This is a genomic window from Amphritea balenae, from assembly GCF_003858655.1.
GTDB classification, from domain to species: domain Bacteria; phylum Pseudomonadota; class Gammaproteobacteria; order Pseudomonadales; family Balneatricaceae; genus Amphritea; species Amphritea balenae.
On the sequence record NZ_RQXV01000003.1, the window covers coordinates 115344 to 346029 of the forward strand.

Genomic DNA, 230686 nt, shown 5'->3' on the forward strand with positions numbered 1-230686 from the left:
ACGCATCGCTGCTACTACATCTTTCGGGAATGACTTCACCTGAATATTAGGGAACTCTTTCTTCATGCTGTCCCAGTTTTCGCCCGAATCATTGTACGACTGTATGTACATGTCATACGCGGCGGTCCGCATTGCCGTTTTGAGGATTTGTTGCAGATCTGCAGGCAGGCTTTCAAATTTTTTCTTATTGATCATAAACTGAAGCTCAGTGGCAGGCTCATGCCAGCCGGTGTAGTAGTATGGGGCGATTTTGTGGAAACCCATACGCAGATCCAGTGACGGACCCACCCACTCCAATGCATCAATTGTGCGGCGCTCCAGTGCGGTGTACAGCTCACCCGCCGGTATATTGGTTGGTTTAGCACCGAGCTTCGCCATAACTTCACCGGCAAAACCAGGAATACGCATCTTCAGACCTTGCAGATCATCCAGAGATTTAATCTCTTTCTGGAACCAACCACCCATCTGGTTTCCGGTATTTCCACCCGGAAAAGACATCAGATTAAACTGGCCATACACCTCATCCATCAGCTCCTGACCACCTCCATAGTAAAACCAGCCATACTGCTCAGGAGCAGTCATACCAAAGGGCATCGTCGTAAAGTAAAGCGTATTAGGTACTTTGCCTTTCCAGTAGTAAGACGCCGAATGGCCCATATCGTACTGGCCCGCGCGGACCATATCGAAAATACCCAGTGGCGCTTTATGCTTATTCTTTGAATCGATAGTGATCTTCAGTCGGCCTGCAGACATCTCCTCCGCGAGCGCTGCCATATTCTTAGTGGCATCGCCAAACACGGGGAAGTTAGTCGGCCAGGTTTCAGCCAGCTTCAGGCGATAAACTTTTTCAGCCGCCATCAGGGGGCTAGCCAGCAACGCGGTACAAGCCGCGACAGCTGCAAGCTTCTTTGCAAAATTAAGTTTTAACATTGTTATTATCATCCTCTGTTTGCAACTTCCCATCTGGGAAGATCATCGGTAAGGGCAAAGACCCGGTCAGCTACAAGACCCGATCAGCGACCAGAGGGCACCAATTGAAACGGTACCAACATGACAAACAGTGTGACAAAGCGCAGCAATCGCTCCCATTCGGGATACTGCGCAAGCAGCCTACAAAAACTACCTAGAAGGCATTCAGTAGTTTTACGGACTACTCAGTAGAACTACCCATAGAAATGAAAAATGTCAGACTCTGCAGAATAGTCCCCATCAACGTCAGATTCACAGCACAATAGAGCAATAGAAAATATTGGCAGCTTTACTTTGCTCACAGTTCAGACTCGAAGCGCGTCTCTGCCACTTTGATTAGTCGGCATAATTTTCATCCAAATACTCAAAGCCTCAACTAGAATATATTCTGACTGATTCATGAAGCTGAAAATGGCATAAAGGAAAGCTAAGGCACCTGCAGAGGGGAAGAACATGACGATTAAAACTATGTCAGAAATTTTCTACCATCCCATCATCGCGATGCAGCACATCAGAGATGAAAAGCTAAAAGGCACGGGGGAAGTGCTTATTAGTCTGGCCATACTGGCCTTTATCCCAGCGGCATCCCTGTTTGTCGGTACCACTCAGATCGGCTGGAGCCTGACGTTAGGAGGCGAAACAACCCGGCTGACAACCGTCAGTGCACTCAACTCTGCGATCGCCTTTTACCTGGCTACCTGTATATCACTGACGGTAATGGCTACCGCCATCTATCTGATGGAGCGGACTTACGGGGGCAATGCATCACTGGAGCGCTGTATGAACCTGACGCTATTTACCGCATCACCTTTACTATTCATCGGCTTTACCGGACTTTACCCCATGCTCTGGTTCTGCGTCATAGCCGGGATGGCCGGACTGAGTTACAGCACTTATTTATTATTTAAAGCGGTACCGATAATCATGAGAATACCTGAAGAGCGGGGATTTCTGTTCTGTGTCTCAATACTGACCGTCGGGCTAATCATACTGGTCAGCCTCAGGGCTATTACCGCACTCTTGTGGAATACAGCATTACCACTGATTTACCTGTGATAACGACTCAAGATAATAGTTAAGAGATATTAATTCAGATATAACAGCATAAAAAAAGCCCGCTCGACAGGCAATAAATTAATAAAGAGCCTGCCTGACTACTATAGAATTCACTTTAGCTTAAACTAAATACAGAAACTTAAACCTAAATATGAAATCTAGTCAGCAGCGGTTTCGCCAACTCATATAGTTAACACCTGAGCCTAGAGCCCACTAATAATCTTGTCAACAGATATTCTAAGCTTATTTTTAATCACTGAGCCAAATCGGCTACCAGATCATAATAACTCGGTAAGTTTTAACCCTACTCAAAAATACGTTTACAAAAACCTCAGCAAACATCATATTACTAATGGAATAATTCAGGCATAACTTTGCAGTGTAAATAACCCGACAGTTATCCCTACCAGTTGGAAAATAGATAAAGCTCCGATTGATCATCTGCACATCTAAACAATGTCAGATATTAGATACTGATTTCATTAGAAAACGGCTGACCTTCACCAATGACAGCACCGTTATTACTCAATTTATTCAAAGCGAACTGTTGCTTCAGAGCATACTCTAGCGACTGACTAATGCCCCCTGCAGGATCACTGTTATTCAGATTGATCAATTCACTATCCGCACTGATAGAGAAAATCCCCTCTATCAGAGCGAAAGCAACTTTGCCAGTGGTTATTACAGAAAATAATATTTCTCTCAAACCAAAGCAATAATAGAGTCTGGTGCATTGACAGAAAACTTATTATGCTACATTGGAATTTTTCAGTAATTACACAGCCGGAAAAGACCCGCACGGCGTTAACAAAATTGCTTTATTCATAAAACAATCAATTCTATTTTTTTATAATATAACAAACACCTCTAAACTGACTTATTCTCTCTTCACAACAATTTTTAGAAAGGTAGTCATGTACAGCTTTAGAGCACCCATCCCAAGTATGATAATCATCTATAATAATCAACCCACCCTTTTTAACCTGAGAAAACAAATTATTCATTATGTCTAGGGTAGATTCATACCAATCAGCATCCATTCTTAATATACTTATACCTCCATCAATTGTAATACCTTTGAGGGTTTCATTAAACCAACCCTTTTTCACTACAACATCATCTACACCAGCAAGTTTCATTGCTTTTATTGCATCCCCTTTTGGAGCACTACAATTATCATAATAACTAGGAGAGTCTTTATTTTTTTGCCATTCCAAGGCTCCTTTACCATCAATTTCCTGCGCCTGAGGTAAACCCTCAAAACTATCGAATAAATAGTAAATATGATTATTTCCTAGTAACTCTGCAATTCCGGCAATCATCCCCCCCTTCCATGTTCCACACTCTACTATAGCACCATCCAGACTAGAGAAGCCTTCTACTAATTCCAAGTTGGCAAGATAGCATTGCTTATTAAGCATTGTGTAGTGTTTAAATTTTTCAAAAACTTCCACAAGCCTATCTTCAGCTGATGATATACTTTCACTTCCCTTTGAAAGAAGCCTATTATATTCACCTAGCTTCTTTATTATATACGGACCTTTTGGCCGAGACTCCCTAGCCATTTCCATTAAAATATTCGCCAAATAAAGATTTTCTTTCTCTATTTCAAGTGCCGCATCCCTAAGTTTATCCGCACGTTGAAGCATACTATCATTTATCTTTTTCATGAAAAGATCTGGATGAATAATATTTTCAATGAAAACCTGACTTTCCTCCTGCAAAAAAGGATAGAGTTGAAGCTTTTCCTCTCGCACAAACAAAAAAGTATTCTGCTTATACCAAGTTTCAACTTCTGGGTCATTCCAAAAATCAGGTCGAAAATAATCAAAACATAAAAAACCTTCACGTTTAAACTTATTTATCCAGTATGATTGGGGCTGTTCATTCACATGATTAGTCCCACCCTGTAAAGGTACTGCAGCACCAAAAATGATGAGATCGGATGAACAAGCAATACTTTTTACAAACCGATTTGCATAACTTTCATCAAAATGCTCAGCAACCTCCACGGAAATAGCAAGCTCACAGCAAGCGTTTAAGGATAATAATTTTGATAGGTAATTTTCTTCTTCAGATTGAAAATCGACAGCATGAAAATGTATGTTTTTTGAAAGCAACTGATCTTTTGTTACCCACTCGCCATCTAATCCAACAAGATTATTGACTCCTAAACTTTCAGCTACGCATAGCCAACTACCAATACCGCAACCAAAATCAACTACTGATTTTGGCTTAAAATCAGAGAATAGTTTTGATAATAACTTTCCTGCTGAACGCATCGACCCTTGGTATTGAACATCGTAAAACTCATTATCATAATGCCCCACAAAATACCTCATCACTCATTAAAAGATTAAAGTCACAAAAAACTTCAAAAACAACCACAAAGCAAACCAACAAAAAATCAGCATCAGATTCAAAAAAAATACAGCACAAATATCTAACATTATAAGTCAATAAATATTCCAAGTGGTATTTATTCCAAATTCATTACCAATCTTAAAATTAGAATCAAAGTAAAACTCTCTAAGAATTGAAAGGACTTCAACATCCATTTCACAATCATATGTTCCAACATGATAACGTTTAATATCTATATTTGACCACTCAAAAGGACGCATGCCAATAAATTTTTCAATTCGTCCTAGCTCCGTCTCTACATCAGCATCCATATCCTCATTAAAAACTATCAAAATCTGAGACTTATCAAACAAAGCATAATACGATTTAATAATATCGTAATACAAACCCCACTCAATAATTGGAGCCTCAATTTTATTACCTAATTTATATTGACACAGTTCCCATTTAATATCATCAAGAAAAGATTCACCAAAATTTTCTTTCCGTCTAATCACCGTAGAAGAATTTATATCATCATTATCTTTTTTAATCCATTCAAAATACCAATTTGAATTTTCAACAAATTTATTCCTATACATATTCCAAGCAGAAAACGCTCTATAGCAGGGATCGCGTAAAGATATAATTATATTTATGTCCGGGTTATATTGATGTATTCGTTTGGCTGATCGCTCAGCTTTACAAGCTCCGGCGGTATAACCCGGGGTTATATCAAAACTATATGATCGTTTTTGCCAAGGCCAACACCTTAAAAAATGCGAATGATAAAAACCAACACCCTTATTATATGAATTATCGCAATGGAAAAAGTCAATTTCTTTAACTGTTGTTGAACACACCTGAGGATGTAATGAAAGATACCTGTATAGAGAAGTTGTACCACTTTTCTGAACTCCTACAACAATAGCCGAAGGCTTCACGCGAAAACCAAAGTATTGTACTAATTTTTTAGCCTTAGAAATCATTTATAGCACCATTCAAAAATAACAAACCACATTTTACTCACGAAATCTAATCGTTGATTTACTAGAACAAAAAACATATTACTAACTTAAATCAAAATATTACATCTATTCAAAGTAGGTTTTAAATATTCTTACTATAAATTGATCAACACTCCTTACATTATATTCAGACGAGGCTAAACTTATCTAAAAACTCATCGAAACTTTCTATCTCAAAAATCACTAGATAGTAATGACAAGCTAGTTTATTGAGTTTATAACTCCTAGAATCACACCATCATACTGAAACGACTACGCATAAAAGTAGATATTTCGCCTTATTACATTGTCAAATCGCCATAATATTGCCAGTTATTTATCATTAACTAAGCCAGCACAGTCCAGCGGTAATACCAGGACAATTCTACAACGTAATTGTTGCAGTTATCTAATAATTAAGGCCGGAGAATTAACGTTACAAGAGGCTTCATACCAATATTAAAACCGACGTAAACAAAGAGATTTAGTGGAACTGATTATTGCTTAGAATCGATGAAAAATACCATCCACCTGCAATAATTCACCAGATTTTTTATCAGTAAACCCAGGCTCAATTCCAACAAGCCTATAGCCTTTTTCATTCATAAGCTGGCACATATCATTAAACAATAACTCTCCCTCATACAGCGGTATAAGAGACATTTCCAATTGAATTGTGTTAATATTTTCAAGTGATTTTTCTGCCCCTTTTAAAACCATACTTTCGTATCCCTGAGTATCTATTTTCATATAGATTTTATTCGTTTTGTCGCACAGGCCATCAAAGACAGAATCGAGACTTTTCATCTCAATTATCTCTACTCCGGTATACTCTGATTTTGGAGCCGACTCTATATGTGAAGACAACATATTAAGCAACGAACTACTACAAGAATTTCCAGCTATATTAATACTTCTTTGTTCTTCTGTCTCACCTAATGCAAAATTATACGCCTGCCATCCTGAATCATTCTCGGTTCTTTTTTTTAACAGCTCAAAAGCTGAACTCAACGGTTCAAATGACAAAATTCTATTTGTATAACCTAGACGTCTTCTCATTTGTACTGCAAATTGGCCCGAATTTGCTCCAATATCCAGAACAGTATCGATACCATAGGAATACAACAACCGCTTTCTACGCGAAAGAACGCGAGAAATAGATTTATCTTTGGGAAGGTTGGTTCTGAATCCTCCAATAAACTTACTTATTTCGTACTTTAATCCCATACTTCATATTCACTTGTATTTACAATATTTTTAAATTATTTTAATAAACTGAAACAGTCAGCTTTCATAAACATGCTTAAAACTAGCTGCAATACCTTGTAAGATCATCTTCGTTCTTTATTTCAAATCCATTACAGTGAGGCCATGCATTAATACATTGAAAATAATCAGAAACCATATTTTGACCCTGCTCTGCATCGTAAATGTACTTATTGACCTGTTTTTTAAGCAGATGACGACAACCGGAAAACTTAGCCAAAATATAGCCAGAACAAGTATTTTCTACGATATTGTAATCTTTCGCGTTTAACCGGCAGAGTTGAACCGCCTTATTCTCCCACAACCGAATATACTCTCTTATGGGAACTGGTTTTTTATCTACGGTTTCAATTCGGTACTCAGCTGAATAAGCTGATGAGGTAAACAGAATTAATAAAATTAACATCCAATTTTTCATAACAGCATTCATGCTCTTGTTAATACGGATTATTCTGTCAGCTCGCCACAGAGCGACTCCGACATCAGTTGACCAACCTTTTCCTGCGGTTCAGTCGCAATCAGGTAATGTAATTTAGTCACCGCGGCTTCAAGGGTCAGATCACTACCCGCTATCACGCCTATCTGATTCAGCACTGAGCCGGTAGCATAAGCCCCCTGGCTGACACGCCCTAGCAAACATTGAGTGACATTAACAACGGTGACACCCCGCTGAATTCCTTTCTCAAGCACCCGCATCAGCTCAGTATTGGCATCCGGTGGGTTACCAACACCATAGGTCAGCAACACCAGCCCCTTTACATCCCCATGATTAAGCATGTCTTCTGCAACTCTGGCCGACAAACCGGGATAGACCGGCAGCACCACGACCGCATCAGGGTTTATCACTGGAATATTAAAACCGGGAGTGTTTGTATCCAATAGCAGATGACTATGCAGATCGATATGAATACCCACCTGAGCCAGCCAGCTGTAATTAGGCGAATCAAAGGCATCGAAGCCGCTACTCTTCAGCTTACTGGATCGGTTACCCCTTAACAGTCGACCATTAAAGTAGATACAGACTTCCGGTATACGATAGTTACCCGCCAGTATCAGCGCCGTAATCAGGTTATCCAGGGCATCATTGCGCAACTCTGACAAAGGGATCTGTGACCCGGTGACTATCACTGGCTTATCGGTGCCTCGCAACATAAAGGAGAGCATCGAAGCGGTGTAAGCCATAGTGTCAGTACCATGTAAAAGAATAAAACCGTCATAGTTCTGCCAGCTATCGCTGATTAACTGAGCCAGTTCACTCCAGTGATGGGGCTGGAGGTTTGAGCTGTCGATCAACTGATCCAGCTCCAGCACTTCAAAGTCCGGTAACTGTTGTGTAGCCCCACTTCGTAGTTGCTGACGTAACAACTGCTCAAAACCGCTAACAGGTACATAGCCCTTATCAGAGGCTTGCATCCCGATAGTTCCACCCGCGTATATAATCAGAATTTTTCGTTTCATCTGCTCAATGTACCCTTACTCTGACACATAAAAAAGCCCGGACTTAGCCGGGCCTGTCTGATTATAACTTTTTAGTTACAACCCTTTAGTTACCTGATGCATCAAGCTTGTAATTTCCAGCTGACTTTCTGACCGGCAAAGAAAGGTACGATCGGACGGCCATCCGGCAGAGTAATTTCTTCCGGCAGAGTCCACTCATCACGTACCAGTGTGATAGTGCCTTCATTACGAGGCAGACCGTAGAAGTCAGCACCGAAGTTGCTGGCAAATCCTTCCAGCTTATCCAGGGCATCCAACTCTTCAAACACATGGGCATAAAGCTCTATAGCACTCCAGGCACTATAACAACCGGCACAACCACAGGCGTTCTCTTTGGCTTCTTTCGCATGCGGTGCAGAGTCCGTTCCCAGGAAAAACTTAGATGAACCCGACTGCACCATCTTACGCAGCACTTCCTGATGGGTGTTTCGCTTCAATACCGGCAGGCAGAAATTATGTGGACGCACCCCTCCTACCAGAAGATCATTACGATTTAATAGCAGATGCTGAGGTGTAATAGTGGCTGCGACATTATCGGAAGCGGCCTCAACAAAATGCGCCGCATCGCTGGTAGTGATATGCTCAAATACGATCTTCAACTGAGGAAAACGATTAACTATCTGAGTCATCTTCTGATCGATAAACTCTTTTTCCCGGTCAAAGATATCGATATGGTTATCGGTCACTTCACCATGTACCAGTAACAGCATCCCCTGCTCAGCCATCACTTCGAATACCGGATACATTGCTTCCAGATCGGTTACTGCCGCAGCGGAGTTAGTGGTCGCACCGGCTGGATAAAGCTTAGCTGCGACAACACCCATCGCTTTTGCTTCAATAATATCCTGACCTGTGGTGGCATTAGTCAGATAGATGGTCATCAGCGGTTCAAAACTATTACCGGCAGGACGCGCCGCCAGGATTCGCTCTTTATAGTCCATCGCCATCGCCCCATTAACTACCGGCGGCGCCAGATTAGGCATCACAATCGCACGCTGAAAACAGCGCGCAGTGGCTGCGACAGTCTCAGGCAGCATATCGCCATCACGGAAGTGCAGATGCCAGTCATCGGGAGTACGGATAGTCAGGGTGGTCATAGAAAAGTCGTCCTTAGGAAATTTGAGCGTATCCCGCTATTATACCGTAGTGGGGAATGGAGTAGCTATAGTGGCAGTTGTGCTTCCTGCACTGAACATTTCACTATGTAATCTAATAAGAGTCTTGCTTACCAGCTATAGAATTACTGATATTTCGACAATAACTCAGCTATCATCACCCGATAATTTATTGATCTAGCCTGCCATCGCCGGAGTAATTACATCATCATGTCTGAACTGAATATCCGTACCGTCAGGGAACAGGACCTGGAACGCTGCTTTGAAATTGAAATAACAGCCTATTCCGGAGATGAAGCGGCCTCCAAAGAGAAGATTCTGAAACGGATACGCACATACCCGGAAGGATTTATCGTATTAGAGAATGACCAGGAGATCATCGGCTTTATCAACGCAGGGGCTAGCCACAAAGTGGAGATGTCTGATGAAGCTTTTAAAGAGATGGTGGGCCACGACCCCGATGGTAAATATGTCGTGATCATGTCCGTGGTGATCCATCCTGATTACCAGAGGCAGAAGCTTGCAGGCAAACTGATGCAAGAATTTATCGGACGTATGAGACGGCTGGATAAGTCTGAAATCTACCTGATCTGCCAACAACACCTGATCGGTATGTATGCCGGTTTTGGCTATCGTGAGATCGGAGAATCAGATTCAGACCATGGCGGTTTAAGCTGGTATGAGATGTCGCTGACATTATAAAACAAACAGCATCTTCAGCAGTAAAAGATGCTGGCTATAATAATGCTGTTTTCCAATGATCAGGCAGTGTCACCATTAGTTTTCAAATACCCGGCATGAAAACGCAGATGCTGTTCAATGAAGCTCGCAATGAAGTAATAGCTATGATCATAGCCTTCATGGAGCTGCAGTTGCAGCGGATAACCACTGGTCTTTGCGGCAGCACTTAAAGTATCAGGCTTTAGCTCAGCTTCAAAAAACTGATCGTCCTTACCCTGATCCACCAGCGCAGGCACAAACTCAGTTGCGGTTTTCATCAACTCACTGGCATCGTACTGCAGCCACTGATCTCTGCCTCCCAAATAGGACGTTAACGCTTTCACACCCCATGGGCTGGTCATCGGATTACAGATAGGACTGAAAGCAGACACAGAGGAATAACGATCAGGGTTATGCATAGCAATAGTTAACGCACCATGCCCGCCCATCGAATGACCGGCAATAGCCCGCTGCCCGGTAACCGGGAACAGCTCCTCAATCAGCGCTGGCAATTCAGACACGACATAATCATACATCCGATAATGCTGCTGCCAGGGCGCCTGGGTTGCATTGACATAAAAACCAGCACCTTTACCCAAATCGTAGCTATCCGGATCATCAGCGACGTCATCACCCCGGGGGCTGGTATCCGGTGCCACAATAGCGATACCCAGTTCCGCCGCGATACGCTGTGCTCCGGCTTTCTGCATAAAGTTTTCATCGCTACAGGTCAGGCCCGATAGCCAGTACAAAACAGGGACCTTCTCGCCAGCCAGAGTCTGCGGTGGCAGGTAGATTGCAAACCGCATGTCGCAGTTAAGACTGCTGGATCGATGGCTGTATTGTTTATGCCAGCCACCGAAGCTTTTATTCCGACTGATATTCTCAATAGTCATTACTGAATTCCTATTGGCCGCTGTTAGCCTTCATTATCAATGATGCTAACAGCGACCTGTATCTGCACTATTACTTATCGTAGTGGATAACACTGCGAATACTTTTACCTTCATGCATCAGATCGAACGCCTGGTTAATATCTTCCAGACCCATGGTATGGGTGATGAAATCATTCAGGGCAAACTCTCCGCTCAGGTAACGTTCTACGATTTCAGGCAATTCAGAACGTCCTTTAACACCACCGAAAGCTGAACCGCGCCATACCCGACCGGTCACCAGTTGAAACGGACGGGTAGAAATCTCCTGCCCCGCACCTGCAACACCGATTACCACCGACTCACCCCAGCCCTTATGACAGCACTCCAGAGCAGAACGCATCACATCAACATTGCCGATACATTCAAATGAGTAATCCACACCACCCTCTGTCAGTTCAACAATCACTTCCTGAATCGGCTTATCGTAATTCTTCGGGTTAATACAATCGGTCGCACCCAGTTTCTTTGCCAGATCAAACTTAGATTCATTGATATCGATAGCGATTATGCGGCTTGCTTTCGCCATCGTTGCACCGATAATGGCCGACAAACCGATACCGCCGATACCAAAGATAGCCACCGTAGCGCCCTCTTCAACCTTGGCGGTATTCATCACTGCCCCCATACCGGTAGTAACGCCGCAGCCCAACAGGCACACCTCTTCCAATGGTGCATCTTTATTCACTTTCGCCAGTGAAATTTCCGGTAATACGGTATATTCAGAGAACGTGGAGCAACCCATATAATGGAAAATCGGTTCACCGTCTTTATAGAAACGGGTCGTACCATCCGGCATCAGTCCCTTACCCTGAGTTTCACGGATCTTCTGGCACAAATTAGTCTTTCCAGATTTACAAAACTTACATTCGCCACATTCAGGGGTGTACAGCGGAATAACGTGATCACCAATAGCAACACTGGTGACGCCCTCACCGAGGGCCTCAACGATACCACCACCCTCATGGCCAAGAACTGCGGGGAAAATACCTTCAGGGTCATCTCCTGACAACGTAAAGGCATCGGTATGACAAACACCGGTTGCAACGATACGTACTAGTACCTCCCCAGCCTTTGGTGGCATCACATCGATTTCTTCAATAGAAAGAGGCTGGTTTGGTCCCCAGGCTATCGCCGCTTTTGACTTGATCATCTTATCGCTCACTTCAATACCTCTATTCTGATTGCTTAGCTCTAATTGCTCAGACTTAAATACTAAGCTTTATTGACTAAGTTCTGATTTGTTAATTAAGGAGCCAGTCATTCTGCTCTCTGGTGTCGATGGAGCTATTGTAGTTATTTCTCAATAAGAGATAATCCATATAATTAGCAAATAACTATTACGAGCTGGTAACAATGTTTAACTGGGAAGGTGTGACAGAATTCGTCGCGGTTGCCGAGGCAGGAAGTTTTACTGCCGCATCCAAGCGACTTGGAATATCTACTGCGCAGGTTAGCCGCCAGATAAGCGCACTTGAAAACCGGCTTGCGACAAAGCTGTTCTATCGCACAACCCGAAAAGTGTCGGTGACCGATGCAGGGCAAATTTACTATCAGCATTGTCGACAGGTGCTGGATGGACTTGAAGAAGCAGAACGCGCTTTAGGTCATTTACAAACCACACCCAGAGGCAAGCTAAAAATTACTGCGCCAACCACGTTTGGCGAAAACAAAGTAGTCCCCCTGTTGAATGACTTCATAGCACAGTATCCAGAGCTAGAAGTAGAGTGCCGCTTAACCAATCAAAAAGTTGACCTGGTCGATGCAGGCTTTGACCTGGCAATACGCCTGGGCAAGCTGGAGGATTCCAGCATGATTGCCAAACGCCTGGGGTCTCGTCGACAGTTTGTCTGCGCATCTCACGCTTACCTCTCAGTCCGTGGAGAACCCCATCTTCTCTCAGAGCTGGATCATCACAACTGCCTTAAGGGCACATTGGCATACTGGCGTTTTCAGGAAAAAGATCAGGAAAGAAACATCAGGATTAACGGTAATTTTAGCTGCAATAGCGGTAAAGCCTTGCTGGATGCAGCCCTTAAAGGGCTGGGTATTGTGCAGCTACCGGATTACTACGTTCGGCAACATATAAAACGGGGTCAGCTAATTCCGTTGTTACAAAACTTTCAGCCCTCAGATGAAGGTATCTGGGCTCTGTATCCTCACAACCGACATTTATCACCCAAAGTACGTTTGCTGGTAGATCATCTGAGCAAACATCTGGGCTAAAGGGTATCTAGGCTAGAGCGGGAGGAAAACAGATGATTTACGAATAATCTGACCATCTCGCTTAAAATCATGACTATATAACCAAGACTCAGTAACCCAAGCTAAGTAGCTAAGTAAGCAACCAACTAAGATCCTACTTTCTACTTTCTACTTTCTACTTTCTACTTTCTGATCAGCATTCGCTCAATAATTCAGAATGTACCTATACTAAATCCAGAAACCCATTAGACGACTTCGATCTGAAACAGATAACTTTATACGGATTTTTTCACATGCACATTTTGTCATTATCACCCTCTTCCGATAACGGGTTAACTCCCTCGCTTGCATAGCCTTGATTATCTGGCTGCGGACCTCAAGGATATTTTTCCTGAAATAGGACTCTAAACAATACCCCAAACCGCGATAAGCCGCTGATCCTCCTTTGGAGTTGATGTGAAAATGCAGATCAATCTATCCCTTACAACTGCTATGCAGGGCAAACCGCAATGCAGTTAAGACGCAAACATTCGAAAAAAAGCAGGCCTAATCATATCGCTCCCTGGGAGCGAGCGCTTGAGAGGGTGCTGACACCTATTGATGAGTTTATCAACAGACAAACAACCAGCGGTCTGTTGCTTATTGTTTGTGCAGTCGTCGCCCTTGGTCTGGCCAACAGTCCATGGGCCGAGATATATCAGCGCCTGATTCACATGCCAATTTCTATCAGCCTGGGCGGATGGGTATTAGAAAAGTCGCTGCAACACTGGATTAACGATGGCCTTATGACGTTGTTCTTTTTCGTTGTGGGTCTGGAGCTCAAACGTGAAATGCTGGTCGGGGAGCTGGCACAGTTACATCACGCATCTTTACCAATAATTGCCGCCTTAGGTGGAATGGTCGTACCCGCGCTGGCATTTACCCTGATCACTCCGGACTCCGATGCATCCCGTGGCTGGGGTATCCCCATGGCAACGGATATCGCCTTTGCTATAGGAGTACTAGTGTTATTTGGTAAACGTATCCCCAAATCCCTTATCACTTTTCTTATCGCCTTAGCGATAGTTGATGACTTGGGGGCAGTAATGGTTATCGCTCTTTTCTATACCAGCGAGCTCAATGAGCAGGCCCTGGTCTGGGCTGCGGCTCTGTTTGGAGCGCTGGTTATGCTCAACCGGAGCGGGGTCAGTAGAGCATTACCCTATTTTCTGATCGCTGTGTTGCTGTGGCTGGCAATGCTCACCTCTGGAATACACCCGACTATTGCCGGGATATTAACCGCCTCTACGATTCCAGCCGTACCCAAATATGACCCTAAAGGTTTTTCCTACTCGGTTCGAAAATTACTGACGCGCTTCGATGCATCACATCGTCAGGACGAGAATATTGTTACCAACAGTACCTTGCGAGGCCTTGCTCAGTCACTGGAAAGCGGGGTCGCTAAAGTTCAGGCTCCCTTGCAACGACTGGAGCACCACTGGCATCTACCAGTGGTAATACTGGTGATCCCACTTTTCGCACTGGCTAATGCAGGCGTACCACTGGACTTCGTATCATTAGGGCTAGCCTTCGAGCACCCTGTGACCTGGGGTGTGATCACCGGTCTGGTATTGGGCAAGTTCATAGGTATTGCCGGAGCCAGCTGGCTGGCAGTGAAAATGGGTATAGGCATTCTGCCTGAAGGAACCCGGTTTGCTCATATCATCGGCGTAAGCTTACTCGGCGGGATCGGTTTCACAATGGCTATTTTTATTGGTGACCTGGCTTATTTACACCAGCCGGAGTTGCAGGTGCTAGCCAAGACAGGCGTCTTAGCTGCTTCATTACTAGCCGGGATCGCAGGCTGTACCTGGCTATGGTGCTGTACTCGCCAGGACATGAAAAAAGAGAACCTTAACCATGAATAACTTGCTTTCTAAATCACCTGTTACTCAAGCGGCTACCGGTCATTGGCGTCTTCACTATGTATCAGCAGAGATGCTCCAGCTTAGGGAAGATGCGAATAAGTCCAATACATTCTCTGCGGACCATAGAACGGCCAAATGCGCGAAAGGCAGTGCAGTGAAATGTCGGGACCTTTTCTAGCTGCCTGACAAAACAGCCTTTATTTAACTTAAAGGCTAATCAACCAAACACTATTCAGTTTAACAATATGACTAAACTACTTCTTATAGCTTCACCCGAATCATTTTGGATTAATTCAGAGTAAGTACTTTGTGCACCACCCTGGACGAAATCGATTCCGGAGGATATTGATATGCAGAGATTCAAAAATATTCTATTCGTCATGGAACCTGATTATGTCAATGTGGCCGCATTAGCACGTGCATTAGCAAGCGCCTCAGCTCTCGCGGTCCATAATCAAGCTTGCCTTACGGTTGTTCAAGTGATTGATGAAATACCCAACAGTGCAAAACTGGTTGAACGTGTACTTTTCCCTGAAGACCTTCAAGCCAGGATAGTTGCAAATCATTTAAATAGACTGAGAGAACAAGTGACCCCCTGGAAGAAAACGATCAAGATTCAAACCAAGGTACTGGTCGGAACGCCTTTTTTAGAAACTATTCGTAATATCCTTCGTAACGAGCATGACCTGGTCATCAAAGCCGCCGAGCAATCGGATCTGCTAAATCGCATATTAGGCAGCAATGACATGCACTTATTACGTAAGTGCCCCTGTCCTGTGTGGTTACTAAAACCGAAGTCGCCTAAAGATTGCCACTGCATTCTTGCCGCCGTGGACGTTGACTATTCCTTTCCGCCGACAGCATCAAACACGAAACATCAGCTCAACCTTCAAACGCTTGAAATGGCTAGCTCATTAGCGCTGTCAGAGTCCGCTCAGCTACATATCATTAATGCATGGGAGGCTTCCGGTGAGAGTATGCTGCGCAGTGCTTTAGTAAACACCCCGGAACAACAAGTTGATCGCTATGTCGAAGAAGTACAACAAAAGCATCGTCAGAATCTACAGGCGCTTATGGATGAAGCACTTTGCAAGCTGGCACCCCGTGATCTGGAATATATCGACCCCAAAACACACCTGATAAAAGGGCTACCCGGCAAAGAGATTCCCATTCTGGTCGACAAAATTGCTGCCGACCTTGTGGTTATGGGTACAGTGGCACGTACCGGTATTCCAGGATTTATCATAGGTAATACGGCAGAAACTATCCTCAACCAGATTAACTGCTCTGTGCTGGCGGTTAAGCCCCCAGGATTTGTAACACCTGTAGCCTGATTCGTTTACTTTTTACCGGTTAATTATGGCCGCGGCGGGAAGTTAAGATCGATAGAGTAGCGTCCTCCATAAACCATCATAAAGATCACCATTGGATCGCAATGAATAGGCTATCTCTCCACAAAAAAAAGAGACCTTAAGGTCTCTTTTTTATGCATTCTCGAACAACGGATTTTATTCCTGCTCAGTTGCTTCCTGTTGTTGCACCTGACCTTCAGCAGCTTTTTCCTGCTCTTGTGCTTGTTCCTGCTTCTTTAATTCTTCAGCGTCCTGACCGCCGCAACCACCACAACATGAGCTCATAATTAACCTCTGAATATCTAAATCACTATTTAATCAATGCAGAGATATTAACCGACTAAAACCGTTGGTTAATTGATATTTGTCATTTCGCCTGTACTTTCCCTTATCAAATCCAGTAAAACAGTATTTTAACTTAAATATCCTGTTGTTCAGGAAGCTCAACCCGGAAGCAACTGCCCTGCCCTATTGTACTCTCAAGGCTAATAGTCCCCTGATGCGCTTTAACAACAGCTTTGACCATACTCAGACCTAAGCCCATTCCGGCTTCACTGCGGCTACTATCAGCCCGGTAGAGTCGATCAAATACCAGTGACAGATCCTGCTCTTCAATACCGATGCCAGTATCCTGAACCCTAATCTGAACCCCCTTATCGACGGACCGAACGTTAAGGCTGACGGTGCCTCCCGCGGGCGTATATTTAACGGCATTATCCAGCAGATTAGCCAGTACCTGTCGCAGGCGCATTGGGTCCGCTGTAATAAAGTGGTCATGTTCATCAGCAAACACAATCTCGATAGATTTATCTTCTGCCACATAACGATACAGATCGATACAATCCCTGATTAATTGTGACAGATTGAGCCGTTCCATATGCAGCTTCATAATGCCGCTTTCAGCTTCAGACAGATCCATTAACGCTCTTAGCAGCGCTTCAATCTGCTCGCCCTCTTCAGCACAGTCCATTAACGCCTCTTTCAGGCTTTGCTCATCCGGCTTAGTGAGTGCGGCCTCCAGGCTAAGACGCATTCGGGAAAGAGGAGTTCGAAGATCATGTGCCACTGAATCCAGCGACTGTCGCATGCCCAGAATAAGCCGTTCGATCTGCTCCAGCATCTCATTGAATATACAAGCAAGCTCACCTAACTCGGACTCAGGATTACGCACTTCTACCCGGGCTTTTAACTGATTAGCCTGGATGCTGCGTATCGTGTCGATAAGGTCATGTACAGGACGTAAAGCCCGCCAGTTCATATAGAAGGTTAGTAACAACCCAAACAGTAATAATGGTACCATCACCTGCAAGACTAACAAGCGATAGCTGGCTAATTGCGCTTCACCTGGCGCGACTGATTTAGCCACCCGCAAAACGACCTGATCACTCAGCTCAACCTGCCGGAATAACACCCGAATGGAGCTCTCTTTCGATGCCCCTTTCAGCTGCCCCTCATGCCAGTCAGATCCATTGTCAGGCGCTTTAAATTGCAGTTCGCCATGCCAACTTTCAGGCTGAACCAGCATCAGTTGCTTACCCTGTTCATCCGTCAGAGTGACACTCATCTCACTACGCTGAAAATACGGCGCATCCCGCTGCACAACTAACTCAAGTTTATGCAGGCCGACCTGTTGATGCAGACGCTGATAACTCTCAATAAATGAGGTAATCAATTGCTGATCTTTCTCTGTTTGCGACTTATTCAAAAGGTAGTCAACGGTCGTAAATAGCACCAGAGCGCTTAACAAAAATAGCAGTGAAAAATGCAGACTCAGCCTTATCGCTGTATTTCTGTGCAGGGATTTAATCAGTTTTGAGAACATAGCCAACCCCACGCAGAGTATGAATCAGTTTAGGGGTGTAATCTTTGTCAATCTTGCTGCGTAAACGACATACCAGAACATCAACTACATTCGTCTGAGGGTCAAAGCTGTATTCCCAAACATGCTCCAGTACCAGGGTTTTGGATAACACCCGCCCCTGATTTCGCAGCATATATTCGAGCAGTTGAAACTCCCGGGGCTGCAATCTGATCTGTTGACCACTACGGGTGACAGTCTTCCGATAGGGTTCCAATACCAGGTCAGCGTAACGTAACTCCGATTGCAGACCCTGGTCAGCCGTATTCTGCTGCAACGAGCGGCGCAACAGAGCCTGTACCCGCGCCTGCAATTCAGTAAATGAAAAAGGCTTAGTCAGATAATCATCACTACCGGTTTCCAACCCACGTACCCGATCTTCAACCGACTTCTTGGCACTCAGAATAATCACCGGCGTCGATAAACCCCGTGCCCGCATCTCTTCGATGACAGATAAACCATCCCGGCCAGGCAGCATCACGTCCACAATTAAAAGGTCGTAATCACCCTCTAACGCCATGGCCAGACCATCACGCCCATCAGATTGAATATCCACCACATCCCCAGATTCACGAAAGCCTTTAGCAACATAAGCAGCAATCTTCTGGTCATCTTCTATCAATAAATACTTCATGTGCTAAACGGTAGCACTGTCATTCAGCTTTAGCATCAAACAAAGGTGAACCTTACAAAACTGTAATGAAACAGAAAGCCCCGGGTAAGAGATCAACGCCTATGCTGCAATCAGCACTGAAATGAAATGAGGTAAATCACAATGATTAAGCAACTTGTAACACTGGGTGCCGTACTTTCCATCGCCGGCGCCGTTCAGGCAACTGAACTTCCCCAGCAAGCTTACCTGAATCTGGATACTGCTCAGCAGCTTGCTAACGCAGCACTCACTCAGTGTGCCAGCGATGGCTATAACGTGAGTGTTTCGGTAGTTGACGCATCCGGCGTAACCCGGGTTCAGATCCGCGCTGACAAAGCCGGGCCGCATACACTTGAAAGTAGCCGTAAGAAAGCCTACACCTCTGCCAGTATGGGTCGTGCAACTGCCGATTTTGCTGCGCTGATTAAGAAAATGCCTGAGGTTGCGGGCTTGCGGGATATGGATCCGAACATCCTGATTCTGGGTGGCGGATTACCACTAAGCGTTGCCGACCAGAAAATCGGCGGTATCGGTGTCGGTGGTGCACCAGGAGGCCATCTTGATCAGGCTTGTGCTCAAGCGGCAATTGATAAAGTGCTGGGGGAGAAGTAACCCGTTTTACGCCTTTACGAAAAGCAAAAAAGAGACCCTGGGTCTCTTTTTCCTGATTAGCAACGACTAAAAAGCCTTGGGCTTTTTATTGCGCAGCAACAACCGTCAGCTCGACTAATACATTAGGACGTGCCATGTGCGCTTCAACACAAGCACGGGCTGGCTTTGGCTTATCCGCAATCCAGGCATCCCATACTTCATTCATCGCAGCAAAATCTTTCATATCCCGCACGTAGATAGTGACAGATAGCAACTTATCTGTAGAGGAACCCGCTTCAGCCAACAGATCTTCAACCTGCTGTAGGCAACGACGGGTTTGCTCTGCGGTATCCCATTCATCTGCACTGGCAGTCTGACCGCACAGGTAGATAGTGTTGTTGTGTTTAACTATTTTACTCATGCGGTCATTGGAACCGATTCTTTCAACTGTCATTTTCAAATCTCTTTTTAAGTTTCAGAATTCAATAAAAAACAGAAATAGCGAGGATTAGCGCTGCAGGACAAGAAAAAATCAGCGAAAAAGCGGAGCCTACAGCTGTAGGTGAGCATTTTAAGCTGATTTTTAATGCCGCCATGGAGTGCTAAGACCGCTATTTCTACAAAGTTTTGCGTTCATACCTGTTAACCCGCAACGGCTCTAAATCAAACCGGGTTTCTCCCTGAGTAATCAGATCAGCCATCACTTCGCCGATAACCGGCCCCAACTGGAAACCGTGGGCGGAAAAAGCAAAAGCGTGATACGCTTTTTCAGCTCGCATACTTTTACCCAGAACAGGCAGGTTATCCGGCATGTAAGCCTCAAGACCGGACCACATACGGTTAATACAGGCGGTTTTCATTATCGGGAAAAACTCGATCGCATTACGGGCACCATTCGCCATCAAGCTATAATCCAAGCGGGTTGTATTATTGGCCCGGTCAGCAAACCCCTTAGCGCCGCCACCAATCAGTACCGTACCGTTTTCAAACTGTTTGAAGGACAAAGGTCGGCTTACGGCACCCACCACAGGACCGGCAAAGTGTGGCATTCGGGCGGTAATCATCAGCATAGGAGCGCTATAAGACATCGGCACATTATCGCCGATCATCACCGAGATAAGGTCACCCCAGGCACCGGCACAATTCACCAGATGTTCGGCTTGGTACTGTTGAGTTTTAGTATCCACCAGCCAGCTATCACCCACTTTACGGATCTGCTCGACCAGCTCTCCCTCACAGAAACAAGCACCTAAACGCTCCGCTGCGATACGGAAAGCCTGAGTTGAATGAAAAGGAATGGCATAACCATCCTGTTCAGATACAACGCCGCCTACACAGTGATCCGCCACATGGGGTAGACGTTCTAGCAGTTCTCGCTTATCCAGCATCACTTCATGGAAATAACCCAGGCTATGCATCTGCTGTTCACGGCTACGCAGACTGTCCAGATCATTTTCATCTGCAGCTATATTGATCAGGCTACGACGACGAAAACCGGTATCCGCATCCAGCTCATCATCGAGCTGCTGCCAACGTTGCATAGCTGCTTTGCTCAGTTCAACTTCAGCAATATTTCGGCCCAACAAACGGACACCACCAGCATTCACACCTGAAGCATGACGAGAAACCGTGTCTTTCTCCAACACCGTCACGGACACGCCACGCTGTGCTAAGTGATAGGCTGTAGAGGCACCCTGAATACCTCCCCCGATCACCAGTACATCTGAACTTAACTTTTGGGAGGTTGTATTAACACTCATCAGTTCACCTCCTCGGTTTTCTTTGCCTTTGGCGTCACATCAGTAAACTGACTCAGCTCCGCCAATGTTACTAAGCGCATAGGCGATCGCAGACGATAGTAGCCAACATCAGCAACCGGTTGATTACGCCAGTTGGCCAATAGTTCACTTACCGTATGGCCACACATCCGCCCCTGACAAGGGCCCATGCCGCAACGGGTCTGGCTCTTCAGTTGGTTAGGCTCGCGGCCGCCAAGCTCAAAGCCTTTTTTCAGGTCTGCAACCGTACGTTCTTCGCAACGACAGACCACCGTACCCGGGCTTTCAGGAATACGTTGCTGATCAAGTGGACGATAAAGGCGATCGATAAAACGTCGAAAGCGCTGCTGGCTGGCAACAAAAGTCAGATCATCCGCCGCTTCAGATTCACCTTCTAAAGCGCTGATAACACCCAGATTAACCAGTTGATTAAGCGCTACGATACGTCCCATCGCTGCGGCAGAATCCGCACCGATAATGCCGCCGGAATCTCCAGCCACTGCAATGTGTGACTTTGAGCTTTGCCCCCAACGATTAAGCTTTGGCTTCCAGCACAACTGTTGTTTACACCAGTCATGCTCTAAACCAAGCGCCTGGGTCATATTCAGATTGGGAATAACACCCTGATGAAGAAAAATATGGCTGGCAGGTAGCGAATACTCTTTACCTCCGCGGGTATAACTGAGACCTTCAGCCTGCTCCTCACCGAGGATCTTTAAATCTTCGGCAAAGCTGACTATCTTCGTGCCTGATTTACGGATCTCATTCAGTAAGCCGACACCTTTAATCAACATGCCCGGTGCTCTCATTGCCCCGCTCAGCTCGGTCATAGAGTGCAGATAATTCTGTTTCGGTGTAGTGTCGATTAATGCTTTAACCTTCCCCCCCAGTCGCAAGTACTGCGCCACAATAAGGTAAAGTAACGGGCCGGTGCCGGCGAATATAGCCTCATCACGCACTAACCCATCGGACTTAAGCATCACCTGTGCACTACCAGCTGACATAACACCAGGAAGGTGCCAGCCCGGGATAGGAAATGGACGTTCCATCGCGCCGGTCGCCACTATTATCTGTCGGGCTGTGAGTCGCTTAGTGGTGCCATTATCAGAAAACAGGATCTCTCCATTGTCACCCACATGCCATACGGTAACCCCTCTGATATGGTGGGCATTACAACGCCTGAACCGGGTCGTTAATTCGGCACCCTTGATATAATCAGGCCCTAGCACTTCGGCATCAGGCAATGGGCTTGCATCGACATTACGGTAGATCTGTCCACCGCTGCGGGGCTTATCATCCAGCACTACGACACTGACGCTGGCCCGACTTGCGGTAATGGCCGCTGACATACCTGCAGGACCGGCACCGATAATAGCGATATCATAGCTGATTGAAGAACTCTCTTCTGCGCTACTATCACTTGAACCGGGAGTAAAGAATTCAGTCATTGTATTCACTCCCCTGTTTTAATATTTTCAGTTACATCCGCAGCCAGACTACTGCCGGTTGCGGTTAATTCAGACAAGTTGCCTGTCACATCCTGAGGTTGTGGTTCAACCTTTAATTCAGTCTGTAATTCAGCAATCGTCGCTTCAGTAATGACCTGACGATTAATCTGCATGCCATCAACTACTTCGGTCAGACAGGCCTGTCGATTTGGCATGCCATTAATTTCAACCATGCATTCAAAGCAGACTCCCATTGCACAGTAAGCGGAACGTACCTGCTGATTCACCGGTGATACCCGGGTAGCCGTTTCACCCGCCAGCGCCATGGCTGCCCAAACGGTTGTTCCCGGTACCACTGATACAAGAGTATCGTTGATGGTTACCTGAACAGCTGTCATCGGGTCTTGTTGTTTTGTAACAGATCGGAACATATGCTCACCGCCTCTGTTTATATTCTCAAGGTAAAAAAACCCGGCACAGGGGAGTACCCTATGTCGCTAGAAACAACTCTCGCAGAGCTTGTTCGCTTAGTTCTGGCCGACATACACTTCAGATGAAGAGCCTGGACCGGGCTGAAAAATCACGGTTGGGTTGCCAGACCAGGAGGCACTGAACCCAGGAGCAAAGATCTTCTCACCAGAGAAGTGGAGGAACCACAGCCGTGAACCTGTAGTCCCCCCGGACAATCAACTTAGTTAGCGATCTGGTCCAGGATACCCTGACCCCATTCAGCACCAACATCTTCCAGAATCTGAGGCCATACTTCAGCACGGGCTTTCTTCGCCGCTGCTGCCAGCTGGTCATCACTCAGCTTAACGATAGTTGCACCATAGGCTTCCAGTTTCTTCTCGTTAGCTACTTGATCAGATTCAGCTTTAGCCCAGCGACGTACTTCAAAGTCAGCCGCTGCTTTACGCAGTGCTACCTGATCTTCGGAGTCCAGATCAGCCATAGACTCGTTATTGATGATCATGTACCACACTTCAAAGTGAGTATTAACCGGGATGTAGGTCTTAGTTACGTCACGGAAAGACGCGTAGTAACCTTCTGCACCTGAACCGATTACACCATCAACAACGCCGGTCTGTACGGCAGTGAATGCCTCAGAGAACGGGATAGGTGAGCTGATATAACCTAGGGCATCAGCGGTCAGCTGGAAGCTCTTGATACCAGGTACACGTACTTTGATACCCTTATCAACACTCGGATTGCCTGGAGATACTGCATCACGGTTCAGCGCTACACCGCCGAAATAAACCGGGTAGGCTGCCAGCATTTCAATATCCTGCTTGGCATACAGCTCTTTCATCGCCTGGTTGATTGCACCGCCCGGACCATAGATAGACTGTGCTTGCTCCCAGTTTGCCGCGATATACGGGAATGCGGAGATCTGCATTTTACGGGATGCTGCAGTCGCTGCTGGCTGAACCGCCATATCGATTGCGCCAACAGAGATACGCTCCTGAACTGTGGTGTAGTCACCCAGTGCGCTGGCTGCAAAGATCTTCAGAGACAGATCACCGCCAGTCGCTTTTTCGATATCAGCAGATAGTTCCTTCAGCTCCATATCGATAGTTGCGCCCTGTGGACGGATATGGCTGATCTTCAGTTCAGCCGCTTCTGCTACGGAAGTCAGAGCGAGTGTGCTGGCCAGCAGCGCAGATGTCAGAAGTGATTTCTTCATTACAGATTCCTCTCTTTTTAGATTTTTTATCTATAGGTTTTTCTTAATGCGTATAAGTAATCGAACCCGACTTCAGTCTCAGTAACCGAAGTAGTTCGGAAGGTACATCGACAGGTCATCCCAGAACGATGTCAGAAATACTACTGGCAGGTAGCCAGTAATTATCAGCAGCATGGCAGGCTTTATCACCTTAGTGACCTGAACCTTACCGATGCGAGCGCCGAGATACAGGATGGAAGCGTATGGCGGAGTAACTCCACCCATAGCGGTATTTACACCCATGATCGCAGCGAACTGAATTGGACTGATGCCGATCGCTTCCATCAACGGCAGAAGCAGAGGGGCGATCAGAATAATTGCGGTGACATCGTTAACAACCATCCCTACCAGGAACAGCAGCACGTTAATCAGAATTAGCAGTACCACTTTGTCTTCAGTGATCGAGAAGATCGCTTCGACCAACGCCTGAGGCACAGACTCAACCACAAACATCTGCGACAGAATCATACTGAACAGAATCATCAGCATAATGGCGCCAACCGCAGTAGACGCTTCTTTTCCTGCGAACAGGAAGGTCTTCAGGTCCAGACCCTTGTAGATCAGGAAGCCGACAGGCAACGCATAGATTACAGCAACAGCTGCCGCTTCAGTCGGGGTCATGATACCGCCGTAGATACCACCCAGAATGATGACTGGCATCAGTAGTGCAGGGGTCGCTTTGAAGCCACGGTTAGTTGCTTCAGCAACAAACTCTTTACCCTTTGGCCGCTCATCCAGCACCAACGGGAACTTACGTGCTAACCAAACGTTAACCACAGAGAAGTTAAACATGATCAGCAAGCCCGGACCTAAGGTCGCCAGGAAACAAGCCAGAATAGAAGTATCAGTCACCCAACCATAAACAATCATGGTGACACTTGGCGGTATCAGCAAACCTAACAGCGATGCGTTAGCGATCAGTGCGGTAGCGTATTCACGGGGATAGCCTTGCTTTTCCATCTCAGGAATCAGCAGTGGACCGATCGCCGCCACACCGGTCAGACCGGAGCCGGAGATCGCGCCGATTAGCGCGCAGCTAATCGTTGCAACAACACCCAGACCACCACGCAGATGACCAACAAAAATATTAACGAAATTAAGTAAGCTGGCGGCTATACCGCTGACACTCATAATGGTGCCCGCCAATACAAACAGAGGTATGGCCAACAAGACAGGGTTACCTAGCTGTTGGAAACCCCACAGCATGTTACCTTTCATTATTACGTCGCCGAGGAAATACATCACCATCAGGCCGCCGCCAAAACAGTAGGGTAATGGCAGGCCCAGGGTCAGCAAAACGACCAGAACCGCCACTGCAATCAGTGCAATTTCAACCATCTTATTGCTCCTTATTATCAGTAGTCAGGTCGCGGATGTGATTCCACAGGTGCCACGCGGTATAGATCATCATCAGAACCATACCGGTGAACAGGGCAACATCTACGTAGAAAGTGGGGATATACAGGGTTGGACTCTCTTTCCAGACCCGCATGGAATACTTGGTAAAGTCCCAGGCCCAGTACATCAGCCAGCAGCCGATGATCAGACTCAGTACTTCACCAATAATGGCCAGTGAAACAACCTGACGCTTGGTCTTCAGGAAGATCTCCAGCACGTTGGCACGGATATGGGTATTTTCACGAGAGGCGTTTACTGCCCCGAGGATATACAGCCACATCGTCGGATAGAGCAACGTTTCCTCTAATCCCATCACTGGGATTTCGAGAACGTAGCGGGTCACTACCTGGATAAACTGGCCACCCGCTACCAGACATATCAGTCCAGTCAGCAGATAGCTGGCAAACTTGTTCATTCGGGTTTCCTCAGATACTTCTTATTATTCCAGTGACTCTCATCCGGACTGTTCAGTCTCTTGCGAGACCTATCCTTTACACACTGGTAGCGTTCATATTTGCGTTACGAGGGTATAAAATCAATTTCAAAATATTGATACCTCCATAATCTTAAGTTATGGTTATCAATAAAACCTAAGCGTAACAGTGAGTTATAAATCCGACATTCAAGAGGGTTTAAGGTAGAAAAATGAATATCACCGTTCGACAGCTACAATGTTTTCGCGAAGTGATGCGAACCGGCTCAATTTCTGAAGCCGCCCGAACCTTGCAACGTACCCAACCGGCGGTCAGTAATATGATCGCTACATTAGAAGAAGAGCTGGGGGTAGAACTGTTTGAACGGCAGCGGGGCCGATTGATCCGAAAACCTGAAGCCCACTACTTTCTGGAAGAATCTGAGCAGATTCTGGAACGTCTTAACAAAACCGCCCGTACCATGAAAGAGATCGCGGGGCTGGAACTGGGCCGATTAAAGATCGCCTGTATGCCTGCGGCATCTAATTACCTGATGCCACGCCTGATTGCAGAATTTGTCAGGGATAAGCCCCGGGTAAACGTATCGATGATGATGCGAGATTCTTCGGTGATTGAGGAGTGGGTCGCTTCGCAACAATACGATATCGGTCTGGCAGAAACACCACCACCTAACCGGGCGTTGTCAGCACTAACCTTTGATCTGAAATGTGTTTGTGCCCTACCGGTCAATGATCCCTTAGCCAATAAAGCCGTTATTACACCGCAAGATCTGGATAACCTGCCCCTGGCTACTCTGCAGGAAGACCATCCTAACTATCAGTCAGCGCTGAAAGCATTCAAACGTCAGGGGGCCACTTTGAATCAACGCTTTGAACTACTGACCTTTCAACCGGCACTCAAACTGGTAGAAGAAAATCTCTGTTACTGTATCTGCGACCCGATGACCGCCAGTGGTTATCTGCAGCGCTTTGATGATCGGGCACGACTGGTATTCAGGCCTTTTGTGCCGGAAGTTATTCTGTCGGTATCCGTCCTGACGCCGGCACACCGCCCGGCATCAGTTCTGGCCAATAGTTTTACTCAACTGGTAACCCAACAGTTAGAAGAGCTAAATGCCCAGTTTTACTCTGAATAGTTCTACTCTGACTCGCTCTATAGCAATCATTCACTTCAGATAATCATAAATTAACTTCAGATCCAGACTGTTCACTCATCCGATTAAACCAGTTGTAATGCGGTTTAGTAGCCGCATTATCAACATTAACCGGCATACGTTGTTGCGCAATATCATCAAGATTGAAGCTTCTAAGCTCGTAGCTGTAACGTGTCAGACCGGTGTTATTTGGCACACTGGCGTGCAGATGGGCACTTGAAAAACAGAGAAGATCACCAGGCTCAATAACGACTACCTGCTGTTTAATATCTTCTATGGGTTCCAATACTTGTGGTGCATAGGGATAGCCGATTGTCTGCCCCTTCTCTGCGTTCTTTCGCGCACGACAAAAAGCATCAAATGACCAGCTCGCAGTACTATTTACTACCGCTGAGTCCCAGTAAGCGGGATAGAAAACAATACTATTCTGTTCAGTAACCGGATACACAGGACTCCACCAGTTTATCTGCTGTTGGATATTACTCCCCCAGGTATCCCGGTGAGGTCTTATCCCCCCCCTGAACAAAGGATTATCCGGTTGCTTTATCGCTAACGGCGGGACTGAGCGAAGAAACAGTTTATCGGCATAGTTAGCCTGCGCATCGACACCAACCTGATATAGCGCCCGATAAAACAGCTCAGAAAACAGAGAATTCTCGGCAAACGTCTGCTGTATCTGCTGCATTAACTGTAAATATTTGCTGTCATGCTCCCTACCCTGCTCTATGGTTAACAGATAAGAACGCGGGTGCCCTTGTATCTCCTGTATCAGATAATCTACCTGGCGATTTAACTCAGCTAACGCCGGTAGCTGTTTAAACACAATCAGATCTCCGTTAAACAGGATCTGACTACGCTGAACATCGGTAATCGGGGAGCCAAACTCATGAACCTGCATCAGTCAGCCACGCCGGGACTTATTCATTCGCTGTAGAAAAGGCGTTCTCGGCTGAGCAACACTCCCCTGATATGAACAATCTGACAGTTGTAATTGCTGCGCAGCCTGCTCAAGATCCTCTGTCTGCGAGAATGCAACTGAGCTGAAACCGCAGCGTAACAGATAGGCGACCTGATCCGGCAACACTGAACCGAACGCGCGTAATTCACCCTGAAAATTAAACTCTTCCCGGATAAGCGATGCGGTCGAAAAGCCCGATCCATCGACAAAGCTACCGAACTCAATTGCAATCAGGCTGGCCAGTATAAAAACCTCATGCAAAGCCTCCAGATCAGCACTACCACTAATCCAGACACCGGGTACTTCAGAGTATTCGCTAAACTCAGGTGCAGATGTCAGCCAGTAATCAACCGGAAGAATATAGCGATTACCTGGCATAGGTTGAAACGCTGCATTATCAGCGACATATTCGGCCTTAAGAGAACCCTCAGTTTGAACAACATCAGGCCAGCCGACTAAGATCCGGTTATCTTCCTGTATCCGGTTATCTTTAATTATTTGCTGCATAAACAGACTCCTTAAACGGGGGTTTTCCGATACGTTGATATACAGCACTAAAAGATTCAGAAGGACTGGACCTGTTTGCAATATATACCCCGATAATCTGCTCAATAGCAGGAACCACCCGATCCATAGGCAGAGACGGACCTAACACTTTGCCGATGGCATTAACCTTCCCACTCATGCCTCCCAGGGTAATCTGGTAATACTCCTGGCCATTTTTATCAACGCCGAGAATACCGATATTGGCGATATGGTGATGGGCACAGGCATTGATACAACCGGAAATACGCAGACTCAGGTCGCCCAGCTCATACAGCTGATTAAGATCGTTAAACTGCTGTTGAATCGCCGCATTAACCGGTAAAGACCGGGCATTAGCAAGATTACAAAAGTCAGCACCGGGGCAACATACGGTGTCGCTCAGCGTACCTACTGTCGGCGTATCAAGCTTTAGATAACGAAGTTCCAGCCAGAGGCTGTAAAGATCAGTACTTTTAACATCGGTAAGGATAATGTTCTGTTGCTGCGTGGTCCGAATCTCTGCGAAAGAATACTGTTCCGCCAGATCTGCCAGTTGCTCTAACTGCCGGGCAGAAATATCTCCCGGCGCAGCTCCCTGATATTTCAGCGACAGAGTCACTATCCGATAGCCTTCAATTTTATGGGGGCGTACATTACGCTCAAGCCAACGCCCATATTCAGGGTAAAGATCGGCGTGAACAATACTCGCTTGTCCGGTTGCCGGCTCATACTCAGGTGCAGTAAAGAACGACTGGGCATAGCTGATTTCTTCCTGGGTCAGCAGCCCATCAGCACCGTCATTGCGATCAAATTCCTGTTCAACCTGTCGGGCAAATTCTTGCGCCCCTAAACTTGCCACCAGAATCTTGATTCTGGCTTTATATTTATTATCCCGACGACCATAACGGTTATAGACACGCACAATCGCTTTCAAATAACCCAGGAGTTGTGCCTGAGGCAGGAACTCTCTGATCAGACTGCCGAGCATCGGTGTTCGTCCCAGTCCGCCACCTGCCCAGACTTTAAAGCCGATATCACCGGAATCAGCCTTGACTAACTGCAGACCGATATCATGTAGCCGAATAGATGCACGATCTTCTTCAGCACCAATAACGGCGATTTTGAATTTGCGCGGCAAATAAGCAAACTCAGGGTGCAAAGTGGACCATTGGCGGATGATTTCACAATATGGGCGGGGATCTGTAACTTCCCCCTTCACCACACCGGCCAACGGATCCGAGGTGGTATTTCGGATACAGTTACCGCTGGTCTGTATGGCATGCATTTCAACACTGGCCAGACGATCCAGTATTTGTGGCACATCGGCCAGCTCGACCCAGTTGAACTGAATATTGTGCCGGGTCGTAATATGACAATAATCACGATCAAAGTCGCGGCAAATCCGGGCCAGCATTCGCAGCTGAACGGAGGAAAGCATTCCGTAAGGTACAGCGACCCGAAGCATAGGGGCATGCTTTTGAATATACAGGCCATTCTGTAATCTCAGGGGCAAAAAAGCGGCTTCGCTGATCAGGCCGCCTTGATAGCGCTCTATCTGATTTCTGAACTGCGAGACCCGGCTACGGACAACCTGATAGTCGACTTCATCATATTGATACATCTACAAACAATCTCTCTAATACTAATTGAACACAGTCTAGAGGGGGATTATTCATGGTCACAGATACAAAATATTAATTATTTATAAGTACAGATTATTAGAAATAGTTAACTCTTAAGCTAAAGCCCCACTACTTTATTACGCTAAATACTCAGCGCAAACTCGACATCAGGTTTCTCAGGTATGCTGCTACTTCTGCTCCTCCTTTAAGTTGCTGCGCCTTCATTCCCAGGCGGCGAGCAGTCGTCACATTCTCTTCCATATCGTCCAGAAACAGCACCTGTTCGGGCTCTATCTGAAGTTGCTCCAGTACATAGTCAAAGGCCGCCGGATCGGGCTTAGCCAGTCGAATCAGATGAGAGGCGAATATCTGGTCTGTATCAAAATAACGCTCCAGACTGAACTCGTTAAACAGTCGTGGATAGTGAAGTTCATTGGTATTACTCAGAACAGCCAGTTGAAAACATTGCCTTAATTCAATCAATAGCGCAGGTAGTTCGGGATAGATCCGGATTGGCCATTTACGAAATTCAGCAACGATCTGCTCCGGCTTAGCATCCAGCTCAAGGTCACGTTTTAAGCATCTCGCCAGCTCAAGCGCAGAAAGCTCGCCACGCTCAAATGCCAGAGCTACATCAGAATGAAACCACTGTTTCAGATCGAAAGATTTACCGGCTTTCAACCAGTGTGCAGGCAAGGGGCCAGCACCTAGTTCGATAACAACATTACCGAGGTCAAACAGAATAACCTCTGTTTCTCTTATAGCTTTGTTCATCGCTCAATATAAAACCAGAATATGAAATACTGCATCCTACAGGATTATCATGAAAACAATATTTAAGAACATTGTTTTTGAACATTTTCAGTAAACTGCAATTTTTTACAATGCAGCTAAAGCCCGATGCGTCATAATTGCTCCCATTAGATATCTGCCTGGTTTCTGTTTTATCGGCAGTAAGCATCATCAGAGGTAGTAAAGTGCAGAACTCAGTGACTCAACAACCAAAATATAATATCGGTTTTAGCAGCGACAATATTGCCGGGGCTTCGGCTGAAGTCATTAACGCCATCGTAGAATGTAATACCGGCACTGCATCCCCTTATGGAACAGACAACTACACTGCACAGGTAGAAGAAAAGCTTCGTCAAATTTTTGAAACGGATCTGAGCGTTTTTATTGTGCCAACAGGCTCCGCCGCGAATGCATTATGCCTGGCTACACTAACGCCTCCCTGGGGGGCAGTACTCTGCCATCCGGACAGCCATATCAATAATGATGAATGTGGCGCGCCTGAATTTTTTACCAACGGTGCCAAGTTAATCGAAGTGGCAGGGCAGAGCTCTAAGATTGACCCGTTACTGTTACAGCAAGAAGCACTGAATAAAGTTGGCGATGTGCACTCAGTTCAACCTTCTGTAGTAAGCATTACTCAGGCCACAGAAACCGGAAGTATCTACAACCTTGATGAAATAAAAAAGATCGGTGATATCTGTCGCAACAGTGGCCTTAGACTCCATATGGACGGTGCTCGCTTTGCTAATGCGCTGGTTTCACTCGATTGCTCAGCTGCCGAAATGACCTGGAAAGCTGGCGTTGACGCCCTCTCCTTTGGCGCAACTAAGAATGGCGTACTGGCCGCCGAAGTTATCGTGCTGTTTGATAAGAGCCTGGCTCAGGAGATGGCATACCGACGTAAACGCGCTGGTCACCTGTTATCCAAAATGAGACTGTTGTCGTCCCAGATAAATGCCTACCTCAGTGATGACCTATGGCTGAACAATGCTCGCCATGCAAACCAGATGGCACTGCGATTAGAAGAGGGCCTTACAGCGATAGAAGGGGTTGAGTTACAAAGTAAAACCGAAGCGAATATTATCTTCTGCAAACTGCCGCTGGTGGTGATTACAGGTTTACTAGAACAAGGCTTTCATTTTTATCATGATCGCTGGGGACAGAATGTAATCCGTCTGGTAACTAACTTTACCAGTCAGCCAGAAGAGATCGATCTATTCTTGCAGGCCGCTCGCACCCTGATGGCCAGTAAGCACAAAAGCTAAATGACAGGGGTCTATGGCAAGTCCTGTTATAGCCTCTGTTATACTTAGACGACTATGTATACACCTGATTTGATAGCCGGTAGCCACTGATGCAAGATCTGATTGCTTACCACCGGCTAACTGATACCCCTGATCTGGTTCTGAGTGAAGGACTTTATTCTGAATACCGGTTTGAGCCCCACTATCATATCGACTACCACATTGGCCTTGTAGTCGAGGGGGTACAGCGGCAAAAATTTCAGGGTAACACCGTACGGCTGGCGCCCGGGCGTATATCAGTCATGCCCCCCGGCGCAGTGCATGATGGTATTAGTGACGATCAAAATGCTTACCGGATGAATACCTTCCGCATCTCTCCAGAGTTAATCAGTCATTACTTTACCGATATCTACGAACAGGAAACTGATCTGCTGCATAGCGGTACTCTGTTTTCTGGCGCTATGATCGAAAACCGCCTTATCTCAAACCAGCTAAGCCAGATCTTCAAACTGCTGCAATCAGACGGGACACTTTCCTCTGTCGCCAGTGAACAAAACTGGCTGAATGCCTTGGCGCCGCTACTTGCACAGTTGTACCAACAGACACCTAAGCCGGTAAAAGGAGGTCTGAGCGATAAAGACATCTACCGTATCAGAGAGTATTGCCATGCTTATCTGGGGGAAAAGATTAGTCTTGAACAGCTGGCAGGCCTTTGCGGGTTAAGTCGCTACCAGTTTCTGCGTCGCTTTGAAAAAACCTGTGGAATCACACCCCACGCCTGGCTCACCCGCCTGAGGCTGGAATATGCCTGCCGCAAGATCCGTTGTTCCGATAGCACTATTGCCCAGATCGCAACAGATACAGGGTTTTACGATCAAAGCCATTTTAACCGGGCCTTTCGCCAGGCCTATGGTGCGGCCCCTTCACGCTACTGAGTTTCCAGTAACCAGCCTGAGCTTTTATAAGCTGCTTATTCCGATCGTACTTTCAGCACGCTAAGTCTGCGGCTTTGTAACAAAATAAAGCCACCACTCAGAACAATAATAACTCCACCAGACAGCGTCATCATATCCGGGCGTTCAGCAAAGATGACGATACCTATTACCAGGGCAAACAGTAACCGGGTATAACGAAATGGCGCAACAACCGAGACATCACCACTGCGCATCGCAATCGTCAGGCAGTTATAGGCTGCTACACCAAAGATAACTGCAGCAACAATCTGCACACTCGCCTGAGTGTTAATTGAAAGCGGATCATTAGAATAAAGCTGCAGGATCAGGCCACTGACTATCAGAATAAAAAATCCATAAATACCCAGCTGTACATTTGAGAGAACCGGGGAAGCTGCACGGGTAGCCAGATCACGACCGGCAAAGCCCAGGGTACCAATAACCGCAAATAACGATGCCGGATTAAAACTATCCAGTCCGGGACGTATGATCATCAGTACACCGATGAAACCGGTCAGAATGGCTAACCAGCGTACCGCCCCCACCTTCTCTCTGAAAATCAGAGCGGCTCCCAATACAACAACCAGAGGCGTTGCCTGTAAAATAGCTGATGCGCTGGACAGCGGCGTCAGGGTGATGGCCAAAGCAAAAAACAGACGGCCAACAATCTCACAAACGGAGCGGATTAACAAAGGCCTGGATAGTATGGCTGGGTGGAAAACAGGCTCACCTTTCTGCAGTGTCAGCAGAATAAAAATCAGCATCCCACCAGCACCGAACAGCATCAGTATCAGACCAATAGCCATGCTCTGTGCCGCAGCTTTAATAAACATATCTTCGATAGCAAAAGCCGCCATCGCCAGCACCATAAAGATGCTTCCCCGGGTATTATCCAAACGCTCTATCTCCTGTAATTGACTGATTATAGGCTCAGCCCTTCAGGAGTACAGATACAAAGACTGGATTAGTCATAGGCACAGATGCCTTGTATTAGGTTTTTCTATTCAGCCTTTAACCTAAGCTGCAGGCTTAAGATTCTCAATATATTTAATTCGGCTCAGTCCACTCAATAACCAACCCGGCCAGTGTTTTTAAGGCGGCAATACGCGGCTCATTCCAGGGTTGAGCAAAGCTCAGCCGCAGACAGTTCTGATATCTGTCCTGCGAGCTAAACAACTGTCCCGGAGTAATGCTTATGCCAAATTGACGTGCCTGATTATAGAGCGCTAACGTATCTATATGCTCGGGTAGCTCAAGCCATAACACCAACCCGCCCCGGGGCTGACTATAAGTAACGGTGTCAGGAAACAGCTGTCTGATTAACTGCTGAAGTTGAGCACATTGCTGAACCAACTGTTGCCGATAGTGCCGTATATGACGCTCATAACTGCCCTCCTCCATATACATTTGCAAACCTAACTGACTCATATGGCTACCGGCCAGCATAGTCACCAGCTTCAGCTTCTTTACTTCAGCCAGATAGCGTCCCGGAACAATCCAGCCAATACGCAGATCCCGAGACAACGACTTTGAAATCGAGCTACACAACATAACCCCATCGAAGCCCTGATCCTGAGCGTAGGAGTGCAGTGTACGTGGCCGTTGCAATGCAAATGTAAGATCACCGTAGATATCATCTTCAATAACGGGCAAGTCATACTGTGCCACTATATTCACCAACCGCTGACGGTTCTGATCCGTCATACATGCTCCGGTTGGCGTGGCATAGGCAGGCATCACAACTAATGCACTGATCGACCAGTTTTGCAGCGCCATCAACAACGCATCAGGACTCAGCCCCGTATCCACCAGAGATGGAATTTCTACCGCTTTTAGCCCTAAAGATTCCAGTAACTGCAATACGCCATAAAAACCTGGCGACTCTACAGCAACGGTATCACCCGGCCTGGTTACCGCCATCAGCGCCAACAATAAACTGTGCTGACAGCCACCGGTAACAACCAATTGATCTTCTGTTACCCGACTTCCACCATCAGCACAGCGACGTTGTAACTGTTTTCTCAGACCTAGCAAGCCCGATGGCTCATTGTAATAATGCTGATCAGCGCCCTTTTGTCGGCGCGCCGCCCGGCCCAGGCATCGACGTAAGGGTTCATTACAGGAAGGTTCTGTTTGCCCGGGACAGATATCAAAAGCACTACTCTGGTCCATAATATCAAGCAGCAAAGCATCCTGATTAATAAATGCTGGCGGCTGTGCCTGCTCTGCCCGATGCTTAACCACTGCGCTTTGCGGCTGGTAGCAAACAAAGTACCCGGATTTGGGTCGGGCATTAACCAACCCTGCCGCTTCCAGTCGTGCGTAAGCGGTCAACACCGTAGATTTTGACAAGCTCTGCTCTTTACAAAGACTTCTTACGGAAGGCAAGCGACTACCTAAAGGCAACTGCCCGGACTCTATTTGCTTCGTTAACTGCTGCTCAAGCGCCTGATACAAAAAGTTCATGGATAACACCGTAGGTACAGATCCGATAAAAAGCAGAGGCACAGATCACTTAGCCCCTCCTCTGTATCTAATAAATATGTTTTTTTTACATCTGTTCCTATTTTGATCTTTCGCTAGGATATGCACAACCCTTAAAAGTTGTAAGCCTGTTTATTACAAAGCCAGTGCTTACAAGCGTATTTTTACGAGCCTGGTTTTTACAAGCCTATTGAAACGAGCCTGATATGCAGCAGATACCCGCCAAACAGATCCCTGTTCAAATTCATAACCCTGGTCAGAAAAACGGCAAAATATATGTTCGACTAACCAGCGGTCTGTTTCAGAATCTTCGTCGCCTGATCAGCGGCTCAATGATGCTAATGTTTTTTGGCACCGCCTGGATCAATCTGGATGGGCATCAAATCGTACTGTTCGATTTCTTCAGCCGTCGAATTCACCTGTTTGGTTTACAGCTCAGCCCGCAAGACCTGTTTCTGTTAGCCGGTTTTATGATTGTTGGGGCTGTACTGCTCTTTGCCATGGCTATGGCTTATAGCCGTATATGGTGTGGTTTTGCCTGTCCACAAAGTATCTGGAGCTGGATATTCATCCGTATTGAAGACATGACGGAGGGCAGTCGAAATAAACGTATCAAACGTGATATGCAAGGGTTAAATATCGGTAATCTTCTACGCCGGATTATTAAGCACAGCCTATGGCTGGTAGTGGCTACGGCAACAGCGATCACTTTCATTGGTTATTTTGTGCCAATTCGAGAGATTGCTACAGACATCCTTAATGCAGAGATGAGCCTGGAAATGTTTAGCTGGATCCTTATCTTCGCCTTGCTTACCTACGTTAACGCGGGACTTACGCGAGAGAAAGTATGTTTGCATATGTGCCCTTATGCACGGTTCCAGTCGGTTATGTTTGATGAAGATACCCGGGTAGTCAGCTACAACAGTGATCGGGGAGAGCCTAGAGCAAAGCCCGGCGCTAAACCTGGTACTCAATCAAGTACGACAGCCAGTACTTCAACCATAACAAAGTCCTTCACTACAACTGAAACGATAGCTGAGACAAAAAGCGGCGACTGTGTCGATTGCCATCTTTGTGTGCATGTCTGCCCCACGGGGATCGATATTCGCCACGGTTTACAGGCCGACTGTATCGCTTGCGGTGCCTGTATCGATGTCTGTGACCAGGTAATGACTAAACTTAAACGCCCCACCGGACTGATTCGCTTTATTTCAGCAAATCAGGAAGCAGATAATAAAAGCGCTTTAATACGTCCAAGATTAATAGGCTACCTTGCTGCCATTCTGCTTATCAGCGGATACCTGGGTTGGGAGTTTAGCCAAAGAGAAGCACTTATTGTAGATATCAGCAAAGACCGGCAGTTTTTGTATCAACACAATAGTCAGGGGCAGCTGTGCAATGACTATCAAATGATTATCGAAAACCTGGCTATTATCAGCGACACGTTGAACATCTCCGTTGAAGACAAACGCTTCATCTTATTCGGATCGGATAAGATAAAAACAAAACAGGGGCAGCGTGAAGAATATCGCTATCGTATATGTACTGAGCATGCCACAGGCCTACCTCCCAGAACAGACCTGCAGTTTCTGATTAGCAATGCAGAAAAAACATGGCGTGCTCAGAGTACCTTTATAGCGCCGCGCTAACTCTTTACAGCTAGTGATTACAGCCAGCGGCTATAAGGGCCTGTTTTGCCCGACGGGAAAGCTTCTTAATTGCCGCTTCCCGTTTACAGGCTGATGAACGATCGTTACAAGATTCCTGATAGACCAAACTAACCGGTCGTCGTGTACGGGTGTATTTCGCTCCGAGCCGGTCACTTTCATTATGCTCTTTAATACGTCGAACAGGATCGACTGTAATACCTGTATAGAGAGTTTTATCAGCACACTCAAGAATGTAAACATTCCATTCGGAAGCCGTTCCCATCCAGTTAAACCGCGTCTCTCAGATCCAACTCGACACCATCGATCGAACTGAGGAAATTGGCTAAAAGCTGGTTTACTTTAGATGGCTGTTCCATAGGAAGCATATGCCCTGCCTCCTCAATAACTGCGAACTGACTCCCAGGCAACAGATCATGCATTGTATTGCTCTCTACAGCGGGACGAACAAGATCAGAATCGCCGGACAAGATCAACGTAGGACAACGGATCTGATCTGCAAGCGTAACAATAGTGGTTCTATTACAGATTTCCAAGCCCAACGCAACGACACCCTTCACCTGTTCCGGAGTCAAGAACATCAGATCAAAACGAAATGTTTCCACCAAAGCAGGATGACGTTCCTGCGTTTGAGAACAAAAATAAATTTTAACCACGGCATCTATAACAGAACTATGAAGTTCCTCAATATTACCTGCTGAAGACATCAAATTTTTATAAAACTGAGCCGTCTCAGGTCTTTCTTGCTCCAGAGTTCCAGCCATCATCGTCAAGCTGGCAACTTCATCCGGATATTTAATAGCCAGTCGACTCCCCCAGATAGCGCCCAGGGCAAGACCTACAATACTATACCGCTCAATTTCTAAATGCTGCATCAGTGCACGGTTATCTTCTACCAGTTGATCCAGGCCACTCTCATATTCAGTGATAACTTCTGATTGTCCGTGAGACCACGCATCAGGAGCAATACAGCGAAAATACTTGGACAGAAAATCAAACTGATTCTGCCACACACGGCTATCCCACAAATAACAGTGCCCAAACAGGAGTGGAAAACCCTCACCCTGATCCAGATAGTGCATCTCTCTGCCATTGATCATACAGCTTGGCATAATCGCTCCTTTCACAACAAAAGTAAGGAATAACCTGACGCTTATTCGAGACAGCAATAAGCTGAGATTAATATAAAGAATATTTTTAGATAAAAAAAGAGCTACCAGTGGCCAATAAAAAGAATGGGAGCTTTAAGCTCCCATTTTGGTTAATACTTATAAATCAAAGAGATCAGCGCTCTCTCAAGGCCTGCTGCCTGAGTTTGGTAATTGGCTTCACAATGTAATCCAACAGCGTGCGCTGACCTGTTGTCACATGCACTTCAGCGACCATACCCGGGATGATAGGCAAAGGATTATCCAGTTCGCCCATAAACGAACGGTCTCCCTTAACGACAACCTGATAGTAGACCTCACCCTGATCATCGGTCAGGGTATCAGCACCGATCTGCAGCACCCGCCCTTCAAGCGCCCCAAAAATCGAAGAGTCATATGCAGTAAAACGAATAGTCGCTGGCTGCTCAGGGGATATAAAACCGATATCCGCCGGGTTTACCCGCATCTCAATTTGCAAGTTATCCTCATCGGGCACTATCTCAATCAGATCATCACCGGGACGACTAACGCCACCAATAGTATTGATCAACACCCGATTTACCACACCGGATACCGGTGCTTTAACCTGACGCCGGGCGACCCGGTCACGCTCACCTTTCAGAGACTCCGCCATGCCCGAAATACGGACTTTGATATCGTTGTAACCTGAGCGAGCTTCGGATCTGAACGTCGCTTCCTGTTGCTCCACTCTGGATTCAGCCTCAGAAATTTCAGAGTCAGTTCGGTTATAGGCAACTTTAAGCGCCTCAATTTCGCCCACCAAAGAAGCTTCTTCCCGGCGCAACCTGATAAACTCAACTTTTGAGGTTGCCCCCCGCTCAACTAAAGGCCGGTTAAGTCGAATCTCCTCTTTGATCAGTGCCAGGTTTCGGCGACCGGAATTAATCTGTTGTTGAATTTCATCCCTTGCCAGCTGACGCTGATCAACTTGCCGCCTGAGTACATCCAACGTTTTTCTTAACTCATTTTTACGTTCATGAAAAAGCGCATTTTCCTGGGCTATCAGGTCCGTGCGGTGCTGTAGATTTGGAGGATAAACAGGTTCTGTTCCTTCTGCTTCAGCATTAAACCGAGCCGCTGCAGCCAGCGCCCCTTCATAGTTAGTCTTGAGCTCTTCCAAATCTGCTGTAAAACCGGTGTTATCAATCTCCAGTAACAGCTGATCTTTCTGTACATATTCCCCTTGCTTAACATGTATCTGAGAAATAATACCGCCTTCAAGATTCTGTACGACCTGAAGCTGAGCTGAAGGTACCACTCTGCCGGAACCAAATACCGTAATATCCAGCGCGGCAACACTGGCCCAGAATAGAAAGAATAAGATAAAAGAGGTGATCATAAGCAACAGGCCGATCACCGCTTTACGGGGCCCCTGATCAACATCAAGCCGCAGGGGCAGATGACTATGCTGTAAAATATTCATGAGTTTGCCCCGGTATTATCCTGGTAACTCAATGCATTCAATACCTGATCTTTTGGCCCGTCTGCAACTATACGGCCGCCATCCAACACAATCAGACGATCAACCAGTGCCAGTAGTTTTGGCCGATGAGTAACCAATACAAGCGTCTTATTTTTAACGGCGCCAGCCATGCCCTGCAATACCCGTTGTTCTGAACTGTTGTCCAGCAGACTAGTAGGTTCGTCCAGCAACATTATCGAAGGGGAGTTATAAAATGCTCTGGCCAGACAAACTAACTGTCGTTGTCCTCCTGACAAACTATTACCCCGTTCACCTATAGGCAGGTCAAGTCCCTGTGCAGTCTGACCTATCACTTCATCCAACCCTATTACCCGCATCGCCCTGATCACAGTCTCATCATCACCGGTCAGGTCTCGCAAAGCGATATTGGTTCTCAGACTGGCACTGAACAGATGATTTTCCTGCTGCATAAAGCCAATATTACGACGTAGCTGTACTTTATCCAGCGATTCAAGATTCAGGTCATCGACCAGAACCCGACCTGTCTCAAGCTGCTGCAGCCCCATCAGGACATTAAGAAGGGTACTTTTACCACTACCTACTTTGCCAAGAATGCCTATCCGCTCACCGGCTCTAATTTCCAGATTGAGTTCTTTCAATACCTCAGGAGCATCTGGCTGATAACGTACTGAAACATCCTGCAGGCTTAGTTTACCTTTATACCGAGATTTACTGATGGTCTCATTCACAGGCTTAGACTCTGATTCACCCTGCATCACGCCATTCACTACGGCATAACTCAGGCAGGCCTGGTGATAGCTGATTAACAGATTAGCGATCTGGCCTGAAGAGCCCATCGCCCTGCTCCCCAGCATCATTGATGCAATAAGAACCCCGGACGTGACTTCGCCTTCAGCGACTAAAATAGCCCCGTGTACAATAATCGCGATACTGACAAGTAGTTGAATTAATGTCGCACTATGCTGAGACAGCCCACTCCAGCGGCGGTATTTATCCTGATTAAGGCTGTTAATACCCACCAACTGACGCCAGCGCTGGGTACTCCAGTCTTCAGCACCAAGCGCTTTTAACGAATCAAGCCCATTAAGTGATTCATAGAGCAGAACGTTCTTTTCTGTACTGTCTTTCTGACTTTCCTGAACCAGTTTTCGTAAAGGTATTTGCAACGCGATACCAATACCAACAATGATCACCAGACCGATCATCGGCCAGATCCACATCGGGCCAGCAACAACACCGATGATAGCGATAAACAAAAACGCAAATGGCAGATCCCCCAGTAACGTCATGGTTGTGCCAGACATAAAGCTACGCAGGGTTTCATAATCTTTAATTGTCGCCGCCAACTGACCCGCTGGCTGATTACGGGCTGAATTTTTCAACTTAATTAACTTAGCATAAACCGCTACGCCTAAACGATTATCAAACCGACGACCCGCCGCCTCTATCAGGTAAGTCCTAATATTCTTAGTCACGAAATCAAACAAAAGTATTGCAGATGCACCGAAAGCCAGCGCAGTAAGACTGGTCAGGGCATTATTTGGAATAACCCGATCATAAACAGCCATCGTAAAAAAAGGCACTACTAAGGCAAAAATATTAATCAACATAGTAGCCAGTAACGCATAGCCATAAATCCAGCTCTGGCTACCCAGAAGCTGGCGGAACCAGGGCGTACTATCTGCCAGAGGTAAAGCCGTTTGCTGCCAGTTTACGGGTTGATAAACAACCCAGGCTTGCCCTGAATAACGTTGTTTCAGTTGCGATAAAGAAAGCACTTCCTGCCCTTCAGGGCCATAGGCAATAACACGTTTATTCCCCAGCCAGATAGCCCATTGGTTATCATTTAACTGAAGCAACACCGGGCTTAGATCATCGGGTATATCATCGATTGAGAGAGTAAAAAAATCAGACTCAAGGTTTGACCGGGATAATAGCTCAGGCAGAAACTGATCTGTCAGCTGCTCACCGGTCGGAGCTATCCCTCTTATCAGATCTTCGCTGTTAAGGTTAATACCCAGGGATTTAGCGGCAGCCACTATGACATCCACCAGCCCTGAGGACACATTTAAGGTATTCGCTTCACCGTTACTCAATTTGGTTACTCTTTTCCAGCCCGAATAAAACTATCATAGCAAAGAAAAAGCACTGATTATCCAAATAGTTAGCCATTTCGGGTAATGCTTCTATTCAGTTTCTATACAGTCACCACCCGTATAACTAATAGCCAAAGAATAGCCATTGCTAGTAAACTATAGGCAGACAAATTAAACAGTGTTATTTAAAAAAAATCTTTAACTACAAACACTAAGACTAATATAGCGAACAAATCAAACTATTTATTGTTCACGCATTTATTTAGCTGATTAACGCGGAAGCCAGCACCGATTTATTTACCATCAGCTCAATCTAGCTAAGAGAGGAAACCGTACATGAGTGGTTCAATTGTTCTTACCCAAAACAATGGCGAACTGATTACTGCGGATCTTAACGCTAGCCAGCAAGTTGACCTTACCGTCATCAACAGCGTATCCCTGCCATTCAACCGTACCGACATCCAGTCGCTGGAATTTGATGGTGATGCACTGACGCTTACACTGAGCTCCGGCGAAAACATAGAGTTCACAGCTTTTACCGACGCTGAAGGAACACTGGTACCTGTTTACCAGGAAAACGGCTCGCTCTTATTTGATAGCATCGCTGAACTGCTTTCTGAACTAAACGCCACTGCGGCAGGCCCCGAACAAACAACCACTAAAATTTCTAACGGTAGTGGCTTCACTCCAGCTGATGAGCAATCTGAACCGACAACCGAAAATAGTAATAGCTACCGTAATCTGCGAGAGGCCCTCGATGGGCCTTCATTCATCAATCAGGCGTTCACAGAAGCAACCGAAGTTCTTGCTGCAAACCAGGCCCCTATCGCGGAAAATGAAAGTTTCAGTTATAACGAAGCAGAACAAGAGAACGGACTGCTAACCGGTAACCTTTTGGTAAATGACAGTGATATTGATAGTCCATCGATTGCGATAAGCAGCGTTGAAGGACTGCCTTTAAACGATAGTTCTGTCACGGTTACTCTGGCCACCGGCGTTCAGGTTACAGTATTCCAGAATGGTCTGTTTGTTGTACTCAATCACAAAGCAGTATATGGCGACCTGAGCGAAGCAGAAACCGTATTCGACCAACTCAATTATGAAGTAAGTGACGGCATCTCCAGTAGCAGTGCGGTGATGGATTTTAGTGTTACCGGCACCAATGATGCCCCAGCTATTGGCCCTATCGAACATCCTGATGTCAACGAAGATGACGCCGCTTTCACAATTAACCTTTTGGATGGCGCCACAGATGCCGAAGGCGATGCACTATCGATTGAGCATGTAACAATTACTGCAGTTGATAACCGCCCGGTTATCTTTACTGAACAGGATGGTGTGATCAATATTGATCCCTCGCAGTTTAATAACCTGCCTGAAAAGGCTGAACTGCAATTGACCATTAACTATCAGGTCAGTGATCAGCAAGACAGTACTGCAAATACAGCAACGGTTATTATTACCGGTACCAATGATGCCCCAGCTATCGGCCCTATCGAACATCCTGATGTCAACGAAGATGATGCCGCTTTCACAATTAACCTTTTAGATGGCGCCACCGATGTCGAAGGCGATGCACTATCGATTGAGCAAGTATCAGTTACTGCTGCTGATAACCGCCCGGTTATCTTTACTGAACAGGATGGTGTGCTCAGTATTGATCCCTCACAGTTTAATAACCTGCCTGAAAAGGCTGAACTGCAATTGACCATTAACTATCAGGTCAGTGATCAGCAAGACAGTACTGTAAATACAGCAACGGTTATTATTACCGGCACCAATGATGCCCCGGCTATCGGCCCTATCGAACATCCTGATGTCAACGAAGATGATGCCGCTTTCACAATCAACCTTTTAGATGGCGCCACAGATGCCGAAGGCGATGCACTATCGATTGAGCATGTAACAATTACTGCAGTTGATAACCGCCCGGTTATCTTTACTGAACAGGATGGTGTGATCAATATTGATCCCTCGCAGTTTAATAACCTGCCTGAAAAGGCTGAACTGCAATTGACCATTAACTATCAGGTCAGTGATCAGCAAGACAGTACTGCAAATACAGCAACGGTTACTGTTATCGGTAGCTACGATGCTCTTATGGTTGGTGACCGCCAGTTCTCAAATACAGAGAAGAACAGCAGCGCAAATCTGATCCTCAACTCAAAAAAATTATGGCAACAAGGTATTCTCGACTCTGATAACCCTGATACCAATTATAAGACCGTCAACATAAATGATGACCAAGTCCATAGCCCCGAGATCACCGCAATCAGACTACCTGAAGGTGTCACATATCAGACGTTGGGATTTGCCAGCGAGCAGGAGATGCTAAACGAGATAGTGAGCGGACTCCAGGTAGTCAACAGGAGCAAAGGCAGTGACTATCTTAAAATCAATTATCAGAATAACTTTGATTTCCTGGCTAAAGGTGAGCAAGCAGAGATTGATATACAGTATCAACTGGAAACGCTGAGTAGTGAATCCAGTGGCCCTTTAACAGCTACCCTAGTCATTGGCGGTTTAAATGCCGGACATAAGTTTATTCGTCAACAAGGTGATCAGCTGAGTAAAAACTTAACCGAATCTGATCAGGCTCTGCACTTTGAGGGCACGATGAGCATCGCTGATGCAGACCTGAACGATACTCACAGTCTATCAGTAGTAAAAGTCATCGCCCATACAACGCAGATCTCAAATCCAGATCTGCTAAATATGCTATCGCTTTCTACTGACAAACTAGCCGAGATAAAGATCGACGCCGGACAGGCGAAAGATCAGTTCATTTGGAACTTTGATGCAGCGCCCCAGAGCTTTGATTTTCTTTCCGCTGGGCAAAAACTGGTAATAGCTTACAGCCTGAAACTCAGTCAAACAGATGGCCTTGGGAAAGATCGGTTTCAAACTATCAGAGTACAAATTAGAGGCACTAACGATAAGCCAGAAATTTCGTTGGATGAGTCATCTGAAACAGAGTTTAGTTTTAATGAAGATGATACTGGCACCCTTGCTGGGGGTAACTTCAGCGTACAGGATATAGATGTCAACGATACGGTTACTGTTAAAGTTAGCTCTGTTAAAGCCAACGGCCCGACGGGCGGTATGAAAACTTCTGCACTATTAAAAATGCTATCAATTATTGATGGCAATAATATTGTAAAAGGTGAAACTGAAGCCGATTACGAATGGCAGTTTTCAGCTAAAGATAGTCAGTTTGATTTCCTGCCCGCAGGTAAGGAGCTGGTTTTAACTTATACCATTCAAGCCAGGGACAGCGCTAAGCAGTCAGATACCCAACAGATAAAAATCACTATCTCAGGCACCAATGATGCGCCGGTTATCGCTGAAAACTTCGTTTTATCAGCAACGATTAATGATACTGCAACCAGTAAAGTGATCAGCCCGATTACGAATAAACTATGGAGAAAAGGAAAGATAGGCGACGTAGATTCTAACCATAGCGTTAAACAACTTGATGTTGCTAAGGACTCTGTCCAAATTGCAGGCCTGGAAATCGTCGATGACTCCGGCAATCCGGTTTACAGCGAAGCTGATGATAACCATGTTCTGAACACACTTGGCTTAGACCGGGCGAGTCTGACTACTCAACTGCAAAATGATCTGATCATCGTAAATAAAGGAAATTCAATAAAGCTAGATCTTTCAGATGCAGGACTCGCCACGCTGCCCAGAGGCGTTAACCTGAAAATTAGTCTTCAATATAAGATTACAGACGGTATAGAAAACAGCAACGCTGCTGAAGCTGAAGTGACTGTTAAAGGTACCAGTCAGCTATTACGTATCGATGCTGATCAGATTATTGAGACTGATGGGATAACATCACTGTCTTTAGATAATGCGATTGTTGATATCGATGCACTTATAAACAATAAGTTTATAAAACAATCCATTAACCATATTGATCTGACTGGTGATGGTGAGAACACCCTTAGTGGGCTTGAAGCGGCAGATGTTCTGTCCCTGACCAATGACCAGCCACTACTGATCGAGGGCGACACAGAAGATCATGTATTACTGAAAAATCCTGACGCATGGAGCAATACTGGCGTTCAGAATATTGACGGTATTAGCTACAACGTTTTCACGCTCGAAGGAGCGATCGTTAAAATTGATACTGATATCGATACAAACGCCGATATTGTTTAAAGAGCTTCCAGCTCGTACTCTTCTACTATAAATAATAAAGCCCCGCTACGCGGGGCTTTGTTCTATTTACCTCTAAGAAACATCATCAACATTCAACTCTGTTTCGATCCAGAGCGTCGCCCCGTCATTGGTAAAGACGTTAAACTCCATACCATCATAAGATTGAGTTCCTCCCTGTACCCACTCTGCAGGTGATATATCCAACTTAACCGTATCACCCGGACTGGCATTAGGCTTAAGCGGATCGATCGGATCACCTGTGATCAAAAGAATATTAGCTAGGGGCCCGGTATCCGAAGTCATATCCAGCACATCTTCAGCGAAGATCTGCTGTACCACCTGGGACTGATGATTATTATTCTTTCCACATAGGTGTAACCGCTCAAAATTATCAAACTGACGTGGTTTATCATCAAAATTAAGAGTCGTATCATTAACGACCAGAATATCGTAGCCATCACCACCATCGATGGGATCAAATTTACCGGTACCACTAAACAGATAGACATTACTGGCAGATATATCTGGGCAGGAACCATCATCAGATCTACCGTTGATCGTAATAGTCAACTGAGCATCTGATATAGAACCATCGCTATCTACCATCATATAAGTGAACGTTTCACTGAGCGTATCCCCATCCGCCAGTGCCAGAACGTCATAGTTGCCACTATCCAGTTCATAGTTGTAACTGCCATCATCATTAGCAGTTAACGTACCATACTGGGAGTCAGTCCCCCCCCACTGGGCCGTCGCCGGAGTATCAGCACTCTGGGTATCATTCTCCAAAACATTGCCACTGATACTTCCACTCCCCTCGGTTACATCAGCTATGTCATCACTGGCATGCGGAATCGTATCATCGATTAGAATTTCCAGATTATCATTGGCTGATTTGTTAGCGGTATCTGTTACTGTTATCGCAATAGTTTCCAATATTTCTCCGCTACTATGATCCTGACTTGTCCCTGTAGGATCATAACTGTAGCTAATTGTCGTTCCGTCAAAACCGGTAACCCACATCTCCCCATTGAGGGTGCCTGCTATAAGAATATTTGTCGTTGCCGATGCCAACAGATCTGCTGCACTAATGGTTGTCGCACCAATCATTACCTGCTGTAATCCATTGGAAACCGAGATATCAAAACCTTCGTTCGTAAGAACCTGGTCTTCCACAACACTGATATCACCGGATGCGATACCATTATCATCGTCGATATGAATCTCAGGATCACCACCGGTATGCCCCTGAATCGTAATGATTAAAGAAGCCCCTTGGCCACCCGGAACACCATCGCCATCGGCCATTTGGTAATCAACAGTCAGGGTAATTTCATCTCCGGTATTCAAGGTATCAAATATCGAATGTGAATTATTAATTGAAAAAGAGTAACTACCGTCTGAGTTTACTATCAGTTGATCAACATACCCCAGTGCATTAACTGCAGTGACAGCATCATCATCCCAGCCAACAAAAACAAGCGGTTGATCTGCACTTTCGATATCGTTACTAAGTACATTTCCTTCAATAGTCCCAATATTGGTTTCACTGATAGCATCCAGATCATCCACGGCTTCCGGAGCAGTATCCGTAATATTAATATCTAGCGAATCACCAGCGATCTGACCTGCCCGATCCGTTAGTGTTAACGAAATACTTTCGATCACATCACCACTACTATGGTCCTGGCTCATACCGGCAGGGTCATAACTGTATTCCAGGGTACCAGAGGCCGAGATAAAACCCGTGACCTGCATATTGCCAAGATTCAGGCCGTTAATTCCAATACTATCTATTGCACCGTTTTCAATGTCCTCCAGCTCACTCAGATTGATCAGAGTATCACCGATTTTAATTGTTGCGATTCCCTCTTCAGCTTCTATGACGAAGCTACCTGCAACACTACCGTTTTCAACTACGCTGATATCTCCTGATGCTTCTCCGTTGCTATCAACAATATCAATAGATGGCGTTCCATCTGTGAACCCCTTAACGGTAACCACGATTTCCTGGCTAGTTCCATCCAGACTACTGACAGTAAAGGTTTCATCAAATGATTCACCTGTGAGCATATTTTGGACTTCAGGTAGCTGGTTTTCGATACTGTAGTTCCAATTACCATTAGCATCGATAGTTAATGCTCCCAAATTTCCCGCATTAGAAATTACGCTATCAGGATCAAAAAAACTTTCGCCATTATCCGGATCAGAAACGGTGAGCTGACCGGTTTCAGCAAGGTATTCGACATCTCCAATCAACTGAACTTCGAAATCCTCAGTGACCTCCCCCGCATCATCACCGTCGATAATCGCTATATCATTTTCACCATTAACAGTAATAGTTACTGTGGCTGTGCCAGACAAGTCACCATCAGACGCTGTGTAATTAAAGGTTTCAGACAGATCATCATTACCACCTAGCCCCAAATCATCATAGACTTGCGGATTAAGAACCTGATAATCACCATTTTCAAAAACTTCTACCTGTGCACCTGATGGCAAGGTTATAACGATACTTCCCCCCTCAAGTGGCTGACCATTAACAGCGATTACTGTTAAAAGATCACCTTCTGGATCGGTATCATTATTAAGGACATTGCCACCGGGAAGTTGTTGCTCATCAAATTGTCCCTCATCAAAGGAGAGAAAGTCAGGTTGAATATCTGGCTCAGGGATCACAAAGGGGTTGTCAGGATCACCATTCAGATCAGTTTCAACGAGAAGCGGATTATCCAATCCGTTACGAAGATCCCGGTAGCCCGGTGCATTTGAGGAAAGAAAAGGTCTGATATCATCAAGAAAACTAAATACCGAACTGCTGCCTTCAGCAGCAATATTACCAGCAGCAGGAGCAGCCAGTTGTTCAAACAGGTCCGTTGCATCTTTAAACAGCAACTGACCATTTACCGTATAGATCTCTTTAATATTTCCAAACTCATCAATAAAATCACTAATAACCAGCTCTCCCTGCTCAAGGCTCAGGGTTAGCTGATTACCATCAAAATCGATCTCACTGATATCATTCCGGGTTAAAGGTAGTGTTAGCGATTGTAAGCTTTCCATAGATACATCGTCAGTACTCAAAGTATCTACATTTTGCTCCTGTTCCTCCCCCTCACGGGTCACCAGAGTGAGTTGTACATTCATAACCAAACTCCTCTGCGGTCAGACAAATGCCAACCACAGACTTATGCTCTATTAGAGCGTTTGCAGTCACTGACTGCCAAACCGTGCATCCAGTTGACCAGTTGCCTGAAGCAACTCAAAGTCCTGGGTAACAAGATCATATCTGGCGTTTACCAGATCAGATTGTGCACGAAATGTTTCAACCTGTCGGTCCAACAGATCAAGAAGGTCTCGACGATTCACGGAGAACTGGTCTACATAATCCGCCAATACTTTATCCAAAGAGTCAGAATAGCTCTGCAAGAGAGGTAATCTGGATGCTGTTTTCTCCCGGCTATACCAGGATGTACGGATAGCTTCCCGGGCATCCCTTGCAGCCAGTTTGTATAATTCTGTTGCCGATGCTTCCTGAGCCGCAGTGATATCACGTCGGGCACTGTCAGCCCCGCCATTAGAGATGTCATAGCTCATCACCAGTCCGGCGAAGGTTTCATAAGACTGCGGATTATAAGGCGAAAGATCGGAGCTCGCCGAGGTGTCCTGCACGGTACTGCGAACCTCAAAATCAACCCGAGGTCTGAACGCTGATTTTGTTTGTTGGTAATTAGCCCGGGCCTGCTTAACCGTAGCGGCAGACTGGAGTACCGTAGGATGATTCATGGTTGATTCCAGTGCGTCCTCAAGGCTGGCGTATTCAATATCCGGACGCTCCACACCTTGTAACGCTTCAGCTTCGATACCCACAATTTCAAGATAACGTTGACCGGCTATCAGATATTGTTCCTCCTGAGACATAAGAGAAGCATCTGCAAAGGCATAACGGGCTCGGGCATGATGGGCATCTGTTTCTGTAATAACGCCTTGCCTTGCCCTGCTTTCAATATCATCCAGATACTGTTTATGGGCAACCAGATTAGCCTCGGCCAGGCTAAGCAGCTCTTCACTTCGTAATACATTCAGATGGGCACCTACCGCAGCCAGGGTGACATCCTGCTTTCGCTCCCCAACCAGGTGACCCGCGGCATCATAAGCACTAGAGGCAGAATCAATTCGTCCCCGGGTCAGACCACCATCATAAATAACCTGTCGCAACAAAAAATCTGCTTTATTCAGGTGCACATCATTCCCATCGTCCTGAATACTTCTGATAGTGGTATTGTTAGCCCATTGACGGCCGGTAGATAGCTCGATAGACGCCTGCGGCCGGTAGCCACTTTTGGCCTCGTCAATTTGAAACTCTGTAACCGTTTGCTCTTTTGTCGCAGCGCTTAACGCCGGATGATATGACAGACTCTGGGAAACAGTTTCATCAATAGTTATGGCACTAACTGCATTTGATACCAGTAACATTGAAAAACATACTATTGTTGAACGGTACATATCTTATCTCCGATCTGTTCAGGTAATCTCTAAACCTAAGATTTTAGAGGATTTATCAATACCATAAACAAAAATCTTGTAAGACATCCCTGCATTGCTATTTACTTCAGCCCTTTGAAAATCCGTTTTTCCAGAATAAAGTGTAGCAGTTTAACGACGTTCGTCGATTCAAGTGTAAGTAAAAGTAGTATTTTTCATATCTCGTATAAATGATTATAGCTACTAAACACGCCCTTTAAGGCTGTTAAGGTAAAGGTGAGCTATATAAAAACCCGCTATTTCCAAGTATCTACTTATAAAAACATTAGATGAATAAGCCATAATTCTTACTTCTGAACTAATTCAATCAATCGCCACTTTAGACCGCAAAACCTCGCACTCCTCTATTGCCTTCGCCCTCAGGATAGTTAGACTAACTTGAATAACTTTCACATTTCTGAGGTTTCGAATGAGTTTCACCAAGTTCAGTAATAGCCAACAGCTAATCGATTACATCAGTAAAAATTCAAGCTTTTTTTCTACCGATGCAGATTTAGTAACTGAAGAGATCAGTGACGGTAACCTGAACTACGTCTACCGGGTAAAAGACAATCAGGGCCAGAGCCTGATTGTGAAGCAAACACCGCCCTATATCCGGGTTATCGGCGAGGGCTGGCCGCTGACTCAGGACCGACTGCGCATTGAGCACAATAGCCTTAAGCTCACCACAGAACGATGCCCTGAAATTGTGCCTGAGATCTACCACTACGATTCTGATAGCTCAGTTATTCTAATGCAGGATATCGGTGATCATCACAACCTACGTGAATTGCTTATTAACCGGACCAAGTTACCGTTACTGGCAGACCAGCTTGGCTCATTCCTTGCGACCATGAAATTTTACACTAGCGGTATGGGGATAGAATCTACCGACCATAAAGCTCTGGTCAAAAACAGCCAGAACCCCGAACTATGTAAGATTCACGAAGAGGTTTTTTTCTGGGATCCGTTCTGCGATCACGAGCGTAATGATATTAACCCTCTGCTACGTGAAACAGCAGAAAAGCTATGGGCTGATAATGAATTAAAGCGGGAAGTCGCTATCCTGAAACGTCGCTATATGTCTGATACTGAAGCGCTGCTACATGGCGACTTACATACAGGATCGGTATTTGCGACATCTGATAGCTGCAAAGTTATCGATATGGAGTTTGCCTTCTGCGGCCCTGCCGGTTTTGATACCGGAGTCTTACTCGCCAACTTCCTGTTGAATTACTGTGGCCAGGCTAACCTGCCTGGTTCAGAAGAGCAGCGAGCAGACTATCAGGCATGGTTACTCAACACGGTCGCTGCGTTGTGGCAGAGCTTCAGCCAGAAACTTAGCCAGCTAATGCAAAGCCACAACCTTGATCCCTCCCTGAGTAATGCAAGTTACCAACAATGGTATCTGCAACAACTCTGGCAAGATACTCTGGGTTATGCCGGCGTAGAAATGACACGCCGTACTATAGGCATCGCCCATGTCGCTGATTTGATGAATATTGAGGATCCGGCACACAGAGCTGAGTCAGAAAAACTATCCCTTAAAATTGCTCAGATGCTGATTGTAAATCGCAGGGAAATTAACGATTCATTACAATTAGCCGAGCAGATCAGGGCTCTATAGCCCTCTATTCTGTATCTATCACCGGAGTCGATAATGAACAGACCTGTCATACTCTGCAGCTTAATGGCACTTTTTCTGATGGGCTGTTCTAGCGCAGAAAAACAAAACCTTCCGCAATACGCGGGCAGCGGTGGTATGAGTGAATGGAATATCGATCCGGTCGCTTACCTTTATCATTATGATAACGGTTTTACCGGTAGCGATGCCCTGGGTTATAACGAGCAGTTACAAACGGTCTGGTCTCGTTTAGGCGCTGCCCAAACCTGTAAAGTTACCTATGACAAACAGGCAATGATAGATCGATTAGTTCTTCAGTTCGGTGAAAGCAGAGTGACACATGAGCTGAATGGCATAGGCTTTCATGCAGTACAGAGCCGCAAAGTGCCTAGGTTTTGTAATGAGGACCGGATAGAGCAGCTACAAAGAACTATCCGTAAGTATCAACGCGATCAGCTCTAAATCCGATTCAGCTAAAAAGATGAACAATAAAGAAAATTATAAGATGAAAGGATTCTATCTAGTTCCGGTTGTATTAACCTTCGCTGTTAGCGCCTGTAGCGCAACACCGCCGCCTTGTCCGGACCAAGGTCGCGAGGCCAGTGTAAAAAGTGCCGGTTGTATTGTTATCAACGATAATAAACTACTGGTCATAAAAGAGATGACGGGAAAAATCAGCATTCCCGGCGGCAGTGGTAATACCGGCGAATCACCCCGTTGTTCAGCCCACAGAGAAACCTGGGAGGAAACCGGATTGGATACCACTCCGAAAAACCTGGTACGTAAATTTGATAACGGCTTTCATCTGTATCGCTGTCAACTTCATGAAACATCAGGTGAGATCGATATTCAGTTTACCCACGAAGTGAGGAGTGCCTTCTGGCTGGATCAGGACGCATTTACTGAACACCAGTGGCGCTTTCCAGCACAGAGAGACTGGCTTAAACGTTATCTGACAGGGCAAAACTGATAGCGCAGTTACCAGATTTAAAAGCCTAAGCAACACCCGCTTGTAGCAGAATTTTTTCACACTCATCACTCATCAACGGCAATGCTTTTACCAACTTATCGATAGGAAATGCAATATCCGGCCAGTCAGAGTGGGTGCAGTAGCTCCTTATACGTTCACTTAATTCAGTCTCGCTCCAGCTTCTCCACTGCGGGTTCTGAATCAATAGTACACTCAGAAAATCAGCAAACTGCACAACCGTTAATAACTGCAGGAATGATCTTGGTACCTCATCCATTTCCCAAAGATTATAATGGTGATGAAAACGCAACGTTTTACAGATAATGTCGGGCAGCTGCCAATGCTCTGCTGCAATACGACCCACTTCAGCATGATTAAAACCAAATAATGACTGCTCAACTTCAGGTAGTTCTTGTGGGCTATCCCAACCGGCAGCATCAACACTTTCTACAGCATGAACAGCAACCTGTAATAATACAAAACGTCCAAGATCATGCAATAACCCACAGCTGTAAGCTAATTCGTCTGACAGATCAAATTCAGGTATATGAACGGCAAGAAAGCGACTGAACCGGGCAGTTTCAACAGAGTGACGCCAGATAGTTTTATATTCTGGTTTTGTCGGACTAAAAGCGCTAACGGTTGTTAGTTCATTGATTAGATTAAGTGTCTTTATTACACCTAATTTCATCAATGCCTGATGTACATTGTTAATCTGCTTATCAGAGGCAGGACTTATAGTATTGGCAAAACCAAGTATACGTGCTGAAAGGGGTGGGTCCTGACTAGCCAGCTCTGCCATTTTTTCATAAAAGTCATCCGCATCCTGGCTCAGTTGAGTCAGTTCAAGCACCACGGCAGGTAAGAGCGGTAAACGATCAATCCGTTTAGTTACATACTCAATATTCAGTACTTGCCGTTGTGTTTTTTGCAAAATCTTATCCTCAAACTATCGGGATATTATTGCTCGGACTTCAGCGACTATTAGCATGAGAACTTAAGTACGACTTAGTATCTGAAATCACATTAGCTGACAGAATCAGACCAGGGTAGTGCAATACGTCATCGCTAAGCCAGGCCAGATCCTCATGCAACAGTATCACTTCACCAACGATAAGCAATACCAGACTCCTTGGCCAGGCGGCAATAATACTGCCTGTTAAAAAATCAAGGTTTGCTGACTTTCAAATGACCGCAACTTTTTCGTAACAGGATCAAGAAATTCAATCGTCTTCGCCAACAACTGTAACGGTTCAGAATAATCCTCACCTTTATCAGTCTGTAATACCGGATAGAACGGATCATTCAGAATAGGAGTGCCAATTGACGCCATATGGACCCGTAACTGGTGCTGTTTACCAGTAACAGGGTTCAGCTGATAACGCGCTAAATCACCTTTAACCTCAACCATGTCGATAATGGTTTCTGTATTTGCTTCCCCGTCCTCTTCCTGCATTCTGAAGAACGGTTCGCCTTTACTTATCCGGCTCCGATGGTTAAAGGGAAATTCCAGCGTTGAACGTACCGCTATCGCTTCATAGGTTTTGCTGACCTGCTTGTTTTGAAACAGACTCTGATACGCGCCACGATCAGCTTTGTTGCAACTAAAAATAACCACACCGGCAGTTTCCCGATCGAGCCGGTGTATAGGGGAAATGTCTTCCAGCTGAAAACGATGCTTCAGACGACTAAGCAGGCTTTCACGTACAAAGCGTCCACTGGGTACTACCGGCAAAAAATGGGGTTTATCCACGACAATAATGTGTTCATCTCTGAATAAAATAGTCTCTTGAAAAGGGATAACCGGTTCATCTGGAATTTCCCGATAGTAAAACAGGAAAGTCTCAGGCTGGTACAGGCTATTAACAGCGTAAGGCTTGCCGGTCTGATCCACGATATCACCACGGCCCAAACGTTCCTGAAAAACCGTTTCAGGAATGTAAGGAAAGCGCTCAAGCAAGAAATCTAGAATTGTTTCCCAATGGCCATGGTTCTCATTGGCATTTTTAAAGCTTCCGCATTTAGGCAACCATGTACGACTGGCGGAGACACCATAACGCATCGGTAGTGGCGAGAGCAGCTTGGTTTTTTGCTCAAGAGAAGCAGACTTGGTATGACTGATGGTGGTTCGTCCTGATGCGCAAAATATTATAGATAGAATGGCAGATTATAACGGCAGATGAGCTAAAGTTTGATATTTTTTTAACACTTGCTGGAGCTTTTAAAATCAAAGATATCGATCTGTAAGTAACTCTGTGCAACTTACTTAAAAAAAGTAGGTGCTTTGGTCTCTGTTCCTCCCCTGATTATACTACTTACCAATAATTCAGGTATTCAACTGTATTAATTCCCTATCGAATAAAAAGGTGCATTCAGCACCTTTTTGTAAAACGGCATCGAGTTACCAATACTTATAAATCCGTTACAGGCCCCGGTGACATATCATCTCCGGTATCAACAGCTACCGCTGGAGCCGCTTTCGGATCTTCATCGGTATCCGTCAGACCCGCTCCAATGCCTAGATTCCATTCTCCTTTCTGATTGTTATAACCAGTATTGAGCTCGCCATATACATTTTCACCAAGGTAGGCGATACCGACACTAGGCCGCACCCCTCCCGTCCCAGGCATATAGTCCAGGCCAATTAACCCGACCCCCTTACCTTCCTCATTATCACTAAAAACTCTTAACCCAACAGCAACACCTTCACCGAAGACGTAACTAACTCCCGCGCCAAAACCAACTTCAGCATGGGCTATAGGAACGGATAAGAAAGCTGCCAGATAAGCAACAAGAGAGACTTGTTTGAGAGACATACTTCACTCCTTTGACGTATGTTTGAGAAAAACCAGCGCAAACTACTGTACTTTTCAATTCCTTGATCAGCTTGCACTGCATTTAGGTATAGCCATGCCAGAATGCATTGTCAATAAACATACAATGACCTTTACTACCTCTTTTATAACGCCTGCTTTAATGGCTTTCCCTATTTATTAACGGGTAATAGCAATCATATTTTTGCTATTTATTCAGGCTTGCAGCAGATCTATATTGTTTCTAATGCTGAGTTCGTTCACCTTTTAATGAGCTTAAAAAAAAAGGAGGCCAAAGGCCTCCTTCATTCTCTAATCACTTACCAGAACCGTCTTTTATATTAAGGCTTATTAGCGTCCGGTAAAACCAAACCGTGGTTTTGCAGTACATCATCACCAAACCAGGCCAGATCTTCATGTAACAAGACCACTTCACCAACAATAATCAGGGCAGGAGCTGGTAGCTTAGCCTGCTCTTGCAATTCAGGCAGCGTTGTCAAAGTACCTGTTAATACCTGCTGATCAACCCGGGTTCCCTTAGACACGATCGCCGCAGGTGTCGTCGCTGGTTTGCCATGGGCTATCAATTGTTCGCACAAGTGCGGCAGTGTATGTAAGCCCATGTAGAACACTATGGTCTGATTCGGATGAATCAGCTCAGCATAATTCAGATCGGATGAGCGATTTTTAAGTTGTCCGGTGACTAATTTCACCGATTGAGCATAATCCCTATGGGTCAATGGAATACCGGCATAAGTTGAACAGGCGCTGGCAGCTGTAATACCCGGCACTACCTGAAACGGAATATTATGCTGGCTCAGGGTTTCCAACTCTTCCCCGCCACGACCAAAGACAAAAGGGTCACCGCCTTTGAGACGTAATACACGTCGGCCCTGTTTAGCATATTTAACCAGTAGCTCATTAATACCTTCCTGGGGTACCGCATGATTATCTCTGCGTTTACCCACAAATACCCGATCAGCATCCCGACGACACAGATCCACCACTTCAGGCGAAACCAGCTGATCATAGAAAACAATGTCTGCCTGTTGCATCAGACGCAGCGCTTTAAAGGTCAGTAGTTCAGGATCGCCCGGGCCACCACCGACCAGATACACTTCACCAACCTGATGCTCAGGGTCTGCATTTTCTAATGCCGTTTCCAGCAAGGTTTCTGCTTCGGCGTCACGCCCGGCAAAAACATTTTCAGCAACCTGCCCCTGAAGGATTTTCTCCCAGAAGATCCGGCGTTGTTCAACACTACCAAATTTACTTTTAACCTGAGACCGGAATCGTCCTACCAGCTTACCTAACCGGCTATACCCCTGAGGAATCCAGGTTTCTAGCTTAGCGCGCAAAAGCCGCGCTAATACCGGTGACTCGCCACCGGATGAGATACCGATAACAATAGGTGAACGATCAACAATCGCCGGAAAAATGAAGGTGCAGAGCGCTGGACTGTCGACCACATTCACCGGCAAATGACGCGCTATTGAATCATAATGAACCCGCTCATTTAGCTCAGAGTCATCTGTCGCGGCAACCACCAGATAAGCGTCATCCAGCAATGCACTGTGGTATTCACCGATGATCACCTGTCCGCCATGCTGCTCGACCAGCTCGGCCAATTCAGGTTCCACCACATGAGCCACTACCGTAACCCTGGCACCGGCCCGCACCAGCAGTGTTGCTTTTCGCAAAGCCACCTGACCTCCGCCGACCAGCAGAGCAACTTTGTTTTCAAGCTTAAAAAATAACGGTAGGTAATCCAAAACGATCTCTCCTGAAAGCAACAACAAACCCATACATCCGGCATAAGGATAATATAAAAACACAGACTAAACTGAGAAACCGAATCAGGTACGGGGAATGTATCAAAAAGGGGGGAACTGAGGTACTTAAATATGCAAAGCTTTGTTGTGTTAAATCAACGTTCCTGTCTGAGCGTAAACAAACACTAAAAGCGTCGTAGGGAAAAAGACTTCGGACAACCAATTCTTGCGTGCAGAACCAGCTCCCCGAAGCCTGTTTAATCACTTAGGCAGAAAATCCATAACGTTTATCGGTTTAGCCTCAACAACCGGCGTCCCCGGATGCAAACCACACTCGCGGGTTTCTGGGTTTTCCCACCACCAGCGTCCTGCGCGCACATCTTCTCCGGCACTGATAGCACGGGTACAAGGCGCACAGCCAATGCTTGGATAATTCTGATCATGCAGTGCGTTATACGGCACTTTATTGGCATTAATATATTCCCAGATATCAGCCTCGGTCCAATCGGCCAATGGATTGAACTTATCAATACCATTGCCCTCATCAAACTCTTTAAAGCCGATCTCATCGCGGGTGACCGACTGTTCACGACGCAGACCGGTAATCCAGGCTTCACGATTCGACAGCGCACGCTTTAGTGGTTTAATTTTGCGTACAAAACAGCAACCTTTACGTCGTTCCTGACTTTCAAAGAAAGCATTAACGCCATGCTCTTTAACGTACTGCTCAACATCGCCCGCTTCAGGATAGTAAACATCAACCTGAATATTGCTATAAAGCGCCTGCACATCCGTCAGCAGTTTCAGCGTTTCTTCGGGTAAACGTCCGGTATCCAACACAAACATACCGATAGACGGGCTATGTTTACTGATCAGATCAGTAATAACCACATCTTCAGCACCCAGGCTATTGGCAAATACCACTTTGTCTTTTGCGTACTCAGATTCCGCTTGCTGCAATACCGCGATGGTATTGGCAACTTTAGCTTCAAGTTCAGCCCGCTCTTTTTCGCTCAGGGTTGTATGTGCGCTCATACTATCGGTCCTGTTCTGTCTGGTTTGTTAGCCTGTCTTACTGACGGAAAATGGGACGTTCGTCATCGGCACATCCCTGATAATGCACTGAGACTTCACCAAATGCATTAACCATTGTTTCGTCAAAACGATCTGCTGGAATAGCAAAAGCATCAAAACCGCAACGCTCCATATATTCCAGGCGATCCCGGGTAACATCACCCTCAGCACGTATCTGGCCGGAATAACCAGAACGGCGCAGAATCCGGGCAAAACTAAAGCCACGGCCATCAGTAAAAGCGGGGAACTCTATCGTCACCAGTGACAGTTTGTCCAGATTCTGCAACACCAGATTAAGGTCCTGATCGCCGTTAATACGGATACCAAGACCGCCTTCAGCACTTAACAATTGCTCCTGCTCTGCGGCAAACAATTCGTAAGGTACGACAATATCTTCATTCAGATGAGTTGAAAGATTATCCTCATCAACCAGCAACCAGCTATCTTCGGTTACTACACGATTAATTAACAGGGGCATAAACTCTCTCCTTAAATGGTGCTACACCGATACGGCGTACAGTTTCGATAAAGCGTTCATCATCTGTGCGGTTATCGATATAGACCTGTAGAACTTTTTCTATCGTATTTGCAACATCAGCCTGTGGTACCGCCCGGCCGATAATTTTACCCAGAGAAGCATCTTCACGGGATGAACCGCCCAGCGTAATCTGGTAAAAATCTTCACCGTTTTTATCAACACCCAGAATACCGATATGTGCAACGTGGTGGTGTGCACAGGCATTGATACAGCCCGAGATGTTCAGTTTGATATCACCGATATCATGCAGATAATCCAGATCATCAAACTTCTGGTTTATCTGCTCAGAGACGGTCAGTGTATGTGCATTGGCCAGTGAACAAAAATCGAAGCCCGGGCAAACAATCATATCGGTTAGGGTGCCGATATTAGGACGGGCCAGATTCTGATCCCGCAGCGATTGCCAAAGCTGATACAGATCCCCTGCAGCAACATGCGCCAGTACCAGGTTCTGATCATGGGTACTACGAATCTCGCCGAAATTATATTTATCAGCCAGATCAGCGACGGCATCCAGCTGAACATCAGTAATATCGCCAGGTGCTTTCAGGTGCGGTTTCAACGAAACAACAACAGCACGATAACCGGCAACTTTATGATCACGGGTATTGCGCTCGTACCAAGCGCTGAACTCCTGATTATCAGCCAGCTGGTTTTCCAGCACAGCCAGACCATCAACGGCATCCGCAGCATAGGGCTGTGGTTCAAAGAAACCTTTGATCCGTGCGATGTGCTCATCGGTCAAACGGGTCTCAGTGGCACGAATAATGTCCCACTCGGTTTCAACCAACCGGGTAAACTCTTCAGTCCCCAGAGCATTGACCAGAATTTTGATCCGCGCTTTATATTTGTTATCCCGACGACCATTCAGGTTATAAACCCGCAGAATCGCTTCCAGATAAGTCAGCAGATCATGCTTAGGCAGGAAGCTACGAATAACCTTACCGATAACCGGAGTACGACCTAAACCACCACCAACCAGTACTTCAAAGCCGGTCTCGCCAGCATCGTTCTGTACCAGGTGCAGGCCAATATCATGTACCTGAGTCGCAGCACGATCTTCAGTACTGCCGGCAACAGCGATCTTAAATTTACGTGGCAGATAAGCAAATTCTGGGTGTAGCGTCGTCCACTGACGAATAATCTCACACCATGGGCGTGGATCTTCAACCTCATCAGGAATAATGCCGGCAAAATGATCCGTCGTAGTATTACGCAGACAGTTACCACTGGTTTGGATTGAGTGCATCTGCACTTCAGCCAGCTCTGCCAGAATATCTGGTACCTGTTCCAGTTTCGGCCAGTTCAGCTGAATATTGGTACGGGTAGTAAAATGTGCGTAGTTCTTATCAAACTTACGGGTGATGTCAGCCAGCTTACGTATCTGGACAGAGTTCATCAGGCCGTAAGGTACAGCGATACGCAACATTGGTGCATGACGCTGAATATAGAGGCCATTCATCAGTCGCAAAGCACGGAATTCCTCATCGGGAATCTCTCCTGCCAGAAAGCGACGCGTCTGATCACGGTACTGTTCTACCCGTGCGTTGATCAGATTCTGATCCTGTTCATTATATTGATACATCTTCTTAACCCTAAAATGCCGTTCGCACGGCGTTCACCCTAAAAAGTTTGAAACAAAATATTTTCTTTAGTTCTATCCGGCCAGCACAAAGCGCATACCGATCGCCAATAGCAAAGAACCCATAATTGGCTGTATAACCTTTGGCGATATCCTGGTGCCTATATGGCTACCCATAAACACCCCTGGTAGCGATCCCATGATCAGGAACAACAGCAACCAGAGATCAACGTTACCCATGCTGTAATGTCCCGCACCGGCAATCGCTGTCAGTACGACTGCATGAACCAGATCAGTACCCACAATGTTCTGCATCGACATTCGTGGATACAATAAAATCAATACTGCAGTACCCAGTGCGCCAGCTCCAACAGAGGACAGTGTTACCAATCCACCTAATATCAAACCAACCAACACGGTGACAGCTGGACGATAGCGACGACCATGTTTTTCAAATTTTGTACCTTTCAACAAAACAACTGAGTTGCGAATACGGGTACGGAAAAACACAGCGATAGACGTCAGTACCAGTGACACACCCAGGGTAATATTCATCAGGTGCTCAACTTTCTCCAGACCACCCAGGCCTTCTAAAAAGTTAAGCGTCAACAGTGAGCCCGGTACACTACCGCTCAATAGCAGAATAACAACTCGCCATTCCACCAGTTTTTTACGGGCATATGAAAAGCTACCACCAAACTTAGTAATAGCCGCATACAGCAGGTCAGTACTCACAGCCGTCACCGGAGGAATACCGAAGCCGACAATCAGAATCGGGGTCATCAGAGCACCGCCACCTATTCCGGTCAGACCTACAATAAAACCGACCACCAGGCCGGCGAAGCTGTATGCTATTTCCATCAACGTTCTCAGCTGCCTTTAACTAAGCGCTGTAACTAAACCAAGCACAGCACCACACAATTCGAGCTGGCTATACTAACCACTACCTCTTATAACTCAAAATAATAATTAGAAATTTATTGATTCTTTTTAGTTATATAGAATAAGCAAAATGATAACTTGCTTATATAAAGAAGATACAAACTTAGTAAGCTGACACCGGATTGTTAGTCTGCATTACGAGTCTCATTATTGGGAAGGAGCGTTTAAAGAAGGGTTTCCCAGCAAAAGAGTTTTATCACAAACGACTTTTTCATTGATCGTTTTAATTAAAAGAACTGAAGTTGAACAGCTTAAGTCAAACCCCTCATATTCCATTTGGTTTTAAAAACATTCCAACATATTCTTTTTACTTTTAAGAAAACCCCTGCATACTGTCGTCCATTATCAGGAGAGCTGCACCTTGTTGACCAACACTTACTGATCAACAAAGGCTACCGCACTTTCACCTAAACAATTTTTCAAGCGCATAGAGAAAGAGTTAATAACATGAGTCAATTGCCGGAACACAGACTGACCCATCTGCGTCAGTTGGAAGCTGAAAGCATCCATATCATTCGTGAAGTAGCATCGGAGTTCGAAAATCCGGTTATGCTTTACTCAGTCGGTAAAGACTCTGCGGTTATGCTGCACCTGGCACGTAAAGCTTTCTATCCGGGCAAGCCACCATTCCCGCTGATGCACGTTGATACCACCTGGAAGTTTAAAGAGATGATCAGCTTTCGCGACAAGATGGCCGCTGAAGCAGGCATGGACCTGATCGTCCACGTCAACCAGGAAGGCGTTGATATGAACATCAGCCCATTTACTCATGGCTCTAAAAAGCATACCGACATCATGAAAACCCAGGGCCTGAAGCAGGCACTGGATAAGTATAAGTTTGATGCTGCATTCGGTGGTGCACGCCGTGATGAAGAGAAATCACGGGCGAAAGAACGTGTCTTCTCATTCCGCGATCAGAATCATCGCTGGGATCCAAAGTGTCAGCGCCCTGAACTGTGGAACACATTCAACACCCGCATCGATAAGGGTGAAAGTATTCGGGTATTCCCACTATCTAACTGGACTGAGCTGGATATCTGGCAGTACATCTATCTGGAAAGCATCCCGATTGTACCGCTGTACTTCGCTGCAGAGCGCCCGGTAGTTGAACGTGATGGTATCGAGATCATGGTTGACGATGAGCGCATGCCTCTTAAACCTGGTGAAACACCAGAGATGAAGATGGTACGTTTCCGTACTTTGGGCTGTTACCCACTGACCGGCGCAGTTCAATCTGAAGCCCAGACACTCCCTGAGATTATTCAGGAGATGCTGTTAACCACTACTTCAGAACGTCAAGGCCGGGTCATCGATCACGATGGTGCGGGCTCGATGGAGCAGAAGAAGATGGAAGGCTACTTCTAAAGCTACTGCGCTTGGGGATGCTGCGTTGGCGGTGACTTCGAAAATGCTCACCTACAGACGTAGGCTGCGCTTTCTCAATCACCGCCGCCTTGCCTACCCATCGCTCGTAACGCTTTAACTTTTTAACCAGCTATTGCTTCCATACAGAATTCAGCAACAGCGGTGTACAGAATTTAAGAATACGGAACAGAATATGAGTCATCAGTCCGATTTGATTGCCAGCGATATCGAAGAGTACCTGGCACAGCACGAAAACAAAGAGCTACTACGTTTCCTGACCTGCGGTAGCGTAGATGATGGTAAATCCACCCTGATTGGTCGCCTGTTACACGATTCCAAAATGATCTACGAAGATCAGCTGGCAGCACTACACGCAGACAACAGCAAAGTAGGTAACGCCGGTGAAGAACTGGATCTGGCACTACTGGTTGACGGCCTGCAGGCTGAACGTGAACAAGGTATCACTATCGATGTGGCATACCGCTACTTCTCTACTGATAAGCGTAAGTTCATCATCGCGGACACCCCGGGACATGAACAGTACACCCGCAACATGGCCACCGGTGCTTCTACCTGTGATCTGGCGATCATCCTGATCGATGCCCGTCACGGTGTTCAGGTACAGACTAAACGTCATAGCTTTATCGTATCTCTGCTGGGTATCAAACACACTATCGTTGCTGTGAATAAGATGGACCTGGTTGATTTCAGCGAAGAGCGCTATGAAGAGATCAAGAAAGACTACCTGGAATTTGCTTCAGATCTGGATCTGAACGATGTGCAGTTTGTGCCACTATCTGCCCTGAAAGGCGATAACGTTGTCAATCTGAGTGACAACATGGCCTGGTACAAAGACGCGCCAATGATGGAGTTGCTGGAAAACATCGAGATCGCTAACGACCAGAACTTCGAACAACTACGTTTCCCGGTTCAGTATGTTAACCGCCCTAACCTGGATTTCCGTGGTTACTGTGGCACCATCGGCTCAGGCATTGTACGTCCGGGTGATGAAATTACAGTACTGCCGTCAGGCAAGAGCAGCCGGGTTAAATCGATTGTTACCTTCGACGGTGAACTACAAGAAGCCTTTCCACCAATGTCAGTGACACTGACACTGGAAGATGAAATCGATATCAGCCGTGGCGATATGATTGTCCACAGCAATGATGATGTTCGTGTTAGCAATCGCTTCGATGCGATGGTTGTATGGATGGCTGAGCAAGAACTTCTGCCAGGCCGCCAGTACGATGTTAAGCTAGCGACTCAGACTATTGCTGGCGGTATCAGCAGTATTCGTCACGCAATTGACGTTAACACGCAACAACAGCATCCGGCTGCAACGCTGAAGTTAAATGAAATTGCCCGCTGTGAAATCACGCTAGAGCGCCCGGTAGTCACCGATGATTACCGCGCTCACCACAGCACCGGCTCTTTCATCATCGTAGACCGTCTGACCAACACGACTGTCGCTGCAGGTATGATCGCGGGTGATGACAGCGCTGACAATCAGATCAGTGATAACTTTGTGACCACTAAAGCCAGTATTCGCAAAGAAGATCGTGAACGTCGCTACGGTCAGAAAGCAGTGACACTGGCGATTCGCGGTGGCGCTGAACAAGAGCGGGATACGCTGCTATTCACTCTGGAACGTCAGCTGTTCAACCAGGGTCGTGCAGTCGCTGTACTTAACCGGAATAACCTGCCGGGTGATCTGAATGCAGTTGCCACATTGCTGAATAACAGTGGCCTGCTGGTTCTGGCTGAAGCCACTGACTCTGCTCTACCTGAGGGTAGCCTGATCGTTGACCTGAATGGTGCCAATGCAGACCTTTGCCTGAACAGCTCTGCCCAGCCAGTTTCAGCCCAGGTTAATGCTATTCTGGAACTACTGCGGCAACGCGGCGCCGTGTAACATCTGTATCATCAGGTAAACAAATAAAGCCGGAACTGTCTTCAGATCCGGCTTTGTACTCTTGAATGACCATAAAGTGTTACGCAGTTGCAAAAATATTGAGGCATATCAATCAGAAACCTATACCGGAACGCCTCTGAAACCGGTAAAATTCAGGACTTTCTAATTTTAACCTGTTAACCCTGCAGGCAGGCCCCCGGTAGTGACAGTGCCGGTGATGATGTAACGGACATTATGACTGAATATCTGCTTATACTTATCAGCACTGTGCTGGTGAACAACTTCGTTCTGGTTCAGTTTCTTGGCCTCTGCCCATTCATGGGTGTGTCCAATAAACTCGAAACAGCGATGGGCATGTCACTGGCAACTACCTTTGTACTGACGCTATCATCCGTGTGCAGCTACCTGGTATTCACTTACCTGCTGGCACCACTGGAGCTGACCTATCTCAAGACCATTGCGTTCATACTGGTTATTGCCGTCGTGGTTCAGTTCACCGAGATGGTGGTGCGTAAAACCAGCCCCCTGCTCTACAAACTCCTGGGTATCTTTCTACCGCTGATTACCACCAACTGTGCGGTATTGGGTGTTGCCCTGCTAAACATTAAAAAGATGAATGGCTTCATCGACTCCATCGTCTATGGCTTTGGTGCCGCGGTGGGTTTTTCGCTGGCGCTGATCCTGTTCTCAGCCATGCGCGAACGAATCGCCGTTGCCGATGTGCCTGTGCCTTTTAAAGGCTCAGCTATCGGCATGGTTACAGCTGGCCTGATGTCTCTGGCTTTTCTCGGTTTTACCGGCTTAGTTCAGTTTTAAGGAGATATCGTGGACGCTGTATTAATTGCCATTCTGGTATTGTTAGGTCTGGGCCTGGTATTTGGCATTCTGCTGGGCTATTCCTCTATTCGCTTTAAAGTCGAAGGCAACCCGCTGGTTGATCAGGTTGATTCGCTGCTACCACAAACTCAGTGTGGTCAGTGTGGCCACCCGGGCTGTCGCCCTTATGCTGAAGCTATAGTCAACACCGATGAAGCGATCAATAAATGCCCTCCCGGCGGTACAACCACTATCGAGGCTTTAGCTGATCTTCTGGACGTTGAGGCGCTGCCTTTAGACACAGAGCACGGTGAAGAGCAAGTTAAAACAATCGCCTTCATCCGGGAAGACGAATGCATCGGCTGTACTAAGTGCATCCAGGCCTGTCCTGTTGACGCTATTTTGGGTGCCGCCAAACAGATGCACACTGTTATTGAATCTGAATGTACCGGTTGTGACCTCTGCGTCGAACCTTGTCCGGTAGACTGTATCGATATGAATCCGATTGAAACCACCCTCAACACCTGGCAGTGGCCAGCCCCTAAAGCAGGAGTCGAGCTGATCGCTACCGATCGCAAACCCGCTCCAGCACTGGAGGGTGAAGCATGAAAAATACAGTAAAAGTCCACAGCTTTCACGGTGGCATTCATCCACCGGAAAACAAGAAGCAGTCGACCGGTGCGGCCATTAGCGCAGCACCAGTACCTTCTCGAATTGTGCTACCACTACAACAGCACATAGGCTTGCCAGCGGATCCCTTGGTAAAAGTCGGTGATCGGGTATTAAAAGGCCAGCAGGTTGCTGAAGCGATCGGTCGTATCAGTGCCAATATCCACGCCTCTACTTCGGGAACCGTCACCGCGATAGAGAGCCATCCAGTCCCTCATATGTCCGGCATGACCGCCGATTGCATCATCATCGAGGCTGATGGCAAAGATGAGTGGATCGAACATAGTGGTTTAGACGACTACACCAGCCTGCCTAAACCTGAACTGATCGAGTTCATCCGTCAGCAAGGTGTAGCAGGCATGGGCGGTGCGGGCTTCCCTACTGATGTAAAACTACATCTGGGCGATGATCATATTGTTAACACCCTGATTATCAATGCCGCCGAGTGTGAACCTTACATTACTGCCGATGATATGCTGATGCGTGAGCGTGCCGATCAGATTATGGGCGGTATCGAGATTATTGCTCACCTGCTTAAACCATTGCATATCATGGTCGGTATTGAAGACAACAAACCTCAGGCAATCCGTGCGCTGCACGAAGCCCTGGACGACAGCCCACTGAACCTGGATATCGTCATAACCCCGACAAAATACCCGTCCGGTGGTGAAAAACAGTTAATCAAGCTACTCACCGGCGTTGAAGTTCCCAGTGGCAGGATCCCTGCCGATGTAGGTATTGTGTGCCAGAACGTAGGCACCACCACGGCAATATTTAAAGCAGTCACTTATGGCGAGCCACTTATTTCTCGTATTGTCACTGTTACTGGTCAGGCTGCCGGACATCGACAGAACTACGAAGTCAGAATCGGTACCCGTTTCGCCGACCTGTTAGATCATGCCCAGGCTAGTCGTGAACACATACACCGCCTTGTCGTTGGTGGGCCCATGATGGGGATCACCGTCACCGATGAACAGATTCCGGTTATAAAAACCACCAACTGCCTGATTGCAGGTTCCGTTGAGGAGATGCCACCACAGCCTCCGGCACAAGCTTGTATTCGATGCGGCATGTGTGAGCAGGTCTGTCCGGTTGAACTACTACCGCAGCAGTTACACTGGTTTGCCAAAGGCCGTGAATTTGATAAAGCGCGCCATCACAACCTGTTCGACTGTATCGAATGCGGTGCTTGCTCTTATGTCTGCCCAAGTAATATTCCACTAGTACAATATTACCGTTTTGCTAAAGCTGAGATCCGTAAAGAGGATGATGAGCAACGCAAAGCTGACCATGCGCGTATCCGTTTCGAAGCACGCCAGGAGCGTCTCGAGCGAGAGAAGATTGAAAAAGAGGAACGTCGCAAACAGCGTGCAATTGATGCAGCCAAAGCTCAGGCAGCCAAAAAAGATGCCGCTCTGACTAAGAAGCCGGCCGCAGCTGCTGCAGCATCTACCGCTGCGCCTGATCTTAAACAGCTAAAACAGAATGCAGCCATCGCCCGCACTAAGCTAGGCAAGGCTGAAAAAGCCCTGACCAATGCCCAAAGCAAAGGCCAGGATGGTATCGAAGCACTGCAGGCGACAGTACAACAGTTACAGGTCAAATTCGATACCGCACAAAAAGCTTATGAAAAGGCACAAAGCGCGCCAGCACCTGTTTCGACATCGACTGCACCGGTAACAGACCTTAAGCAGTTGAAGCAGAACGCTGCGATAGCCCGTACCAAACTCAAGAAAGCGGAAAAGCAGCTAGAAAAATCAGAAGCTAACGGTGATGACGCCGACACTATCGCTACGCTGCAAAAGCAGATTAGTGAGCTACAAGCTAAAAATATAGCCGCCGAAAAAGCCTTTAAAGACGCTGAAGCTGGCGACGCTAAACAACCATCTGCACCTATTCAGATTGACACATCTGAACTGGAAGCCGATATAGCAGCGATGCAGGCCAAAGTAGATAAAGGCGAAGCTGCCTGGAAGAAAGCTGCAGAAGCAGGCAGCCCTGCTGCCGACAAGATGGCCGCCGGGGTTGAAAAACTGAAAGATAAGCTGAAGGCCCTGCAGGATGAATTGGCTCAAATCCGGGTTCAATCCAGTAACACTGCAGCGCCAGCACCGGTTGACACATCTGACCTGGAAGCCGATATAGCAGCAATGCAGGCCAAAGTGGATAAGGGCGAAGCCGCCTGGAAGAAAGCTGTAGAATCAGGTAGCCCTGCTGCCGACAAGATGGCCGCCGGAGTTGAAAAGCTGAAAGATAAGCTGAAGGGCCTGCAGGATGAGCTGGCTCAGATTCAGTCCAATAATGCTTCAGCGCCAGCACAGGTCGACACATCTGAACTGGAAGCTGATATCGCCGCGATGCAGGCCAAAGTAGATAAAGGCGAAGCTGCCTGGAAGAAAGCTGCAGAAGCAGGCAGCCCTGCTGCCGACAAGATGGCCGCCGGAGTTGAAAAGCTGAAAGATAAGCTGAAGGGCCTGCAGGATGAGCTGGCTCAGATTCAGTCCAATAATGCTTCAGCGTCAGCACAGGTCGACACATCTGAACTGGAAGCTGATATCGCCGCGATGCAGGCCAAAGTAGATAAAGGCGAGGCTGCCTGGAAGAAAGCCGCAGAATCAGGTAGCCCGGCCGCTGATAAGATGGCCGCCGGTGTTAATAAGCTGAAAGATAAGCTTAAGGCTCTGCAGGATGAACTAGTTCAGACTAAGGGCAACGATACTGCAACCGCTGAAACAGCAATAGTTGAGACAGAAATAGCTGAGATAGCCAAACCTGATATTAAAGAGCTGAAGCAACAAGTATCAATTATGCGCACCAAGCTAAAGAAAGCTGAAAAGCAGCTTAGCGAAGCGGATGATTCAGAGGATACCAGCGAGTTAGCAGCAGAAATTGAGCAGTTGAAGCAGCGTCATGATGAGGCTAAAGCAACCTTAGATAAGGCGGAAGCTGAAAAGATAGCCGCCGCAGCGCAGGAAGGTATCGACCTTAAACAGCTTAAGATCGATGCCGCACTGGCCCGCGCAGCGGTCACCAAGGTTGAGCGCGCTCTGAGCAAAGCAGAACAGGACAGCAAAGATAGCCTGGAAGCTGAATTGATATCTGCCAAAGCTCAGGCTGAGCAACTAAATTCAACTCTGGAACGCTTTTCAGAATAACGACCGAGATCTGAGTAGATATAAATGGCACTGATTCGAATCACATCACCCCACGCACACCGTCCCGGTAACACCGGCAATGTGATGCTCACTGTGTTGATGGCCACACTGCCGGGTCTGGCAGCAATGACATTCTTTTTCGGCTGGGGCACTCTGATCCAGGTGATCTGGGCAGTTATGCTCGCTGTAGGCTTGGAAGCGCTGATTATTAAATTGCGTAACCGTCCGGTCAGCTTCTACCTCACCGACTATAGCGCGGTAGTAACAGCCGTACTTCTGGGGTTAGCACTACCTCCATTTGCTCCCTGGTGGGTGATAACCGTTGGCGTCATGGTCGCCATCGTTGTCGCTAAACATATGTACGGCGGCATGGGTAGCAACCCTTTTAATCCGGCTATGGTCGCCTATGCACTACTGCTGGTATCTTTCCCGGTACAGATGACCAACTGGACAGCACCCTTTGTTATGACCGGTGAAGGCTGGGCAGTACTGGGGCTGGGCGATACATTCAGTGCTATCTTTGGTTCCGCCGGAACCTTGATCGACGGCCATACCATGGCAACACCGCTGGACATAATGAAGCATCGCGGCGGCTTTACCACCGAAGAGATGTGGGCCGAAAGCGCCCTGCTTGCCAATGGCATTGGCGCCTGGCATGCGGTTAGCGCTGCTTATGTTATGGGCGGTGTGTTCCTGATGTACCGGAAGATTTTCACCTGGCACGCACCGGTGGCAATGCTGGGAACCCTGGCACTGGCCTCCACTTTCTTCTTTCTGCTCATGCCCGACCAGTATCCGGATCCGTTTTTCCACCTGACAACCGGCGCAACCATGCTGGCTGCGTTTTTCATTATTACGGACCCGGTCACCTCGGCCACCAGTAATAAAGGCAAACTCTGGTTTGGCGCAGGTATTGGCTTACTCATATTTATTATCCGCAGCTGGGGCAATTACCCCGATGCCGTCGCCTTTGCCGTATTACTTATGAACCTGAGCGCACCTTTTATTGATCAATACACACAACCGCGCAGCTATGGTCATCATAAAGCTAACCGTGGCATGAAGGGGGACAGCTAATGAACCTGAGCGTCCTTTTTATCGATCAATACACACAACCGCGCAGCTATGGTCATCACAAAGCTAACCGTGGCATGAAGGGAGACTAGGGCCTGCCTGTAGTTCTAAAGCAGATTCTGGCTTAGTTGAAAATCCGCTAATCAAGGCGAGAGGAGAGTAATTTAGTGATTCTAAATAAGCGACAAACAACGCTGAGTGGTGGGTTTTCAACACGCCCCGAAGGGCTGGTGCCGGTTGGGCACACAGCTGCGTTATCATTCGCTCATGTGGAACAACCACACCGCGCTCTTTCTGCCTTGTTATGCAGCCCAACCGGCCTCCAGCAGAAACAACTTACGAACTATAGGCAGGCCCTGTAATGGAAATGTTAACTGCCATTCGCAACAGCGCCCTGGGGCTGAGTATTTTCGCGGTAATTACCGCAGGTGCAATCGCCCTGACTCAGGTATCGACTAAAGATCGTATCGAGATAAATGAACGGGAAGCACGCGCCAAGGCTCTGTATGAAATAGTCCCTAAAGACAGCATCGACAACAACCTGCTGGAAGATATCGTTGCTATCACAGCACCAGCGCTCACCAGCAGCGAACTACCGGTTGACGTGTTTCGCGCTCGCCGTGATGGCCAGGTAGTCACCGTGATTATGCCAGTCACAGCGCCGGACGGTTATACCGGCAATATCAATATGATTGTTGGTATTAACAGTGATGAGAGTGTTGCCGGCGTTCGGGTGCTATCGCATAAAGAAACACCGGGACTGGGCGACAAAGTGGAACTGAAAAAAACTGACTGGATCCTTAGCTTTACCGGACAACGTTACCAGGGCGATGATGATCCAAGCTGGGCGGTAAAGAAAGATGGCGGTCGATTTGATCAGTTTACCGGCGCCACTATCACACCTCGCGCAGTGGTCAATGCCACCGCTAAAGCGATAAGGTACTTCCGGGAACATAAAGCTGCGCTGTTAGAAAGCAAGTCGAACCAGGAACAGCCACAAACCAATGTGGCAGGTACAGAATAATGGCAACTGATTACAAAAAAATCACCCTCGATGGCCTCTGGGATAATAACCCGGCACTGGTTCAGCTACTCGGCCTCTGTCCGTTGCTGGCCGTCACCGGCACGGTGGTTAACGCGCTGGGGCTAGGTATTGCCAGTATCCTGGTATTGATCGGCTCAAATCTGACCATCTCCATGTTCCGAAAATTCGTACCGGATTCGGTACGTTTACCAGTGTTCGTCATGATCATCGCCTCATTCGTAACTTGTATCGAACTACTGATGCAGGCCTTTACCTACGAGCTGTACACTATTCTAGGTATCTTTATTCCGCTGATCGTAACTAACTGCGCCATCATGGGCCGGGCTGATGCGTTCGCCTGTAAAAATCCGGTCGGTGCATCTCTGCTCGATGGCGTAATGATGGGTATCGGCTTCACTGCAGTACTGGCGATTCTCGGCGCTATGCGTGAGATTCTTGGCCTTGGCACCCTGTTCGCTGATATGCAGCTATTATTCGGCCCGATGGCCGAGAGCTGGAAAATCGTCCTGATCGACGACTACACAGGTTTCCTGTTTGCCATACTGCCACCCGGCGCTTTTGTCGGCATGGGCTTGTTAATCGCGTTGAAAAACATCATCGATGCCCGTCTTGAAGAACGCCGTAAAGAAGCTACACCAGCGGCTCCTGCAGCAGAATCCAAGCGCGTTAGAGTCACTGGTAATATATCTTAATAGACCGCAGCGCTTCGCGCTGCTAGCTATGTAGAGAGCTTAACTTTCCTCGCTGCCAGCAAGGCTGGCCGAGGTATTTTATATGCAGAGTACTGTTAAGCAATATATAAACGATAGCCAACGATTAAATGCCAGAGTTTCTGGCCAATCCGGGGACTAGATGATAATTTCCCCAGCTTAAATCTGACAACAACCTGCGCCCTCCCGCCCTGATTTCTGCGTCGCCGTAAGCCATACTTAAACCTGCGTATAAAAACAGTATATTGCTCATTACGCACAAAATATGCGCGTTTATCTGGCCAGATAATTTAACAGTGCGCGCTTTCTTATGGTAACTTCCGAATAACTCCTGCATTATCAATGAAATAAGGAATAGCGTGCTGAGATAACGTGCCAGAGTAAAATATCAAAACACCCGTGCGCGTTTTCATCGGAAGATGAATGGCAGCTACTATCTATAAATCTATTCTTTTCATCAAGTTAGTTTGTGTTTTTCGAATCAGGCTTTCCAGAAAAACGCGCATGCGTGCTATTAAAAATATTAAATATCATCATGAATATCTAGCAAGAAGTAAAGAGTCTACGAGCTGAGGGCTACACCTAAGGAGAGCTGGCAATTGACCCGCTTTGGTACATTATTTGGGAGCCCGAGAATTTAGCAGAGTACAATCAGGACTATGAGCTGGCAGTTTATGCGCCAGAGTTTACCGCATTTGGCTCAAACGGTGCTGATGAGCTTTTCGTTCTAAATAGCTTAGGTGAGGTTTTCTCTATTCCAGCTATCGGCATGGAGCCAAAGTATGCAAACAAAATTGCAGGTAGTATTAATGAATTTAAGCAGCACATGGAGCAAAACATTTAACAAGTCAAAGCAGCAACGCCACTTCGTGGCTGGACGCGCTAACGCGCGCCGCTGTTTGAGGCGTTATGTGTCATAGGTAATTATGAGCTGGAATCAAAATAGGCGAGTAAAACGAAGAGAGGCTATTTTCAAAGCAATTGCTTTCATCTTCGCTATGGTTGCCCTTGCTGGTTTTCTGTTGTTACCTATGTATATCTTTCGTGTAACGCAAGGTATTCCGCTTGATGCCAAAGGGCCAGAAAGTGAAATTTGGTTCCTTATTATTGGCGGTGGTCTTGGTGCAGGAGCTGCGTACCTGGTTTCTCATTTTATCTTGGTAAACCTTGGCGGCTTTAATGAATCTACTGTTAATAGGTTATGGCGTTGACGTAAGTAGTAAAACACATAACAAGAACATCAAAAGTCGCCCTGCGGGCTTGGACCGTCGCTACGCTCCTGCCCTCTATGTTGGGCGTTAGAAACTCAGAGAGATACCGTGAACTGTTTAGTTGTATTAGCACATCCTTTAGAAAATAGCCTTTGTAAGTATTTAGCGAACAAAACAATAAATCACTTAAAGAACAAAGGTTACCAAGTAACAGTAAAAGACCTTTATAGTGAAGGGTTTAACCCCGTATTGAGCAAGCCGGAAAGAGAAAGTTATTACCGAGAACAGTTTGATGAGAATCAAGTTAAGTCTGATATAGAGCAGTTAAAGCAGGCTGAATCTTTAGTGTTGATATTTCCAACTTGGTGGTTTGGTTTTCCTGCAATTTTAAAAGGTTGGTTTGATCGGGTGTGGGCACCAGGTCATGCATACGATCATGCATCGGATTATGGGCCGATTAAGCAGCGCTTAGATAATTTGAAAGAAATGAAGGTCGTAACGACTCTTGGTTCGCCTTGGTGGGTTGATACCTTTATTTTGAGAAAGCCTATAAAGAAAGTACTAAAACTAGCTTTACTGGGAGCTTGCACAACCAACTGTAAATTCAAGATGCTATCTCTTTATAAAAGTGAAAAACTAAATAAAGAAAAAATTGACAACTTTGTTGGTAAAATTGAATCAAAATTTTAGGAGTAAAGCGCTTCTAACAAGGCTAACCAGAAGGAACAAAAAAACCGCCGCTTCGCTCTGGTTTTTCGTCCCCTGCTGGCGGCCTTAGGCAGTAATTCACATGAATTTGATAGCATCGAAAGACTCCCATATTGACACCTTGATGAGCTGGTTTCCCGACAAGGAGAGCGGCTACCTTTGGTGCGGACCTGGCTTGAGATATCCATTCACACGAGCCACATTTCTTGAGGATGCCCGGTGGGGCGAAATGCCTACCTATTCACTCATTGACTCAGATGGGGAGTTACTTGCTTTTGGGCAGTATTATGAAAAGTCTGGTCGGTGCCATCTGGCAAGATTAGCAGTTTCACCTCTGGCACGAGGGAAGGGAGTAGGTAAAGTACTTATATCTAAACTCATACAAGTCGGAATGCATAATCTTAATGTCAGTGAAAGCTCACTCTTTGTCGTTAAGAATAATATTCCAGCACTTAGGTGCTACACGACACTTGGCTTTGAGGCGGCAAATTCCCCAGATAATCACAATCATTATGATGATATCCAGTTTATGGTGGCAAAAAGTGCCTAACAAAAACAGGCTGCAGGAAAAATTGGTGCGTCATCCGTTTTGCAAAAGACCGCTACACCTTTTTTCCGCAGCTGTAGGCATTGTATCTCTTAGCAAATGAGGTTGCTTTGAGAATATTAATGAGAGTATTGGGTGGTATGGTCGGGCTGTTTTTTGTCCTCGGCTTTGCTTTTATGCTCACAGAGAACGTAGTGCCATATTTGTCAGGAATCTCGGGAGTATTTACAGGTCTGTATTTCCTGATCTTTGCATTCACAGGTGAATCCAGTTTATTAAAAGGACTTAAAGCGATTGGAAATAAGCTTTCACACCGTTAACACATATAACAAGGAGCACAAGCAAGGACGCAGTAAGCTGCGCCGCTTTGCTTGGCGTTATAACTCTATTTAAATAAGAATATTGAGGTTGTTGAAAGCTATTCTTAATAGCTTTAGTAGCCACTGTACCCTGATAATTTGTTTTATCCCGCTTTTTTAGCAACCAAGGCGCAACTACCTATCTAGTCCCCCCCGTTGCGACGTTTAGCCTGACCGCTTCCCTCCGGCCTGTTCCACACTTGCCGAAAACTACCCACCTCTATACCATTACGCCCTATCAAATAACCACCGATCAAAAACAATGAACGCCGCGAAACGCCACGAGATTTTTACCCGCCTGCGAGATGCCAACCCTAATCCGGAAACGGAACTGGAATACAGTAATCCGTTTGAGCTTCTGGTCGCAGTGACGTTATCTGCCCAGGCAACGGACGTAGGTGTAAACAAGGCAACCCGTAAGCTGTTTCCGGTTGCCAATACTCCAGCAGCTATCTACGCACTGGGCGTCGATGGACTGAAGGAATATATTAAGACAATCGGCCTGTATAACTCAAAAGCCGAGAATGTCATCAAGGCCTGCAAGATGTTGGTCGAGCTGCATGATTCAGTCGTACCCGATAACCGGGAAGACCTCGAAGCACTTCCCGGCGTCGGCCGTAAGACCGCCAACGTAGTGCTTAATACTGCCTTTGGTCAGCCTGCTATGGCGGTAGACACGCATATCTTCCGGGTCTCTAACCGGACTAAGATAGCACCAGGTAAGAACGTTGTAGAAGTTGAAAAGAAACTGATGCGCTTTGTGCCTAAAGAGTTTCTTATCGACGCTCATCACTGGCTGATACTGCATGGCCGCTATACCTGTGTTGCCCGAAAGCCCCGCTGCGGATCCTGCCTTATTGAAGACCTTTGTGAGTTTAAAGACAAAGCAGAATAGAGCGCTTCTGCAGCAAATAATAGCGATAAAAAAGCACCGTCAATACGGTGCTTTTTTATATCCTTCTTCTGACCTTATCTGCTCAAATATTGACCTGTATCATAGGTGTCTCTGTGCCATATTTCGCTACTTAAATCTGTCACAGTATTGTTATTTAGCACAGCTATAAAGACACTAAAGAGAGCCCATTAACGGATCAATGTTGTGCACATTTTCTGTGGATAACTCTGTTAATAGTGTTGGGGCAAATTGCTCAAGAGCCCATAGTTAAAGGGCCTGAAACAAATCGTTCACATAAACGACACACAAATAAAAGCCCTTTAATTACAACAAGTTACGTAAATCAACAGCTATATCTAAAACTTTTGTTTAATTTTTTGTGAAACATCAAACAGCCATGTTTCACACTGTGCATTAAATTTAATTAACAAGTTAAGCCCTTATATTTATTCACTCCCAAAAGAAGTAGGTACTAACATAGATTTCTGTATCACTTTAATCTTAATAATCTCATTTTAAACATTCACAAAAGGCCATCAGCAAAACGTCATCAGGATGACAAAATTTACAATTGCTATACTGAACTGCAGCACTATCCCAGACAGGTATAAAGCATGGCGATGATCTTTCACCAGATAGCAACGGCACGGGGTTGTCAGTCATACCTTATTGGCTGCAGTGAGCAACGCAGTGCAATTATCATTGACCCGGAATTGACGCTGCAGGACAACTATCTTGCCCTCCTGGCTAAAGAAGGACTGCGTTTACATTACCTGCTCGACACCCATACCCATGCCGATCACTTCAGCGCCAGCCAGGCACTTGCGAAACGGTTACAGGTACCGGTTATTATGCACCGCAACAGTCCGGCACCTTTTGTCTCTTTTCATGTTGATGATGGTGAGATGATACGGCTTGGGAGTCTTAAGCTTGAGATTTTACACACCCCTGGCCACACTGAAGATTCTATCTGTATCTATGTTGAAGACCGTGTCCTCACCGGCGATACATTGCTACTGGGAGGTACTGGCCGTAGCGACTTGCCGGGGGGTAATCCGGAGAAGCTCTATAACAGTCTGTTTAACCGACTACTCTATCTGCCCCCTGAAACACGGGTTTATCCAGCTCATATCTACAGCAACAGACAATACTCAAGTATCTCAAACGAGTTAGCCACTAACCCCCGACTTCAGATATCTGAACGTGCTGCTTTTATTCAGCAGATGAACAACCTTAATCTGAGTATGCCTGATCACCTCAGTGAAGCACTGCGGACCAATCTGAGCGGAGGAAAGACTGTCGCCGGGCTTATTGCGGAAGCTGCAGAAAAGGTTCCCTTCATGTCTCTCTCAGAGGTAGCATTGAGAATTCAATCGAAAAGCCCTGATATATTGCTATTAGATGTCAGAGAAAGTGATGCTTTCCGCCAGGGCCGTATTCCCGGGGCCATTCATATACCACGCGGCCAACTAGAGCTGCAGGTAAATGACCGCTTACAGGATCCGACGCAACGGATAGTGACTTATTGCCAGTTCGGCAAAATTTCCACCCTTGCGGCAGCTACCCTGAAACAACTTGGTTTTGATCGGGCTGTGGCGCTGGACGGCGGCTTTAACGCCTGGCAGGAACAGGGCTATCCCATCAATAATTAAGCCTGCCAGTTAAACCCGACTAATCAGTCTGCCAGCCAGTCGGGTTGAGGTAAGCCCTTTGATCTTAAGAATTCCGGATTGAATAATTTACTCTGATACCGGGTACCGATATCACAGAGAATAGTGACAATGGTATGACCCGGCCCCAGTTCCTTTGCCATCGCAACAGCACCCGCAATATTAATTCCGGATGACCCCCCCAGACATATTCCCTCCTCTTTGAGCATATGGAAAACCCAGTTCAAGGCTTCACTGTCACTGAGCTCAAAGCCGGTATCGACGACCGCCCCCTCCAGATTCTTTGTTACCCGGCTCTGACCTATCCCCTCCATGACAGAGCTCCCTTCTGCTTTTAATACTCCCTGGGTGTAGTGTCGATACAGCGAGGCACCCTGCGGATCAGACAATGCGATACAGATATGCGGATTCTTCTGTTTCAGAATAGCGCTGACGCCGGCTAACGTTCCCCCGGTACCGACAGCACAACAGAAGCCATCGACTGTTCCAGCGGTCTGCTGCCATATTTCTGAACCCGTGGTGCGATAATGGATATCACGGTTGGCAACATTATCAAACTGATCAGCCCAGATAGCGCCCCGCTCTTCTTCAGTGCAAAGCTTTTCTGCTAACCGTGCCGAAACTTTAGTGTAGTGTTGCGGGTCTGCCAGTGGTACAGCGGGTACAAGATGAAGCTGCGCGCCATAGAGCCGAAGAATATCTCGCTTCTCCTGACTCTGGGTATCGGGCATGACGATGACAGAACGATAGCCCATCGCATTAGCGATCAGACTAATACCTATGCCAGTATTGCCAGCCGTACCTTCAACAATAGTTCCACCAGGTAAAAGTGAACCTTTTTCAGCAGCATCCAGAATAATACCCAATGCAGTACGATCTTTAACTGAACCGCCTGGATTTAAAAATTCAGCTTTACCAAGAATGGTACAACCGGTTATTTCAGAAGCCTTGCGTAGTTGGATAAGTGGTGTATTACCAATAAGAGAGAGCAGTGCGGGTGTGCTGTTCATATCCACCTCCGGTATTCAGATAGCAGTATAGTTCAGCGACAACGTTTAATGGTCGGACAGTTTCTGGAAAAACGTTTACGGAATGAGACTAGAGGAGAGCTTTTAGAGGCAGTGCTTAATAAAACTACCTAACCGAATCAGGCGATGTTCCGCCGGGAGTGATCCCGGCGGTTCTGTGATTACGACAACATAAGAAGCTCTTGAGAACCTCTTAACTGCAACCAAAGATCCGGTCTCCGAACAACTTTGCACTTAACTACAATGCGGAACTACAACCGGTGTGCAAAATCTATAGTTAGGTAGTTAACTTGTAAAGTAAGGTAGCAGCGGCTTGTACCTTCTATACTGAAGAGCATAAGATCATTACACTTTAGATGACTCAATGATCCCGTTGATAGATGATCTTTTGCAGTATGAATCGAGCAGAGAGAGCCGAGCGATTACAACGAGCAAGATTAGCTCAGGGACTCAAACAGCAGGACATTGCAACACTGCTGTATAAATCGCTTTCAACAATCAAGAAATGGGAATCCGCTACCGGGGCTGAACCAAGCAACCTGGATGACTTAATACGCCTGTGCGAAGTCTACGGAATCACTGTTGAGTGGTATCTTTCCGGGCAGGATAAACGCACCCGAGCACCTTACCCATTAACGCTTACCCCTCAACAGGAACAGCTTATCGCCGATTTCGATAAGATGTCACCGGTAATGAAACGTCGTGCAAACAAAATTATGCGGATCCTGACCGAAAACTAAATCGATTCTGATCACTATTTCTTCCAAATATTTTTACGTTCCTGTAGCAGAATCCATAGCTGCTCAACTTTTTCCCTTGCCCAGGGCGTTTTACGCAAAAACTTCAGGCTGGATTTAACACTGGGATCATTCTGAAAGCAGTTGATACTGATACGCTCACCCAGCTCCTGCCAGCCATATTCAGCCTCAAGGTCGATCACTATCTGTTGTAACGTCACGCCATGCAGTGGATTATTCTTCTGAGCCTGTGTCACGATTCACTATCCTGCTCTGTAGCCTGCTCACGTTCCGCTTTAGATATATATCGAGGCTTGTTCGATACATTCAGCTTCGCATTCGCCTTTTTGGCTCGTTTTTTTAAAATGCTGTTTATCTTCTTTTTTCTGTTCATCGGTCCAGACCTGGCATGGGGCGGTAAAGGGCTATTGTAGTCGCGGGACTAATTGAAGAATAGTGCAGGTTATAAATTAGCTAAAGTGCACCGGCCTCTAGTCACATAACCTGGCCCGGCACAAGCATTATGTAATACACATATTCTGTGGATAAGTCAGTGAATTACTTTTTAACAACCCGCCGAAACAGCACTACTATAAGGCCTTCAGCGAATTGATTATAAATTCAACCACAGAGCAATAACTAAATTATTTTTCAATGACTTAGCGACATACAAATATTTACAGCCCGCTAGATCAGCCGCTCATTCAACCGTATGAAAAGCACTAGTGTCAGCTTGTGAAAAACTTTTAGGAGAGTCGCCGTTATCCGGACGGATAACGGTTATAAAAATAATCCCTGGGAATCGATTAATCCTCAGGAATTTCTATCTCAATATGGCCTACCGGCTTGGTACAGCAAGTCAGGATCTCATCACCAACAGTGTCAAAAAGAGCATCTTGCACCTCTTCAACTTCCCCTTCGATGAGGCGCACACGACAACAACCACAATAACCACCACGGCAGTTATAAGGTGCAGGAATCTCCTGCGCTTCTAATGCATCCAGCAGAGAGAACTCATACTGAAAATAAAAAGTATTGAAATGATTAACCTTAATTCTTGGGATACCCGACACAGCTTGTTCCTTAGAGGTCGAAGTCGTCGAAGTCGTCTTCACCCACTTCATTGTCGATTGCTCCTACCAGATATGAACTGATCTCTGCTTCCTGAGGTGCAACCTGCACATTGTCGCTGACCAGCCATGCATTCATCCATGGTAGCGGATTTTGCTTAGGCGGGAAGATCTCTTCCAGATTCAGCGCTTTCATCCGCACATTAGTAATATATTCTACATAATCGGCCAGAATCTTAGCGTTCAAACCGATCATTGAGCCGTCTTTAAACAGATACTCAGCCCACTCTTTTTCCTGTTCCGCTGCTTCACGGAAGATCTCGTACACTTCGGGCTCGCACTCTTTAGCGATCTCTTTAAATTCAGGATCATCTGCACCCGAGGACAGTACATTCAACATAAACTGAGTGCCGGTCAGGTGTAACGCTTCATCACGGGCGATCAGCTTAATGATCTTGGCATTACCTTCCATAATGGCGCGTTCAGCAAAGGCGAATGAACAAGCGAAACTAACGTAAAAGCGGATTGCCTCCAGTACGTTTACCGATACCAGGGTCAGATAAAGCTTAGTTTTCAGGTTACGCATCGACACATCATGGGTTTCGCCATTAATGGTATGCTGCCCTTCGCCCTGAATCAGGTAGATATTCATCAGTTCGATGAATTCGTCATACAACCGGGTCACACTTTTGGCCCGCTTTACAATCTCTTCATTAGTAACGATCTCATCGAACACTTCAGCAGGCTCGTTCATGATGTTACGAATGATGTGCGTGTAAGAACGGCTATGGATGGTCTCACTGAAAGACCAGGTCTCCAGCCAGGTTTCCAGCTCTGGTAATGAAACCACCGGCAGAAACGCAATGTTAGGTGAACGACCCTGTACCGAATCCAAAAGTGTCTGATACTTAAGATTACTCAGGAAGATATGCTTCTCATGTTCCGGCATACCCATGAAATCTTTACGGTCAGTGGACAGATCCACCTCTTCCGGGCGCCAGAAAAAGGACAACTGCTTTTCAATCAGCTTCTCAATAATTGGATATTTTTGTTTATCGTAGCGGGCTACGTTAACGTTATGGCCGAAAAACATCGGCTCTTTAGTCGCATCATTGAAAGTCGGATCAAAAGTTGAATATAGCATTTTGTATCGATATCTCTTGCCCTGGAACCAGGGTGAAAACTGAAGGTCTGTGACAGCGCCGCAGACCTATAATCCTTAACTGCTGATTAGAGCTTACAAGCACCGCTTTCACAGCCGCCAGTCAGATCATCATGCTGATCGGTCGCGCCGTCACGAGTGTTATGGTAATACAGCGTCTTCACACCGTACTTGTAGGCTGTCAGCAGATCTTTCAGCAACAGTTTCATTGGCACTTTATCGCCCGGGAAAGTTGCTGGATCGTAGTTAGTATTGGCTGAAATCGACTGATCGATAAACTTCTGCATGATACCCACCAGCTGTAGATAACCTTCGTTTGAAGGGATCTCCCACAGCAGCTCGTAGTCCTGCTTCAGTTCGGCATAATCAGGTACAACCTGCTTCATTACACCGTCTTTACTTGCCTTAACACTGACATAGCCACGCGGCGGCTCAATGCCATTAGTCGAGTTAGTAATCTGTGAAGATGTCTCACACGGCATTAACGCGGTCAGGGTGCTGTTACGCAAACCAAACTCGCGGATATCTTCGCGCAGAGTTTCCCAGAAGTAATGCAGCGGCTCTTCACAGAAATCATCCACTTCACGCTTGTATGTATCAGTCGGCAGAATGCCTTTCGCGTAAGTCGTCTCGTGGAACAGTGTACAAGGCCCTTTCTCTTTCGCCAGCTCATTCGATGCTTTCAACAGATAGTACTGCACAGCTTCAAAGGTTTTATGAACTAAACCGTTGGCCGAACCATCCGAGTAGCGAACGCCATTCTTAGCCAGGTAGTAAGCAAAGTTAGTCACACCTACGCCCAGTGTACGGCGATTCATCGACGCAGTACGGGCCGCTTCAATTGGGTAATCCTGATAATCCAGCAGGTTATCCAGCGCACGTACAATCAGGTCCGCCAGATTTTCAAGCTCGTCCAGATTGTCCAGTGCACCCAGGTTAAATGCAGACAGAGTACAAAGAGCGATCTCACCTTCAGCATCGTTGATATCATTGAGGGGCTTAGTCGGCAGCGCAATTTCAAGACAAAGGTTAGACTGCTTAACCGGAGCAACCGCCGGATCGAACGGGCTATGGGTATTACAGTGATCCACGTTCTGAATGTAGATACGACCGGTAGAAGCACGCTCGGATGCCAGCATACCGAACAGCTCGACAGCTTTGATTGTCTTCTTACGAATGCTGTCATCCTGCTCATACTGAACATAGAGACGTTCAAACTCATCCTGATCAGCAAAAAAGGCGTCGTACAGGCCCGGCACTTCATCAGGGCTGAACAGAGAAATATTGCCACCTTTGATCAGACGGGTATACATCAGCTTGTTCAGCTGTACACCATAGTCCAGATGACGTACCCGGTTTTCTTCAACACCCCGGTTATTCTTCAGTACCAGCAGTGACTCAACTTCAAGATGCCAGAGGGGGTAAAACAATGTCGCAGCGCCACCACGCACACCGCCCTGAGAACAGGATTTAACCGCTGTCTGGAAGTATTTATAAAACGGGATACAACCGGTATGGAAAGCTTCACCACCACGGATAGGGCTGCCAAGTGCACGAATCCGGCCCGCATTAATGCCGATACCGGCACGCTGACTCACATACTTAACAATGGCGCTTGCAGTTGCATTAATCGAATCCAGTGAATCACCCGACTCAATCAGCACACAGGAGCTAAACTGACGGGTAGGCGTACGCACACCCGCCATAATAGGTGTCGGCAAAGAGAGCTTGAATTGTGAACAGGCATCATAGAAACGTTTTACGTATTCCAGACGGCTCTCTTTAGGGTAATTGGCAAACAGACAAGCAGATACCAGCATATACAGGATCTGCGGGCTTTCGAAAATCTCACCGGTAACCCGGTTCTGTACCAGATACTTACCTTCCAGCTGCTTAACTGCGACATAGCTGAAGTTCATATCACGGCTATGATCAAGATAATCATTCAGCTGATTAAACTCAGCTTCTGAATAGTCTTCCAACAGGTGCTTATCGTAACGACCAGCATCGACCATCTGTGCAACATGAGTCGACAGATGAGGCGGTTCAAAACTATCAAAAGCACGTTTACGCAGATGGAAAATGGCCAGACGAGCAGCCAGGTATTGGTAATCCGGAGCATCTTCGGAGATCAGGTCGGCCGCTGATTTAATTAGCGTTTCATGAATATCGGCAGTTTTAATACCGTCATAAAACTGAATATGAGCTTTCAGTTCTACCTGAGAGACTGAAACATTCTGCAGGCCATCCGCGGCCCAGATAACTACGCGGTGAATTTTTTCCAGGTCCAGTTTTTCCTGAACACCATTGCGTTTCGTTACCAATATGTCCTGCATTTGCACTTCCCAAGTCAGTATAAAATTTTAGACCGGCTTCTGATCGAGCCATTTTCTGATTAGGGATGCTGCTATTTATTCCATTAAGCCGCGCTATCCCTGGGCTTCAGCACGTTAGGGTTGCCTAGTTGCTAAACTTCCGCTAGGCCACTATATATTGTGCGTACTGAAACATTAGGCACTAAATATAGTTATAAAGAAGTTAATTACAATACTTGATTTTGGCCTTTTATGCGTGTAGCCAAACAGCAAATAACAGGCAGAAGCCCGTGCCATCTACGTTGCAGAAACTGTATTAAAAAATTGAAAATTTTTTATCGAAAGAAAAAACTTAATAGCTAAAAGCAATAGCTTAAAAAGCTTGTCAAATTGAGCAAATATATTGATTTAAAGGCTTTACATAGACCAAACAAATCAATAGTATACGCGCTCCTTGTGGTGGGGTTCCCGAGTGGCCAAAGGGATCAGACTGTAAATCTGACGCGCGAGCTTCGGTGGTTCGAATCCACCCCCCACCACCATCGAATTCGATACGAAACAGCCTCGTTTATGCGGGGCTTTTTTGTGCCTGCGATTCTTGATGGAGGGGTGGGTGAGCACCACCGACGTGGTTCGAGCCGTAGTGAGTTTGCGAACGAGACAACATTGCGCGTTCTTTGCGCAATAGCCCGAAGGGGAATAATCCACCCCCCACCACCATCGAATTCGATACGAAACAGCCTTGCATCCGTGCAGGGCTTTTTTGTACCTGCGATTCTTAATGGGGGGTTGGGTGAGAATCACCGACGTGGTTCGAGCCGTAGTGAGTTTACGAACGCAGACAACATTGCGCGCTCTTTGCGCAATAGCCCGAAGGGGAATAATCCCCCCCCACCACCATCGAATTCGATACGAAACAGCCTCGTTTATGCGGGGCTTTTTTGTGCCTGCGATTCTTGATGGAGGGGTGGGTGAGCACCACCGACGTGGTTCGAGCCGAAGTGAGTTTACAAACGCAGACAACTCTTAAGCTATAAGGCGCGCTTTTTGCGCAACGGCCCGAAGGGGAATAATCCACCCCCCATTCGATACGAAACAGCCCCGTTTTATAACGGGGCTTTTTTGTGCCTGCGATTCTTGATGGAGGGGTGGGTGAGCACCACCGACGTGGTTCGAGCCGAAGTGAGTTTACAAACGCAGACAACTCTTAAGCTATAGGGCGCGCTTTTTGCGCAACGGCCCGAAGGGGAATAATCCCCCCCACCACCATCGAATTCGATACGAAACAGCCTCGTTTTATAACAGGGCTTTTTTGTGCCTGAAACATGTCAAATCACCTCAATCAAAGCAGCTAAATCTGGCAACACGCTTAATAGTGCCAACTTCACTACCCTGCTTATTTTTGCCCCATATCACACAACTGATTTTTTTTATCGTTCGCCCCTTGTATCAAAGGCCTCAGCTATGCCAAGGTGTGAACATAATTTAAGTACACTCTTTACATCTTTAGGAGAGACCTATGCCATACAACGACAATATCCAGGAAGAGATCAACATGCTGATCCGGTTCAGCCAGACTAGCGATCACCAAGGCCTTAAGGTTCGTAATGATGCTTCACCGGAACTGGTTACAGCGACCCGCCGCCTGTTTGATAAAGACCTGATCACACAGATGGATGGTGGATACCTGACACCTCTGGGTCACGAAGCTGCCGATCAGGCTCATGCCCTGTTAAACATCCTGAATGCAAAGAAGTAAGCCCCTGCTATGCAACAGCCAGAGATTCTGATTGAGGATATCAATGTCTGGGAAACCCAGATGTTTACCCTGCAAAACCCACTTCACGCGAATATAAAGCAGCCGCTGCTGGAACTGATTTATCAATTACGTGACGGCCAACAGCAAGCAATAGAAAGTGAGGTTGCACCTACCGCTAAGCATGCTTTATATGAAAGCACTCTGGATCTGCTACAACGTCAGGAACCTGTGATACAGGAACTGCGGGAATTCACTGAAGATATGCTGACCATGGTGGCCAGCTCAGTTAATCAGCCGTTCTGGCCGGAAGGTGCTGAAGCAAAAGCTGACATCGTCGAATCCTGGTTCCATGTCACTGAGAATGGTGGTTACCATGATACCCATGCTCATCCTAACTGTTCATGGTGTGGTATCTACTATGTCGATGCCGGTGATTGCGATATCAGTAGTCGCAACGGCATTAACCGTTTCTACGATCCTCGCCACGGAGCCGATCAATACCTTGATGCGGGTACCGCTTATCTGAACAGTACCGGCAGCTGGGATTTCGAAGCGGTCGATGGCCAGATGGTGATATTCCCCTCTTACCTTAAGCACGCGGCAATGCCCTATTTCAGTCAGAAAGACAGGGTTATAATCGCCTTCAACAGCCAGATCCATTTTCAGGAGTAGCACTAATATTAGCTCCCTGTAGCAGGAGGTCAGGATGAAACAGGTACTTGTGTACGCCGATTCACTCAGCTGGGGAATCATTCCTGATTCCCGCCAGCGTTTCTCCTTTGAGCAACGCTGGCCTGGCCACCTTGAAAATCTGATCAACCATACTGACAAGTCAATACGCATCATAGAAGATTGCCTTAACGGCAGGCGCACCGTACTTGATGATCCTTTCAAACCCGGAAGAAACGGATTAGAGGGGCTACAGCAACGTATCGAGATCAATAGCCCGCTCAGTTTAATAATAATTATGCTGGGTAATAATGACTTTCAAAGCCCACATAGCTTTACTGCCGCTGAAGCGGCGCAAGGCGTTGCCAGCCTGGTTAATAGTATCCGCCAGGCGCCTGTAGAGCCCGGCATGCTGGCACCTGATATTTTACTCATCTGCCCACCTCCCATTATTGAGCCCAAAGGGGTTATTGCCGCCAAGTTTCGTGGCGCAGAAATAAAATGGAAAGGTTTTGATAGCGCCCTGAAACAAATTTCAAAGCAGCTCAATTGTTATTACTTCGATGCAGGTGAACATATCAGTGCCAGCAAAGTCGACGGTATTCACTTAGATCTGGAACAGCATCAGCGGCTGGCTGAAGCCCTGAATCCAGTCGTAAAGAATCTGCTAAACCTATGATGTCTCAATCTTTTACCGTACAAGTGGAACTTTATGGCTATATAAATATCCACTTAAGCGACCAGCGATATAGTTATTACAGTTAAATTAAAGGAATACGATGCTAGATTCACTCCAACGTTTTGTTCGCAGCTACTGGTACTGGCTTGCAATTATTGCAACAGGCCTGGCCATGGAAGCGGTGGCGCTCTATTTTCAGTACGCTCTTGGCTACGGCCCCTGCGTTCTTTGTATCCATGTTCGCATCTGGGTGATGGCCTTTATCATTCTGGCAACCTTAGGACTACTGCTGCGCAATAGCCGTCCTGCCATTATCAGCATCAGTGGACTAACTGTTATTGCAGCCTTAGGTCTGGCAGAGCGTTCCTGGATGACTTTTGCCATAGAGCGTAATTTAATAGAAGGCAGCTGCACTATGGGCTCAGGCTTACCTGACTGGTTCGCACTGGACCGATGGTTTCCGGCAGTATTTGAACCCTGGGAGCTGTGTGGCTGGACCCCTGAGTTACTGTTCGGTATCACTATGGCGGAAGGGTTGCTAGTGTTTTCTGCCATCGCGCTGTGCAGTACTATATTCGCAACTTACACATTCATAAGGAAAGCCTGAATTAAGCTGTCATTCAGGCTTTAGAGTCATATACTGTATACAGCAAGTGATGTACTACAGAACACTGTAAACAGTATTTGAAGTGTTTGTACATTAGCTATGCCAAAGGGATGTGGGCATTCGGCGCTGATTTGTCAGGCATTATTTTTAAACGCCTGACAGCTGTAACCAGATACAGATTAATAAAGCAGAAATCTGCTTATATGAATGGATTCATCAGACTCATGAAGGACAGCAAGATCGTCTTCTTCGGCCCGGTAGGCGCCGGCAAAACAACTGCAATCAAATCTCTCTGTGGTACAACCGCGTTATCCACCGATGTTCAGGCTTCAGACAGCACCCAACGAGCCAAACGTAAGACAACCGTAGCGATGGACTATGCCCTGTTCGAAGAAGCAGGACGGCGTATACACCTTTATGGCACACCGGGTCAGGAACGCTTTCGCTTTATGTGGGAGTTAATCGCTACTGAGTTAGCACATGACAGTAGCGGCCATATACTCCTGCTGGATAACGCCCGAAATCATCCCAGACAGGATCTTGAATTTTATCTGAGCAACTTCCTCGAACACTATCAGAACAAGCCCCTTATCATAGCTGTGACCGGCAGCGATCTGGTTCACACGCCAACACAAGCAGACTATGCTGGCTGGTTAACTGAGTTAAATATCAAAGCACCGGTGTTCTTTATTGATGCCCGCAATCCTGAGGATGTCCATTTTCTGATTGATGAAATCGTACAACCTCCTCATCCTGTTACATCAGGTAGCGATAAAATAACGGTTCAAGAGGAGGTACAACATACTGAACAGATTATCCGTCAAGCTAAACTGAACAAGCGGTTTACCAGCGAACTAATGCAAGATATCGAGCAACTTCCTGCCGTCAATGGCGTCGCCTTGATCAATGGACAAGGTAAAACAGAGTACTCAAGTCTGACCACTCCACAGCTAAAAGAACTTAAGCACTTCACTCAGAACATTACCCCCTTACTGGATAAAGTTGATGACTTTGACGGTATCGATACCATCACACTAGATACCGAAGCCGATGGCTACTTTTCCGTACTGATAGCCGATCATCGACTATTAGGCGTGCACTGTACCGATCAGATTACTATGTTAATGCTTAAGCAGGAGATTAATAATCTGATGCAGTGGAGTCGCTATACTCCAGCCTGATAACCCTGCTTATAAACAGGCTGACATTTTATCCGTCAGCCTATCGCACCAGCCCATAACGCTCACCTAGGAAGCCAGCTGAAAGTAGCTCGCCTTATTTTTTTATTTTCTATTATTGCCACAACGAGCTGTGACTCGGTACAATCCGCAACCAATTTGGTTTTAACCATTTTAATTTATAGCAATTAGCAGCGGAGAATAGAGATGCGTCTGGCTGAAATGGAAAGTATTGCAATGACGATCTGCATTACAATATTTGCAGGCTATATATTTTTCATCATCTACGATCTGGCTAAGAAATCTAATGCCGGTAAGTTTGGTACCGCTGTGCTGTTTTTTGCGTTAGGACTTGGCTTAGCTGCTTTCCTGATAAAAAGCGTTGTCGTTGGGATGCTGGAAGGCGCCTAAGATACATACACCTCAATAGATACATGCTCCTCAATATAAGTCGCCTGAATAAAAGCGCCGGCGATAAAAGGCACCTTAGAGGGCCTCTTCCTGAATTCATTCACAAAGCTAGTTCACAATTAGCGCTTTAGTTCAGCCCCCTTCTAGCTTATCCGCCGTTATCGGCTGTAACTCAAAACCAGGCAGCGCAACCCGAAAAGCCCTGCCAAAACCGATAACGAAACGCCCTGTATCGGGGGATAATCTGAACAGATGAAAGTCCGGCAGCGTACGTAACAACGCAACCGTATCACCATGACGTTGCTGATACAGATCCAGCAACCGGCTCTGTTCTTCGGTTTCAGGTTTTACCTTTACCGCCTGACACTGAAGCGTCAGTCGGGTGCGAGCAAACAGGTTCCGGCTTTTCTCTTCATCTTCAATGAGCATAACGCCTACTGTCGGATGCGCTATTAAATTTGCAGTATGGCCGGCCAGTTCGCTAATCAAAATATAAAAATCACCATCCTCATATAAAAACGGCGTATAGCTGGCTTCAGGCCCCCTTTCCCCCTGACTGGCTAACTGAACAGACCGACAGGAGGACAGCAACTCTGCCAATATCAAATTAGCCCCATCTTGCTGTTGTTCATCCGTATTCATAACTTATCCAGCCCAATCAAACATGATCCAATTTTCATGTATCAATATACTCCAGCTCCGCTATTCACGTATAATTGTCGGCGTATTTAATTTATAGGATTTGTGAATATGCAACAGAAAGTGGTTAAGGTTGGCGATATAGCGATCTCCAATGATGCTCCGATGGTTCTGTTCGGCGGTATGAACGTACTAGAGTCAAGGGATCTGGCAATGCAGATCGCTGAACACTATGTTGAAGTCACTCAACGCCTGAACATTCCTTATGTCTTTAAAGCCTCTTTCGATAAAGCTAACCGCTCATCATTAACATCCTTTCGTGGTCCGGGTATGGAGGAAGGTCTTAAAATTCTTGAAGAGATCAAGACTACCTTTAACGTACCTCTGATTACCGATGTTCATGAACCCTATCAAGCCGCGCCGGTTGCCGAAGTCTGCGATATTATCCAGCTACCCGCATTTCTGTCCCGCCAGACCGATCTGGTAGAAGCGATGGCAAAAAGCGGTGCCGTTATTAACATCAAGAAAGCTCAGTTTCTGGCGCCTCAGGAGATGCAACACATCCTGAATAAGTTTGAGCAGGCTAACAACAGTAACCTTATTCTGTGTGAGCGTGGCAGCAGTTTTGGCTATAACAACCTGGTCGTAGACATGCTGGGCTTCTCTATCATGAAAGAGATGGGTTACCCGGTCATGTTTGATGCAACTCACGCTCTGCAGATGCCGGGCGGACGAAGTGATTCTGCTGATGGCCGACGTGCACTGGTTGCACAGTTGTCGCGCGCAGGCCTGGCTCAGGGTATTGCCGGACTGTTTTTGGAAGCACATCCAGATCCAACACTGGCGAAGTGCGACGGTCCTTGTGCTCTGCCATTGGCTAAACTGGAGCCTTATCTGGCACAGATGAAAGCTGTTGATGATCTGGTTAAAAGCTTCGAACCCCTGATTACTGAATAATCCCTCCGGCTGCGATATGACAACATATCGCAGCTTTTTTCCTCAACTCAATGATTACCTGTCGTTTTGACAGTTCTGATGCTTAACTCTGAGCGCGGCTTCCTCTATTATCGACTTAAATCGCACAGGATTTATCGATTCAGGACGCTCAGGTATGGCAACGACTAATGAACCTATCTATGACGGTCTGGCACCGGATCAGATAATTGGCCCAGAACATCACCAGTTCAAACTGACTGCCCAGTTAAAAACCACCCGTTTTGGCCAGCTTTGGCAGGCGGAAGATCAGGCAACCAGTACATCCGTACCCGTCACACTGCAAATATTTGACCCCCGGTTACTTAAACATCAGGGTTTTATTGAATCAGCAAAAAAACATATTGTCCTGAGTAAAAAGTTTAAACACCCGCACCTGGCAGAATACTTTGGTATGTTTCGTCAGAAAGGCGTTTTATTGTTCTTTGCAACCGAGCTGATGGATGGCCTGACCCTGGAACAACTAATGACCAGCGGCCAGGCAAAAAAGCTCAAAGACAAACAAAAGAAAGGCCTGTTACAGCAGCTGGCCAATGCCATAGATACCGCCCATGCCGGGGCAGGACAACCACACCGGGCTCTCAGCCCTGAACTTATCTATATTAATAAAAAAGGTGGGGTCAAACTCAGCGGCTTTGCCTTCGATGAAGCGATGGTCATTGCAGGTGATCTTAACGACTCACCTTCTACGCATCTGGCCTATATGGCACCCGAAGGCTTTCATCCTGCACCACTCACCACCCGGGCTGATATCTACTCTTTTGCCTGTATCATTTATCAGTTATTCAGTGGTAAACCACCCTTCAAAGCCTCAGATGATGAGATGGTAAGGGTACAGAAAGAGCTAAAAAAACCATCCTCATTGAGCCCGCCGCAATGGGAGGTATTACAAACGGCCTTTGCAACAGATCCGATTGAACGCCCCGCTCAGGCCGCTGAACTGTTAAAGAACATTTTTGCTGTTGCGGATGATCCTGATGAAGACCCTGAACCATTAGCTGAAGAAACAAAACAGAGTAGAACTGGTCGTAGAATCGGAATGTTTACTCTACCCGACTGGAGTATCTCCGCTCTGATCTTCGTGTTTGGCTTTTTACTGGGCTTTGCTATCGCATTCTTCTTAGGTTTACAAAATACCGATCAGGTAGAGCAAGCCCTCAATCAAACCCGCGCAGAACTTCAGCAGGTACAAAAAGATATAGCCGAATTACAGGAAACGCTACGGCAAGAAAGAGACGAGCGCTCAGTTGAACTTAAACAGCTGCAAACTGAGCTAAAAAGCCGAACTGAAACCATGGATTCATTGCAAAAAGAGCTGGAGGAAATCAGGTTCGATGATGCAGATAAACTGACCGTTTTCACTGATCAGCTTGAGGATGGCTTTAAAGGCCCGCAGATGGTGATTATGCCCCGCAGTACCTTCACTATGGGCGACCAACAATTGATTGGTGATGATAATGAGCTACCGGCTCACTCGGTTACTATCAGCCATCGCTTTGCCTTGTCCCGCAATGAAGTCAGCTTTAATGATTATGACTATTACGCCCGTACCATGAGCAGACCTCTGCCTGATGATAATGGCTGGGGCCGGGGCAACCGACCTGTTATCAATGTTAGCTGGAAAGAAGCCAAAGCCTACGCACAGTGGCTGGCACTGTTTACCGGCCAACCTTATCGCCTGCCAACAGAAGCGGAATGGGAGTATGTAGCCCGTGCAGGAACTGATACTAATTACTGGTGGGGTGATCAGCTTGAGCCTGAAAGAGCCGTATGTAGCGAGTGCGGTACTGAGTGGGATGGCCAAAAGACTGCACCGGTAGCCTCTTTTCCGGCAAATTCATGGGGCATTCATGATATGAACGGTAATGTCGACGAATGGGTCGAAGACTGTTATCAGGATTCCTACTTTAATGCACCGGATGATGGATCAGCGATGATCGATGGTGACTGTAACTTCAGAGTAATGCGCGGCGGTTCATGGTTTGATATTAGCCGGGTAATCCGCTCCTCCAGTCGCTATCGCCACCCACCGGAAAGCACAAAAAATAGCTGGGGATTCAGAATAGCCCTGGACCTGTCAGACGATACAACTGAGGAATAGTTGATGATACAGACAGTCGATATCAAATATTTATGCCCGGCAATAATAGTGCTCGGCAGCCTGTTACAAATAAGTTCGGTACAGGGCGCTCCACTGCGAGTCGATGCTGACAAACAGCAGGGCTTAAGCATAACCCTTTACAATCAGGATCTGGGGCTGGTCCGTGATGTACGTAATCTTCCTCCAATCAATCAGGACCAAACCCTCTATATAGAAGATGTCAGTCATCAGATAATGAGTGAAACCCTGCAAATTGAAAATGCAGGAAAAGTGCTTGAGCAGAATCTTAATAACAACCTGATATCCACCAGCGCCTTGCTTAAAGCTTATATAGGCAAACCACTTCAACTAGCCAGATTTAACAGCGTCAGTGGCACTGAAACTATCACCGATGCCCGCCTGCTCAGCGTTCAGGGTAATCAGGCAGTAGTAGAACATCAGGGCCGTATAGAGACCCTCCCGGTCAATCAGCAGGGCTGGCGCTTTATCTTTCCTAAGCTTCCTGAAGGAATGCAGGCACGCCCAAGCCTAGAAATACGCTCACAGGGAACCAAAAAGGCCGGCGAAGCAGTACTCACCTATCTGACCCGCGGTTTAAACTGGCAGATGGATTATGCGTTAGTACTCCAACAAGAAGGGACGCAACTTAGCTTAGATGGCATGGCAACCTTGCGTAACCAAACCGGAGTAGATTTCAAAAACAGCCAGATTCTGTTGATGGCCGGTCAGGTCAATCAGCCACCCAGAGTAATGCAGCAACGTTTCAAAGCTGAAGCGATGTTGGCTGATGCAGCGCCCCGTGGCGGTTCACCTGAAGCATTTCAGGACTATCAACTTTATCGTTTACCACAACAGGCTAGTCTTCTTAATGGCCAGACCAAGCAAGTTAGCCTGATTAGTGCTGAGCAGATAAATTCCAGTAAGTCTTACCATTACCGTTTTCCGGTTTTTCCATCCTTAGATAGACAATCCTACGACCAGAAGCCGGATATAAAAGTCAGTTTTGAAAACAAAGCCAGTGATGGGCTGGGATTTCCATTGCCTGCGGGCACCGCCCGGGTATTCAGCCCTGATAGTGAAGGCTTACGCCACTTTATCGGCAGCGCCCAGATTCGCCATACCAGCAAAGGTCAGAAGGTAGAACTGGCCGTCGGTAAAGCCTTTGATATTACAATCAAACGACGTCAGACCGAATTCAAGAAAAACTACGATAGTCACCTGGTAACGCAAGAAATCACGCTCCTGAACAGCCGTAAACAGGGCGCTACCGTTAACCTGAACGCTGACTTCAGTCAGCCATGGAAAATACGCGACAGTAATCATCCGTTTACCAAAATCAATGCTAGCCAGAACCGCTGGCAGATCGAGGTACCAGGCGAAGGTCAGGTCACTCTAAGGTTTAAAGCAGAGCTTACTAAGCGCTGATGTCAACAACAGATAGCACACCGGAGCAGGCAGAATACCGGTCATCCCAGATACCACGGTTCTGCCTGTTGCTACATGAGAACGAGCCTTTGCGGCCCAGCGGAACAGCGCCACTGATCAAAAGCTGCCTACCCGATACGCTTAGCTTCATCTGGCAACGTAAAGAGATCGACTCTGAGTTTCTGAGGTTGCTGGACGACCCCCAGTATCAACCCTATTTAATCTTTCCTGCAGACCGACCCGGCACACAACACCGGACGGTGAATAAACTGATAAGCAGTGATCGTCGCCCCCTGTTCATCATTCCTGATGGTACCTGGAAAGAGGTTCGGAAAATTGTTCGTAAAAGCCCCTATCTGGATCAGCTACCTATGCTGAGCCTGACCCCTGACAGTAGTACGGAATACCGGTTACGCCGCAACCCGGACCGGGATCATCTTTGTACCAGTGAGATCGCCGAACTATTGTTAAAGCCTTTTCAGCCAAAGCTAAGCTTTGCACTTCAGCAAGCATTGCAACAATTTCAGCTCGATTATTATCAAACACAAGATTAGCCCTGGGCTGTAATACCTGTCAGTTTCGCCTGCCAGAAGCCCGCCTCAGACTCTGATACATCCAGTCCTAGTTCACCCTCAGAATAAGCATCGACCATTCGTCGTAACGCCAGAACATGACCCTGTTCTGCCGCTGCCTGATAATAACGACAGGCTTTTTCCTGCGACATAGGAAAATTCTGATAACCCTGTTCAAAGATCTTCCCCATCTGGTAAGCCGCTTTCATATCCCCTTTATCTGCCGCACGCTCCAGATAGATAGCCCCCTGCACCTTATTTGTTTCTCCCTCACCACGGTAAAACAGCAAATGCCCATAGACTGAAAGAGCCCGGACACTGCCATTATCTGCGGCATAACGAAATAGCTTCATCACTAAGCGGTGCTTACGGGGTGATTTTTTAAACAACGGCATACGAAAAAGTTGAAAGCTAATCCAGCCCAGTAAAGGTGCTAACAGAGTCATAACAAGCCGCATATAAAATCCTGTAAATCATGAATACTTAACCAATACAATATCAGATATGCGGAGGAGTCGACTAACAAGTCCGAAACACCTCTGGCTTTCAGAGCAATTCGAGATCAAGGCAGCTTACCCAAAGGGCATGATAATTACAGGCATGCTGGTGGCCTGTCGAAAATAGCTAACGTAGAGATCGTTTTGCTCTGTAAGCCCCCCTCTTTTGAAAAGAGGGGGCAGGCACTAAAATAGTCTCCTGCGGTGTCAGGCAGCTTGGAAAGGATTAATCATTCCGCTGCGCTACCTTCCGTGCATTAGACTATTTTTGTGCCTGAAGAGAAAGATTCGGACTTATTAGTAGATTCCTGGATTAAAACCAACAAAAACTGTGTCTTTAGTGTACTTCGACTATCACTTGCTATAACCCGTTTATTACGCTTAAATCATTATCAGTTTTTGAATAGACATTTATTTTTTTATACTCTAATGGAATAAACCAAGTACAAAGTTGAGCCTTCGCAAGTAAGCGCACTTTGTGCCTGGTCGCTTTATCGTAAGCCACTCTTAGTAAGCCACTTTGGCGTAGTGACAGGAACTAATATGAAAACCTTTGAAGATAACTCACTGACCATTGGTGCAACTCCTCTGGTACATCTGAACCGAATTGCTCCAGGAAAAAAAATCTTTGCCAAGCTGGAAAGCCGTAACCCGGCAGGATCAGTGAAATGTCGTATCGGTGCTAATATGATCTGGGCCGCTGAAAAAGATGGCTCACTAAAACCCGGCATGACGCTGGTCGAACCAACCTCGGGTAACACCGGTGTTGCTCTGGCATTTGTTGCTGCATCCCGGGGTTATAATCTGGCCCTCACTATGCCCTCTTCTATGAGCCTTGAACGTCGTCAGTTAATGAAGGCACTAGGTGCAGAGATTGTACTGACCGAACCGGCAAAGGGTATGAAAGGCGCCATTGAAAAAGCACAGCAACTGGTCGACAGTAATTCTGATACTCACCTGATGCTGCAACAGTTTGAAAATCCGGCGAACCCGGCTATTCATGAGCAGACGACCGGTCCGGAAATATGGAATGATACCGATGGCGGTATTGATGTACTGGTATCGGGTGTCGGTACCGGCGGTACTATTTCAGGTATCTCCCGTTATATTAAGCAGCAACAAGGTAAAGCGATCACATCTGTCGCTGTAGAGCCGGTAGACTCACCGGTTATAACCCAGGCCCGCAATGGCGAAGAACTGACGCCATCACCCCATAAAATCCAGGGTATCGGCGCGGGTTTCATCCCTAAGAACCTGGATCTTTCGATAGTTGACCAGGTCGAACAGGTTAGCAATGACGATGCCATTAATATGGCTCGCCAACTGATGACTCAGGAAGGCATTCTCGCAGGTATCTCCTGTGGTGCTGCGATTACTGCAGCTATTCGTCAAGCTGAGTTACCGGAAAATGCCGATAAGATGATTGTTGTCATTTTGCCGGACTCAGGTGAACGATACCTGTCTACCCCGCTGTTCGAAGGTATGTTCAGCGACAATGAAAAGGTGCAGTAATAAGCCTCCGCTGTAATAGCTATTGGTAAAGCCCATAATTATTACAGGCAGAAAAAAAACCGGACAATGTCCGGTTTTTTATCTTACGAAATAATCAGTTAAGCTTATCTATTTCAGATCTTAGCTATCAGTTAACCATCTTTCGAATTTCATCATGGCTGGGAAAGGTTGGCAGATGATCGACAAAGGTACGGCCATCACTCAGTTGTTTTACCGAATACCAGCGGGCTTTACGCTCCTGTCCTTCAAAATGACCGTCTACCTCAAAGTTTTCTCCGTCTACACCTAGTACAGCAATTGTTCTTGTTATCGCCTCGGTACGCATATTCAGGCTCCGTCTTTTCTTTTTTGCACTCTGTTCGTCAGTCCCTTGCGTCCATTTTTTTGTGCTCTGACCTAAAATCATTCTACAAAACATGTCACAGAATAATTTTCCTAATCCCTTAAGCATAGCCTAACAAGCGTTTCTGACAAATCGATGACAGTCGCTGTTGGTCTGCTAATCAGGATTTCAGCGCCATGAGCCAGTCAACCGAAGGTGCAAAAAAAGCCTGCCCGGTTACAGCCTGACTGTAACCTAACAGGTGGTCCGCATGCCCATGCTCATCACCCCGAATCATACTATTCAACATCGATCTGAATGGCTCAGGGCTACGGCCATAAGAAGCAAACAACAGGCCTTTGCGGCTCAGATCACCGTAGGGCATGCTATGACGTAAAATCTCAACAGATTGCCCCTCAGCGTCTTTCAGCGAAACCCGCTTTGTATGGGAAAATGCAGCTTTATCTGCACTTGAATACTCAATATTATCCGCTTTAGTCCGGCCGATAATATCTTCCTGCTGCTTAACCTGAATCCGATTCCAGGCATCAAGATCATGCTCATAGCGCTGCAGGTGAATATAACTGCCACCCGCAAACACAGCGTCATCATCTCCTACTACCGCAACGTCAATCCGGTGCTCACCTTCGGGGTTTTCAGTACCATCGACAAAACCTGTCAGGTCTCTGCTATCCAGATAACGAAAACCATGTACTTCTTCAACCAGACTGACAACACCGGATAACAGAGCAGATACCCGTGATGCCAGCTCATAGTTCAGATCATGGCGTTCCGAGCGAATATGAAAAAGCAGATCTGCTGGCGTTTCAGGGGCCGATTGTTCAGCACTCATTTCTGGAAAATGAACCAGTTCAGCTGGCCGCTGTTCCGGACTCAGGAGGTTCCAGTAATGACTGCCAACCGCCACCGTGATATGCAGATCAGCCTCGGGATACTGACGTCGAAACTCAGTTTCAAGCTCAGGACAACTCGCCAATACAGAACTAACCTGACTTAGGGCATTGTCCGTACGTTCAGCATTCAGCGTTATGAAGATGGCATCACTGTTTGCCGCAGCGATGACCCCTGACTGAAAACCCTTGTACTGATTCTGCTGAGGCTTATCCTTCTGAAACTGAGCCGTATCTGACATGGTCTTGCTCCTGACATAACTGATTCATTTAATACAGTATAAAAGCTCAAGAGCTGAAGGTATGTTTAACTCTTGCTATAGCTGCTATTGAAATTAAGTATTAACATTCCTGTTCACGCTTTATTAACCGGTACGACTGGTGACAAGGATCCATCTGACAGATCGTCTGAGAGCGTTTCCCGCTCAGTAAAGCCAAAATCCTCAAGAATACTGTACGCCGCAGGCAACACCATCAATAGCAGCACTGTTGCTGTCATCATGCCAAACACCAGGCTGCAAACTAATGGTACTAACACCTGCGCCTGAAGACTGGTTTCAGATAGCAGCGGCAGCATACCTGCCACAGTGGTAACTGAGGTGAGAAAAATAGCTCTGAACCGGTCACGCACCGCCTGCCCGGCCGCATCATGCAGGCTCATACCTTCCAGACTGCGGCTTTTAACAAACTCCACCAGCAATATAGAGTCATTCACCACGACGCCGGCCAGCGCAACAAAGCCGATCATACTGGGTAAACTCAGATCCAACCCCATCAGCATATGCCCCCAAACCACACCGATAAAGGCTAAAGGAATATTCAGCAATACGATCACCGGCTCCTTATAATTGGCAAACTGAAAGCTCAATAGCAGGTAGACACCCGCAAGCCCCAGTAAGAAACCACTGACAACCGAACCACTGGTTTCCTGATCATTCTTTACCTCACCTTCCAAACTAAAACTGATACCTGGATAACGCTCGGTCAGCTGAGTCAGGTAGTTCAGCTTAATATCACTGATCACTGCCGATGTATTTGCCAGCGACGAATCCACATCACCGGTTACAGTAACCGTGCGCTGATGGTTAATACGTACTATGCGGGAGTATTCTCGTTGAGATGCAACATTAGCAATGGCAGTCAGCGGGATATCCTCACCCGCCGAATTGAAAATGGTCAGGTTTTCAAATTCAGTAAAAGCCTGGGATGCTTCATTATCCAATTTGACATTTATCTCGTAAGCTTCGTTACCGCGATACACATCACTAACCTTAACACCCTGATATGCCGCTCGTAGCTGCGAGGCCAGCTGTTGTGCGTTCAGACCTGAGTTAAGTGCGCCAGCCTGCAGCTCAACCCGCAATTGAGGCTTACCGGGACGCAGATCCGACATCACATTACTAACGCCGGTATAGCCTTTTATCCAGCCCTGTAATTGCCAGGATGCCTGATACAACTGATCAAGATCCTCGCCCTGCAGTCGGATCGAGATCGCCTGTCCGGCAGGCCCCATAACAGGTTCTTTAAACTGCACTGCAATTGCATCTCTGAATTGCGGTGAGTTTTTCAGCCACAAACGTTTCAGCTCGACTAATGAAGTATGACGTTTCTCTGCGTCCAGCAGATCAAGGCTAATGGTCGCCAGATGTTCACCTTCTTCATTGGCATCAGCATTACTACTGAAAGTCACCAACCTGTTACGCACCAACTTTCCATCAGGCTCTGGCGGCAGGCTGGCCAGGGATTGATCCAGGCTAAATAATAGCTGATTCACTACCTCTTCCGTACGTTCAAAGGGGGTCCCCTGAGGCAGCATTATACGCGCCTGTAACCGGTTTCCTTCTATATCGGGAAAGCCTTTAAACTTCACTACCCCGGCAGCCATCATACCGACCGAAATAATCAGCATAAAGATCGCCATAGCAACACTGAAATAGCGGTAACGGATCGACCAGTCGGCCATCTTTCCAACCCGATCTCTGAGCTTTGCAAAGCCAGCCTCAAAACGGTCACGCCAACCCGCCTCATCGGATTCTGACTGACGACTCAACGAATGTTGCAGATGATGTGGCAGGATCAGAAACGCTTCGATCAGACTGACAGTGAGCACCGCCAGTAAGACCACAGGTAGCACACCAAGAATCTGTCCCATGTCACCTTTAAGGAATAGCAAACTCCCAAACAGAATAGCTGAGGTTATAAACGAAGAACTAATCCCCCGGGCAACTTTCTGTATACCATCAACCGCGGCCTGAAAAGGGGTTTTCCCCTTACGGAACTCGGTTTCGATACTCTCAGAGAGTACGATCGCATCATCCATCAGAATACCGATCGCCATCAACAACGCGACCATGGAGATCATATTGATACTAATACCAATAGCCGACATCACGACTAATCCGCCAAGGAACGAAATAGGTAATCCCATCGCGACCCAGAAGGTGTAGCGCCAGCCAAAGAACATAAACAGCGTCAGCGTTGCCAATAACAAGCCCTGCCAGCCATTAGTTAACAGCAACGACAAACGGTCTTTTACGATAGAAGCCGCATCCTGGGTAATGACCAGAGACGTGCCTTCCGGTAAACGACTATTCTCCAGGTCGGTAAATTGTTTGACTGCATTGAAGACCTTAAGCGAATCATCGCTGCTATTCTTACTGATCTCAATCAGAGCTGCCGGCAGACCATTCAATTCTATGCGCTGCTCAGGTACTTCAAACAGATCTTCTACTGTTGCGATATCTCCCAGCCGTAACTGGCCACCTTGTTCTGTGGTGAGAATAACCAGATCTTCCAGCTCAGCTACGCTGCGCCGGGCATTTTCAATCCGCACCTGATAAGTGCCATGCAGGGCATCGATATCACCGGCAGGCAGATCCAGCGCCTGAGTCCGGATAAGGTTAGCAATATCATCAATACTGAGTTTATATTGCCGCAGGGCATAGGGTTTTACACTGACGCTCAGCTCATGCTCAGAAAAACCAGTCACGGTCGCTATGGGCACGCCCGGTAAAGCCAATAATTTATTACGGTAGTACTCTGCCAGCGCTTTCAGCTCCACCATGGTCGCATCAGATGAGATCGCAACACTCACCACCGGCTCAGTTCGTCCCAACTCCTTTACAACCGGATCTTCTGCATCTGAAGGAAAGTCCGTTATCGCATCTACCGCCGCATTAACATCATCGACAAACTGCTTAATGTCGCCGGACTCCTGCATATCAAGTGTCAGCGTACCCAGGTTATCCCGCGCTTCACACTTCTGCTCGTCCATAAAACTGATGCCGTCGGTGGCATCTTCGAGTCTGTTACAGATGCCATCTTCCACATCTGATGGACTGGCTCCCGGATAGGCTACAGTGACACTCACCCGGTTCAGGTCAACTTCGGGGAAAGTCTCTTTTTTCAATGTTGGCAGAGCCACCAGACCAAGCAATACGATCGCCACCATGAGAATATTTCCGGCGGTAGGATGCCCGGCAAAGAAACGAATCATTATTCAGCACTCCCGCTAAATGCCAGATCAGCATCGGAGGCAACCGCGTTTAGTTCTTCCTGATAACGAGGTTCCGTTACCGGCGCCAGTGGCATCCCCTTTATCACCGGAATCAGGTCATTCACTATCACCTTATCCCCCTCAGTCAGCCCCTCTGAGATAAGCGCAAAATCGCCCTGGGTAAACAGAACTTCTATCGCCCTGATTTCAAGCTTTTGATCTTTTCCTACCAGATAAACACGACCTTCATGGATCGCTTTACGGGGAATAATCAGCGCATCTATCGCCGGTGCATAGAGGTCAACCGCGGTATACATTCCCTTAATCAGGGGAGGTCTTTTACCTGGAATTATTTTTTCATAAGGATTATCTACCGCCACGACAATGCCCAGCGTCCGACGTACCGGATCGATAGATTCAGAGAAACGCACAACCTCAGCCTGCCAAACGGCCTGTTCCTGCCCTCCAACTAAACTTACCTTAGCTTTCAGCCCTAGTTGCTGCAGAGCCTCTCCCATTTTCGCCGTAGACAAATTTGCACCACTGACCAACTTAGCCATCTGCTGTATAGGCAGTTGTGCTGTAATCTCAACCCGATCAGTCGCCAGGGCTTCAAACAGTGCAGTGCCGGTCGAAACATACTCACCCTTTTCGACAGGCACAGTGCCAATTCGAGCATCAAATGGCATATAAAGCTCAGTACGTCCCAGGTTGGTTTGCTGACTGCGTACCTGCTGGGATGCTCGTTCAATCTGAGCCTGCGCCGATGCCCTGCGGCTGACATAGGTATTCAACTGACCTTGCAGATCCGAGACATTTTGCTGTAGCTGCAATACATTCTGCTTTTCAGCATCCATTACCGAGCGCGCAATCAAACGCTTTTCCCACAGCTCCTGAATTCGCTGTAGCTCTTTTCGTCCTACGTTCAGGTTGTCCTGAGCCAGACGCAACGAACGTCGACTGGTTTTTTCCTCTTCATCCAACTGCTGTAACGAGGACAGGTTGGATTTCAGATCTGCTTCACTCTGCTTCAGCGATACCTCTACATCTTCCGGGTCTATTCGTAACACCAGAGTACCAGCAGAGATACTGCCGCCTGACTTTAGATCGGGATGCATATAGCTGATCTTGCCACTCACTTCGGCTCTGTTTTGCAAAGCGACACTGTGCTCTACGCTGCCATATGCCGTTGTCATCGGATGTATTTTCTGTGCAACTACATCAATCACATCTACCTGTTTAGGTGCCAGTTCAGCACTCTGACGCTCTACCGGTGCTTTATTACGTACCATCAACATAACAATGAGAACGGCCAGCGCTACAACACCAAAAAATACCAGCGGCTTTTGAAAAAATGCTTTCATGTGCGTATTCCAGACAGGAAGTATAAAAAAAGATCAATATCAACAGTATATAGCAACCGAATTTGCTACCGACAAACTTTACAGTAATTTACAAACAGCCTTTGTCGCAGAGCCTTTTAAAAGAACCGTTAACTAAACTGTTAAGCAGAGCAACGAAATAATTGAGATGAATCAGGAAGAAAAGTTTAAGCAAGAGAAGTTAACGATAAAGCTGTTCTGATCCGTACTTCAGCTCCAGGGGTAAACGCTCTTTGCGACTCATTCCTTTGACCACCAGGCCATAGGAACGATCAATCATTCGTTCAACTTCACCTGCGGGAATAGAACCATCCAACATGACCGTATTCCAGTGACGCTTATTCATATGATAGCCGGGCAATACCGCATCAAAAATATCACGCAGCATCACTGCTTCTTCAGGATCGCACTTGAGGTTCATATGGGCGATGGGGTTATCTTGCAGATCCCGTTCATGGGTAAGGGTGGCAAACATTTTATTGCGCACCTTGAATACCGCTACATGAGGGTAAAAAGGGAAATCCTCCCAGGCATCAGGGCGGCTTAAAAGATAATCCCGGGCCGTGTCATACTGCATCTGGCATTCCTCTGCACAGTTCCTGCTCAGTACACATTGAACAATGTTGCCAACCTATTCTGCTATGCAAATTGTGTTTCTACAAATGCGACCCGCTCTTCAGCCGTCATCACCTGGTCTCCAATAGCCTCAATTGATTGTAAGCGGCCACTTAATCCCCGGCTATTTGCTATCTGAATAGCCAACCCCGGCCGGGCATTCAGCTCGAGTAACATGGGGCCATGCCTGGCATCTAAAACAATATCCACCCCCAGATAACCAAGGCCCGACATTTCAAAACAGTGAGCGCCCATGTGCAGTAAACGATGCCAGTCGCTGATGCGTATATCGGTTAACGGCATACCCGTATCGGGATGATCGGTTACCGGCCGGTCAAACTGCACTGCATGGGACGCCACACCCGTAGCAATATCAAGACCTACACCGACAGCTCCCTGATGCAAATTAGCTTTGCCGTCTGAAGCGGCTGTCGAAAGCCGCATCATCGCCATCACAGGAAAGCCCCTGAAGACGATAATACGGATATCAGGCACCCCTTCATAACTGTAATGAATAAACTGTTCATCAAAATGGATCAGATCTTCAATAATCGCTTTATCAGGCTGTCCGCCAAGAGAATAAAGCCCGGCAAGAATATTGGACGTATGCCGTTTAATATCAACCAGGCTCAGGGCCTGATTGTTCGGTTTAAAATACTGTTCATCATCATGGTCATGGATAACCAGAATACCTTTACCACCACTCCCTTTTGAGGGCTTAATACAAAACGCTTCCCGGTTGTGCAGCAGCTCAGCTATCTCACGCACCTGATGCTGATACCGAACTACGCCCAACAGATCAGGTACTTTCAGACCGGCAGCCAGTGCCAGTTTCTTGGTTTTCAACTTATCATCAACCAGAGGAAACAGACGGCGCTCATTGTGCCGGGATATGTAATCAATATTACGCTCATTCATCCCCAGCACACCCAGATCACGTAACTTTCCTGATGAGATAAACCAGCCCATCACTCTGGCTTCCTGTTATCGACCGAGGCATTTTTTCCAGGCAGTGCCCCTGACTGGTCCTGCGGTGTAAGTGGACTAAAGCGTATCAATTCAATAAGACGGTAGCCGGTATAGCTACCTAACAACAATACAAACGCCAGTAACACCAGCTGTAAGCCTGGAAAATTAAATGTCAGATGCTGGACATAAGAGTTAGACATCACCATATAAGCCAACAATGCCACCAGCAAAGAACCACCACCCTGTTTCATTACTTCAGTACCACCCTCCTCTTCCCACAGCAGCGACATACGTTCAATAGTCCAGGCAATAATAATCATGGGGAAGAAAATAATATTCAGACCTTCAACAATACGCAGGTTATAGGCGATCACCGAAAACGTCGCCGTCAGCAAAATAACCACGATGATCACAGCACTGATACGGGCAACTAATAATAAATTCAGACGGGAGAGATAACTTCGGACGATCAGACCGGAAGCCACTATCAGTACAAATCCGGCCAGCCCTGCTCCTAGTGCTGTTTGCATCAGTGCTAAAGCGATCAACACCGGCATAAAAGTACCTGAGGTCCGTAAACCCACCAGGACCCGCATCAGCATGACGACCATTACGCCGACCGGTATCAGCAGCAGCCCACGAAACAGTTGCTGTTCCTGTAAAGGCAAACTATGCAGTGACACCTGCGCCGCACTGTCATCCTGATACTTCTGTTCAATCGCCTGCTGCACCGAAACTACATCACGTTGCATAGCAAAACTGACCCGTGTATTTCGCCCTCCCTCAAGATCTGTCAGGGGCCGATCACCCATCTCCCAGATCAGTAGACGCTGGGGCCGCCCCTCTTTACCGGTACTCAGATTAAAAAAGGCTACCTCATCACCTTCATACACCATCAGATATTGATGTGTTTCCTGGTTACGTCGGCCGTGACGTAATCTGAGCGCAGTGACCTGACGCGCAGAGATACCTGCCAACCGCATCAATAACATCGCTGCGGCGGGCTGATCCCGGTTCTGTTCAAGTAACTGCACTTGTTGATTCTCTGATAGCAATGCATTCAGTAGCTGGGCCGCCAATGTAATCTGGCTTGCCGACTGCTGCCTTGCTTGCTGAATTAAACGATTCGCCGCCAGGGTAACGGGTTCAGGTAATATCGGCGCAGGAGCTATCGGTGGTGGCGCTGCCCACGCAGGACTACCTACCGGGTCCAGCAGAAAACGAGCACGATAATAGAGTACCTGCTTACCTGCCGCCTGCTGCGTCGACCAACGAACCGCAGGAGTATCCTCTTCCGTCAGATAACTTAATCCATATCCCGGAGACGCTGTACCCTGTTCCAACAAAGTAAAGCCCGGTTGTGAACGGGGAATAGCCAACTGTACAACAACGCCTTCGCCCTTAGCGGTAAACTCCAGTCGCGCTTCAACACTCCAGACTTCACGAATCTCGCCCGGCAACCAGGGTACTTCAAGATTCAGGTGTCGATATACAGCACTGCCTAGCCCTAGCCCAACCAACAGGATAATCAGAAGATAAAATGGTATTTTCTGCTGCATATCATTTTACCGCTTCAGCCTGCTTTGCAGGCTGCTTGCCTAAGATATAGCGACGGGCAACATCGACAACCATCAGGTCACGCAGTAAATTACGGCCAACCAACACTTCATAGTTAAGATGACTACGGTCTTTAAGTGTGAATTCAGCTACCTGGGAGATTGTGCCCAGCCGAATCCCAAGCTTCACAACCCAGCGTCTATCTTTTTCTGTCGCGGCCTGGCGTATGTTTGCATAGCGCTCCACCAGCATAGAAACTTCTCGCCCATCTTCCAGAGTAAACCTGACCCAGCGCTTTCCATTACGCTCAAATTCCGTCACATTCTTAGCACTAATTGATGATGTTGATGCCCCTGTATCCATCCGTACTTTGACTGCACTTTGATGGCTACCGAAATCGATCCAGGCCCATTCAACGTCACCAACAACGGTTTTATTATTCAATGATTGTCGTAAATCAGAACAGGACTGATCAGACTGCACCTGAACAAGCAGGGCCTGACGTTTATCAGACTCGCGCTTTATCAACTGATTCGTCTTGCTTTGCGTTGCTACCAGTTTATCCAGCTGAGGCTGCAGTTGTTGACACTGAGCAATTGCCTGCTCAGAAAGTTGGATGTTCTCGCGCTGTAAATTCTTTGTTGCTATACATCCCTGCAACAACAATAAAGCGAGACACAAAATAAGTGCTCTCATCCTATAACCCCGATAACTTCAGGTTGTGCTCAGTACACAACAGCTATCTTCTGTGACCCGTAATCAGCTCACAGAGAACGTAATTCCACACTTAAGCATAGCTGCGAGGGAATATTACGTCGATTAATTAGGGCAAGTTGAGACTTGTTTTAAATGAGTAGCAATAAGAGGTTCAGCTTTAAATGCATACGACAAAGAACAGGTCTGACTGGTCTGTCACAAATCTACAGTTTAATCTGTCAATTAAACTGAAATTTAAACTGTCATTTAAACTATTGTTTCATTTGTTATTTAAGCTGTTTTTTCATCAATAGTCGCAATCGGGCGGCTAGTATCCCTGATCCACTCACTCCAGGAGCCAGGATAGATACGAGCACCAGTCAGACCTGCATGTTCCATTGCAAGCAGGTTATGACATGCAGTCACGCCGGAACCACAATAATGGACTACCTGAGCCGCGGCGGTACCCTTTAGTAACAATTGCCATTCAATGCGTAACTGTTCAGCACTTTTAAAGCATCCGTTGGCCGAAAGATTGTCCGGTAAAGGCCGGTTCAACGCCCCCGGTATATGCCCGGCAACCGGATCAATCGGTTCCTGCTCTCCCCTAAAACGCTCCGCAGTGCGGGCGTCAATTAGTAAGCCTTGCTGAGGAAAATCAGCAACCTGATCCAGCGGCAAAATCATAGAAGTATCTGCAGTACCGCTAAAATCACCCGGTACATTCTTTGGCAGTGCTGCTGTCACACCTGAACCTGCCGCAATCCAGGCTGGAAAACCACCATCCAGCAGCGCAACAGACTTATGACCCAACAGTTTAAGCAACCACCAGCACCGACTTGCCATCGCGCCGCCGCAATCATCATAAACCACCACCTGCGAACGATCAGAGACCCCTTTTTCACTAAAAGTAGCAGTAAGAGACTCAAACCCGGGAAGTGGATGACGCCCTGTTTCCGGTGTTACCGGTGCAGAGAGTTCCCTGTCCAGATCGATATACCGGGCATTCGGGATATGGCTTTCAGCGTAAAGCTTTGCTCCCAGCCCGGTATCCATCAAATTAAAGCGACAATCCAGAATAACCAGATCACTCTGTTCAGTATCAATCAAATCAGACAATTCATTTGCAGAAATCAAGGTACTAAACATCATCTGTTCTCCGGTTATTGAGTCACGATATTCTGGTCGCTGTTACTGGTCGTTTAAGCTGCTGCTCAGGCTAACAGATCAGCCAGCTCTTCACGCAGCAGATCCAACTCGTTCTGAGCTTTCTGTTTCGCTTTCTTCTTCAGCGTTTCAACAAGAGCTTCTTTCTCACTGATCAGGAGTTTAGCTTCAGCAGCTTTATCTTCAGCGGCTTCGACCCGATCAAGCATCGGTTTAAGCTGCATCAGGATAGCGCGACGACGGCCTTCTTCAGCCCGGGCGATCTGCTCTGCAGACTGTTCTTTCTCTTTCTTCGCTTCCTGCTGTACGTTTGCAGCCTGGTAAGTCAGAGGACGAATACCGGTAGCGATACGTATCTGATCGAGGAATGGCGTCGCATAGCTACGGGCTTTTTCAGCACCTTTATGCAACTGCTGTTCAACATAAGCCATGTCGGTCATCAGTCGATTGTATTCTTCACGTGGTGCCGACAAAAAGCTATCCAGATATTCGAACAGTTCTTTTTTAGCATCGCCCCAACCAATACCATTTTCAAACTTGCTGCGCATCTCCTCTTGTTCGGCCGGACTGGCAAAACTTGAGTAGAGCTGGAAGATAGTGCTGTTATCAGCATCTTTGGGCTCGCCAGGCTCTTTAGTGTCAGTCTTGATCTGTTTAATCAGCTTGTACAATTCATCAGACGAGCTGAACAACGGAATAGTGTTGTCGTAGCTCTTAGACATCTTACGGCCATCCAGGCCCGGTATCAGCTGAGTCTGTTCATCCACCTGCGCTTCAGGTAGGTGAAACAGCGTACCATAGGTATGATTAAATCGACCCGCAATATCCCGTGCCATCTCAATGTGCTGAATCTGATCTTTGCCTACCGGGATAATACCGGCATTAAACATCAGAATATCTGCAGCCATCAGTACCGGATAGCTGAACAGCCCCATTGTTACATCATCGTCATCCTGCTTATTTGCTTCGCGGTTAGCATCGACAGAGGCTTTATATGCATGAGAACGATTCATCAGACCTTTAGAGGTCATGCAGGTAAGAATCCAGGTCAGCTCCGTTATTTCAGGGATATCTGTCTGACGATAGAATGTCGCTTTATCCGTATCCAGCCCCAGCGCCAGCCAGGTCGCTGCAATCTCACGGGTTGAACGGGCGACCCGCTCCGGATCATGACACTTAATCAGCGCATGGAAGTCTGCCAGAAAGAAGTAACTGTTAAAATTGCTGTTCTCACTCGCCTCAATTGCCGGCTTAATAGCCCCCAAATAGTTACCGATGTGGGGGGTACCGGTGGTGGTAATACCGGTCAGTACGGTTTGCTTAGTCATTGGATTATCTTTTCTATAAAAAGCTGTCTGAAATTGCGCCCTATAATACTAGAAAAACCTGTCTATAACCTCCCGGATTAAACCAATGCAGTCTTTTTTCATATCCGAATCAGTGGTACAAAGAGTCCTCTCTTTTTAAGGAACTGTTATGCTGGATCTGATGCCCTCTTTTATCGTCTTAGGTTCTCTGCTTGTGACCCTGTTTTTTTTAATTAAACGGGCCCCTGATCGCAAAGCCGCGACTATTGTAAATTGCGTTCTTATGAGTGCCCTCTGTTTTGTTGGCGGCATGCTCATCTCTGCTATGTATACCCGTGCAGTAGGTAATGAAAATTCTAATCCAATGATCATCGCTGTACTGGTCGCGTTCGGTACGATCAGCGCAATGTCGATCTACATTAAGCTGGATAATAAACAGAAACTGATAAAGCGTGAGGATAATCAGGAGCAGCTTTGACAAAACAGACTTGCTGACCAACACTTTTCTGACCACTCTTACAGTAAGAGGTATAAGCTTTGAAAAGCTGAGGAGGTCAGGATGGACAGATCTGCCCATACGATGAATACTCTGTTCGAACAATTAGGATTACCCAGTGATAATTCCTCAATCGATCAGTTTATCCGTACACACACATTATTTACACAATCGGTAAAGCTGGATGAAGCGACTTTCTGGAATGATAGCCAGGCCGGTTTTATTAAAGAGTGTCTGGACAGCGATTCAGACTGGTCAGAAATAGTTGATGAACTGAATATTCGACTTCACTCCTGAACAATCGGTTCACTATTTGCCAGCTCTATCACCCATATAGCAAGATCTTATCGACCAGCTCTTTCCAGAGCTGGTCGTTTTAGTTAGGATCTGTGAACTATTCCAATTTACCGATACAAAACTATGCTACTGGTTATCTCTCCTGCTAAGAATCTTGATTACGACACCCCTTCTACGACTGAACAGTTCAGCCAACCGGTACACCTGAATCATGCTCAGGAACTGATAGACCAGCTGCGTCAACTTTCTGTTCAGGATATCGCAGAGCTGATGAAGCTCAGCGATAAACTATCAGCCCTGAATGTTGCCCGTTATGAAAGCTGGTCTCAGCCATTCGATACCGTTAATGCTAAACAAGCGGTGCTGGCTTTTAATGGCGATGTCTACAGCGGCCTGAATGCTGACGACTTTACCGCACAGGAGCTCAGCTTTACTCAGGATCATCTACGCATACTTTCAGGTCTATACGGGGTATTGAAGCCACTAGATCTGATGCAACCTTATCGCCTTGAGATGGGCACCAAACTGGCTAACAATCGGGGCCAGAATCTATACAGTTTCTGGGGTGATATTGTCACTGAAGACCTGAATACGGTGCTAAGTGCCAGTGATGAACAGGTTCTGGTTAATCTGGCATCTAATGAGTATTTTAAGTCGGTAAAACCCAAGAACCTGCAAGGTCGGGTGATTACACCGGTATTTAAAGACTGGAAAAACGGACAATACAAAATCATCAGTTTCTTTGCTAAAAAAGCGCGGGGATTGATGTGCCGTTACGCGATAAAAAACCAGATCACCGATGCAGAGCAACTGAAGCACTTCGATCTTGCGGGTTATCAATACGATGACCAGTTATCCCAAGGCGATACCTGGGTCTTTACCCGTAAAGAAGTATAAATTCTGTTGTTAAGCTAATGCTAACTGGGGCTTAATCAGTTTTGACATTAAGACCCAGCGCCCTCCATGTAAGCACCCTGGATAAGCGATAACCGGCTTAGAGCTAACCTCTTGATAACCAGCCCTGGCGCAGAGTCTGTGAGCGATTATATTTTCAGAAGCAACGATAATGCTCAGGCTGTCACAGCCCTTTTCCATCCCCTGAATTTCAGCATCATTGAACAACTTTTTGGCCGCACCCTGGCCACGACAATGTTCAAGTACTGCTATCGCGCTAATATACCAACTGCCAGGCACTACGGCCTCTAATTCAACCAGTGGTAGCAATACAGAAGGATACTGGTCTATCGTCTCCATCTCATAGGGTACTGGCAAACGGTAGGCAAATGACATACCTAGTAGCTTGTCACCTTCATAACATATCCGGGCATTGATATAGCTAAAGTTACCTTCAGCTACAGCCAGACGGCGTGCAACCGCAGAAAGGGGCGTTTCTCCCACGGCCAGATAGTCCTGCAACAGGTACTCGGGAATGCCCTCACCTGACAGGTTAATCAGGTAGGCCAGATCTAGTACATCTTCTTTAACTGCAGCTCTGATATTCATCGCTACAACCTCAAAATAATGTTACCCCCTCATACAAACTATCAGATCTGTTCGTTGATTCGTCAATGTTTGGCTGGATTGCCCTGGTTAAAAATCTAATAGTGCAGAACGAAAAAACGCACCAGAAGGTGCGTTTTTTTTAATTTAAAGGTAGTAGCTTAAGGCTGCTGAATACCCACTATCTTCCAGTCTGAATCAGCCTGTGACATATCACGGCTAAGGTGCCAGATCTCACTGAACTCAGTTGTCTCTGCGCCATCTTCTTTAAGCCAGCCATAGAAATTAATTGAGGCAACGACATGATCACCATTGTCGATAAAGTTAGCCAGTTCAGCCATCACAGAAACCACTTCCGTGGTCTGGTTCTGGGGTTGCTTAGCACGCTCCTGCTGAAGAATTTCCAACAATTCAGGCGTTGTATAAGTGGCTATATCATCCCAGTCAGACAGATCCCAGGCCTTTTGCAGATGACCAAAGTGCCCTTGTGCGCCTTCTACAAAAGCTTTTTCATTAAACCATTCTGGTAGTTTCAGCTCTGGTGTTCCCATGCTAAATCCAGCTCCCGGAGCCGGTGAGAAATCCTGATAGGACGGCTGCTCGCTCTGCTGTCGCTGCTGAGTCTGATCCTGAGCCTGATCTTGAGACTGACCTTGAGACTGATGTGGCTGACGCTGATGGCCCGCATACTGAGGCGCCTGAGAACGCTTTACTGCTGAGAAGATCTTAAACGCAGCAAAAATGAGCAATCCGATCAGCAGCATATCCATAAACTGGAAGCCTTCAAAAGCACCGCCGAAGAACAATGCTCCGAGTAAGCCTCCGGCCAGTAAACCACCCATCAGACCACCAAAACCACTACGGCGTGGTTGAGTCGCTTTATTAGTCGCTGATCCTGTCGGCGCGGCCTGTTGCTTTGAGGGTGCTGCCGGCTGCACTCTCTTAGGCGTTGAGAATGACTTACCGAAGCTGCTACCACCACCGAAACGCTTAGCCTCGGCTTCTGGTACCAACATACCAAGCCCGATAACCAAAGCAAAAAATGAAACTAACAGGGTACGCATAGAAACTCCTTCATATCCGGCTCTCAACCTGCATTATCAGCATCGGTTTGAACCTTCTTATCGTTATGTCTGGTACCAGTGAGGATAGCCAGATAGATGCCGCAGAATATTAGCCCCATCCCTACGAAATGAAAAGGCTCAACTGTCTCATTAAGAAAAATGACTGACAATATCAGACCAAACAGTGGCATCAGATGAAAAAACAGACCCGCAGTTGCGGCACCCAGTTGTGCAACACCCCGGTTCCAGAATATATATGACAGTATAGATGGACAGATCGCCATATAGATAATAGCTGACAACGTATTCGGCCCCCAGTTCGGCTTTTCGCCATTTAATACTTCAGTAAGCATCAGTGGAAAGAGCACAATAACGGCAACTAATACGGTAAAACCCAAAAATGTAAAGCCATCTAACTCCACAGGCTTCCAACGCAGCAACACAGAATAAACCGACCAACAGAGCACGGCAGCCAGGATCCAGAGATCACCGGTATTAAAAGATAGGGTCAACAATACCTGTAGATCACCCTTAGCTATCAGCAGCATCACCCCTGTCAGAGAGATAAACACCCCCAGCCATTGTCGCCGGACAACGGTTTCACCCAGAAACAGAGAACAGATAACCAGAATAATAATAGGTATTGCCGATTGCATCAGGGTCGCATTAGTGGCCTGGGTGGTTTGCACGCCCAGATAGATCAGCGTATTGAAACTGGCGACCCCCACCACTGCAAGCGTGATAAGAATAGGCAGGTGCTGTCGGATCAATTCTCGCTTGTGCCAGATACGGGGCAACACAAAAGGCAAAATAATAAGTAACGCCAGCCCCCAGCGCATAAATGACATCGTTAAAGGCGGGAAATCCGCTGACACACCGCGGGCCGTGACAAAATTACCGGCCCAGAACAATACCGTCACCGTTAAAAGAAAATAAGGCATCAGATTTTTTTCAATATCTTTGCTAGCAGATTATGGCTGGGTTCTTCACCCGTCATCAGGTAGTAAAGAATGTTGTAATTATTCACACTCCATTCCATCTGATCCTGAGCCGCGGCCAAGCCACAAAAGAGAATTTCATCTCCCTCTTGTAACAAACTAAGTTCACCCGGTAACAACTCAAGGTCTCCATTGCGACGGAACATCAATGGAAAACAGGGCAGAGATTCTGTTCTGCAGCGAGGATCCTTCATCAGCTTATTCAGCTTTACCTGCTCGTCTTCATCCAGCAGCGCCATAATAGCTGGGCTTTTCTCACGTGAGACCTGAACAGACCAGCTATCCAGCTCCGAAGTATTGGCAATACTGCTCATACGATTCAGCAATGTATGCGCCCACACATCATCGTATTGCTGCATCTGTTCGATAAAAACCGGTAACAATGGCGTTTTAAGCTTAGCCAGAATCCGGTTCGCGATGATTCGGCCCGGCTCCATAATGAAATCAGCCTTAGAGTTTTTATACACTAGTTTATTGGTATTCAGGTTCTGCCGTACCACAGTCACTAACTTGGGGTTCAACTCTCTGGCAGTCATAATAATCGACAGATTATCTGCGTCATTATCTGTACCTGCGATCAATCCTACCGCATCACGAACACCTGCCTGCATTAACGTGGATGCTTCCGTACCTAAGCCGATAATCGCATTATCGAAATCGGCTAATTGAGTTGCATCATCATCCAGCAGCACCAACTCTACATCGTGTTCGATAAATTCCTGATACAACGCTTTACCAAACCGACCAAAACCACAAATGATCCAGCGACCACTGGTCTTCTTATAAGCACTGGATAGTGGCCGGTGATAAGGGTTCAATAACCAGTCATAAACCAGATGCATATAGGGGGAATGCGCCGCCAGAGAGAGATACTGAGCGTAAGCCCGAAACGGATCAACAATATGATCAGTACCAAAAGACTCCAGATTCCGCGCATTCACTGCAGATTCAGTCCGGCTGACGACAACACGATCAGGCGCTAACAACTTACTGGCAATAGCGATCGACAGATTCACATTATCATTGTTTGTAAGAGCCAACACCCCTACACAACACGGGTGTTGCAAACCCGCATGATCCAACGCCTCCGGCAGAGATGCATCTGCGGTGAGCCCGGGAACCCGAAGCGCAAGGTCATCCATCTCCAGACGATCGATACGTTCCTGATCTATATCGATAACAACTGAACGTATTCCCCGTTTACAGAGTTTATTAACAATCGCACCACCGGTAATACCGTAACCACAAATCAGATAAAAAGGTTCATTAAAATTTTTAACCTCATTGGCAAATGATCGACGCCTCAACATCCGGCCAAAAACAGGTTCCTGAAACAGCGCTAACAACGAACCAATGCTATAAAGCCACGCAATCACGGTGCCGTAAATTGAGACCAGCGTCCAGGCTCGCTGAGCCGACGTAAAAGCATAAGGTATTTCACCAAAGCCTATAGTCGACCCCATAAAACTGACGAAATAGATGGCATGGAAAAAATCCATATGCCAGACATTACCCTGGTCATCCTGACCGGGAATCAGCACAAAGCCAACCACCGCTACCGAATAAATAACGATCAGAGTAATCAGCGGCTGCCGCAAACGGCGCAGCATCAAATAAAGGATATCGTTCATAAGTGGTTGGTAATCAACGGCGCACGACGATTGTCTCAACCATCAGCAATATCACCGAGACGATATTTGCCAATAAAGCACCGCCAGACAGAGAAACCACACTGCTAATCATCTCAGTCGTCATGCCATTATCAGATAGCTGAGCACCATAACCCCAGATCATCGCCGCGACCACCAGCTGCAGATCAGCAACCAGACTGGTTGCCAGCATTAGCGCGCCTATGTGAGTTCGGTCACCAAATTTAAGTACGGTACAGATCATACTCACGACAACGGCAGCAAAGAGTTCAAATACGTTATGGTGGGCAGGGTTTTCAATATCTCCCAGGAAGAAACCGAAGTTCAGGGTCAGCGCTAATACAATAAAGAAAGCAAAAATTACCTTTTCGCGATTCATAGAGTCCATCCATCTTGAGTTGAGCTATGCGCAAAGTCGTAGCAGCACAATCTGTTTGTATAATTCCGCTGTCTGCAAAATTAAGCTCTCAGACAGATCAAGCCCCAAAAAGCACATCAATAAAAGAACTAGCCATACAAAGACTTATACTGAATTTGCGTTAATTTTCCGATTGTAAAACATCCTGACAGTAACAGCGAACCTGTTGCATTATCTGTTGTCGAATCATGCTCTGATGCGCCATTAAATAACTCAAAAGTCAGCGCGAAAAACAAAAAACAGCTGATCAAAAAATAGACAAGAGAATGAAAACTAACTAGTATGGGCCGCTTACGCCAAATAAAAATGGGGCGGACATCGCAAGACTAATAGCCGCTTTTAGCTGCTATTTGTTAGTTGCATTCCCCTTATTTAAAAGTGCGGCTTGAACTTGTGACTAAGTGTAGTTGCTAAATGTTGTGCCATTATCAGAGACTCTAGTGAATGCGTTACATAATAAAATCTAAAACCATCAGCTATCTGCTTTACCTATCCCTGTTTATGGTCGCCAAGGTCGGCTATGCAGCCGTTCATAAAAGTCCTAACGATCATAGGGATTATCTGAGCTTCAAACTACCCAATCAGATGAAAGTGCTGGTAATTTCAGATCCAACCACGGATAAAGCCGCAGCCTCTCTGGATGTGAACGTAGGCTCCAATGCAAACCCCGCAGGACGACAAGGCCTGGCGCACTTTTTGGAGCACATGCTGTTTCTGGGGACAAAAAAATACCCTAAAGCGGGCAGCTATCAGGCCTATATAAGTGAAAATGGGGGTAACCATAACGCTTATACTGCCTACCAGAACACCAATTATTTTTTCGATATCAAAGCAGATAGCCTGGCACCAGCGCTGGACCGCTTTTCTCACTTCTTTATTGATCCTCTTTTTTCCAAAAAATATGTCGACCGTGAGCGCCATGCAGTCAATTCTGAGTATCAGTCCAAGTTAAAGGACGATGGCCGCCGAGGTTACTCTGCTGGAAAGCAGGCCATGAATCCAGCCCATAGTATGAGCCAATTTGCCGTCGGTAACCTGGAGACACTGTCTAACGATGACGGTTTGCTGCGTAAAGATCTGACGGACTTCTACCAGCAGTACTATTCGGCAAACCTGATGTCACTGGTCGTACTGGGTAAGGAGCCGGTCGCTAAGCTACGCCAGCTGGTTGAGGAAAAATTCAGTAAAGTTGAAAACCGTAATACCCGGGCCTTCGTTGAGCAGCAGCCTTTATACCAGCCGCTACCGCTGCAACAGAATATTAAAACCCTTAAAAACTTCCAACAGCTAACACTGACCTTCCCTCTGCCGGAAACAGATAATCTGTACCAAGAAAAGCCGCTTTATTTTCTTTCGTCCTTACTCGGCTACGAAGGCAAAGGTAGTCTGTTCTCTCAGTTAAAAAAGCAGGGTTGGGCTAATGGTCTGAGTGCATATCGAAGTATCAATCTTGAACATCAGTCCGCTTTCCAGATCACTATATCGCTGACCGATGAAGGCCTGAAGCATTACCAGGACGTAGTAGAATCTACTTTTTCCGCGATCCGTCTGATCGAAGAGCAGAGTATCACTGAAGCGCTCTATAATGAGGAAAAACAAATCAATGCATTGCGGTTCCGCTTCAAAGAGCAGAGCCAACCCATGAATTATGTTTCAGCACTGGCCGGTAATTTACGCCAGTACCCTGCCGAACAGGTTATCAGTGCTGATTATCTGTTAGAAAAATATGATGAGCAGTTAATCCGCAGCTTTGTTAAGCAGCTATCACCTGACAATATGCTGTTAACGTTACAAGCTCAAAATATGGATACAGATACCCAGGACCCATGGTTTCATACTGAATACAGTGTTAAGCCTATCGAAGAATCGTTATTAAGCAAATGGCGTAACCCTGCATTGTCCGAAGGCCTTACTGCCCGTCAGGCTAACCCGTTTATTTCTACAGATCTTAAGCAAAAGTCATTTGCCCAAAGTACCGATAAGCCAGAACTGATTCTGCAAAATGACGGTCACTCTCTGTGGTATAAACAGGATAATCAGTTCAACCTGCCTAAAGCTGATTTCTATCTTTCCATTATCACAGAGCAAGCGAATAAAAGTGCAAAAAATGCAGTGTTAACCGCTCTCTATACCAAGCTTGTAAAAGATCAGTTGAATGAGACCTTGTATGATGCCGCATTAGCAGGCCTGAACACTCGGATTTATTCGCATATGCGAGGACTGAGTCTGCGTATTTCTGGTTATGATGAAAAACAGGCGGAGTTACTGCAAGTTGTTTTACAAAGCATGCAAAGTGCTGACTTCAACGAGACGAGCTTTGAGCGGGTAAAAGAGCTCTATACTCAGGAGCTGGAAAATCGTCGGAAAGATAAACCCTATAATCAGGCCATCGGCGAAGTCTATACTTTGCTGATGCAAAGCTGGAGTGCAGATAAAAAGCTGGCTGAACTTAGCCTTGTCAGCCTTGATGATCTACAGGCATTTATTCCTCAGCTAATGTCAGAAACCGAAGTCCGAATGCTGGCCCATGGTAATCTGACTGCAGACGATGCGACCCACATGGCGAATATTGTCAGCACTCAACTGCCGACTAATGCGGTCCTGAATACACCACAAGAACTGCCTGTAATTTTATTAAAGAAACAACAGCAGCTAACTCAAACGCTACCACTTGAGCATAACGATTCAGCCATCAGTGTTTATTTTCAGGGCGAAAGCAGTGACCTGAAAACCCGGGCGGAATATACGTTACTGAGTGAAATTATGGCCGCACCCTTCTACAGTAAACTACGTACTGAGCAGCAGTTAGGCTATGTGGTGTTCGAAACAGCCTTACCTCTTCGCAAGGCGCCGGGGCTGGCCTTTGTGGTGCAGTCACCCAACACCGATCCACTAGGTCTGGAAAAATCCATCGATACCTTCGTAAATCAAATGGGTAAGCAGCTGACTAAAATGGATAGCAACCAACTGAAGCGCTTTAAAGCCAGTGTTATCTCCCGTATTAATCGCAAGGCCACCCGTCTTTCTGATCTGAGTGAACAATACTGGCAAGAAATTGATCGTGACGAATATAGCTTCGACAGCCGCAAACAGCTAACTGATGCTGTCAGCGAGTTGAGCCTTAGCGATATCAAGAAAAGTTTTAACAAGTTACCGGAGCGTCGTCTGACTGTACGTTCCTTTGGTCAGGAGCACCGCAAGCTAGTAGGTAAGGCTGATTTAGAACAGATCTGTGACTACGAAATTGCGCTATTAAAAGAGCAAGATCAGTTTGTTCCTGAAGCCTGAATCTGGCGATCTATAATCCGGCGGGACCGGGGTTTCTCTTCAGGAACCTCGATCTCTATCCCTTCACACTGATCCAGCGTGTCATCCATCAGACACCTGATTTCCAGCTGATCTTTAGTGATCTGCTGAAACACTTTATCCTCACCTTTTAATGGCGGTAGCTTTTTCTCAGCACTAACGACCCGCTGAACCGGTTGTGGTGCATCATGGGGAATAACAGTAGGCGGTGGTAGTTGACGTTCAGGAATAAGATAAGGTTTTATTTCTGGTATCTTTTCGCTGTCAACATAACCCCGACGACGATTATCGTACATAGTTGCCGGGTCTACCGGTGAGTCAATATAACCTGAAGGTTTGGTCACCACATAGGATATAGGATTCTTCAGATCTTCTTTTCGCTCGGCACTCGCAGGCAGTGCTACGACAAGCAGCAAACTACAGAGTGACGGCAAAAGATGGTTCATTATTAATACACCTCATCCATTGGATAAATGGCTTCTGCATACAGAGCCAGCTCTTCCAGTATTTCTTTATGGGACTGACTCAATTCAGGCTGCTGATACATCTCGTTCAATTTGGCAAAAAGCTGACTCATCGTCAGATAGCCCCCGTTATCAGGCCCGATCAAACGCTGTTTTCTGTACTCTTCCCAACGTTCCTGCTCGTCTTCATTGAGACTGAAAGGGTAATTACGCGCCCGATAGCGCAGAAACATCTCTTCTAACCGGTTATCCTGAAATGCCAGCTGCAGACCCGCCAACTCTTGTGGTGACGTACTGCGAATCTGATCCATTATCTTCTTATCGGCATCACCGAAGAATCCGCCACTATAAAGCATATGATCAGGGTCATAATCCTCTTCAAAATTAGACTCTGAGAAAACTTCTGCCAGCTTTTGTTTCAGCTCAACGCTGCCCCGCAACATTGCCAGGTGAGTTCGACAGTCATCTCCAGCTATCCCCAGACGTTCAGCTTCCACCTTAGTCAGCATCCCTGCAGGGGCAATAATCGGCGACTTATTGGTATGAATCTGTTTTAAGGGAATACGCTGCTCCCCGTCAGCAAGATCTTCTGCTCTGGTGTAGATTAGCCTGCGTATCTCATCTGTAGATAAGTTAAGCAGTGGTGTCGGGTCATGTCGCAGATCAAATGCCAATACCGCATTCTTATTGACCGGATGGCTGGCAACCGGCGCTACAATAGCAGCGTTACCCCACTCAGCCGGATACATCGAAGAGATATGCAACACCGGCTTCATTGTCATTACGTCCAATAAGCCCTGTATTGCACGTTTACTACGATTGTCCAGCGCATATTGATAAAGTTTTGGCTGCCGCTCTTTTACTAATTTAGCCATCGCTATCGTGGCATAGACATCCGCCAGTGCATCGTGAGCATTGCCGTGATCAATACCATTGGCTTTCGTCAGATCCTCAAGGCGCATACTAGGTCGACCATCTTCATATTCAGGCCAGACAATACCCTCAGGTCGGAGCGCTCGGGTAAGCCGTAACATATCGATAATGTCCCAACGGGAACATCCGTTCTGCCACTCCCGCGCATAAGGGTCGAAAAAGTTACGATACAAAGCGTAACGGGTTATCTCATCATCAAAACGGATACTGTTGTAACCCACACCACAGGTACCTGGCCTGGCTAACTGTTCATGGATCAACGCCATAAACTCAGCCTCACAATAGCCATCCTGCAGCGCCTTTTGTGGCGTAATCCCGGTAATAAGGCAAGCTTCCGGGTGAGGCAAGAGATCTTCAGCCGGCTTACAATAAAACATCACCGGTTCTTCAATAATATTTAACTCAGCATCAGTCCTGATACCTGCAAACTGAAGGGGCCGATCACGTTTGACATCCGCGCCGGAAGTTTCATAGTCATGCCAGAAAAAAGTAGTTTGAGTGTTTGCAGACATTCTTTACGCCTTAACTAATGCAAGCTTATGCTTTCGGTCTATATGCTTAATAATTCAGCGCTTTATAATGTTCCGTTAGAGACGGATCACTATTTGCTGAGGGGCCCAATGCTTCACGACCATAAAGATACCACGCTTACCTGCCCATGTGGCTCAAATAAACCTTTTAGTTTTTGCTGTGAGCCTGCAATTGAAGGGCATAAACCGGCTAAAACAGCAGAAGCATTGATGCGTTCCCGCTACACGGCATTTGCGCTGGGCGCTGTCGACTATCTGATTAATACAACGGCAGAAGAACACCGAAATCCTGAAGATGCCGAAGTCATTGATGAACAGATCAAAGCAACGACCTGGACAGGTCTGAAGATAGTCGCAACTGAGGCGGGAAGCAGTTCCGATAACAAGGGTATTGTAGAATTTATTGCCCGGTTCGAAACCGATGAACAGATAGCCGAGTTACACGAGCGCTCAAATTTTCGCAAAGAGAATAATCACTGGTACTACGTTGATGGTGATGTTGAAATTATGAGTGAGTAAAATATTTTAAATAAAAAACTACCAGGAAATCACTGCAACCCCCTGTTTACAGGGGCCAAATATAAATGTTGCTATTTAAGGACAGATTTCTTGGCTGTCAAGACTTTTCCTGTATAGCCAAACACCGGTAGAATATGCCGCCTTGGCCACAGGTACCGCTGTTTATATAGTGGCCCATGCAGGATAGATGTAATGTTTGCGAAGTTTTTTAAACCCCGTTGGCAACATAATAAAGCCGCGGTAAGAATTAAGGCTGTCAGTCATCTCAGTCCCGATAACTCTGACGACCAACAAGTATTGGCTCAGTTGGCCCGCCGGGACCAGAGTGCTGAAGTACGGCTAGCGGCTGTCACAAAGCTGGCAACGCCTGCCCTGCTATCGGAAATTATCAGTCATGATGCTGATCCGGATATTCGTCGTAAAGCGGCGGACCGGATCTGTAAGATCATTCTTGACCCGGCTTACACCCAAAGCCAGCAAACAGAATGTATGCAGTATCTTAAGGATGACAATATGCTGGCTCATATTGCCCTTAATTGTAAAAATCAGGAACTGCAGCAACAGGCACTTAGCAATATTACCGATCAACACTGTCTGATGACACTGACCATCAGCGGTAATAACACCCATCTGCGACAACTCGCTGCTCACCAGCTGGAACTTCCTGAGCTACTTGAACAGGCTGAAAAAGCGATAAAAGGTCGGGATAAAAGTGTCTTTCGTATTATCCGCACCAAGCAGAACCAGCTTCAGGAACAGCTACGCCAGCAACAGACCACCCTGCAGCGTAAAGAAGAGTTGCTTGGCAGTATTGAACACCTGAGTCAGGCCGATTTCTTTCCACTTTATGCAGCAAAACTGGATGCCCTGCAGCAACAGTGGGAAAAGCTTAGTGAGGCAACCTCAACATCTGAGCTAGATCAGCAGTATCAAGCCTGCATTAGCCAGTGTAACTCCACACTAGACTCTGAAAAACTACGCCTTGCTTCAATTGAGGAAGCCTTACAACAACAGCAAAATTGTAAGCTTCAACAGGATGCCCTACTACTGTTGATGAACAATACGGTTCAGCGTTGTGAGAAACTACTTAATGGCGGAAATTTTTCAAAAGCAGATATCGAAGCCGAACAGCAAGCCTGGCTTAACATACAATCAGAATGGCAGCTGCTCGAACAACCTAGCGAACAAAATCAGTCTGCAAAACAACTGGTAAAACAATATAACAAGTATATAGAGGCTGCCCATGCATGGCAGCTTTACTCAGAGAGTCCAATCTCTTTAGCAGACCCCGCACTTATTGCAGATAACTCTGCTCAGTTGCAGAAACAGATCAAGTTATCAGATAAAACCATTGCAACGATTAACTGGCCTTCCGTCCTGACTAAACCAGAACAGTTAAACGAGTTGTTATCTTATCGGGAGCAACTGAAAAAGTTATTACTTAATATCTCCAGACAACAACAAAGTAGTTCAGATGATCTGGATAAACTGCTCTGCCAACTGGAACAAAATCTGGCTAATGGCGAAGTAAAAATAGCGATCAGTGTAGAGCAAAAAGCGAATGCTCAGCTGAGTGAAATGAACGGCAGTACGCCAAAATCACTTATTCAACGCTATAAAAGTCTCCATGCAAAACTAGCCGAGTTAAAAGGCTGGCAAGGATACGCCATTATTGCCAAAAAAGAGCAGCTATGTGAAAGCATGGAAGCCCTATCCGGCATTCAAACTAAGCCCCCTGTGCTGGCAAAGCAGATTCATAAGCTACAACAGCAATGGAAAGAACTGGATGCCAATGATCCGGTACATTCGCACGATTTATGGCAACGTTTCAAAAAAGCCTCAGATAAAGCTTACTCCCCGTGTGAAAACTATTTTAAAGAACAGAAGCAGCAGCGTGAACAAAACCTGGCCAAGCGCACACAGCTAGTCAGTGAACTATCGGGCTATCTCGAGACAATCGACTGGGATTCTGTCGACTGGGCCCAGATTGAATTACTTAACAGAAGCGCTAAACACGAGTGGAAATCCTATGCACCGGTAGATCGAACGCCGGGACGTCAGGTTCAGTCCGAATTTAACAGCCTGCTCAAACTCATGGATGGCAAGATTAAAGGCCAGCGTGAGCAGGTAGCGATTCTGAAAAAACAACTACTGGAACAGGCTTCGCTGCTTTCTCAGTCAGAGAACCTGGCTCAGGCTGCCACTGAGGTCAAACGACTGCAGCAACAATGGAAACAAGCAGGCAATAGTTTCCATAGCACCGAACGCACTTTATGGCCGGAATTCCGTAAAGCCTGTAATCAGGTATTTGAGCTGTTGAATCAGGAAAAGCAGGCGATCAGTAGCCAAACACAATCCGATGAAAACCAGCACGACATAGAAGCACTGTTCGATAGCTCTGGATACCAGGCTCTGTTCCGCCGAATTAATCTATGTGATGAACTTGAATCGATGTTATTGGATGGCTCTCTCGATCAGCTCGCTATGGATGAGTTCCTGAATGCCTGGAACAATGAAGAAGCAGCCGACAAATCGTTTGCCTTACTGATTGAAAAGCGATTTGATCTGTTACTTGAACTGGTTGCTGGCCGAATTGAAATGGACCAGTTACTTCAAGAAACCGAGCAGAGCCTGCGTCAACTATGCATTAGATTGGAAATTATGTTGGGCCACGACTCACCTGAGCAGGATCAGGCACTCCGCATGGAATACCAAATGGACAGACTTCAGAAAGCGCTGAGCCAGCGTAGTCACGGTTCCAGCGCAGAAGATCTGAAGAAACTTGAGCTTGAATGGCAATGCCAGCCGTTTACTCTGCAGCATGAAGCATTACAGATACGTTTCTACTGCCATCTACAACAAGCTTAAACCACACCCTAAACAGCGTTACCTGTTTACTTGCAGACACAAAAAAACCCGCTCAGGCGGGTTTTTTAATAAGCTTTAATCAGCTTATGACATGTGCTGACCACCGTTGATAGAGAAGTCAGAACCTGTCACATAGCCACAATCGTCGCTAGCCAGATAGGTCACTGCTTTGCCGATCTCTTCAGGCGCACCCAGGCGACCAACAGGGATCTGACGAACAATCTTTTCCAGAACTTCATCTGGGATCTTAGCAACCATCGGCGTTAGTACGTAACCAGGGGATACAGTGTTAACTGTTACACCTTTAGCGGCTACTTCCTGTGCCAGAGCCTTAGTAAAGCCGTGAATACCTGCCTTAGCAGCAGAGTAGTTACACTGACCAAACTGACCCTTCTGTGCGTTCACAGAAGAGATATTGATTACCCGGCCCCAGTTTTTTTCCAACATAGGATTAATTACCAGACGGGTCATATGGAACATGGAGTCCAGGTTTGCGGAAAGAACTTCATTCCACTGTTCCCAGCTCATCTTACGGAATGTGCCATCACGGGTGATACCCGCATTGTTAACCAGAATATCAACTGTACCGCCAGCTACTTCTTGAACGGTCTTGATACATTCTGCACACGACTCTTCATTAGTTACATCACCGTAAGCTACCAGAATTTCATAGCCATCCTTACGCTGCTCTTCCTGCCAAGCTTTAGCTTTATCGTGATTACCGCCAGAGTTATATCCAGCTACTACTTTTAAACCTGCATCAGCCAATGCGCGACAAATAGCAGTACCGATACCGCCAGTACCACCTGTAACCAGAGCAATTTTTTGTGTCATGCTCGCGTCCCCTTTGCTTCTTGAGTTGTTCTGTTATTACGAATTTTTATTTTTATTAATCGTGTTTGTTATTACCAAGATCATATTATCTATAACCAATCCTGATAATATGACTTTAGGTTTAGTAACCACACTGAATAGAAGTTGTTACAACCTGAAGATAACATACAACGTATTACAGGGATGTGAAACCCCTACAGACGGCGAAGATGGCGCCTCATCCACCAGAACGCTATTGCTGCAGTGCACATATTTGCCACCACAAATCCTATGAACATTCCCTGTAAACCATCCAGATAATTACCGGCACAACCTAAGGGAACATAGAGTATGAAGAGCCGGAAAATACTTATTCGCATCGCCCGAATAGGCTGATGCAGTGCATTAAAACTGGACGCAGTTAAGAATGTTACTGCCTGAAAGCCAAAGCCCAAAGGTACAATCAAAACCCACAGGCTAATCAGATCAACAACTTCATCATTATCACTGAATAACGCCCCTATACCACCGGCAAACATGAGTAACAGCACATAAATAAAGGCCTGCCAAAGAAGTGCAAATTTCACTGCCGCACGATAGGCATCCCCTACCCGCGCGACATTTCCGCGACCAAAATTCTGGCTTATAAAAGGCGGCAGAGTCATAGAAAGTGCAAGGTTAGCCAGTAAGGATAATGATTCAAGTCGGTTGCCAACACCAAATGCAGCAACGGCTTCGGGGCCGTTGGTAGCCACAACAGCCGTCATGATAGCAGCGGCAATTGGCGTCATCATATTTGACAATGCGGCAGGAAAGCCAATCTTCATCACCGTCAGCCAATGCTGCATTGCAGCAGAAATTGACTCAATATGAAGCACTAATAATCCTTTACGTGCATATAAATTAAGCAAAGCCAGACAAGCAGTAGCTCCCCAGGCAATAATACTTGCCGTTGCAGCGCCCTTAATCCCCATCTGTGGAAAAGGCCCCCAACCAAAAATCAACAATGGATCAAGGATCAAATTCAAAATGGATGATAGTGCCATGATCAGCGCAGGGGTTGTCGTATCTCCAGTTGCACGTAATGAACTGTTCGAAACCATGATCAGGACATAAAAAACAGCACCGGCAAACCAGACCGACATATAATCATGTATATAGGGCAACAGATCATCCCCTGCCCCTAACAACCGGAACACAGGATCGATAGTAAGTATTGCCAGTGTTGCAATAACCATCATCAGCAGACCGGTTATCAACAAATTATCGGTGGTTAGCTGTCGCGCCTTGTCGCTGGCACCGGAACCGATCAGGCGGGCAATGGTCGCAGAGGTACCGATACTCAGGCCAATTGACAAGCTAATGATGGTAAAGGAAACCGGGAAGGTAAAACCTAGTGCTGCAAGCTGTTTAGTACCTAACTGACTGACAAAAAAACTATCTACCACATTGAAAAGCATCAAACTAACCATGCCAAACATCATTGGCACCGTCATCTTAAACAGAGTGGGGCGAATCTCGCCATTAAGCAGGTCGGGCTTCACTATTAGCCTGTAGGGTAGGTCTGAGGAGGCGCCATAATAGCACTTATCTGTGCTGATTTTATCCCTTTCATCTTGCAATTAAATAACAGTCACTTAGGATCCAGCTAATACGTCTTACTCAAGCTCTGCCAGCCCTGAAGCAGCCTATAGATCTATCATGAAAGCCATCAACGATAGTAGGTATGTGCTTTAGTCCTGCCCCTGAGAGCGATCAACGCCATCAGGCATTATTCGGAGGTCCCTTATTTCTTCTTCATACCCTCCTGATAAGTTAAAGCTCTAGATATAATCAGGCCATAAGGAGTTTCATTAAAAGCGGCCTCCACCTTATTTGTATAATAAAAAAACCCGGACCAGGTCCGGGTTCTGTTGATCAAAGCAAGGTTAAGTTTACTTACCCGATGCTCGCAGGTTTTGAACTGTCATTTTATTCGCAGGGGTCAACTCAGGATCAACAATACCTTTGAACTGACCTGTAGTGCAGTGCTGAGCCTGCATATCGATCATGGTAAAGGCATCATCAATCGCAACACCCGTACCTTTATTCTGTGGCAAGTGGTGATCCGGGTGTGCCTGACCTATTGACCAGCTCTTCCACATATCACCTTTACGGTCATAGGTAATGTTACGTGGAATGGTAAATGTCTGCGCATCGATAAAGTGCTGACGCTTGCTGATCGGGTGATTCGAATCGACCGAAGCAGATTCAACCTCATACACCTTACGTAACTGATAAGTTACATTTGGGAAGCAGTTACCTTTACCGCCAAATGCAACCACCTGATATCCCTCATCATCTTGATGGGATTCACTATCCAGCACCATCTCATTATGGTTATACATAGGTACCAGCATGTTACGGGTACCTTTGAAGGTCCACTTCATATCTGAGATTCGACCGTTATAACCCTCAAAGTCCTCAATCATCACGTCTGATCCCAGGAAAGAATCGGTCACCTGGCCGGTGGACAAGCGACGTACACGACGCTGGAAGCCCAGATACAGATATGCATTATCCCGTTTCAGGTCATCTTCAAACCGCTGAATCAGTAGCTGTGTATTCTTAACATCAAAAGGTTCCAGTACCTGTACGTAAATACCACGGAACAGATTCGATGGGTTTGGCGTAATAGCTGGGGTCGGATCCTGCTGAGTACGGTGGGTGAAGTTCAGGAAGTGGAAGTTAAACTTCAGAGTCCGCTCCAACTTACCGGTTTCCATGTTACGGAACTTCCAGTAAAACGGCATAATCGCTGCTGAATCACCCCAGTTATAGCCATACTTGTAGTTCCAGGCCAGTTTTTCACCAGCACGAGGATCATCCATAGATGGTTCTTCCGGAAATGGTCGCCCCGCTACTGAACCGCTGATCTCACCCGGATTATCACCCAGCTTTACATTGGCGAGATTCGCCTTCGTCGCGTCAACATAACTTGAATGCAGGTCAAACGAGGTGGTTTCACCTACCTTAATTTCAGTATCACCGGCTTTTAGAAACTCATACATCGCCGGATCAAGAATCTCTTTAAACTGTTCAACATTCGACTGGTTAATCGTCATGCCCGCACTCAGGCCATTGTATGACGGCACACCACTTTTATATGGGAAGAAAGAGTTTTCCACATCCTGATCTGTCGCAGCGATAGCTGTAGTCGATACCGCGGCAGTCAACGCCAGGGATATAAACGTTTTATTCAACATAATTATTTACCTTCTTATAGTTATATTCGCTTAGAAGCTGTAACGAACAGACATCTGGAATTCGTCTTCCTGATTTGCCACACCTATAGGGCCGTTCAGGAAACGAGCCAATGGTTCGGTTTGATCAGATGGACCAGAAACAGACCATGGAAATTTCTTATCGCCGCCCTCTTTAATGTTGAAGCCAACGTTTACTTTCCAGTGATCATCAATCAGATACTCAACACTCGGGGCAATTGCGGTCGCTTCCGCACCAAAATCATGGGCGATAATGATCTGCGGGCTAAGACGGTTATTGACGTAGAAACCTTTGAACAGCAGTGTTGCTATCCAGTTATCCGCTTCATTTGGCATATCCACTTCATGATCAAGGATGTGTTCACCGAACAGCTGGGTGGACACCAGGAAGGCACTACGGGTGCCTAGTTCAGGTATAGTAATGTTCTTATCAAACCCTATTACGTAGCGGAACATATCGGTTTCTTTGAAGCCATTAGTATCTCGTGGTTGCTCTTCACCCTGGGTGTAGGATGTTTCCAAGCGCCACACCGCATCCATATCCATTGAGTAATAGTCGATCGATCCGCCGAGTAGATTTACCCTGGGAAAGTGAATATCAAAAATACCATCAGGAAGTGGAGCACCTGCACTGCGAGCATGAATCGAAGGTAGTTGCTGACGATAATGAAGGGCATTCACAGAGAATGTAGCATCACCATAGACACCTTCCCATTTGGCACCAATCTGGGTGTTTTCCAATGACCAGTCGTAATCAACCACATCATGAATAATCGGCGTTCCTGCAAATGGTCCAACTGCTAGCTCAGAGGAAAAGAAACACCCAGCATCCAGAATACGGTACGGCTGACCACAGGTACCCAGGTTGCTTGGGCGGAACTGATCAATATTCCATATAAACGACAGGTTAGAGTCATCAAAAATTTCATTCGGTCCCATGCGCCATTCAGCAGTTAGCATCCACTGAGGAATACGAATATCTTCCAGCTCGTCATAGATATTATGCCGGGAGTAATCGACCGGATTAATTACATCCAGCACCCGAAACAGATCGGTCTTACCCCAGACCACCTGTTGTTTACCGAAGCTTAGATTAAGAATATCGCCATTATCCAGCTGTTTATCAGCCGATATATATAGCTCACGAATGAAGTCCAGCTGATCATTAAATTCAGGGAACCGTGCTTCATTCTCATCCTGATCCATATAATCCTTCAAGCTATTACACTTTGTCGGATCGTTATCACAGGGAAATGGTGTACCTGGCGCAAGAATTACCGTTGAAGTATCTTCACCATGCCAGTTAGCACCCAGATAATCTTCGGTGGCATCTTTACCAAATTCACCGTCATTCAGATCATAAACGCCATCATAGGTTGCCCGCAGCGTGCCGTTTATCGACACATTGCTCCACCCTTCGGTCTTTATAGACTTAGAAAACTCAGCCTGCGCCGTATTTCGGAACTTAGATAGCCCGACACCGTCACGTACATAGGTAGCGTTCTCGACGAATCCAGCCCACTCAGCATCTGCCGCAACAACCGACCCGGTATAACCGGCCGCCATAGCGGTAACCCCAACTGCCACGCCTGCGGCCAGTTTATTCATTGTCGTTATTATTTTTTTCGACATCGTTAAATAACCCCTTCAGGTTTACTTGTTTTCAAAAGCGAGTAACAAACACAGGTATGCCTATGCGTCAGATCAGCCGTGAATCACGCCGTCCTCATCTTCATAAGCTTCACAAATAAATTTCGGTTTAAAGACCAGCACCCAGGACGGCACTAGCAACATCGCGGCAGCACCATTAAGAATGACCATGACAGAGAGCAGCAGCGCCGCATCAGACTGAAAACGCAGGTCGGACAAAATAACCCACATCACAATGCCGGCAATCAGGGTAATAGCGGTAAAGCTGATCGCCAGACCCGTGGTACGAATAGCCGTTCTTACTGCAGCGGCGAGATCCCGCTGACGAACCATTTCAGAACGGATACGGTCCATCATGTAGATCGAATAATCGATCCCCACTCCGACCCCGACAGCGATAATAGGTACGGTATTGATGTTGATACCCATGTGAGTCACGCCCATGTAGGCATAGGTCAGGGTAGTGGCGAACATCATCGCCATAAACATCATCATGCCGGCCTGCAGGGAGGTGTAGAAAAACATCACCATGGCAAAGATCAGCAAAAAGACTAACGGTAATACCCAGAGGTTAGTTTCATAAGCTGCCTCATTCATCGCCGCAGTAACACCGATAGTGCCGCCAGCCAGACGAATCGTCAGGCCTTCGACCTTACCTTCATTTGCCTCAATCCACTGCTTGGCAGTATGAATTGCACGGCGAATAGTTTCTCCCTGATGGTCCTTATAGAAAAACACCAGGTTGGCGATCCGCTCATCGGTATCAACAAACTCGTTCAGCGCACCCGGGATCGGACTCGACATCATGTAGGTAAACATCAGACCACCAACATATTGCGCATCACCCGGGATCTGCATCCAGCGCGGGTCATCGTTATGCAATAAGCGATTTACCTGTTTCACCAGATCAGGTACGCCTTTGGCGCCACCCACTTCGGGGTCCATCAGCATATGACGCTCCAGGTCAGCCAGAGCTGTCAGTACTTCAGGACGTTTGATTCCACCCTTTTCATCAGTTTGAGCAACAATATAAAGCTCCTCTGAACCGGGAAAACTGTCATTGATGGCACCTGATGACACGTTATAGTCATGATCCTGATAGAGGATAGGCGAGCCGGGCTCGGATTCGCCAATGACAACTTTTGATGAGAAGAACCAGCCACCAACTAACAGCAAGGCACCGAACATCAGGGCATTTTTTGCTGCTTTTTCGCTACTGACCAGATCAGCACAAATGTAGCCAACATTGCGAAATAAGTTGTGTTTAACCTCATAGTTTTTTGGCTTAGGCAGCACCGACAGCAACATAGGTACAGCCAGCAGTACGGTAATAATGATCGATAGCGCCCAGAGTGAAGCGTAGTGCGCCAGTTTGGTATTTAACGGAATCGAGCCAATCGCAATAAGCAACAGACCGATAGCATCAGACACTACGCCTAAACTGCCCGGCCGAAACAGATTTTCAAAGGTAAGCTGAGCGGCTTTTTTATGATCCGCATGCTCATTTAACTCAAGATAATAACGCTCCACGATTTGAATACCGTGGGACATCGCCCGGGCCGAAATTAGGAAAGGTATGACCAGCCCCAACGGGTCAAGGTTGTAGCCAAACAGAGAGATGATGCCGATACCCCAGATGGTAGACACCACGACCGCCGCCAGCGGAATCAGTACACCGTAGGCTTTGCGGAAATAAAATATCAGCAGCGCAATCATGATCAACGCAGTGAACATAAATATTTCGATGATCTGACCCAGGTACTGATAAGCCCAGCCCACTAACATCGGCTGACCGGTCACATGGATTTTAAAACCAGCGGCGCCTTCATCAGCACGCATCTTTTGAATCGCTTCAAAGGTTTTTACATAGTCCAGCTGACCTTCATTGAGCTGCGCTTTGACCAGTGCCATTTTCATATCAGGGCTGACCAGCGGGCCATAAACACGGGGGTTAGCCACTATATCCTGGCGCAATAATTCAAGATCCAGCTCGCTGATCTCACCACCTTGAGGGTCGTAGTAAGATTCAGAGTTAACATTACCTTCCGGGGTCATCCAGACCTTGCGGGAGTTACGGTGAGTCACACTGGCGACTAAATTGTGGTTGATACCCGGCAGGCTATCTACCGCCTGGGTAACACGATGAATACGTGCCAACGCTTCATTACTAAAGATATCGCCGTTTTCAACCTCAACCCCCACTATGACAACGTTGGCGCCACCGAAGGATTCCTTAATCTCATTATGCAGTTCGATATAGGTATGCTCCTGCGGTAGCAGGTCGGCAAAGTCTGAGTACATCTTTACACCAGGAATCTGGCTGGCAAAGAATAGCGTAATAGCGAGAATCAAGCCGAGAACAACCTTAGGATGATGAAAAATCCGTTCATCCAGGTTATGCAGCATATGGGTGATTTTATGGGATTGTGCAGATGCTTTATCAGACATATCCGTCATTCCAAAATTATTATTGTTAAGTCAGTGCTGTTTTAAAACTCAAAAGCTAATACAGAGCCGACAGCTCAGATATCGACGGTAAAGAGCGCACCCCAGCCGCCGGACACCAGTAGTCGGTTTTCATCAATCTGCTTACCTGCGCGCAGATAAACCGGAATTTTAGGTGCCTCTATTCGCACCCACTTTTTATCGAGTTTCTCTAACACTGTGCCGTGATCGCCAAAGGCGAATAGCCGGGTATCATTGGCATAGAAGTTATAAATTGGGGATTCTGTCGGGGTTTCCTGCTGCTGCCAGGTCTGACCACCATCTGTAGTAGAAAGAATGGTGCCACCCAAGCCTGCTACCCAACCGGTAGAGGCATTACTGAAGTGGCTACCTAAGGGGAAAAACTCATTAGGAATAGGCTCCTGAAGCGTCCAGTTCTGGCCGCCATCACTGCTGCGGGCCATGAAGCCAAACTCACCCACTGCAATCGCATTGTCTGAATCAAAAAACTGTAAGCCTGAAATGGTGGCGTCCTCATTCAGACTCAACTCATTCCAACTGGTCCCTTTATCATGACTACTCATCAGAGTACTGAAGCTACCCATAGCCCAATAGCTGTTATCCGGACCACATGTAACAGAAATCAGACTTTCAGCGGTGGGGATATCACTGCTACGCCAGTGCTTACCCTGATCGTCACTGATCCATAACTGATGCTCCATACTCAGCGCAATCAGGCTATTATCCGGACAGGTTTCAACAGCGACAAAGTTGGGTTTGGATTCAAGCTCCTGTCGTTGCCAGTTCAGTTCAGGTGTAGTACTGGTTAGTACCAGGCCATTGGAACCTACGACAGTCACCACATCTTTACTGACCGCCAGAGCCTGAAGTTGATCGGTCCGGCGTACTGATTTGTTCTGTTCCTGTTCGATACCCTCCAGATTCAAGGGAGCTTCACAGCCCGTTAAGACCAATGGCATAGCTATTGTGGCTAACACAGCAGCGGACTTGTTCTTTAAATTAACCAGGTCAGTTAGCTTTTTACATTGCAGACCGGTTTGCAGGAGCTTTGTTGTATTTATTGCTCTCATTATTACGACACCACAGAGTTTTAAAATCACTGCATGTGTAAGAGCAACCCTTGTGCCACATCATGACAAAGATCAACATTTATTTATTTAATCTTTATTTATCATAAACTTAAAGACACTCTCTTGAACTTAATCTGATGCATAAAGTCCCTATCACCTAGGCTATCAAAGAGATCATTTTATTAAATAAATAAGCTTTTCAATAAATGCTTAAGCAAATCATCAATCGTTGAATGACAACGTTAACTTTTACAAAGGGAAGGTTTAGAGTCGTCTATAAGCGCACGCCATGACCCCATCTACCACAGATCATTGTCAACAGACTCATGAGCTGATTATACTAGCCCTAAACCTCTACCCAGAACTTCTATCCCAGAGCGATATAAAATGCCAAAAGCCAGTGAAATTAAAAGAAATATGGCCGTCGAAATGAACGGCGAAGCCTATATAGTGCGTGATATCGAGCGGTCTGTGCCACAGGGGCGTTCAGGTGGCAGCCTCTATCGTATGCGTATGTATAACGCAGCGACGAATAACAAAATTGATCAAACATTCAAAGATTCCGATATGCTGAATCTTGCTGACCTGGTTCGTCGTGCGGCTACTTTTTCTTATTCTGATGGCGAAGAATATGTATTCATGGACTCTGAAGATTACTCTTCTTACAGCCTGAATAAAGACACCATTGAAGATGAGCTGTTGTTCATTACTGAAGAGACCCCCGGGTTACACGTCGTTATCGTAAACGATATTCCGGTGGCACTGGATCTGCCTGGCGCCGTTGAACTGGAAATTATTGAAACTGATCCATCAATCAAAGGCGGTTCTGCAACAGCCAGAACCAAACCTGCTAAACTGTCTACCGGTTTAACTGTTCAGGTACCAGAACACATTTCCACCGGTGACCGTATTAAAGTAAACGTTGAAGAACGTAAATTTACCGGCCGGGCTGAAGCTAAGTAAGGCTAAAGCAGATTGCATAAAAAACCTCCATCAGGAGGTTTTTTTATGCCTAGCGTTTATTTACCAAGCTTTTTGGCAGACTGACCGCCGATACCGAAGTGCTGTTTAGGCATCTCATTAATCATTACCCGTACACTCTCTTTCGGCGCGTCCAGCGAACTGGCCAGCGCATCACTCACCGCATCGATCATTCGCTCTTTCTGCTCATCGGAGCGACCTTCCATAATATTTACTGTTACTATCGGCATTTATTCACCTCATTTAAAAAGCCAGCTACGTAAAAGCCGGGTAACCCTGGGCATCACCAGATAGGTCATTAGTAGCACCTGCAAAATAACAATCACCGCACTCTTTAGCCATAAACCGCTATCCACCAATATCGGTGCCAGCAACAGATTCAGAGAGATAACCAGCACATACACAACGCTGATTAATACCAGCGCCATCTTATGGGGTGATGGGTGCTTATTTACCGGTAACTCAGGTAGTTCAAACCAGAATTCAAGACCGGTTCCACGCTGTACTTCAGCATCTCCCTGCACCAGTCCATCCAGCTTATCGAGCCATTGTCCACGTAACGCTGATGACTCCCAGTTCTGACAGTTTTCATAGCTATCAAAACGATAGATCAACACATAGCGGTTCTGAGTCGAGGCCGAAGGGCGCAACACATTACTACCCTGATGACCCGGATAACTGGAAGCGGCTTCAATCACCCCTGAAATCCAGGCCTCGTAAGCAGTTTCACAACCCGGCATCACCTGACGGGAGATACTGACAGTGACCGGACCTTCCTGACCCGGTTCTGTCAGCTGTTTCTGAATACAACTATCAGTCATCACAACTTACCAAACATATAATTCTGCCGCGTAGCCAGGATTGACGCTTGAGTACAAGGCAAAGCTCTTTGAGATAGCGCAGTCACAGTCCCCTTGTGGGGTTACAACTGTAAATGAGCATTTCGAAAAGAGCTTTAACACAGCAATCAAGTGTACAGACGGCTACGATCAGAACTTATTCAAACTTGCCCGAAATTGATCCCAGATCCTGATAACGCACACAGAATGAGTCACCTTTATTCACTTGTACCGCTGCAGTAATCGCACCGATCATAATGAAGGAACCCGCAGGCAACTCTTCGCCCCGCTCACCCAGCATATTCGCCAGCATCGCAACAGACGCAGCAGGATGTCCCAGTACCGCAGCACCGGCACCCAACTCAACTACTTCACCATTCACTTCCATCACCACCCCCAGATTTTTCAAATCAAGGTCGGCAACATCAGCCATCCGGCCGCCGGTAATAAAGCGTGCAGAGGAGGAGTTATCAGCAATAACCGATTTCAGATCAAACTTAAAATCCCGGTAACGGGAGTCGATTACTTCGACCGCAGGCATCACGAAGTCCGTCGCCCGCAACACATCACCGATATGTATACCCGGACCTTTTAATGGTGCTTTTGTCACAAACGCCAGCTCCGCTTCGATCTTTGGATGAATCAATTCATCATGCTTAATCGTTCCGCCATCGGGTACCGAGAAATAATCAGCAAGAAAACCATAACAAGGATGCTCAACCCCCATCTGCGACATCTTAGCCCAGGAGGTCAGTCCCATTTTCATACCGACAATTTTATTACCGCGTTCTTCCTTACGACGACGGATCTCCCATTGAATATCAAAGGCATCCTCGTACGTCATATCAGGAAAATCATTAGTAATCTTGGTGACATCGTAGGCTTGCAATTCAGCATTTTCCAGGTGAATTGCCAGCTCTTCGATCTGTAATTTTGTTAGTGTATTACCTTTAGTATCAGCCATTAGACCAACCCTTTCTCTTTAGCCATTGTCAGAGCCAGGTCTTCAATCATATCTTCCTGACCACCTACCGTACCGCGACGACCCAGCTCCACCAGCAAGTCCCGCGCCTGAATGCCGTACTTAGCTTCCGCCCGTTTGGCAAACAGCAGGAACGAACTATAAACACCGGCATAGCCCAGTGTCAGCGCATCCCGGTCGAGACGGATCGGATGATCCATCATCGGTACAACAAGATCTTCAGCAACATCCATAATCTTATACAGATCGATGCCGTGATCCGCTTCCATCCGTTCCAGCACTGCGACAAACACTTCCAATGGTGTATTACCAGCACCCGCACCAAGCCCGGCGACAGAACCATCAATCCGGTTCGCCCCTGCTTCAACCGCTGCAATGGAGTTAGCTACCCCCATCCCCAGGTTATGGTGACCGTGGAAGCCGAGCTCCGTATTCGAATTCAGTTCGGCACGTAGTAAACCGATCTTTTGCTTTACCTCTTCCGGCAGCATGTAACCGGCGGAGTCCGTGCAGTAGATACAATTAGCACCGTAGTTCTCCATCAGTTTCGCCTGCTCCAGAATTTTTTCTGGCGACACCATATGCGCCATCATCAGGAAGCCGACGGTGTCCATCTCCATCTTCGCCGCCATACCTATATGCTGTTCCGATACATCGGCTTCGGTACAGTGGGTAGCAACCCGGATGGTATTTACCCCCAGATCCTTCGCCATTTTCAGATGATCAACAGTACCGATACCCGGCAACAGCAGTGCCGATATTTTGGCATTTTTCATCTTCGGAATTACTGCAGAAAGATACTCTTCATCGCTGTGAGCCGGAAACCCATAGTTCAAAGATGCACCGCCCAGGCCATCACCATGAGTGACTTCGATCAACGGCATACCCGCTTCATCCAGACCCGTAGCGATACTCACCATCTCATCCAGCGAAATTTGATGACGCTTGGCATGCATGCCGTCACGCAAGCTCATATCATGAAGGGTGACCTTCTTACCTTGTATACTCATCACTTATCCTCCACTTATCTAGCTGGCAGTTCGATGCTGCCCGCTTTCACTTCTTCAGCAAACATCTCAGCGGTACGCAGGCCCGCAGCGGTCATAATATCCAGATTACCGGCATACTTAGGCAGGAAGTCGCCCAGACCTTCAACCTCCATAAATACCGATACTTTATTGCCATCAAATACAGGACCGTTAACCAGCTTGTATCCCGGCACATACTTCTGAACTTCTTTCACCATCTGCTTAACAGATGCAGTAATAGCGGCCTGATCGGGGGTGTCGGTCGTCTGGCAGTGAATAGTGTCACGCATCATCAACGGCGGTTCCGCCGGGTTGATAATAATGATCGCCTTACCTTGCTTAGCCCCACCTACTTTTTCGACGGCGCCTGAGGTTGTGCGGGTAAACTCATCGATGTTCTGACGGGTACCCGGGCCTACGGAACGTGAGGAAACAGTCGCGACGATTTCGCCATACTCGACTTCCTGCACCTGAGACACCGCTGCGACCATCGGGATGGTGGCCTGGCCACCGCAAGTTACCATGTTGACATTCATTTCCAGATTTTTAGCATGGTCAGCCAGGTTGACCGGTGGTACACAGAAGGGCCCTATTGCTGCTGGTGTCAGGTCGATCATAATCACACCCAACTCATTCAGTTTACGGCTGTTTTCCGCGTGGACATATGCCGATGTAGCATCGAACGCAACCCGGATATCATCGTCTAGCACGTGAGGTATCAAACCATCTACACCGGTTGTCGACACCTTCAGACCAAACTCTTTGGCCCGCTTCAGACCTTCAGAATCCGGATCAATACCGACCATCCAAACCGGCTCAATCCAGTCGGATCGCATCATCTTCATCAACAGATCGGTACCTATATTGCCGGGCCCGATAATGGCGGCTTTCAATTTCTTAGTCATACTCTCTTTCCTAACTTATTCGATGCTGCTCAGTTACGATTCAGGTAAAACGCAACTTAGGTAAAACGCACTGAGGCAGAACCGATACCACCAATAGATACCCGCATAAAATCACCCGCCTTCACCGGCTCAAGCGGCACCAGCGAGCCGGACAGAATAACCTCGCCTGCTTTCAGCGGGATGCCAAACTGACCCAGAGTGTTGGCCAGCCAGGCAACACAGTTAACCGGACTTCCTAACGCAGCCGCACCCGCACCGGTCGAGATAATTTCACCATTCTTCTCCACCACCATGCCGCAGGTAGCCAGATCCACTTTACGAGGGTCTACTGCCTGATCTCCCAGAATAAACAGACCACAAGAAGCATTATCCGCAACGGTATCCTGAATCTTGATCTGCCAGTCTTCGATACGGGAATCCACTACTTCAAAGCAGGGCAGTACACAGTCAGTCGCCGCCAACACATCCGCGTTAGTGACACCCGGACCAATCAGATCTTTTTTCAGAATGAAAGCGATCTCACCTTCTGCTTTAGGTTGAATCAGCTGCTCGCTGATCGGCATTTCCTGACCTTCTGAAAACGCCATTTTGTCGGTCAGATAGCCGAAATCAGGCTGATGAACATTGAGCATGTTCTGCACCGCTTTCGAGGTAACACCGATCTTCTTTCCGATAATACGTTCGCCGGCAGCAACCCGCCGTTCGATCATGCGCAGGGAGATGTGGTAAGCATCATCAACGGTGATATCGTCGTAACGCTCGGTAAATGGGCGCAGCGTTTGTTGCTCAGTCATCGCCTGAAAAAGCTCATCACCGCACTGAATAATCTGTTCTTTATTCATAATCTATTCCTAGAACTGTAAACGCTTCCGCATAACCATCTGATGCAATCATCCAGGCTATGAAGAGCTGTCATTTTTTCTTACAACTTGATGCAGACATTCTTTGTCTCGGTATAAAACTCAAGACCATGCACACCGCCTTCCCGACCAATCCCAGACTCTTTCGCACCGCCGAAAGCGGTTCGCAGATCGCGCAAGAACCAGCTATTTACCCAGGCTAAACCGACATCCATCGCCTCAGCCACGCGCACCGCACGAGAACTATTTTCAGTCCAGATGGTGGCTGCCAATCCATACTTGGTATCGTTAGCCAGTTCGATCACTTCCTCTTCGCTATCAAACGGGCGGATATGGCAACAAGGGCCAAAAATCTCTTCATTAACAACCCGGGCATCATCGGCAAGTCCGGTCCAGATGGTCGGTTCAACCCAGGCTCCATCATTCAGATCGGCGCCCATTTCCGGAATGCCTCCACCGATAACCACCTGCGCGCCCTCTTCAACCGCAAGGTTGTAATAGGAAAGTACTTTCTCTTTATGCTCCAGGCTCACTAACGGACCAAAATCCACTTGTGGATCTTCCGGGCGGCCCAGCTTGAGATTTTCAACCCCTTGCTTCAAACGCTGCACAAACTCTTCAAAAATCGGGCGTTCCACGTATACCCGCTCGGTACCCAGACAGACCTGACCGCAGTTCACAAATGCTGAACGCATGGTGCCCTCGATCGCTTTATCCATATCGCAATCGGCAAATACAATGCCTGGATTCTTACCACCTAGCTCCATAGAGATATTACGTAACCCCACAGATGCAGCCCGCATAATGGTTTCACCCGTACTGGTCTCACCGGTAAAAGTGATCGCATCTACGCCCGGATGGGCTGTCAGGAATGCACCGGCGGAATCACCACCAAACCCATGTACAACGTTATATACACCGGCTGGAACACCGCATTCATTCATCACTTCACCCAGCAACGTTGCCGTCGCAGGCGTTTCTTCGGAAGGCTTAACAACCACCGCATTTCCGCAAGCAAGCGCAGGACCAACCTTGAAGGTCATCAACAACAACGGCAGATTCCAGGGGCTGATAACAGCGATTACCCCTTTCGGCTTTCGATGGCCATAGTTCAGCGCCCCTTTACCATCCGGGGTATCCAGCTTGAACGCTTCGGTTGGATGGTTAGCCAGGGTCTCAGAGAACGCTTTAAAGTTTGCCGCGCCCCGGGGAATATCGATATGAGACGCCACTTTGCGAGGTTTACCCGTATCCTTACATTCAGCATCGAGGAACTCATCAAAACGCACATTAATTCGATCAGCAACCTGGTTTAGTATCTCGATACGCTGTGCCTGAGTCATCTTGCCCCAAGGCCCTTTCATCGCAGCTTTAGCTGCCTCAACCGCAGCATCTACTTCGGGTTTACCTGCTTCGTGAACCTTGCCAATCAGGCTGTTATCCACCGGATTACGATTTTCGAAGGTTTTGCCGCTCTGGGTGGTAACAAACTCACCGTTTATAAAATTTTTGAATTCATTCATCTTTAATTCTCGCTAGCATGTGGCAATCCATTTCAAACCGTAGTTACCGACAAGCAACAGCTAATAGAACCAGTAAAGCTGGTATTAGTTGTGCGCTGCTACTGAGTGACAGTAGCAGCGCTGTGAACTTTGATAGGATCAGGTAAGAACCGTTAGGAATCGGTCATTCAGTACGCGGTCATGATAGAAAATTGCCTTACCCAGCTGCTCGGCCTGCCAGGTCACCGGCTCATGATCCGGATAGTGATAATCTCCATCGCAGAATACTTCGGAGCGGTTACCCGATGGGTCAAAGAAATAGATCGTCTTACCATGGGTCAGACCGTGACGGGTCGGACCGATATCCAGAGAAACATCTTCCATGGAGATCAGGTCGGCAGCGCGCAACACATCTTCCCAGGTGTCCAGTATGAACGAGGCATGGTGAAATTTACCCGGCTCTGGATGCTCAATAAAGGCAACATCGTGGGCCTTCATACCGACCGTCAGGAACTGGGCAATACGGGTACCTTCAGGATCAAGCACCTGCTCTGCCAGTTCAAAGCCCAGCACATCCCGGAACAGATCCAGAGTGCCTTTGATATTAGGTCCGTACAGCAGGCAATGATCGAAGCGTGTTGCCTTCATGCCTTTCAGACCACGAGGCCAGGCTTCAGGGTTTACATTCCCCACTCCCCACTTACCGGTCTGTTCCTTCTCTGCATAAATTTCAAACATGTGACCGGTCGGCGAGTCAAAACGGATACGGCGACCGCAACCATTCAGCTCTCCTGCCGGAATCTCTTCTACGTTACAACCATATCCGATCAGTTCAGCATGCAACCTTTCCAGAACCTGGTTATCCAGTACTTTGTAGCCAACAAAATCCATACCCGGCTCATCTGCTTCACGCAACACGACTGAAAACTTATCGACTTCAGTCCAGCCTTTTAGGTAAACACGGCCCTGAGAGTCACGTTCAACTTCGATCAGACCTATCAGGTCGCGATAATGTTTAAGCGCTTCTTCAACATCCAATACCCGAATCTGAATATGACCGGGACGCATTACACCTTTTCTCATGATCTTTTCCTCAGCTTTTTACTTTTATTGTTTAACTGCAGACAGCGTTACGGCTGCCTGTTGATATGAAGATTCCGGTGCCCGGTAGTGATCTGATTCAATCTCAAGGTCAGTTCGGGGAAAGACCCGACAAGCAAGGGCATAGCCACGCTGCTGCTCTGCTTCCGAGATATGGGCTTTGCTCATCCGTTTAGTCTCGTATTCCCCTGCGAGAATACGAATTTTACAAACGCCACATCCCCCACCCCGACAACCCACACTGATAGCTGCAGCGCTGTGACGCTCCATCCCCACCAGTAACACCTGATCTTCAGCACACTCGAAGCTCTGATTCCGGTTAATAACCCTAATCTGGTGTGAAGACTGATCGGGCATTTGAATCTCCATTCAAGTTCATTCGGTTTCATTCACTCTAGTTAGAGCAACCACTGTGCCAGCATTACCAAAAACCAAAAAAACAACTCATAACACGCTGTTTTTAAAGCACTTAAAAATCATCCCAACAAAATACAGGCATAAAAAAACCCGTTCTTATAAACGGGCTTTCAGCAAATAATTAATCATTTCAGCAATAAGGTTCATGATTTCATTAGCTTTACTACAGTGGTTCTCAACACCAGAGATAGGACTCCATTGAGATCGCCCGGTACAGAATCGGGCTTTCCAATACTCTGAACGAGTCCTGCCAACTGCTGGCCCCCATCGCCACCAATAATGGTAAATAGTGCTCAGAAGACGGATGCGCCTGTTGATAGTCTTTAGTTTCAATATGCGGCTGACTAAGCGCTGTTGTATCGCGAGAGGCTACTTTTTCCCTGACCCAATACTGAAAACGTTGAGCATAAGCGGCTGGAGGGCCATTATTAAACGCCATATCAAACAGATTATGGGTCACCCCTCCGGTCGTAACTATGGCAATCCCCTGGTCTCGCAGCTCACCAAGAACTCGTCCAAGCAGGAGCAGACTCACCGGATCCAGGCGGCTATCTAACGATAACTGCAGCACCGGAACCTGTGCCGCTGGTAAGAGATGCATCAACGGTACCCAGGCCCCATGATCCAGCCCCCTGCTCCGGTTCAGCGCCACTGTGAATTGGCTTTGTTGCAGATGTGACTGAACCATTTCGGCCAATTCTGGATTACCGATAGCCGGATACTGCAACTGATATAGAGCGTCAGGAAATCCACCAAAGTCATGGATAGTTTCCGGGTTATTCACCGCCGTTAACTGAAGCCCGCTTGTCTGCCAGTGAGGGGAGATAACCAGCACCGCTTTGCTAGCTGAGAACTGACTCTGCAGCTGACTGAGCAGGACACCCGCTTTACCCGGCTCGATCGCCCACATCGGCGATCCGTGACTAATAAACATGACCGGGGCTTTACTCTGCATCAGGACAGCTCCTCCAGGTAGCTATACCAGTCCAGCTCAGGGCCCGCAGGCACAATCCCATTCGGGTTTAATGCCTGAATAGAGTAGTAACCGGCTTTTATATGGTCTACCCGGGTATTCTTAGCGAACGCAGATATCTGTAGCAAACGCTCCAGATAAGCAGAGATGTTTGAATAATCACTAATTCGCTGACGGTTAGTTTTAAATAAACTGAAATAGGCAGGATCAAAACGAACCAGGGTGACAAATAATCTGATATCACTCTCGGTCAGTTGCTCTCCCACAGCAAAGCGCTGCTCAGCGAAGTGCGCTTCCAACCAGTCCAGCGTACGAAATACTTCAGCATAGGCTTCCTCATAAGCCCCCTGAGAGGAAGCAAAACCCGCTTTGTACACTCCATTATTCAGGGACTCATAGATACGCTCATTAAAACTTATGATCTGTTGCTCCAACGTAACCGGTAATAGGTCAACTTCTGAACGGTGCAGTGGACGCAGATCCCGATTAAATAGCCGGACAATATCCTCAGATTCATTATTAAGAATCAACTCTTGTTCTACATCCCACAACACTGGAACCGTCGCACGACCGGTGTATTCAGCATCACTGCGGGTATAGAGCTGATGCATATACTCAAAAGATTCATGATCGGTGGCCGTACTACCGGGAAAATCACCAAACTTCCAGCCATAATCACTCAGTACAGGTTCAACTACACTAATCGGAATATACTCTTCCAGTCCCAGTAAGGAGCGGGCAATAAGCGTCCGGGTTGCCCAGGGGCAAATATAGGCAACATACAGCTTTACCCCAAGCGCTTGTTTCTGTTGAGAAACCACCGCGTTGACCCGTTCTGCGGATACACTATCCCTGAAGGCACTGCTCTGTCGGACAAAACGACCCTCAGCATCTTTTTTCTGAACCGGATCCCACTTACTTTGCCATATACCATTAACTAACATGATCTGCCTCTTTCACTAAACTATGACCCCAGCCAAAAGACCGGGGCAGAATGTCATTAAATTATGCCGGCAACTTTTCAGTACGATCCTGTAGCAAAGCAAACTTACCATTACCCAACAGAAACTGAGCAACAGAGGCGAAGATCAGGAACACAGGATACTCCCAGCCACCACCTTCGTTACCAAAGCCCCAGCCATTCGCACCATGCACCAGCACCACAGAACCGATCAGTACCGGGATCAGAGCAGCGGCAACCCAGCGGGCATAAACCCCCAGCACCAGAGCAGCACCGCCGGCGATTTCAAGCGCCATCGTTAAAGGCCCCAGAAAAGCAGGTAAACCCAAAGAACCAAAGAAACCGGCCGTTCCCTCTGGCGTAAAGACCAGCAGTTTCAACAGACCATGGGCCAGATACATAACACCCAAAGCGATACGGAGAAGAGTTGCGGCGTAGTAAGGTTGAGTTGTCATTGTTTTTTCCTCAGATAAATTCAATTCAGTCGATGAGGATAATTTTTGACCAAACACAAAAAACAAACAATAATCCATTTAATTGACTTATTGTTTAGGAATCTTTAACAATCATGGATAAACTCAATCTGATGACCTCTTTTATCGCGGTCGCGGAAGCGGGCAGTTTTACTGCAGCAGCCAGACAATTGGGTAAAACCAAAGCACTGGTCAGCACCCATGTTTCCCAGCTGGAAGAGTGGTTGAAGGTTCGCCTGATTATTCGCTCAACCCGCAGCATGATGCTGACGCCCGAAGGGCAGAGTTACTATGAGCAGGCGAAGAAAATTCTGGATGATGTAGCCAGCCTTGAGGCTGACCTACTTTATAAAAACCAGTCACTGGTAGGACGGTTAAGAATTTCAGCCCCCACCACATTCGGCGAACTGGTTTTAATGCCCTTTATTGCCCAAATGACCGCAGATAATCCAGAGCTGAATATCGATCTGATGCTGAATGACCGCTATGTCGACCTGATAGGCGAAGGTTTCGATATGGGGATACGGATTGGTAAGCTGGAAGATTCCAGCCTGATCGCCCGTTCCGCCGGTGATCGCAAAATGACCCTTTGTGCCACTGCCGGGTTTATCGATCGATTTGGCTTGCCAGAACAACTTGAACAGCTATCAGAGATGCCCTGCGTTTTTGACAGCAATTTTCGTGAAGGCGCAGGTTGGAGCTTTCACAGGGACGATCAAGAAGTTGAGGTAAAACCCCGCTTTGTCGCCAGAGTAAACAGTGCGCTAGCCGCGGCTAACATGGCCCGAACCGGAGCAGTGATTGCTAATTGTCCGGACTTTGCAGTCCAGAGCCTTATTGAACAGGGCGAGCTTATCCCTCTATTCGAAGAGCACCCTCAACGGCCAATACCGGTCAATATTATTTATCCCCACCGGCAACACCTTTCGACCAAAGTTAAAACTTTTACCGACGGGCTGATAAATTACCTGGCCCGGTAATAAAAAAGCCGCAGATGCGGCTTTTTGATAGAGATGGAAAATATCTCTGCAATTTTAAATCCTTTTAAACAGGGCGGATTTACTCTGTTCTTCCGCACCATCAGCCGCTGTCACGAAACGTTCCATATGGATATCACGTTCAAACAGTCGTCCCTGCATCAGAGTTGTTATTGCAGCATCGATCATCGGCGGAGGCCCGCAAAGATAGGCTTTATTGCCATCAAACCGACCATCGAAGTGGTCTATTGCCGCCTCATGAACAAAGCCGGTAAAACCACTCCAGTCATCCCCCTCTTCAGGGGCATTAAGCGCCGGAACATAGGTAAAGTTGGCAAACTCTTTATCCAGGTTCTCAAACAGTTCCCGGTTATAAAGTTCAGCCACATTACGCGCGCCCTGTAACAGGGTAATCTGACGATCATCACCCTCTTCCAGCATATCTAAGATCATCGACTGGGGGCTGGAAAGACCGGATCCACCAGCAATGAAAATTGCACCTTGTTCATCAGATTTACGCACAAAGAACTGACCATAGGGGCCTGTTACATCGATAGTATCTCCCACCTGTAACTCTTCATGCAGATAGGTCGTACCCGCACCGCCAGGCACCTGACGTACATGCAACTCAAGGGTAGTCGCATCAGACGACTTATTCGCTATCGAGAACGCCCGATTACCTTCAACGCCTGGAATATTCAGGTTGATGTACTGTCCTGCCTGAAACTCCATCGGTTTATCCAGCTCAAAGAAAATACCTTTGATCGTTGGCGAAAGATTCTGAATTTCAGTAACAGTACCGACAAAATCCAGCACCGGGTATCCGGCAAAATCCTCATCAACATCGATATCCGCTTCGATCACCATATCGGACTCTGGGGTGCAGCAGCAGGCCAGCACTTTACCCTCTTCACGTTCCATATCCATTAGCGCAAAGGGGGATGCATTACCCAGATCACCTTCACCTTCCAACACCTGCACCTTGCAGGTGGCACAAGTACCATGCCCACAGGCAAAGGGTAGCCAGACGCCCTGTCGCAGAGCTGCATCAAGGATGGTTTGTCCGTCTTCAACCTCGATTACATCGCCGGTTGGTTCTACTGTCACTTCATAACTCATACTTTCACCTTGCTACAGGGCAGCCGGTATACCCGCCGCCCTGCCTTACTCGACTAAGCGTTGTTAAACACCCGCGTTGTTATAGCCTTGTAATTCCGGAGTCTTAAAGCGGATCAGTGATTTATGACCCACCCCCTGCGATTCCAGAGATACATCCAACTGGGGCTTAAACGGCTCGTTATCCAGCAACCATTCAGCTGTCTCCCAGTTAATCTGACTAAACTCAGGATGCTGACCAAAGGCTTCCGGAATAATCTGTTCCATCACCGCCGCAAACGGCATTGATGGCGGCAGCGGAAACGCCTTGGCGGCACAAAACATGCGGTGTTCATCCCAACCAAAATAAACAATCTGGTTTCCACCGAAGTTTTCAACCCGGTCCATTCGCTCGCCCTTATAGCCGGGCTTTAAAGAAAAAACTGGCATCTTTATTTCCTCATCTTATCGGGGGTAGCAGTACTACCCCGTTCTTATTCTTGTTCTGATCAGGCTATGCCTTTCCACTGGTTCCAACGGATCTCATCGGGTGAGCCTTTGATATCCATATTGTCGACGCCAACATTCATCTTGTAGTAATCACTCAGAATATCGCCGACCTCCGGGCCACCGCAGTTACCCTGGAAGATCTGATGTACCGGCAACCAGGCCTGCACATACTTTTCTGGTTCTTCTTCAAAGATGTCGCAGCAACCATCAGAACAGAAGTGATAACGCTCCCCCTGATAAAGGGTATCGCGCATGGAGTTCTGATTCGGATTATCCATTTCGGTAAACAGCATCGGGATCTGACAGGTCTGACACAGCTGCGGCAGGCCTGAGGTATAAAAGCGCTCGCCCTTAGCTTCCTGCTCTTTAGCTAACTCCCAAAGCGGACGGTAGTACTTGTCGAACGTATCGGGATATTTCTCAGACAGCCAATCCAGCTCCTCATCGGTTGGAATCCAGGTATGGAAACCTGCGGCATGACCGTGGGTATAGAAAGTCCACCAGGCCTGATGCGAAATATGCTCTTTCTCTTTTTCGATCACTTCAGAGTACTTCGGCATGGTGATACCGTAACGGGCCAGATCTTTAAACAGCGCACCACCGGCTTCTTCAAAATACACTTCCCAGGCTTCTTTCCAGGACATCACCTTATTTGGCAGCATGTAGTCCATCATCATTGCGACGATGGTCAGCAGGCGGGTACCGCGCCAGAACCACTTATCGATCCACTTCTGCACAATCGGCACATTATCTTCATGCTGTTCCAGCAGGAACTTAATCACTTCCAGACCCAGCGTCATATGTCGGGCTTCATCCGACTGTGCCGAGAAACCAAAAGTCACTGTCGCCATATCACCGTTGTGGGCAGCACCGGACATAAACGGAACAAATAACAGGTTTGTCAGTACGTACTCAAACGAGAAACCGATCGCGATCATAAATTCAAACGGACCAGCAGAGCGGGCATCGGTAAAGAAGGAGCGAGGAACAGACAGGTACCATACGCGATCATGCATATGGCTGAATTCCTGGAAACCGTCGAAGAACTTGTTGTAGTGGCTCATCGCATGGATCTGGGTCTGTACATGGCGCAGTTCATCCAGCGACTGCATCTGACATGCAACCCGGGCACCGACACCACCAAACTGACGACCCACATGAGCAAACCCCTGATAGGCCTGATATTCCAGTGGTGAAACACCGGTCAGGAAGATCTTTACTGCATTAACATAGCGAGGATCAACAACGTTCAGGTGACCATTATTTTGAGAGAACGCATCAAAGATGGCATATAGCTTCTTCTCTTTTTCTGCCTGATACTTCCAGTAAGAATCCATCGTCAGACGGAACGGATCTTCCCACTTATTCCAGTCGGTAATTTTAATACCTTCGAACTCTTCATACGGGAACGCTTCTTTACGATCTTCGTAGGAGAAATCCCAGTCCAGATCACGGGTCAGCAGACGGTATTTGTCTTTTATATTTAGTTTTTTAGCTGCCATTGTCTTATACCCCTACAGTTTCCACTCGAGAACGAACTGGTCGTCATCTTCATCTACGTTGCCACCGAGGGTGATCAGATTGATATGCAGTTCCTGCACATCCCAGTCACGCCCCATCTTCTCTTCTACTACTTCTCGCTCAATAACTAACCGGCCTTCCCGTTCAATACGGATCATGGCAGGCATATGGATAACGGTTGCATCCGGGTTACTCTCTTCGATAGCTTCCACGATATAGCGGGACTCATCGTTATCCTGGAGTGCGATATATACTTTTGACATTGCTTTAATCCTTATTCTTATTGCCAGCAGTGTTACTTAAACAGGCCTGCTTTGTTCAAGCGCTTATCCAACGCGACAACCGCATTGTTCAGTGCTTCTGCATCGACCATCTCTTCCGCTAACGGCGCCAATGCTTCAATCGCTTTAGCCTTCCAGTTACCGATCCACTGTTCCAACTGCTGTTTATTGTCATCGGACTCAGCCGTTGCTGTTTTAACAACCGCATCTACCCAGCGATTGGTATCTTTATTCCAGGTCTGAATAAACTCAGTTAGCATGCTGAAATCCTGACCACCGTTATCCGCCAGCCACTGGTCAAACTGCAGATAAACCAGCTCATAGATCAGCGCATCAAGCACCACATCCTGAGCCACAAAAGACTCAAACCAGTCTTCGACACAGATATTTGCCTCACAATACGCACGCAGCCCCTGCCAAACCGCATCATCCATCCAATAACGCTTAGCTTCAGCCAGTGAGTCACTGCTATTGCCATCCAGAATCAGGCCAATACGCGACAGGTATTGAGCATTGCCCAGTCGATCCATACCGTTGTACAGCAACGCCTGTGTAATAGCCGTGCCATAGCCCAGTGAGCTTCCGTAAACATTATTCAGATTTGCCGCCTGCTCAACATGACGCAGCGGTAACAGTAGACGGATAACTTTGCGCTGAATCTCTTCAGGGATTAGTCGTGCCAGATCACGCTTTTCAAAAAAGCTATAGTTACTTTCAGCAACTTCCTGCTGCTTAGCGCGCATCTGCACATAGGTGCCGTAATAGAACTGGCGTGGATCTTTAAAGGCATACCAGTCTTCCATCACAATAGCGGTACGGCCGGTGTCATTCAGTTCGAACTCGGGCTGCCATAACGGGCGGTAGTGAAAGTTCACTTCCGATGCCACATCGTAGGTTGCTTCCTGATACCTTGTTGCCGGCTTATCGCCAAAACGACGTTCGATATGCGCGAAGGTATTGCGTACCGGTTCCAGCGTTGCTGTTTTTATCTCAATGGTCATCTGCTTTATCCCAACTTTTCAGGGTCATTGTTGTTATTGTTAAACCCACGACTAACCCGTTTGTTTGCCGTGGTTATTCGCCATTAGTGTCTCTTCGCCGTAGCGCCACTTTTCCATCTCTGCATCTACCGCCTGTTGCTGTTCCTGGGTCATATAGACCACATCGTTGGCTTTACAGAAGTGCTCAAAAGCCCCCTGCGGCATTATCAGTTCGACAAAAAGACCTGGATCACCAATAGCAAAATCAAACTCAACAAAACGTGAATTAGAGGAGCTACGCACCCTGACATACTTGGTAAGCTGCTCGAACGCAGGTTTATCCTGTTTTCCACTGCGGGTATGTAGTTGTGCATCCACCATGGCGGTCTCCTTTGGTTTAAGGTTTGATCACCTTGAATAGAGCAATGGTTATGCCAGACTTTAAAAAAAACTAAAAAACCGTTATCAACATCCTTATATCAAACTGTTTTTAAAAGACTTTTTGGAAACAATAAAGACTTAAACCGGTACCAAAACAAGATTCATCAGCCCAGAAACTAAGCTAATCAAATGGTGAAAATTTGATGAAAAAATGAAAAACACAAAAGGAAGCCGATACCAGAAAAGCCTCTGGATATATCAATCCGGTATTGTTTTTTAAACAGAAATAGCGTCACAATGACTGTAACCCAGAATAATCTGGCACTGAAAATAACAATAAATAACCTATAAAAGACCATGACAGAACAACAGCTGACACTCCCAGATACACAAGACCTGCTAGATCAGATCCGTTTCGAAAGCGATGAAGGTAAGATCTGGCTGGATGAACAACGTATGCTGTTAATCCATTCCGCAGTGATGGGTCTGCTACGAAATGAACTGATTCAAACCATGGGCATTGAGCGAGCCAAAGGCTTCCTGATGCGCTTTGGTTACCATACCGGCTGGCGTGACGCTGAACTGGCAAAAAAGGTTCGCCCGGACATGACCCATGAAGAAGCTTTTATGGTGGGTCCACAGCTTCATGCAATTAAAGGAATGGTTAAAGTAAAGCCCATTTCTCTGGAGTTCGACGTAGATACCGGACATTTTCACGGCGCTTTCGACTGGTTCAACTCCCACGAAGTAGAAACCCATTTAGCCAGTTTCGGCCAGTCTGATATACCTGTCTGCTGGACTCTGATCGGCTATGCCAGTGGTTTTTCTACCTATTATATGAATCGACAGATTATTTTCCGGGAGACCCAGTGCGCAGGTAGCGGTGCAAGCCATTGCCATATTGAGGGACGCCCGGCAGAAGACTGGGATGATGCCGATGAGTTGGAAAAATACCTGCTACCGGATCCTATGATTGAAGAATTGCTGGCGCTTCAAAATGAAGTCTCGGCTTTAAAAGATCAGTTTCGCAATCCGGAAGTCGAAGAAGATCTGCTCTTTAACAGCGTCGGCCACTCTGCGGCATTTAAAAATGTCTGCCACCTGATTCGCAAAGCATCGAAAAGTAAGGTTAGCGTATTACTTCAGGGCGAAACCGGTGTCGGTAAAGAGATCGTCGCTAAGGGACTTCACAGTTCCAGCGATCGGGCAGAACAAGCTTTCGTTGCCGTTAACTGTGCATGTATTCCACCGGACCTGATTGAAGCTGAATTGTTTGGAGTGGAAAAAGGCGCTTACACCGGAGCAACTCAATCCCGTGAAGGTAAGTTTGAACGGGCCCACTTAGGGACTATTTTTCTCGATGAAGTCATCGAACTGACACCACGAGCCCAGGCATCATTATTACGGGTATTACAAGAGTCAGAGCTGGAACGGGTTGGTGACAGCCGTACCCGTCGCATCGATGTCAGAGTGGTGGCGGCAGCCAATGAAGATCTTGAGGTTGCTGTACAGGAAGGTCGTTTCAGAGCCGACCTGTTCTACCGTCTCAATGTATATCCGGTGCATATCCCGCCACTACGAAATCGCACCGAAGATATCCCCCTACTCACAGATCACTTTCTGAAGAAGTACTGCGCACTGTATAACAAGAAAACGGCTGGCGTAACCGATAAAGCGATGCAGGCACTGATGCAATATAAGTGGCCTGGCAATATCCGTGAGCTGGAGAACATGATCGAGCGGGGTGTTATCCTGACCGAGAATAACCATAGCATCGGTTTAACCAGCTTTTTTCCTTCTCTGTCAGAACCTTCACATCCGTTGAATATCATTAACGGTAAAGGATTTCTTTCCGAAGAGAGAAATGAACAAGACAAACAGCCATTGAATGATGTCGATGAGTTGCTAGTCGACAATTTCAGTCTTGAGCAACTGGAACAGCAATTGATTGATAAAGCGATGCAACAAGCCAATGGTAACGTTTCAAAAGCAGCCCGCAAGCTTGGGTTAACCCGTCCTGCGCTTGCCTACCGCCTCAAGAAAATGCAGGAAAACTAAGCAAGGCCCTACTCTTTCTGAAAACCGTTTCTGAAAAGGCTTTCTTTAATAGATTTCTAGAAAGCCTTTTCGGAGAGTCTTTATAAGGTTCTTTATTTAAAGCAAGGAGCTGATTTAAAATAGCTCCTCAGGCTATCAGCCTGCTTCGCTATTTATCTGCATGCAATGAGAACCCAATGAATCTGATTCTACTGTTTGAAAGTGATTTTAGTGCCGCTGATACTGTCATTATCAGTGATCGACGCTTTCATCATATCCGGCAGATTCACCAACCCGAACCCGGCCAGCAACTTAAAGTAGGATTGTTAAACGGTGAAATAGGTACCGGTATTGTTATCAATCTGTCAGAACATCAGATTACACTCAGCATAAGCTTGAACCGATCACCGCCACCAGCACTGCCTGTTACTATGTTACTGGCGATGCCCCGCCCGAAAATGTTAAAGCGTACCCTGCAGACAATAACCAGCATGGGTGTAAAGCAGCTATATCTGATCAACTCGTATAAAGTGGATAAAAGTTACTGGTCGACACCGGTATTACAGGAAAAGACCTTAACTGAACAACTCTTATTGGGCTTGGAACAGGCCGGTGATACACAGCTGCCAGAGGTACACCTGCGTAAGCGTTTTAAACCTTTTGTCGAAGATGAGCTGCCTGCTATCGCGCTCAATACCCGGGCGCTGGTCGCACACCCATACAATGCAACTCCCTGTCCCGATGCGAAGCAGACACAAACAACCCTGGCGATAGGCCCTGAAGGAGGGTTTATTCCCTACGAAGTTGAAAAGCTTCAGGAAACCGGTTTTCAATCCATCCATATCGGCGAGCGCATATTACGGGTAGAAAATGCAGTACCGGTTCTGTTGGCCAGAATATTTCCTGTCTGAACTGGGTTTATCGGCGGTGACGGATGTAAATACTATAGCCTGTTGTTAACTACGACCCCATTGAGTTCTCCTTATTAGCCATCTGAATAGCTGTTTCCCCTCCAATCAATCACGAATGAAAGTAACAAAACACTGACCTGAATCAAACGTATTGAGAATCATACTCATTTGTATTGACAAACAAGTAAATATTAATGAGAATACTTCGCATTCATATCCTTTAAGTGACTTCGTTGTCGAACTCAGACTGATCAGGAAATAAAAAATGCGTACTACCTTTAAGAAACTGGCTTTTGCCGCTCTGCCACTGACCATTGCGGTTACTTCTGTACAAGCTAGCGAAGAAGTAAATATCTACTCTTACCGTCAACAGTTCCTGATTCAGCCAATGCTGGACGCTTTTACTGAAAAAACAGGTATCAAAACCAACGTAGTATTTGCTAAAAAAGGTCTGATCGAGCGTCTGGAAAACGAAGGCAAAAACTCTCCTGCAGATATCGTACTGACCTCTGATATTGGCCCACTATACGATGTTGTTTCTAAAGGCCTGACTCAGCCAGTACAGAGCGCTGTGCTGGAACAAAACATCCCGTCTCAGTTCCGTGACCCTGCTGATCACTGGTTCGGCCTTACTGCCCGTACCCGTCTGGTATACGCAGCTAAAGATCGCGTAAAAGAGGGCGAACTTGCTACATATGAAGAACTGGCTGACCCTAAATGGAAAGGCCGTATCTGTACCCGTAGCGGCAAGCACTCCTACAACCTGTCTCTGATCGGTTCTATGATCGCTCACCACGGTGAAGCTCAGGCTGAACAGTGGTTAGAAGGTTTGAAAGCTAACCTGGCGCGTAAACCACAAGGTAACGACCGTGCACAGGTTAAAGCCGTTAAAGAGGGCGTTTGCGATCTGGCACTGGGTAACTCTTACTACTTCGGCAAGATGATCACTAACGAGAAGAACCCAGAACAGAAAGACTGGGCTAACTCTGTAAACCTGGTATTCCCTAACCAGGCTGACCGTGGTGCGCACATGAACATCTCTGGTGCGGCGCTGACTAAATATGCTCCTCATGCTGAGAGCGCAGTTAAGCTGATGGAATTCCTGAGTGAAGCTCAGGCACAAGCAATGTACGCTGAAGCTAACTTCGAGTTCCCGGTTCGCCCTGGCACTCCACGTTCTGAACTGATCGAGCAGTACATGGGTGAGTTTAAGGAAGATACTATCAACCTGCAGAAAGTTGCCGAGCTTCGCGCTCAGGCTGCACGACTGGCTGATAAGGTTGGTTTCGATAACTAATCTGCCAACCTGCTCGTCGATTAAGCCCAAAGAGTCTAGGGTTTAATCGACAATCTTCAATGAAAACGGTAGTCTTCGCGCTACCGTTTTTTTGGTTATGAGAACAATGGAACAGACTACCGCAGTAAGCAACTCTATACCACGCCCTAAGAACTACCTGTTGGGTTGGTATAGTTGTACCTGGACGACCGCTCTCATGGTCGCACTGCCGGTATTGTCTATCTTCTATCTGGCTTTCTTTCCCAAAGAAAATGCCTGGGCACACCTGGCCAGCACAGTACTGCCTGTCTATATAGTTACAACGCTTGAGCTGATGATCGGTGTAGGCGCCTTAGCCATAGCAACCGGGGTTTGCGGTGCCTGGTTGGTGACTATGTGCCGCTTTCCCGGCCGCAAGATTTTTGAATGGGCACTACTACTGCCTTTTGCCGTACCCGCCTATGTCATCGCTTATGTTTATACTGATCTGCTGGAGTTTTCCGGCCCGGTTCAGATCGCCCTTCGCGAACTATTCGGCTGGCAAAGTGCCCGTGATTACTGGTTCCCTGATATCCGTACCCTGGGCGGCGCTATTTTAATGCTGTCACTGGTTCTCTACCCCTATATTTATCTGTTAGCGAGAGCCTCATTTTTAGAACAATCGACCACTATTCATGATGCCAGCCGAACCCTGGGCTGCACGCCGTTTCAAAGCTTTTACCGGGTCTCTTTACCTATTGCCCGTCCTGCTATCGCCGTTGGCTTGTCTCTGGTGTCGATGGAAACCATAAATGACTTTGGTACCGTTGATTATTTTGCCGTAAAGAGCATGAGCGCGGGGATTTACGATACCTGGCTTAATATGGGTAACCTTGGTGGTGCTGCACAGATTGCCAGCCTGATGATGATCTTTGTGGTTATTCTGATCTCTCTGGAGCGAATGGCCCGGGCAAAGCAAAAACAATTTCACAGTTCAGACCGCTTTAAAGCCCTGACCGGCTATCAGCTCCATGGCTGGCGTGCCTGGGGCGCCACCCTGCTCTGTGCCTTGCCAGTCGCTTGCGGCTTTGTTATTCCGGTCTGGATACTGGCAGGTTATGCGCTGAGAAATATTGATCAGCTTTGGACCAGCGATTTCCTGTCCTACGCCAGTCATAGTTTTATCCTGTCCAGCTGCGCTGCTGTACTAACGATAATAATCGCCTTGCTATTAGCTTATTCAAAACGACTACACAGAAAGCGCAGTCTCAAAGTTGCAGCACAGTTTTCCAGTCTGGGCTACGCCATGCCCGGTGCGGTACTGGCAATTGGAGTCATTATTCCGTTAGCCGCTTTTGATAATGCAGTGGCAGACCTGATGGAACAGCTATTTGGTATTTCCACCGGTTTGTTACTCAGCGGTACCGCCTTTGCCGTGGTATTTGCCTATGTGGTGCGGTTTCTAGCCGTGTCAGTCGGTTCTGTGGAGTCCAGCCTCAACAAAGTGACTCAGAGCATGGATATGGCATCCCGCTCACTGGGCCATAAGCCGCTAAGCACCCTGACAAAAGTACATCTGCCGCTAATAAAAGGCGGTATTCTGACGGCGGCTTTAGTGGTGTTTGTAGACTGTATGAAAGAGCTACCAGCAACGCTGATACTGCGACCGTTTAACTACGACACGCTGGCAACTTATGTGTATCAGTTTGCATCGGACGAGATGCTTGAGGAATGCTCTCTGGCAGCCTTGTTGATTGTTCTGGTGGGCATTATTCCGGTAATATTACTGAGTCGAACTATATCTTCTACCCGCACTAGCCAGTAACTGATCGGTTATTAAGGTAAGGGCTATTCCGGTAGCTCTACTAAGCCGAACTATATCTTCTACCCGCACTAACCAGTAACTGATCGGTTATTAGGGTAAGGGCTATTCTGGTAGCTCTACTAAGCCGAACTATATCTTCTACCCGAACGAGCCAATAACTGATCGGTTATTCGGATATAGACTATTTGGCAACGCTTATAAACAGAGTTAATGCTTCTATCTGCAGCAGCCAATAAACTACCTGTTAGTAGCTAACACTTACAAACAGGCTATAGCTCAAAAGCGATAGGTCGATGCGCCGCAACATGGAGAGACACTTCAGCCCCAACATCAAGCATCAGCGGTTCATAAATTTCGGCTTCAATCTGTCGGCCTGATGGCAAACTAAGTTGATATACCACTGAGCAACCCAGAAATTCCTTCTGCTCAATTCTGGCCATCACATCCCCATGCTCGATGCTGGGACGGATATCCGCAGGACGGATAAACAGAGAAAGCTTCTTACCTTCTGATGCACCAAAAGGTTCGGCAAACTCAATAGTACCCAACTCAGTTTTTACCGTCGTCTCGTTGAGGCACTCGCCATTATAAAGCTCACCTTTACCGACAAATCCCGCGACCTGGGGATTAACCGGGTGATAGTACAATTCCGGCGGGGTGCCCCACTGCTGCAATTTACGATCCGCCAGGATGCCTATCTTGTCACTAATCGCGAAGGCCTCTTCCTGATCATGGGTAACCATAATAGCGGCAATCCCCTGATCTTTAAGAATCCCCCGCACCTCAAGCGCCAGTTGACGCCGCAGGTCAGTATCCAGGTTAGAAAAAGGTTCATCCATCAATAACAGCTTAGGCCGCGGTGCTAAAGCCCGGGCTAATGCGACTCGCTGCTGCTGTCCACCCGAAAGCTCGTGGGGATAACGATCAGACAGATCAGGCAGCTCTACTAATTGCAGTAATTCAGTCACCGCCCGCTGTTTCTCTGCCCTACTCTTACCCTGCAAACCAAAAGCGATATTATCGAACACACTCAGATGGGGGAATAGCGCGTAATCCTGGAACACTACACCGATTTCACGCTGTTCTGGAGGCAATGTGAACACCGGGGTTGAGACAGGCTGTCCATCTTTGATTATTGCGCCACTCAGAACAGGGCTAAAACCTGCTATCGCGCGTAACACTGTTGTTTTTCCGCAACCGCTAGGCCCTAAAAGACATGCAATCTCTCCGGCTGCAAGCGTCAGATCTAACTGTTCAGTAATTAGGGTATTTTCATAGCCACAGCTCAGTGACTGAAGTTGTAATAGCGAGCTCATGATAGCAATGTCATCGTAGTAAATAAGACCTTAAATGCAGATACATTAATAAGCACAACAGGGCATAAAGTATAAATGAAAATGATTCTCGCTTATAGAATATTCTGTCTAAATTAGTAGAGAGGGGTTTCAGCGCCCAACATCGTCAGGACACCAAAGACTACCAGCCACAATATTGCAGAGCGACGAATCAATACACTGAATTTACGGATCTCATCTGCACCATGGTGCTGGAACTGATCCTCACTCAATTCAGTATCTGAAGAATACTGTTTATAGCTATCATCTCCGATAGCCGCCAGCGCAATTCTGAATAACCAGTCACTGCTACCAATCTTTTCAGTGGCCTTTATTTTTAACTGTTCGTAGGTACTCAGACCATTACCAACAATAAAGAAAGTTAAGGCCAGGCCACGGGCTGGAAGCCACAAAAGCACATCAGATAATTTATCAAAAAAGCCCTTAGAACTTTTTACTGATTCACGATTATCAGTATCACTGTTTAGCCGATCGCAGCCTACTTGTTGAAGGTTAAACTGCTGCCGCTTCCAACAGGCCCAAAGCGCAAGAAATATCCCCGGCAAGCCCAGTAAAATAAACCAGAAGAGCAATGCAAAGAAACTGATAAAAGAGAGATAGATGTACTGCTGACATATTGCATAGTGAGCAGTCTTGCGGTTTAACTCGCCGACTTCATCACCGTTGAGCTGCAGCCTATCAGACAGATCCAGCCAGGCTGCCTGATAATCACCACGACACCAGTCATTAAAATACTCACCGGTAAGGTCACAGGGCGCCCAGTTTGGCAGAAATATATAGAGCAGTAGCAACTCAATTGCCAATACTACTGCGCCAAATTCCCAGCTATAAAACATCAGCAGCAGGGTTTCCAGAATCACGACATACAGGCCGAGCATAATCCATTGCACAGGCTTCTCGGGTTGCCCGCCAACCGCAAGTTTTTCAGCCCATGCTGGGCGTCGCTTATAGCGCCCGGATAACATCAGTAACATCAGTGCTAAGAACTTCATGATGGTATCTCCTGAAAGAACGGGGTTAGCATGGCTTAACTTTCTTGCTTAACCAGGCGCAGAAAATAGCGCCAGTTAAACGACGCGCCCGGATCTGTTTTACGTCCCGGTGCAATATCACTATGTCCGGTTATGTCATCCGCATTCATACTGGGGTAAGCGCTTATCAAAGCACGGGTTAACTCGGCAAGTTGGCTATATTGAATCTGCGTATAAGCGCATGAATCCGTTCCTTCCAGCTCAATGCCTATGGAAAAATCATTGCAGTTTTCACTACCACAATACTCTGACTGACCCGCATGCCAGGCTCGTTCATCGAAACTGACAAACTGGATTAGCTCTCCGGTTCTTTTAATAAGCAGATGAGCAGAGACCTGTAGTTCAGCAATAGTTTCAAAGTAAGGGTGCTCTGAGGCGTTAAGGCGATTCTGAAAAAAACGCTCGATATATTCGCCACCAAACTTCCCTGGTGGCAAGCTAATATTGTGCACCACCAGTAGACGGGGATACACACCTTCCGGCCTTAGGTTATAGTTTGGCGAAGGACAACGGATAGCCTGTACCAGCCAGCCATTTACAATCTGCATTTTCTCAAACTCACTTCTGCTAACGCTTTACTTAATTTAACTGAATATATTTTAACTGAGCCTAGCCAAACTATTGACTGCTATTTTACAGATCCTTTAATACTCAATTTTACTACGACTTTCTAATACTAAGCGCTACATTGAACGCACGGTTTCCGATAGAATACCGGCCTGTGATAGTAACACGGCTTAAGCCGCTCACAAGCGGTCATCAGTAAAGATAGTCTAAGCCTTGATCTGATCCACTTACTTAAACCAAACGGAGCCCCCATGGCCAACACTCAATTGCTAACCGACATTGCAGCAACAGTCAGCTTTGCCCTTGCTGAAGATATTGGTGGTGGGGATATAACTGCGCAACTGATACCAAAAGAGCAGCAGGCCAAAGCGCGGGTCATCTGCCGTCAGGATGCGGTTATCTGTGGCATCGCCTGGGTTAACGAAGTATTCCGTCAGGTCGATGATACTGTACAGATCAACTGGCTGGTTAAGGATGGAGATAAAGTCGTCGAAGATCAGCCGCTATTCGAAATGACCGGGGCCGCTCGCTCCTTGCTGACCGCTGAGCGTGGTGCACTCAACTTTTTACAAACCCTTTCCGCTACTGCCACCATCAGTGCGTATTACGCTAGCCTGGTAGAAGGTACAGGCGTTAAGCTGCTGGATACCCGGAAGACGATTCCCGGCCTGCGAAATGCCCAGAAATATGCGGTATCCTGTGGCGGTTGCTTCAACCATCGTATAGGCCTGTATGACGCCTTCCTGATTAAAGAGAACCATATTATGGCCTGCGGTTCTGTTACCGCGGCTGTATCTACCGCTAAAATTAACGAACCGGGCAAGCCGGTGGAAGTCGAAGTAGAATCATTCGAAGAACTTCAGCAGGCACTGGATGCAGGTGCAGATATCATCATGCTGGATAACTTTGATCATGCGGGGCTGCGCTTAGCCGTTCAAAAGAACAAGGAGCACACGACGCCGGCTAAGCTGGAAGCCTCTGGCGGAATCGATCAGGACACTCTACGCAGCATTGCCGAAACCGGCGTCGATTACATCTCTATCGGTTTACTAACCAAGGACTGCAAAGCCGTCGATCTTTCAATGCGATTTATATAAGTCGCCAGAACTTCATTTAGGTTACCAGGGCGTAGTTTCTCAACAGCCAGTCGGTACGCTAAACCTTACTGTTAACAACTAATTAAAGTTGTTAGTTCTAAGTGAACTTTCAGTTGATGCTTTTTAAATAGCAGAATCAAAAAAACCGCCATAAGAGCGGTTTTTTTTATATTGAAAAACAACTTATTATTTCCAATTAGTCATCAATCGTGCGTTTCAATTCCCGTACCCAGATTGGGTAACACGCGGGTTACAAATACTCTTTAAGTTGTATTTTAACCTTCCCGACGACAATCTGCTGCGCCGATTAGTTCCCAGTCATCACTCTCCTGAATCTTCAGAATGTCGTACATCTCAACCACTGTACGATTTACACCGTGCTTCCAGAGCAGCTTACAGAGTTCCTGGGCACTATCGTTGCGCTTTTCACCGTTTGCTCGAGGCAACATACCTACGGCAATAACCTCGCCGTCAGACCACCAGACAGGTGTCGCCGGGTATGTATCTGACTGTTTAGCCATATCAGCCTCAACAGCGGCACGTTTTTCAACGGAAAGAGGTTCTTTGTAGAGGAAGTAGGTCACTGCAACGGTCATTACAAGCAACAAGAGAAACATTGTTTTTTTATTCATTGGGTACCAGATACAACTAAATAATCAGTTAACCAGTAAACCAAGTTTTTCTGATTAAAAACAGTAGCTAAAAGGATAATTTCAGGCAAAAAAAAAACGCACAGTTCAAAGCTATGCGTTTTTAAATAAAAAGTCTAAAATTAGTCGCAATAACCTACAGCAATACAGGTACCGCCACTAGCAGTCCACTCTAATGCGCCTTTAGTGCTAGGATCTGCTCCAACTAGAATATAGGTATATGCACTGCCATTAAATATAGTTTCAGAAGTTGCTGTAATAGTACCTGTTGCTGTAATTGCCACATTATTAACAAATTCACCAACATCAGCACCATTAAGTGCGGCACTGATTGTAGTGTTGTTAGTTCCATCACAACTCGCTAATGCGGTGCCTGTTTGGTAACACACGTCAATAGCAGATTTAACACCTTGCGTCGCATTCACTACTTCCGAAAACTTAGCCTTATTTGAATATGTTTGATATGCAGGCAATGCAATAGCCGCCAATATACCGATGATCGCTACCACGATCATCAATTCAATCAGGGTAAAACCTTGTTGCTTCTTAAGTGTACTTTTCATATTTATCTCTCCAGCGAGTAAAGTATTCATCATCATCCCTGCTCCGAACGACTCTTTCCCTTGCCATACGGCTCTTCATCCATGCTCCATACGAGCTTGCTATGATAGTAGCGTTTTTTTTATGACAGTCCAGTGCCCCAAAGCAAGTGTCTGTTGATTCTCAAACCGACGAATAGATGTTACTTTACAAATAGATAATAATACAAGGCAGTTCCGGTTAAGATTAACCATAATAGTTATAACCTTAATCCATTCACTATTCAGCCGATAATAAGGCGGCCGATATAAGATAGTTATTGTTACTAATTAGCAGACAGATAAGATGGATTTGGAGATCTGATGAGCGTACAACCCTTTCAGCCTTTGAGCGGCCTGGCCCGACGTTTAGTCAACGACGGCGTTTTTTCATCCGATGTCGCCATGGATGCACTTAAAACTGCCCGTAAAGATAACAAACCATTTATTGCCCATATTATCGAAAACAGGTTAGTCAGTGCTTATCGGGCAGCAGCTGCTGCTGCTGACGAATTCGGCATGCCATTGCTTGATCTTGATGTCATGGATCAAGAATCACTGCCCCAGGGCTTAGTCGACGAAAAGCTAATAACCAAGCACCATGCACTGCCCCTGATAAAACGGGAAAACCGTCTTTACGTTGCCATCTCAGACCCCACCAACATTCAGGCTTTAGATGAATTCAAGTTCCATACGGGTACGACTACCGAAGCGGTAATTGTCGAAGAAGATAAACTTACCCGACTGATTGATACTTTTTTAGACGAGCAAAACTCTGCTCTCGACGGCCTCGATGACACCGACCTTGATAACCTGGAAATTGATGAAGGTTTAGATACCCAAACCCAGGAAGATGACACCGAAGATGCCGCCAACGATGCGCCTATCGTTCGCTTTGTTAACAAGATATTGCTGGATGCGATAAAAACCGGCGCTTCAGATATTCATTTTGAGCCATACGAAAAAACTTACCGCATCCGCTGTCGGATTGACGGCATATTACAAGAGGTTGCTAAACCTCCTGCAAACCTGGCATCCCGACTCTGCGCTCGCTTAAAGGTTATGTCACAGATGGACATCTCCGAACGTCGGGTACCTCAAGATGGCCGGATCAAGATGAAGATCTCAAAAAATCGGGCGATCGATTTCCGTGTTAACACCCTGCCGACCCTCTGGGGTGAAAAAGTCGTACTGCGTATTTTAGATCCGACTAGTGCACAGATGGGTATCGAAGCGCTCGGTTATGACGAAGATCAGAAAGAACTGTTTATGCAGACCCTGCACAAGCCGCAAGGGATGATTCTGGTCACCGGCCCTACCGGTAGTGGTAAGACCGTCTCCCTTTATACAGGCCTGAATATTCTCAATACAGTTGAGCGTAATATCTCCACTGCAGAGGATCCGGTGGAGATCAATCTAGAGGGGATAAACCAGGTTCACGTAAACACTAAGGTCGGCTTGACCTTTGCCGAAGCTCTACGCTCCTTCCTACGCCAGGATCCCGATGTAGTGATGGTGGGTGAGATCCGAGACCTTGAAACTGCAGAAATTGCTATTAAGGCTGCGCAAACCGGCCATATGGTCCTATCCACCTTGCACACCAACAGTGCCCCTGAAACCCTAACCCGACTACGCAATATGGGTGTTCCTGCATTTAACATTGCCACATCAGTGTCTATGATAATTGCACAACGATTAGGCCGACGCTTATGTCAGGGTTGTAAGAAGCCTGCAAATATCCCTGAAGCTACTTTATTAGAGGAAGGCTTTACCCAGGAACAAATCAATACTGGCTTGCAGTTGTTTGAACATAACCCTGAAGGTTGTAATAAATGCAACAAAGGTTACAAAGGCCGGGTCGGTGTCTACGAGACCATGAAAATGACTCAGGAGATTGCTGAGGTCATCATGAGCAACGGCAACTCACTGGACATTTTTGCCGAAGCCAAAAAACAGGGATTCCGGCCACTGCGAGACTCAGGCCTACTAAAAGTAATACAAGGCGTTACCAGCCTTGAAGAGATGAATAGGGTTATTAAGTTGTAAGCTATTAAGCTTTTGTATTGTTAATACATCCACTTTACCCAGATATGGTTTAGACACGGAATATATATTGATGGCTAAGAAATCAGCTGATAAAGCACCTACTACCTTTAACTGGGAAGGAAAAGACAAAAGTGGTAACCCTAGCAAAGGATCAATCAATGCTGCAAGCCTGAGTGAAGCCAAAGCACAGCTGCGCAAGCAGGGCATCATGCCCAAGAAGGTTCGCAAACAGACCCATAGCATGTTCAGCAGTCACAATAAGCCGGTTAAACCGCTGGATATAGCACTTTTTACCCGCCAGATGGCCACAATGCTGAAGTCAGGCGTACCATTATTACAGGGGTTTGACATTGTTGCTAACGGCGTCGAAAAAGCTCAGATGAAAAAGATTATTTTTGATCTGAAGGCCGATGTAAACGGCGGTACCAACTTTGCAAAAGCCCTGGAGCGCCACCCTAAACACTTCGATGACTTATACCGAAATCTAGTTGATGCGGGAGAAAGTTCTGGTGCGCTTGAGACTATGCTAGAGCGAATAGCGACCTATAAAGAAAAAATTGAAACCTTAAAGAAAAAGATTAAAAAGGCCTTAACCTATCCTATCGCTGTAATTGTTATAGGATTAGTTGTATCAGCAATTCTACTTATAAAAGTAGTACCTCAATTCGAAAGTGTATTTTCTAGCTTTGGTGCGGACCTTCCCGCATTTACTCTGTTTGTAGTGGGTCTATCAAATATTGCTCAGGACTGGTGGTTTATCGCAATAATAGTCATCGCAGCAGCCGGCTTTATCTTTAGCAAGGCCCACGAAAAATCCCGAAGCTTTAGAGAATGGATAGACAGAACATCTCTAAAGCTTCCAATAATTGGGCAGATACTGCATAACTCTTCTATCGCTCGTTTTGCCAGAACCCTGGCCACCACTTTTGCTGCTGGGGTACCTTTAGTTGATGCACTGGATTCGGCTGCTGGAGCTTCAGGAAACGTGGTTTACGAAAACGCTATCATGCAAGTTAAAAACGGCGTTTCAACCGGTCAGTCACTGCAAAATGCTGTCAATATGACAGGCCTTTTCCCTCCTATGGCAACGCAGATGATTGCTATCGGCGAAGAGGCCGGCTCGCTAGATATGATGCTGGATAAGGTAGCCAGCTATTATGAGGAGGAAGTCGACAATGCTGTGGATAACCTTTCGACCCTGATCGAACCAATGATTATGGCTATTTTGGGCATACTGGTAGGTGGTCTGGTTATCGCTATGTATCTGCCAATATTCCAGCTGGGTAATGTGGTTTAAATTAACTAAGCCAAAACCACCAGAGATTATAGTTTCATAGTAGGAACAGTTACTCTAATGCTTATAGATACGATTGCCGCTAGCCCATGGCTAGCGGTCACTCTTACTTTGCTTTTCTCGCTGCTGATCGGTAGCTTCCTCAATGTGGTTATCCACCGCCTCCCCCGGATGATGGAGCGTGAATGGCAGATGATGGCGTTCGAAAGTACTAACCCCGATGCAACTGAATACCCGGAAGAGCTACAGCAAACCTACAACTTAGCTGTCCCCGTCTCCAGCTGCCCCGGCTGTGATCATAAAATTCGCTGGTATGAAAACATCCCATTGATCAGCTATTTTGTCCTGCTAAGAGGGCGCTGCAGTTCCTGTAATACACCTATCTCTATCCGATATCCTTTGATAGAGCTCTTTACCGCCCTGATCTCCGCCTTTATTGTCTATCAATACGGCTTTAACCTAATAGCTTTCTCTCTGGTTTTTCTCAGCTGGTGCCTTATCTCGCTCACCGCGATCGATATCGATCATCAATTATTGCCCGATAAAATAACCCTGCCTCTTCTATGGTTGGGCTTAATACTCAACAGCTTTGAATTTTTCACCTCGCTGCCAATGGCGCTTTGGGGAGCGGTGCTGGGCTACCTCTCTCTCTGGTCGGTGTACTGGCTGTTTAAGTTGATTACCGGCAAGGAAGGCATGGGTTATGGTGATTTTAAGCTATTAGCCGCTCTGGGCGCCTGGGCCGGCGCCGATATGTTACCTCTTATTATCCTGGCATCATCATTGATTGGTGCAATTATTGGTTCACTAATGATTGCTTTTCGCCGTCATGAGTCGCAAAATCCTATACCATTCGGTCCTTACCTGGCAGGGGCCGGCTGGATTGCGCTGCTATATGGTCATGAGCTAACTGACTGGTACCTTCAGTTATTAAATCTGTAATCTGACAACTAGTTATTGGCTTATAGTTACGGCTGTTAACTACACTAGCTACTGGCGTAACGCTTTAAAAAATTGAAATAACGGAAACCTGATATGTTTGTAGTTGGACTAACTGGTGGAATTGGTAGCGGCAAGTCCGCTGTTTCCCGGCTTTTCGAAGCCTTTGGTGTAACAGTCATCGATGCCGATCAGGTTGCCCGGGAAGTTGTAGAGCCAGGCGAACAGGCGCTAGATAATATAGCCCAACGTTTTGGCAGTGACATCCTCCTATCTAATGGTTCACTGGATCGAAGCGCGCTACGTAAGATAGTATTTGAGGAACCCCGTCAAAGAGACTGGTTAGAAGACCTTCTGCACCCACTTATCAGAACCCGTATCATGTTAAAACTCGAACAGTCCAATTCCGGATACGCTATGCTGGCATCTCCGTTACTGCTTGAGACTGATCAGCATCTACTTGTAAATCACATTCTTGTTGTTGATGTTGACGTTGAAACGCAAATTAGCCGTACGGTCAGCAGAGATAGTACTGATGAGGTACAGGTACGGGCTATTATTGCCGCCCAGATGCCCCGAGAAGAACGAGTCAGCAAAGCGGATGACCTGATCGATAATCGCGGCAATGAAGAGCAACTAAAGATTGTGGTAGAAAAGCTACATCGTGAGTTTATGAAAAAAGCACAACAGGACTGGGAGAACGATATTGGCTAACAAACCACTGGTCAACTGTCCGACCTGCGAAAAGCAGCAGGAATGGTCTACCGATAACCCTTACCGGCCTTTTTGCAGTGAACGCTGCAAACTTATAGACCTGGGCGCCTGGGCCGCAGAAGATTATCAGATAGCCGCCGAACCCAGCACCGATGACTACAGCAGCAGTTATGATGACCCGGAAAGTAAAGACCATATGGACAGGCCGTTACATTAAAGTAACAGTTCTTAAATTTTCAGGTTTTAAATCACCAGAACTTAAATCACCAGAACTTAAACCAACAGGTCTTAAACCAACAAACCATGACCAGCATTCTTGAACAGTCAATTAGCCTGGTTAGCAAATCCAGAAATACCCGCGATACCCTGACCGCCTGACTCTATACAGGTTGTCAGGTCAGCGGCTGTAACACCGCCCAATGCATACACAGGCAACGCACATTTTGCCGTGAGTCGGGCAAACTGCTCCCAGCCCATCGGTTCTGCATCCGGATGACTGGACGTTCGCTGCACCGGCGACAAAGTAATGTAATCGACACCGGACTGCTCAGCCTTTCTGATCTGCTCAGCATTGTGACAGGAAGCCCCCAGGTAACGACCTGAAAACTCTGCGCGATTAGCCAAGTCCATCAATCGTTGAGAGCTCAGATGCAGCGCATCCACATTGACTTTATTGGCAGACTCTACTGACCCATTCCAGATCAACAACTTACCTTGGTTCGCTAAGTCCTGAGATAACTCGGCATAGAGGGACAGCTGCTCAGGGTCATCAAGATGCTTAGCCCGCAACATAATAGCCTGCGCGCCAGAGCTCTGCACATCCGCGACATACTCAGCATAGACATCAGGGTTAAGCTCAAGATTAAGCTCTGGAGTAATTGCGATCTGTTGCGGTAACTGTAAGCTATTAACTATCGGTTTATTCGCAGCGGGAAACTCATACTGATCCAGCTCAGACAAGGCTACCCACTTGAGGGGCTGCCCTTCCCTGCCATATGGCTGACCACTAAAGCAATTCACCCGAAAAACATCGAGTAAGACTGATTTGTCAGAATAATGAAAAGGCACCTGAATCAAGGGATGCGTAGCAGACTGATCTATCTCAATGCCCAGCTCTTCATACAACTCTCTGGCGAGCGCTGTACGCACATTTTCACTAGCTTCAACCTTACCGCCGGGAAACTCCCATAATCCGCCCTGATGCTGACTTTCATCGCGCAGAGCCAGTAGCAACTGACCTTCATTATTGAAGATAGCAGCTGCCGCAACGTGGATAAGTTTAGTCACTATAAGACTCTCTCCACAAAACCCCAGTTATCAGGAACGATAATCCGCATTAATGGACACGTAGTCTTTACTCAGATCAGTTGTCCAGACAGTTTCAGATTGATCGCCACGATTCAATACGATGCGAATAGTAATATCTTCTTCGCTCATTACCGCCTGACCAGCTTCTTCGGTATAGCTATCAGCACGTCCACCATTGGCTACAATGCAGACCTCTCCTAAGAAAATCTGTAATGCATCAACATCAAGATTTTCAACTCCGGCATAGCCTACCGCAGCAAGAATACGCCCCCAATTAGGATCACTGGCAAACAACGCTGTTTTAACTAGTGGCGAATGTGCAACGGCGTATGCTGTTTTAAGTGCTTCCTCTGAACTGCCAGCCTGCTCTACGCTAATAGTGACAAACTTAGTTGCCCCTTCACCGTCACGAACAATAGCCTGCGCCAGTTCCAGCATGACTTTATCAAGCACAGTATTAAATTGTTCAAATAGCACCGCATCAGCTTCTGTTACTTCAACATTGCCGGCACCGGTTGCAACTAACATACAGGAGTCATTGGTTGAGGTATCACCATCGATAGTCACCCGGTTAAAAGTCAGATCAGCGGAACGGCTTAACATCTTCTGCAATAAACAGGATTCTATTTTTGCATCGGTGGCTACATATGCCAGCATAGTCGCCATATTAGGCTTAATCATGCCGGCACCTTTAGAAATACCGGTCAGGGTTACAGTCTCACCCTGATATTCAAACTGCTCAGACCAGGCTTTAGGTCGGGTATCTGTAGTAGTAATACCATTAGCAGCTGCCAGCCAGCCATCAGCTGTCAGCGCTTTAAACGCAGCAGGCACCGCAGTAATGATACGATCAGTAGGTAACTTTTCACCGATAACGCCGGTTGAGTACGGCAACACTTGCGCAAGCTCTACACCCGCCTGATCAGCTACCGCCTGACAGACATCAAGCGCATCCTGATAACCTTCTTTACCAGTTCCAGCATTGGCATTGCCGGTATTTACCACTAAATAAGAAGCCGATGCCTGCTGCATATGAGATTTACAGATCTGCACCGGTGCGGCACAAAACTGATTCAGGGTAAACACACCGGCGGTCGCCGAACCCGGCGCAATCTCCATTACCACCAGATCCTTCCTACCCGGCGTTTTAACGCCCGCAGAAGTAGTACCAATACGAAAACCTGCAACCGGATGCAGAGTTGGAAGAGTGCCCGGACCTACCGCCATTACAAGCTCCTTAACCTTTTATCTTTACAAAAAAAGAATATACAAAAAAAGAAAGCAGCTTCGCTGCTTTCTGTTACTTATTCAATACCACAATAAAGTGGGAATATTTCCGGCATGTACTGTATGCAGGCTAGAGCAGGCAAAAACCAACGAAATAGCGGAGCTTACATTTGTAAGTGAGCATATTGAGGCGGTTTTTAACGCACTATAGCCAAATACAGAAATGCTTAGCTGAGCTTACCGTGACACTGCTTATACTTCTTACCCGACCCACAAGGGCAAGGATCATTACGACCGACCTTTTTACCTTCACGAACAAACGGTTCAGCCCCTTCGGATGTATCAGCAGCCTCACCCTGAGCAGTCTGCTCAGAGCCCATTGCAGAGGTTTCTTCATGTTTAAAGTCCATCTGCTGATTCTCAGCCTGCTCACGACGCTGACGCTCCATCGCTTCAATCTCTTCAGGTTGACGCACCTGAACATTGCTCAGAATCTTAACCACATCGGTTTTGATATTTTCCAGCAACTGTTCAAACAGAATAAAGGACTCACGCTTATATTCCTGCTTCGGGTTTTTCTGTGCATAACCCCGCAGGTGAATACCCTGACGCAACATATCCATAGACTGGAGGTGCTCTTTCCAAAGGGTATCCAGTACCTGCAACATCACCTGCTTTTCAAACAGGCGCATGTTTTCAACACCGACAATCGCTTCTTTAGCATGATAGTCTTCGATAATATCTCGCAGAATACGCTCACGCAGATTATCTTCATGCAGGCTATCATCTTTATCCAGCCATTTCTGAACCGGCATCTCCAGACCAAATTCACCCTGCAGGTAAACTTCCAGCCCAGGAATATCCCACTGCTCATCTAAGCTTTGCGGGGTAATAAACTGATTAATACCATTTTCAACAACTTCAGCACGCACCGCTTCAACGGTTTCAGAAATATCATTGGTTGCCATCAACTCATTACGCTGATCATAAACCGCACGGCGCTGATCATTGGCAACATCATCATATTCCAGCAACTGCTTACGCATGTCGTAGTTACGACCTTCAACCTTGCGCTGTGCTTTTTCAATCGCGTTTGAAACCATCTTATGCTCGATAGCTTCGCCTTCTTCCATGCCCAATGCCTGCATAAACTGACGTACACGCTCGGAAGCAAAAATACGCATCAGATCATCTTCAAGCGAGAGGAAGAAACGGGATGAACCATTGTCACCCTGACGACCGGCACGGCCTCGTAACTGATTATCAATACGACGGGATTCATGTCGCTCAGTACCAATAATATGCAAACCACCCGCTTCCAGCACAGCATCATGGCGTTGCTGCCATTCAACCTTAGCCTGAGCCAGCTCTTCTTCAGTCGGATTTTCTAACTTTTCTAACTGAGCTTCCAACTTACCGCCCAGTACAATGTCTGTACCCCGGCCGGCCATGTTGGTTGCAATAGTCACAGCGCCAGCACGACCCGCTTCAGTGATAATACCCGCCTCTTTACCGTGATTTTTAGCGTTAAGCACGTTATGAGGAATTTTTCGCTTTTTCAGAAAATCAGAGATCAGTTCTGAAGATTCGACAGATGCAGTACCTACAAGTACCGGCCGTTTTTCTTCAACGCAATGTTCGATCTCTTTAAGAATGGCTTCATATTTTTCCTGAATAGTCAGGAACACCAGATCATTATAATCAATACGCGCTACATCAACGTTGGTTGGAATAACTACAACATCCAGACCATATATCTGATTAAGCTCGAAGGCTTCGGTATCGGCAGTACCGGTCATACCCGACAGTTTTTCATACAAACGGAAATAGTTCTGGAAGGTAGTCGAAGCCAGCGTCTGGCTTTCCTGATTAATATGCACACCTTCTTTTGCTTCAACCGCCTGGTGCAAACCTTCAGACCAACGACGCCCCGGCATGATACGGCCAGTATGCTCATCAACGATAACAACCTCATTGTCCTGAACAATATAATCAACATCACGCTGAAACAGGTTATGGGCACGTAAACAGGCTAACACATGGTGTAGCAGGCTTAGATTCTGAGGTGCATAAAGGCTCTCACCTTCACCGAGGATACCTTCACTCGAAAGAATCTCTTCAACCCGCTGATGACCCCGCTCAGTCAGTTCAACTGTACGGTTCTTTTCATCAACCGCAAAGTCGCCATCGATCTCTTCTTCGCTTTTTGGATCTATCTCGCCATCAAACTTTTCCAGCGCAGGAATCAGCGCATTCATCTTGCGATACATCTCTGAACTGTCTTCAGCAGCGCCTGAAATAATCAGAGGCGTTCGAGCCTCATCGATCAGGATGGAGTCCACCTCATCCACAACCGAGAAAAAGAAATCACGCTGAACCTTCTCTTCAACACTGAACGCCATATTGTCGCGCAGGTAATCGAAGCCAAATTCGTTGTTGGTACCGTAAGTAATATCAGACTGATACGCAGCTCGCTTAGTATCAGGGTCCTGCCCCGACAATGCGACACCAACAGAAAGCCCCAGGAATTCGTACAAAGGACGCATCCACTCGGCATCCCGACTAGCCAGATAGTCGTTCACCGTCACTACATGAACACCCTTACCTGCCAGAGCATTCAGGTATACCGGCAGTGTTGCTACCAGAGTTTTACCCTCACCGGTACGCATTTCAGCAACCTTGCCCTGATGCAGGGAGATACCACCGATCATCTGAACATCGAAATGACGCATCTCCATCACCCGACGGGACGCTTCACGTACAACAGCAAACGCTTCCGCCAGTATCTGATCCAGGCTCTCACCCTGCTCCAGACGAGCTTTGAACTCAGCGGTTTTAGCTTGCAAATCAGCATCGGAGAGCTGCTCAAGTTCACTTTCATAGCCATTTATCTGCTTAACGGTCTTGCCCATCTGTTTGAGGACACGTTCGTTCTTGCTACCAAAGACTTTCTTTAACATCGAAGTGAACATAATCTGATATATAACCTTAGAGCTATCTTAAGCTGATGGAATCTATCGATAAAAACCCATACCGGATTTAAGCCGATCCCTTAAATTAACGCAACATTCTACCTCTATTGGGGCAATAAATTGAATCTCAATAGGGATATTTTTTTCATGGACGAAAAACAGATATAAAACAAAAAACCGGACAAATATGTCCGGTTTCTGAATTAAGCAACAGTAACGGGCTGTAGATAAGAGATTGGTACTGACTCATCCTCTTCTTCAAAGGTCACTACTTCGAAGGCATCTTCAGTCTCAAGCAATTTACGTAGCAGTAAATTATTCAGGTAATGGCCAGATTTAAAGCCATGGAATTCACCGATCAGGCTTTTACCCAGCAGATAAAGATCACCTACCGCATCCAGAACCTTATGCTTAACAAACTCATCATCGTAACGCAGACCATCTTCATTAAGGATACGATAATCATCGACTACGATCGCGTTGTCCATGCTACCGCCCAGCGCCAGATTCTGACCACGCAGGTACTCAATATCACGCATAAAGCCAAAGGTACGCGCACGACTTACTTCTTTTACAAAAGAGGTACTAGAGAAATCCAAAGTCGCTTCCATATTACGACCAGCAAAAGCAGGATGATCAAAATCGATAGTGAAACCAACTTTAAAACCATTAAACGGTTTAAAGGTTGCCACCTTGTCTTCCAGCTCAACCTTAACCTCTTTCAGGATACGAATGAACTGTTTAGGTACTGACTGTTCAGAAATACCGGCAGATTGAATCAGAAATACAAAAGGAGCGGCACTACCATCCATGATAGGTACTTCTTCAGCGCTAAGCTCGACATAAGCATTGTCGATACCTAAACCCGCCAACGCCGATAAAAGATGCTCTACAGTAGAGACCCGAACATCGCCTTTCTGCAGGTTAGTTGATAACGTTGTATCCCCAACATTTTTAGCACAAGCATTAATTTCAACAACCGGATCCAGATCAACCCGACGGAATACAATACCTGTATCAACAGACGCTGGTTTCAGTGTCAGATAAACTTTCTGACCCGTATGCAGACCTACGCCAGTTGCTTTAATACTATTCCGTAACGTACGTTGTCCGATCATATTTCCTGCCAAGGTTGTTTTGCGCCATATTAACCCGACATTTTAACAATAATCAGCGTATATCAGCAATAACTGATTAGCGATAAATCGCTACTGAGGGCAACAGTAACCATTGGTTTATCGCTTAGCCAATCAGCTATTGCTCAGTCAGCCTGACGTCGCAGAAATGTCGGTATATCCAGATAAGTTTCAACTTCCCCATCTGTTCCGTTATTCGACTGCTGCGTACGAGAAAGTTCCGCCGTTTCCTGTTTATTTTTTTCAGCGTTTATATGATCAGCCTTACGTCGCTGAACTGCAGGTAATTCAAGCTTTTTCAGGTCAAGTTCGCCGTTAGCTTTACGAGTGTTATTAACAACCTTCACTGTACCTTGCGACTCTTCTGGCTTATCCAGCCCTGTTGCAACAACCGTTACCTTAATATCATCGACCATTTCCGGATCGATAACGGTACCTACAACAACCGTTGCGTTGTCAGATGCAAAGGCTTCAACAACCTCACCCACATCCGAGAATTCACCTAACCCCAGATCCAGGCCTGCAGTGATATTCACCAGAATACCCCGCGCCCCGGTCAGATCAACATCTTCCAATAAGGGGCTACGCACAGCGGCTTCTGCCGCTTCAACAGCACGGTTTTCACCCCGGGCAGAACCGGTACCCATCATCGACATGCCCATCTCAGACATCACAGCGCGTACATCGGCGAAGTCAACGTTGATCATACCCGGACGAATAATCAGGTCTGAAATACCCTGTACCGCACCTTTGAGCACATCGTTCGCTTCATTGAATGCATTGATCAGGCTGCAGTTCTTTCCTAACACCTGCATCAGTTTTTCATTTGGCACGATGATCAGGGAATCAACGTTTTCAGATAGTTCTTTAATCCCTTCGTCGGCGATCTTCAGGCGCTTACGGCCTTCGAACGGAAACGGCTTAGTGACTACCGCAACTGTCAGAATACCCAGTTCTTTGGCGACTTCAGCAACGATAGGTGCCGCACCAGTACCCGTACCACCACCCATGCCTGCGGTAATGAAAACCATGTCAGCACCACTGAGCATCTCAACGATCTGTTCGCGATCTTCCAGTGCTGCCTGACGACCAATATCCGGGTTAGCGCCTGCACCCAGCCCTTTGGTGATCTCGCCCCCCATCTGCAGTACATTTTTAGCACCCATATTATTGAGTGCCTGCGCATCAGTGTTAGCACAGATAAATTCGACCCCATCAACGTCCGTTGAGACCATGTGCTGTACAGCATTACCGCCACCACCACCGACGCCGATCACCTTAATAACCGCGCTTTGCGCTACATTATTTACTAACTCAAACATGTCCATTCCCTCCAGGTTCGTGCCCAACCCGCACCTGATATTGCAAGATATTCACAACGCCGTTAAATAAAACACCCCATCGTATTCAACGATTTGTTATCTAACGCCGCTATGAAACCACCCTCTGTTGCATTCTTATCTGGCTTTATGCCAATCCATTAACAATAAAGCCAAAGTCCACAGCACCGCTGCAGACTCCCCTTTAAAAATTCCCCTGAAACCATGACTTCATCCGGTTCAGTACACTGGGACGTGGCTCGGTCATCTCCTCGACCGGTACCGCTTCGCCCAGATGTTGATTATCCTGTTTTGCATACTGCAGTAAGCCGATACCCGTAGCATAGATCGGGCTGGCCAGTATATCTTCCATGCCCCGTACCCCTTTAGGTATCGCTAAACGTACCGGCATATGGAAAATCTCTTCCGCCAGTTCGACCGCGCCTTCCATCTTTGCCGTACCGCCGGTCAGAACAATGCCTGCCGCGGCTAAATCTTCAAACCCGCTACGTCGCAGCTCAGCCTGCACCAGGGTGAACAGTTCGTCATACCGGGGTTCAACCACTTCCGCCAGCGCCTGTCGGGACAAATCCCGGGCTGGACGGTCGCCAACGCTCGGCACTTTAATAGTGTCATCGGCGCTGGCCAGCTGCGCCAGAGCGCAGGCGTACTTTATCTTGATATCTTCCGCGTGCGGTGTCGGTGTGCGAAGTGCCATCGCGATATCATTAGTTACCTGATCACCCGCAATAGGGATCACCGCGGTATGGCGAATAGCCCCCCCGGTATAGATGGCGATATCGGTAGTACCACCACCCATATCCACCATGCAGACACCCAGCTCTTTCTCATCTTCGGTCAATACCGAGTAGCTGGATGCCAACTGCTCCAAAACAGAGTTATCCACTTCCAAGCCGCAACGCTGCACACATTTTTCAATATTCTGTACCGCATTCACAGCACCTGTCACCAGGTGTACCTTGGCTTCCAGGCGCACACCGGACATCCCCAACGGCTCACGAATACCTTCCTGATTATCGATCACATATTCCTGTGGCAGGATATGCAGGATTTTCTGATCCGCGGGAATCGCCACCGCACGGGCTGCATCAATCACCCGTTCCAGGTCATGTTCCATCACTTCACCGTCGCGTACGGCAACGATACCGTGGGAATTCATACTATTAATATGACTACCGGCAATACCAACAGAGACCGAGTGAATCTTGCAGCCCGCCATCAGTTCGGCTTCTTCCACCGCCCGCTGAATCGAATGCACGGTGGATTCAATATTAACCACCACGCCACGCTTCAGCCCCCGGGATTCATGGGAGCCAATGCCAAGGATATCTATAGTGCCGTCCAGGCTCACTTCGCCTACCAGGCAAACTACCTTAGAGGTGCCTATATCCAGCGCTACAATCATGTTTCTTACAGGCTTCATCGCCATACTCACTACTATTAACCTTTCTGTTGCGCTTCTGAGGTTTCAGTTTTACGCCATTTAACGGCGATACCGTTGTTATATCTAATATCTATCTGCTCTATACGGCCCGCATCTGCATCTTGTTGCAGCCGCTGTTGATACACTTTTAAAAAACGTTCTAACCGCGCCACTACCTGCTCGCGACCAACAATGACCCTGATGCCATTATCCAGCAACAGAGTCCAGGCGCCCCGGGCCTCCAGCTCAAGCTCAATCAGCTGAAGATCCACATTACGCAGCATCTGATTCAGATCGTAATACTCTGACATCATCAGCGCAGTTTCACTGGAGGGCCCCTTTAACAAAGGTAACTGTTGATACTCCTTTGCCTGATCCGGCCAAAAAATATCACCCTCATGATTAAGTAAACCATCCTTTCCCCAGCGGGCAACCGGGACCTCTTCACGAATATCCAGATAAAGGCTGGCCGGCCATTGCCGTGCTACACCCACCTGATACACCCATGGATCAGCCTGAATCCCTTGTTTAACCATCTTTAAGTCAGCAGATAGCAAACCGCCATTCATCAACACAACCGAACTATTAGCTAATGACTGACGATCCAGATGCCGTGTTTCACCATTAATAACGACACTGGATACTGGCTTATCCAACCAGCTGTAAACCTTACCCCAGGCGCCATTAGCCAATGCGATGTAGACGGTAAGCGCCGTTAGGATAGTGGCGGGCTTCAGCCACCAGTCACCGTCTATACTTTTCCAGTTCAAAATTCGGCTAAAGTTCCAGCGCGCCTCTTTATCTGCACCTGCCTGCTCATCTTTTCGCTCCAGAGCCGTCGCACCTCTACGAGGCGGGTCTATCTGGGGCGGATTATGAATACGCAGCTGCTTCAACATAGTTAAAGGCTTCCCCGCAGCACAGTAACCACTAACTCTTCAAAGCTGATGCCTGCTTCGCGAGCGGCCATAGGCACCAAACTGTGATCTGTCATACCCGGTAAAGTGTTAACCTCCAACAACTGAAAGCCTCGCTGCTGATCTAACATCACATCAACCCGGCCCCAGCCGTTACACCCGACCATCTCAAACGCCTGCTCCGACAAACGCTGTAATTCGGTTTCCTGCTCTGCACTCAGACCATGATCGAATTTATACTGGGTATCATCAGCCTGATACTTGGCATCAAAATCATAAAACTCGTGGGGGGTTTCCAGACGAATGACCGGTAACGCTTTGCCATTTAGTACCGCCACCGTAAATTCAGGCCCATTCACCCAACTTTCTACCAATACCGCCCGGTCAAATTGACGCGCCTCTGTAATAGCCTGACTCAGCTGTTCCAGACTATCGACCTTGCTCATTCCGATACTGGAGCCTTCATGGGCCGGTTTCACAATCAGAGGAAAGCCCAGCTTATTTGCCAACGCTGCCATATCGGTACCTTCACCAGGCACAGCATACTGCGGAGTAGGTAATCCAGCAGCAGCCCAGATCTGTTTGCACTTAACTTTATCCATACCCAGGGCCGACGCCATTACGCCACTTCCGGTGTAAGGCTTACCCATTATTTCAAGTACCCCTTGCATAGTGCCGTCTTCACCACCACGGCCATGCAGAATAAGAAAGGCCCGGTCAAATTCAGCTTGCTGCAACTGCTGCAATGGGTCTGCACCCTCAGCACAGAGATCAAGTCCGAAAGCATCCACATTAGCTTGTTGCAAGCCACGCAGAACTTCCGCTCCGCTCTTCAGTGAAACACTACGTTCAGCCGAAGAGCCGCCATAAAGTACGACCACCCGGCCAAACTGACTACGTTCCTGATCAGTAATCCGAAAACCAGTCATTAGCTACCCTCCTGACCGTCACTCAGATCCAACTGAGACAGTTCATGGGCCAAAGCGGTGATATTACCAGCCCCCTGAGTTAGCAAAAGATCACCTGGTTGTAACAGGTTGCGTAGCACGGCGGGAACTTCATCAAGGGTTTCGACAAACACCGGATCAACGCTGCCACGCTGGCGGATACTACGACACAGGCTACGACTATCAGCGCCGGCAATAGGCGCCTCGCCTGCCGCATAAACTTCCATTAGCAATAGCACATCAGCATCTGACAGTACCTGAACAAAATCTTCATAAAGATCACGGGTACGGGTATAGCGATGCGGTTGATTAACCATCACCAGACGCTTACCCGGCCAGCCCTCTTTAACAGCTTTAATGGTGGCTTGTACCTCACGAGGATGATGACCATAGTCATCCACCAGCATGGCGCTGCCGCCTTTAACTGGAATTTCACCCAATACCTGAAAGCGCCGTCCCACACCCTGAAACTTGGCTAATGCACTACAAATGGCGTTATCTTCGATGCCTTCATCGGTCGCCACAGCAATGGTTGCCAGCGCATTCAGAACGTTGTGCTTACCCGGCATATTCAGCGTGACAGAAAGATCCGCCCGGCCATCAGGACGTTTAACGGTAAAGCTGGTTTCCATGCCGTTCTGACTAATATCAACAGCACGATAATCTGCATTCTCAGTAATTCCGTAGGTCACTATCGGACGACCGATCGCAGGAATAATTTCCTGCACTACAGGATCATCATTACATAACACCGCCAGTCCGTAGAAAGGCAGGTTATGAAGAAATTCAATAAATGTCTGCTTAAGCTTGCCGAAGTCACCGCCATAGGTATCCATATGATCGGCATCGATATTTGTCACAATAGTGACCATCGGCTGCAGATGCAGGAACGACGCATCACTTTCATCTGCCTCGGCGACTAAATAACGGCTACCGCCTAACTTGGCATTAGTACCAGCGCTATTTAACCGGCCACCTATCACAAAGGTAGGATCCAGCTTTGCTTCAGCCATCACCGATGCGAGCAAACTCGTTGTCGTGGTTTTACCATGGGTACCTGCAACTGCGATACCGTGACGATAACGCATAAGCTCAGCCAGCATCTCTGCACGACGAACAATAGGTATCCGACGTTCACGGGCAGCACTAACTTCAGGATTATCTTCCTGAACCGCTGTAGAGGTAACCACCACGTTAGCAGCCGTTATGTTTTCCTGAGCATGACCGATAAAAATCTCGGCACCCATGCCTCTTAAACGCTCGGTAACCGCTGAGTCGCGAATATCTGATCCTGAAATCTGATAACCCTGATTAAGCAGCACTTCAGCGATGCCACACATACCTACACCGCCAATACCCACAAAATGAATCCGGCGGATACGGCGCATCTCAGGTACTTCATAAATTTCAGCTGTATTCTCAGTCATTTTTTCATTACCTCCAGACAGATATCAGCAACCGTCTGACTTGCTTCAGGCTGAGCCAGATGACGCGATTTTTCCGCCATACCCAGCAAGGTTTCCCGAGTGTTCAGTTGCTCTGTCAAAATATTAGTCAGGCGATTCTGGCTCAGCTCTGTCTGCTGTACCAGAAGCGCCGCACCGGCTTCCGATAAAAATCGGGCATTTCCGGTTTGGTGATCATCCACGGCGTAAGGAAAGGGTACGAGTACCGAAGCAACTCCCGCGATACTCAGTTCACTTACGGTAAGCGCTCCGGCACGACAAAGAACCAGATCAGCCCAGCCATAGGCTTCATCCATTCGCTCAATAAAGGGCACAACGCGAATCGTATCCCGTTCACTCAAGCCCAGCGCTGCATACAGTTGCTGTGCTTCAGTTAAATTTCTTTTACCGACCTGATGCCAAACCTCTAGCTCAATACCCTCCGGCAACTGAGCAATCACCTGGGGCACCAGATCATTAATCGCTTTTGCACCCAGACTACCGCCAACAACCAATAGACGAATAGCCCCCTGACGTTGCTCAAAACGTTGTTTAGGTTCCGGCAGTTTTAATATATTGCCCCGCACAGGATTACCGACCACCTGAGTACTTACTTTGCCCTGAAAAGCCCCGCCAAACGCTTCCAGTACTCTGGTTGCCATTTTCGACAGTATTTTATTAGTCATCCCCGCATACGCATTCTGCTCATGAACAACGACCGGTACACCAGTTAACCAGGCCGCCAGACCGCCAGGCCCGGACGCAAACCCACCCATCCCAAGCACCGCATCAGGTTTAACCTTTCGCAATACCTGCCAGGCCTGATACAGGGCAAACAATAGCTTGAAAGGCGCCAATAGAAGACTCAGTCTTCCTTTACCGCGCAACCCTTTTACATCAATACAATGCAGCTTAATATCCGCTGCAGGAACCACTTCAGCTTCGATACCCGCAGCCGTACCGAGCCATTCAACGGCTGTACCCTGCTGTCGTAAGCAATCTGCAGTCGCCAGCGCCGGAAACACGTGCCCACCGGTTCCGCCAGCCATAATCAGAACTTTCCTGGCACTACTCATCTGCAGTTCCTGTTTTATTCTGCTTGGAACGTTTGGGCTCAACCGGCATCTCGTTCTGCATTCGCTTCAGTTCGTAATCAACCCGCATTACTATCGCTAGCATCGCGCAGCTAACCACCAGACTACTGCCCCCATAGCTCAACAACGGCAAGGTCAGGCCTTTAGTGGGTAAAGCTCCCACGTTAACTCCAATATTAATCAGCGCCTGGCCCGCTAACATGATGGCAAAACCATAGGTCATATAGGCCATAAAGAACTGCTTAAGTTTTTCAGCCTTACGTCCGATCTTAAACATTCGGATAGCCAGCAAACCATAGAGACAAACCACCAGCAACGCTGCAATCAACCCCATCTCCTCGGCCAATACCGAAAATACAAAATCGGTATGCGCTTCTGGCAGATAAAAAAGTTTCTGCACGCTATTACCCAGCCCGGTACCCAGCCAGTCACCACGCCCGAATGCTATCTGCGCCTGAGCCAGCTGGTAGCCCGAACCAAAAGGATCGGCCCAGGGATCAAGAAACGTTTTTAACCGTACCACTCGATACGGTTGCAACATTGCCAGCGATGGAATGACGACCGCACAGCCAGCTACAATCAGTGCAAACTGGCTGAATTTCATACCACCCAGAAAGATCATTCCCATGATGCTGCCCATCAGCACCACCGCCGCGCCGAAGTCAGGCTCGAGAATCAGTAAAAACACAAAAAAGGCTAACGGCAGTGCCGGTTTCGCTATCCCCTTCCAGCTACTACGCACTTCAGATAAGCGCCGTACCAGATAACCTGCCAGATAAACAACCATGGCAAACTTTGCAACTTCTGATGCCTGAAGGTTAACCGGCCCCAAAGGGATCCAGCGTACCGAGCCATTAATTTCCCGGCCCACCAGCAACACCAATATCAACAGCAAAAAACCCAATAGCAACAACCAGGGCCCTGATCGCTGCCAAAAGCTCACCGGTATCCGGAACATCACTACCGCCGTTATCAAGCCGATAACAATAAAGATACCGTGGCGGATCATATAAAAAAATGGATTACTATTTCGCACAGCCGCGACTTCGATAGACGCTGAACTGATCATAATAAAGCCGATCAGAATCAGGCATAGCGCAGCAGTTAAAAACCAGGGATCAAACGGCAGGATCTGCTTGACTGCTGAGTCGGTACCGGGATCGACTGTTTCAGCGCTAGTAGCCAGCATCATAGAGCCTCCACCGCTTCGATGAAGGCATCACCCCGTGCAGGAAAGCCACTAAACATATCGAAACTGGCACAGGCAGGAGACAGCAGTACGATATCACCAGACTGAGCCATATCCGCAGCCAACTTAACAGCTTCGCTCATAGAGTCAGCATAATGACCCTTAAAGCAATTAACTGCGTCATCAATAACAGGGCCATCTTCACCAATAAGAATCAACGCTCGACCGGCTGTTTGAAGGGGCTTATTCAGGTCTGAAAATTCAGCACCTTTACCCACGCCACCCGCGATCAATAATATTTTACTATTATCTGCCAGTGTTGCAGCCAGACCATCAATGGCAGCGACGGTCGCCCCTACATTGGTACCTTTACTGTCATTAAAAAAGGTAACACCTTGTTTTTCAGCAATCCACTGACAGCGATGCTTAAGACCGGTAAAGGTTTTTAACGTTTGCAGCATTGCCGCCATCGGGATATTAACGGCATCGCCGAGTGCAAGTGCGGCTAGTGCGTTAGCAATATTATGCTGGCCCTGTGTTTTGAGCTCGTCAATCCGGAGTAACGGGTCTAAACCCTTGACCAGATACTGTTCAGCATTTTTTTCTAATAAGCCAAACTGATTCAAGTCCGGGCGACTCAGTCCAAAACTGGATACCTTGACCTGCTTATTAACCAATGGCGACGTCAGACTATCATCCCGATTGATCACTATCTGAGCGCTACCACGAAATATCCGGTGTTTCGCCTGATAATAAAGCTGCATATTATTGTCGTAACGATCAAGATGATCCGGGCTTACATTCAGTACGGTCGCGACACTGGCCCGCAGGTCATTGACCGTTTCTAACTGAAAACTGGATAACTCCAGTACATACAGATCCTGCTCACCCGCAGCCAGCATATCCAGTACCGGTGTGCCTAAATTGCCGCCAATACCGGTATCAATCCCCGCATTCAACGCCATCTGCCCTACCAGGGTTGTCACCGTGCTTTTCGCATTAGAGCCGGTTATCGCCACAATAGGTGCGCTGACAGCCTGACAGAACAGATCGATATCACCACTCAATTTCACGCCGGCGGCAACAGCCTGCTGAATGGCAGGCTGATCTTTTGCTACCCCTGGGCTCAGTAGTATTTCACTGGCCCGACTCAGAAGCCCTACATCCAGCTCACCACAATGAAGCTCCGCTGCAGGAAACTCAGTTTTAATTTGCTCAAGATTAGGCGGCACATCACGGGTATCGACCAGCACAAAAGGCAGCCCCTGACGCGCCAGATAGCGGGCACAGGATAACCCGGTCTGTCCAAGACCGATAATAACCCTCAACTGATCTGTCGCTATCAGACTCACAGCAGCTCCGCTAACGTACTTTCAATGTTGCCAGTCCGATAAGAACCAGCACTACAGTAATAATCCAGAACCGGACAATAACCCGTGGTTCTGGCCAGCCTTTTAATTCAAAATGATGATGCAAAGGCGCCATTCGGAAAATCCGCCGCCCGGTAAGCTTAAAAGATGCCACCTGAAGAATAACGGATACCGTTTCTATCACAAAAACGCCCCCCATTATCATCAATACAAACTCCTGACGCACCACGACGGCAATAACACCTAAAGCAGCACCCAGCGCTAAGGCACCCACATCACCCATAAATACCTGTGCCGGATAAGCGTTAAACCAAAGGAAACCAAGTCCCGCGCCCACAATAGAGCCACAAATTATAATCAGCTCACCTGAACCTGCGATATATGGAATATGCAGATACTCTGCAAACTTGATATTACCGCCCAGATAAGCAAATACACCTAATGCGCCGGCAACCAGAACCGTGGGTAATATTGCCAGGCCATCCAAACCGTCTGTCAGGTTGACCGCATTTGACGTACCTACTATGACGAAATAGGTAAATACGATGAAGAACAGCCCCATATCAATAGTCAGATCTTTGAAAACCGGAAAGATCAACTGGGTTTCTGCCGGTGACTGTGCCGTCATATAAAGCAAAATGGCGGCTCCTAAGCCACCCACTGATTGCCAGAAGTATTTCCACTTTGCCGGTAACCCTCGGGTGCTTTTCTCAATCACCATCCGGTAATCATCAACCCAGCCTACGGCGCCAAAAATAAAGGTCACACCCAGTACGATCCAGGTATAGCGATTAGTCAGGTCAGCCCAGAGTAGACTGCTGACTATAATTGCCAGAATAATCAGTGCGCCACCCATAGTAGGCGTACCTGATTTACTAAAATGTGATTCAGGCCCGTCATTGCGTACAGTCTGACTGATCTGTTTACTTTTCAGTTTCCGGATCAGCGCAGGCCCTAAAAACAGCGAGATAGCTAACGCCGTCAATACGCCCAGAATACCGCGCAAAGTCAGATAGCTGAACACGGCAAAAAAACTGTTATATTCAGCCAGCCATTCGGCTAGTAGTAATAACATTAGCGGCTCTCCCCTTCAGTAAGGCCAGTGACAATCTCATCCATTCCCGCACTACGGGATCCTTTAACCAGCAGGTTACGCTTGCAATCAGGTAACTGCTTAATAAAAGCCAACAAGCTGTGCTTATCTGTGAAGTTCTCAGCAGCATGACCACCGGCAGCAATAAAGCCATCTGACGCTGCAGCACTTAAAGGGCCGCAGCTATATAAGGCATCGATACCTTTTGCGGCAACATAGGCTCCCAGGTTACGGTGCTGTTGTTCTGCATCCACACCCAGTTCAGCCATATCACCCAACACTAGTACTGCCTCGCCATTGAGTTCAGCCAGCGCATCAACCGCAGCTTTTACGGCATCAGGGTTCGCATTGTAGCTATCGTCTATAACCAGCATTGAATCATTCACTTGTACCGGACGCATGCGTCCGGCAGCGCCACGACACTGTCCCAAACCATCTGCAACCGTCGCCAGAGCGCAGCCATCCGCTAACTGAGCCGCTGCAGCTGCCAGGGCATTAGCAACATTGTGCCGTCCCATCAAACCTAAAATTACCGGGCGATGTGCACCAGCAAAATTCAAATTAAAGCGGTAACAACCGTTATCCTGCAGGGATATGTCAGATGCGAACACGGTCGCGGTATTATCGATAACCGAAAATGTGAACAACGGCTGCTGTTCCAGCATAGCCAGCCAAACCGATGCATGAGGGTCGTCCAGATTAACAACGGCGGTACCTTGCTCAGTCAGCCCCTGAAAAATTTCTGCCTTCGCCTTAACCACACCCTGAAGACTACCAAACCCTTCCAGGTGAGCGCCCATTGCGTTGTTAAGAATGGCTATATCAGGTTTCGCAAGGTGAGTACTATAGGCAATTTCATGGGGTCCGCTGGCCCCCATCTCGATCACGGCATACTGGTCACCTGATGATAACCGCAACAAGGTTAATGGTACGCCAATGTCGTTATTCAGATTACCCTGAGTCGCCAGCGTCTGGCCGCGCAGACGGCTGATCGAAGCCAGCATCTCTTTTACTGTGGTTTTACCACTACTGCCGGTCACCGCAAACAGTACACCGGTAAAACGATGACGGTTGTAAGCAGCAAGATTACCTAACGCCAGACGGGTATTACTCACGATCAGCTGCGGCAGTGAGGTATCAATTTTATGATCCACAACAACAGCGGCTGCACCTTTACTTTCAGCCAGGCCAATAAAATCATGCGCATCAAAATTGTCACCCTTCAACGCAATAAACAGATCACCTTGCTGAATTTTACGTGTATCTGTACTGATACGCAGAATGTCACAATCATCCCCCAGCAGTGTTGCCGATAAAGGCTCTGCCAGTTCCGCCAATCGAAACGGACCATTCATAACTGCGCTCCTGTATCACGTTTAGCAGTCATTGCAGCCTCAGCCACAGCCACATCATCGAATGGCATTTTCACCCCTTGTATATCCTGATAATTCTCATGACCTTTACCGGCAATCAGTAATATGTCCTGCTCCTGAAGTGCATTGACTGCAGCAGTGATTGCCTGCGCCCGGTCTACATCGGTTATTTCCGGTTCAGATTCTTTGAAGCCAGCAAGTACCATACTAATAATCTGATCCGGATCTTCTGTCCTGGGATTGTCACTGGTAACCACAACCTTATCGGCCAATCGCTCAGCGATTGCCGCCATTTGTGGACGCTTGCCATTATCCCGATCGCCACCGCAACCAAATACGCACCAAAGGTTGCCCTGACAATGATTTCGCAACGCCTCAAGTGCCTTTTCCAGAGCATCAGGCGTGTGTGCATAATCAACGGCAACCAAAGGCTGATCCCGTGACACTAATTGCATCCGCCCCGGAACGGCTGAAATAGCGTTGACCGCTTCAGCAATCTGCGACAACGGCAGCCCCATTTTTCCTGTTACCGCAATAGTCAGTAATAAGTTACTCAGATTAAACCGGCCGATCAGACCCGTATCCATCTGAAAGGTTCCCCAGGGAGTACTTACTTCTGCATTAATACCTGCGGTAGAAAGCTGTACCTTTGTCGCCCTTACCTGCGCCCCAGCAACTTCACCAAAACTGATTCGATCCTGACCATCTGACTGGGCCAGAATTCGTACACCATAGCTATCATCAGCATTCACAACCTGATGATCGATATTCATCTCATTAAACAAGCGTGCTTTAGCCGCACCATAGGTTTCCATATCACCATGGTAATCAAGGTGGTCACGGGACAAATTAGTAAAACCCGCTGCATCAAAATGCACACCACTAACGCGATGCTGATCCAGCGCATGACTAGACACCTCCATCACCACACTGGTTGCGCCTTGCTGAAGCAAGGCTGCAAGCATAGCATGCAGACTTATGGCATCAGGTGTCGTATGGCTTGCTTCATCAAGCTGACCTAACAAACCATTACCTACGGTACCAATTAAAGCACTGGTTTCGCCGCTGTAATCCAATACCTGCGCAATATAATGCGCGCAGGATGTTTTACCGTTAGTTCCGGTAATACCCACCACTTTCATATGGAGGGAAGGCTCCCCATAGAATCGCGAAGCTACCTCTCCGATCAGTTCAGCAACATCTGCCACACCGATCAGTGGGATAGCTACATCGATAGGGTCCGCTGCAGCCAATTCTGCGTCATTAACAATCGCAGCAACTGCCCCTTCTGCTGCAGCGGAGCAAACAAAATCTATTCCTTTATGGCTTACGCCATCACGGGCAAAGAACAAGTCACCCGGTTGTACTGCACGGCTATCCTGAGCCACACCCTTAACAATTAACCCTGCAACCGCAGTATCTGCTAACTGAGGCATTAACTCAGCGAGACTAAAGCGCTTCATACTCATTGCATTACCACTTGAGTCGCGGGCTTCCAGTTATCTGGCGCAACATTTAACATCCGCAATGCACCTCCTACAACCCGGGAAAAGACAGGCGCAGCGACTTCGCCACCGTAATACTCTTGTCCCTTCGGATTATCGACCATGACAACTGCAATAATCTCGGGATTTTCTACCGGTGCGACACCGGCAAACACCGCAACGTACTTATCATCTTCATAGCCACTGGAGCCCACCTTATGCGCGGTACCAGTTTTTCCTGCGACCTGATAACCCTCGATCGCGGCACGTCGTCCGGTGCCCCCTTGTTGAGTTACTGTTTCCATCATTCGTAACACCTGATTAGCTATCGCTTCTGGCATCACCCGGGTAGCAGGCTCCGGTCGTTCAAGCTTCAATAATGAAACCGGACGCGTTAATCCTCCGGTAGCAAAAGGAATATACGCCTGCGCAAGCTGTAATGGCGTAACCGCCAAGCCATAGCCGTATGACATAGTGGCACGTTCAACTAACCGGTTCTTTGCATGATAAGGCAGTACACCGGCCTGTTCACCAGGAAAACCAGTACCCGGAACCTGCCCCAGGCCCACGTTTTGCATCGTGTTACGTACAGCATCTTCGTGCATACTCAAGGCAAGCTTAGTAACCCCTACGTTGCTTGATTTGGTAATTATCCTGCCGATATCCAACTCACCATAATTACGATGATCACGAATGGTTTTACCTTTAACCCGGATATATCCCGGTGATGTATCAATAACACTATCTAACTGATATTTACCGCTCATTAACGCCGCCGCCACAGTCAAAGGTTTCATCGTCGAACCCGGCTCGAAAGTATCTGTCACCGCACGGTTACGTAACGATTCCATACCAGCCCCCAGATTACTGCGGTCATTAGGGTTATATGAAGGCTGATTCACCATCGCCAATACTTCACCGGTATGTGCATCCAGCACTACCATCGCAGCCGAATCCGCTTTATGTGCCTGCACCGCCGCTTTCAGCTCACGATAGGCCAGATACTGCAGTCGCAGATCGATACTCAGCTGTAGATCCTGCCCCTGACTCATGGGTTCAAGCTCACGAATATGCTTAACCGTACGCCCCAGCAGATCGCGCATGACCAGTTTTTTACCCGGAACCCCCTGCAACCAATCATCAAAAGCCAGCTCAACGCCCTCCTGGCCTTTGCCATCAACATTGGTAAAACCAACCAGATGAGTCGCCACCTCGGCAGCAGGATAGAAGCGTTTATATTCCCGATCGACATAAACACCCGGGATATCCAGCGCTTCAATCTGAACCGCCTGAGCCGGAGTCATCTGACGCTTCAGATACAAAAATTGCTTTGCTCTAAAACGAGACACCTTACTCAACAACGCTGCTCGATCACTTCCCAAAAGGCTAGCCAGGCGATCAATTGATGCATTCTGCAGGTCAAATTCCTGGGGATTCATCCACACAGTTGAAACAGGTGCACTCACTGACAATGGCTGCCCATTTCGGTCACTAATCACACCCCGATGGGCTGGAATAACAGCGGTACGCAGTATCCGCGCATCACCCTGACGCTTAAGAAAAGCCTGCTCCTGCATATTGAGGGTCAACATTTTCCCACTAATAGCTAAACCGATCAGAACCAGGAGCAGAAATACCAGCCACAGACGCCAGCCTCTGGCTGCACGAGCTTGAATATCCTGCTCATCGCTCATCTCTGATCACCTCAACCTGCTCCGCAATTCGCATCCCCAAACGCTTAATTGCAACCGACTCAACCCGATTATTTGCAGCCAGGGCACCTTGTTCCAATAGCAACTGCCCCCACTCAACCTGCAGTTCATCCCATTGCTGCACTAACTCTTGCTGCTGATTAAACAGTAAGCGATATTGGTGTGCAGACCAGACAACCAGTAAAGCCGATATAACCAACAACCCAACCAAAACCAACAACAGAATCCCTTGTTTAATCAGTCGTATCGGCTCAATAATCTCTCCGACTTCAAGCTCATCCCCAACCGTTAGCCATCCTGGCAGTGGTATATTCAGTTTCATCTGACTTTTTTCGCAGCCCGCATCACCGCACTACGTGAACGGGGATTATCTTCAACCTCATCCCGTCCTGCCTTTACCGCTTTACCTACCGCCTTCAAACGGATCTGTAACATATCATCGGTTACTGGAATCCCGCGTGGTAGATGCTCATCACCCTTAACGTGCTTACGAATAAAACGCTTAACAATACGATCTTCTAAAGAATGAAAACTGATCACAACTAAATGTCCACCCGGCTTAAGCACATCCAGCGCCTGATCAAGGCAGCTTTCCAGATCTTCCAACTCACGGTTAATAAAGATACGAATACCCTGAAACGCGCGTGTTGCAGGGTTTTTACCTTTCTCCCATGACGGATTGGCTTCGGCGATTATCTTAGATAAGCGTGCGGTCGTGGTAATAGGTTCGATCTCTCGTTCAGCAATAATAGCCCGCGCCATACGCCTGGAGTGACGCTCTTCTCCATAGGTATAAAGCACATCCGCAATTTCTTTATCATCAGCACGCGCCAACCATTCGGCAGCGCTCTCACCCACATCCGGATTCATCCGCATATCAAGCGGCCCGTCAGCCATGAAGCTAAAACCACGACTAGGATCATCCAACTGTGGCGAAGACACACCGAGATCAAGCAGAACACCGTCGACCTGCCCCAGCAGATCTTTCTTTACAACAAACTCTTCTAATTGAGCAAAGGAGCCACGCTCAATACTAAAGCGTGATTCATCTGCGAAACGCTCTGCAGCACAGGCGATCGCTTCAGGATCTTTATCGATCCCCATCAACCGACCGTTCTCAGATAAACGGTTCAATACCAGCGCCGAGTGACCACCGCGCCCGAACGTACCATCAATATAAAAACCATCCGGATCACTGACCAGGGTATCCACAGCTTCATTAAGCAACACTGTGATATGTTTATACTCTGCACTCATGTGCGTTAACCCCTGTCGGTTTAAAGTGATAAATTCTGTAACTCATCTGGCAGCTCTGCGCCGCCATCAACTTCAGCCAGATATTCTTCGCGGGTCGCTAACCAGCGCTCCTCGCTCCAGATCTCAAACTTATTGCCCTGACCTAACAGAACAATTTTCTTATTCAGTTCCGCATAATCCCGTAAAGGTGCAGGCAGTAATAAACGACCATTACCATCCATATCCAGATCGGTAGCATGACCAATCAGTAAACGCTGTATCCGTCTTGCTGCAGGATTAAAACTGGGTAGTGCTTCGATCTTTTCCTGAATCTCTTCCCATTCAGCCAAAGGGTAAAGCAGTAGGCATCGCTCCTCGGTATCAATGGTCGCCACCAGATGCCCACAGCAATGCTCCGTGATCCTGTCACGGTAACGCGCTGGTATAGCCATACGACCTTTTGCATCCAGATTGATTGGATTGACGCCTCGAAACACGAGTTTCACTCCCCCATAACCAATTTAACCCACAATTACCCACATTTACCCACTAACACACACTATAGAAATTAACCCCCCCGTTTGCAAGGCCGATATTGGTTCTTTGATGAAGGATTAAGAGCGCTTAAAATCAGGTTAAAAGCCCAGATTTCAAGGGACATAGCTATCAGAGAGCAGTTACAAAGAAATGAACTTGAAGCAGTTTTAAGATAAGACCGAATTCAAACTGAAATATTCAAGTAAAAGTAATAATTAGAATCAAAACTACATTCACAAAGCAGAAAAACAAACACAAGAACCGCCTCCAGCCCAGCAATCTCAAAAAACTCACCTAAACTAATTACAGTCCCCCGCATCAAGCTGGCAGGAGAGTATATAGAAAGCAAGGAAAGCATCATGACTTTAAATAAAAACGTAATAATTCAATTGCTATTATCTATATTGCTCATATCTATCTCGTCCACAGCCTTGCTAAGCAGCGTAACTGCTGCCCCATACGAAAACCAAAAAGACAAAGACCTTAATCTTCACTTGAATGGAGCCAGCTATCACTTCAAAAGAGCCGGACACAATGAACAAAACTACGGATTAGGCTTCTCATACAAACTCTCAGATTCAAACCAGAGGCCAGACTTCCTGAAAAAAGAACCTCTTTATTTTGAACTCGATATCTTTAAAGATTCCTTTTCAGATACAGGCCTGACTGCAGCAATTGCCTGGAAAAAACGCTTATCCAAACGCACTTCCTACGGCATAAAAGCAGGTCTTTGGTACGCACAATCCAATACAGATAAGTACAACACACCATTTTTACCATATGTTGTACCCTTTCTAGAAACCAACTACGACACCAGAATAAACTTGAGAACAACAATAGTCCCTCCTTTTGGAGATGTAACCTACGGCTCCCTTATGTTCCAACTAATTATAAAAACTGACAGATAATCGAAAACAGCTAACAAAGAGCCAACAAGCAGCTAAAAATACCTTTCTGAAACAGAGGATTTGTAGAGTTCACTGATAAGCAGGGTTTTGACTGGAGCTACCGCTATTCTAGGATCTGTACCGTCACAGTTTTAAGCGACCATCAAAATCAAGCTCTACCTGAAATGCAGCACACCTTAAAGAATTCAACAGACACAGCTGCAATAGAAAAAATGTAGAGCTCGTCAATAAGCTAAAGCTCTTATCAAAAGCTGTCGAGGATAATCATTTATCCAGCTCTTTCAAAAGCACACCTCACTCTGAAGTGCTTAATTGACACACTAGCAAAAAAAGCTGTAGAGCTCGCCGATAAGCCGGGTTTTGTCGTGGACAATCATTCATCTAGGACCTGCGTCGCCACAGATCTCAAGCGACCTACCCGAATCCAGTGTGGGCCACACCTTAATGGATTCCTATTTGGTCTTGCTCCAGGTGGGGTTTACCATGCCATGAAGTGTTGCCACTCACGCGGTGCGCTCTTACCGCACCCTTTCACCCTTACCGGTTTTCTATCCGAAAATAAAAAACTTAGGCGGTCTGCTCTCTGCTGCACTTTCCGTAGGCTTGCGCCCCCCAGGCGTTACCTGGCACCCTGCCCTGCTGGAGCCCGGACTTTCCTCCCCCCTGCACTCAAGAGATTAGGGCGGCGATTGTCTGGCGAACTCTACGGCGCAAAGGATACCAGCAAGCAGGCTATTAGCAAGCCCAACCTGATCCCTGAAGATGAATTATTTTCGATCTAACGCCGCCTGATACAAAACCTTCTTTTTTACACCTGTAATCTTTGCTGCAAGCGCAGATGCCTGCTTAACTGATAACTCAGCCAACAAAATATCAAGCACCTCACTTGCATGAGAATCAAGATCAGAATCATCAATCTCTGGGGCACCCTCAACCATCAGAACAAATTCACCTTTGCGTTGATTAGGGTCAGCCTCAACCTTCGATAACACTTCAGCAGCAGTACCGGCAATAAAGGTTTCAAAGGTTTTGGTTAGCTCCCGCGCAATAACAATAGGCCGATCAGCACCAAATGCCTCTACCACCGCAGCCAGACTATCCAGAATACGATGCGGGGACTCGTAAAACATCAGCGTGCGCGTCTCTGCAGCCAGTCCGCTAAAAAAATTCAATCGCTGCTGCGACTTCGCTGGAGGAAAACCCTCAAACGCAAATCGATCTGAGGGTACACCGGCTGCGCTCAACGCTGCCACCATGGCACAACACCCAGGCACAGGCACAACATTAAAGCCAGCCGCCCGAACTTCACGCACCAACACAAAGCCAGGATCAGATATCAACGGCGTACCAGCATCAGAAATCAATGCGATATCCAGCCCTTGCTGCAATTTTTCAATAATTTTTTGCTGTTGCTGGCGTTCATTGTGATCATGAACTGCTATCATCGGCGTTTTAATATTAAAATGTGACAGCAACCGACCACTATGGCGGGTATCTTCAGCTGCGATTAATGCAACCGACTCCAGAATTCGGAGCGCACGCGGCGTCATATCTTCCAGATTACCAATTGGCGTTGCTATTACATATAAAACTGATTCGGACATCGGTTTCGAGCCATTCAAATTTCAGGGTGTGAAAGTATATGACGTTTCCAAGTCGTCTGTCTCTTGTCCTCGCTGCCAGCGTGACACTTTTTATTGCCGGCTGCTCTTCTCAGCTTCAAGAGAGCAGAACAAGCTCAGCAAGCCAGAACCCGATGCAACAGGTCACAGAGCTACTTGCCGAGGCTGACACAGCCGCGCCAATTAAAAGCGCTCGCCTTAAAGCGGAAGCAGCACGAATCCTGGTAAAACTGAATCGTCGGGACGAAGCAGCCAGCCTATTGGAAGAGGTCGAGCTTCAACTACTGCCGCCGGCACTACAGTTTGAAATAGCTGAACTAAAGGCACGAGCCGCCCTTGACCGCCAGGATGGACAGAGCGCACTGCGCTATCTACAACAGCTTCCAGAAACAACAACCAACAACCTGCCAGCCGAGAGACAGTACCAGATAGGCGAAATGCAGGCAGACGCTTACCTTTATCAACAGGACCAGTTAAGCGAACTGCAACAGCTAATTCAATTAAGCAGCTTTAGCCCTGCAGATAAAACCAACACCCTCCACAATCGCATCTGGAACATACTCACATCGATGCCAAGCGCGCAGCTAAAACAGCTCAGCCAACAACCATCAAACAGTTATTACGAGCAGGGTTGGTATGAACTGGCACTCAGTACGTCTTCTGCCAAAGACCTGAGCCAACAAAGCACACAGCTGGAGCAGTGGAAAATACTATGGCAATCACACCCGGCACACCAAACACCGCCAGAAACACTGGCAGCAGTTAGCAATGCAGAAACACTCACAGCCAATAATATAGCGCTGCTGCTTCCATTAACCGGCCGATTACAAAAGCCTGCCGAAGCGATTTTGAGCGGATTCATGGCCGCCCACTACAATGCCGTTCGCGCTGGCACCAGCACAGCGAAAGTTACCGTCCTCGACTCATCACTGATCAGCACCCCGGGACAGCTGTATCAGGTGGCCGGAGAGAAACAGATAGACCTGATAATCGGCCCCCTACAGAAAGAGATGGTCAGCAGCCTGTTACAATACGGCCCTGCACCGATACCAACACTCACTTTGAATACGATACCGGATAGCCAGCAAAGCAATATCTATCAATTTGGACTAGCAATTGAGGACGAAGCAATACAGGCAGCCACACAGGCCTGGAATGACAACCGCAAACAGGTACTGATCTATACACCAAACACCGAATGGGGCCAGCGAGCCGCAACTGCATTCAGCAAAACCTTTACCGAACTTGGCGGTACCATTCTGGATAGCTACAGTTACAACAATGAAGCAAACTATTCAGAGCAGATAGCGACCCTGCTTGGCACCGAAAAGAGCAACCAGCGACAAAAGCAACTCACCCGAATTATCGGTGAACGTCCAGAATCAGAAGATCGGCGCAGACAAGATGTTGATGCTATTTTCCTTTCCGCCCTGCCTCAGACTGCTCGCCAGATAAAACCAACACTGGCATTCCACTACGCAGGCAGAGTCCCGGTTTATGCCACCTCGCACATATTTAGCGGCAGCGAGTCCAGCATAGAAGACCAGGATCTCAACGGCATTCGCTTTGTTGCTATGCCCTGGCTGACTAGCGAACCGACAACAACACATTTACAGCTGGCGCAGCTTAAGAAAGATACTGACAGTCGTTTCGGCAGACTTTACGCTCTGGGAATAGATGCTTTCCAACTATTCCCTTATCTGGCACAACTGGCCGCCTCACCCATTGCCCAGGTAAATGGTGAAACCGGCATCTTATCCATCAAGCAGAACAACCAGGTTCAGCGCACACTAAACTGGAATATTTTCAAACAAGGGCTGGCGCAACCTTTAAACTAAAGCTGACATTTTTACTCAACAGTCAGCTTTGAACAAAAGCCAGACCTGAATAAAGGCAAGCCTAAGATGAAGCTCGCCGCCTGATTTTGGAATGATCATGGACAGACAACAAATAGGCAAGGATGCCGAAAAACAAGCACTAGCGTATTTAAAAAAACAGAAATTAAAACTTATCAGCCATAATTTCAGCTGCCGCTTTGGCGAAATAGATCTGATTATGACTGACCATGAACAACTGGTGTTTATCGAAGTAAGGCAACGTAGCCACGCCCACTGGGGCGGCGCAAGCCATTCAGTCGACAAACGCAAGCAACAGAAGTTAATAAAAACAGCAGCTTACTTTCTATCCAGAAATAGCCGCTATAACAATACAACTTGCAGGTTTGACGTGATTGCTTTTGAAGCAAACACCTCCGACAGGAGTGGAGATTCCTGTCCTATATGGTATAAAGACGCCTTCAGACCTGAAGCCACTTTCTGACAGGAGCACCGATGGTACTTCAAGACCGAGTTATTAACCTATTCCATAACAGCATGGAGGTTAATGCCCAGACCATCGAGGAATACACCCCGCTAATTTCTCATGCCGGCGAGCTTTTGCTCAACTGCTTAATGTCAGAAAACAAAATCCTCTGTTGCGGCAACGGTGGCGGCGCAGCTTTGGCACAGCATTTCAGCAGTTTGCTTCTGAATCAATATCGCCACGAGCGTCCAGGACTGCCGGCTATTAGCCTCAGCGCAGACGGCTCAGCCTTGACTGGCATTGGTCACGACAGCCACTTTAACGATATTTTTTCCAAGCAGATCCGCGCACTGGGCCAGCCCGGCGACCTGTTACTTATTTTATCCACAGATGGCCGTAGCGCAAACCTGGTACAAGCCATTCAGGCCGCCCACGACAGAGACATGCTGGTTATTGCACTTACCGGTGGAACTAATGACAACATTCAGTCTCTATTACTGCCTGACGAGGTTGAATTCTGCATTCCTGCAGATGATCCAGCCCTTATTTTTGGCGCACAGACCCTGGTTCTACACGCCCTATGCGATCTGATTGACTACCAACTTTTTGGCGGAGAATAATTAATGAAGCAAGTACTCACTCTCACCCTGACAGCGTTACTACTAAGTGGCTGCTCTACTGTTGTCAGTACCATCAAAGAAGAGCCCATTAAAGAAGATCACGCCAATCGCACCACCGGAAGCTATGTTGATGATGAGTTAATTGAGATCAAATCAAACGTCAATCTAAGCAAAGCATCTGAAGAGCTGCGCGGTAGCCACATCAGTATTACCAGCTTCAATGGTGTTGTGCTAATTACCGGCCAGGTTGCTACCGAGAACAGCCGCGCTGAAGCCGAACAGATCGTCAGCCAGGTGCGTAAAATCCGCCGCATCCACAACGAACTGACAGTGACTAGCCCAACCTCATCCCTGACCCGTGCAAGCGATACCTGGATCACAGCTAAAATTAAAGCCAATATGCTGGGTGATGAACAAGTTAACGCAACACGCATCAAAGTCGTCACCGAAAATGGCGTTGTATACCTGATGGGACTGGTTACCCGCCAGGAAGCCGACGAAGCTATTCGCGTAGTACGTAGCGTTAACGGCATACAGAAAATCGTTAAAATCTTTGAATATATCGACTAGCTAAACCCAACGCCTGTTGACTACGGATTAGCCAAAAAAAACCGCCAGCAGGCGGTTTTTTTTATGGTCATATCCACAGGATCAGTATCGACAGAGTGACTACTTCACAACCTTCAACGATGGACGCCCAGACGCCTTCGGCGACGGTTCCGGTGGAGTCGGATCATTATCTGGCTCATCATCCTGATACAGCGCCTCACAGCCAGGCTCAGTGCCAAACCCCATGCCCATGCCATTCTCTTTGGCATAGATAGCTAAAATCGCTACCATCGGTGCAAAAACATTCATAGGCACACCGCCAAAGCGCGCACTAAAGCTCACCGCTTCATTGTCTATCAGCAGGCTCTGAACAGCTGATGGCGTAATATTCAATACAATCTGACCATCATTGATAAACTGCTCAGGCACCATAACTCCCTGAATTTCAGCATCGATAACCAGATGTGGTGTCCAGCCGCTATCCAGAATCCACTCGTTCAGGGAACGAATCAGATACCCCCGACTTGATTGCATACATTACTCCCAAAAAAAAAGGATGAAGCAAGCTCATCCTTTATATTATGCACAAATGAAGATTAGTCGCGCATTTCGCGTTCTTCTTCAGACAGACTGATCTGGAATGATTCGCGCTCGAACAAACGACTCATATATTTAATCAGGTCTTTACTCTGCGCTTCAGGCAGCTCTACACCCAGAATCTCCAATCGCCACAGCAACGGAGCGATACAGCAATCAACCAGGGTAAATTCTTCACTCATGAAGAAATCTTTCTCACCAAAAATTGGTGATACTGCAACCAGGCTATCGCGCAACGCTTTACGCGCTTCTTCAGCCTCATCAGCATCTTCACTGTTAAGAATTACATCTGCCAGATCACACCAGTCACGCTGAATGCGATACATGTACAGACGGCTTTCAGCCCGTGCAACAGGGTATACAGGCAGCAGTGGAGGATGCGGGAAACGCTCATCCAGATATTCCATCATCACGTTTGGTTCATACAAAACCAGCTCTCTGTCCAGCAGAGTTGGCAGATTATTGTATGGATTCAGTGACGCCAGATCCTCTGGAAGGTTATTAGGATCACAGTCGTTGATCTCAACGGCCACACCCTTTTCCGCCAGTACGATACGTACCCGATGGCTGTAATGATCATTACCATCGGAGTAAAAAGTCATTGAAGACCGTTTGGCCACTACGCCCATTAAATCACCCCGTCTCACTTATTCCATAAAAAAAATATACGCGGCTCACACAATATGAGCCACGTACAGATGCTACTGATCAGCAGACGTCTTAGTGAACGTCTCTCCAGTACTCTTTCTTCAACGCAAATGCGAAGATGAAGAAGATAGCCAGGAAGATCAGAACTTTATAACCGATTGCTTCAGACTCCAGCTTAACAGGATTACCCATATAAGACATGAAGTTAACCAGATCGTATACAGTCTTGTCGAACTCTTCAGCCGTTTGAGTACCTTTTTCGCTAATCGTCAGACAGCCACCGATAGCCAGACCAGTAAGAGGATCAATCTCCTTTTCCTGATGCAGCAATTCGTCTTTAGAGCAGCTGTTCATCTGAGTACCTTGCAGGCTCTCAAGAATGTTAGGCATACCAACATCCGGGAAGACAACGTTATTAACGTTATACGGGCGACTCTCATCTTTGTAGAAACTACGCAGATAAGTGTACAACCAGTCTTCGCCACGCAGACGAGACTCAAGAGTCAGATCCGGCGGAGCCGTACCAAACCACTCAGCCGCATCAGCTTTAGGCATAGCATTAGTCATCTGCTCGCCCACTTTCTGGTCACCAAAAATCAGATTCTCTTCAACCAACTCATTAGGCATACCCAGATCAACTGCAGCACGCTCAAAACGCTGATAATCCGCAGAGTGACAACCCAGACAATAGTTTACATAAGTCTGCATACCACGCTGCAAGGACTCCTTGTTCGCGTGATCAGCTTCCATATGATCCAGAGGCGCCTTGCCTCCCGCGGCACTTGCTGCCATTGGCAGCAGTACCATCATAAATGCGATAAAAAACTTTTTCATTAGCCTGTTACCCTCTCTGGTACCGGTTTAGTGCTTTCCATTCTGGTGTAGAACGGCATCAGGAAGAAGTACGCAAAGTACAATGCCGTACAGATCTGAGCAACAACAGTACGACCTGGAGAGGACGCAACCACACCCAGATAACCCAGGATCACGAAACATACACAGAAGATAGCCAACCAGATCTTGCTCATCAGGCCTTTGTAGCGCATAGATTTAACCGGGCTACGGTCAAGCCATGGCAGGACAAACAGAACAGCAATCGCACCACCCATTACAACTACACCCGGGAACTGGGAACCAGCAATAGGTGGAATCGCACGCAGCATTGCGTAGAACGGTGTGAAGTACCATACCGGCGCAATATGCTCAGGCGTCTTCAGCGGGTTAGCTGGTTCAAAGTTTGGCTTCTCAATGAAGTAACCACCCATCTCCGGGAAGAAGAAGATGATCAGACAGAAGACAAACAGGAACACAACCACACCTACAATATCTTTAACAGAGTAGTAAGGGTGGAAAGGAATACCGTCCAGCGGGATACCGTTCTCATCTTTCTTGTCTTTAATCTCGATACCGTCCGGGTTGTTAGAACCCACTTCGTGCAGTGCGATGATGTGCATAACAACCAGTGCCAGCAGAACGATCGGCAGAGCCACAACGTGCAGCGAGAAGAAACGGTTCAGAGTAACGCCAGAAATAACGTAATCACCACGGATCCACTCAGCCAGCTCAGGCCCGATAACCGGCACAGCAGCGAACAGAGATACAATTACCTGAGCACCCCAGTAAGACATCTGACCCCATGGCAACAGGTAGCCCATGAAGGCTTCAGCCATTAGCGCCAGGTAGATTGCCATACCAAAGATCCACACCAATTCCCGTGGCTTACGGTAAGAACCGTACATAATACCGCGGAACATGTGCAGGTAAACAACAGCGAAGAATGCAGAAGCACCGGTAGAGTGCATATAGCGAAGCAACCAGCCATAGTCCACATCACGCATGATGTATTCAACAGAAGCAAATGCACCGTCTGCCGTAGGGTTATAGCTCATTGTCAGCCAGATACCGGTCAACAGTTGGTTAACCAGAACCAACAGCGCCAGTGAACCAAAGAAGTACCAGAAGTTAAAGTTCTTTGGAGCGTAGTATTTTGCCAGGTGATCGTCCCACATAGCAGTGAGCGGGAAACGATCATCAATCCAGCCCATCACACCTGGATTTCCTTTATTTCGAGTGCCAGCCATTATGCAGTCTCCTGATCAACACCAACGATAATCATATTGTCGTTCGCATAGGAATGAGGTGGAATCACCAGATTACTAGGCGCCGGAGATCCTTTCAAAACACGACCGGACAGATCGAATCGGGAACCGTGACACGCACAATAGAAACCACCAACCCATTCTGCACCCAGATCAGCAGGCGCCAGCTCAGGACGGTAGGTCGGAGAACAACCCAGGTGAGTACAGATACCAACCAACACGGAGATATCTTCGCGCAGTGCACGCGCCGGCGTACCCGGCACATATGCTGGCTGCTGTGGAATCTTAGACTCAGGATCGGTCAGGCTATCTGTGATCGTTGTCAGATTCGCCAGGGCCTCATCGCCTCGACGAATAATCCATACTGGCTTGCCGCGCCATTTAACGATCGCCTGCTGACCGGGCTCAAGTTTACTAATATCGACCTTAACCGGAGCGCCGGCAGTTTTTGCCTCTGCACTCGGATTCCAAGAAGCTACGAACGGAACCGCAGCTCCGACGGCACCCACTGCCCCAACAGCAGAGGTGGCACCGATCAGGAGACGTCGCCGCCCCTTATTCACGCCATCATTACTCATTAAGATTATCTCCCCTCACTCAACCATTCCGCCCCCTGCACTGTTGCAATGCAGTAATTGTCTGGCTGCTCGTAACGAATACCGAATTAACGGATTTTTAAAATGGCCCAAATAGTAAAGAAAATCCCCTCTTCTTACAAGGCAATTTCTATTCAAAACCGGTTATTTACGCCTATAGTCGACTATCACTTAAGTAAAAAAACTCAGGCAAAAAAAAACGCCCGAACCATTGCTGATTCGAGCGATTTTTGTGCGATACAAAAAGTATCGAAGCGGTATTAACGCTTGGAGAACTGTGGACGCTTACGTGCTTTACGCAGACCCACTTTCTTACGCTCAACTTCACGAGCATCACGGGTAACAAACCCAGCTGCACGCAGTTCAGGACGCAGAGTCTCATCATATTCCATCAGGGCACGAGTGATGCCGTGACGAATAGCGCCAGCCTGACCGAAGCCGCCGCCGCCTTTAACTGTTACGTATACGTCAAACTTTTCAACGTTACCAGTCAGTTCCAGTGGCTGCTTAACGATCATGCGAGCAGTTTCGCGACCGAAGTAAACATCCAGCTCACGCTGGTTAACAGTGATTTTGCCTGTACCTGGACGCAAGAAAACACGTGCAGTAGAGGACTTACGACGGCCTGTGCCGTAATACTGAGTAGAAGACATATTGACCGCCCCTTAAAGAGTTAGTTCTTGTGGCTGTTGAGCCGCATGAGGATGTTCTGCGCCAGCATACACTTTCATCTTAGTGTACATAGCACGGCCCAGAGGACCTTTTGGCAGCATACCTTTAACAGCCAGCTCGATGGTACGTGTTGGCTGAGTCTCAACCATCTTCTCGAAAGAAGTTTCACGCAGACCACCAGGGTAACCGGTATGACGGTAGTAAGTTTTATCCTTACGCTTGTTACCAGTTACGTTAACTTTTTCAGCATTGATAACAACGATGTAATCGCCAGTATCAACGTGAGGGGTGTATTCTGCTTTATGCTTGCCGCGTAGACGACGAGCAATTTCTGTAGCCATACGACCTAAGGTTTTACCCTCAGCATCGATAACATACCAATCGCGTTTTACCTCTGCAGGCTTTGCGCTAAATGTAGTCATGATAATTTCGCCTATACATCAGTCTAATCTCGTTAAATCAAACACTTAACGTAGATTGACGACCTTATAATTATTGGTTGTAGTCCAGGGACTACAACGTCATAAATCCCCGACCTGAGTCGAAGGAGCGCGGATTATACTGCAACCGCACAACAATGCCAATAGAAATTAGGAAGTTCGATCGGATCTTAAGCCCGATGCTCTCTGGCAAGGTATTCGTGCGACTGCATTTCAAGCAAACGACTCTGAGTACGTTCGATTTCAAAACCTAACCGTCCTTCGGTGTAGATCTCATAAATAGGCTTTTCAGCTGAGATAATCAGCTTAACACCACTATCATAAAACTCATCAACCAGGTTTATGAATCGACGTGCAGCATCATCATTACTGCGACCTAGCTGCGGCACATTACTGATCAGCACGGCATGGAATATTTTTGCCAGCTCAATGTAATCATTCTGACTTCGCGGCCCTTCGCACAGTTCAGAAAAATCAAACCAGACCACATCCTCACAACAACGGCGCGCCTGTATATCACGACCATTAATATCCAACACCTCAGCCTCGACCACCTCTTCCAGATCAGGCGCAAGGCTTTCAAAGCTGGTATTAAGGCTGACATCAGCAGCGGCATCTAAAGGATGATGATATAACTCAGCCTGTTCCAAGGTTCGCAGACGATAGTCAATACCGCTGTCGACATTGACCACATCAGTATATTTATTCAGCATTGCGATCGCAGGCAGGAAGCGCGCACGCTGCAAACCGTTTTCATACAAACCATCGGGCACGATGTTTGAGGTCGCCACCAGAGATACACCATTGTTAAACAACTCTTCTAACAAACCACCCAGAATCATCGCATCGGTGATATCAGTAACAAAGAATTCATCAAAGCAGATAATCTGAAACTCTTCTGCGTACTTCTTACCAATAGTAACCAGCGGATTTGGCGTACCATCAAGCAATTTAAGCTCTTTATGAACACGCTGCATGAAGCGGTGAAAGTGCGTCCGCTCTTTGTTCTCAAAAGGCAAGCTATCAAAAAAGGTATCCATCAGGTATGTCTTACCACGACCAACACCACCCCAGAAATATAGGCCTTTAACCGGCTCAATCGACTGTGGCTTTTTAAACTTTCCGGAAAGACGCCCCATCAAACCTTTCGGCTTAGGCTGCTCTTTTTTTGCTACCAGCTCATCATAAAGACGCTGCAGGTTCTTTACCGCCATCTCCTGGGCAGCATCATAGGAAAAATCATCCCGTTCAAGGTCTTTTTTATAGCGCTCAATAGGGGTCATGCCGGAACCTGTAATATGTTAGAACAGCGGATCAAATTTAGGTTGGGCACTTTACCGCCAGCGCCCATCTTTTGCAACGCAACAAAAGGTTTACATCAGCCAAGCTGATGTAAACCCGAGCGCTTCGCTTGTCCGATGCTACTGCGTAGCGTCCGATCATTTCATTTGTCCGAGCGTTGCTACGCAACTTGTCCGATAGCGCACAAAAACACAAAACAATTACACCACAGAGGGCACAGAGGACACGGAGAAAAGATTAAAAATACAAAAAGCCATTAACGCTCCACTCCGTGCTCTCTGTGTTCTCCGTGGTAAACCGCCCTTATCTTTTCCGTTTCTACGTTACCCGCTCTTTCGGACGCGGCGTAGCCGCATCGGACAAGTGAAACGTTCGGACTAGTGTAACGATCGGCTTTCTTATCGGACACGGCGCGTAGCGCCATTCGGACTTCGTTTTTTAGCGTGATTCGGACCCTTAAAGCCCTAACAGAGGAATCAGTACCGGTAGCATAAACGCGGTAAACGCCCCCGTCATACCCATCGCCAGCCCACCAAAGGCACCGGCCATTAGCCCGTATTCAAAGGCGAAGGCTGTTCCCATACCGTGCGCAGCCACGCCTAGAGCAAACCCCTTAACCGCTTCATCTTTAATATGCAGAATACGGTAGATCGGTGGCGCCAGAATACAACCAATCGCCCCCGTTATAAGCACCAGCCCCGACGCTAACGATGGATAACCGCCAATTTTTTCAGCGATACCGATCGCTATAGGAGAAGTCACCGACTTCGGCGCCAGGGAAAGTAGCGTACCGATCTGAGCATCCATCAACTGAGCCACCAGCACAGCAGAAGCCGCCGCAGTCACCGCACCCGCCACACAGGCAACAAGTAGCGGTAGTAACATCTTCTTAACCCGTTCCAGATGATCAAATAACGGCACAGCCAGAGCCACTGTCGCAGGCCCTAGTAGGAAATGAATAAACTGAGCCCCTTCAAAGTAGGTTTCATACTCAGTTCCGGTAAGCAATAGAAACACAATAATCAGCGAAAGGGACACCAAAACAGGATGTAACAGCGGAGTACCACCAATACGCCGATTAAACCAGGACGTTACAATGAAAGTAGCAATAGTAACAATTAGCCACATGAGCGGTTTAGCCGCGAAAAAGGTCCAGAATTCCACCCTAACCTTCTCCACTCATCTGATGCAGTTTTTTCGCAGAACGATTGAGAATTAAGCCGGTAATAACAATAGTCAGCGCCGTACTTACTATCAACGCCACCAGAATAGCCAGCCAGTCGGCTTGCAGTAATTTGAAATGCACCATCAAACCGACACCAGCAGGAACAAACAGCAGAGCCAGATGCTTTAACAAAGCCTCACTGGGAAGGCGCAGATAATCAGGCACCTCACCTTTCAGAATCAGACATCCTAATAACAGCACCATACCCACTACCGGTCCAGGTACAGGCACTCCAACCGCCAGAACAAAGAGCTCACCGACGAACTGAAACAACAACAATACTAACAATCCGATCAACATAGGTAACCATCCATTGAATCAGGCAATCTCAACGATTGAAATGAACTCATATAGAGCAAACAAACCAAAACCGATAAACAGCACACCACTGGCTCGGTGCAACCACTGCAAGGATATATACCGCATCAACGCCCGACCTGACAATACGCCAATAAGCGTAGTCGCCACCAGTGCCAGGGTCGCCCCAACCCATACCGCCACAGGCTCACGAGCACTCCCTAACCCCGCCACAGCCAGCTGAGTCTTATCACCAAACTCGGCCATAAAGATCAATAAAAAAGACGACAAAACCAAACTCTTTAATGAGACTGAATTCGCCTCTTCATCGTCATCGTCGCTATTTAAAAAAGCTTGCACACCAAACCAGAGAAAAAGCACCGCAACTACCGCAAGCACAAACCAATGGGGAAGCCATGCAGCAGCCACAGCCCCCAAACTGACTGCTATCAGGTTAAGCAGAGCAAATGCCACTATGGCTCCCGCCAAAACAGGCAACGCACGATGCCTTGCAGCCAGCGTCATACACACCAGCTGGCTTTTATCACCAAACTCCGCAAGAAACACCAATAAGAACGCACCGGAGGCTATATCAACTAAACCCATACAATCTACCCATCAAAGCCCGATTAATTCAGCTCGATAATGTGAAATAACCACCGATAGACTGTGTACCAGCGCACCCATCCCGATATCTCGCGACAAGAACTCATACCAAACAACACTATCGGGAAGTGCTCATCACACGCCACACACTACCTACTGACCAGACACAAAAATGCCCGCATTTATGGCGGGCATTATACAGAGCTATCGGTAAAATTCAGGATAATCACTCCCGATCAGTAAGCTCCTGCGGGGTGTTCAGGTTATACAACTGCTCAGACAGATCCGATATATCCACCAGCTGAAACGGGTGGGTTCTCATCCAACGCTGCACAGCTCGCTGACCACCCTCAAGCCAACGCTCAAGATCGGAACTATGTTTAGCCGGAATAACCGAATGCAACGGGTGCCACTCATCACCTTCAGCAAGCACTGTAATATGGTCTGGCTTATCAGCGGCAGCGGCAAATAACCGGGCCAAAAGCTCATCGCTCAGCAAAGGTGTATCGCAAGGCAATACCAACAACAATTCTGTCTCACATACACTCAACCCGGCCAGAATCCCCGCTAACGGCCCCTGAAAATCATCCAGTGGATCGACTACCGTTTTATCAGCTAACGTCTGATAACGCGGCTCATTACGGTTGCAGCTGATAATCAGTGAATCGACATGGGGCCGGACCAGCTCTACAGTATGACCAATCATAGGACGATCACGAAACTCAACCAGCCCCTTATCACGACCACCCATACGCTGCCCCTGACCACCCGCCAGGATCACTGCAGATAAATTATTCAACGATCAACCACCCGTAACAGGCGGAAACAAAGCCAGTTCATCGCCATCATTGAGAATGGTTTCCATCGGAACCATCTCCTGATTAACAGAACAAAGCAGCTGTCCACTTAAAGCCTGCTGCCATTCATCACCTTGCTCACGCAAAGTATCTACGAATGCCGCAACACTTGAACCCGCAACAAGCTCATGATTACTCTGAGCCAAACCCAGAGTCTCTCGCAAGGAGGCAAAATACAGCACATTAATCATCAGGACTCCTTTTCAATCAACTTCAACTAAGCGCTTCAGCTGATTGCATTAATTAGTTACTTCACTAAAGGGTATAAAGGTCAGCTGATCACCTTCACGAACCTGAGCATTCTCAGGCACGACCAGATAACCGGCAGCAGTTACGGCAGAACTCAACACACCAGAACTCTGACTACGCCCCAATACGGCACAACCATCTTGCAACTCTACCCGTAGATACTCCTGACGCGCCGTGGTTTTAGTACGGCTAAAACCAGCCTCTACAGCAAAGCTGTTTGGCAAAAACTGGCCGTTACCTTGCATTTTCAACAGATAAGGACGGGCAAGCACCGTAAATGTCACCAACACTGAAGAGGGATTACCCGGCAGTCCCAAAATCGGTGTGCCATTAACAAAACCAAATGCCATCGGCTTGCCCGGTTTAATTGCCATCTTCCACAGCGACAACTCACCCAGAGACTCAACGGCAGTCTTGACGTGATCCTCTTCACCAACAGAAACACCACCACTACTGATGATGCAATCTGCCTGTTCAGATGCACGCTTCAGTGCATCCTGAGTACCGACAAAGGTATCTTCGATAATACCAAGATCAACAATCTCACAACCCATGCCCTGTAACAGCCCCTGAATAGTAAACAGGTTTGAATTGTAAATCTGGCCCGGCTTAAGCGGGTTACCCGGCATAACCAGCTCATCACCGGTAGTCACAATAGCAACTTTAAGTGGACGGTAAACTTTAACCATACCGACACCGACAGAAGCCAGCACACCCAGATGAGCAGCCTGCAAGCGAGTACCGGCAGGCATAACAGTCTGGCCGGTTTTAACATCCTGCCCCTGCTCACGAATATTGTTACCAACACCCGGCTCAGAATTAATCTGCACCCATGTATTACCTGCATCATCGCTTTCAGAGCAGGTATCTTCCTGCATCACAACCGCATCAGCACCATCCGGTATTTCAGAACCAGTAAAGATACGGGCAGCCGTTCCCGGCTCCAGAGCAGTTGGCGCGGTACCGGCAGGTATACGTTGTGATATAGCTAAACGACTAGAGTTCTTAAGATCTGAACAACGCACGGCATAGCCATCCATCGCACTGTTATCCCGCGGCGGCACATCAACCCCGGATAGCTGATCTTCCGCCAATACACGACCTAAAGCAGCAGCCAGAGAAACCTCCTCGATTTCTGCCGTTACCGTTGCCTGATCAAGTAATTTTCCCAACGCCTCGCTGACCGGCATGAGGTTTTGGCCATGACGTGGTGCATCACATCCACAGCCACTCATCCCCGTGTACCACAAGCTGTTTCAACCGGTTTGGTTGTCATCACCATCTCAACAAAGTTACAAGGACGATGGCGCGCATCCAGCTGTTCGCGAATAATACCGTTCCAGGCGGTTTTACAAGCACCGGTTGAACCCGGCATACAGAAAATAGCGGTACGGTTAGCGACTCCACCGAAGGCACGAGACTGAACCGTAGACGTGCCAATCTCCTGATAAGAGATATGACGGAACAACTCACCATAACCCTCAATCGCTTTATCAAACAGAGGTGTTAGCGCTTCAGGGGTATTATCACGTAAAGTAAAACCAGTACCGCCAGTCACCAGTATCGCCTGAACCTTATCATCAGCGATCCACTGCGAAACCACGGCACGTAGCTGGTAAACATCATCTTTACTGATAGTACGGTCAGCCAGATGATGACCCGCCTCAGTTAAACCTGCGACCAGCGCATCACCTGAAGTATCATTTTCAGGGGTACGGGTATCAGAAACAGTCAGCACTGCGATCTGCAACGGCTGAAAAGGTACATCTTTTTTGGCGTGGCCCATGACTATTTTTCCCAGATAAAGCAATTGTTAGCGACAGGATGCTCATATAGCTAAGATAGAAGCACCGAGCGTGACTATCATATCAATACCGATGCATGTCAATGACGGTCGTCATGTGACAATAATACAGGCGATCAACAAAGGGCTGAATACCTCATAAGACGTACCCATCAACCAGCCACCAATGTAGCACGTCAGTTACCACCTACAGCAAACTAACATAAACCCACTCAAGCTATTGCTAGCTAGAAATTTATGTTAATGTTCGAATATTAAGTTATTTGATAAATGGTCCGATGGAATAGCGATGTAATCGTTCAGGATTTATATTATTTAAGGAATGAAAAACATGAATCAAGTCATTACAGGACTCGCGGTCTCCACTTGCTTGGTAGCACAATCATTACTTGCAGCCATCGAACCGGCATCCATGCCGCTAGGTCCCGTTGCATTCACCCCCACCATCAATATTCAAACTGGCTATGACGATAACATCCTTAATGCCAGCAACAATGAAATTGACAGCATCAAAACTATTATCACACCTAACTTTCAAATTGTTGCTGAAGATGGTTTAAACGCATACAGATTACAATACGCCTTAAGCAAAGGTATATTTCACAGTAGCTCAGATGATAACTATCTGGACCATAAACTATCCTTTGATGCTCATTTAGAATTTAATGCCAGAAACGCATTGGATGTAAACGCCTCAATATCTAAGAATCACGATGACCGAGGCACTGGTATAACAGAAACAGGTTCCATCGGTGCAGGGACCATTGCCCCACTTGAATACAATATAAAATCAATAGCCTCTACTTATACATACGGTAGCGACAGCGCTACAGGTCGTTTGGTCTTATCCGGCAAATATGATGATAAAGAGTACCAGAACTTTCGCACCATCACGCAACAGCGTGATAACACATTAACAACACTTAGTGCTGTTTTCTATTACCGCATACAACCTAAAACTTCTATGGTTTTCGAGATACGAAACCAGAATGTTGACTACACTACCGATACAGCGATTAGCCTCGACAGTAGTACACAAAGATATTATGTCGGTGCAACCTGGGAAGGTACTGCTAAAACCACAGGCACAATAAAGCTGGGCCATGTAAATAAAGATTTTGATTCCGACGCCAGGTCTGACTTTTCCGGTAAAAGCTGGGAAGCTGATATAAAGTGGGAACCTCGCACTTATTCAACATTCAATCTGAAAACGAGTCAGTCTGAAAAAGAATCATCTGGCACCGGCGATCTCATTGATTCGAAAACTGCTCGAATAAACTGGACACACGACTGGAATGATCAGTTACAAACAATAGCTGGGCTAGGCTATACCCGCGATAATTACAGAGGCGATACCGCCGGTCGAAAAGACAATACAAAAGATGCAAGAGTTCAGTTTAACTACGACCTACGTCGCTGGCTCAGTTTTGGTCTCAGCTACTCTCTGCAAGATACCGACTCCAACATTGCAGGCATTCCCTTTGATCGAAACATAGTCCTGCTTTCAGTTACCGGTTCCCTTTAAAAAATATTTTTTGTAGCTTTAAGAGAAACAGATGCAACCTTTAATTTCACTGATAAATACTTCAGCCCGAATAATTGCGACAGCCCTGCTGACAACAGTACTCTGCTCAACTGCTTTTGCTGCAGAAACACAGTTTTCAGATTACCAGCTTGGTTCGGGAGATATGATTAAGATCACTGTTTTTGGTGAAGAACAACTTAGTATCGAGACTCGTTTAAGCGATGCTGGAACAATTTCATACCCATTTCTGGGCGAACTGGAAGTATTAAACCTGACCACTAGTCTACTTAGCCAAAAAATTACACGAGGCCTTGCCGACGGCTACCTTATAGACCCTAACGTAAACGTTACCGTTTTAGTCTACCGCGAATTTTTTATAAACGGGGAAGTTAAAAAACCAGGTAGCTATCCATTCCAGCCAGGATTAACCCTACAAAAAGCGGTCGCTATTGCCGGCGGCTTTACTGAACGGGCGTCTAAATCAAAAATGTATGTACTACATGATGACAGCACAGAGAAACCATCAAGGGTGAAACTAGGTGAGCAGATACTGCCTGGTGACATTATTACTATTGAACAGAGCTTTTTTTAGACCACTGTGAGTAGCGACTCAGGCTTCATTTTTAGCTCGAAAAATCACGTCCTTCTCGCAATTTGATTTCATAAAATCACCACCGGCCATCTGGCAGCAGAGATAATTTGGTATGGATACTACAGATAAATTTAACCAGCAAACACCAGAAGAGGTTATTGACCTTCGACAGTACTGGATGACCATTAACCGTAACAAATGGAGCATCCTCAGTTTTGCTGTAATTATCTCTATACTGACGACGCTAGTCGTCTTTTCCATGCAGCCTTTGTATCGAGCTACAGCGACACTATTGATTGAGTCACAACAGGCCAATGTTGTATCGATCGAAGAAGTTTATGGTCTTGACTCTAGCAATAATGAATATTTTTTGACTCAATTCGAAATACTGAAATCCCGGCAATTAGCTGAGAAAGTCATCCTTAAACTGAATTTACTTGATCACCCTGAGTTCAACCCTGAGCCATCTGCACTATCTTTCAATTGGCGCGATCTGATACCCGTAGAGCTACCTCAACAAACGGTCTCAAAAGAGGAGTTCGCTCAGAGCAAATTCCAATCGGTCACGACTGACTTTCTTGGCAGGCTGACTATTTCACCCATTCGAAAAACCCAGCTGGTAAATATTACATTTGAAGCCCACGACCGACTGCTGGCAGCAAAAATAGCCAATGCTGTTGGCGATGCCTATATCGAGAACAACCTTGAAGCACGCTTACAGCTGACCTACAAAGCATCAGAATGGTTAATGGAACGCCTGACAGGTTTACGTGAGCAGGTTAATTCATCTGAAGAGAAACTCCAGCAGTATCGCAACGCAGAACAAATAATCGGCAGTGATGGTGGAGCAACAATCGCTAACAATGAACTCTCTCTGATATCAACCCGATTAGTGGATGCTCGCAGAACCCGCCTGGAAGCAGAAAGCCTGTATCGGCAAGTTAAGTCCGTAGCCTCTCCCAGTCCTGAGGCATTCGAACACATCCCTCTTATTCTTAATCACCCACTAGTACGTGATCTTAAGCGGGCTGAATTGGAGACAGCCCTGAAAAAAGCGGATCTGGCAAAACGCTATGGCGCCAAGCACCCTCAAATGAAGGCCGTTGAATCTGAGCTAAATGACGTAAGAGCTGCACTCTACAGCCAAATTAAGAAAATAATCAACAGCGTAGAAAACGATTATCGCATCGCACTGGCGAACGAGCGCTCACTTAAAAACGATCAGACAAATGCAAAACAAAATCTGCAATCGATCAATAACAAGGAACATAAACTTCAATCACTAAAAAAAGAGGCAGAATCCAATCGTCAGCTCTATGATACTTTCTTTACCCGCCTGAAAGAGACCAACGCAACAGGGGACTTACAGACGGCGAATGCCCGTATCAGCGACCCTGCTATTGCCCCTCCATTCCCAGCAAAACCTAAAAAGAAACTAATAGTTGTACTGGCTTTTGTTGCCAGCATTATGTTCGGCATAGTTCTCGCGTTTCTAATGGAAGCGCTAAATAACACAGTCAAAAGCGCTAACGACGTTGAGTCTAAGCTGCATTCTACAATGCTTGGGCTATTGCCATTGCTAGATAAAGACAAAAGCCTGGTAAACCCAAGCTACTCAACCTACATTACCGACCCGCAATCCCCCTATTCTGAATCTGTCAGAACCATAAGAACCGGGGTAGTACTCTCAGCACTGGACAGCCCTCATAAAACACTCTGCTGTACCTCTTCAATACCCGGTGAAGGCAAAACATCGGTCGCCATTAATCTGGCAACCTCACTTGGGCAGATGGAAAAAGTCCTGTTAATAGATGCAGATATGCGCAAACCTTCAATAGCCAAAGCCTTTGAGCTATCAAACAAACAGCCAGGCCTTTCAAACCTGGTAGCCGGCACGTCAAAACTTGAAGAATGCATCCATCGTGCAGACGCTAACAACATCGACCTTATGACCGCCGGAATTATCCCACCTAATCCATTAGACTTACTGGCATCTAAGCGTTTCGCAAAGGCTCTTGAAATTCTTGAAACCAAGTATGACCGAATTATTATAGATACAGCACCGACCCAGGCTGTTAGTGACGCGCTGGTTCTGGCACCGCATGTCGGCGCGATGATCTACGTGGTCAAAGCCGACTCAACTAATTATCAGCAGGCGAAAAGCGGACTTAAACGCCTCAGAGACGTAAACGCCCCCGTCATAGGCGTCGTTCTGAACCAGCTGGATATTAAGAAGGCCTCTAAGTACTACGGTAATGAATACCAGGGCTATTACGATTCGTATGGCTACTCAGATTCAGATAACCTGACAAGTGAAGCTAAAAGTCCTGCCTGATGATTGACCTTCATAACCACATTCTACCTGGCATAGATGATGGCCCAGCGACCCTACTCGAGTCGTTGGAATTAGCCAGAATAGCGGTTGACGACGGCATTCAGCATATTGTTGCAACACCTCATATACATCCCGGACGTTACGAAAATCAGATTTCCAACATCCAACCAGTACTTTTGAAATTACAACAAAGCCTGATCGAGTTAGATATTCCACTAACTCTCAGCATGGGAGCAGAAGTTCGCATCTCAACAGAGATGCTAAATATGATTCCCGCTAGGAAAATACCTTTTATTGGTAACTGGTTTGGGCAAAGTATATTACTGCTGGAACAACCCCACAGCCATATATTACCCGGCACGCTAAAATTAATTCACTGGCTGCAATCACAAAACATCACCCCTATGATTGCTCACCCTGAACGCAATAAAGAAATCATGCTGACACCCGATAAGCTCAGCCCCTTTGTTGAAGCCGGGTGCCTTATTCAGCTTACCGCTATGTCTATAACAGGTAACTTCGGAGCTAAAGCGCAACACTGCGCGAACCATATTCTGGAGCAAGACTGGGTCACGGTAATCGCTACTGATGCCCACAACAAAAATCATCGCCCTCCCATTCTAAGCCATAGCTTTAAGACTGTGGTTGAAATGCTCGGTCTTCAGCACGCCACGAGGCTATTTATTGATAACCCCAAAATAATTTTGGGGCAATCATCATGAGCACTGTTTTTAACAAAAAACTAGTGTTTATTCCTGCCTTGTTACTATTAATTCCGAGCATCCTCATAGGACGATGGGTTTTAGGGGATATTAACGCATACACGGTCCGCTATTCGGTTCAACAATGGCAAACAGAAAACCGTCTCCCCAGCATAAGTGAGCTTACAAGCGCCCAGACATCTATTCATGCTGCACTAAGTTGGAATGACACACCAGAATACAGAGACTATGAAGGCAGACTGTTTCATTACCAATCCCTTATTTCTGAAAACCCACTACTTAAAAACACAGCCCTTAACAACGCACTTAATAGTTATCGAGCATCTACTAAACAAAGGCCACAATGGCCTTATAGCTGGGCCAATCTTGCATTAATAAAAGCCCTGACAGGTGAATTAGACTCGGAATACCGACACGCTATCAGGCAAGCAGCATTGAACGGTCCATGGGAAAATGGCGTCAATATCGCTCTGACTGAAGCAGGGCTTATCGGCTGGCTCAGTCTGAATAGAACAGAGCAAGAAATAATCACTGAAAATATCCAACGTGGTATTCGCAGAAACCTCAAGCATATAAAAGTCATCATAAACCGATATAATAAGCGTTCTCTGATTTGTGCAAACCTCAAACGAGATAAATATCAAAGAAAGCTCTGTGGTTTCTGATGACAATAAACCATAACGTTTTCTATGGACAGGAACACTATGACAACTGTACGTAAAGCTGTAATCCCCGTTGCAGGCCTTGGAACCCGCGTTCTTCCTGCGAGTAAAGCAATACCGAAAGAGATGATGCCGGTAGTCGATAAACCGGTCATACAGCACGTTGTTGAAGAAGCTGTTCGTGCCGGTATTAAAGAGATTGTACTGGTGACTCGTAATGGCAAGTCTGCTATCGAAGATCATTTTGATAAGCACTTTGAACTTGAACAGTCCCTGGAACGCAAAAATAAAACAGCGATTCTTGAATCCATTCGCAATATAGTACCTAAGGATGTAACAATCCTTTCGGTCCGCCAGCCAGACGCACTAGGTCTAGGCCATGCTGTCTTCTGCGCTGCTCAGGCAGTCAACAATGAAGCTTTTGCCGTAATTTTACCCGATGTACTAGTCAACAATTATCAGCAAAGCGAAAACGACCTACAGAAGATGGTTAAAGCATTTGATCAACATAATGCTGCCCAAATAATGGTTGAATCTGTTCCTCAGGATAAAGTTCATCTATACGGTATTGCTGACTGCAAAGGCATAAAGCCTGCCGCAGGAGAATCTGTAGCTATCTCTGGCATGGTTGAAAAACCCTCTGCAGAAGAAGCGCCATCTGACCTTTCGGTTGTCGGCCGTTATATTTTACCCGCCAGGGTAATGACGCTACTAGCTGATACCAAACCGGGCGCCGGTGGCGAAATTCAGCTAACCGATGCGCTGGATGAACTATTAAAAGAGCAATCAGTTGAAGCTTACCGCATGACTGGCAAAACCTACGATTGCGGCAATAAACTAGGTTATCTTCAGGCAAACGTTGCTTACGGCCTGCAACACCCAGAAACGGCCGATGGATTAAAACAGTTCATTGCACAGCAGGGCTGATAGAATGACGGTCAATCAATCTCCGGCATGGAATGCCCTAACAGAACACGCTAAAGATATCGGACAATCTCCGATCAGTAAGCTGTTCACATCAGACCCTGATCGTTTTAAAAAGTTAAGCTACAGCGCAGCTAACTGCATGCTGGACTTTTCAAAACAAAGAATTACGCAAACCACGATTGAAGGTCTGATAAATCTGGCCGAACAACAAAACCTTCAACAAAAAATAGAAGCGCTGTTCAAGGGTGATATCGTTAACCCTTCCGAGAACCGGCCAGCACTTCATACGGCACTGCGTCAACCTGAAAAAGAGTCACTGATCGTTAATGGTACCGATATCAGTGCGGAGATCCATCACTCACTTGTACAGATGGAGAGCCTGGTTGATCAAATTCATAACGGACAATGGCGAGGCTATGATGGTAGCCCCATCAAACATGTCGTTAACATTGGCGTTGGAGGCTCAGATCTTGGGCCACTAATGACCTGCCGCGCCCTGTCACAATTTGCACCGACCAATATCAGACATATTGATCTGCACTTTGTATCATCAATGGATGGTAGTCAGCTGGCACAGTTATTAGACCGGATAGACCCGCCATCAACACTGTTTATCGTATCATCAAAATCATTCAGTACTATTGATACACTGGCAAACTCAAACACAGCCAGAGAGTGGCTTATCAACGCTAGCGGTATGTCAATAGAGCTCATTAGTCAGCACCATTTTATTGGCATAACAGCTAGCCCTAAAAAGGCAGCTGAGTGGGGTATTCCTGAGAAAAACCAGTTACATTTCTGGGACTGGACTGGCGGGCGTTACTCCATGTGGTCCGTCATTGGAATGGCGATAGCGCTCAAGGTAGGAAACAGTAATTTCCGTGAATTCCTGGCTGGCGCAAACACAATGGACAGCCATTTCCGTGAAGCGCCGTTAGCTGAAAATCTGCCAGTACTTCTGGCCATGATAGGTATTTGGAATATTAATTTTCAAGATATCCACGCCCATGCCATCCTGCCATATGATGGCCGACTCGCTCACCTGCCAGCCTATCTTGAGCAGCTAGAGATGGAGAGCAACGGTAAAAATGTAACACTCAATGGCCATTCTGTAGACTATGCCACTTGTCCTATTTTGTGGGGTGAAGTTGGCCCTAATGCTCAACACGCCTTCTATCAGCTACTCCATCAGGGCACCGAGTCGGTAATGTGTGATTTTATTGCACCGGCATTACGTTACCAGGATCAGGGCGAAGAGCTACAGCAACAGCATCAGTTGGCACTAGCTAACTGCCTGGCTCAATCCCGCCTGCTAGCGCTGGGTGATTCAATGTTAGATAACGCAGAGAACTCACCAATCCATAAACGCTATACTGGCAATCAGCCAAGCACCACTATTATGCTGGACCAACTGAGCCCCCTAAGTTTTGGCGCCCTGATAGCCCTTTACGAGCATAAAGTTTATGTTCAGTCTGCCATCTGGGAGATCAATCCTTTTGATCAATGGGGAGTCGAACTTGGCAAGCAAGTTGCCACGTCACTGCTTAATGATTTCGAAAATACTAACAACACCAATAATGATTCTTCTACCGATGGTTTAATCCGCTTTGTCTTGCAACAACGCCAAACTGCCCGGAATAAAGAAGATGCCACCCAGGATCATGTTAGTCAGACAGGCAAGGAGAGCAACCAATGAAGATAAAAGTATATGGTGCCGACCTTACCGCCTGGGTCGCTGCAGCCTGCCTTGCCAGGTCAGGTAATGATGTCACTATAGAAGGCCAGAACATACCAAAGGATAAGCCCTTATACGATATCTCCATACTAAGAGATGAGCCCGGTTTACTGGAACAGATACAGCTACAGGTTAAAGAGGGCCGACTCAAGCGCAATAGCAAAACATCTGATACAGCAGATATATACTGGCTGGCGCTTGAGCATGGAGAATATGATCAGGCTCAGAAACTCATAGTACAACTCGGTGAACAAACTACCGAGAACTTACTTATAATCAATCAGTGTAATTTTGGTGTTGGGGCAAGCGATCAACTGCAAGCACTACTTAACGAAGACGCTAACCAGGCCATTGTCTATATCCCTAATAACTTACAGGAAGGCCAGGCACTTCAAGGCTTCAGCCAACCTAAACGAATCATCATCGGTAGCGATAATAACTGGGCCATAACCGCAACTCGTGCATTAATTAAGCCTTATCTGCAAAACATTGAACACCTACAGATCATGAGCTGTCGTGAAGCTGAATTTACCAAGTTTGCAATCACAGGTATGCTGGCAATTCGCCTTGGCTATATCAACGAACTAGCTAATCTGGCCGATAAGCTTGATGTTGATATCGACACCATCAGAGACGGCATGGGCGCCGACCCCAGAGTAGGTAGCCACTACCTTTCACCCGGCTGCGGCTTCGGTGGCCAAAACTTTAATCAGTATATAGCCCGTTTTTCAGAAATCTTCGAAAATAAAGGCCATAACTCACTGTTAAAAACAGTCATCACAGAGAACGAAATACAAAAAGAGCTGCTATTTCGCAAACTATGGCAACACTACCAATGCGATCTTACTGATAAAGCAGTGGCAATCTGGGGAGCATCATTTAAACCCGGCACAGCTAGTATCGATAACGCTCCCAGCCTGAAAATAATAGATGCCCTACTTGCTCAGGGTGTGCATGTTAAAGTGCACGACCCAGAAGCCCTGAATAATTTACGCCAGCATTATGCACAGGAAACCCGTATAAGCTTTTGCGATTCAGCCTATAGCGCTGCCGCTGACTGCCACGCCCTCCTCTTAGTGACCGAATGGCCTGAATACTGGTCCCCTGACTATATGCGACTGCTCGATCAGATGCATACGCCACTCATTATTGATGGCCGTAATGTATTCGATAAGGAAGCACTGGAAATGTATGGTTTCATCTATATCGGTGTTGGTCGATAATGGCTGCACTTCGTATTCTGCTTTTCGCTGTCTGTGTAGCCTGTTTAATGTACGGCCTGTTCAGAGAAACACCACCAGCACAGGTATTCAATCAGTCAGATAAAGTAGGCCATATTCTTGGTTTTGCCGTTATGTCGGCAATAGGTATCTGGAGCCTGCCACGCCGATTTATAGGTGGATTTCTGGTAGTTTTAGTCGGTTTAGCCCTGAGCGCTGAATTTTTACAGGAGCGCTTACTTCCTTACCGCCACTTTTCAATAGACGACCTTTACGCCAACCTGGCTGGAATTGCGCTCGCAACGCTTCCATGGCTACTCTGGCAACTGAGTAAAAAAGCGATTCAACACTCAGATACCCCAATATTAAATTCATCAGAGAATCACCAATGAGCAAACTTGCCTGTTTTAAAGCTTATGATATCCGTGGCCAGCTAGGAACTCAGCTGGATGAAGACCTTAGCTACCGTATCGGTCGAGCCTACGCCGAATTCCTTCAGCCAAAAACAGTCGTTGTCGGCGGTGATATGCGTCTTTCAACTGAATCCCTAAAACAGGCACTGGCTAATGGCCTGCGGGATGCTGGTGTCGACGTACTTGATATAGGCCTTTGCGGTACAGAAGAGATCTACTTCGCCACTGCCCACCTGGATATGGATGGCGGCATTGTGGTTACCGCCAGCCACAACCCTGAAGACTACAACGGCATGAAACTGGTACGTAAAGGCTCGCGCCCTATTAGTGGCGATACAGGTCTGAACGATATCGAACAACTAGCCCGTGAAAACAACTTTGCAGGTGTCGATCCAAGCCAGCGCGGTAGTTACAATAAAGCTGACACCCTGACCGCTTACGTTGAGCACCTGAAGGGCTACGTGAAGCTAAATACCCTGAAGCCTCTTAAGTTGGTAGTAAATGCGGGTAACGGTGTTGCGGGTCATGTAATTGATGCACTGGAGCAGCAATTTGACGATGCTGCAGTACCCGTCGAATTTATCAAAATACATCATCAACCTGACGGCACTTTCCCTAACGGTATTCCAAACCCGATTCTTGAGGAAAACCGCGCAGACACAATTGCCGCTGTACTGGAACACAAAGCCGATATGGGGATTGCCTGGGATGGCGACTTCGATCGCTGCTTCCTGTTCGATGAAAACGGCCGGTTTATCGAAGGCTATTACATCGTAGGCCTACTGGCAGAAGCCTTTTTGGCCAAAAACCCGGGTGCCGCCATTATTCACGACCCTCGCCTAACCTGGAACACCCTGGATATAGTAAAGAAGGCCGGTGGTAATGCCGTGCAATGCAAAACAGGTCATGCTTTCATTAAAGAGCGTATGCGTGAAGAAAATGCAGTTTATGGTGGCGAAATGAGCGCCCATCACTACTTCCGCGACTTCTTCTACTGCGACAGCGGTATGGTACCCTGGTTATTAGTTGCCGAGTTGATTTGCAACAAGAGCAAGACCTTATCACAACTGGTTGATGACCGTATCACTCAGTACCCGTCGCCTGGCGAAATTAATAGCAAACTGGAAGATCCGAAGGCCTCAATTGCTAAAGTATTAAATACCTATCAGGCAAACGCCCTAGGCATCGACTATACCGATGGTATCAGTCTTGATATGGGCGAATGGCGCTTCAACCTTCGCTCATCGAATACTGAACCGGTAGTGCGCCTGAATGTTGAAACCCGGGGCAATGAAGCTCTGATGAAGGAAAAGACCGACGAATTACTTCAGCTCCTACGGGGCTGAAGAGCTTAAGACCCGTTCGCTACGCTTGTCCGAATGGAACTACGTTCCGTGTCCGATGCGGCTTCGCCGCGTCCGAGGTCCGAAAAAGCAAACAAATAGCCTTCGGCTACAATCCAGCTTGTATTTTTGCTCTTATCTTTTCCGTTCTTTCGGACGCGGCGAAGCCGCATCGGACAAGCGCAGCGTTCGGACTAGTTGCAAAGTAACGATCGGACATCGGCTCTTAAGATCGGACACCGGCTCTTTTAACCCCGCCCCCCTGCTTATAGAAAAGGTTTGAAATATGGAAACCAAAGCGCCAAAGGACTGGTTCGAAGAAGGACTGTTCAAACGTGTTCCTGAGGAGATCAAAGACAGTTTTTCTCAGGCACAGATCGATGCACTCAAAGTAGCATTTGGTGCGCGAAAATGGGGAAAACACCCTGTTGATATTCGCGGCACTCTGAAGCTATGGACCTGGCGATACTACTTCGTCGTTCTGATAGGACGTAACCGTCGTGAACTTAGCCGTGCGGAACAAAAAACAGCAGCCCTTGTACAAGCCTTTTTCCTGATACTGTTTCTGTCATTTTCAACCCTGCTGGGGCTACTAGTTTTATACCTGATCAAATCAGCAGCAGGCATCGACCTGTTCCCGGGCTTTTCACTGGGAATCTGGGGGTGGTTTAAAACTAACATGTTATGAGCAAGGAGCAGTGGTCCGATACTTAAGAGCCGAAGTCCGATGCCTGCAAAGCAGGCGTCCGATCATTTCATTTGTCCGAACGTTGCTTCGCAACTTGTCCGAAATACCCCATAAGAACATTTTCACCACAAAGACCATAGAGAAAAGATTTAACTAAGCTCTTAACGCTCTCATCTGTGTGCTTGGCATGCCCCTTGGATGCTGTGGTAAATCGCTCTTATCTTTGCCAGTTTTTCGGATTCGGCGCTGTAGCGCCAATCGGACTGCGGTTATATTATTTATACCCTTCCGGATTATTGGACTGCCAGTTCCAGGTATCGCGCATCATATCTTCCAGGCTAAACTGAGTTTGCCAGCCCAACTCGTTATTCGCCTTGCAAGCATTAGCCCAGAAAGCGGGCAAGTCCCCATCCCGACGGGGCGCAAATTCATATGGCACAGTAACCCCAGTAACATTAACAAAGCTATTCACCATCGCCAGTACAGATAAGCCCTGCCCAGTCCCCAGATTATAAATATGAGTACCCGGCTGTTGCAGGCATTCTAGGGATTTAAGGTGTCCGTCAGCCAGATCCATTACATGCAAATAATCCCTGACACAAGTACCATCATCTGTATCATAGTCATTACCGAAAATAGATAGCCGCTCACGCTTACCCACCGCCACCTGACTGATAAATGGCATAAGATTATTGGGAATCCCTTGCGGATCCTCACCAATAAGGCCCGATGAATGAGCCCCTATAGGATTAAAATAACGTAGCAATGCAACAGACCAGCCAGCATCAGAAGCACAAAGATCCGTCAGAATCTGCTCAACCATCGCCTTTGAAGTACCGTAGGGGTTAGAGGTTTTACCCCGCGGCATAGTTTCAACGTAGGGGACGGGTGCATCTTCCCCATAAACCGTTGCTGATGAACTGAATACCAGCTTTTTAACGCCCGCAACGGCCATCGCCTGACAAAGAACGACTGAGCCATGGACATTATTCTGATAATACTCGAGCGGGCTTTGTGAACTTTCCCCCACCGCCTTCAGACCGGCAAAGTGGATAACAGACTCAATAGGATAATTATCGAAAAGCCTCTTCAGGCAAGCAGCATCCCGAATATCTCCCTCAACAAAAGCGGGACGTTTACTCGTAATAGTTTCTACCCGATTAAACACTTCAGAGTGGCTGTTACAAAGATTATCAAGCACAACCACGTCATACCCGGCCTCCAATAGCATCACTACTGTATGTGAGCCGATATATCCTGCACCACCTGTAACCAAAATCGCCATCAACAAAATCCTTTAAAATGATCTGAACAGGCCACAAATCATAACATTAAAATACGAAAAGCAGACGCTGCACTTGTCCGTTAAATGCCGAAGCCCAATACCTGTGAAACAGGCATCCGATGCAGCTACGCCGCGTCCGAACGTTGCTACGCAACTTGTCCTGTACTACTTAAATACAGAAGTATCCTCATCACGGAGGACACAGAGATCACAGAGAAAGACTTAAGAGATCAAAAGGTTTATCCCTTCTCAATGCACTCGGCACTCTCTGTGGTTATTGTTTCTTTTCCGTTTTCAGCTTTTTCGGACACGCGGCAAAGCCGCATCGGACAAACGTAGCGTTCGGACCCGGCGACTTAGCGCCAATCGGACCTCGACTCTTTTAGCCCCAAGCTTCATTCCGGCCAGCACAGACGATAAAAAACGGATTCAATAGGGTATCCGGACGGGTGTTATACAGCAGTGGCTCCAAGCCTGGATACTGCAACACCTGTCCACCAGCCGCTTCAACAACTGCATGGGCAGCGGCAGTATCCCATTCACTGGTTAAACCCAACCGAGGGTATAGATCAGCCTTACCTTCAGCAACCAGACACAACTTTAGTGAACTACCCATGGAAACAACTTCAGTATCAGGCAGCTCTTTAACAAAGGCTTTAAACTCATCGGACTGATGCGAACGGCTACCCACGACCTTCCAGGTCGAACCGGAAGCAGGAATATCAGCAACCTGTATCGGATTAACCAAGCCATTCTCTTCCTTAAACGCGCCCTGCGCGTCCCCCCAGTAAGTCTCCTCAAGAACCGGCGCATAAACTACACCAAACACAGCCCTGCCCTGGTCGATCAGCGCAATATTAACGGTAAACTCACCATTCTTCTTAATAAACTCTTTAGTCCCATCAAGAGGATCGATCAACCAATATGTCTGCCATGACATACGCCCCTCATGCTCGGTTGCGCCTGACTCTTCAGACAATACCGGAATCTGCGGCGTAAGCTGTTTCAAACCATCAACAATACAGTGATGCGAAGCAAGATCCGCCTCTGTCAGCGGACTGGCATCGGACTTATCATAGACCGCAAAATCCCGCTGATAGATATCCATAATCGCAGCGCCGGCCTGTTTGGCCAGATTAATAATTTCTTGATTGTTAAACATGATGTCCTTCTCAAATTCATTAGTGTAATTGTTCAGAATGACCAGACCTGAGGTATCAGGCTCAGGGAGACAAAAGCAACTGTCAGGCTCATCGGAACCCCAAGCCTTGCATAATCAGTAAAACGATAACCACCAGGGCCGTATACCATCAGATTAGTCTGATAACCCAACGGCGTTATAAAACTGGCAGAGGCGGCAAACATCACGGCAATAACAAAGGGCATATAACTCACACCCAACTGTTCAGCAAGCGCCATCGCCACCGGAAACATTAAAACAGCCGCAGCGTTATTAGTAATCAGTTCAGTGAAGAAAGCCGTTATAAGGTACATCATAATCAGCGCCTGCCAGGCACTTATCCCCTCATAAAATAGTAGCCACTCTGCGATCATACTGGCATTACCAGTTTTTACCATCGCAGCCCCTAAGGCGAACGACGCGGCAATAACTAACAAAACTGACAGATCAACATTACGTCGGGCTTTAGCAATTGAGACACAGCCAGTTAACAGAATAGCTCCAGCCGCAATAATTGCGGACTCAAGAATAGAGAGCAGGCCTGAAGCGCTCACAACAACCATTAATAATAACGTCAAGACGGCGATTGGAGCCTTATCATAATCAGGAGGAGTAGACTCATTCAAAGCGCTAATCAAAAGAAAGTCCCTTCGGGAACGGTACTGACTGACGAAATCTTCACTCGCCTCCAGCAACAAAGTATCACCAGTTTGAAGCTGTATATCGCCGATTTTTCCATCCAACCTATAACCCTGACGACAAACAGACAATATTGCAGCCTGAAACCGACTCCGGAATCTAGAATCCCTGACCGTCTGCCCCAATGCAACAAACTCAGGGCCAATAACAGCCTCAACCAAACAGCGCTGCTGCATAGAGATATCCAGCTTTGCAATATCTTCATGTGAAGGAGTGAGCCCTCTTATAGCTCGCAACTCATGAGCTGCCTCCGCTGCTCCAATAAACACCAATACATCATCAGCTGATAACACCATATCTGGCGCAATCGCAGTCAATAACTGGTCACCCCTCTTTATATCCACCAGATAGCCGTAAGTTAGCTGGCGTAATCCAGCATCAATAACTGTTTTCCCAACAAGAGGCCCCGCCGGCATAACCGCCAGTTCAACTACATATTCACGAGCACATTCCAGCTGCTCAACTACCCCTTTCCGGGCAGGCAACAACAGCGGTGCTAACAAAACCATAACCCCAGCAGCGATAATAAGTACCGGTATCCCGACCCAGGCAAGATCAAACATACCCAGAGTCTGCCCTGTCTCAACCTGAAGCAAACCATCAACCACAAGGTTGGTACTGGTACCGATTAAGGTACAGGTACCACCCAAAATAGCAGCATAACTCAGGGGAATAAGTAACTTTGAGACAGAAGTATTGAGGCGCTTTGCCCAATCCTGCACAGCTGGAATAAACATGGCAACTACTGCAGTGTTATTCATAAAAGCACTTAGTAGCGAAGAAGGAATAATTACTCGCACCAAGGTTCTTTTTTCACCGGCAGGCAACCCAAGCAGCAACTGTCCTATCCATCTTACAGCGCCAGTCTCTTTCAGCCCTGCTGCGATCACATAAAACGCAGCGATGGTAATAACGCCTGGATTAGAAAAGCCAACCAGTGCTTCAGCAGGGGTCAGCACCCCCGCAACAATCAGTACCGCCATAGCACCAAGAAGCACCATATCCGCTGCAACACGACTGAAAACGAGCAACAACAATACCAGAACGAGAAGCAATAACGTTAGAACAGCCGAAAAATCCATATTTCCACTTTACGTTTTATTTTGTCCGGCTGACTTATATAAAACAAAGACTTATGCCAGCAGCAATTCAAGGACATTAAATGTTTAACAGATAGAGATTGTCATCATACCGCCAATTACGTATCATCTCAATTCTTATACAAGGATCTGTTAATGAGCGGCAAAAAACTTTCTCCTACAGCACTCAACAAACTAAGAAAACAGGCTGTCAGCCTGCGAATTAGTGGAGAAACGCTGGCCGCTATTAAAAAGACTACGGGATTATCTCACCCAACAATAATTTCAGCCCATAAACGTTTTATAACCGGTGGTTGGGATGCAGTAGATACAGGGAAACGCGGGCGACCAAAAACACAACTATCAACTGCTGGCTCTCAGGATGAGTGCCTGACATTCATGCTATCAAACCTGCCCGAAGGTGGCGGTTTATGGAGCAACGACTCAGTTAAACACTGGTTCAGCGATCATCAGAACCCTCTATCCGCTAAAACCATCAACCGCTACCTGAAGCAGTGGGGCATCACAGCCCAAAAGAATACTGCAGAGAAGATATCGGCCGGTAACTGGCTGGCTCAGACCCATCCGGAACTAAACGATCAACAAATCAAAGCTTTTGGCAAAATACTTAAAGGCGGTATAGCTGAACTAAACACCAGCGAAGCCCAGAAAAAGCCCGGCCTTAAGGGCTACTTTATCTATGCTCAGGACTTCAGAGGTAAAACCTACTGGCTTGCTCAGACAGACAAGCCAGACAGCAAGCTCATCATTCGCTTTCTGGAATTACTCAAGCAACAATTAACTAGCAATACTGCACTTTCACTACTTAGCGTCTCACTCAATAGCTATGCAGACGTTCAAGAGTGGCTGGCAAACCAGTCACAAATAACCCTATTCACACATTCAAAAACCTTAACCCACACCCAAACGGTACAGTTACCGATCGACGGTGTAATGGAATCCAACCAGTCATATGTGAGGAACACAATGGCATTAACACACTTAGAAAGACTGGAAGCAGAAAGCATTCAAATAATGCGGGAAGTTGTTTCCAAAGCAGAAAATCCAGTCATGTTATATTCCATAGGCAAGGACAGCGCCGTCATGCTTCATCTGGCGATGAAAGCATTTCACCCGTCAAAGCCCCCTTTTCCACTGCTGCATGTTGATACCGGCTGGAAATTTCGGGACATGTACAGCTTCCGCGATCAACTAGTCAAAGACCTGGGTGTCGAGTTAATCACCTACAAAAACCCTGAAGGGGTAGAAAAGGGTATTAATCCTTTCACCCATGGATCAGCACTGCATACCGACATCATGAAAACTGAGGGTCTGAAGCAGGCTCTGGATCTACACAAATTTGATGTTGCTTTTGGCGGCGCACGCCGTGATGAAGAGAAGTCCCGAGCCAAGGAACGAATATTCTCTTTCCGTACCGCCGACCATCGCTGGGATCCAAAAAATCAGCGCCCAGAACTATGGAAAAACTATAACGCCAATAAGCGCCCCGGCGAGTCAATACGAGTATTCCCGATATCCAACTGGACCGAACTGGATATCTGGCAGTATATATACCTTGAACAGATCCCAATTGTACCGCTCTACCTGTCCGCTCAGCGCCCGGTAGTCGAACGCGATGGCACCCTGATCATGGTCGATGACGACCGTATGCCGATGCAACCGGGTGAAGTACCTATGATGAAAAATGTCCGCTTCAGGACCCTGGGTTGCTACCCACTAACTGGTGCCGTTGAATCAGAAGCCGACACCCTGCCAGCTATCATTCAGGAAATGCTACTGACCAAGACATCAGAACGACAGGGACGGATGATCGATCACGACTCAGCCGCGTCAATGGAGAAGAAAAAGCAGGAGGGCTACTTCTAATGGCACATTCATCAGACATGATATCTGAAGATATCGTTCAGTACCTGAAAGAACATGAGCAGAAGAGCCTGCTACGCTTTATCACCTGCGGTAGTGTAGATGATGGTAAAAGCACCCTGATCGGCCGCCTACTGTATGAATCAAAACTTCTGTTTGAAGATCAACTGGAAGCCGTTGAAGCTGAATCAAAGAAATACGGTACTCAGGGCGATAATATTGATTTTGCCCTACTGGTTGACGGTCTGGCAGCAGAACGGGAACAGGGTATCACTATCGATGTCGCATACCGCTTCTTCTCTACCGATAAGCGTAAGTTTATCGTAGCTGACACACCAGGACACGAGCAGTACACCCGCAACATGGTGACCGGAGCATCCACTGCTGACGTCGCTATTCTCATGGTTGATGCCCGTCGTGGAATTTTGACCCAGACCCGTCGACACAGCTATCTGGTATCACTGATAGGCATCCGCCACATCGTTGTTGCTATCAACAAGATGGATCTTGTCGACTACTCAGAAATTACCTTCAATAAGATAAAAGAAGAATACACTGAATTTGCCAAGCAGATCGGTATAGAGCAGATTACCTTCATTCCTATGTCAGCCCTGGCCGGTGATAATATTACCGAACCCAGCAACAATATGAACTGGTACCACGGAACAACCCTGATGGGCTACCTGGAAACAGTACAGGTCGATGACGAGCGAATGCAAAACACACCGTTTCGCATGGCGGTTCAGTGGGTCAACCGGCCCAATCTGGATTTCAGGGGGTTCTCTGGTCAGATTGCCAGCGGAATAATTAAACCTGGCGATAAAATTCGCACTCTACCATCAGGTAAAGAGAGCACCATCTCTGCAATCTCCACCTATGACGGCGAGCTACAGCAGGCCGTTGCCGGACAATCAGTAACCCTGACCCTGAATGACGAAATCGATATCTCCCGCGGTGATATGATCACTTCAGCGACAGAGCCTGCTTCTATTGGCAAACAGTTTGAGACCACAGTTATCTGGATGCATGAAGAAGCGCTTCTTCCAGGTCGTACTTACCTGATGCAGGTTGGTGCCAAAACCGTTGCAGCAACAGTAACCGAGATTAAATATCAGGTTAATGTAAACACTATGGAACATTTAGCCGCTAAGAAACTAGAGCTAAATGGCATTGGTGAGTGCAATATCAGCCTGGATCAGGACATCGCCTTTGATGCTTATAAAGATAATCGTGATACCGGTAGTTTTATTCTGATCGACCGCATGACCAATAACACTGTGGGCGCCGGCCTGATCAACTTCGCCCTGCGCCGCAGCACCAATATTACAGTCCAGCATACCCAGGTCACCAAGGAAGTTCGCTCAACACAGAAGCATCAGAAGCCAGGCGTAATCTGGTTAACAGGTCTATCCGGCTCAGGCAAATCAACCATAGCAGACTTGGTTGAACAAAAGCTTCTGGCGGCCGGCCATCACACCTACTTGCTGGACGGCGACAATGTAAGACACGGCCTCAACAAAGATCTTGGCTTTACAGATCAGGACCGGGTAGAAAATATCCGCAGAATCTCGGAAGTAGCAAAGCTCATGGTCGATGCAGGCCTTATCGTAATAACATCATTCATCTCACCATTCAGAGCCGAGCGGCAAATGGCCCGGGATATGGTCGGTGACGATGAATTTATCGAGATCTTCGTTAACACCCCACTTGAGGTTGCTGAAGACCGTGATGTTAAAGGCCTCTACAAAAAGGCACGCCGCGGTGAGCTGAAAAACTTTACCGGTATCGACTCACCATACGAAGAGCCGCAAAACGCAGAGCTAGACCTTAAAACAGTAGAACTTACACCAGAAGAGGCTGCCGATAATGTGATAGCACTCCTTAAAGAGAAGGCAATTATCTAACCTCATCCGAACAGCCCCTCTCATCATGAGAGGGGCTACCCCCCAAAAAAAAGCCCCCTGATCCAGATTGACTAGCTAAGACACAAGCCATTCTAATCAAACATTTAAAACACAAAAATAAAACTCACAACATTCAACAACCAGGAAAGCAGCGCAGTCTGTAGCACGTAGAGAACGTGCAAAAAAAGAATACTAGAATTTCAAACAAATAAGTCCTATATTGAACTTGAGTTTAGTAGAATTACCGTTTTCAAAAGAAAGCGGATTTAAAAACCAAAGTCTTTGCCATTCAGGCACTTTGCGAAGACGGGCTTGGTTGCATATTCATTAAAAAAGGACTTTAAAATGAGTACAATCACAGGCACAGATATGGCCGATATCCTCAATGGAGCAGTTGCAGACGATACTATAACTGCTTTAAAAGGCGATGATATCGTGATGGCGGGTTCTGGTGACGACTACATTGATGGCGGCGCCGGAAATGATGAGCTCTATGGCGAAGATGGTGCCGATGAGATTCATGGTGGCAACGGCGAAGATATCATCTTAGGTGGCGATGATAACTCTGCCGATATGCTATTCGGTGGTGGAGATAATGATCATATAGAAGGGGGGGCAGGTGACGATGTCATCGACGGACAAGCCGGTGATGACACTCTGCTAGGCGGCAGTGGTGACGACCTGGTTGCCGGATCTCTTGGAAACGATAATATTTACGGCGAAGGCGGCAACGACACACTTCAGGGCGGGGGCGGTGACGATATAATCAATGGCGGTATCGGCTTTGACACCATCACCGGCGGTGAAGGTAACGATGAGCTTAATGGTGGCGCCGGAGATGATACACTCAGCGGCAACAGTGGCGACGATACACTAAAAGGGGGCCATGGTGACGATATGCTCAACGGTGGCATCGGTGACGATACGCTAAAAGGCGGTTTCGGTAGCGATACACTGGAAGGCGGAGAAGGCGCAGATAAGCTTTCAGGTGGCGCAGGTGACGATATGCTACTTGCCGATGAAGATGATGTCTTCTATAAAGGCGGAGATGGCTTTGATAGTTTACAGGTAGAAGATAGTAATGGTGACAATCTCGTTGAAATAGATCTTAGCAGCAACCTTAATAAAGGCATTGAAGCGGTGCTTGGCGACTTCGAAGGGGACGTTTTCACCTCTGTTGAAATAAGCCTGACAAAACTCTCAAATGATGACAATAACACCAACGATAGCGGCCAGTTCGCAGATACATTCCTCGCCGTCGGTATTAATGAGTTGCTATTCAGTGATGGTGATTCATGGACCGCAGGAGCCGTAACAGACCTCGATAGCGCTCAAGAAAGTCAATATCTGGCAATGCTAGGACTCAATACTAGTGTCGACCTATTCTCATACTCGTATACCAACGGAAGTGGAGATACCGTAACAATAGTCACTGATATGCTTGAGGTTCTTCCAGACACCGATGGTCTGGCTCTAGATATAGTTTAAATTTTTATACATAAAACAGGGAGACAACTCCCTGTTTTATTAAATAAAAACATTTATCGCCAGGGGCCTAGGTGCAATCCATATCATATAATAGTTCTGTTGAAGCAATGTTTAAATGCATTAAAAATGGCATAAAACATATTCTAATATTAACACTTATTTGC

210 protein-coding genes, 1 tRNA gene, 2 other RNA genes and 1 pseudogene (2 of these 214 only partly in view) are annotated in these 230686 nt (G+C 47.0%); 80 read left to right on the forward strand and 134 right to left on the reverse strand.

Translation table 11 applies throughout. The annotated features are described in order from the left end of the window. A protein-coding gene (locus EHS89_RS07140) for a TRAP transporter substrate-binding protein (RefSeq protein WP_124925451.1) crosses the window boundary here: on the reverse strand, positions 1-930 show its 5' portion. The gene continues 147 nt to the left of window position 1, outside the view; only the first 930 of its 1077 coding nucleotides appear in the window; it begins with the start codon at positions 928-930; its stop codon lies off the left edge, out of view. A gap of 492 nt (positions 931-1422) precedes the next feature. Between EHS89_RS07140 and EHS89_RS07145 the strand changes: the two genes are divergently transcribed. Then, positions 1423-2025, forward strand: coding sequence for a Yip1 family protein (locus EHS89_RS07145; RefSeq protein WP_124925452.1), 603 nt, complete (start codon positions 1423-1425; stop codon positions 2023-2025). 466 nt (positions 2026-2491) lie between these two features. Here EHS89_RS07145 and EHS89_RS21055 read toward each other — a convergent pair whose 3' ends face one another. The 7 genes from EHS89_RS21055 to pyrC form a co-directional block, all read right to left on the reverse strand. Beyond that, entirely contained in the window at positions 2492-2641 is a 150-nt protein-coding gene (locus tag EHS89_RS21055) for a hypothetical protein (protein ID WP_170167440.1), read from the reverse strand. 223 nt (positions 2642-2864) lie between these two features. Next, positions 2865-4355 carry a TylF/MycF/NovP-related O-methyltransferase gene (locus EHS89_RS07150; RefSeq protein ID WP_170167441.1) on the reverse strand — a complete coding sequence of 497 codons (1491 nt, stop codon included), beginning with the start codon at positions 4353-4355 and terminating at the stop codon, positions 2865-2867. Between the two features lie 126 nt (positions 4356-4481). Continuing rightward, entirely contained in the window at positions 4482-5357 is an 876-nt protein-coding gene (locus EHS89_RS07155; RefSeq protein ID WP_124925454.1) for a sulfotransferase family protein, read from the reverse strand. Positions 5358-5879: 522 nt separating this feature from the next. Next, entirely contained in the window at positions 5880-6602 is a 723-nt protein-coding gene (locus EHS89_RS07160; protein ID WP_124925455.1) for an FkbM family methyltransferase, read from the reverse strand. Between the two features lie 82 nt (positions 6603-6684). After that, a complete protein-coding gene (locus tag EHS89_RS07165) occupies positions 6685-7059 on the reverse strand; it encodes a hypothetical protein (protein WP_124925456.1) in 375 nt (124 codons plus the stop codon). A 29-nt stretch (positions 7060-7088) separates the two neighbouring features. Beyond that, the gene (ansA, locus tag EHS89_RS07170; protein ID WP_124925457.1) at positions 7089-8099 is read right to left on the reverse strand and encodes an asparaginase; all 1011 of its coding nucleotides are present in this window, start codon (positions 8097-8099) and stop codon (positions 7089-7091) included. 101 nt (positions 8100-8200) lie between these two features. Then, entirely contained in the window at positions 8201-9235 is a 1035-nt protein-coding gene (gene pyrC / locus EHS89_RS07175) for a dihydroorotase (RefSeq protein WP_124925458.1), read from the reverse strand. Positions 9236-9463: 228 nt separating this feature from the next. Here pyrC and EHS89_RS07180 point away from each other — a divergent pair, with 228 nt between their 5' ends. Further along, positions 9464-9955: a GNAT family N-acetyltransferase gene (locus EHS89_RS07180; protein ID WP_124925459.1), complete on the forward strand. Its 492-nt coding sequence runs from the start codon at positions 9464-9466 to the stop codon at positions 9953-9955. A 59-nt stretch (positions 9956-10014) separates the two neighbouring features. On the opposite strand, the gene fghA is transcribed toward EHS89_RS07180, so the two are convergent. After that, positions 10015-10869 carry an S-formylglutathione hydrolase gene (gene fghA / locus EHS89_RS07185; RefSeq protein WP_124925460.1) on the reverse strand — a complete coding sequence of 285 codons (855 nt, stop codon included), beginning with the start codon at positions 10867-10869 and terminating at the stop codon, positions 10015-10017. Positions 10870-10939: 70 nt separating this feature from the next. Further along, complete coding sequence (locus EHS89_RS07190) at positions 10940-12058, reverse strand: S-(hydroxymethyl)glutathione dehydrogenase/class III alcohol dehydrogenase (RefSeq protein ID WP_124925704.1); 1119 nt, start codon at positions 12056-12058, stop codon at positions 10940-10942. A 203-nt stretch (positions 12059-12261) separates the two neighbouring features. Here EHS89_RS07190 and EHS89_RS07195 point away from each other — a divergent pair, with 203 nt between their 5' ends. The 3 genes from EHS89_RS07195 to EHS89_RS07205 all read left to right on the forward strand — a co-directional run bounded on the left by EHS89_RS07195 (position 12262) and on the right by EHS89_RS07205 (position 16351). Further along, positions 12262-13131 (forward strand): LysR substrate-binding domain-containing protein, encoded by an 870-nt coding sequence (locus tag EHS89_RS07195; protein ID WP_124925461.1) that lies wholly within the window; start codon positions 12262-12264, stop codon positions 13129-13131. A 488-nt stretch (positions 13132-13619) separates the two neighbouring features. Continuing rightward, the gene (gene nhaA, locus EHS89_RS07200) at positions 13620-15017 is read left to right on the forward strand and encodes a Na+/H+ antiporter NhaA (RefSeq protein WP_124925462.1); all 1398 of its coding nucleotides are present in this window, start codon (positions 13620-13622) and stop codon (positions 15015-15017) included. Between the two features lie 350 nt (positions 15018-15367). Further along, a complete protein-coding gene (locus EHS89_RS07205; protein ID WP_124925463.1) occupies positions 15368-16351 on the forward strand; it encodes a universal stress protein in 984 nt (327 codons plus the stop codon). 174 nt (positions 16352-16525) lie between these two features. Here the strand turns inward: EHS89_RS07205 and EHS89_RS21460 are convergent, their stop codons facing one another. From EHS89_RS21460 to EHS89_RS07215, 3 genes are all read right to left on the reverse strand, one after another. Next, positions 16526-16654, reverse strand: a complete 129-nt coding sequence (locus tag EHS89_RS21460; protein WP_268239399.1) for a hypothetical protein — start codon at positions 16652-16654, stop codon at positions 16526-16528. Positions 16655-16787: 133 nt separating this feature from the next. Next, positions 16788-18191 carry a sensor histidine kinase gene (locus EHS89_RS07210; protein ID WP_124925464.1) on the reverse strand — a complete coding sequence of 468 codons (1404 nt, stop codon included), beginning with the start codon at positions 18189-18191 and terminating at the stop codon, positions 16788-16790. After that, positions 18172-18861: a winged helix-turn-helix domain-containing protein gene (locus tag EHS89_RS07215; protein WP_124925465.1), complete on the reverse strand. Its 690-nt coding sequence runs from the start codon at positions 18859-18861 to the stop codon at positions 18172-18174. Before EHS89_RS07215 ends, EHS89_RS07210 begins: the two co-directional genes overlap by 20 nt. A gap of 141 nt (positions 18862-19002) precedes the next feature. Here EHS89_RS07215 and EHS89_RS07220 point away from each other — a divergent pair, with 141 nt between their 5' ends. Then, the gene (locus tag EHS89_RS07220; RefSeq protein ID WP_124925466.1) at positions 19003-19491 is read left to right on the forward strand and encodes a GlcG/HbpS family heme-binding protein; all 489 of its coding nucleotides are present in this window, start codon (positions 19003-19005) and stop codon (positions 19489-19491) included. Positions 19492-19576: 85 nt separating this feature from the next. Here EHS89_RS07220 and EHS89_RS07225 read toward each other — a convergent pair whose 3' ends face one another. The 7 genes from EHS89_RS07225 to EHS89_RS07255 form a co-directional block, all read right to left on the reverse strand. Then, entirely contained in the window at positions 19577-19924 is a 348-nt protein-coding gene (locus tag EHS89_RS07225; RefSeq protein WP_124925467.1) for a RidA family protein, read from the reverse strand. A gap of 163 nt (positions 19925-20087) precedes the next feature. Next, the gene (locus EHS89_RS07230) at positions 20088-21230 is read right to left on the reverse strand and encodes an NAD(P)/FAD-dependent oxidoreductase (protein WP_124925468.1); all 1143 of its coding nucleotides are present in this window, start codon (positions 21228-21230) and stop codon (positions 20088-20090) included. Then, positions 21230-22696: an FAD-dependent oxidoreductase gene (locus EHS89_RS07235; RefSeq protein WP_124925469.1), complete on the reverse strand. Its 1467-nt coding sequence runs from the start codon at positions 22694-22696 to the stop codon at positions 21230-21232. The genes EHS89_RS07230 and EHS89_RS07235 overlap by 1 nt, the downstream gene beginning before the upstream one ends. Positions 22697-22701: 5 nt before the next feature. After that, on the reverse strand, positions 22702-23127 hold the full coding sequence (locus EHS89_RS07240; protein ID WP_229753712.1) for a (2Fe-2S)-binding protein: 426 nt from the start codon (positions 23125-23127) through the stop codon (positions 22702-22704). A gap of 260 nt (positions 23128-23387) precedes the next feature. Then, positions 23388-24380, reverse strand: a complete 993-nt coding sequence (dctP, locus tag EHS89_RS07245) for a TRAP transporter substrate-binding protein DctP (RefSeq protein ID WP_124925470.1) — start codon at positions 24378-24380, stop codon at positions 23388-23390. A 78-nt stretch (positions 24381-24458) separates the two neighbouring features. Then, positions 24459-25757: a TRAP transporter large permease gene (locus EHS89_RS07250; RefSeq protein ID WP_124925471.1), complete on the reverse strand. Its 1299-nt coding sequence runs from the start codon at positions 25755-25757 to the stop codon at positions 24459-24461. A 1-nt stretch (position 25758) separates the two neighbouring features. Continuing rightward, positions 25759-26232, reverse strand: coding sequence for a TRAP transporter small permease (locus EHS89_RS07255; RefSeq protein WP_124925472.1), 474 nt, complete (start codon positions 26230-26232; stop codon positions 25759-25761). A 230-nt stretch (positions 26233-26462) separates the two neighbouring features. On the opposite strand from EHS89_RS07255, the gene EHS89_RS07260 reads away from it, so the two are divergent. Further along, entirely contained in the window at positions 26463-27386 is a 924-nt protein-coding gene (locus tag EHS89_RS07260) for a LysR substrate-binding domain-containing protein (protein ID WP_124925473.1), read from the forward strand. Between the two features lie 43 nt (positions 27387-27429). Here the strand turns inward: EHS89_RS07260 and EHS89_RS07265 are convergent, their stop codons facing one another. The 4 genes from EHS89_RS07265 to EHS89_RS07280 form a co-directional block, all read right to left on the reverse strand. Beyond that, on the reverse strand, positions 27430-28302 hold the full coding sequence (locus EHS89_RS07265; RefSeq protein WP_124925474.1) for a phytanoyl-CoA dioxygenase family protein: 873 nt from the start codon (positions 28300-28302) through the stop codon (positions 27430-27432). 3 nt (positions 28303-28305) lie between these two features. After that, positions 28306-28869, reverse strand: a complete 564-nt coding sequence (locus EHS89_RS07270; RefSeq protein ID WP_124925475.1) for a DUF934 domain-containing protein — start codon at positions 28867-28869, stop codon at positions 28306-28308. Continuing rightward, on the reverse strand, positions 28853-30508 hold the full coding sequence (locus tag EHS89_RS07275) for a nitrite/sulfite reductase (protein ID WP_124925476.1): 1656 nt from the start codon (positions 30506-30508) through the stop codon (positions 28853-28855). Before EHS89_RS07275 ends, EHS89_RS07270 begins: the two co-directional genes overlap by 17 nt. A gap of 151 nt (positions 30509-30659) precedes the next feature. Next, on the reverse strand, positions 30660-31283 hold the full coding sequence (locus EHS89_RS07280; RefSeq protein ID WP_124925477.1) for an HAD family hydrolase: 624 nt from the start codon (positions 31281-31283) through the stop codon (positions 30660-30662). Positions 31284-31486: 203 nt separating this feature from the next. On the opposite strand from EHS89_RS07280, the gene EHS89_RS07285 reads away from it, so the two are divergent. Together EHS89_RS07285 and EHS89_RS07290 are read left to right on the forward strand one after the other, a co-directional pair. Beyond that, positions 31487-32566: a threonine aldolase family protein gene (locus EHS89_RS07285; RefSeq protein ID WP_124925478.1), complete on the forward strand. Its 1080-nt coding sequence runs from the start codon at positions 31487-31489 to the stop codon at positions 32564-32566. Positions 32567-32655: 89 nt separating this feature from the next. Continuing rightward, positions 32656-33480: an AraC family transcriptional regulator gene (locus EHS89_RS07290; RefSeq protein ID WP_124925479.1), complete on the forward strand. Its 825-nt coding sequence runs from the start codon at positions 32656-32658 to the stop codon at positions 33478-33480. A gap of 35 nt (positions 33481-33515) precedes the next feature. Here the strand turns inward: EHS89_RS07290 and EHS89_RS07295 are convergent, their stop codons facing one another. After that, a complete protein-coding gene (locus tag EHS89_RS07295; protein WP_124925480.1) occupies positions 33516-34394 on the reverse strand; it encodes a DMT family transporter in 879 nt (292 codons plus the stop codon). Between the two features lie 151 nt (positions 34395-34545). Further along, positions 34546-35964 carry an aminotransferase-like domain-containing protein gene (locus tag EHS89_RS07300; RefSeq protein ID WP_124925481.1) on the reverse strand — a complete coding sequence of 473 codons (1419 nt, stop codon included), beginning with the start codon at positions 35962-35964 and terminating at the stop codon, positions 34546-34548. A gap of 224 nt (positions 35965-36188) precedes the next feature. Here EHS89_RS07300 and ccoG point away from each other — a divergent pair, with 224 nt between their 5' ends. Beyond that, positions 36189-37631 carry a cytochrome c oxidase accessory protein CcoG gene (gene ccoG, locus EHS89_RS07305; protein WP_124925482.1) on the forward strand — a complete coding sequence of 481 codons (1443 nt, stop codon included), beginning with the start codon at positions 36189-36191 and terminating at the stop codon, positions 37629-37631. A gap of 10 nt (positions 37632-37641) precedes the next feature. On the opposite strand, the gene EHS89_RS07310 is transcribed toward ccoG, so the two are convergent. The 4 genes from EHS89_RS07310 to EHS89_RS07325 form a co-directional block, all read right to left on the reverse strand. Then, entirely contained in the window at positions 37642-37914 is a 273-nt protein-coding gene (locus EHS89_RS07310; RefSeq protein ID WP_124925483.1) for a GIY-YIG nuclease family protein, read from the reverse strand. Between the two features lie 4 nt (positions 37915-37918). Next, the gene (locus tag EHS89_RS07315; protein ID WP_124925484.1) at positions 37919-38761 is read right to left on the reverse strand and encodes an alpha/beta fold hydrolase; all 843 of its coding nucleotides are present in this window, start codon (positions 38759-38761) and stop codon (positions 37919-37921) included. 172 nt (positions 38762-38933) lie between these two features. Then, complete coding sequence (locus tag EHS89_RS07320; RefSeq protein WP_124925485.1) at positions 38934-40241, reverse strand: HlyD family type I secretion periplasmic adaptor subunit; 1308 nt, start codon at positions 40239-40241, stop codon at positions 38934-38936. Then, positions 40238-42358, reverse strand: coding sequence for a type I secretion system permease/ATPase (locus EHS89_RS07325; RefSeq protein WP_124925486.1), 2121 nt, complete (start codon positions 42356-42358; stop codon positions 40238-40240). The genes EHS89_RS07320 and EHS89_RS07325 overlap by 4 nt, the downstream gene beginning before the upstream one ends. A gap of 336 nt (positions 42359-42694) precedes the next feature. Here EHS89_RS07325 and EHS89_RS07330 point away from each other — a divergent pair, with 336 nt between their 5' ends. Next, positions 42695-46525 carry a tandem-95 repeat protein gene (locus tag EHS89_RS07330; protein ID WP_124925487.1) on the forward strand — a complete coding sequence of 1277 codons (3831 nt, stop codon included), beginning with the start codon at positions 42695-42697 and terminating at the stop codon, positions 46523-46525. A gap of 72 nt (positions 46526-46597) precedes the next feature. Here EHS89_RS07330 and EHS89_RS07335 read toward each other — a convergent pair whose 3' ends face one another. Further along, positions 46598-49672 carry a VCBS domain-containing protein gene (locus EHS89_RS07335; RefSeq protein ID WP_124925488.1) on the reverse strand — a complete coding sequence of 1025 codons (3075 nt, stop codon included), beginning with the start codon at positions 49670-49672 and terminating at the stop codon, positions 46598-46600. Between the two features lie 66 nt (positions 49673-49738). Beyond that, entirely contained in the window at positions 49739-51031 is a 1293-nt protein-coding gene (locus EHS89_RS07340) for a TolC family protein (protein WP_124925489.1), read from the reverse strand. A 448-nt stretch (positions 51032-51479) separates the two neighbouring features. Here EHS89_RS07340 and mtnK point away from each other — a divergent pair, with 448 nt between their 5' ends. From mtnK to EHS89_RS07355, 3 genes are read left to right on the forward strand one after another with little or no spacing between them, the layout of a single operon-like run. Then, on the forward strand, positions 51480-52676 hold the full coding sequence (gene mtnK / locus EHS89_RS07345) for an S-methyl-5-thioribose kinase (RefSeq protein ID WP_124925490.1): 1197 nt from the start codon (positions 51480-51482) through the stop codon (positions 52674-52676). Between the two features lie 33 nt (positions 52677-52709). Continuing rightward, positions 52710-53135 carry a hypothetical protein gene (locus EHS89_RS07350; RefSeq protein WP_124925491.1) on the forward strand — a complete coding sequence of 142 codons (426 nt, stop codon included), beginning with the start codon at positions 52710-52712 and terminating at the stop codon, positions 53133-53135. 43 nt (positions 53136-53178) lie between these two features. Continuing rightward, positions 53179-53643, forward strand: a complete 465-nt coding sequence (locus EHS89_RS07355) for an NUDIX hydrolase (RefSeq protein WP_170167442.1) — start codon at positions 53179-53181, stop codon at positions 53641-53643. A 25-nt stretch (positions 53644-53668) separates the two neighbouring features. On the opposite strand, the gene EHS89_RS07360 is transcribed toward EHS89_RS07355, so the two are convergent. The 9 genes from EHS89_RS07360 to EHS89_RS07395 form a co-directional block, all read right to left on the reverse strand. Further along, positions 53669-54577 (reverse strand): HDOD domain-containing protein, encoded by a 909-nt coding sequence (locus EHS89_RS07360; protein WP_170167443.1) that lies wholly within the window; start codon positions 54575-54577, stop codon positions 53669-53671. Positions 54578-54617: 40 nt separating this feature from the next. Continuing rightward, entirely contained in the window at positions 54618-54764 is a 147-nt protein-coding gene (locus tag EHS89_RS21060; protein ID WP_170167444.1) for a hypothetical protein, read from the reverse strand. Between the two features lie 38 nt (positions 54765-54802). Beyond that, complete coding sequence (locus EHS89_RS07365) at positions 54803-55705, reverse strand: pseudouridine synthase (RefSeq protein ID WP_124925494.1); 903 nt, start codon at positions 55703-55705, stop codon at positions 54803-54805. 349 nt (positions 55706-56054) lie between these two features. Further along, a complete protein-coding gene (locus EHS89_RS07370) occupies positions 56055-56459 on the reverse strand; it encodes a hypothetical protein (RefSeq protein ID WP_124925495.1) in 405 nt (134 codons plus the stop codon). Positions 56460-56797: 338 nt separating this feature from the next. After that, entirely contained in the window at positions 56798-58228 is a 1431-nt protein-coding gene (cysG, locus tag EHS89_RS07375; RefSeq protein ID WP_124925496.1) for a siroheme synthase CysG, read from the reverse strand. Positions 58229-58489: 261 nt separating this feature from the next. After that, positions 58490-59263 carry a phosphoadenylyl-sulfate reductase gene (locus tag EHS89_RS07380; RefSeq protein ID WP_124925497.1) on the reverse strand — a complete coding sequence of 258 codons (774 nt, stop codon included), beginning with the start codon at positions 59261-59263 and terminating at the stop codon, positions 58490-58492. A gap of 37 nt (positions 59264-59300) precedes the next feature. Beyond that, a complete protein-coding gene (locus EHS89_RS07385) occupies positions 59301-59780 on the reverse strand; it encodes a DUF934 domain-containing protein (protein ID WP_124925498.1) in 480 nt (159 codons plus the stop codon). Continuing rightward, complete coding sequence (locus tag EHS89_RS07390) at positions 59764-61425, reverse strand: nitrite/sulfite reductase (protein WP_124925499.1); 1662 nt, start codon at positions 61423-61425, stop codon at positions 59764-59766. The genes EHS89_RS07385 and EHS89_RS07390 overlap by 17 nt, the downstream gene beginning before the upstream one ends. A gap of 72 nt (positions 61426-61497) precedes the next feature. Further along, entirely contained in the window at positions 61498-62283 is a 786-nt protein-coding gene (locus EHS89_RS07395) for a sulfite exporter TauE/SafE family protein (RefSeq protein ID WP_124925500.1), read from the reverse strand. A 528-nt stretch (positions 62284-62811) separates the two neighbouring features. Between EHS89_RS07395 and cysD (EHS89_RS07400) the strand changes: the two genes are divergently transcribed. From cysD (EHS89_RS07400) to EHS89_RS07465, 13 genes are all read left to right on the forward strand, one after another. After that, positions 62812-63729, forward strand: coding sequence for a sulfate adenylyltransferase subunit CysD (cysD, locus tag EHS89_RS07400; protein WP_124925501.1), 918 nt, complete (start codon positions 62812-62814; stop codon positions 63727-63729). Positions 63730-63922: 193 nt separating this feature from the next. Next, a complete protein-coding gene (gene cysN / locus EHS89_RS07405) occupies positions 63923-65641 on the forward strand; it encodes a sulfate adenylyltransferase subunit CysN (protein ID WP_124925502.1) in 1719 nt (572 codons plus the stop codon). A 234-nt stretch (positions 65642-65875) separates the two neighbouring features. Beyond that, the gene (gene rsxA, locus EHS89_RS07410; protein ID WP_124925503.1) at positions 65876-66457 is read left to right on the forward strand and encodes an electron transport complex subunit RsxA; all 582 of its coding nucleotides are present in this window, start codon (positions 65876-65878) and stop codon (positions 66455-66457) included. A 9-nt stretch (positions 66458-66466) separates the two neighbouring features. Beyond that, entirely contained in the window at positions 66467-67066 is a 600-nt protein-coding gene (rsxB, locus tag EHS89_RS07415; RefSeq protein ID WP_211340302.1) for an electron transport complex subunit RsxB, read from the forward strand. Then, entirely contained in the window at positions 67063-70281 is a 3219-nt protein-coding gene (gene rsxC, locus EHS89_RS07420) for an electron transport complex subunit RsxC (RefSeq protein WP_124925505.1), read from the forward strand. The genes rsxB and rsxC overlap by 4 nt, the downstream gene beginning before the upstream one ends. 24 nt (positions 70282-70305) lie before the next feature. Then, positions 70306-71358, forward strand: a complete 1053-nt coding sequence (gene rsxD / locus EHS89_RS07425) for an electron transport complex subunit RsxD (RefSeq protein ID WP_124925506.1) — start codon at positions 70306-70308, stop codon at positions 71356-71358. 358 nt (positions 71359-71716) lie between these two features. Beyond that, positions 71717-72379: an electron transport complex subunit RsxG gene (gene rsxG, locus EHS89_RS07430; protein ID WP_124925507.1), complete on the forward strand. Its 663-nt coding sequence runs from the start codon at positions 71717-71719 to the stop codon at positions 72377-72379. Continuing rightward, positions 72379-73092, forward strand: a complete 714-nt coding sequence (locus EHS89_RS07435; RefSeq protein ID WP_124925508.1) for an electron transport complex subunit E — start codon at positions 72379-72381, stop codon at positions 73090-73092. Before rsxG ends, EHS89_RS07435 begins: the two co-directional genes overlap by 1 nt. Positions 73093-74036: 944 nt before the next feature. After that, entirely contained in the window at positions 74037-74321 is a 285-nt protein-coding gene (locus EHS89_RS07445; RefSeq protein ID WP_124925509.1) for a hypothetical protein, read from the forward strand. A gap of 108 nt (positions 74322-74429) precedes the next feature. Then, positions 74430-75011, forward strand: coding sequence for an NAD(P)H-dependent oxidoreductase (locus EHS89_RS07450; protein ID WP_124925510.1), 582 nt, complete (start codon positions 74430-74432; stop codon positions 75009-75011). Between the two features lie 142 nt (positions 75012-75153). Beyond that, complete coding sequence (locus EHS89_RS07455; protein WP_124925705.1) at positions 75154-75579, forward strand: GNAT family N-acetyltransferase; 426 nt, start codon at positions 75154-75156, stop codon at positions 75577-75579. A 618-nt stretch (positions 75580-76197) separates the two neighbouring features. Beyond that, positions 76198-76830 (forward strand): endonuclease III, encoded by a 633-nt coding sequence (nth, locus tag EHS89_RS07460; protein WP_124925511.1) that lies wholly within the window; start codon positions 76198-76200, stop codon positions 76828-76830. 614 nt (positions 76831-77444) lie between these two features. Further along, positions 77445-78482, forward strand: a complete 1038-nt coding sequence (locus tag EHS89_RS07465) for an MBL fold metallo-hydrolase (RefSeq protein WP_229753716.1) — start codon at positions 77445-77447, stop codon at positions 78480-78482. 23 nt (positions 78483-78505) lie between these two features. Here EHS89_RS07465 and EHS89_RS07470 read toward each other — a convergent pair whose 3' ends face one another. Then, positions 78506-79510, reverse strand: a complete 1005-nt coding sequence (locus EHS89_RS07470; RefSeq protein WP_124925512.1) for a cysteine synthase A — start codon at positions 79508-79510, stop codon at positions 78506-78508. 413 nt (positions 79511-79923) lie between these two features. On the opposite strand from EHS89_RS07470, the gene EHS89_RS07475 reads away from it, so the two are divergent. Then, positions 79924-80268 carry a helix-turn-helix domain-containing protein gene (locus tag EHS89_RS07475; RefSeq protein WP_170167445.1) on the forward strand — a complete coding sequence of 115 codons (345 nt, stop codon included), beginning with the start codon at positions 79924-79926 and terminating at the stop codon, positions 80266-80268. Positions 80269-80282: 14 nt separating this feature from the next. Here EHS89_RS07475 and EHS89_RS07480 read toward each other — a convergent pair whose 3' ends face one another. The 5 genes from EHS89_RS07480 to nrdA all read right to left on the reverse strand — a co-directional run bounded on the left by EHS89_RS07480 (position 80283) and on the right by nrdA (position 84833). Further along, positions 80283-80522, reverse strand: coding sequence for a VF530 family protein (locus tag EHS89_RS07480; protein WP_124925514.1), 240 nt, complete (start codon positions 80520-80522; stop codon positions 80283-80285). Next, entirely contained in the window at positions 80519-80659 is a 141-nt protein-coding gene (locus EHS89_RS07485) for a DUF2986 domain-containing protein (RefSeq protein ID WP_124925515.1), read from the reverse strand. The genes EHS89_RS07480 and EHS89_RS07485 overlap by 4 nt, the downstream gene beginning before the upstream one ends. A gap of 412 nt (positions 80660-81071) precedes the next feature. After that, entirely contained in the window at positions 81072-81389 is a 318-nt protein-coding gene (locus tag EHS89_RS07490) for a 2Fe-2S iron-sulfur cluster-binding protein (protein ID WP_229753717.1), read from the reverse strand. Continuing rightward, positions 81349-82479 (reverse strand): class Ia ribonucleoside-diphosphate reductase subunit beta, encoded by a 1131-nt coding sequence (gene nrdB / locus EHS89_RS07495; RefSeq protein ID WP_124925516.1) that lies wholly within the window; start codon positions 82477-82479, stop codon positions 81349-81351. Before nrdB ends, EHS89_RS07490 begins: the two co-directional genes overlap by 41 nt. A gap of 86 nt (positions 82480-82565) precedes the next feature. Next, entirely contained in the window at positions 82566-84833 is a 2268-nt protein-coding gene (gene nrdA / locus EHS89_RS07500; protein ID WP_124925517.1) for a class 1a ribonucleoside-diphosphate reductase subunit alpha, read from the reverse strand. 437 nt (positions 84834-85270) lie between these two features. Here nrdA and EHS89_RS07505 point away from each other — a divergent pair. The 8 genes from EHS89_RS07505 to EHS89_RS07540 all read left to right on the forward strand — a co-directional run bounded on the left by EHS89_RS07505 (position 85271) and on the right by EHS89_RS07540 (position 90115). Continuing rightward, positions 85271-85354 (forward strand) — tRNA-Tyr (locus EHS89_RS07505). A gap of 50 nt (positions 85355-85404) precedes the next feature. Beyond that, positions 85405-85532: non-coding RNA, RtT sRNA (locus EHS89_RS07510), on the forward strand. A 799-nt stretch (positions 85533-86331) separates the two neighbouring features. Next, complete coding sequence (locus EHS89_RS07515) at positions 86332-86571, forward strand: TIGR02647 family protein (RefSeq protein WP_124925518.1); 240 nt, start codon at positions 86332-86334, stop codon at positions 86569-86571. A gap of 9 nt (positions 86572-86580) precedes the next feature. Further along, entirely contained in the window at positions 86581-87243 is a 663-nt protein-coding gene (locus tag EHS89_RS07520) for a TIGR02466 family protein (protein ID WP_124925519.1), read from the forward strand. 34 nt (positions 87244-87277) lie between these two features. Further along, a complete protein-coding gene (locus tag EHS89_RS07525; RefSeq protein ID WP_124925520.1) occupies positions 87278-87919 on the forward strand; it encodes an SGNH/GDSL hydrolase family protein in 642 nt (213 codons plus the stop codon). Positions 87920-88019: 100 nt separating this feature from the next. Then, positions 88020-88526, forward strand: a complete 507-nt coding sequence (locus EHS89_RS07530; RefSeq protein ID WP_124925521.1) for a disulfide bond formation protein B — start codon at positions 88020-88022, stop codon at positions 88524-88526. A 224-nt stretch (positions 88527-88750) separates the two neighbouring features. Next, positions 88751-89707: a GTP-binding protein gene (locus tag EHS89_RS07535; RefSeq protein WP_211340304.1), complete on the forward strand. Its 957-nt coding sequence runs from the start codon at positions 88751-88753 to the stop codon at positions 89705-89707. 204 nt (positions 89708-89911) lie between these two features. Continuing rightward, the gene (locus EHS89_RS07540; protein ID WP_124925523.1) at positions 89912-90115 is read left to right on the forward strand and encodes a DUF2788 domain-containing protein; all 204 of its coding nucleotides are present in this window, start codon (positions 89912-89914) and stop codon (positions 90113-90115) included. A 132-nt stretch (positions 90116-90247) separates the two neighbouring features. On the opposite strand, the gene EHS89_RS07545 is transcribed toward EHS89_RS07540, so the two are convergent. Beyond that, the gene (locus EHS89_RS07545) at positions 90248-90757 is read right to left on the reverse strand and encodes a HugZ family pyridoxamine 5'-phosphate oxidase (RefSeq protein WP_124925524.1); all 510 of its coding nucleotides are present in this window, start codon (positions 90755-90757) and stop codon (positions 90248-90250) included. Between the two features lie 108 nt (positions 90758-90865). Here EHS89_RS07545 and kdsA point away from each other — a divergent pair, with 108 nt between their 5' ends. The 4 genes from kdsA (at position 90866) to EHS89_RS07565 (ending at position 95827) form a co-directional block, all read left to right on the forward strand. After that, the gene (gene kdsA / locus EHS89_RS07550; RefSeq protein ID WP_124925525.1) at positions 90866-91711 is read left to right on the forward strand and encodes a 3-deoxy-8-phosphooctulonate synthase; all 846 of its coding nucleotides are present in this window, start codon (positions 90866-90868) and stop codon (positions 91709-91711) included. A gap of 154 nt (positions 91712-91865) precedes the next feature. After that, positions 91866-93848 carry an SUMF1/EgtB/PvdO family nonheme iron enzyme gene (locus EHS89_RS07555; protein ID WP_124925526.1) on the forward strand — a complete coding sequence of 661 codons (1983 nt, stop codon included), beginning with the start codon at positions 91866-91868 and terminating at the stop codon, positions 93846-93848. Between the two features lie 3 nt (positions 93849-93851). Beyond that, complete coding sequence (locus EHS89_RS07560) at positions 93852-95273, forward strand: DUF4139 domain-containing protein (protein ID WP_124925527.1); 1422 nt, start codon at positions 93852-93854, stop codon at positions 95271-95273. Continuing rightward, positions 95273-95827, forward strand: coding sequence for a tRNA-uridine aminocarboxypropyltransferase (locus EHS89_RS07565; protein WP_124925528.1), 555 nt, complete (start codon positions 95273-95275; stop codon positions 95825-95827). The genes EHS89_RS07560 and EHS89_RS07565 overlap by 1 nt, the downstream gene beginning before the upstream one ends. Here the strand turns inward: EHS89_RS07565 and EHS89_RS07570 are convergent. After that, entirely contained in the window at positions 95824-96303 is a 480-nt protein-coding gene (locus EHS89_RS07570; protein ID WP_124925529.1) for a tetratricopeptide repeat protein, read from the reverse strand. The two genes, EHS89_RS07565 and EHS89_RS07570, sit on opposite strands and share 4 nt — an antisense overlap. Positions 96304-96885: 582 nt before the next feature. On the opposite strand from EHS89_RS07570, the gene cysK reads away from it, so the two are divergent. Continuing rightward, positions 96886-97854 (forward strand): cysteine synthase A, encoded by a 969-nt coding sequence (cysK, locus tag EHS89_RS07575; RefSeq protein WP_124925530.1) that lies wholly within the window; start codon positions 96886-96888, stop codon positions 97852-97854. A gap of 127 nt (positions 97855-97981) precedes the next feature. Here the strand turns inward: cysK and EHS89_RS07580 are convergent, their stop codons facing one another. The 10 genes from EHS89_RS07580 to EHS89_RS07625 form a co-directional block, all read right to left on the reverse strand. Further along, positions 97982-98179, reverse strand: coding sequence for a hypothetical protein (locus EHS89_RS07580; protein WP_124925531.1), 198 nt, complete (start codon positions 98177-98179; stop codon positions 97982-97984). A 178-nt stretch (positions 98180-98357) separates the two neighbouring features. Continuing rightward, positions 98358-99329: a Dyp-type peroxidase gene (locus EHS89_RS07585; RefSeq protein ID WP_124925532.1), complete on the reverse strand. Its 972-nt coding sequence runs from the start codon at positions 99327-99329 to the stop codon at positions 98358-98360. A gap of 113 nt (positions 99330-99442) precedes the next feature. After that, entirely contained in the window at positions 99443-102583 is a 3141-nt protein-coding gene (locus EHS89_RS07590) for an efflux RND transporter permease subunit (RefSeq protein ID WP_124925533.1), read from the reverse strand. Continuing rightward, positions 102583-103947, reverse strand: a complete 1365-nt coding sequence (locus tag EHS89_RS07595) for an efflux RND transporter periplasmic adaptor subunit (protein ID WP_124925534.1) — start codon at positions 103945-103947, stop codon at positions 102583-102585. Before EHS89_RS07595 ends, EHS89_RS07590 begins: the two co-directional genes overlap by 1 nt. Before the next feature lie 199 nt (positions 103948-104146). Further along, positions 104147-104542, reverse strand: a complete 396-nt coding sequence (locus EHS89_RS07600; RefSeq protein WP_124925535.1) for an MmcQ/YjbR family DNA-binding protein — start codon at positions 104540-104542, stop codon at positions 104147-104149. Between the two features lie 62 nt (positions 104543-104604). Next, entirely contained in the window at positions 104605-105549 is a 945-nt protein-coding gene (locus tag EHS89_RS07605; protein ID WP_124925536.1) for an alpha-L-glutamate ligase-like protein, read from the reverse strand. Then, entirely contained in the window at positions 105549-107108 is a 1560-nt protein-coding gene (locus tag EHS89_RS07610) for a UUP1 family membrane protein (protein ID WP_124925537.1), read from the reverse strand. Before EHS89_RS07610 ends, EHS89_RS07605 begins: the two co-directional genes overlap by 1 nt. Position 107109: 1 nt before the next feature. Further along, positions 107110-107802: an ATP-dependent zinc protease family protein gene (locus tag EHS89_RS07615; protein ID WP_124925538.1), complete on the reverse strand. Its 693-nt coding sequence runs from the start codon at positions 107800-107802 to the stop codon at positions 107110-107112. Between the two features lie 291 nt (positions 107803-108093). Beyond that, the gene (locus tag EHS89_RS07620) at positions 108094-108954 is read right to left on the reverse strand and encodes a sulfurtransferase (protein WP_170167446.1); all 861 of its coding nucleotides are present in this window, start codon (positions 108952-108954) and stop codon (positions 108094-108096) included. A gap of 62 nt (positions 108955-109016) precedes the next feature. Next, on the reverse strand, positions 109017-110297 hold the full coding sequence (locus EHS89_RS07625; RefSeq protein WP_124925539.1) for a tryptophan--tRNA ligase: 1281 nt from the start codon (positions 110295-110297) through the stop codon (positions 109017-109019). 148 nt (positions 110298-110445) lie between these two features. Here EHS89_RS07625 and EHS89_RS07630 point away from each other — a divergent pair, with 148 nt between their 5' ends. From EHS89_RS07630 to yaaA, 3 genes are all read left to right on the forward strand, one after another. After that, on the forward strand, positions 110446-110754 hold the full coding sequence (locus EHS89_RS07630) for a hypothetical protein (RefSeq protein ID WP_124925540.1): 309 nt from the start codon (positions 110446-110448) through the stop codon (positions 110752-110754). An 81-nt stretch (positions 110755-110835) separates the two neighbouring features. Continuing rightward, on the forward strand, positions 110836-111069 hold the full coding sequence (locus EHS89_RS07635) for a DUF2789 domain-containing protein (protein WP_124925541.1): 234 nt from the start codon (positions 110836-110838) through the stop codon (positions 111067-111069). 123 nt (positions 111070-111192) lie between these two features. Continuing rightward, positions 111193-111966 carry a peroxide stress protein YaaA gene (gene yaaA, locus EHS89_RS07640; protein WP_124925542.1) on the forward strand — a complete coding sequence of 258 codons (774 nt, stop codon included), beginning with the start codon at positions 111193-111195 and terminating at the stop codon, positions 111964-111966. Between the two features lie 9 nt (positions 111967-111975). On the opposite strand, the gene EHS89_RS07645 is transcribed toward yaaA, so the two are convergent. The 5 genes from EHS89_RS07645 to EHS89_RS07665 form a co-directional block, all read right to left on the reverse strand. Continuing rightward, on the reverse strand, positions 111976-112572 hold the full coding sequence (locus tag EHS89_RS07645) for a GNAT family N-acetyltransferase (protein ID WP_124925543.1): 597 nt from the start codon (positions 112570-112572) through the stop codon (positions 111976-111978). Between the two features lie 158 nt (positions 112573-112730). After that, positions 112731-113633 (reverse strand): Tim44 domain-containing protein, encoded by a 903-nt coding sequence (locus EHS89_RS07650; RefSeq protein ID WP_124925544.1) that lies wholly within the window; start codon positions 113631-113633, stop codon positions 112731-112733. Positions 113634-113656: 23 nt separating this feature from the next. After that, positions 113657-114574, reverse strand: a complete 918-nt coding sequence (locus EHS89_RS07655) for a DMT family transporter (RefSeq protein ID WP_124925545.1) — start codon at positions 114572-114574, stop codon at positions 113657-113659. Further along, positions 114574-116262, reverse strand: a complete 1689-nt coding sequence (locus EHS89_RS07660; protein ID WP_124925546.1) for a potassium channel family protein — start codon at positions 116260-116262, stop codon at positions 114574-114576. Before EHS89_RS07660 ends, EHS89_RS07655 begins: the two co-directional genes overlap by 1 nt. 13 nt (positions 116263-116275) lie before the next feature. Continuing rightward, positions 116276-116659: a DUF6394 family protein gene (locus EHS89_RS07665; protein WP_124925547.1), complete on the reverse strand. Its 384-nt coding sequence runs from the start codon at positions 116657-116659 to the stop codon at positions 116276-116278. A 483-nt stretch (positions 116660-117142) separates the two neighbouring features. Here EHS89_RS07665 and EHS89_RS07670 point away from each other — a divergent pair, with 483 nt between their 5' ends. Continuing rightward, positions 117143-119986, forward strand: a complete 2844-nt coding sequence (locus tag EHS89_RS07670) for an insulinase family protein (protein ID WP_124925548.1) — start codon at positions 117143-117145, stop codon at positions 119984-119986. On the opposite strand, the gene EHS89_RS07675 is transcribed toward EHS89_RS07670, so the two are convergent. Both EHS89_RS07675 and sbcB read right to left on the reverse strand, forming a co-directional pair. Beyond that, positions 119965-120450: a hypothetical protein gene (locus tag EHS89_RS07675; protein ID WP_124925549.1), complete on the reverse strand. Its 486-nt coding sequence runs from the start codon at positions 120448-120450 to the stop codon at positions 119965-119967. The two genes, EHS89_RS07670 and EHS89_RS07675, sit on opposite strands and share 22 nt — an antisense overlap. Positions 120451-120452: 2 nt before the next feature. Beyond that, entirely contained in the window at positions 120453-121913 is a 1461-nt protein-coding gene (gene sbcB, locus EHS89_RS07680) for an exodeoxyribonuclease I (protein ID WP_124925550.1), read from the reverse strand. 108 nt (positions 121914-122021) lie between these two features. Between sbcB and EHS89_RS07685 the strand changes: the two genes are divergently transcribed. Together EHS89_RS07685 and EHS89_RS07690 are read left to right on the forward strand one after the other, a co-directional pair. Next, complete coding sequence (locus EHS89_RS07685) at positions 122022-122450, forward strand: YchJ family protein (RefSeq protein ID WP_124925551.1); 429 nt, start codon at positions 122022-122024, stop codon at positions 122448-122450. 192 nt (positions 122451-122642) lie between these two features. After that, a complete protein-coding gene (locus EHS89_RS07690; RefSeq protein ID WP_124925552.1) occupies positions 122643-125318 on the forward strand; it encodes a DUF349 domain-containing protein in 2676 nt (891 codons plus the stop codon). An 84-nt stretch (positions 125319-125402) separates the two neighbouring features. Here EHS89_RS07690 and phbB read toward each other — a convergent pair whose 3' ends face one another. The 6 genes from phbB to EHS89_RS07720 form a co-directional block, all read right to left on the reverse strand. Then, on the reverse strand, positions 125403-126152 hold the full coding sequence (gene phbB, locus EHS89_RS07695; protein WP_124925553.1) for an acetoacetyl-CoA reductase: 750 nt from the start codon (positions 126150-126152) through the stop codon (positions 125403-125405). A gap of 194 nt (positions 126153-126346) precedes the next feature. Next, positions 126347-127675, reverse strand: coding sequence for an MATE family efflux transporter (locus EHS89_RS07700; protein WP_211340305.1), 1329 nt, complete (start codon positions 127673-127675; stop codon positions 126347-126349). Positions 127676-128065: 390 nt separating this feature from the next. Beyond that, positions 128066-129376, reverse strand: coding sequence for a DUF1329 domain-containing protein (locus tag EHS89_RS07705; protein ID WP_124925554.1), 1311 nt, complete (start codon positions 129374-129376; stop codon positions 128066-128068). Positions 129377-129406: 30 nt separating this feature from the next. Then, positions 129407-131026: a DUF1302 family protein gene (locus EHS89_RS07710; RefSeq protein ID WP_229753718.1), complete on the reverse strand. Its 1620-nt coding sequence runs from the start codon at positions 131024-131026 to the stop codon at positions 129407-129409. Positions 131027-131098: 72 nt separating this feature from the next. Further along, the gene (locus tag EHS89_RS07715) at positions 131099-133492 is read right to left on the reverse strand and encodes an efflux RND transporter permease subunit (protein ID WP_124925555.1); all 2394 of its coding nucleotides are present in this window, start codon (positions 133490-133492) and stop codon (positions 131099-131101) included. Between the two features lie 74 nt (positions 133493-133566). After that, positions 133567-134580, reverse strand: a complete 1014-nt coding sequence (locus EHS89_RS07720; RefSeq protein WP_124925556.1) for a WD40/YVTN/BNR-like repeat-containing protein — start codon at positions 134578-134580, stop codon at positions 133567-133569. A gap of 387 nt (positions 134581-134967) precedes the next feature. On the opposite strand from EHS89_RS07720, the gene efpL reads away from it, so the two are divergent. Beyond that, a complete protein-coding gene (efpL, locus tag EHS89_RS07725; protein ID WP_124925557.1) occupies positions 134968-135543 on the forward strand; it encodes an elongation factor P-like protein EfpL in 576 nt (191 codons plus the stop codon). Positions 135544-135599: 56 nt separating this feature from the next. Here efpL and EHS89_RS07730 read toward each other — a convergent pair whose 3' ends face one another. The 12 genes from EHS89_RS07730 to EHS89_RS07785 all read right to left on the reverse strand — a co-directional run bounded on the left by EHS89_RS07730 (position 135600) and on the right by EHS89_RS07785 (position 145584). Beyond that, positions 135600-135791, reverse strand: coding sequence for a 2-hydroxymuconate tautomerase (locus EHS89_RS07730; RefSeq protein ID WP_124925558.1), 192 nt, complete (start codon positions 135789-135791; stop codon positions 135600-135602). Positions 135792-135800: 9 nt separating this feature from the next. Next, positions 135801-136382, reverse strand: a complete 582-nt coding sequence (locus tag EHS89_RS07735; protein ID WP_124925559.1) for an antibiotic biosynthesis monooxygenase — start codon at positions 136380-136382, stop codon at positions 135801-135803. Between the two features lie 175 nt (positions 136383-136557). Further along, a complete protein-coding gene (gene dmpH, locus EHS89_RS07740) occupies positions 136558-137364 on the reverse strand; it encodes a 2-oxo-3-hexenedioate decarboxylase (protein WP_124925560.1) in 807 nt (268 codons plus the stop codon). Continuing rightward, entirely contained in the window at positions 137364-138392 is a 1029-nt protein-coding gene (dmpG, locus tag EHS89_RS07745) for a 4-hydroxy-2-oxovalerate aldolase (RefSeq protein ID WP_124925561.1), read from the reverse strand. The genes dmpH and dmpG overlap by 1 nt, the downstream gene beginning before the upstream one ends. Before the next feature lie 14 nt (positions 138393-138406). Further along, positions 138407-139315 carry an acetaldehyde dehydrogenase (acetylating) gene (locus EHS89_RS07750; RefSeq protein WP_124925562.1) on the reverse strand — a complete coding sequence of 303 codons (909 nt, stop codon included), beginning with the start codon at positions 139313-139315 and terminating at the stop codon, positions 138407-138409. 56 nt (positions 139316-139371) lie between these two features. Further along, positions 139372-140157 carry a 2-oxopent-4-enoate hydratase gene (gene dmpE, locus EHS89_RS07755; protein ID WP_124925563.1) on the reverse strand — a complete coding sequence of 262 codons (786 nt, stop codon included), beginning with the start codon at positions 140155-140157 and terminating at the stop codon, positions 139372-139374. An 80-nt stretch (positions 140158-140237) separates the two neighbouring features. Then, entirely contained in the window at positions 140238-141698 is a 1461-nt protein-coding gene (locus EHS89_RS07760) for a 2-hydroxymuconic semialdehyde dehydrogenase (RefSeq protein ID WP_124925564.1), read from the reverse strand. Positions 141699-141836: 138 nt separating this feature from the next. Beyond that, positions 141837-142760 (reverse strand): catechol 2,3-dioxygenase, encoded by a 924-nt coding sequence (locus EHS89_RS07765; RefSeq protein WP_124925565.1) that lies wholly within the window; start codon positions 142758-142760, stop codon positions 141837-141839. Between the two features lie 24 nt (positions 142761-142784). Then, positions 142785-143135 carry a 2Fe-2S iron-sulfur cluster-binding protein gene (locus EHS89_RS07770; protein ID WP_124925566.1) on the reverse strand — a complete coding sequence of 117 codons (351 nt, stop codon included), beginning with the start codon at positions 143133-143135 and terminating at the stop codon, positions 142785-142787. A 235-nt stretch (positions 143136-143370) separates the two neighbouring features. Then, the gene (locus EHS89_RS07775; RefSeq protein WP_124925567.1) at positions 143371-144150 is read right to left on the reverse strand and encodes a DODA-type extradiol aromatic ring-opening family dioxygenase; all 780 of its coding nucleotides are present in this window, start codon (positions 144148-144150) and stop codon (positions 143371-143373) included. Then, complete coding sequence (locus EHS89_RS07780) at positions 144150-145112, reverse strand: glutathione S-transferase family protein (RefSeq protein ID WP_124925568.1); 963 nt, start codon at positions 145110-145112, stop codon at positions 144150-144152. Before EHS89_RS07780 ends, EHS89_RS07775 begins: the two co-directional genes overlap by 1 nt. A gap of 61 nt (positions 145113-145173) precedes the next feature. After that, on the reverse strand, positions 145174-145584 hold the full coding sequence (locus EHS89_RS07785; RefSeq protein WP_124925569.1) for a DoxX family protein: 411 nt from the start codon (positions 145582-145584) through the stop codon (positions 145174-145176). 113 nt (positions 145585-145697) lie between these two features. Here EHS89_RS07785 and EHS89_RS07790 point away from each other — a divergent pair, with 113 nt between their 5' ends. Next, the gene (locus EHS89_RS07790) at positions 145698-146582 is read left to right on the forward strand and encodes a LysR family transcriptional regulator (protein ID WP_124925570.1); all 885 of its coding nucleotides are present in this window, start codon (positions 145698-145700) and stop codon (positions 146580-146582) included. Between the two features lie 54 nt (positions 146583-146636). Here the strand turns inward: EHS89_RS07790 and EHS89_RS07795 are convergent, their stop codons facing one another. The 6 genes from EHS89_RS07795 to EHS89_RS07820 all read right to left on the reverse strand — a co-directional run bounded on the left by EHS89_RS07795 (position 146637) and on the right by EHS89_RS07820 (position 151347). Beyond that, the gene (locus tag EHS89_RS07795; protein ID WP_124925571.1) at positions 146637-147698 is read right to left on the reverse strand and encodes an NADH:ubiquinone reductase (Na(+)-transporting) subunit F; all 1062 of its coding nucleotides are present in this window, start codon (positions 147696-147698) and stop codon (positions 146637-146639) included. 63 nt (positions 147699-147761) lie between these two features. Beyond that, the gene (locus EHS89_RS07800; protein WP_124925572.1) at positions 147762-148124 is read right to left on the reverse strand and encodes a phenol hydroxylase subunit P4; all 363 of its coding nucleotides are present in this window, start codon (positions 148122-148124) and stop codon (positions 147762-147764) included. Between the two features lie 59 nt (positions 148125-148183). Further along, the gene (locus tag EHS89_RS07805; protein WP_124925573.1) at positions 148184-149686 is read right to left on the reverse strand and encodes an aromatic/alkene/methane monooxygenase hydroxylase/oxygenase subunit alpha; all 1503 of its coding nucleotides are present in this window, start codon (positions 149684-149686) and stop codon (positions 148184-148186) included. 12 nt (positions 149687-149698) lie between these two features. Further along, positions 149699-149968 (reverse strand): MmoB/DmpM family protein, encoded by a 270-nt coding sequence (locus EHS89_RS07810; protein WP_124925574.1) that lies wholly within the window; start codon positions 149966-149968, stop codon positions 149699-149701. A 32-nt stretch (positions 149969-150000) separates the two neighbouring features. Continuing rightward, positions 150001-150987: an aromatic/alkene monooxygenase hydroxylase subunit beta gene (locus EHS89_RS07815; protein ID WP_124925575.1), complete on the reverse strand. Its 987-nt coding sequence runs from the start codon at positions 150985-150987 to the stop codon at positions 150001-150003. Positions 150988-151038: 51 nt separating this feature from the next. After that, complete coding sequence (locus tag EHS89_RS07820) at positions 151039-151347, reverse strand: phenol hydroxylase subunit (RefSeq protein ID WP_124925576.1); 309 nt, start codon at positions 151345-151347, stop codon at positions 151039-151041. A 357-nt stretch (positions 151348-151704) separates the two neighbouring features. Between EHS89_RS07820 and EHS89_RS07825 the strand changes: the two genes are divergently transcribed. The 4 genes from EHS89_RS07825 (at position 151705) to EHS89_RS07840 (ending at position 157375) form a co-directional block, all read left to right on the forward strand. Continuing rightward, a complete protein-coding gene (locus EHS89_RS07825; RefSeq protein WP_124925577.1) occupies positions 151705-153405 on the forward strand; it encodes a sigma-54-dependent Fis family transcriptional regulator in 1701 nt (566 codons plus the stop codon). Between the two features lie 176 nt (positions 153406-153581). After that, positions 153582-154295 carry a 16S rRNA (uracil(1498)-N(3))-methyltransferase gene (locus tag EHS89_RS07830; protein WP_124925578.1) on the forward strand — a complete coding sequence of 238 codons (714 nt, stop codon included), beginning with the start codon at positions 153582-153584 and terminating at the stop codon, positions 154293-154295. A 265-nt stretch (positions 154296-154560) separates the two neighbouring features. Further along, positions 154561-155592 carry a Fe(3+) ABC transporter substrate-binding protein gene (locus EHS89_RS07835; RefSeq protein ID WP_124925579.1) on the forward strand — a complete coding sequence of 344 codons (1032 nt, stop codon included), beginning with the start codon at positions 154561-154563 and terminating at the stop codon, positions 155590-155592. A gap of 106 nt (positions 155593-155698) precedes the next feature. Next, on the forward strand, positions 155699-157375 hold the full coding sequence (locus tag EHS89_RS07840; protein ID WP_124925580.1) for an ABC transporter permease: 1677 nt from the start codon (positions 155699-155701) through the stop codon (positions 157373-157375). Between the two features lie 269 nt (positions 157376-157644). Here the strand turns inward: EHS89_RS07840 and EHS89_RS07845 are convergent, their stop codons facing one another. From EHS89_RS07845 to ampD, 3 genes are all read right to left on the reverse strand, one after another. Next, the gene (locus EHS89_RS07845) at positions 157645-158691 is read right to left on the reverse strand and encodes an ABC transporter ATP-binding protein (RefSeq protein ID WP_124925581.1); all 1047 of its coding nucleotides are present in this window, start codon (positions 158689-158691) and stop codon (positions 157645-157647) included. Positions 158692-158804: 113 nt separating this feature from the next. Continuing rightward, positions 158805-159722 carry a hypothetical protein gene (locus EHS89_RS07850; protein ID WP_124925582.1) on the reverse strand — a complete coding sequence of 306 codons (918 nt, stop codon included), beginning with the start codon at positions 159720-159722 and terminating at the stop codon, positions 158805-158807. 35 nt (positions 159723-159757) lie between these two features. Continuing rightward, a complete protein-coding gene (gene ampD, locus EHS89_RS07855) occupies positions 159758-160309 on the reverse strand; it encodes a 1,6-anhydro-N-acetylmuramyl-L-alanine amidase AmpD (RefSeq protein ID WP_124925583.1) in 552 nt (183 codons plus the stop codon). A 270-nt stretch (positions 160310-160579) separates the two neighbouring features. Between ampD and nadC the strand changes: the two genes are divergently transcribed. Beyond that, entirely contained in the window at positions 160580-161425 is an 846-nt protein-coding gene (nadC, locus tag EHS89_RS07860) for a carboxylating nicotinate-nucleotide diphosphorylase (RefSeq protein ID WP_124925584.1), read from the forward strand. Positions 161426-161700: 275 nt separating this feature from the next. Here the strand turns inward: nadC and EHS89_RS07865 are convergent, their stop codons facing one another. Next, positions 161701-162057, reverse strand: a complete 357-nt coding sequence (locus EHS89_RS07865) for a hypothetical protein (RefSeq protein WP_124925585.1) — start codon at positions 162055-162057, stop codon at positions 161701-161703. Between the two features lie 140 nt (positions 162058-162197). After that, positions 162198-162674, reverse strand: a complete 477-nt coding sequence (locus EHS89_RS21465; RefSeq protein WP_276330361.1) for a pilin — start codon at positions 162672-162674, stop codon at positions 162198-162200. Positions 162675-162977: 303 nt separating this feature from the next. Between EHS89_RS21465 and pilB the strand changes: the two genes are divergently transcribed. The 5 genes from pilB to yacG all read left to right on the forward strand — a co-directional run bounded on the left by pilB (position 162978) and on the right by yacG (position 167863). Then, positions 162978-164699, forward strand: a complete 1722-nt coding sequence (gene pilB / locus EHS89_RS07875) for a type IV-A pilus assembly ATPase PilB (protein ID WP_124925586.1) — start codon at positions 162978-162980, stop codon at positions 164697-164699. Between the two features lie 70 nt (positions 164700-164769). Then, positions 164770-165996 (forward strand): type II secretion system F family protein, encoded by a 1227-nt coding sequence (locus tag EHS89_RS07880; RefSeq protein WP_124925587.1) that lies wholly within the window; start codon positions 164770-164772, stop codon positions 165994-165996. Between the two features lie 57 nt (positions 165997-166053). After that, on the forward strand, positions 166054-166935 hold the full coding sequence (locus EHS89_RS07885; protein ID WP_124925588.1) for a prepilin peptidase: 882 nt from the start codon (positions 166054-166056) through the stop codon (positions 166933-166935). A 93-nt stretch (positions 166936-167028) separates the two neighbouring features. Continuing rightward, entirely contained in the window at positions 167029-167646 is a 618-nt protein-coding gene (coaE, locus tag EHS89_RS07890) for a dephospho-CoA kinase (RefSeq protein WP_124925589.1), read from the forward strand. Next, on the forward strand, positions 167639-167863 hold the full coding sequence (gene yacG, locus EHS89_RS07895) for a DNA gyrase inhibitor YacG (RefSeq protein ID WP_229753719.1): 225 nt from the start codon (positions 167639-167641) through the stop codon (positions 167861-167863). Before coaE ends, yacG begins: the two co-directional genes overlap by 8 nt. 107 nt (positions 167864-167970) lie before the next feature. Here the strand turns inward: yacG and EHS89_RS07900 are convergent, their stop codons facing one another. The 19 genes from EHS89_RS07900 to mraZ form a co-directional block, all read right to left on the reverse strand. Next, positions 167971-168933, reverse strand: a complete 963-nt coding sequence (locus EHS89_RS07900; protein ID WP_124925590.1) for a Nudix family hydrolase — start codon at positions 168931-168933, stop codon at positions 167971-167973. Positions 168934-168963: 30 nt separating this feature from the next. Continuing rightward, the gene (gene argJ, locus EHS89_RS07905; RefSeq protein WP_124925591.1) at positions 168964-170181 is read right to left on the reverse strand and encodes a bifunctional glutamate N-acetyltransferase/amino-acid acetyltransferase ArgJ; all 1218 of its coding nucleotides are present in this window, start codon (positions 170179-170181) and stop codon (positions 168964-168966) included. A 227-nt stretch (positions 170182-170408) separates the two neighbouring features. Further along, positions 170409-173153 carry a preprotein translocase subunit SecA gene (gene secA / locus EHS89_RS07910; RefSeq protein WP_124925592.1) on the reverse strand — a complete coding sequence of 915 codons (2745 nt, stop codon included), beginning with the start codon at positions 173151-173153 and terminating at the stop codon, positions 170409-170411. Between the two features lie 203 nt (positions 173154-173356). Next, positions 173357-174271 carry a UDP-3-O-acyl-N-acetylglucosamine deacetylase gene (gene lpxC, locus EHS89_RS07915; protein WP_124925593.1) on the reverse strand — a complete coding sequence of 305 codons (915 nt, stop codon included), beginning with the start codon at positions 174269-174271 and terminating at the stop codon, positions 173357-173359. Positions 174272-174414: 143 nt separating this feature from the next. Next, complete coding sequence (ftsZ, locus tag EHS89_RS07920) at positions 174415-175611, reverse strand: cell division protein FtsZ (RefSeq protein WP_124925594.1); 1197 nt, start codon at positions 175609-175611, stop codon at positions 174415-174417. Positions 175612-175813: 202 nt separating this feature from the next. After that, the gene (ftsA, locus tag EHS89_RS07925) at positions 175814-177058 is read right to left on the reverse strand and encodes a cell division protein FtsA (RefSeq protein WP_124925713.1); all 1245 of its coding nucleotides are present in this window, start codon (positions 177056-177058) and stop codon (positions 175814-175816) included. 11 nt (positions 177059-177069) lie between these two features. After that, positions 177070-177951, reverse strand: a complete 882-nt coding sequence (locus tag EHS89_RS07930; protein ID WP_124925595.1) for a cell division protein FtsQ/DivIB — start codon at positions 177949-177951, stop codon at positions 177070-177072. A gap of 2 nt (positions 177952-177953) precedes the next feature. Next, positions 177954-178898 (reverse strand): D-alanine--D-alanine ligase, encoded by a 945-nt coding sequence (locus tag EHS89_RS07935; protein WP_124925596.1) that lies wholly within the window; start codon positions 178896-178898, stop codon positions 177954-177956. After that, positions 178898-180343: a UDP-N-acetylmuramate--L-alanine ligase gene (gene murC / locus EHS89_RS07940; RefSeq protein WP_124925597.1), complete on the reverse strand. Its 1446-nt coding sequence runs from the start codon at positions 180341-180343 to the stop codon at positions 178898-178900. Before murC ends, EHS89_RS07935 begins: the two co-directional genes overlap by 1 nt. Further along, on the reverse strand, positions 180340-181437 hold the full coding sequence (gene murG, locus EHS89_RS07945; protein ID WP_124925598.1) for an undecaprenyldiphospho-muramoylpentapeptide beta-N-acetylglucosaminyltransferase: 1098 nt from the start codon (positions 181435-181437) through the stop codon (positions 180340-180342). Before murG ends, murC begins: the two co-directional genes overlap by 4 nt. Next, positions 181430-182644: a putative lipid II flippase FtsW gene (gene ftsW, locus EHS89_RS07950; protein WP_124925714.1), complete on the reverse strand. Its 1215-nt coding sequence runs from the start codon at positions 182642-182644 to the stop codon at positions 181430-181432. The genes murG and ftsW overlap by 8 nt, the downstream gene beginning before the upstream one ends. Further along, complete coding sequence (murD, locus tag EHS89_RS07955; RefSeq protein WP_124925599.1) at positions 182644-183996, reverse strand: UDP-N-acetylmuramoyl-L-alanine--D-glutamate ligase; 1353 nt, start codon at positions 183994-183996, stop codon at positions 182644-182646. Before murD ends, ftsW begins: the two co-directional genes overlap by 1 nt. 10 nt (positions 183997-184006) lie before the next feature. Then, positions 184007-185089, reverse strand: coding sequence for a phospho-N-acetylmuramoyl-pentapeptide-transferase (gene mraY / locus EHS89_RS07960; protein ID WP_124925600.1), 1083 nt, complete (start codon positions 185087-185089; stop codon positions 184007-184009). After that, entirely contained in the window at positions 185089-186462 is a 1374-nt protein-coding gene (locus EHS89_RS07965) for a UDP-N-acetylmuramoyl-tripeptide--D-alanyl-D-alanine ligase (RefSeq protein ID WP_124925601.1), read from the reverse strand. The genes mraY and EHS89_RS07965 overlap by 1 nt, the downstream gene beginning before the upstream one ends. Next, positions 186459-187949 carry a UDP-N-acetylmuramoyl-L-alanyl-D-glutamate--2,6-diaminopimelate ligase gene (locus tag EHS89_RS07970; protein ID WP_124925602.1) on the reverse strand — a complete coding sequence of 497 codons (1491 nt, stop codon included), beginning with the start codon at positions 187947-187949 and terminating at the stop codon, positions 186459-186461. Before EHS89_RS07970 ends, EHS89_RS07965 begins: the two co-directional genes overlap by 4 nt. Next, on the reverse strand, positions 187946-189658 hold the full coding sequence (locus EHS89_RS07975; RefSeq protein WP_124925603.1) for a peptidoglycan D,D-transpeptidase FtsI family protein: 1713 nt from the start codon (positions 189656-189658) through the stop codon (positions 187946-187948). Before EHS89_RS07975 ends, EHS89_RS07970 begins: the two co-directional genes overlap by 4 nt. Next, the gene (gene ftsL / locus EHS89_RS07980; RefSeq protein ID WP_124925604.1) at positions 189648-189998 is read right to left on the reverse strand and encodes a cell division protein FtsL; all 351 of its coding nucleotides are present in this window, start codon (positions 189996-189998) and stop codon (positions 189648-189650) included. Before ftsL ends, EHS89_RS07975 begins: the two co-directional genes overlap by 11 nt. Beyond that, complete coding sequence (gene rsmH / locus EHS89_RS07985; protein ID WP_124925605.1) at positions 189995-190933, reverse strand: 16S rRNA (cytosine(1402)-N(4))-methyltransferase RsmH; 939 nt, start codon at positions 190931-190933, stop codon at positions 189995-189997. The genes ftsL and rsmH overlap by 4 nt, the downstream gene beginning before the upstream one ends. Before the next feature lie 20 nt (positions 190934-190953). Continuing rightward, positions 190954-191409 (reverse strand): division/cell wall cluster transcriptional repressor MraZ, encoded by a 456-nt coding sequence (gene mraZ, locus EHS89_RS07990; RefSeq protein ID WP_124925606.1) that lies wholly within the window; start codon positions 191407-191409, stop codon positions 190954-190956. 399 nt (positions 191410-191808) lie between these two features. On the opposite strand from mraZ, the gene EHS89_RS07995 reads away from it, so the two are divergent. Continuing rightward, positions 191809-192357 (forward strand): hypothetical protein, encoded by a 549-nt coding sequence (locus tag EHS89_RS07995; RefSeq protein ID WP_124925607.1) that lies wholly within the window; start codon positions 191809-191811, stop codon positions 192355-192357. A 333-nt stretch (positions 192358-192690) separates the two neighbouring features. On the opposite strand, the gene rnpB is transcribed toward EHS89_RS07995, so the two are convergent. Together rnpB and rsmI are read right to left on the reverse strand one after the other, a co-directional pair. Beyond that, an RNA gene (rnpB, locus tag EHS89_RS08000) (RNase P RNA component class A) lies at positions 192691-193062 on the reverse strand. 62 nt (positions 193063-193124) lie between these two features. Next, positions 193125-193961 carry a 16S rRNA (cytidine(1402)-2'-O)-methyltransferase gene (gene rsmI, locus EHS89_RS08005; RefSeq protein ID WP_124925608.1) on the reverse strand — a complete coding sequence of 279 codons (837 nt, stop codon included), beginning with the start codon at positions 193959-193961 and terminating at the stop codon, positions 193125-193127. Between the two features lie 38 nt (positions 193962-193999). Here rsmI and EHS89_RS08010 point away from each other — a divergent pair, with 38 nt between their 5' ends. The 4 genes from EHS89_RS08010 (at position 194000) to EHS89_RS08025 (ending at position 197470) form a co-directional block, all read left to right on the forward strand. Continuing rightward, on the forward strand, positions 194000-195817 hold the full coding sequence (locus tag EHS89_RS08010) for a penicillin-binding protein activator (RefSeq protein ID WP_124925609.1): 1818 nt from the start codon (positions 194000-194002) through the stop codon (positions 195815-195817). A gap of 97 nt (positions 195818-195914) precedes the next feature. Then, positions 195915-196298: a YraN family protein gene (locus tag EHS89_RS08015; RefSeq protein ID WP_124925610.1), complete on the forward strand. Its 384-nt coding sequence runs from the start codon at positions 195915-195917 to the stop codon at positions 196296-196298. 11 nt (positions 196299-196309) lie between these two features. Next, on the forward strand, positions 196310-196900 hold the full coding sequence (locus EHS89_RS08020; protein WP_124925611.1) for an SIS domain-containing protein: 591 nt from the start codon (positions 196310-196312) through the stop codon (positions 196898-196900). Positions 196901-196903: 3 nt separating this feature from the next. Continuing rightward, positions 196904-197470 carry a BON domain-containing protein gene (locus EHS89_RS08025; protein WP_124925612.1) on the forward strand — a complete coding sequence of 189 codons (567 nt, stop codon included), beginning with the start codon at positions 196904-196906 and terminating at the stop codon, positions 197468-197470. Positions 197471-197569: 99 nt separating this feature from the next. On the opposite strand, the gene EHS89_RS08030 is transcribed toward EHS89_RS08025, so the two are convergent. From EHS89_RS08030 to moaB, 15 genes are all read right to left on the reverse strand, one after another. Then, on the reverse strand, positions 197570-197983 hold the full coding sequence (locus EHS89_RS08030; protein ID WP_124925613.1) for a ClpXP protease specificity-enhancing factor: 414 nt from the start codon (positions 197981-197983) through the stop codon (positions 197570-197572). 62 nt (positions 197984-198045) lie between these two features. Next, positions 198046-198675, reverse strand: coding sequence for a stringent starvation protein SspA (sspA, locus tag EHS89_RS08035; protein ID WP_124925614.1), 630 nt, complete (start codon positions 198673-198675; stop codon positions 198046-198048). Between the two features lie 91 nt (positions 198676-198766). Then, positions 198767-199528, reverse strand: coding sequence for a cytochrome c1 (locus tag EHS89_RS08040; RefSeq protein ID WP_124925615.1), 762 nt, complete (start codon positions 199526-199528; stop codon positions 198767-198769). After that, positions 199528-200775, reverse strand: coding sequence for a cytochrome b (locus tag EHS89_RS08045; RefSeq protein WP_124925616.1), 1248 nt, complete (start codon positions 200773-200775; stop codon positions 199528-199530). Before EHS89_RS08045 ends, EHS89_RS08040 begins: the two co-directional genes overlap by 1 nt. Continuing rightward, positions 200775-201371: a ubiquinol-cytochrome c reductase iron-sulfur subunit gene (petA, locus tag EHS89_RS08050; RefSeq protein ID WP_124925617.1), complete on the reverse strand. Its 597-nt coding sequence runs from the start codon at positions 201369-201371 to the stop codon at positions 200775-200777. Before petA ends, EHS89_RS08045 begins: the two co-directional genes overlap by 1 nt. Positions 201372-201649: 278 nt before the next feature. Beyond that, positions 201650-202042, reverse strand: coding sequence for a 30S ribosomal protein S9 (gene rpsI, locus EHS89_RS08055; RefSeq protein WP_124925618.1), 393 nt, complete (start codon positions 202040-202042; stop codon positions 201650-201652). Positions 202043-202054: 12 nt separating this feature from the next. Further along, positions 202055-202483, reverse strand: a complete 429-nt coding sequence (gene rplM, locus EHS89_RS08060; protein WP_124925619.1) for a 50S ribosomal protein L13 — start codon at positions 202481-202483, stop codon at positions 202055-202057. Positions 202484-202671: 188 nt separating this feature from the next. After that, entirely contained in the window at positions 202672-203784 is a 1113-nt protein-coding gene (gene zapE / locus EHS89_RS08065) for a cell division protein ZapE (RefSeq protein ID WP_124925620.1), read from the reverse strand. Positions 203785-204259: 475 nt separating this feature from the next. Next, complete coding sequence (locus EHS89_RS08070) at positions 204260-204931, reverse strand: LrgB family protein (RefSeq protein WP_170167452.1); 672 nt, start codon at positions 204929-204931, stop codon at positions 204260-204262. A 37-nt stretch (positions 204932-204968) separates the two neighbouring features. Further along, positions 204969-205328: a CidA/LrgA family protein gene (locus EHS89_RS08075; protein ID WP_124925622.1), complete on the reverse strand. Its 360-nt coding sequence runs from the start codon at positions 205326-205328 to the stop codon at positions 204969-204971. Positions 205329-205346: 18 nt separating this feature from the next. After that, positions 205347-205931 carry a TMEM165/GDT1 family protein gene (locus EHS89_RS08080; RefSeq protein WP_124925623.1) on the reverse strand — a complete coding sequence of 195 codons (585 nt, stop codon included), beginning with the start codon at positions 205929-205931 and terminating at the stop codon, positions 205347-205349. A 226-nt stretch (positions 205932-206157) separates the two neighbouring features. Next, positions 206158-206730 (reverse strand): molybdenum cofactor guanylyltransferase MobA, encoded by a 573-nt coding sequence (gene mobA / locus EHS89_RS08085; protein ID WP_211340306.1) that lies wholly within the window; start codon positions 206728-206730, stop codon positions 206158-206160. Between the two features lie 3 nt (positions 206731-206733). Beyond that, the gene (locus EHS89_RS08090; RefSeq protein WP_124925624.1) at positions 206734-206979 is read right to left on the reverse strand and encodes a MoaD/ThiS family protein; all 246 of its coding nucleotides are present in this window, start codon (positions 206977-206979) and stop codon (positions 206734-206736) included. Positions 206980-207027: 48 nt separating this feature from the next. After that, positions 207028-208272, reverse strand: coding sequence for a molybdopterin molybdotransferase MoeA (locus EHS89_RS08095; protein ID WP_124925625.1), 1245 nt, complete (start codon positions 208270-208272; stop codon positions 207028-207030). Beyond that, positions 208269-208823, reverse strand: a complete 555-nt coding sequence (gene moaB, locus EHS89_RS08100) for a molybdenum cofactor biosynthesis protein B (RefSeq protein ID WP_124925626.1) — start codon at positions 208821-208823, stop codon at positions 208269-208271. Before moaB ends, EHS89_RS08095 begins: the two co-directional genes overlap by 4 nt. A 349-nt stretch (positions 208824-209172) precedes the next feature. On the opposite strand from moaB, the gene EHS89_RS08105 reads away from it, so the two are divergent. The 11 genes from EHS89_RS08105 to EHS89_RS08155 all read left to right on the forward strand — a co-directional run bounded on the left by EHS89_RS08105 (position 209173) and on the right by EHS89_RS08155 (position 221003). Beyond that, a complete protein-coding gene (locus EHS89_RS08105; RefSeq protein WP_170167447.1) occupies positions 209173-210366 on the forward strand; it encodes an outer membrane beta-barrel protein in 1194 nt (397 codons plus the stop codon). Between the two features lie 31 nt (positions 210367-210397). Beyond that, positions 210398-210958 carry a polysaccharide biosynthesis/export family protein gene (locus EHS89_RS08110; RefSeq protein WP_124925628.1) on the forward strand — a complete coding sequence of 187 codons (561 nt, stop codon included), beginning with the start codon at positions 210398-210400 and terminating at the stop codon, positions 210956-210958. A 112-nt stretch (positions 210959-211070) separates the two neighbouring features. Continuing rightward, complete coding sequence (locus tag EHS89_RS08115; RefSeq protein ID WP_124925629.1) at positions 211071-213293, forward strand: GumC family protein; 2223 nt, start codon at positions 211071-211073, stop codon at positions 213291-213293. After that, a complete protein-coding gene (locus tag EHS89_RS08120) occupies positions 213293-214015 on the forward strand; it encodes a tyrosine-protein phosphatase (protein ID WP_124925630.1) in 723 nt (240 codons plus the stop codon). The genes EHS89_RS08115 and EHS89_RS08120 overlap by 1 nt, the downstream gene beginning before the upstream one ends. Continuing rightward, entirely contained in the window at positions 214012-214680 is a 669-nt protein-coding gene (locus tag EHS89_RS08125; protein ID WP_124925631.1) for a hypothetical protein, read from the forward strand. Before EHS89_RS08120 ends, EHS89_RS08125 begins: the two co-directional genes overlap by 4 nt. Before the next feature lie 39 nt (positions 214681-214719). Beyond that, positions 214720-215604: a UTP--glucose-1-phosphate uridylyltransferase GalU gene (gene galU / locus EHS89_RS08130; protein WP_124925632.1), complete on the forward strand. Its 885-nt coding sequence runs from the start codon at positions 214720-214722 to the stop codon at positions 215602-215604. 4 nt (positions 215605-215608) lie between these two features. Then, on the forward strand, positions 215609-217300 hold the full coding sequence (gene pgi, locus EHS89_RS08135; protein ID WP_124925633.1) for a glucose-6-phosphate isomerase: 1692 nt from the start codon (positions 215609-215611) through the stop codon (positions 217298-217300). Then, positions 217297-218562 carry a nucleotide sugar dehydrogenase gene (locus EHS89_RS08140; RefSeq protein WP_124925634.1) on the forward strand — a complete coding sequence of 422 codons (1266 nt, stop codon included), beginning with the start codon at positions 217297-217299 and terminating at the stop codon, positions 218560-218562. The genes pgi and EHS89_RS08140 overlap by 4 nt, the downstream gene beginning before the upstream one ends. Further along, a complete protein-coding gene (locus EHS89_RS08145; protein WP_124925635.1) occupies positions 218562-218951 on the forward strand; it encodes a VanZ family protein in 390 nt (129 codons plus the stop codon). The genes EHS89_RS08140 and EHS89_RS08145 overlap by 1 nt, the downstream gene beginning before the upstream one ends. After that, positions 218948-220318 carry a phosphohexomutase domain-containing protein gene (locus EHS89_RS08150; protein WP_124925636.1) on the forward strand — a complete coding sequence of 457 codons (1371 nt, stop codon included), beginning with the start codon at positions 218948-218950 and terminating at the stop codon, positions 220316-220318. Before EHS89_RS08145 ends, EHS89_RS08150 begins: the two co-directional genes overlap by 4 nt. A 283-nt stretch (positions 220319-220601) precedes the next feature. Then, positions 220602-221003, forward strand: a complete 402-nt coding sequence (locus tag EHS89_RS08155) for a 3-phosphoshikimate 1-carboxyvinyltransferase (protein ID WP_124925637.1) — start codon at positions 220602-220604, stop codon at positions 221001-221003. 274 nt (positions 221004-221277) lie between these two features. Here the strand turns inward: EHS89_RS08155 and galE are convergent, their stop codons facing one another. The 3 genes from galE to EHS89_RS08170 all read right to left on the reverse strand — a co-directional run bounded on the left by galE (position 221278) and on the right by EHS89_RS08170 (position 225249). Beyond that, positions 221278-222288, reverse strand: a complete 1011-nt coding sequence (gene galE / locus EHS89_RS08160) for a UDP-glucose 4-epimerase GalE (RefSeq protein WP_124925638.1) — start codon at positions 222286-222288, stop codon at positions 221278-221280. Positions 222289-222670: 382 nt separating this feature from the next. Next, entirely contained in the window at positions 222671-223450 is a 780-nt protein-coding gene (gene cysQ, locus EHS89_RS08165; protein ID WP_124925639.1) for a 3'(2'),5'-bisphosphate nucleotidase CysQ, read from the reverse strand. Between the two features lie 32 nt (positions 223451-223482). Next, positions 223483-225249: an SLC13 family permease gene (locus tag EHS89_RS08170; RefSeq protein WP_124925640.1), complete on the reverse strand. Its 1767-nt coding sequence runs from the start codon at positions 225247-225249 to the stop codon at positions 223483-223485. A 153-nt stretch (positions 225250-225402) separates the two neighbouring features. Here EHS89_RS08170 and EHS89_RS21625 point away from each other — a divergent pair. From EHS89_RS21625 to EHS89_RS08190, 5 genes and pseudogenes are all read left to right on the forward strand, one after another. Continuing rightward, a pseudogene (locus tag EHS89_RS21625) lies at positions 225403-225555 on the forward strand (hypothetical protein); the annotation flags it as partial. 645 nt (positions 225556-226200) lie between these two features. Next, positions 226201-227133 carry a sulfate adenylyltransferase subunit CysD gene (cysD, locus tag EHS89_RS21340; protein WP_268239401.1) on the forward strand — a complete coding sequence of 311 codons (933 nt, stop codon included), beginning with the start codon at positions 226201-226203 and terminating at the stop codon, positions 227131-227133. Then, positions 227133-229034: a sulfate adenylyltransferase subunit CysN gene (cysN, locus tag EHS89_RS08180; protein ID WP_124925642.1), complete on the forward strand. Its 1902-nt coding sequence runs from the start codon at positions 227133-227135 to the stop codon at positions 229032-229034. Before cysD (EHS89_RS21340) ends, cysN (EHS89_RS08180) begins: the two co-directional genes overlap by 1 nt. 345 nt (positions 229035-229379) lie before the next feature. Continuing rightward, the gene (locus EHS89_RS08185; protein WP_124925643.1) at positions 229380-230522 is read left to right on the forward strand and encodes a calcium-binding protein; all 1143 of its coding nucleotides are present in this window, start codon (positions 229380-229382) and stop codon (positions 230520-230522) included. Positions 230523-230593: 71 nt separating this feature from the next. Continuing rightward, on the forward strand, positions 230594-230686 hold the start of the coding sequence (locus EHS89_RS08190; RefSeq protein ID WP_124925644.1) for an ATP-binding cassette domain-containing protein. Its footprint extends 1563 nt past the window's final position; 93 of the gene's 1656 nt are visible here — the first part of the coding sequence; the start codon lies at positions 230594-230596; its stop codon lies beyond the right edge, outside the window.

Coding starts and splice junctions, on each gene's coding strand:
- EHS89_RS07445 (WP_124925509.1), top strand. CDS start 74,037: ATGAGCTGGAATCAAAATAGGCGAGTAAAACGAAGAGAGGCTATTTTC.
- EHS89_RS07650 (WP_124925544.1), bottom strand. CDS start 113,633: ATGCGTACCCTGTTAGTTTCATTTTTTGCTTTGGTTATCGGGCTTGGT.
- EHS89_RS07530 (WP_124925521.1), top strand. CDS start 88,020: ATGCTAGATTCACTCCAACGTTTTGTTCGCAGCTACTGGTACTGGCTT.
- EHS89_RS07630 (WP_124925540.1), top strand. CDS start 110,446: ATGCTGGATCTGATGCCCTCTTTTATCGTCTTAGGTTCTCTGCTTGTG.
- EHS89_RS07515 (WP_124925518.1), top strand. CDS start 86,332: ATGCCATACAACGACAATATCCAGGAAGAGATCAACATGCTGATCCGG.
- EHS89_RS07145 (WP_124925452.1), top strand. CDS start 1,423: ATGACGATTAAAACTATGTCAGAAATTTTCTACCATCCCATCATCGCG.
- EHS89_RS07390 (WP_124925499.1), bottom strand. CDS start 61,425: ATGTATCAATATAATGAACAGGATCAGAATCTGATCAACGCACGGGTA.
- EHS89_RS07800 (WP_124925572.1), bottom strand. CDS start 148,124: ATGCCAGTTTTTTCTTTAAAGCCCGGCTATAAGGGCGAGCGAATGGAC.
- EHS89_RS07935 (WP_124925596.1), bottom strand. CDS start 178,898: ATGACTGGTTTTCGGATTACTGATCAGGAACGTAGTCAGTTTGGCCGG.
- EHS89_RS07265 (WP_124925474.1), bottom strand. CDS start 28,302: ATGCAGGTTCATGAGTTTGGCTCCCCGATTACCGATGTTCAGCGTAGT.
- EHS89_RS07780 (WP_124925568.1), bottom strand. CDS start 145,112: ATGTTAGTTAATGGTATATGGCAAAGTAAGTGGGATCCGGTTCAGAAA.
- EHS89_RS07310 (WP_124925483.1), bottom strand. CDS start 37,914: ATGGGAACGGCTTCCGAATGGAATGTTTACATTCTTGAGTGTGCTGAT.
- EHS89_RS07580 (WP_124925531.1), bottom strand. CDS start 98,179: ATGCGTACCGAGGCGATAACAAGAACAATTGCTGTACTAGGTGTAGAC.
- efpL (WP_124925557.1), top strand. CDS start 134,968: ATGCCAAAAGCCAGTGAAATTAAAAGAAATATGGCCGTCGAAATGAAC.
- EHS89_RS07190 (WP_124925704.1), bottom strand. CDS start 12,058: ATGATCAAGTCAAAAGCGGCGATAGCCTGGGGACCAAACCAGCCTCTT.
- EHS89_RS07655 (WP_124925545.1), bottom strand. CDS start 114,574: ATGCCTTATTTTCTTTTAACGGTGACGGTATTGTTCTGGGCCGGTAAT.
- EHS89_RS07665 (WP_124925547.1), bottom strand. CDS start 116,659: ATGAATCGCGAAAAGGTAATTTTTGCTTTCTTTATTGTATTAGCGCTG.
- rsxC (WP_124925505.1), top strand. CDS start 67,063: ATGAAAAATACAGTAAAAGTCCACAGCTTTCACGGTGGCATTCATCCA.
- EHS89_RS07785 (WP_124925569.1), bottom strand. CDS start 145,584: ATGACAACTCAACCTTACTACGCCGCAACTCTTCTCCGTATCGCTTTG.
- EHS89_RS07525 (WP_124925520.1), top strand. CDS start 87,278: ATGAAACAGGTACTTGTGTACGCCGATTCACTCAGCTGGGGAATCATT.
- EHS89_RS07970 (WP_124925602.1), bottom strand. CDS start 187,949: ATGAGTATGAAGCGCTTTAGTCTCGCTGAGTTAATGCCTCAGTTAGCA.
- murC (WP_124925597.1), bottom strand. CDS start 180,343: ATGACTGAGAATACAGCTGAAATTTATGAAGTACCTGAGATGCGCCGT.
- EHS89_RS08105 (WP_170167447.1), top strand. CDS start 209,173: ATGAATCAAGTCATTACAGGACTCGCGGTCTCCACTTGCTTGGTAGCA.
- EHS89_RS08120 (WP_124925630.1), top strand. CDS start 213,293: ATGATTGACCTTCATAACCACATTCTACCTGGCATAGATGATGGCCCA.
- EHS89_RS07660 (WP_124925546.1), bottom strand. CDS start 116,262: ATGAACGATATCCTTTATTTGATGCTGCGCCGTTTGCGGCAGCCGCTG.
- EHS89_RS07760 (WP_124925564.1), bottom strand. CDS start 141,698: ATGAATGAATTCAAAAATTTTATAAACGGTGAGTTTGTTACCACCCAG.
- EHS89_RS08095 (WP_124925625.1), bottom strand. CDS start 208,272: ATGAGTGGCTGTGGATGTGATGCACCACGTCATGGCCAAAACCTCATG.
- rpsI (WP_124925618.1), bottom strand. CDS start 202,042: ATGTCTTCTACTCAGTATTACGGCACAGGCCGTCGTAAGTCCTCTACT.
- EHS89_RS07690 (WP_124925552.1), top strand. CDS start 122,643: ATGTTTGCGAAGTTTTTTAAACCCCGTTGGCAACATAATAAAGCCGCG.
- EHS89_RS08155 (WP_124925637.1), top strand. CDS start 220,602: ATGGAAACCAAAGCGCCAAAGGACTGGTTCGAAGAAGGACTGTTCAAA.
- EHS89_RS08075 (WP_124925622.1), bottom strand. CDS start 205,328: ATGTTGATCGGATTGTTAGTATTGTTGTTGTTTCAGTTCGTCGGTGAG.
- EHS89_RS07490 (WP_229753717.1), bottom strand. CDS start 81,389: ATGAAGTGGGTGAAGACGACTTCGACGACTTCGACCTCTAAGGAACAA.
- EHS89_RS07365 (WP_124925494.1), bottom strand. CDS start 55,705: ATGCGTTATGGTGTCTCCGCCAGTCGTACATGGTTGCCTAAATGCGGA.
- EHS89_RS07540 (WP_124925523.1), top strand. CDS start 89,912: ATGCGTCTGGCTGAAATGGAAAGTATTGCAATGACGATCTGCATTACA.
- EHS89_RS07710 (WP_229753718.1), bottom strand. CDS start 131,026: ATGTCGAAAAAAATAATAACGACAATGAATAAACTGGCCGCAGGCGTG.
- cysD (WP_268239401.1), top strand. CDS start 226,201: ATGGAATCCAACCAGTCATATGTGAGGAACACAATGGCATTAACACAC.
- EHS89_RS07625 (WP_124925539.1), bottom strand. CDS start 110,297: ATGACTAAGCAAACCGTACTGACCGGTATTACCACCACCGGTACCCCC.
- EHS89_RS07300 (WP_124925481.1), bottom strand. CDS start 35,964: ATGAACTTTTTGTATCAGGCGCTTGAGCAGCAGTTAACGAAGCAAATA.
- secA (WP_124925592.1), bottom strand. CDS start 173,153: ATGTTCACTTCGATGTTAAAGAAAGTCTTTGGTAGCAAGAACGAACGT.
- EHS89_RS08185 (WP_124925643.1), top strand. CDS start 229,380: ATGAGTACAATCACAGGCACAGATATGGCCGATATCCTCAATGGAGCA.
- rsxD (WP_124925506.1), top strand. CDS start 70,306: ATGGCACTGATTCGAATCACATCACCCCACGCACACCGTCCCGGTAAC.
- EHS89_RS07340 (WP_124925489.1), bottom strand. CDS start 51,031: ATGTACCGTTCAACAATAGTATGTTTTTCAATGTTACTGGTATCAAAT.
- pyrC (WP_124925458.1), bottom strand. CDS start 9,235: ATGACCACCCTGACTATCCGTACTCCCGATGACTGGCATCTGCACTTC.
- EHS89_RS07595 (WP_124925534.1), bottom strand. CDS start 103,947: ATGAAAGCATTTTTTCAAAAGCCGCTGGTATTTTTTGGTGTTGTAGCG.
- EHS89_RS07385 (WP_124925498.1), bottom strand. CDS start 59,780: ATGCCCCTGTTAATTAATCGTGTAGTAACCGAAGATAGCTGGTTGCTG.
- pilB (WP_124925586.1), top strand. CDS start 162,978: ATGAGCGTACAACCCTTTCAGCCTTTGAGCGGCCTGGCCCGACGTTTA.
- galE (WP_124925638.1), bottom strand. CDS start 222,288: ATGGCGATTTTGGTTACAGGTGGTGCAGGATATATCGGCTCACATACA.
- EHS89_RS07610 (WP_124925537.1), bottom strand. CDS start 107,108: ATGCAGCAGAAAATACCATTTTATCTTCTGATTATCCTGTTGGTTGGG.
- rsmI (WP_124925608.1), bottom strand. CDS start 193,961: ATGTCCGAATCAGTTTTATATGTAATAGCAACGCCAATTGGTAATCTG.
- EHS89_RS07620 (WP_170167446.1), bottom strand. CDS start 108,954: ATGATGTTTAGTACCTTGATTTCTGCAAATGAATTGTCTGATTTGATT.
- EHS89_RS21460 (WP_268239399.1), bottom strand. CDS start 16,654: ATGAGCTCATGTTGTGGTGGTTGCGGCGGTCAGGACGCTGAAGAATTA.
- EHS89_RS07845 (WP_124925581.1), bottom strand. CDS start 158,691: ATGAGCTCGCTATTACAACTTCAGTCACTGAGCTGTGGCTATGAAAAT.
- EHS89_RS07475 (WP_170167445.1), top strand. CDS start 79,924: ATGAATCGAGCAGAGAGAGCCGAGCGATTACAACGAGCAAGATTAGCT.
- EHS89_RS07280 (WP_124925477.1), bottom strand. CDS start 31,283: ATGAACAAAGCTATAAGAGAAACAGAGGTTATTCTGTTTGACCTCGGT.
- EHS89_RS07570 (WP_124925529.1), bottom strand. CDS start 96,303: ATGCGGCTTGTTATGACTCTGTTAGCACCTTTACTGGGCTGGATTAGC.
- EHS89_RS07290 (WP_124925479.1), top strand. CDS start 32,656: ATGCAAGATCTGATTGCTTACCACCGGCTAACTGATACCCCTGATCTG.
- EHS89_RS07370 (WP_124925495.1), bottom strand. CDS start 56,459: ATGTCTCTCAAACAAGTCTCTCTTGTTGCTTATCTGGCAGCTTTCTTA.
- EHS89_RS07825 (WP_124925577.1), top strand. CDS start 151,705: ATGACAGAACAACAGCTGACACTCCCAGATACACAAGACCTGCTAGAT.
- cysK (WP_124925530.1), top strand. CDS start 96,886: ATGAAAACCTTTGAAGATAACTCACTGACCATTGGTGCAACTCCTCTG.
- EHS89_RS07715 (WP_124925555.1), bottom strand. CDS start 133,492: ATGTCTGATAAAGCATCTGCACAATCCCATAAAATCACCCATATGCTG.
- rsxG (WP_124925507.1), top strand. CDS start 71,717: ATGGAAATGTTAACTGCCATTCGCAACAGCGCCCTGGGGCTGAGTATT.
- EHS89_RS07520 (WP_124925519.1), top strand. CDS start 86,581: ATGCAACAGCCAGAGATTCTGATTGAGGATATCAATGTCTGGGAAACC.
- EHS89_RS07255 (WP_124925472.1), bottom strand. CDS start 26,232: ATGAACAAGTTTGCCAGCTATCTGCTGACTGGACTGATATGTCTGGTA.
- EHS89_RS07975 (WP_124925603.1), bottom strand. CDS start 189,658: ATGAGCGATGAGCAGGATATTCAAGCTCGTGCAGCCAGAGGCTGGCGT.
- nrdA (WP_124925517.1), bottom strand. CDS start 84,833: ATGCAGGACATATTGGTAACGAAACGCAATGGTGTTCAGGAAAAACTG.
- EHS89_RS07675 (WP_124925549.1), bottom strand. CDS start 120,450: ATGAACCATCTTTTGCCGTCACTCTGTAGTTTGCTGCTTGTCGTAGCA.
- EHS89_RS07795 (WP_124925571.1), bottom strand. CDS start 147,698: ATGAGTTATGAAGTGACAGTAGAACCAACCGGCGATGTAATCGAGGTT.
- EHS89_RS07455 (WP_124925705.1), top strand. CDS start 75,154: ATGAGCTGGTTTCCCGACAAGGAGAGCGGCTACCTTTGGTGCGGACCT.
- EHS89_RS07160 (WP_124925455.1), bottom strand. CDS start 6,602: ATGGGATTAAAGTACGAAATAAGTAAGTTTATTGGAGGATTCAGAACC.
- mtnK (WP_124925490.1), top strand. CDS start 51,480: ATGAGTTTCACCAAGTTCAGTAATAGCCAACAGCTAATCGATTACATC.
- EHS89_RS07485 (WP_124925515.1), bottom strand. CDS start 80,659: ATGAACAGAAAAAAGAAGATAAACAGCATTTTAAAAAAACGAGCCAAA.
- ftsW (WP_124925714.1), bottom strand. CDS start 182,644: ATGCTGGCTACTAGCGCTGAAACAGTCGATCCCGGTACCGACTCAGCA.
- EHS89_RS08080 (WP_124925623.1), bottom strand. CDS start 205,931: ATGGGTTTAGTTGATATAGCCTCCGGTGCGTTCTTATTGGTGTTTCTT.
- EHS89_RS07250 (WP_124925471.1), bottom strand. CDS start 25,757: ATGGTTGAAATTGCACTGATTGCAGTGGCGGTTCTGGTCGTTTTGCTG.
- nrdB (WP_124925516.1), bottom strand. CDS start 82,479: ATGCTATATTCAACTTTTGATCCGACTTTCAATGATGCGACTAAAGAG.
- zapE (WP_124925620.1), bottom strand. CDS start 203,784: ATGACCCCTATTGAGCGCTATAAAAAAGACCTTGAACGGGATGATTTT.
- EHS89_RS07885 (WP_124925588.1), top strand. CDS start 166,054: ATGCTTATAGATACGATTGCCGCTAGCCCATGGCTAGCGGTCACTCTT.
- EHS89_RS07215 (WP_124925465.1), bottom strand. CDS start 18,861: ATGAAGTATTTATTGATAGAAGATGACCAGAAGATTGCTGCTTATGTT.
- EHS89_RS08010 (WP_124925609.1), top strand. CDS start 194,000: ATGACGTTTCCAAGTCGTCTGTCTCTTGTCCTCGCTGCCAGCGTGACA.
- EHS89_RS07850 (WP_124925582.1), bottom strand. CDS start 159,722: ATGAAGTTCTTAGCACTGATGTTACTGATGTTATCCGGGCGCTATAAG.
- EHS89_RS21465 (WP_276330361.1), bottom strand. CDS start 162,674: ATGATGATGAATACTTTACTCGCTGGAGAGATAAATATGAAAAGTACA.
- lpxC (WP_124925593.1), bottom strand. CDS start 174,271: ATGATCGGACAACGTACGTTACGGAATAGTATTAAAGCAACTGGCGTA.
- EHS89_RS07930 (WP_124925595.1), bottom strand. CDS start 177,951: ATGTTGAAGCAGCTGCGTATTCATAATCCGCCCCAGATAGACCCGCCT.
- EHS89_RS07880 (WP_124925587.1), top strand. CDS start 164,770: ATGGCTAAGAAATCAGCTGATAAAGCACCTACTACCTTTAACTGGGAA.
- EHS89_RS08025 (WP_124925612.1), top strand. CDS start 196,904: ATGAAGCAAGTACTCACTCTCACCCTGACAGCGTTACTACTAAGTGGC.
- rplM (WP_124925619.1), bottom strand. CDS start 202,483: ATGACTACATTTAGCGCAAAGCCTGCAGAGGTAAAACGCGATTGGTAT.
- pgi (WP_124925633.1), top strand. CDS start 215,609: ATGACGGTCAATCAATCTCCGGCATGGAATGCCCTAACAGAACACGCT.
- EHS89_RS07815 (WP_124925575.1), bottom strand. CDS start 150,987: ATGACCATTGAGATAAAAACAGCAACGCTGGAACCGGTACGCAATACC.
- ampD (WP_124925583.1), bottom strand. CDS start 160,309: ATGCAGATTGTAAATGGCTGGCTGGTACAGGCTATCCGTTGTCCTTCG.
- EHS89_RS07835 (WP_124925579.1), top strand. CDS start 154,561: ATGCGTACTACCTTTAAGAAACTGGCTTTTGCCGCTCTGCCACTGACC.
- nth (WP_124925511.1), top strand. CDS start 76,198: ATGAACGCCGCGAAACGCCACGAGATTTTTACCCGCCTGCGAGATGCC.
- EHS89_RS07320 (WP_124925485.1), bottom strand. CDS start 40,241: ATGAATATTTTACAGCATAGTCATCTGCCCCTGCGGCTTGATGTTGAT.
- EHS89_RS07615 (WP_124925538.1), bottom strand. CDS start 107,802: ATGAGAGCACTTATTTTGTGTCTCGCTTTATTGTTGTTGCAGGGATGT.
- EHS89_RS07805 (WP_124925573.1), bottom strand. CDS start 149,686: ATGGCAGCTAAAAAACTAAATATAAAAGACAAATACCGTCTGCTGACC.
- EHS89_RS08015 (WP_124925610.1), top strand. CDS start 195,915: ATGGACAGACAACAAATAGGCAAGGATGCCGAAAAACAAGCACTAGCG.
- EHS89_RS08125 (WP_124925631.1), top strand. CDS start 214,012: ATGAGCACTGTTTTTAACAAAAAACTAGTGTTTATTCCTGCCTTGTTA.
- EHS89_RS07995 (WP_124925607.1), top strand. CDS start 191,809: ATGACTTTAAATAAAAACGTAATAATTCAATTGCTATTATCTATATTG.
- EHS89_RS07965 (WP_124925601.1), bottom strand. CDS start 186,462: ATGAATGGTCCGTTTCGATTGGCGGAACTGGCAGAGCCTTTATCGGCA.
- EHS89_RS08070 (WP_170167452.1), bottom strand. CDS start 204,931: ATGTGGCTAATTGTTACTATTGCTACTTTCATTGTAACGTCCTGGTTT.
- cysQ (WP_124925639.1), bottom strand. CDS start 223,450: ATGTTTAACAATCAAGAAATTATTAATCTGGCCAAACAGGCCGGCGCT.
- ftsA (WP_124925713.1), bottom strand. CDS start 177,058: ATGGCGATGAAGCCTGTAAGAAACATGATTGTAGCGCTGGATATAGGC.
- nadC (WP_124925584.1), top strand. CDS start 160,580: ATGGCCAACACTCAATTGCTAACCGACATTGCAGCAACAGTCAGCTTT.
- EHS89_RS07790 (WP_124925570.1), top strand. CDS start 145,698: ATGGATAAACTCAATCTGATGACCTCTTTTATCGCGGTCGCGGAAGCG.
- EHS89_RS07205 (WP_124925463.1), top strand. CDS start 15,368: ATGCAGAGATTCAAAAATATTCTATTCGTCATGGAACCTGATTATGTC.
- sspA (WP_124925614.1), bottom strand. CDS start 198,675: ATGGGCGTAGTGGCCAAACGGTCTTCAATGACTTTTTACTCCGATGGT.
- EHS89_RS07820 (WP_124925576.1), bottom strand. CDS start 151,347: ATGGTGGATGCACAACTACATACCCGCAGTGGAAAACAGGATAAACCT.
- EHS89_RS07270 (WP_124925475.1), bottom strand. CDS start 28,869: ATGCAGCAAATAATTAAAGATAACCGGATACAGGAAGATAACCGGATC.
- nhaA (WP_124925462.1), top strand. CDS start 13,620: ATGCAGTTAAGACGCAAACATTCGAAAAAAAGCAGGCCTAATCATATC.
- dmpH (WP_124925560.1), bottom strand. CDS start 137,364: ATGGCTGATACTAAAGGTAATACACTAACAAAATTACAGATCGAAGAG.
- EHS89_RS07165 (WP_124925456.1), bottom strand. CDS start 7,059: ATGAAAAATTGGATGTTAATTTTATTAATTCTGTTTACCTCATCAGCT.
- EHS89_RS07545 (WP_124925524.1), bottom strand. CDS start 90,757: ATGAATACGGATGAACAACAGCAAGATGGGGCTAATTTGATATTGGCA.
- EHS89_RS07865 (WP_124925585.1), bottom strand. CDS start 162,057: ATGAATAAAAAAACAATGTTTCTCTTGTTGCTTGTAATGACCGTTGCA.
- EHS89_RS07730 (WP_124925558.1), bottom strand. CDS start 135,791: ATGCCGATAGTAACAGTAAATATTATGGAAGGTCGCTCCGATGAGCAG.
- petA (WP_124925617.1), bottom strand. CDS start 201,371: ATGAGTAATGATGGCGTGAATAAGGGGCGGCGACGTCTCCTGATCGGT.
- EHS89_RS07465 (WP_229753716.1), top strand. CDS start 77,445: ATGGCGATGATCTTTCACCAGATAGCAACGGCACGGGGTTGTCAGTCA.
- ftsZ (WP_124925594.1), bottom strand. CDS start 175,611: ATGTTTGAGTTAGTAAATAATGTAGCGCAAAGCGCGGTTATTAAGGTG.
- dmpG (WP_124925561.1), bottom strand. CDS start 138,392: ATGAGTATACAAGGTAAGAAGGTCACCCTTCATGATATGAGCTTGCGT.
- EHS89_RS07275 (WP_124925476.1), bottom strand. CDS start 30,508: ATGTATCAATATGATGAAGTCGACTATCAGGTTGTCCGTAGCCGGGTC.
- galU (WP_124925632.1), top strand. CDS start 214,720: ATGACAACTGTACGTAAAGCTGTAATCCCCGTTGCAGGCCTTGGAACC.
- EHS89_RS07750 (WP_124925562.1), bottom strand. CDS start 139,315: ATGACTAAGAAATTGAAAGCCGCCATTATCGGGCCCGGCAATATAGGT.
- EHS89_RS07770 (WP_124925566.1), bottom strand. CDS start 143,135: ATGCCCGATCAGTCTTCACACCAGATTAGGGTTATTAACCGGAATCAG.
- EHS89_RS07590 (WP_124925533.1), bottom strand. CDS start 102,583: ATGATTCGTTTCTTTGCCGGGCATCCTACCGCCGGAAATATTCTCATG.
- EHS89_RS07350 (WP_124925491.1), top strand. CDS start 52,710: ATGAACAGACCTGTCATACTCTGCAGCTTAATGGCACTTTTTCTGATG.
- EHS89_RS07565 (WP_124925528.1), top strand. CDS start 95,273: ATGTCAACAACAGATAGCACACCGGAGCAGGCAGAATACCGGTCATCC.
- EHS89_RS07315 (WP_124925484.1), bottom strand. CDS start 38,761: ATGCCAAGCTGTATGATCAATGGCAGAGAGATGCACTATCTGGATCAG.
- EHS89_RS08110 (WP_124925628.1), top strand. CDS start 210,398: ATGCAACCTTTAATTTCACTGATAAATACTTCAGCCCGAATAATTGCG.
- EHS89_RS07535 (WP_211340304.1), top strand. CDS start 88,751: ATGAAGGACAGCAAGATCGTCTTCTTCGGCCCGGTAGGCGCCGGCAAA.
- EHS89_RS07645 (WP_124925543.1), bottom strand. CDS start 112,572: ATGAATATCAGAGCTGCAGTTAAAGAAGATGTACTAGATCTGGCCTAC.
- coaE (WP_124925589.1), top strand. CDS start 167,029: ATGTTTGTAGTTGGACTAACTGGTGGAATTGGTAGCGGCAAGTCCGCT.
- EHS89_RS07470 (WP_124925512.1), bottom strand. CDS start 79,510: ATGAACAGCACACCCGCACTGCTCTCTCTTATTGGTAATACACCACTT.
- EHS89_RS07195 (WP_124925461.1), top strand. CDS start 12,262: ATGTTTAACTGGGAAGGTGTGACAGAATTCGTCGCGGTTGCCGAGGCA.
- EHS89_RS07395 (WP_124925500.1), bottom strand. CDS start 62,283: ATGGAAATAGCATACAGCTTCGCCGGCCTGGTGGTCGGTTTTATTGTA.
- EHS89_RS07220 (WP_124925466.1), top strand. CDS start 19,003: ATGATTAAGCAACTTGTAACACTGGGTGCCGTACTTTCCATCGCCGGC.
- EHS89_RS07735 (WP_124925559.1), bottom strand. CDS start 136,382: ATGACTGATAGTTGTATTCAGAAACAGCTGACAGAACCGGGTCAGGAA.
- EHS89_RS07775 (WP_124925567.1), bottom strand. CDS start 144,150: ATGCAGAGTAAAGCCCCGGTCATGTTTATTAGTCACGGATCGCCGATG.
- EHS89_RS07180 (WP_124925459.1), top strand. CDS start 9,464: ATGTCTGAACTGAATATCCGTACCGTCAGGGAACAGGACCTGGAACGC.
- EHS89_RS07235 (WP_124925469.1), bottom strand. CDS start 22,696: ATGACTGAATTCTTTACTCCCGGTTCAAGTGATAGTAGCGCAGAAGAG.
- EHS89_RS08045 (WP_124925616.1), bottom strand. CDS start 200,775: ATGGCTGGCACTCGAAATAAAGGAAATCCAGGTGTGATGGGCTGGATT.
- dmpE (WP_124925563.1), bottom strand. CDS start 140,157: ATGAATAAAGAACAGATTATTCAGTGCGGTGATGAGCTTTTTCAGGCG.
- EHS89_RS07335 (WP_124925488.1), bottom strand. CDS start 49,672: ATGAATGTACAACTCACTCTGGTGACCCGTGAGGGGGAGGAACAGGAG.
- EHS89_RS07355 (WP_170167442.1), top strand. CDS start 53,179: ATGAAAGGATTCTATCTAGTTCCGGTTGTATTAACCTTCGCTGTTAGC.
- EHS89_RS07225 (WP_124925467.1), bottom strand. CDS start 19,924: ATGACAGTTGAAAGAATCGGTTCCAATGACCGCATGAGTAAAATAGTT.
- ansA (WP_124925457.1), bottom strand. CDS start 8,099: ATGAAACGAAAAATTCTGATTATATACGCGGGTGGAACTATCGGGATG.
- EHS89_RS07560 (WP_124925527.1), top strand. CDS start 93,852: ATGATACAGACAGTCGATATCAAATATTTATGCCCGGCAATAATAGTG.
- EHS89_RS07230 (WP_124925468.1), bottom strand. CDS start 21,230: ATGAGTGTTAATACAACCTCCCAAAAGTTAAGTTCAGATGTACTGGTG.
- EHS89_RS07240 (WP_229753712.1), bottom strand. CDS start 23,127: ATGTTCCGATCTGTTACAAAACAACAAGACCCGATGACAGCTGTTCAG.
- rsxA (WP_124925503.1), top strand. CDS start 65,876: ATGACTGAATATCTGCTTATACTTATCAGCACTGTGCTGGTGAACAAC.
- EHS89_RS07330 (WP_124925487.1), top strand. CDS start 42,695: ATGAGTGGTTCAATTGTTCTTACCCAAAACAATGGCGAACTGATTACT.
- ccoG (WP_124925482.1), top strand. CDS start 36,189: ATGCAGCAGATACCCGCCAAACAGATCCCTGTTCAAATTCATAACCCT.
- EHS89_RS07810 (WP_124925574.1), bottom strand. CDS start 149,968: ATGTCAAAAGTATATATCGCACTCCAGGATAACGATGAGTCCCGCTAT.
- EHS89_RS07380 (WP_124925497.1), bottom strand. CDS start 59,263: ATGAGCGCACATACAACCCTGAGCGAAAAAGAGCGGGCTGAACTTGAA.
- argJ (WP_124925591.1), bottom strand. CDS start 170,181: ATGGCGGTAGGTCCGGGCACTCTTCCAACTCTGCATCCGGTTGCAGGT.
- cysD (WP_124925501.1), top strand. CDS start 62,812: ATGAGTCAATTGCCGGAACACAGACTGACCCATCTGCGTCAGTTGGAA.
- EHS89_RS08115 (WP_124925629.1), top strand. CDS start 211,071: ATGGATACTACAGATAAATTTAACCAGCAAACACCAGAAGAGGTTATT.
- EHS89_RS07765 (WP_124925565.1), bottom strand. CDS start 142,760: ATGAGAAAAGGTGTAATGCGTCCCGGTCATATTCAGATTCGGGTATTG.
- EHS89_RS08140 (WP_124925634.1), top strand. CDS start 217,297: ATGAAGATAAAAGTATATGGTGCCGACCTTACCGCCTGGGTCGCTGCA.
- EHS89_RS07830 (WP_124925578.1), top strand. CDS start 153,582: ATGAATCTGATTCTACTGTTTGAAAGTGATTTTAGTGCCGCTGATACT.
- EHS89_RS08040 (WP_124925615.1), bottom strand. CDS start 199,528: ATGAAAAAGTTTTTTATCGCATTTATGATGGTACTGCTGCCAATGGCA.
- EHS89_RS07720 (WP_124925556.1), bottom strand. CDS start 134,580: ATGAGAGCAATAAATACAACAAAGCTCCTGCAAACCGGTCTGCAATGT.
- EHS89_RS07685 (WP_124925551.1), top strand. CDS start 122,022: ATGCTTCACGACCATAAAGATACCACGCTTACCTGCCCATGTGGCTCA.
- EHS89_RS08090 (WP_124925624.1), bottom strand. CDS start 206,979: ATGATTAATGTGCTGTATTTTGCCTCCTTGCGAGAGACTCTGGGTTTG.
- mraY (WP_124925600.1), bottom strand. CDS start 185,089: ATGTTATTACTACTAGCCGAATGGCTGGCTGAATATAACAGTTTTTTT.
- dctP (WP_124925470.1), bottom strand. CDS start 24,380: ATGAAGAAATCACTTCTGACATCTGCGCTGCTGGCCAGCACACTCGCT.
- EHS89_RS08170 (WP_124925640.1), bottom strand. CDS start 225,249: ATGGATTTTTCGGCTGTTCTAACGTTATTGCTTCTCGTTCTGGTATTG.
- EHS89_RS08030 (WP_124925613.1), bottom strand. CDS start 197,983: ATGCAATCAAGTCGGGGGTATCTGATTCGTTCCCTGAACGAGTGGATT.
- EHS89_RS07840 (WP_124925580.1), top strand. CDS start 155,699: ATGGAACAGACTACCGCAGTAAGCAACTCTATACCACGCCCTAAGAAC.
- EHS89_RS07155 (WP_124925454.1), bottom strand. CDS start 5,357: ATGATTTCTAAGGCTAAAAAATTAGTACAATACTTTGGTTTTCGCGTG.
- EHS89_RS07605 (WP_124925536.1), bottom strand. CDS start 105,549: ATGGGCTGGTTTATCTCATCAGGAAAGTTACGTGATCTGGGTGTGCTG.
- EHS89_RS07635 (WP_124925541.1), top strand. CDS start 110,836: ATGGACAGATCTGCCCATACGATGAATACTCTGTTCGAACAATTAGGA.
- EHS89_RS07585 (WP_124925532.1), bottom strand. CDS start 99,329: ATGTCAGATACGGCTCAGTTTCAGAAGGATAAGCCTCAGCAGAATCAG.
- sbcB (WP_124925550.1), bottom strand. CDS start 121,913: ATGTCTGCAAACACTCAAACTACTTTTTTCTGGCATGACTATGAAACT.
- phbB (WP_124925553.1), bottom strand. CDS start 126,152: ATGACACAAAAAATTGCTCTGGTTACAGGTGGTACTGGCGGTATCGGT.
- EHS89_RS08150 (WP_124925636.1), top strand. CDS start 218,948: ATGAGCAAACTTGCCTGTTTTAAAGCTTATGATATCCGTGGCCAGCTA.
- rsmH (WP_124925605.1), bottom strand. CDS start 190,933: ATGAGTGCAGAGTATAAACATATCACAGTGTTGCTTAATGAAGCTGTG.
- murG (WP_124925598.1), bottom strand. CDS start 181,437: ATGAGTAGTGCCAGGAAAGTTCTGATTATGGCTGGCGGAACCGGTGGG.
- EHS89_RS08020 (WP_124925611.1), top strand. CDS start 196,310: ATGGTACTTCAAGACCGAGTTATTAACCTATTCCATAACAGCATGGAG.
- yaaA (WP_124925542.1), top strand. CDS start 111,193: ATGCTACTGGTTATCTCTCCTGCTAAGAATCTTGATTACGACACCCCT.
- EHS89_RS07600 (WP_124925535.1), bottom strand. CDS start 104,542: ATGCAGTATGACACGGCCCGGGATTATCTTTTAAGCCGCCCTGATGCC.
- EHS89_RS07705 (WP_124925554.1), bottom strand. CDS start 129,376: ATGTTGAATAAAACGTTTATATCCCTGGCGTTGACTGCCGCGGTATCG.
- moaB (WP_124925626.1), bottom strand. CDS start 208,823: ATGGGCCACGCCAAAAAAGATGTACCTTTTCAGCCGTTGCAGATCGCA.
- EHS89_RS07435 (WP_124925508.1), top strand. CDS start 72,379: ATGGCAACTGATTACAAAAAAATCACCCTCGATGGCCTCTGGGATAAT.
- fghA (WP_124925460.1), bottom strand. CDS start 10,869: ATGACTATTGAGAATATCAGTCGGAATAAAAGCTTCGGTGGCTGGCAT.
- EHS89_RS08145 (WP_124925635.1), top strand. CDS start 218,562: ATGGCTGCACTTCGTATTCTGCTTTTCGCTGTCTGTGTAGCCTGTTTA.
- EHS89_RS07670 (WP_124925548.1), top strand. CDS start 117,143: ATGCGTTACATAATAAAATCTAAAACCATCAGCTATCTGCTTTACCTA.
- cysN (WP_124925502.1), top strand. CDS start 63,923: ATGAGTCATCAGTCCGATTTGATTGCCAGCGATATCGAAGAGTACCTG.
- EHS89_RS07555 (WP_124925526.1), top strand. CDS start 91,866: ATGGCAACGACTAATGAACCTATCTATGACGGTCTGGCACCGGATCAG.
- ftsL (WP_124925604.1), bottom strand. CDS start 189,998: ATGAAACTGAATATACCACTGCCAGGATGGCTAACGGTTGGGGATGAG.
- EHS89_RS07210 (WP_124925464.1), bottom strand. CDS start 18,191: ATGTTCTCAAAACTGATTAAATCCCTGCACAGAAATACAGCGATAAGG.
- EHS89_RS07260 (WP_124925473.1), top strand. CDS start 26,463: ATGAATATCACCGTTCGACAGCTACAATGTTTTCGCGAAGTGATGCGA.
- kdsA (WP_124925525.1), top strand. CDS start 90,866: ATGCAACAGAAAGTGGTTAAGGTTGGCGATATAGCGATCTCCAATGAT.
- cysN (WP_124925642.1), top strand. CDS start 227,133: ATGGCACATTCATCAGACATGATATCTGAAGATATCGTTCAGTACCTG.